Annotated in this window: 231 protein-coding genes and 1 tRNA gene (1 of these 232 cut by a window edge); 55 read left to right on the top strand and 177 right to left on the bottom strand. The window is 57.5% G+C overall.

The features are described 5' to 3' along the window. Together B9A13_RS01750 and B9A13_RS01745 are read right to left on the bottom strand one after the other, a co-directional pair. Positions 1–795, bottom strand: partial view of a branched-chain amino acid ABC transporter permease gene (locus B9A13_RS01750; RefSeq protein ID WP_084233305.1) — the 5' portion only. The gene continues 81 nt to the left of window position 1, outside the view; 795 of the gene's 876 nt are visible here — the first part of the coding sequence; it begins with the start codon at positions 793–795; its stop codon lies off the left edge, out of view. Beyond that, positions 792–1,826, bottom strand: a complete 1,035-nt coding sequence (locus B9A13_RS01745; protein WP_084233304.1) for a 3-oxoacyl-ACP synthase — start codon at positions 1,824–1,826, stop codon at positions 792–794. Before B9A13_RS01745 ends, B9A13_RS01750 begins: the two co-directional genes overlap by 4 nt. A 494-nt stretch (positions 1,827–2,320) precedes the next feature. Here B9A13_RS01745 and B9A13_RS01735 point away from each other — a divergent pair, with 494 nt between their 5' ends. Continuing rightward, positions 2,321–2,740, top strand: a complete 420-nt coding sequence (locus B9A13_RS01735; protein WP_084233302.1) for a MaoC family dehydratase — start codon at positions 2,321–2,323, stop codon at positions 2,738–2,740. A gap of 323 nt (positions 2,741–3,063) precedes the next feature. Here the strand turns inward: B9A13_RS01735 and ispF are convergent, their stop codons facing one another. The 22 genes from ispF to B9A13_RS01625 all read right to left on the bottom strand — a co-directional run bounded on the left by ispF (position 3,064) and on the right by B9A13_RS01625 (position 25,592). Beyond that, on the bottom strand, positions 3,064–3,555 hold the full coding sequence (gene ispF, locus B9A13_RS01730; RefSeq protein WP_143806840.1) for a 2-C-methyl-D-erythritol 2,4-cyclodiphosphate synthase: 492 nt from the start codon (positions 3,553–3,555) through the stop codon (positions 3,064–3,066). Next, positions 3,552–4,292: a 2-C-methyl-D-erythritol 4-phosphate cytidylyltransferase gene (gene ispD, locus B9A13_RS01725; RefSeq protein ID WP_084233301.1), complete on the bottom strand. Its 741-nt coding sequence runs from the start codon at positions 4,290–4,292 to the stop codon at positions 3,552–3,554. Before ispD ends, ispF begins: the two co-directional genes overlap by 4 nt. A gap of 385 nt (positions 4,293–4,677) precedes the next feature. Beyond that, entirely contained in the window at positions 4,678–5,154 is a 477-nt protein-coding gene (locus tag B9A13_RS01720; protein ID WP_084233300.1) for a CarD family transcriptional regulator, read from the bottom strand. Between the two features lie 344 nt (positions 5,155–5,498). Then, the gene (locus B9A13_RS01715; protein WP_084233299.1) at positions 5,499–7,508 is read right to left on the bottom strand and encodes a bifunctional 4-hydroxy-3-methylbut-2-enyl diphosphate reductase/30S ribosomal protein S1; all 2,010 of its coding nucleotides are present in this window, start codon (positions 7,506–7,508) and stop codon (positions 5,499–5,501) included. A gap of 2 nt (positions 7,509–7,510) precedes the next feature. Further along, positions 7,511–8,101, bottom strand: coding sequence for a lysophospholipid acyltransferase family protein (locus tag B9A13_RS01710; RefSeq protein ID WP_084233298.1), 591 nt, complete (start codon positions 8,099–8,101; stop codon positions 7,511–7,513). Then, positions 8,098–8,781: a (d)CMP kinase gene (gene cmk, locus B9A13_RS01705; RefSeq protein WP_084233297.1), complete on the bottom strand. Its 684-nt coding sequence runs from the start codon at positions 8,779–8,781 to the stop codon at positions 8,098–8,100. The genes B9A13_RS01710 and cmk overlap by 4 nt, the downstream gene beginning before the upstream one ends. Positions 8,782–8,849: 68 nt before the next feature. Continuing rightward, on the bottom strand, positions 8,850–10,079 hold the full coding sequence (locus B9A13_RS01700) for a BaiN/RdsA family NAD(P)/FAD-dependent oxidoreductase (protein WP_084233296.1): 1,230 nt from the start codon (positions 10,077–10,079) through the stop codon (positions 8,850–8,852). Next, positions 10,069–10,935, bottom strand: a complete 867-nt coding sequence (locus tag B9A13_RS01695; RefSeq protein ID WP_084233295.1) for a MurR/RpiR family transcriptional regulator — start codon at positions 10,933–10,935, stop codon at positions 10,069–10,071. Before B9A13_RS01695 ends, B9A13_RS01700 begins: the two co-directional genes overlap by 11 nt. A 307-nt stretch (positions 10,936–11,242) precedes the next feature. Continuing rightward, positions 11,243–11,953 carry a pseudouridine synthase gene (locus B9A13_RS01690; protein ID WP_084233294.1) on the bottom strand — a complete coding sequence of 237 codons (711 nt, stop codon included), beginning with the start codon at positions 11,951–11,953 and terminating at the stop codon, positions 11,243–11,245. A 33-nt stretch (positions 11,954–11,986) separates the two neighbouring features. Further along, entirely contained in the window at positions 11,987–13,132 is a 1,146-nt protein-coding gene (locus tag B9A13_RS01685; protein ID WP_084233293.1) for a D-alanyl-D-alanine carboxypeptidase family protein, read from the bottom strand. A 158-nt stretch (positions 13,133–13,290) separates the two neighbouring features. Continuing rightward, positions 13,291–13,683 carry a GerW family sporulation protein gene (gene ytfJ, locus B9A13_RS01680; RefSeq protein ID WP_084233292.1) on the bottom strand — a complete coding sequence of 131 codons (393 nt, stop codon included), beginning with the start codon at positions 13,681–13,683 and terminating at the stop codon, positions 13,291–13,293. Between the two features lie 54 nt (positions 13,684–13,737). Continuing rightward, positions 13,738–14,367 (bottom strand): DUF2953 domain-containing protein, encoded by a 630-nt coding sequence (locus B9A13_RS01675; RefSeq protein WP_084233291.1) that lies wholly within the window; start codon positions 14,365–14,367, stop codon positions 13,738–13,740. 2 nt (positions 14,368–14,369) lie between these two features. After that, positions 14,370–14,954, bottom strand: a complete 585-nt coding sequence (gene scpB / locus B9A13_RS01670; RefSeq protein ID WP_084233542.1) for an SMC-Scp complex subunit ScpB — start codon at positions 14,952–14,954, stop codon at positions 14,370–14,372. Between the two features lie 79 nt (positions 14,955–15,033). Beyond that, complete coding sequence (locus B9A13_RS01665) at positions 15,034–15,816, bottom strand: segregation and condensation protein A (RefSeq protein WP_084233290.1); 783 nt, start codon at positions 15,814–15,816, stop codon at positions 15,034–15,036. Between the two features lie 49 nt (positions 15,817–15,865). After that, entirely contained in the window at positions 15,866–16,540 is a 675-nt protein-coding gene (locus tag B9A13_RS01660; protein WP_084233289.1) for a site-2 protease family protein, read from the bottom strand. A gap of 650 nt (positions 16,541–17,190) precedes the next feature. Beyond that, positions 17,191–17,949 carry a fumarylacetoacetate hydrolase family protein gene (locus B9A13_RS01655; RefSeq protein WP_084233288.1) on the bottom strand — a complete coding sequence of 253 codons (759 nt, stop codon included), beginning with the start codon at positions 17,947–17,949 and terminating at the stop codon, positions 17,191–17,193. 55 nt (positions 17,950–18,004) lie between these two features. Further along, positions 18,005–18,595 carry a ribosome biogenesis GTP-binding protein YihA/YsxC gene (gene yihA / locus B9A13_RS01650; RefSeq protein ID WP_242942747.1) on the bottom strand — a complete coding sequence of 197 codons (591 nt, stop codon included), beginning with the start codon at positions 18,593–18,595 and terminating at the stop codon, positions 18,005–18,007. Positions 18,596–18,632: 37 nt separating this feature from the next. Beyond that, the gene (gene lon / locus B9A13_RS01645) at positions 18,633–21,056 is read right to left on the bottom strand and encodes an endopeptidase La (protein ID WP_143806839.1); all 2,424 of its coding nucleotides are present in this window, start codon (positions 21,054–21,056) and stop codon (positions 18,633–18,635) included. Positions 21,057–21,221: 165 nt separating this feature from the next. Continuing rightward, positions 21,222–22,535: an ATP-dependent Clp protease ATP-binding subunit ClpX gene (gene clpX, locus B9A13_RS01640; RefSeq protein ID WP_084233541.1), complete on the bottom strand. Its 1,314-nt coding sequence runs from the start codon at positions 22,533–22,535 to the stop codon at positions 21,222–21,224. Positions 22,536–22,638: 103 nt separating this feature from the next. Then, positions 22,639–23,220 (bottom strand): ATP-dependent Clp endopeptidase proteolytic subunit ClpP, encoded by a 582-nt coding sequence (clpP, locus tag B9A13_RS01635; RefSeq protein ID WP_084233286.1) that lies wholly within the window; start codon positions 23,218–23,220, stop codon positions 22,639–22,641. A gap of 136 nt (positions 23,221–23,356) precedes the next feature. Continuing rightward, on the bottom strand, positions 23,357–24,754 hold the full coding sequence (tig, locus tag B9A13_RS01630) for a trigger factor (RefSeq protein ID WP_084233285.1): 1,398 nt from the start codon (positions 24,752–24,754) through the stop codon (positions 23,357–23,359). A gap of 145 nt (positions 24,755–24,899) precedes the next feature. Continuing rightward, positions 24,900–25,592, bottom strand: coding sequence for a metallophosphoesterase (locus B9A13_RS01625; protein WP_084233284.1), 693 nt, complete (start codon positions 25,590–25,592; stop codon positions 24,900–24,902). Between the two features lie 191 nt (positions 25,593–25,783). On the opposite strand from B9A13_RS01625, the gene B9A13_RS01620 reads away from it, so the two are divergent. Continuing rightward, positions 25,784–26,074 (top strand): DUF1540 domain-containing protein, encoded by a 291-nt coding sequence (locus tag B9A13_RS01620; RefSeq protein WP_242942746.1) that lies wholly within the window; start codon positions 25,784–25,786, stop codon positions 26,072–26,074. Positions 26,075–26,136: 62 nt separating this feature from the next. Continuing rightward, positions 26,137–26,409 (top strand): DUF1540 domain-containing protein, encoded by a 273-nt coding sequence (locus B9A13_RS01615; RefSeq protein WP_084233283.1) that lies wholly within the window; start codon positions 26,137–26,139, stop codon positions 26,407–26,409. 110 nt (positions 26,410–26,519) lie between these two features. On the opposite strand, the gene thrC is transcribed toward B9A13_RS01615, so the two are convergent. From thrC to rplS, 7 genes are all read right to left on the bottom strand, one after another. Then, positions 26,520–28,010, bottom strand: a complete 1,491-nt coding sequence (gene thrC / locus B9A13_RS01610) for a threonine synthase (RefSeq protein ID WP_084233282.1) — start codon at positions 28,008–28,010, stop codon at positions 26,520–26,522. After that, complete coding sequence (locus B9A13_RS01605; RefSeq protein ID WP_084233539.1) at positions 27,998–28,942, bottom strand: dipeptidase; 945 nt, start codon at positions 28,940–28,942, stop codon at positions 27,998–28,000. Before B9A13_RS01605 ends, thrC begins: the two co-directional genes overlap by 13 nt. 35 nt (positions 28,943–28,977) lie before the next feature. Beyond that, a complete protein-coding gene (locus B9A13_RS01600) occupies positions 28,978–29,331 on the bottom strand; it encodes a YraN family protein (RefSeq protein ID WP_084233281.1) in 354 nt (117 codons plus the stop codon). Beyond that, positions 29,324–29,944: a ribonuclease HII gene (locus tag B9A13_RS01595; protein WP_084233280.1), complete on the bottom strand. Its 621-nt coding sequence runs from the start codon at positions 29,942–29,944 to the stop codon at positions 29,324–29,326. Before B9A13_RS01595 ends, B9A13_RS01600 begins: the two co-directional genes overlap by 8 nt. Further along, positions 29,913–30,815, bottom strand: coding sequence for a ribosome biogenesis GTPase YlqF (gene ylqF, locus B9A13_RS01590; RefSeq protein ID WP_084233279.1), 903 nt, complete (start codon positions 30,813–30,815; stop codon positions 29,913–29,915). The genes B9A13_RS01595 and ylqF overlap by 32 nt, the downstream gene beginning before the upstream one ends. Next, complete coding sequence (gene lepB / locus B9A13_RS01585; RefSeq protein WP_084233278.1) at positions 30,812–31,393, bottom strand: signal peptidase I; 582 nt, start codon at positions 31,391–31,393, stop codon at positions 30,812–30,814. Before lepB ends, ylqF begins: the two co-directional genes overlap by 4 nt. Positions 31,394–31,718: 325 nt before the next feature. Continuing rightward, a complete protein-coding gene (gene rplS / locus B9A13_RS01580; protein WP_084233277.1) occupies positions 31,719–32,060 on the bottom strand; it encodes a 50S ribosomal protein L19 in 342 nt (113 codons plus the stop codon). A gap of 354 nt (positions 32,061–32,414) precedes the next feature. Between rplS and B9A13_RS01575 the strand changes: the two genes are divergently transcribed. Then, positions 32,415–33,857, top strand: a complete 1,443-nt coding sequence (locus B9A13_RS01575; RefSeq protein ID WP_084233276.1) for a DUF6056 family protein — start codon at positions 32,415–32,417, stop codon at positions 33,855–33,857. Positions 33,858–34,007: 150 nt separating this feature from the next. Here the strand turns inward: B9A13_RS01575 and B9A13_RS01570 are convergent, their stop codons facing one another. The 4 genes from B9A13_RS01570 to B9A13_RS01555 form a co-directional block, all read right to left on the bottom strand. Then, complete coding sequence (locus B9A13_RS01570) at positions 34,008–34,673, bottom strand: TIGR03936 family radical SAM-associated protein (protein ID WP_084233275.1); 666 nt, start codon at positions 34,671–34,673, stop codon at positions 34,008–34,010. Continuing rightward, on the bottom strand, positions 34,666–36,498 hold the full coding sequence (locus B9A13_RS01565; RefSeq protein WP_143806838.1) for a TIGR03960 family B12-binding radical SAM protein: 1,833 nt from the start codon (positions 36,496–36,498) through the stop codon (positions 34,666–34,668). The genes B9A13_RS01570 and B9A13_RS01565 overlap by 8 nt, the downstream gene beginning before the upstream one ends. Positions 36,499–36,537: 39 nt before the next feature. Beyond that, positions 36,538–37,149, bottom strand: coding sequence for a site-2 protease family protein (locus B9A13_RS01560; RefSeq protein ID WP_084233273.1), 612 nt, complete (start codon positions 37,147–37,149; stop codon positions 36,538–36,540). A gap of 103 nt (positions 37,150–37,252) precedes the next feature. Beyond that, a complete protein-coding gene (locus B9A13_RS01555) occupies positions 37,253–38,266 on the bottom strand; it encodes a M23 family metallopeptidase (protein WP_084233272.1) in 1,014 nt (337 codons plus the stop codon). A 333-nt stretch (positions 38,267–38,599) separates the two neighbouring features. Here B9A13_RS01555 and B9A13_RS01550 point away from each other — a divergent pair, with 333 nt between their 5' ends. Together B9A13_RS01550 and B9A13_RS01545 are read left to right on the top strand one after the other, a co-directional pair. Next, positions 38,600–38,893, top strand: coding sequence for a DUF5658 family protein (locus tag B9A13_RS01550; protein ID WP_084233271.1), 294 nt, complete (start codon positions 38,600–38,602; stop codon positions 38,891–38,893). Between the two features lie 282 nt (positions 38,894–39,175). Continuing rightward, a complete protein-coding gene (locus tag B9A13_RS01545) occupies positions 39,176–39,973 on the top strand; it encodes a KilA-N domain-containing protein (RefSeq protein ID WP_084233270.1) in 798 nt (265 codons plus the stop codon). 48 nt (positions 39,974–40,021) lie between these two features. Here B9A13_RS01545 and B9A13_RS01540 read toward each other — a convergent pair whose 3' ends face one another. The 48 genes from B9A13_RS01540 to B9A13_RS14045 form a co-directional block, all read right to left on the bottom strand. Further along, on the bottom strand, positions 40,022–40,483 hold the full coding sequence (locus B9A13_RS01540; RefSeq protein WP_084233269.1) for a YcbK family protein: 462 nt from the start codon (positions 40,481–40,483) through the stop codon (positions 40,022–40,024). Between the two features lie 2 nt (positions 40,484–40,485). Next, positions 40,486–40,824 (bottom strand): phage holin, LLH family, encoded by a 339-nt coding sequence (locus B9A13_RS01535; protein WP_084233268.1) that lies wholly within the window; start codon positions 40,822–40,824, stop codon positions 40,486–40,488. Next, a complete protein-coding gene (locus B9A13_RS01530; RefSeq protein ID WP_084233267.1) occupies positions 40,817–41,323 on the bottom strand; it encodes a phage holin family protein in 507 nt (168 codons plus the stop codon). The genes B9A13_RS01535 and B9A13_RS01530 overlap by 8 nt, the downstream gene beginning before the upstream one ends. 45 nt (positions 41,324–41,368) lie before the next feature. Then, positions 41,369–41,698: a DUF5658 family protein gene (locus tag B9A13_RS01525; protein WP_084233266.1), complete on the bottom strand. Its 330-nt coding sequence runs from the start codon at positions 41,696–41,698 to the stop codon at positions 41,369–41,371. After that, the gene (locus B9A13_RS01520; RefSeq protein ID WP_084233265.1) at positions 41,650–44,133 is read right to left on the bottom strand and encodes a LamG-like jellyroll fold domain-containing protein; all 2,484 of its coding nucleotides are present in this window, start codon (positions 44,131–44,133) and stop codon (positions 41,650–41,652) included. Before B9A13_RS01520 ends, B9A13_RS01525 begins: the two co-directional genes overlap by 49 nt. Further along, positions 44,133–45,824, bottom strand: a complete 1,692-nt coding sequence (locus tag B9A13_RS01515; RefSeq protein ID WP_084233264.1) for a phage tail tape measure protein — start codon at positions 45,822–45,824, stop codon at positions 44,133–44,135. Before B9A13_RS01515 ends, B9A13_RS01520 begins: the two co-directional genes overlap by 1 nt. Then, positions 45,824–46,261 carry an HK97-gp10 family putative phage morphogenesis protein gene (locus tag B9A13_RS01510; protein ID WP_084233263.1) on the bottom strand — a complete coding sequence of 146 codons (438 nt, stop codon included), beginning with the start codon at positions 46,259–46,261 and terminating at the stop codon, positions 45,824–45,826. The genes B9A13_RS01515 and B9A13_RS01510 overlap by 1 nt, the downstream gene beginning before the upstream one ends. Further along, positions 46,261–46,572: a hypothetical protein gene (locus B9A13_RS01505; RefSeq protein WP_084233262.1), complete on the bottom strand. Its 312-nt coding sequence runs from the start codon at positions 46,570–46,572 to the stop codon at positions 46,261–46,263. The genes B9A13_RS01510 and B9A13_RS01505 overlap by 1 nt, the downstream gene beginning before the upstream one ends. Beyond that, positions 46,554–46,892: a hypothetical protein gene (locus B9A13_RS01500; RefSeq protein WP_143806836.1), complete on the bottom strand. Its 339-nt coding sequence runs from the start codon at positions 46,890–46,892 to the stop codon at positions 46,554–46,556. Before B9A13_RS01500 ends, B9A13_RS01505 begins: the two co-directional genes overlap by 19 nt. A gap of 57 nt (positions 46,893–46,949) precedes the next feature. Next, entirely contained in the window at positions 46,950–47,645 is a 696-nt protein-coding gene (locus B9A13_RS01495; protein ID WP_084233260.1) for a cadherin-like beta sandwich domain-containing protein, read from the bottom strand. 7 nt (positions 47,646–47,652) lie between these two features. Further along, the gene (gp17, locus tag B9A13_RS01490; protein ID WP_084233259.1) at positions 47,653–48,066 is read right to left on the bottom strand and encodes a tail completion protein gp17; all 414 of its coding nucleotides are present in this window, start codon (positions 48,064–48,066) and stop codon (positions 47,653–47,655) included. Between the two features lie 206 nt (positions 48,067–48,272). Next, positions 48,273–48,593 (bottom strand): phage head closure protein, encoded by a 321-nt coding sequence (locus B9A13_RS01480; RefSeq protein ID WP_159447988.1) that lies wholly within the window; start codon positions 48,591–48,593, stop codon positions 48,273–48,275. Beyond that, positions 48,590–49,531 (bottom strand): head-tail connector protein, encoded by a 942-nt coding sequence (locus B9A13_RS01475; protein WP_159447987.1) that lies wholly within the window; start codon positions 49,529–49,531, stop codon positions 48,590–48,592. The genes B9A13_RS01480 and B9A13_RS01475 overlap by 4 nt, the downstream gene beginning before the upstream one ends. Before the next feature lie 18 nt (positions 49,532–49,549). Then, entirely contained in the window at positions 49,550–49,870 is a 321-nt protein-coding gene (locus B9A13_RS01470; protein ID WP_084233255.1) for a hypothetical protein, read from the bottom strand. A gap of 12 nt (positions 49,871–49,882) precedes the next feature. After that, positions 49,883–50,383, bottom strand: a complete 501-nt coding sequence (locus B9A13_RS01465; RefSeq protein ID WP_084233254.1) for a hypothetical protein — start codon at positions 50,381–50,383, stop codon at positions 49,883–49,885. Between the two features lie 78 nt (positions 50,384–50,461). Then, positions 50,462–50,935, bottom strand: coding sequence for a hypothetical protein (locus B9A13_RS01460; protein WP_084233253.1), 474 nt, complete (start codon positions 50,933–50,935; stop codon positions 50,462–50,464). A 33-nt stretch (positions 50,936–50,968) separates the two neighbouring features. Next, positions 50,969–52,261, bottom strand: a complete 1,293-nt coding sequence (locus tag B9A13_RS01455; RefSeq protein WP_084233252.1) for a phage major capsid protein — start codon at positions 52,259–52,261, stop codon at positions 50,969–50,971. Positions 52,262–52,302: 41 nt separating this feature from the next. Next, on the bottom strand, positions 52,303–53,040 hold the full coding sequence (locus tag B9A13_RS01450; RefSeq protein ID WP_084233251.1) for a head maturation protease, ClpP-related: 738 nt from the start codon (positions 53,038–53,040) through the stop codon (positions 52,303–52,305). A gap of 7 nt (positions 53,041–53,047) precedes the next feature. Beyond that, positions 53,048–54,310, bottom strand: coding sequence for a phage portal protein (locus B9A13_RS01445; RefSeq protein WP_084233538.1), 1,263 nt, complete (start codon positions 54,308–54,310; stop codon positions 53,048–53,050). A 17-nt stretch (positions 54,311–54,327) separates the two neighbouring features. Beyond that, complete coding sequence (locus tag B9A13_RS01440) at positions 54,328–55,881, bottom strand: terminase large subunit (RefSeq protein ID WP_084233250.1); 1,554 nt, start codon at positions 55,879–55,881, stop codon at positions 54,328–54,330. Continuing rightward, the gene (locus B9A13_RS01435; RefSeq protein ID WP_084233249.1) at positions 55,878–56,390 is read right to left on the bottom strand and encodes a P27 family phage terminase small subunit; all 513 of its coding nucleotides are present in this window, start codon (positions 56,388–56,390) and stop codon (positions 55,878–55,880) included. The genes B9A13_RS01440 and B9A13_RS01435 overlap by 4 nt, the downstream gene beginning before the upstream one ends. A gap of 92 nt (positions 56,391–56,482) precedes the next feature. Next, complete coding sequence (locus tag B9A13_RS14615) at positions 56,483–56,647, bottom strand: HNH endonuclease (RefSeq protein WP_341456011.1); 165 nt, start codon at positions 56,645–56,647, stop codon at positions 56,483–56,485. Positions 56,648–57,082: 435 nt separating this feature from the next. Beyond that, complete coding sequence (locus B9A13_RS01425; protein WP_084233248.1) at positions 57,083–57,496, bottom strand: DUF1492 domain-containing protein; 414 nt, start codon at positions 57,494–57,496, stop codon at positions 57,083–57,085. Between the two features lie 4 nt (positions 57,497–57,500). Beyond that, the gene (locus B9A13_RS01420) at positions 57,501–57,980 is read right to left on the bottom strand and encodes a hypothetical protein (RefSeq protein ID WP_084233247.1); all 480 of its coding nucleotides are present in this window, start codon (positions 57,978–57,980) and stop codon (positions 57,501–57,503) included. Next, entirely contained in the window at positions 57,977–58,351 is a 375-nt protein-coding gene (locus B9A13_RS01415) for a hypothetical protein (protein WP_084233246.1), read from the bottom strand. The genes B9A13_RS01420 and B9A13_RS01415 overlap by 4 nt, the downstream gene beginning before the upstream one ends. Then, a complete protein-coding gene (locus B9A13_RS14525; RefSeq protein WP_278308986.1) occupies positions 58,344–58,466 on the bottom strand; it encodes a hypothetical protein in 123 nt (40 codons plus the stop codon). Before B9A13_RS14525 ends, B9A13_RS01415 begins: the two co-directional genes overlap by 8 nt. A 369-nt stretch (positions 58,467–58,835) precedes the next feature. Beyond that, positions 58,836–59,177: a DUF1064 domain-containing protein gene (locus B9A13_RS01405; protein WP_084233244.1), complete on the bottom strand. Its 342-nt coding sequence runs from the start codon at positions 59,175–59,177 to the stop codon at positions 58,836–58,838. Then, positions 59,167–59,919: an ASCH domain-containing protein gene (locus tag B9A13_RS01400; RefSeq protein WP_200809661.1), complete on the bottom strand. Its 753-nt coding sequence runs from the start codon at positions 59,917–59,919 to the stop codon at positions 59,167–59,169. Before B9A13_RS01400 ends, B9A13_RS01405 begins: the two co-directional genes overlap by 11 nt. After that, complete coding sequence (locus tag B9A13_RS14230) at positions 59,916–60,974, bottom strand: hypothetical protein (protein ID WP_200809660.1); 1,059 nt, start codon at positions 60,972–60,974, stop codon at positions 59,916–59,918. Before B9A13_RS14230 ends, B9A13_RS01400 begins: the two co-directional genes overlap by 4 nt. Next, positions 60,964–61,344, bottom strand: coding sequence for a hypothetical protein (locus tag B9A13_RS01390; protein WP_084233242.1), 381 nt, complete (start codon positions 61,342–61,344; stop codon positions 60,964–60,966). The genes B9A13_RS14230 and B9A13_RS01390 overlap by 11 nt, the downstream gene beginning before the upstream one ends. Further along, positions 61,304–61,636 (bottom strand): hypothetical protein, encoded by a 333-nt coding sequence (locus B9A13_RS13820; protein WP_143806832.1) that lies wholly within the window; start codon positions 61,634–61,636, stop codon positions 61,304–61,306. Before B9A13_RS13820 ends, B9A13_RS01390 begins: the two co-directional genes overlap by 41 nt. A 481-nt stretch (positions 61,637–62,117) precedes the next feature. Then, entirely contained in the window at positions 62,118–62,399 is a 282-nt protein-coding gene (locus B9A13_RS01380) for a hypothetical protein (RefSeq protein ID WP_084233240.1), read from the bottom strand. A gap of 583 nt (positions 62,400–62,982) precedes the next feature. After that, entirely contained in the window at positions 62,983–63,420 is a 438-nt protein-coding gene (locus B9A13_RS14225; RefSeq protein ID WP_200809659.1) for a DUF2829 domain-containing protein, read from the bottom strand. A 13-nt stretch (positions 63,421–63,433) separates the two neighbouring features. Further along, positions 63,434–63,865, bottom strand: a complete 432-nt coding sequence (locus B9A13_RS01365; protein WP_084233238.1) for a single-stranded DNA-binding protein — start codon at positions 63,863–63,865, stop codon at positions 63,434–63,436. Beyond that, positions 63,855–64,727, bottom strand: a complete 873-nt coding sequence (locus tag B9A13_RS01360) for a recombinase RecT (RefSeq protein ID WP_084233237.1) — start codon at positions 64,725–64,727, stop codon at positions 63,855–63,857. Before B9A13_RS01360 ends, B9A13_RS01365 begins: the two co-directional genes overlap by 11 nt. Before the next feature lie 2 nt (positions 64,728–64,729). Further along, positions 64,730–65,596, bottom strand: a complete 867-nt coding sequence (locus B9A13_RS01355; protein ID WP_084233236.1) for a DUF1351 domain-containing protein — start codon at positions 65,594–65,596, stop codon at positions 64,730–64,732. A 2-nt stretch (positions 65,597–65,598) separates the two neighbouring features. Further along, positions 65,599–65,856, bottom strand: a complete 258-nt coding sequence (locus B9A13_RS01350; RefSeq protein ID WP_084233235.1) for a hypothetical protein — start codon at positions 65,854–65,856, stop codon at positions 65,599–65,601. A gap of 13 nt (positions 65,857–65,869) precedes the next feature. Beyond that, positions 65,870–66,508, bottom strand: a complete 639-nt coding sequence (locus tag B9A13_RS01345; protein ID WP_084233234.1) for a YqaJ viral recombinase family protein — start codon at positions 66,506–66,508, stop codon at positions 65,870–65,872. Positions 66,509–66,552: 44 nt separating this feature from the next. Beyond that, complete coding sequence (locus B9A13_RS01340; protein WP_143806831.1) at positions 66,553–66,867, bottom strand: AbrB/MazE/SpoVT family DNA-binding domain-containing protein; 315 nt, start codon at positions 66,865–66,867, stop codon at positions 66,553–66,555. 648 nt (positions 66,868–67,515) lie between these two features. Continuing rightward, complete coding sequence (locus B9A13_RS01335) at positions 67,516–67,956, bottom strand: helix-turn-helix domain-containing protein (RefSeq protein WP_084233233.1); 441 nt, start codon at positions 67,954–67,956, stop codon at positions 67,516–67,518. Between the two features lie 32 nt (positions 67,957–67,988). Beyond that, positions 67,989–68,705 (bottom strand): hypothetical protein, encoded by a 717-nt coding sequence (locus B9A13_RS01330; protein WP_084233232.1) that lies wholly within the window; start codon positions 68,703–68,705, stop codon positions 67,989–67,991. 33 nt (positions 68,706–68,738) lie between these two features. Further along, entirely contained in the window at positions 68,739–69,107 is a 369-nt protein-coding gene (locus tag B9A13_RS01325; RefSeq protein WP_084233231.1) for a hypothetical protein, read from the bottom strand. Next, the gene (locus B9A13_RS01320; protein WP_084233230.1) at positions 69,104–69,427 is read right to left on the bottom strand and encodes a hypothetical protein; all 324 of its coding nucleotides are present in this window, start codon (positions 69,425–69,427) and stop codon (positions 69,104–69,106) included. Before B9A13_RS01320 ends, B9A13_RS01325 begins: the two co-directional genes overlap by 4 nt. Further along, positions 69,418–70,497: a phosphoadenosine phosphosulfate reductase domain-containing protein gene (locus tag B9A13_RS01315; protein WP_084233229.1), complete on the bottom strand. Its 1,080-nt coding sequence runs from the start codon at positions 70,495–70,497 to the stop codon at positions 69,418–69,420. Before B9A13_RS01315 ends, B9A13_RS01320 begins: the two co-directional genes overlap by 10 nt. Then, a complete protein-coding gene (locus B9A13_RS01310; protein WP_084233228.1) occupies positions 70,494–71,030 on the bottom strand; it encodes a 3D domain-containing protein in 537 nt (178 codons plus the stop codon). Before B9A13_RS01310 ends, B9A13_RS01315 begins: the two co-directional genes overlap by 4 nt. After that, positions 71,027–71,278 carry a hypothetical protein gene (locus B9A13_RS01305; protein ID WP_084233227.1) on the bottom strand — a complete coding sequence of 84 codons (252 nt, stop codon included), beginning with the start codon at positions 71,276–71,278 and terminating at the stop codon, positions 71,027–71,029. Before B9A13_RS01305 ends, B9A13_RS01310 begins: the two co-directional genes overlap by 4 nt. A gap of 313 nt (positions 71,279–71,591) precedes the next feature. Next, a complete protein-coding gene (locus tag B9A13_RS01300; RefSeq protein ID WP_084233226.1) occupies positions 71,592–71,804 on the bottom strand; it encodes a hypothetical protein in 213 nt (70 codons plus the stop codon). Between the two features lie 11 nt (positions 71,805–71,815). Next, entirely contained in the window at positions 71,816–71,968 is a 153-nt protein-coding gene (locus B9A13_RS14045; RefSeq protein WP_159447986.1) for a hypothetical protein, read from the bottom strand. Between the two features lie 48 nt (positions 71,969–72,016). Here B9A13_RS14045 and B9A13_RS01295 point away from each other — a divergent pair, with 48 nt between their 5' ends. Further along, complete coding sequence (locus tag B9A13_RS01295) at positions 72,017–72,418, top strand: hypothetical protein (protein WP_084233225.1); 402 nt, start codon at positions 72,017–72,019, stop codon at positions 72,416–72,418. 11 nt (positions 72,419–72,429) lie between these two features. Here B9A13_RS01295 and B9A13_RS14040 read toward each other — a convergent pair whose 3' ends face one another. Genes B9A13_RS14040 through B9A13_RS01285 form a run of 3 tightly spaced genes read right to left on the bottom strand, consistent with a single transcriptional unit; the run spans position 72,430 to position 73,508 of the window. Next, a complete protein-coding gene (locus B9A13_RS14040) occupies positions 72,430–72,597 on the bottom strand; it encodes a hypothetical protein (protein WP_159447985.1) in 168 nt (55 codons plus the stop codon). After that, positions 72,594–72,812, bottom strand: coding sequence for a hypothetical protein (locus tag B9A13_RS01290; protein WP_084233224.1), 219 nt, complete (start codon positions 72,810–72,812; stop codon positions 72,594–72,596). Before B9A13_RS01290 ends, B9A13_RS14040 begins: the two co-directional genes overlap by 4 nt. A gap of 15 nt (positions 72,813–72,827) precedes the next feature. Next, a complete protein-coding gene (locus B9A13_RS01285; RefSeq protein ID WP_084233223.1) occupies positions 72,828–73,508 on the bottom strand; it encodes a Rha family transcriptional regulator in 681 nt (226 codons plus the stop codon). 283 nt (positions 73,509–73,791) lie between these two features. Between B9A13_RS01285 and B9A13_RS01280 the strand changes: the two genes are divergently transcribed. Next, on the top strand, positions 73,792–74,091 hold the full coding sequence (locus tag B9A13_RS01280) for a hypothetical protein (RefSeq protein WP_084233222.1): 300 nt from the start codon (positions 73,792–73,794) through the stop codon (positions 74,089–74,091). Here B9A13_RS01280 and B9A13_RS14035 read toward each other — a convergent pair. Beyond that, entirely contained in the window at positions 74,080–74,235 is a 156-nt protein-coding gene (locus B9A13_RS14035; RefSeq protein ID WP_159447984.1) for a hypothetical protein, read from the bottom strand. The genes B9A13_RS01280 and B9A13_RS14035 overlap by 12 nt on opposite strands. A 49-nt stretch (positions 74,236–74,284) precedes the next feature. Further along, positions 74,285–74,521 (bottom strand): helix-turn-helix domain-containing protein, encoded by a 237-nt coding sequence (locus tag B9A13_RS01275; RefSeq protein ID WP_084233221.1) that lies wholly within the window; start codon positions 74,519–74,521, stop codon positions 74,285–74,287. A gap of 161 nt (positions 74,522–74,682) precedes the next feature. Between B9A13_RS01275 and B9A13_RS01270 the strand changes: the two genes are divergently transcribed. The 6 genes from B9A13_RS01270 to B9A13_RS01245 all read left to right on the top strand — a co-directional run bounded on the left by B9A13_RS01270 (position 74,683) and on the right by B9A13_RS01245 (position 80,794). Continuing rightward, complete coding sequence (locus B9A13_RS01270; RefSeq protein WP_084233220.1) at positions 74,683–75,321, top strand: LexA family protein; 639 nt, start codon at positions 74,683–74,685, stop codon at positions 75,319–75,321. A gap of 47 nt (positions 75,322–75,368) precedes the next feature. Beyond that, the gene (locus B9A13_RS01265) at positions 75,369–76,085 is read left to right on the top strand and encodes a hypothetical protein (RefSeq protein ID WP_084233219.1); all 717 of its coding nucleotides are present in this window, start codon (positions 75,369–75,371) and stop codon (positions 76,083–76,085) included. A 55-nt stretch (positions 76,086–76,140) separates the two neighbouring features. Next, on the top strand, positions 76,141–77,175 hold the full coding sequence (locus tag B9A13_RS01260) for a tyrosine-type recombinase/integrase (protein WP_084233218.1): 1,035 nt from the start codon (positions 76,141–76,143) through the stop codon (positions 77,173–77,175). 102 nt (positions 77,176–77,277) lie between these two features. Continuing rightward, positions 77,278–77,354: transfer RNA gene (locus tag B9A13_RS01255), tRNA-Pro, on the top strand. Between the two features lie 334 nt (positions 77,355–77,688). Further along, positions 77,689–78,033 carry a four-helix bundle copper-binding protein gene (locus B9A13_RS01250; protein ID WP_084233217.1) on the top strand — a complete coding sequence of 115 codons (345 nt, stop codon included), beginning with the start codon at positions 77,689–77,691 and terminating at the stop codon, positions 78,031–78,033. Between the two features lie 505 nt (positions 78,034–78,538). Then, entirely contained in the window at positions 78,539–80,794 is a 2,256-nt protein-coding gene (locus B9A13_RS01245; protein ID WP_159447982.1) for a diguanylate cyclase, read from the top strand. A gap of 89 nt (positions 80,795–80,883) precedes the next feature. Here B9A13_RS01245 and B9A13_RS01240 read toward each other — a convergent pair whose 3' ends face one another. Beyond that, positions 80,884–81,318: a metal-dependent transcriptional regulator gene (locus B9A13_RS01240; RefSeq protein WP_084233215.1), complete on the bottom strand. Its 435-nt coding sequence runs from the start codon at positions 81,316–81,318 to the stop codon at positions 80,884–80,886. Positions 81,319–81,435: 117 nt separating this feature from the next. Here B9A13_RS01240 and B9A13_RS01235 point away from each other — a divergent pair, with 117 nt between their 5' ends. The 3 genes from B9A13_RS01235 to B9A13_RS01225 all read left to right on the top strand — a co-directional run bounded on the left by B9A13_RS01235 (position 81,436) and on the right by B9A13_RS01225 (position 85,130). Further along, entirely contained in the window at positions 81,436–81,672 is a 237-nt protein-coding gene (locus B9A13_RS01235) for a FeoA family protein (RefSeq protein ID WP_084233214.1), read from the top strand. 13 nt (positions 81,673–81,685) lie between these two features. After that, entirely contained in the window at positions 81,686–83,830 is a 2,145-nt protein-coding gene (gene feoB, locus B9A13_RS01230; protein WP_084233213.1) for a ferrous iron transport protein B, read from the top strand. Between the two features lie 163 nt (positions 83,831–83,993). Beyond that, positions 83,994–85,130, top strand: coding sequence for a GGDEF domain-containing protein (locus tag B9A13_RS01225; protein WP_159447981.1), 1,137 nt, complete (start codon positions 83,994–83,996; stop codon positions 85,128–85,130). A 71-nt stretch (positions 85,131–85,201) separates the two neighbouring features. On the opposite strand, the gene B9A13_RS01220 is transcribed toward B9A13_RS01225, so the two are convergent. The 9 genes from B9A13_RS01220 to B9A13_RS01180 all read right to left on the bottom strand — a co-directional run bounded on the left by B9A13_RS01220 (position 85,202) and on the right by B9A13_RS01180 (position 95,636). Then, positions 85,202–86,050 (bottom strand): 3-hydroxybutyryl-CoA dehydrogenase, encoded by an 849-nt coding sequence (locus tag B9A13_RS01220; protein WP_084233211.1) that lies wholly within the window; start codon positions 86,048–86,050, stop codon positions 85,202–85,204. Positions 86,051–86,101: 51 nt separating this feature from the next. Continuing rightward, positions 86,102–86,884 (bottom strand): enoyl-CoA hydratase-related protein, encoded by a 783-nt coding sequence (locus B9A13_RS01215; RefSeq protein ID WP_423241256.1) that lies wholly within the window; start codon positions 86,882–86,884, stop codon positions 86,102–86,104. Positions 86,885–87,075: 191 nt separating this feature from the next. Further along, positions 87,076–88,443: a hypothetical protein gene (locus B9A13_RS01210; protein WP_084233209.1), complete on the bottom strand. Its 1,368-nt coding sequence runs from the start codon at positions 88,441–88,443 to the stop codon at positions 87,076–87,078. A gap of 26 nt (positions 88,444–88,469) precedes the next feature. Beyond that, the gene (locus B9A13_RS01205) at positions 88,470–90,038 is read right to left on the bottom strand and encodes an acyl CoA:acetate/3-ketoacid CoA transferase (RefSeq protein WP_341456007.1); all 1,569 of its coding nucleotides are present in this window, start codon (positions 90,036–90,038) and stop codon (positions 88,470–88,472) included. Positions 90,039–90,059: 21 nt separating this feature from the next. Continuing rightward, entirely contained in the window at positions 90,060–90,818 is a 759-nt protein-coding gene (locus B9A13_RS01200) for an SDR family NAD(P)-dependent oxidoreductase (RefSeq protein ID WP_084233208.1), read from the bottom strand. A 17-nt stretch (positions 90,819–90,835) separates the two neighbouring features. Next, on the bottom strand, positions 90,836–91,900 hold the full coding sequence (locus tag B9A13_RS01195) for a zinc-binding dehydrogenase (protein WP_423241255.1): 1,065 nt from the start codon (positions 91,898–91,900) through the stop codon (positions 90,836–90,838). A 99-nt stretch (positions 91,901–91,999) separates the two neighbouring features. Continuing rightward, entirely contained in the window at positions 92,000–92,296 is a 297-nt protein-coding gene (locus tag B9A13_RS01190; RefSeq protein WP_084233207.1) for a hypothetical protein, read from the bottom strand. 12 nt (positions 92,297–92,308) lie between these two features. Next, positions 92,309–93,751: a 4-hydroxyphenylacetate 3-hydroxylase family protein gene (locus tag B9A13_RS01185; RefSeq protein ID WP_084233206.1), complete on the bottom strand. Its 1,443-nt coding sequence runs from the start codon at positions 93,749–93,751 to the stop codon at positions 92,309–92,311. Positions 93,752–93,947: 196 nt separating this feature from the next. Next, the gene (locus B9A13_RS01180; RefSeq protein WP_084233205.1) at positions 93,948–95,636 is read right to left on the bottom strand and encodes a sigma-54 interaction domain-containing protein; all 1,689 of its coding nucleotides are present in this window, start codon (positions 95,634–95,636) and stop codon (positions 93,948–93,950) included. A gap of 394 nt (positions 95,637–96,030) precedes the next feature. Between B9A13_RS01180 and B9A13_RS01175 the strand changes: the two genes are divergently transcribed. From B9A13_RS01175 to ppk1, 11 genes are all read left to right on the top strand, one after another. Beyond that, complete coding sequence (locus B9A13_RS01175) at positions 96,031–96,945, top strand: acyl-CoA dehydratase activase-related protein (RefSeq protein WP_084233204.1); 915 nt, start codon at positions 96,031–96,033, stop codon at positions 96,943–96,945. Continuing rightward, positions 96,935–98,077 (top strand): hypothetical protein, encoded by a 1,143-nt coding sequence (locus tag B9A13_RS01170; RefSeq protein WP_200809658.1) that lies wholly within the window; start codon positions 96,935–96,937, stop codon positions 98,075–98,077. Before B9A13_RS01175 ends, B9A13_RS01170 begins: the two co-directional genes overlap by 11 nt. Next, on the top strand, positions 98,001–99,008 hold the full coding sequence (locus B9A13_RS01165; protein WP_084233203.1) for an acyl-CoA dehydratase activase: 1,008 nt from the start codon (positions 98,001–98,003) through the stop codon (positions 99,006–99,008). Before B9A13_RS01170 ends, B9A13_RS01165 begins: the two co-directional genes overlap by 77 nt. A 279-nt stretch (positions 99,009–99,287) precedes the next feature. Then, entirely contained in the window at positions 99,288–100,925 is a 1,638-nt protein-coding gene (locus B9A13_RS01160) for an alkaline phosphatase (RefSeq protein WP_084233533.1), read from the top strand. A gap of 33 nt (positions 100,926–100,958) precedes the next feature. Beyond that, positions 100,959–101,837, top strand: coding sequence for a substrate-binding domain-containing protein (locus B9A13_RS01155; protein WP_084233202.1), 879 nt, complete (start codon positions 100,959–100,961; stop codon positions 101,835–101,837). Between the two features lie 21 nt (positions 101,838–101,858). Next, a complete protein-coding gene (locus B9A13_RS01150) occupies positions 101,859–103,025 on the top strand; it encodes a phosphate ABC transporter substrate-binding protein PstS family protein (RefSeq protein WP_084233201.1) in 1,167 nt (388 codons plus the stop codon). A gap of 192 nt (positions 103,026–103,217) precedes the next feature. After that, a complete protein-coding gene (gene pstC / locus B9A13_RS01145; protein WP_159447980.1) occupies positions 103,218–104,192 on the top strand; it encodes a phosphate ABC transporter permease subunit PstC in 975 nt (324 codons plus the stop codon). Continuing rightward, entirely contained in the window at positions 104,182–105,132 is a 951-nt protein-coding gene (locus tag B9A13_RS01140) for a PstA family ABC transporter permease (protein WP_084233199.1), read from the top strand. Before pstC ends, B9A13_RS01140 begins: the two co-directional genes overlap by 11 nt. Continuing rightward, complete coding sequence (locus B9A13_RS01135) at positions 105,122–105,874, top strand: phosphate ABC transporter ATP-binding protein (protein WP_084233198.1); 753 nt, start codon at positions 105,122–105,124, stop codon at positions 105,872–105,874. The genes B9A13_RS01140 and B9A13_RS01135 overlap by 11 nt, the downstream gene beginning before the upstream one ends. Before the next feature lie 20 nt (positions 105,875–105,894). Beyond that, a complete protein-coding gene (locus tag B9A13_RS01130) occupies positions 105,895–106,809 on the top strand; it encodes a Ppx/GppA phosphatase family protein (RefSeq protein WP_159447979.1) in 915 nt (304 codons plus the stop codon). A 2-nt stretch (positions 106,810–106,811) separates the two neighbouring features. Further along, on the top strand, positions 106,812–108,971 hold the full coding sequence (gene ppk1, locus B9A13_RS01125; protein ID WP_242942745.1) for a polyphosphate kinase 1: 2,160 nt from the start codon (positions 106,812–106,814) through the stop codon (positions 108,969–108,971). Here ppk1 and B9A13_RS01120 read toward each other — a convergent pair. The 4 genes from B9A13_RS01120 to B9A13_RS01105 form a co-directional block, all read right to left on the bottom strand. Then, positions 108,927–110,243 carry a UDP-glucose dehydrogenase family protein gene (locus B9A13_RS01120; RefSeq protein ID WP_084233195.1) on the bottom strand — a complete coding sequence of 439 codons (1,317 nt, stop codon included), beginning with the start codon at positions 110,241–110,243 and terminating at the stop codon, positions 108,927–108,929. The two genes, ppk1 and B9A13_RS01120, sit on opposite strands and share 45 nt — an antisense overlap. Continuing rightward, a complete protein-coding gene (locus B9A13_RS01115; RefSeq protein WP_084233194.1) occupies positions 110,240–111,397 on the bottom strand; it encodes a glycosyltransferase family 4 protein in 1,158 nt (385 codons plus the stop codon). Before B9A13_RS01115 ends, B9A13_RS01120 begins: the two co-directional genes overlap by 4 nt. A gap of 46 nt (positions 111,398–111,443) precedes the next feature. Next, entirely contained in the window at positions 111,444–112,058 is a 615-nt protein-coding gene (locus tag B9A13_RS01110) for a zinc dependent phospholipase C family protein (protein ID WP_159447978.1), read from the bottom strand. A gap of 92 nt (positions 112,059–112,150) precedes the next feature. Next, positions 112,151–113,536 carry a PhoH family protein gene (locus B9A13_RS01105; protein WP_084233192.1) on the bottom strand — a complete coding sequence of 462 codons (1,386 nt, stop codon included), beginning with the start codon at positions 113,534–113,536 and terminating at the stop codon, positions 112,151–112,153. 420 nt (positions 113,537–113,956) lie between these two features. Here B9A13_RS01105 and B9A13_RS01100 point away from each other — a divergent pair, with 420 nt between their 5' ends. The 4 genes from B9A13_RS01100 (at position 113,957) to B9A13_RS01085 (ending at position 118,688) form a co-directional block, all read left to right on the top strand. Continuing rightward, on the top strand, positions 113,957–114,439 hold the full coding sequence (locus tag B9A13_RS01100) for an RNA polymerase sigma factor (protein ID WP_084233191.1): 483 nt from the start codon (positions 113,957–113,959) through the stop codon (positions 114,437–114,439). Continuing rightward, positions 114,432–115,325 (top strand): hypothetical protein, encoded by an 894-nt coding sequence (locus B9A13_RS01095; RefSeq protein ID WP_084233190.1) that lies wholly within the window; start codon positions 114,432–114,434, stop codon positions 115,323–115,325. Before B9A13_RS01100 ends, B9A13_RS01095 begins: the two co-directional genes overlap by 8 nt. Positions 115,326–115,920: 595 nt before the next feature. Continuing rightward, positions 115,921–116,307 (top strand): BlaI/MecI/CopY family transcriptional regulator, encoded by a 387-nt coding sequence (locus B9A13_RS01090; protein ID WP_084233189.1) that lies wholly within the window; start codon positions 115,921–115,923, stop codon positions 116,305–116,307. Beyond that, complete coding sequence (locus tag B9A13_RS01085; protein WP_159447977.1) at positions 116,304–118,688, top strand: M56 family metallopeptidase; 2,385 nt, start codon at positions 116,304–116,306, stop codon at positions 118,686–118,688. Before B9A13_RS01090 ends, B9A13_RS01085 begins: the two co-directional genes overlap by 4 nt. Before the next feature lie 270 nt (positions 118,689–118,958). Here the strand turns inward: B9A13_RS01085 and B9A13_RS01080 are convergent, their stop codons facing one another. From B9A13_RS01080 to B9A13_RS01060, 5 genes are all read right to left on the bottom strand, one after another. Beyond that, the gene (locus B9A13_RS01080; protein WP_084233187.1) at positions 118,959–119,414 is read right to left on the bottom strand and encodes a (4Fe-4S)-binding protein; all 456 of its coding nucleotides are present in this window, start codon (positions 119,412–119,414) and stop codon (positions 118,959–118,961) included. A 239-nt stretch (positions 119,415–119,653) separates the two neighbouring features. After that, positions 119,654–122,332 (bottom strand): M56 family metallopeptidase, encoded by a 2,679-nt coding sequence (locus tag B9A13_RS01075; protein ID WP_084233186.1) that lies wholly within the window; start codon positions 122,330–122,332, stop codon positions 119,654–119,656. Then, on the bottom strand, positions 122,329–122,715 hold the full coding sequence (locus B9A13_RS01070; RefSeq protein WP_084233185.1) for a BlaI/MecI/CopY family transcriptional regulator: 387 nt from the start codon (positions 122,713–122,715) through the stop codon (positions 122,329–122,331). The genes B9A13_RS01075 and B9A13_RS01070 overlap by 4 nt, the downstream gene beginning before the upstream one ends. A gap of 194 nt (positions 122,716–122,909) precedes the next feature. After that, entirely contained in the window at positions 122,910–124,721 is a 1,812-nt protein-coding gene (locus B9A13_RS01065) for a serine hydrolase domain-containing protein (protein WP_084233184.1), read from the bottom strand. A gap of 31 nt (positions 124,722–124,752) precedes the next feature. Beyond that, positions 124,753–125,838, bottom strand: a complete 1,086-nt coding sequence (locus B9A13_RS01060) for a DUF3048 domain-containing protein (RefSeq protein ID WP_084233183.1) — start codon at positions 125,836–125,838, stop codon at positions 124,753–124,755. 256 nt (positions 125,839–126,094) lie between these two features. Between B9A13_RS01060 and B9A13_RS01055 the strand changes: the two genes are divergently transcribed. Continuing rightward, positions 126,095–126,643 (top strand): DUF4364 family protein, encoded by a 549-nt coding sequence (locus B9A13_RS01055; RefSeq protein ID WP_084233182.1) that lies wholly within the window; start codon positions 126,095–126,097, stop codon positions 126,641–126,643. Between the two features lie 501 nt (positions 126,644–127,144). Here the strand turns inward: B9A13_RS01055 and B9A13_RS01045 are convergent. The 7 genes from B9A13_RS01045 to hprK form a co-directional block, all read right to left on the bottom strand. Beyond that, the gene (locus B9A13_RS01045) at positions 127,145–130,636 is read right to left on the bottom strand and encodes a DNA polymerase III subunit alpha (protein WP_084233180.1); all 3,492 of its coding nucleotides are present in this window, start codon (positions 130,634–130,636) and stop codon (positions 127,145–127,147) included. A gap of 49 nt (positions 130,637–130,685) precedes the next feature. Then, entirely contained in the window at positions 130,686–131,582 is an 897-nt protein-coding gene (gene whiA, locus B9A13_RS01040) for a DNA-binding protein WhiA (RefSeq protein WP_084233179.1), read from the bottom strand. Positions 131,583–131,673: 91 nt separating this feature from the next. Next, positions 131,674–132,744 (bottom strand): gluconeogenesis factor YvcK family protein, encoded by a 1,071-nt coding sequence (locus B9A13_RS01035; protein ID WP_084233178.1) that lies wholly within the window; start codon positions 132,742–132,744, stop codon positions 131,674–131,676. Positions 132,745–132,760: 16 nt separating this feature from the next. Beyond that, the gene (gene rapZ / locus B9A13_RS01030) at positions 132,761–133,627 is read right to left on the bottom strand and encodes an RNase adapter RapZ (RefSeq protein ID WP_084233177.1); all 867 of its coding nucleotides are present in this window, start codon (positions 133,625–133,627) and stop codon (positions 132,761–132,763) included. Between the two features lie 4 nt (positions 133,628–133,631). Continuing rightward, entirely contained in the window at positions 133,632–134,582 is a 951-nt protein-coding gene (gene murB / locus B9A13_RS01025; protein WP_084233176.1) for a UDP-N-acetylmuramate dehydrogenase, read from the bottom strand. A 53-nt stretch (positions 134,583–134,635) separates the two neighbouring features. Then, on the bottom strand, positions 134,636–135,637 hold the full coding sequence (locus B9A13_RS01020; RefSeq protein ID WP_084233175.1) for an ROK family protein: 1,002 nt from the start codon (positions 135,635–135,637) through the stop codon (positions 134,636–134,638). 62 nt (positions 135,638–135,699) lie between these two features. Then, a complete protein-coding gene (hprK, locus tag B9A13_RS01015) occupies positions 135,700–136,656 on the bottom strand; it encodes an HPr(Ser) kinase/phosphatase (RefSeq protein ID WP_084233174.1) in 957 nt (318 codons plus the stop codon). 261 nt (positions 136,657–136,917) lie between these two features. On the opposite strand from hprK, the gene rpmB reads away from it, so the two are divergent. Further along, positions 136,918–137,106: a 50S ribosomal protein L28 gene (gene rpmB, locus B9A13_RS01010; protein ID WP_084233173.1), complete on the top strand. Its 189-nt coding sequence runs from the start codon at positions 136,918–136,920 to the stop codon at positions 137,104–137,106. A 102-nt stretch (positions 137,107–137,208) separates the two neighbouring features. On the opposite strand, the gene B9A13_RS13815 is transcribed toward rpmB, so the two are convergent. Beyond that, the gene (locus tag B9A13_RS13815) at positions 137,209–137,736 is read right to left on the bottom strand and encodes a hypothetical protein (protein ID WP_143806829.1); all 528 of its coding nucleotides are present in this window, start codon (positions 137,734–137,736) and stop codon (positions 137,209–137,211) included. Positions 137,737–137,768: 32 nt separating this feature from the next. Between B9A13_RS13815 and B9A13_RS01000 the strand changes: the two genes are divergently transcribed. Further along, positions 137,769–138,263: a superoxide dismutase family protein gene (locus B9A13_RS01000; RefSeq protein WP_242942744.1), complete on the top strand. Its 495-nt coding sequence runs from the start codon at positions 137,769–137,771 to the stop codon at positions 138,261–138,263. A gap of 195 nt (positions 138,264–138,458) precedes the next feature. Here B9A13_RS01000 and B9A13_RS00995 read toward each other — a convergent pair whose 3' ends face one another. The 6 genes from B9A13_RS00995 to B9A13_RS00965 all read right to left on the bottom strand — a co-directional run bounded on the left by B9A13_RS00995 (position 138,459) and on the right by B9A13_RS00965 (position 144,592). Then, a complete protein-coding gene (locus B9A13_RS00995) occupies positions 138,459–139,460 on the bottom strand; it encodes an NAD(P)H-dependent glycerol-3-phosphate dehydrogenase (protein WP_084233171.1) in 1,002 nt (333 codons plus the stop codon). A gap of 60 nt (positions 139,461–139,520) precedes the next feature. Next, positions 139,521–140,150: a glycerol-3-phosphate acyltransferase gene (locus B9A13_RS00990; RefSeq protein ID WP_084233170.1), complete on the bottom strand. Its 630-nt coding sequence runs from the start codon at positions 140,148–140,150 to the stop codon at positions 139,521–139,523. A 22-nt stretch (positions 140,151–140,172) separates the two neighbouring features. Beyond that, the gene (der, locus tag B9A13_RS00985) at positions 140,173–141,498 is read right to left on the bottom strand and encodes a ribosome biogenesis GTPase Der (RefSeq protein WP_084233169.1); all 1,326 of its coding nucleotides are present in this window, start codon (positions 141,496–141,498) and stop codon (positions 140,173–140,175) included. Positions 141,499–141,528: 30 nt separating this feature from the next. Continuing rightward, positions 141,529–142,821: a DUF512 domain-containing protein gene (locus B9A13_RS00980; protein ID WP_242942757.1), complete on the bottom strand. Its 1,293-nt coding sequence runs from the start codon at positions 142,819–142,821 to the stop codon at positions 141,529–141,531. Between the two features lie 983 nt (positions 142,822–143,804). Beyond that, complete coding sequence (gene rpmF, locus B9A13_RS00970; RefSeq protein ID WP_084233166.1) at positions 143,805–144,008, bottom strand: 50S ribosomal protein L32; 204 nt, start codon at positions 144,006–144,008, stop codon at positions 143,805–143,807. A gap of 86 nt (positions 144,009–144,094) precedes the next feature. Further along, complete coding sequence (locus B9A13_RS00965) at positions 144,095–144,592, bottom strand: YceD family protein (protein WP_084233165.1); 498 nt, start codon at positions 144,590–144,592, stop codon at positions 144,095–144,097. A 228-nt stretch (positions 144,593–144,820) separates the two neighbouring features. On the opposite strand from B9A13_RS00965, the gene B9A13_RS00960 reads away from it, so the two are divergent. From B9A13_RS00960 to B9A13_RS00940, 5 genes are all read left to right on the top strand, one after another. Beyond that, on the top strand, positions 144,821–145,792 hold the full coding sequence (locus B9A13_RS00960; RefSeq protein WP_084233164.1) for an RluA family pseudouridine synthase: 972 nt from the start codon (positions 144,821–144,823) through the stop codon (positions 145,790–145,792). A gap of 305 nt (positions 145,793–146,097) precedes the next feature. Continuing rightward, positions 146,098–147,135, top strand: coding sequence for a spermidine/putrescine ABC transporter ATP-binding protein (gene potA / locus B9A13_RS00955; RefSeq protein ID WP_084233163.1), 1,038 nt, complete (start codon positions 146,098–146,100; stop codon positions 147,133–147,135). 11 nt (positions 147,136–147,146) lie between these two features. After that, on the top strand, positions 147,147–147,959 hold the full coding sequence (locus B9A13_RS00950) for an ABC transporter permease (RefSeq protein WP_084233162.1): 813 nt from the start codon (positions 147,147–147,149) through the stop codon (positions 147,957–147,959). 44 nt (positions 147,960–148,003) lie between these two features. Next, positions 148,004–148,828: an ABC transporter permease gene (locus B9A13_RS00945; protein WP_143806857.1), complete on the top strand. Its 825-nt coding sequence runs from the start codon at positions 148,004–148,006 to the stop codon at positions 148,826–148,828. Between the two features lie 114 nt (positions 148,829–148,942). Further along, entirely contained in the window at positions 148,943–150,004 is a 1,062-nt protein-coding gene (locus tag B9A13_RS00940; RefSeq protein WP_242942743.1) for an ABC transporter substrate-binding protein, read from the top strand. 158 nt (positions 150,005–150,162) lie between these two features. On the opposite strand, the gene B9A13_RS00935 is transcribed toward B9A13_RS00940, so the two are convergent. Together B9A13_RS00935 and B9A13_RS00930 are read right to left on the bottom strand one after the other, a co-directional pair. After that, positions 150,163–151,044, bottom strand: coding sequence for a DegV family protein (locus B9A13_RS00935; RefSeq protein ID WP_084233161.1), 882 nt, complete (start codon positions 151,042–151,044; stop codon positions 150,163–150,165). Between the two features lie 215 nt (positions 151,045–151,259). Further along, positions 151,260–153,023, bottom strand: a complete 1,764-nt coding sequence (locus B9A13_RS00930) for a GGDEF domain-containing protein (protein WP_242942742.1) — start codon at positions 153,021–153,023, stop codon at positions 151,260–151,262. A gap of 202 nt (positions 153,024–153,225) precedes the next feature. Between B9A13_RS00930 and B9A13_RS00925 the strand changes: the two genes are divergently transcribed. Continuing rightward, positions 153,226–153,639 carry a thioesterase family protein gene (locus tag B9A13_RS00925; RefSeq protein WP_084233160.1) on the top strand — a complete coding sequence of 138 codons (414 nt, stop codon included), beginning with the start codon at positions 153,226–153,228 and terminating at the stop codon, positions 153,637–153,639. 445 nt (positions 153,640–154,084) lie between these two features. On the opposite strand, the gene hisE is transcribed toward B9A13_RS00925, so the two are convergent. From hisE to B9A13_RS00825, 20 genes are all read right to left on the bottom strand, one after another. Next, entirely contained in the window at positions 154,085–154,411 is a 327-nt protein-coding gene (hisE, locus tag B9A13_RS00920) for a phosphoribosyl-ATP diphosphatase (RefSeq protein WP_084233159.1), read from the bottom strand. Between the two features lie 73 nt (positions 154,412–154,484). Continuing rightward, on the bottom strand, positions 154,485–154,823 hold the full coding sequence (hisI, locus tag B9A13_RS00915; protein ID WP_084233158.1) for a phosphoribosyl-AMP cyclohydrolase: 339 nt from the start codon (positions 154,821–154,823) through the stop codon (positions 154,485–154,487). Positions 154,824–154,827: 4 nt separating this feature from the next. Continuing rightward, on the bottom strand, positions 154,828–155,583 hold the full coding sequence (gene hisF / locus B9A13_RS00910; RefSeq protein WP_084233157.1) for an imidazole glycerol phosphate synthase subunit HisF: 756 nt from the start codon (positions 155,581–155,583) through the stop codon (positions 154,828–154,830). Continuing rightward, on the bottom strand, positions 155,577–156,299 hold the full coding sequence (hisA, locus tag B9A13_RS00905) for a 1-(5-phosphoribosyl)-5-[(5-phosphoribosylamino)methylideneamino]imidazole-4-carboxamide isomerase (protein ID WP_084233156.1): 723 nt from the start codon (positions 156,297–156,299) through the stop codon (positions 155,577–155,579). The genes hisF and hisA overlap by 7 nt, the downstream gene beginning before the upstream one ends. Beyond that, positions 156,296–156,907, bottom strand: coding sequence for an imidazole glycerol phosphate synthase subunit HisH (hisH, locus tag B9A13_RS00900; protein WP_084233155.1), 612 nt, complete (start codon positions 156,905–156,907; stop codon positions 156,296–156,298). Before hisH ends, hisA begins: the two co-directional genes overlap by 4 nt. Continuing rightward, positions 156,908–157,486, bottom strand: a complete 579-nt coding sequence (hisB, locus tag B9A13_RS00895) for an imidazoleglycerol-phosphate dehydratase HisB (protein ID WP_084233154.1) — start codon at positions 157,484–157,486, stop codon at positions 156,908–156,910. It lies immediately after the preceding gene. Between the two features lies 1 nt (position 157,487). Then, entirely contained in the window at positions 157,488–158,771 is a 1,284-nt protein-coding gene (hisD, locus tag B9A13_RS00890) for a histidinol dehydrogenase (protein WP_084233153.1), read from the bottom strand. Beyond that, entirely contained in the window at positions 158,768–159,406 is a 639-nt protein-coding gene (gene hisG, locus B9A13_RS00885; RefSeq protein ID WP_084233152.1) for an ATP phosphoribosyltransferase, read from the bottom strand. Before hisG ends, hisD begins: the two co-directional genes overlap by 4 nt. Next, a complete protein-coding gene (gene hisZ, locus B9A13_RS00880) occupies positions 159,403–160,584 on the bottom strand; it encodes an ATP phosphoribosyltransferase regulatory subunit (protein ID WP_084233151.1) in 1,182 nt (393 codons plus the stop codon). Before hisZ ends, hisG begins: the two co-directional genes overlap by 4 nt. A gap of 960 nt (positions 160,585–161,544) precedes the next feature. Next, positions 161,545–165,795, bottom strand: coding sequence for a PolC-type DNA polymerase III (locus B9A13_RS00875; RefSeq protein WP_242942741.1), 4,251 nt, complete (start codon positions 165,793–165,795; stop codon positions 161,545–161,547). Continuing rightward, positions 165,788–166,852 (bottom strand): flavodoxin-dependent (E)-4-hydroxy-3-methylbut-2-enyl-diphosphate synthase, encoded by a 1,065-nt coding sequence (gene ispG, locus B9A13_RS00870; protein ID WP_278308994.1) that lies wholly within the window; start codon positions 166,850–166,852, stop codon positions 165,788–165,790. The genes B9A13_RS00875 and ispG overlap by 8 nt, the downstream gene beginning before the upstream one ends. Positions 166,853–166,884: 32 nt before the next feature. Next, positions 166,885–167,955: a M50 family metallopeptidase gene (locus B9A13_RS00865; protein ID WP_084233149.1), complete on the bottom strand. Its 1,071-nt coding sequence runs from the start codon at positions 167,953–167,955 to the stop codon at positions 166,885–166,887. 63 nt (positions 167,956–168,018) lie between these two features. Next, positions 168,019–169,164 (bottom strand): 1-deoxy-D-xylulose-5-phosphate reductoisomerase, encoded by a 1,146-nt coding sequence (locus tag B9A13_RS00860; protein WP_084233527.1) that lies wholly within the window; start codon positions 169,162–169,164, stop codon positions 168,019–168,021. Between the two features lie 117 nt (positions 169,165–169,281). Next, the gene (locus tag B9A13_RS00855; RefSeq protein ID WP_242942740.1) at positions 169,282–170,094 is read right to left on the bottom strand and encodes a phosphatidate cytidylyltransferase; all 813 of its coding nucleotides are present in this window, start codon (positions 170,092–170,094) and stop codon (positions 169,282–169,284) included. Continuing rightward, positions 170,095–170,844: a polyprenyl diphosphate synthase gene (gene uppS / locus B9A13_RS00850; protein ID WP_084233148.1), complete on the bottom strand. Its 750-nt coding sequence runs from the start codon at positions 170,842–170,844 to the stop codon at positions 170,095–170,097. Between the two features lie 88 nt (positions 170,845–170,932). After that, entirely contained in the window at positions 170,933–171,490 is a 558-nt protein-coding gene (gene frr / locus B9A13_RS00845) for a ribosome recycling factor (protein ID WP_200809657.1), read from the bottom strand. Between the two features lies 1 nt (position 171,491). Beyond that, complete coding sequence (gene pyrH / locus B9A13_RS00840; RefSeq protein ID WP_084233147.1) at positions 171,492–172,211, bottom strand: UMP kinase; 720 nt, start codon at positions 172,209–172,211, stop codon at positions 171,492–171,494. Positions 172,212–172,510: 299 nt separating this feature from the next. After that, on the bottom strand, positions 172,511–173,425 hold the full coding sequence (gene tsf, locus B9A13_RS00835) for a translation elongation factor Ts (protein ID WP_084233146.1): 915 nt from the start codon (positions 173,423–173,425) through the stop codon (positions 172,511–172,513). An 89-nt stretch (positions 173,426–173,514) separates the two neighbouring features. Then, positions 173,515–174,273, bottom strand: coding sequence for a 30S ribosomal protein S2 (gene rpsB / locus B9A13_RS00830; protein ID WP_084233145.1), 759 nt, complete (start codon positions 174,271–174,273; stop codon positions 173,515–173,517). 290 nt (positions 174,274–174,563) lie between these two features. Beyond that, entirely contained in the window at positions 174,564–174,857 is a 294-nt protein-coding gene (locus B9A13_RS00825; RefSeq protein WP_084233524.1) for a YlmC/YmxH family sporulation protein, read from the bottom strand. Positions 174,858–175,129: 272 nt separating this feature from the next. Between B9A13_RS00825 and sigG the strand changes: the two genes are divergently transcribed. After that, positions 175,130–175,900, top strand: a complete 771-nt coding sequence (sigG, locus tag B9A13_RS00820) for an RNA polymerase sporulation sigma factor SigG (RefSeq protein WP_084233144.1) — start codon at positions 175,130–175,132, stop codon at positions 175,898–175,900. Between the two features lie 98 nt (positions 175,901–175,998). On the opposite strand, the gene B9A13_RS00815 is transcribed toward sigG, so the two are convergent. The 8 genes from B9A13_RS00815 to B9A13_RS00780 all read right to left on the bottom strand — a co-directional run bounded on the left by B9A13_RS00815 (position 175,999) and on the right by B9A13_RS00780 (position 185,475). Continuing rightward, entirely contained in the window at positions 175,999–178,479 is a 2,481-nt protein-coding gene (locus B9A13_RS00815; protein ID WP_084233143.1) for an FtsK/SpoIIIE family DNA translocase, read from the bottom strand. Positions 178,480–178,555: 76 nt separating this feature from the next. Continuing rightward, a complete protein-coding gene (locus tag B9A13_RS00810) occupies positions 178,556–179,389 on the bottom strand; it encodes an undecaprenyl-diphosphate phosphatase (RefSeq protein WP_242942739.1) in 834 nt (277 codons plus the stop codon). A gap of 108 nt (positions 179,390–179,497) precedes the next feature. Continuing rightward, complete coding sequence (locus B9A13_RS00805; RefSeq protein WP_143806855.1) at positions 179,498–180,259, bottom strand: ATP-dependent Clp protease proteolytic subunit; 762 nt, start codon at positions 180,257–180,259, stop codon at positions 179,498–179,500. A 646-nt stretch (positions 180,260–180,905) separates the two neighbouring features. After that, positions 180,906–181,823: a TIGR00266 family protein gene (locus B9A13_RS00800; protein WP_084233522.1), complete on the bottom strand. Its 918-nt coding sequence runs from the start codon at positions 181,821–181,823 to the stop codon at positions 180,906–180,908. Positions 181,824–182,003: 180 nt separating this feature from the next. After that, complete coding sequence (gene sigE / locus B9A13_RS00795) at positions 182,004–182,726, bottom strand: RNA polymerase sporulation sigma factor SigE (RefSeq protein WP_084233141.1); 723 nt, start codon at positions 182,724–182,726, stop codon at positions 182,004–182,006. Positions 182,727–182,842: 116 nt separating this feature from the next. Further along, positions 182,843–183,715, bottom strand: coding sequence for a sigma-E processing peptidase SpoIIGA (locus B9A13_RS00790; protein ID WP_084233140.1), 873 nt, complete (start codon positions 183,713–183,715; stop codon positions 182,843–182,845). A 435-nt stretch (positions 183,716–184,150) separates the two neighbouring features. Then, positions 184,151–185,209 (bottom strand): histidinol-phosphate transaminase, encoded by a 1,059-nt coding sequence (gene hisC / locus B9A13_RS00785; RefSeq protein ID WP_084233139.1) that lies wholly within the window; start codon positions 185,207–185,209, stop codon positions 184,151–184,153. A gap of 59 nt (positions 185,210–185,268) precedes the next feature. Beyond that, positions 185,269–185,475, bottom strand: coding sequence for a DUF951 domain-containing protein (locus B9A13_RS00780; protein ID WP_084233138.1), 207 nt, complete (start codon positions 185,473–185,475; stop codon positions 185,269–185,271). 307 nt (positions 185,476–185,782) lie between these two features. Here B9A13_RS00780 and B9A13_RS00770 point away from each other — a divergent pair, with 307 nt between their 5' ends. Then, complete coding sequence (locus tag B9A13_RS00770; protein ID WP_084233136.1) at positions 185,783–186,745, top strand: S1 RNA-binding domain-containing protein; 963 nt, start codon at positions 185,783–185,785, stop codon at positions 186,743–186,745. A 44-nt stretch (positions 186,746–186,789) separates the two neighbouring features. Here B9A13_RS00770 and B9A13_RS00765 read toward each other — a convergent pair whose 3' ends face one another. Beyond that, complete coding sequence (locus tag B9A13_RS00765) at positions 186,790–188,058, bottom strand: replication-associated recombination protein A (protein WP_084233135.1); 1,269 nt, start codon at positions 188,056–188,058, stop codon at positions 186,790–186,792. 283 nt (positions 188,059–188,341) lie between these two features. Between B9A13_RS00765 and B9A13_RS00760 the strand changes: the two genes are divergently transcribed. Next, entirely contained in the window at positions 188,342–188,914 is a 573-nt protein-coding gene (locus B9A13_RS00760; protein WP_084233134.1) for a nitroreductase family protein, read from the top strand. Between the two features lie 397 nt (positions 188,915–189,311). Here the strand turns inward: B9A13_RS00760 and B9A13_RS00755 are convergent, their stop codons facing one another. Next, entirely contained in the window at positions 189,312–191,144 is a 1,833-nt protein-coding gene (locus B9A13_RS00755) for an S-layer homology domain-containing protein (protein ID WP_159447976.1), read from the bottom strand. 260 nt (positions 191,145–191,404) lie between these two features. Between B9A13_RS00755 and B9A13_RS00750 the strand changes: the two genes are divergently transcribed. Further along, positions 191,405–191,719, top strand: a complete 315-nt coding sequence (locus B9A13_RS00750; RefSeq protein ID WP_084233132.1) for a demethoxyubiquinone hydroxylase family protein — start codon at positions 191,405–191,407, stop codon at positions 191,717–191,719. A gap of 123 nt (positions 191,720–191,842) precedes the next feature. Here B9A13_RS00750 and B9A13_RS00745 read toward each other — a convergent pair whose 3' ends face one another. Beyond that, positions 191,843–193,087 carry a serine hydroxymethyltransferase gene (locus B9A13_RS00745; RefSeq protein WP_084233131.1) on the bottom strand — a complete coding sequence of 415 codons (1,245 nt, stop codon included), beginning with the start codon at positions 193,085–193,087 and terminating at the stop codon, positions 191,843–191,845. Positions 193,088–193,294: 207 nt separating this feature from the next. Here B9A13_RS00745 and nth point away from each other — a divergent pair, with 207 nt between their 5' ends. After that, positions 193,295–193,960, top strand: a complete 666-nt coding sequence (gene nth, locus B9A13_RS00740) for an endonuclease III (RefSeq protein ID WP_084233130.1) — start codon at positions 193,295–193,297, stop codon at positions 193,958–193,960. A 134-nt stretch (positions 193,961–194,094) separates the two neighbouring features. Here nth and B9A13_RS00735 read toward each other — a convergent pair whose 3' ends face one another. Next, positions 194,095–194,907, bottom strand: coding sequence for a type III pantothenate kinase (locus tag B9A13_RS00735; protein WP_084233129.1), 813 nt, complete (start codon positions 194,905–194,907; stop codon positions 194,095–194,097). A gap of 585 nt (positions 194,908–195,492) precedes the next feature. On the opposite strand from B9A13_RS00735, the gene B9A13_RS00725 reads away from it, so the two are divergent. The 4 genes from B9A13_RS00725 (at position 195,493) to B9A13_RS00710 (ending at position 197,746) form a co-directional block, all read left to right on the top strand. Then, positions 195,493–195,780 carry a hypothetical protein gene (locus B9A13_RS00725; RefSeq protein WP_084233127.1) on the top strand — a complete coding sequence of 96 codons (288 nt, stop codon included), beginning with the start codon at positions 195,493–195,495 and terminating at the stop codon, positions 195,778–195,780. Between the two features lie 65 nt (positions 195,781–195,845). Next, complete coding sequence (locus tag B9A13_RS00720) at positions 195,846–196,340, top strand: hypothetical protein (RefSeq protein WP_084233126.1); 495 nt, start codon at positions 195,846–195,848, stop codon at positions 196,338–196,340. Further along, complete coding sequence (locus B9A13_RS14030) at positions 196,333–196,677, top strand: hypothetical protein (protein ID WP_084233125.1); 345 nt, start codon at positions 196,333–196,335, stop codon at positions 196,675–196,677. Before B9A13_RS00720 ends, B9A13_RS14030 begins: the two co-directional genes overlap by 8 nt. Positions 196,678–196,867: 190 nt before the next feature. Next, a complete protein-coding gene (locus B9A13_RS00710; protein WP_084233124.1) occupies positions 196,868–197,746 on the top strand; it encodes an alpha/beta fold hydrolase in 879 nt (292 codons plus the stop codon). An 88-nt stretch (positions 197,747–197,834) separates the two neighbouring features. Here B9A13_RS00710 and B9A13_RS00705 read toward each other — a convergent pair whose 3' ends face one another. From B9A13_RS00705 to B9A13_RS00695, 3 genes are all read right to left on the bottom strand, one after another. Continuing rightward, a complete protein-coding gene (locus tag B9A13_RS00705) occupies positions 197,835–198,878 on the bottom strand; it encodes a DUF7973 family transport facilitator (RefSeq protein ID WP_084233123.1) in 1,044 nt (347 codons plus the stop codon). A 114-nt stretch (positions 198,879–198,992) separates the two neighbouring features. After that, positions 198,993–200,003 carry a 3-keto-5-aminohexanoate cleavage protein gene (locus tag B9A13_RS00700; protein WP_084233122.1) on the bottom strand — a complete coding sequence of 337 codons (1,011 nt, stop codon included), beginning with the start codon at positions 200,001–200,003 and terminating at the stop codon, positions 198,993–198,995. 37 nt (positions 200,004–200,040) lie between these two features. Beyond that, a complete protein-coding gene (locus B9A13_RS00695) occupies positions 200,041–200,862 on the bottom strand; it encodes an SDR family NAD(P)-dependent oxidoreductase (protein WP_084233121.1) in 822 nt (273 codons plus the stop codon). A gap of 366 nt (positions 200,863–201,228) precedes the next feature. Between B9A13_RS00695 and B9A13_RS00690 the strand changes: the two genes are divergently transcribed. After that, complete coding sequence (locus B9A13_RS00690) at positions 201,229–201,804, top strand: helix-turn-helix domain-containing protein (RefSeq protein ID WP_084233120.1); 576 nt, start codon at positions 201,229–201,231, stop codon at positions 201,802–201,804. Positions 201,805–201,901: 97 nt separating this feature from the next. Here the strand turns inward: B9A13_RS00690 and B9A13_RS00685 are convergent, their stop codons facing one another. The 5 genes from B9A13_RS00685 to B9A13_RS00665 form a co-directional block, all read right to left on the bottom strand. Further along, positions 201,902–202,669, bottom strand: a complete 768-nt coding sequence (locus B9A13_RS00685) for a hypothetical protein (RefSeq protein ID WP_084233119.1) — start codon at positions 202,667–202,669, stop codon at positions 201,902–201,904. A 70-nt stretch (positions 202,670–202,739) separates the two neighbouring features. Continuing rightward, complete coding sequence (gene wecB, locus B9A13_RS00680; protein ID WP_084233118.1) at positions 202,740–203,891, bottom strand: non-hydrolyzing UDP-N-acetylglucosamine 2-epimerase; 1,152 nt, start codon at positions 203,889–203,891, stop codon at positions 202,740–202,742. Beyond that, positions 203,884–205,053 (bottom strand): glycosyltransferase family 4 protein, encoded by a 1,170-nt coding sequence (locus B9A13_RS00675; protein ID WP_084233117.1) that lies wholly within the window; start codon positions 205,051–205,053, stop codon positions 203,884–203,886. Before B9A13_RS00675 ends, wecB begins: the two co-directional genes overlap by 8 nt. Positions 205,054–205,087: 34 nt before the next feature. Next, positions 205,088–206,080 carry a tryptophan--tRNA ligase gene (gene trpS / locus B9A13_RS00670; protein ID WP_084233116.1) on the bottom strand — a complete coding sequence of 331 codons (993 nt, stop codon included), beginning with the start codon at positions 206,078–206,080 and terminating at the stop codon, positions 205,088–205,090. Positions 206,081–206,097: 17 nt separating this feature from the next. Continuing rightward, positions 206,098–207,288, bottom strand: coding sequence for an aminotransferase-like domain-containing protein (locus B9A13_RS00665; protein ID WP_084233115.1), 1,191 nt, complete (start codon positions 207,286–207,288; stop codon positions 206,098–206,100). A gap of 699 nt (positions 207,289–207,987) precedes the next feature. Here B9A13_RS00665 and gltX point away from each other — a divergent pair. Continuing rightward, positions 207,988–209,481, top strand: coding sequence for a glutamate--tRNA ligase (gene gltX, locus B9A13_RS00660; RefSeq protein WP_084233114.1), 1,494 nt, complete (start codon positions 207,988–207,990; stop codon positions 209,479–209,481). A 98-nt stretch (positions 209,482–209,579) separates the two neighbouring features. Here gltX and B9A13_RS00655 read toward each other — a convergent pair whose 3' ends face one another. From B9A13_RS00655 to B9A13_RS00645, 3 genes are all read right to left on the bottom strand, one after another. Next, positions 209,580–210,968, bottom strand: a complete 1,389-nt coding sequence (locus B9A13_RS00655) for a S41 family peptidase (protein WP_084233113.1) — start codon at positions 210,966–210,968, stop codon at positions 209,580–209,582. 146 nt (positions 210,969–211,114) lie between these two features. Next, positions 211,115–211,930 carry a nitroreductase family protein gene (locus B9A13_RS00650; RefSeq protein WP_084233112.1) on the bottom strand — a complete coding sequence of 272 codons (816 nt, stop codon included), beginning with the start codon at positions 211,928–211,930 and terminating at the stop codon, positions 211,115–211,117. Positions 211,931–211,953: 23 nt separating this feature from the next. Further along, the gene (locus tag B9A13_RS00645) at positions 211,954–212,241 is read right to left on the bottom strand and encodes a putative quinol monooxygenase (RefSeq protein ID WP_084233111.1); all 288 of its coding nucleotides are present in this window, start codon (positions 212,239–212,241) and stop codon (positions 211,954–211,956) included. A 405-nt stretch (positions 212,242–212,646) separates the two neighbouring features. Here B9A13_RS00645 and B9A13_RS00640 point away from each other — a divergent pair, with 405 nt between their 5' ends. Continuing rightward, complete coding sequence (locus B9A13_RS00640) at positions 212,647–213,081, top strand: Hsp20/alpha crystallin family protein (RefSeq protein WP_084233110.1); 435 nt, start codon at positions 212,647–212,649, stop codon at positions 213,079–213,081. 275 nt (positions 213,082–213,356) lie between these two features. Next, positions 213,357–214,730, top strand: a complete 1,374-nt coding sequence (ypeB, locus tag B9A13_RS00635; RefSeq protein ID WP_084233109.1) for a germination protein YpeB — start codon at positions 213,357–213,359, stop codon at positions 214,728–214,730. A gap of 294 nt (positions 214,731–215,024) precedes the next feature. On the opposite strand, the gene B9A13_RS00630 is transcribed toward ypeB, so the two are convergent. The 6 genes from B9A13_RS00630 to abc-f all read right to left on the bottom strand — a co-directional run bounded on the left by B9A13_RS00630 (position 215,025) and on the right by abc-f (position 221,806). Continuing rightward, the gene (locus tag B9A13_RS00630; RefSeq protein ID WP_084233108.1) at positions 215,025–216,440 is read right to left on the bottom strand and encodes an aminopeptidase; all 1,416 of its coding nucleotides are present in this window, start codon (positions 216,438–216,440) and stop codon (positions 215,025–215,027) included. Positions 216,441–216,461: 21 nt separating this feature from the next. Continuing rightward, positions 216,462–217,058, bottom strand: a complete 597-nt coding sequence (coaE, locus tag B9A13_RS00625; RefSeq protein ID WP_084233107.1) for a dephospho-CoA kinase — start codon at positions 217,056–217,058, stop codon at positions 216,462–216,464. A 145-nt stretch (positions 217,059–217,203) separates the two neighbouring features. After that, positions 217,204–218,238: an L-threonylcarbamoyladenylate synthase gene (locus B9A13_RS00620; RefSeq protein ID WP_084233106.1), complete on the bottom strand. Its 1,035-nt coding sequence runs from the start codon at positions 218,236–218,238 to the stop codon at positions 217,204–217,206. Between the two features lie 20 nt (positions 218,239–218,258). Then, on the bottom strand, positions 218,259–219,332 hold the full coding sequence (gene prfA, locus B9A13_RS00615) for a peptide chain release factor 1 (protein WP_084233105.1): 1,074 nt from the start codon (positions 219,330–219,332) through the stop codon (positions 218,259–218,261). A 96-nt stretch (positions 219,333–219,428) separates the two neighbouring features. Further along, positions 219,429–219,920 (bottom strand): flavodoxin family protein, encoded by a 492-nt coding sequence (locus tag B9A13_RS00610; RefSeq protein WP_084233104.1) that lies wholly within the window; start codon positions 219,918–219,920, stop codon positions 219,429–219,431. Beyond that, positions 219,917–221,806 (bottom strand): ribosomal protection-like ABC-F family protein, encoded by a 1,890-nt coding sequence (gene abc-f, locus B9A13_RS00605; RefSeq protein WP_084233103.1) that lies wholly within the window; start codon positions 221,804–221,806, stop codon positions 219,917–219,919. Before abc-f ends, B9A13_RS00610 begins: the two co-directional genes overlap by 4 nt. A 202-nt stretch (positions 221,807–222,008) precedes the next feature. Here abc-f and mtnA point away from each other — a divergent pair, with 202 nt between their 5' ends. Beyond that, a complete protein-coding gene (gene mtnA / locus B9A13_RS00600; RefSeq protein ID WP_084233102.1) occupies positions 222,009–223,034 on the top strand; it encodes an S-methyl-5-thioribose-1-phosphate isomerase in 1,026 nt (341 codons plus the stop codon). Here mtnA and B9A13_RS00595 read toward each other — a convergent pair. The 5 genes from B9A13_RS00595 to tsaE all read right to left on the bottom strand — a co-directional run bounded on the left by B9A13_RS00595 (position 223,015) and on the right by tsaE (position 227,522). Beyond that, positions 223,015–224,376: a UDP-N-acetylmuramoyl-tripeptide--D-alanyl-D-alanine ligase gene (locus tag B9A13_RS00595; protein ID WP_278308993.1), complete on the bottom strand. Its 1,362-nt coding sequence runs from the start codon at positions 224,374–224,376 to the stop codon at positions 223,015–223,017. The two genes, mtnA and B9A13_RS00595, sit on opposite strands and share 20 nt — an antisense overlap. A gap of 59 nt (positions 224,377–224,435) precedes the next feature. Next, entirely contained in the window at positions 224,436–225,488 is a 1,053-nt protein-coding gene (locus tag B9A13_RS00590) for a D-alanine--D-alanine ligase family protein (protein ID WP_084233100.1), read from the bottom strand. Positions 225,489–225,758: 270 nt separating this feature from the next. Beyond that, complete coding sequence (upp, locus tag B9A13_RS00585) at positions 225,759–226,388, bottom strand: uracil phosphoribosyltransferase (RefSeq protein ID WP_084233099.1); 630 nt, start codon at positions 226,386–226,388, stop codon at positions 225,759–225,761. 11 nt (positions 226,389–226,399) lie between these two features. Next, positions 226,400–227,095 (bottom strand): tRNA (adenosine(37)-N6)-threonylcarbamoyltransferase complex dimerization subunit type 1 TsaB, encoded by a 696-nt coding sequence (gene tsaB / locus B9A13_RS00580; protein ID WP_084233098.1) that lies wholly within the window; start codon positions 227,093–227,095, stop codon positions 226,400–226,402. Beyond that, positions 227,076–227,522 carry a tRNA (adenosine(37)-N6)-threonylcarbamoyltransferase complex ATPase subunit type 1 TsaE gene (tsaE, locus tag B9A13_RS00575; RefSeq protein ID WP_084233097.1) on the bottom strand — a complete coding sequence of 149 codons (447 nt, stop codon included), beginning with the start codon at positions 227,520–227,522 and terminating at the stop codon, positions 227,076–227,078. The genes tsaB and tsaE overlap by 20 nt, the downstream gene beginning before the upstream one ends. Positions 227,523–227,786: the final 264 nt, after the last annotated feature.

Genomic DNA, 227,786 nt, shown 5'->3' with positions numbered 1-227,786 from the left:
CTGTTCGCCCCAAACGGAGGAAACATAGTAAATTAAAAGGTTTTTCAGAACGCCGATGATGTACGCGCCCAGCACCGGGCCGTAGAAGGTCTGGAACCCGCCCAGGACGCAGGCGATGAAAGCGTTGACCTGAACGCTGTCCATAAGGTTCAGGGTTACCGAGGTGGTGGGGGCGATCATGACGCCGGCCAAACACCCCAGGATCGCTGCCAGGGCCCAGGCAAAGAGGGTCACCGAGCGGGTGGGGACGCCCATGAGGCGGGCGGTATACTCGTTGGAAGCGGTGGTCCGGATGGCAAGCCCCAGTTTGGTTTTTTGCAGCAGGTAGAAAAGAAAGCCCATAATGGCAAGGCCGATGATGATGTTGAGCATACCGTTGTAGGAAATGGCCGCGCCGAAGAAGCTCACGGAGCCTGTGGGGATGAACTTCGGAAGACTCAAAGGATCGACGCCGAAGAGCATCGGGGTGATCCCCAGGAAGATCATAATGAGTCCCAGGGTTATGATCTCTTTCCCGCTTGCGGTGACTTTTTTCGCGTTCCGGATGATGACGAAGTCCACCACCGCGCCGGAAAGGGTGGCGCTCACCAGGCCGCAGATCACCGCGAGCCAGAGCGGAGCCCCCACAGTGGTGAAGAAGAAGGTCACCACATAGGTGTTGAACATGCCCATGGTCCCCTGCGCGAAGTGAATGAGGTTATTCGTGCGGTAGATGATGATGATTCCCAGGGCAGCTAGGGCAAAGATTCCGCCGGTTTCCAGACTTCTGAGGAACAGCTGCAGAAACGTGCTCACTCATTTTCCCCCCATCTTATAACGTTTGCGGCCCAGACATATCCGATTCCCGCCGCGATCATGGCGATAATCGTGCCGTCCTTTACCTTGCCGGCATCCAGCGCCAGCTTCAAGGACAAAATCTGGTCCACCTGACCCACATGGCCGTATTTTTCCAGATAAATCGACTGCTCGGGCGTGAGGTTCAAGCGGTGCAGCATGTCCTCATGGCCGGAGCGTTTCATGTGCAGCACCGCCAGGTAGCCCAGATCGGATTTGTCAACGCCGGATTTGCGGAAGGCCTCGTCGATGCAGTGCATCCAGTTGTCCATGGACACAAGGTTCAGACGGTCCTTCATCTTTTTGGCATCCATAAGGCGAAGCATATTGGCCTTATCCAGGTTTTCCGCCGTTATGGGTTTGGCGGTTCCCCCGATTTCCACGCCCGCGGTCCTGGCGATGGACCCGTCGCTCATGATATGGGTGCCCAGGAGCACGTTTTTATTATACCCCTTCTGCAGCAGGATTGCTCCCCCGCCGGTGCTGAGGTTATACATCATAGACATATCATTGTCGGTAAAGTCCACAAGGTCGCTGTTGCGGTATCCGCCGCAGACCATAATCTGCTTGCACTCATCGTCGGAAAGCAGGATGTCCTTAGCAATCTTCATAGCAGAAACGGTGGTGCAGCAGCGGTTCTGCACGTCGATGCCCCATGCGTTCACCGCGCCGATCCTGTCTTGTATGTAGCAGGCGGAGGTGGTGAGAGGATATTCCTTCCATTCCTCGCCGAAGCAGACAATCGCGTCGATGTCGCGGGGATCGGTGCCGGTGTTTTTCAGGCAGTCCAGAGCGGCCAGGGCACCCATTTCCTGTGTGCCGTCGCAGGCATCCGGGCCGGCGAGCCGCTTTTCCACAATTCCGAGTTTCTTTACAAACGCTTCCTCGGACCAGACACCTTTCGTGGCGGCGGACATTTCCTTCGCGGTTATGATTTTTTCCGGAAGATAGGTGCCCAAACCGACAATACCGACCTTTGTTTCTTTTTTCATGACTAGGATCCTCCTGTTTTTCAAATCGGAGGGGTTCGTCCGGGCAATTGCAAGGGAAAAGACAACTGCGGGATCGTTCCTCCGTCAGAAGCACCGCCGGGACAATCCGGATTCCGGCGGGACGCCGGAACGGATTCTCCCCGCCGCTTCCCCGCTGAATCCAGCGGCGGATACACTTGAAAGCGCCGCGGAACCCCGGGTCATTTCACGGGAGCCGGAAACTGCCGGCGGCGCATATTCTGTTCCGTACGAGATGAGAATGCGGACAGGATGAAAACATGAAAGATGATTCATAATTCGCTTTTAGCGTAAATCAACCCCAACCCAAAGTCAATAGGGATGAATATTTTTGTGCATATTTTTTATAACACAATAGATAAAAAAGCACTTGACAGGAAGGCAACCGTTGGGTATATTATGGATGAAAGATGAATCACAATTCACATAGTATCGTCTGGAGCACCTCAAATTATTGGAAAGAAGGCAGATTCATCATGAAAGGATATACCATTCAGGAGCTTAAGGTCGGCGACAGCGCCACCTTCGCAAAGACCGTAACCGAGTCCGATGTCGTTACCTTCGCCGGGGTCTCGGGAGACCTCAATCCCGTACATATCAACGCCGAATACGCAAAGGAAAGCATGTTCGGACAGCGCATCGCCCACGGCATGCTCAGCGCTTCCTTTATTTCCACCGTCCTGGGCACGCAGCTTCCCGGCCCGGGTTCCATTTACCTCGGACAAGAGCTGAAGTTCACAAAGCCCGTGTTTCTAGGCGATACCGTGACGGTTACCTGCACCGTGGTGGAGAAAAACGAGGAGAAAAACCGCCTGAAAGTTGAGACCATCGCCCGCAATCAGAAGGGCGACGCCGTCATCACCGGGTTTGCAACCATTATGCCTCCCAAAGCATAAGATTTTTCGAATAACGGCAGATGCTCCCGGCCGGAAGGCCAGGGAGCGTTTGCTGTTCCCAAATTCAGGGAAGATCGTTCGATTTTAGCCGGAATTGGATACAAAAAAAGGAAAGCGCCGCCGAAATATAACGGCGGCGCTTTCCTTTTTGGGGGGCGGCGTAGTAAAAACGGGCCATACTCGAAAATTAAAATTGCTTCGTCAAATTGCACAAGAAAAAAGAAGCGTCAAGTTTGGTCAAATAATATCTGGTAAAAATTCGTGAAAATCACCAAAATGGAAATATCAGATCCCAAAGGCGAATAAAAGGCGAAGAATGTGCTCTATCGCAGGTCGGTCTTTTCCAGAAGGACTGCCGCCTGGGCGGCGATGCCCCTTCCCTCCCCCGTAAAGCCGAGGCGCTCCTCGGTGGTGGCCTTGACGTTCACCTGCTCCGGGGAAATGCCGAGAGCATCCGCCAGGTTTTGCCGCATGGCGCCAATATGGGCGGAGAGCTTAGGAGCCTGGGCTACCACGGTGGAATCCACGTTTACAACGGAAAAACCGCTTTCCGAGAGAAGACGGGCGGTTTCCCCGAGAAGCACCAGACTGGAAATTCCGCGGTAGGAGGGGTCGGTATCCGGGAAATGGCCGCCGATATCCCCCAAAGCAGCGGCTCCCAGCAGGGCGTCCATCACCGCGTGTATCAGAACGTCCGCGTCGGAATGGCCCAGCAGGCCCAGTTCAAAGGGGATTTCCACGCCTCCGAGAACCAGACGGAGACCCGGTTCCAGACGGTGCACGTCGTATCCCTGTCCGATGCGCAGATTTGTCATTTCTTTTCCTCCCTCCAGGCTAAAATGGCCTCCGCCAGAGCAAGGTCCAGCGGAGTGGTGATCTTCATGTTTTCCTCGGAGCCCTCGGTGAGCATGACGGACATGCCAAGACGCTCCACAGCGGAGCAGTCGTCCGTAAGGTCCGCCCCCGCAGTTACGGCGGATTGTAGCGCCGCCTTTAATAGTCCCGCCTCGAAAACCTGGGGCGTCTGGACGGCAAAAAGAAAGCTGCGGTCCGGCGTTGCGGTGACACGGCGGTCCACGGCGGTTTTTACGGTGTCCTTTACCGGCACCGCCGGCGCCGCGGCGCCGCACTCGGCGGCTTTCCGGACCGCAGCTCCGATGATCTCCGGGGTCACCAGGGGGCGCGCGCCGTCATGCACCGCGATAAGTCCGGCCTTTGGAGAGACCTCCAGGACACCGCACAGGACGGATTTGGAGCGGATATCGCTCCCGGCCACGATCCGGACGGGTTTGGAGATCCCGTATTCCTTGCAGAGGCTCCCCACCTCCACGATATCCTCTCCCCGGGTCACCACAACGATCTCATTGATTTCGGGAGATTGATCCAGGGCGAGCAAAGAGCGGATCAGCACAGGGATCCCGTCCAAAAACATAAGAAGCTTATTTTCTCCGCCCATCCGAAGGGAGGAGCCGGCCGCGGCCACCACGGCGGAGCAGAAGGGAGCGGAGGGTTTGGGTTCCCCTCCGAAAAGCTTAGAGAAAAAACCTGCCATGTCGTTCCTCCTCCGGATTTTCAACATACTTTTTTGGTACTGCCATCCGTCACGGTATCATAACCGCTTTGCGGCTTGGATACCGCAAACGCGGAGCGTTACGCGGGATACGGCATCGCCGCCGGTTGCCCCGCAGGGGCGAGGCGGCCGCGCTACCCGGCATGGTATAATAGCTGCTTTGCGGCTTGGATACCGCAAACGCGGAGCGTTACGCGGGATACGGCATCGCCGCCGGTTGCCCCGCAGGGGCGAGGCGGACGTGCCATCCATCATGGTATAATAGCCGCTTTGCGGCTATTATACCACAAAATCAAGGCCGCCGCACCGGTTATGATGCGACGGCTTTCCCGTTTATTCACATATTCTGTCAGGATAAGGCGCACATTCAGACCAAAGAAATGTCGATGCGGCGCTCGATCTCTTCATAGCTGCAGTTCTGGGCCAGGACGATTTCCGAAATGAGGATCTGTTTTGCAGAATGAAGCATTTTCCTCTCCCCGGTGGAAAGACCCTTCTGACTGTCCCGGAGCATGAGCCCCTTGACCACCTTGGCCACCTCCAGCAGGTTCCCGCTTTTCAGACGGAGCATGTTTTCCCGATACCTGCGGTTCCAGTTCTGGGTCATGTCCACTTCGATCCCGGGGATAGCGGCGATGATCTCCTCCGACTCCTCCCGGTTCATCACCGGGCGAACCCCGATCTCCACGCTGCTGGCGGTGGGAATCATCACCAGCATGCCGCCGACAGGGATCTTCAGGACATAATAGTCCCTGCTGACGCCGTTGATTTTCCGCTGGACGATGCTGTCGACGACACCGGCGCCATGCATCGGATGGACAATTTTATCGCCAATGCTGAACATAATAACTGCCTCCCAAAATACAAACGAACCCAACCAACAGCCCCGGAACCCCCAGACAGCAATAAAAATATGATACCACAAACGCGAAGCGTTTTGTGGTATACGGCATCGCCGCCGGCTGCCCAAACGGGCGAGGCGGACGCGCCATCAACCCGGTATCATAGCTGTTATATAGTTATTATACCCTAAGCCAAGAGGGAATTGCAATAAAAATCCAAAATACCGGTAATTTGGGCACGAACTTAGGTATAAAACGGCAAAATCGGGAAATGAAGAAACCGGACACAGAAAAAAGCCCCGGCCTCGAAAAGCCGGGGCTTATACGTATCAGGGCGAGCGCCTTGTTATTCGGCGGGTTCCGCGGGAGTTTCACCGGAAGAAGCCACAATGGGATCAGGCTGTCCCAGATTTTCCCGCAGCTCCTCTTCCTCGGCAGCTGCTGCCGCTTCCAGAAGCGCGCGGATGCTCAGGGAGACCTTGTGCTTATCCGGGTCGACGTCGATAATCTTGACATTCACCGTCTGTCCCTCGGAAAGGACGTCCCCGGGCTTATCGATCCGACGGTTTGCGATCTGGCTGATATGGATAAGTCCGTCCACGCCGGGAAGAATCTCTGCAAAGGCGCCGAAGGGCATGAGCTTAACAACCTTTACAGGAAGCACGCTTCCCACAGAATAGGTCTTGGTAAAGACCGCCCAGGGGTTCTCCTCGCGGTTTTTAACGCCCAAAGAGATCTTCTTCTTCTCCTTGTCCACGGCGATGACATACACATCCAGCACCTGGCCGACGGAGACAGCCTCGGAGGGCTGCTTGATGCGGGACCATGTGAGCTCGGAGATATGGACCATACCGTCCACGCCGCCGATGTCCACAAAGGCGCCGTAGGAGGTAAGCGACTTGACCTTGCCGGTGTAGTGCTTGTCCACTTCGATGTCGGACCAGATTTTCTCCGCCATGGCCTGGCGCTCTTCAAACTGGACGGCACGGATGGAGCCCACCACCCTGCGGCGGGAACGGTTGACTTCCGTGATGCGGAGCTTTACGCGGGTTCCCACAAGAGAGGTCATGGGGACGTCCTTTGGAAGCCCCGTCTGGGAGGCGGGAATAAAAACGCGCACGCCCTTCACGGAAACCACGACGCCGCCCTTGTTCTCTTCCTTGACGATGCCCTCCATGGTCCGCCGGTCTTCCCTGGCGGCTTCCACGTCTTCCCAGCTCTTCACGGTGTCCAGGCGCTTTTTGGAAAGGGTCACCACACCCTCCACGTCGTTTACCCGCATGACGTAAGTTTCCACCGTGTCGCCAACTTTAATCAGGTCGTCCACCTTGACGTCCGGATCGTCGCTGAGCTCGGACACGGGTATATACCCGGCCTGCTTGGCGCCAAGATCCACGTGAATTTCCGTCGGGGTGATCCCCGTAACGATCCCGGTTACCTTCTCTCCTGTATTTAAAGTTTTGAACGATTTCTCCAAAAGCTCGGCAAACGACTCCTCATTGACATTGATCTCGTCGCTCATCTTGTCACAGACCTCCTTTATTATCCATGCGGGTGTGGAAGCACCCGCAGTGATCCCAACCACAGACGCTCCGGCCAGAGCGGACAGAGGCAGCATGGATGCGTCCTCTATCAAAAAAACGCGGCCGCAGCGCGCCCGGCAGATCTCCGCGAGACGGCGGGTATTGGAGCTCTTCCCGTCCCCGATGATCACCATGGCGTCACACTCGGAAGCCAAAGCCGCTGCTTCCGACTGCCTCCGATATGTAGTACTGCATATTGTATCAAATATTTGTAAGTTTGTACACTCTTTTTTTATGAAATCCACGCAGGAATTCCACTGCTCGGCGGTGCAGGTGGTTTGACAGACAACGGTGAGAGGCGTGTCCCGGTTTTCCTCCGCTTCCGCCAGCCAACGGGCGATTTCCTCGGGGTTTTCCACGATGAGAGGGTTATCGCACCAGCCGGCAACGGCCACGATTTCGGGATGCAGAGGGTTTCCCACGATCAGGGGCCGGCGGCCGGCAGCCTCGGCCTCGGCAACGAGACGGTGGATCCTGGAGACGTTGGGACAGGTGGAGTCGATGTAGGAAAGACCGCGCTTTTCCAGATATTCGTAAACCCGCCGGGCCTCTCCGTGGGAACGGATGACCACGGTTTTTCCGTCCGGCAGTTCCTCCGGAGAAAAAGCCAGGCCTACTCCCCTGCCCTTCAGGTCTTCCACCACGTGAGCGTTGTGGATCACGGGACCCAGCATGACGCAGTCTTTCCCGGCCGCGGCGGACTCCCGGGCCAGATTGACCGCCCGGCTCACGCCGAAACAGAAGCCGGCGGATTTTGCAAGAAGCAGTTTCATGTTTATTCTGCCTCCGGAAGGGCGTAAACCCGGTTCATGATTTCCCCGGCGATGACCCTGTAGTCGTCGGCGGTGGCCTTTCTGCCGGCCACCTGGGGGTAAAACGGTTTGCCGATGATTACCCGCACCCGGCCGAAAGCTTTCTTCTTGGGCGCGATGTAGACCGGAAGAATGGGAACCCCGGCGCGCACGGCCAGCATGGCGGCGCCGGTTTTGGCGTTGGCCGCATTTTCCTCATCCATACGATGGCCCTCCGGGAAGATCAGAACCTTGTCTCCATTTTTCAGAAACCGCAGGGCCGTCTTGATGGCCGCTACATCGGACCTGCCACGGCGGACCGAAAAGATTCCCGCCTTTTTCAGCAGCCAACCCAGAATCGGAAGGCGCATCAGTTCCTCTTTTGCCATCACCCGGAGGGGAAAAACGGAGTGAAAGGCGAAAACCACCAGCAGAGGGTCGGAAAGCCCGGAGTGATTCCCGCAAACGAGAGCGGCGCCCTGAGGGATGTTTTCGCGCCCCATGGCATCCGCCCGGTAAACCAGGTTGAAAAAAGGCCACACCAAAGCGTACAAGATTCGATAAATCCGATTCATAGGCCGAGTTTCCCCCTGATGATCCGAAGCAGCCGGGCAAGGCTTTCCTCCAGGGGAAGCCCCGTAGTATCCAGAAAGACCGCGTCTTCCGCCGCTTTCAGGGGAGCGACCTGCCTGCTGCTGTCGTTTTTGTCCCGGAGCTCAATCTGGGCCAGGACTTCTCCATAGCTGGAACCGTCCCCCCGGGCCTTCAGCTCCTCGAATCTGCGGGCGGCCCGCTCCTCCGGGGAGGCGGAAAGAAACACCTTGACATCGGCGCGGGGAAGAACTACCGTCCCGATGTCCCGGCCGTCCATGACCACGTCGTTTTTTTGGGCGATATCCCGCTGCATGTCCAGCAGAAAGGCGCGCACGCCCGGGATAGCGGAAACGCCGGAGGCATAGGAAGATACCTCGGGCCGGCGGAGTTCCCCGGTGACGTCCTCGCCGTTGACGTACATGCGCTGGAGCCCGTCCTTACCGTGACACAGTTCCAGATGGATTCCGGGCAGAAGGGCGGCGACGGCATCCCCGTCTCCGGGAGAGAGACCGGCGCGAAGGGCGATAAGCCCCACCGAGCGGTAAATCGCGCCGGTATCCACGTATAAAAAGCCCAGGGCTTGGGCAGCCAGCCGGGCCAGGGTGCTTTTCCCGGCGCCGGACGGCCCGTCTATGGCTATGCTCCTGTAGTTGCGATCCATGCGGTTCCTCCAATGAAAGAGTCGTTTTCTCCAGCCCGCCGGAGAGGGAAAAAGCGCGGCACGTGAAATCAGCGGGCCGAAGAGCCCGCCAGGTGCCCGGTGGCCCAGGCGATCTGCAGGTTAAAGCCGCCTGTATATCCGTCCACGTCCAGAATTTCCCCGGCGAAAAACAGACCGGGGACAAGCTTCGACTCCATGGTCGAGGGACTGACCTCTTTTATGGAAATCCCGCCGGAGGTAACCACCGCCTCCTCCACGGGCCGGGGCCCGGAGACGGGGATCTCAAAGTGCTTTAAGAGATGGGCAAGGCCGGATCTCTGTTCCCGGGTGACGGAGTGCACCTTGGTGTCCGGAGGGATGCCGGAGCGGCGGACCGCCACGGGGATCATGGCCCGGGGCAGGAGCTTGTCCAGAGAGTTTGCGAAATCCCGGTTGGAGAACTCCTTAAAATCCCGCAAAATGCGCTCGTCCAGCGCTTCGGGAGCCAGGGCGGGCTTGAGATCGATGGATACTGTGTACTCCGTCTTATCAAAAGAGCGCATGTGGGCGCTGGCGCTTAAAATCACAGGGCCGGAAAGACCGAAATGAGTGAAGAGAAGCTCGCCGAAATCCCGGTAAACCGTTTTGCCGGATTTATCCGCGACCCGGACGGCCACGTTTTTCAGAGAGAGCCCCTTCATCTCCACGCAGTCGGGATCGGGGCTTTCCAGGGGAACCAGAGAGGGACCCAGGGGGGTCACCGTGTGACCCAGCTCCGCGGCCATGCGGTATCCGTCCCCGTCGGAGCCGGTCAGGGGATAGGAGAGGCCCCCGGTGGCGAGGATGACGGAGGAGGCGGGATGAAGGCTTCCGGAAGTGTCCTCCACGGCGCTCACGGCGCCGTCCCGCAGGCGGATATGGGCGGCCCGGGCCTGAACCGTTTCCACGTTCAGCGTTTTCAGGCTCCGGATCAGGGCGCCGGAAACATCCTTCGCCCGGTCGGATTCCGGAAAGACGCGCTCTCCCCTCTCGGTTTTCAGGGGAACGCCCAAAGCTTCAAAGTATTCCTTGGTACGGGAGGGGGAAAAACGGGAAAGGGCCCCGTACAGAAAACGACCGTTCCGCGGAATCTGACTCAAAGCCGCTTCCACGGTACAGTCGTTTGTGAGGTTGCATCTGCCTTTGCCCGTGATGTTCAGCTTTTTACCCAGAAATCCGTTCCGCTCCAGGAGCAGCACCGGAAGCCCGCGCTGGGCGGCGGCACAGGCGGCAAGCATACCGGCGGCGCCGCCGCCCACCACAACGACCTTATTCTTCATCCAGTTTTTCGTATACCTCGTATTCCGTCCAGATCCGCTCCAGAGTCTCGAAAGTCTTGGCAAGGTCGGCGTTTTTCTTCCGGCCCACCGCCACGATGAGGGCGTTGACCAGGCTGAGGGGAGCCACGATGGAATCCACGAAGGAGACCATGTCACTTTTGGCAATTAGGCTCGCGTGGGCCATTTGGGCCAGAGGAGAGGCCTTGGAATCGGTAATCGCCACCAAGGAGGCGCCCTGATCCCGCGCAAACTGCATGGCCTTCACCGTGCGCCTGGAATACCGGGGAAAGCTCGCCCCGATCACCACGTCCCCTTTTCCCACCCGGAGGATCTGTTCAAACATTTCGCTCACGGCCGTGGTATGTACCAGCGTGACATTTTCAAAAATCAGATTGAAATAAAAAGCCAGAAAGCTTGTGATGGCCGTGGCGGAACGGACGCCGATGATATAAACCCGCCGGGCGTTAATAATAAGGTCCACGGCGCGGTTGAATTCCTCGCGGCTGAGTTCCTCCAGGGTGGAGCGGATCTTCTCCACATCGGACAGGAGAATGGTGTTTACCACGTCCTGATTTCCGATCCGGTCGTTGGAAACCTCGATGCGCTGAATGGAGGTGAGCTTGTTGCGGATCATCTCCTGAAGGGCCTTCTGCATGCTGGGGTATCCGTCGTATCCCAGCTCCGCTGCAAAGCGGACCACGGTGGATTCGCTCACGTTCACCGTTTTACCCAGTTTGCTGGCGGTCATGAAGGCCGCCTTGTCATAACTTTTGATGATATAATTGGCAATCAGCTTCTGACCTTTGGAAAAGCCGCTCATCCGGGAAGAAATCACGGATAAAATGTCCTTTGGCATAACGATCCCCCTGTTGTCGTAAGGTTTTTATACGAAATGATAATCGGCAGGAATCCGCCCACAGGCCGTCCCTATTTCCACCGGGCATTTTCGCCTGCGCCGTTTTGCTCCGGCATGCGCGCCAGACCGGGGCGGCCGCCTGCCGCAGTCCGCGGGAGAAATAACATTTCACATAGTACAATGATACTACAAACGGGGAGAAAAGCAATATCAATTTGCAGGATTATTTGACAGTCTTGCATTTCGAGGGGGGAATACCGCGGTGAAAAATGAAGGAAACCATTCAAAACACGAGCATTCCCGGTGGTTACAGGCTTTTTAAATACGTTATCTCCTCCGGAGTTAAAAAGCGCCAGTGCCCGCATTCCAAGTCCCCCAGCAGAAGATTTCCCTCCCGGACGCGCCGGAGGCGAAGAACCTGCAGTTTTGCTGCTTCACACATGCGGCGGACCTGACGGTTTTTTCCCTCCCGGATTGTAATGGATATCAGAGACGTGCCGGCGTCATTTCCCGGAAGGGCCCGCACAAGGGCCGGAGACAGAAGTTCGCCGTCCAAAGACATGGGCCCGCGAAGAACAGGCAGAGCCGAGGGCACGTCCCCCCGGACCCGGACGAGGTATTCCTTGGCCACATGGCCGGAGGGATGCATCAGGTGATGAGCCGCTGCGCCGTCGTTGGTGAGGATCAGCAGGCCCTCTGAATTGAGGTCCAGCCTTCCAACGGGGTATACCCTCGCCGGGCAGTCTCCCACCAGGTCCCGGACCGTGGGTCTTCCCTTCTCGTCGGACAGGGTGGTCACATAGCCGCGGGGTTTGTTCAGCAGTATGTAAACCGATTCCCCGGGAAGGGAAATCGGTTTGCCGTCCAACAATATCCGGTCTGTCTCCGGGTCCGCCTTCATGCCAAGCTCCGCGGGAGATCCGTTTACCGTTACCCGGCCGGAGAGGATCATCTCCTCGGCGGCCCGGCGGGAGGCGATGCCGCAGCGGGACAGGATTTTCTGCAGTCGTTCCACCATAGGGGCTCCTTTGCATCAATAAAAAGAAAAAGTTCAACCGGCGGTTTGGCCGCTATAGCCGCTCAGCACGCCGCCGGAGGAAATCTGGAAAAAGTTTCTCAGCAGGTCCAGGGGGTCCAGGACGAAGCGTTCTTTTTCCACCGTTTCCGAATACAGCAGGTAGGTGCTGCCGATGACCTTTCCGCCGACGGTATAGGTAAGCTTTCCCGCGAGGGCACCCTCCCGGACGCAGGCGCGGACCGCGGAGGGCAGGCTATATTCGGCGGCAACGGTCTCCCCTGCCGTCAGGGGATAGCTCACCGCGGTTTCCGCCCGAATCCCCACCGAGTCTGTCACACCGCCCGTCACGGCGATGCGGCGAAGCTCCTCGCTTGTTCCGTTGAGAGCGGTTGTGGGATAGGTTTCAAAGCCGTAGTCGAAAAGCGCGGCATGGTCGTTCCAGTCGTTGGGATCGTCCAGGGTGACCGTGATCAGTCGCTGGCCGTCTTTCACGGCGCAGCAGACCAGAATGCGGCCGGCCGCCTTGGTATAGCCCGTTTTCAGGCCGATGACGCCCTGGTAACGGGAGAGCATTTTATTGTGATTGGTCATGGTGCGCCCGCCGATGGTGATGCTCCGGGTGGAGGCGATGCGCAGAAAGACGCCGTTGTTCATGGCGGCCACCGCCAGCTTCGCCAAGTCCTCGGCGGTGGAGTAATGCCCGTCCGAATCCAGCCCGCTGGGGTTTGCGAAGCGGGTATTGGTCATACCCAGTTCGGCCGCCCTCTCGTTCATCTTCTTAACAAAATTGGAGACACTCCCGCCGCAGAAATCGGCGACGGCCAGGGCCGCGTCGTTCCCCGACTGAAGGAGAAGCCCGTACAGCAGCGCCTCCAGCGTGAGCTGCTCCCCCTCCCTGAGGTACATGGAGGAACCCTCGGCCAGAGTATATTCCCGCTTCACCGTAACAACGGCGTCCAGATCCCCCATCTCGATGGCCAGCAGAGCGGTCATGATCTTGGTGGTGCTGGCGATGAGCATTTTTTTGTCGCTGTCCTTGCTGTACAGGACCCTTCCGCTGCCGGCGTCCACCAAAATGGCGCTGGCCGCGGACAGGGACAGCGCCGAGGCGCGGGGGACGGGACCCACCGCAGCAAATATGGCGAAGAGCAGGATAAAAATCAGGATTTTACACTTCATGGATCGTATCACCCGGTACCAGTTTACGCGCGGATGACACTATTATACGTGTAAAAACCTCCATTATCCGTCGAGAAAAGGAGCCAAAAAGAGGGATTTTTCTCCGCCGGGAGGCGCGTTGAGAACCGCGGCGCCGAGGCGGGAACAGCCTGCGTTTCTCAGTCTTCGAACTTGTCTTTTTCCGTGAATTCCTTGATCTTGTCAATGATCTCGGGGACCAGCTCCACGACGCGGTCCACCGTGGTATTGGCGGGGGGCGCCACGTTTAAAAGCTTCACCGAACCGTCCTTCACCACCAGAAAGGCGATGGGGGAAATGTTGACGCCCGCGCCGCTGCCGCCGCCGAAGCCGTTGTCCGCGCCGGGCTTGGAATCCTTTACGGCATAGTCTCCTCCGCCGGCACCGAAGCCGAAGGTTACGCGGGACACGGGGATAAGCGTGGTCCCGTCCAGGGTGTTGATTGGATTGCCGACAATGGTATTCACGTCTATCATTTCACGGATTTTTTGCATGGTTTTTTCCATCAGATCGCCGATAGGATGCTGTTCCATAGTATTCCACCTTCACTTTCCAAGTATGTTGTTGTATTTCTGTTCGGACGCGTATCAGGACGAGGCGGGAGAAGCGGACGGAGTGCTTTCCGTCCCCGCGCGGCTTTTCCGCGCCCTGCGGAGTTTCAGATATCCCATGAGGAAGTGGAAACCTACGGCGAGGCCCTGCCAGACAGCCAGGGAAAACACGGCATGGGTATAGACCGAGGGTTTTCCGGGAGTGAAGTCCAAATGGGCCACGATGCGCCGCTTTCGCAGATCAAAGGCGTTTTCCAGGGCGGGCAGCGACGCCCCCAGAAGGGCAGAAAGGCCGCCGTAGAGGATTCCGGCCTCCGCAGGATCCGCGCCCCGGACGGTAATCTCCAGGATCAGAAGATCGATCCGGAGTTTTTTCCGGAAGCGGCCCGCCGTATCCAGGGCCAGAGGAAGAAACTCCTTGGTCTTTTCCAGCGTGTCTTTCAGTCCGGCCTCGGGCTTTTCTTCTTTCCGGACGGCTTTCTTTTCCTTCTTTTTTGCCGGGGGCTTTTTCCTGCCGGGGGCGAGCGTGAAGCGCAGGGGGCCCGCCCGCAGGCGGAGGGTCAGGGTTTCGCCGTATTCCAGGTCGACCCCCACGCGCAGGAGCAGCAGGAGGAGCAGGCCCAGAAGGACGGCGCCCAGTATGATCCATATGGGAGAAACGGTCATGCTCACTCCTCCGAAGCGCTCCCTCCGGTATCGCCGTTCTCCCCGGATGCATCCAGGAGGGTGATCTGGCCGTCCTCCGAAACCGGAAGAGGGGGCAGATCCTCCAGAGAGGACAGACCGAAGGCGCGCAGGAAATTCTTGTTGGTGCGGTACAGGATGGGACGGCCGGGGACCTGGAGCCTGCCGCATTCCTCGATGAGATCCCGCTCCAGGAGAAGACCCACGGTATAGCTGCTGTCCACGCCGCGGATCTGGTCCACATAGGCCCTGGTGACGGGCTGATAATAGGCCACAATGGTGAGAACCTCCAGGGCCGAGCGGGAAAGGCTCGCCGGCTTTCGGCTTTCAAAGGCCCTGCGGATGGCATCCGCCTGCTCCGGGGCGGAACAGAGCTGGTAGGCGTTGTCCAGGCGGATAAGTCGGATCCCCCGGCGCTCAAACCGGTAGTAGTCGGCCAGGCGGTCCACCACGGTTTCCAGCGTCTTTTTGTCCAGTTCCAGAGCCTGGCAAAGGCGTTCGGTACTCACGGGGTCGCCCGACGCAAATAGGATACCCTCAATGGCGGATTCTATTTCTTTGATTTCCATATTATTTTCCAATCCCCCCGAAGCTGCGGCGCTTTCTCCCGCGCGGCGGAGAACCTTCGGGATTCCGTTATGGCCTCCCTTAAAAATTCCAGGCGGGCTTGTCCTCCGCCGCAGCCGTCCGCTCCACCGTACAGTCGGCGCCTGCACCGGCCAGGCGCACCGCCTTGGTACGGCAGAGCTCCAGCACCGCTATAAAGGTGGCGACGATCTCCGAGCGGCTCCGGCTGCTCCGGAACAGAGATAAAAAACGCGTTTTGCCCGATGATAGGAGCCTTTTCACAATCTCGGCCGCCTTATCCGACACGGGGTAGGTTTCCCGTCCAACGATCCCCTCGAAGGAGCTGACGGGAGGAGGAAGGCGGCCCTTGGACCTCCGGAGGACCTCCGCGAGAGACGCGGTGAGTTCTTCTTTTCCGTGGGAGTACCGGATGGGTTTGCCAAGGGGCTCTGGTTTTCTCACCAGGATGCTCCTTCCCCGCTCTTCCAGCCGCGACATGGTAAGGCACGCCGCCCGGACGGCCTCGTACCGCTCGGCGCTGCGCCGCTCCTCCAGGGAACGCTTCAGCTCGTCCATCTCGGACAGGGCCTCCTCGTCCTGCTCCGACAGGAGCATGCGGGTCTTTATGTACAGAAGATGGGAGGCCATGGCGACAAAGTCGCTGGCGATCTCCATGTCCAGCTCCTTGCGCTCTTCCAGGTACTCCAGGTACTGGTCCAGGATGAGGGAGACGCGAAGATCCTGAATCTCGATTTTATTTTTTCCCAGGAGATATAAGATCAGATCCAGCGGCCCCTCGAAATCCTCCATGGATTCCCTGCGGGCGCGGACCACCTTTTCCAGCTTGAAAACGGGAGTGTCCATTCTGTCGCTCCTTTGGTGTCACCCGGCGGTATCACGGCCGGACGGGGATTCATCTGTAAAAGAGGCCGGGAATAAAGCTCGCGGCGTCCCACAGCCGGTCGAAAACAAAGCCGTGAAGCGCGAAGAGGGGCGTGTCAAACCAGCCCAGATACAGGCCGATCATGAGAAAAATCATGGTAAAGCGCTCGTAGCGCAGTATGGTGTAGTACGCCCGGTCCGGAAAGATGGCGTAGAGAACCTTGGAGCCGTCCAGCGGGGGGATCGGAATGAGGTTGAAAACTCCCAGGCCCACGTTCAGAGAAGCGAGCATGATGAGAAACTCGAAGACGGCACGCACGCCGCTCTGATCCGTATAAGGCAGGAGAACGGCTACAAAAAAGAGAGAGACGAAGGCAAGAAACAGGTTGGATATGGGGCCCGCCAAGGCGGTGGCCGCCATGCCCCGCTTGGGGTGCTTGAAGTACCGCATATCCACCGGGACGGGCTTTGCCCAGCCGAAACCCACCAGAAGCATCATGATGGTGCCGAAGAAATCCAGATGGCGAAGGGGGTTTATGGAGATACGTCCCTGGCGCTTGGCCGTGGGATCGCCCAGCCAGTAGGCAACCAGCCCGTGGCTGAGCTCGTGGAAGCTCAGGCAGATGAGGACCGCCGCCGCTCTCGCAATAAGCTCCGAAAGCGCGGACAGGTCAAAGCCGTTCAAAAAAGAGGATATAGCGTTCAACGAAAGACCCGATTCTCCGGCGAGGAATGGTTAAAACCCGCCGCCCTTCGCCGGTCCGGGGCGGGCGTATGGAAGCTTTATTATTTATTCAGTATATCAAGAAACGGGGGCGATTACAAGACGAAAGCGGGGATGCTCCGCTGGGGGATTTTTCATTTTGCATGCTTGTTTTTACGGGAGCTTGGACAGGAGCGGCGCGCTCCCCGCTGGGGGTAACTTTTTGTGTCTGATTTTTTACGAAAGGTTTGGACGGAGCTCGGCGCTCCGCTGGGGTGCCTTTTCCGTTTTGGGAAAAGGCACGAAAAGCAAACCAAGGGGCTCCGGCCCCTTTGGATTCCCATGGAGGGTGCTCTTGTGGGCGCTTTCAATCAGTGACTGACTTTCGGCAGTTGCGAACGCACGGACAGCTCTGCGGCAAGAGGTCTGTTTTTCAGCCCGCGATCGGAGCTCTCCGGGTTTTGAGTTGTGGGGCTCAATAGGACTGAAAAACCAAGTCTGTGGGGCGTTTGAGAGGAATAGTTATATGCGCTTAGAATTATTATGTTAACTTAGAGAGCGCTTCTGAAAATACTTTTGATATACTGCTGGGGATTCAGTAAAAAGAAAGCAAGTCCTCCCTTTTGAAAGGGAGGACAGATTTATAGCTCAACTCAGGCGATGGTGTTTCGCAGGACGCCGATGCCCCCGATTTCCACCTCGACGACGTCGCCGGAGACCATGGGGCCGATGCCCGCGGGGGTGCCGGTGGTGACCAGGTCGCCGGGGACCAGGGTCATGGAGGCGGTGATGAACTCCAGCATTTCCGGGATGCCCGTCATAAAGAGAGCGGTGCTGGAAGCCTGACGGACGACGCCGTTTAATCGGGTCTGGATCTGCAGGGCGGAGGGGTCCACCTCGTCGGTGAGCAGAGGTCCCACGGGGGCGAAGCCGTCCATGGACTTGGCGCGCGTCCACTGCACGTCCAACTGCTGCACGTCCCGGGCGGTGATATCGTTTAAGCAGGTGTAGCCCAGTATGTACGCAAAGGCATCCTTGGCCTTTACGTTTTTCGCCGTTTTTCTGATAACGAAGGCCAGTTCACCCTCGTAATCCAGGCGCTTTACAAAAGGCGGGCAGGATATCGTATCCCCGGGATTTGCCAGGGCGTTGGGTCCCTTGAGAAATAAGATGGGATGCGTGGGGGGCGCCTCGTCCCCGTGAAGCTCCAGCACGTGGTCGTGATAGTTTTTTCCCACGCAGACCAGCTTCGTGGGTTCGCAGGGGGCCAGAAGAACGGCTTCCCGCAAGGGAACGGTGTCGCCGTCGGGGGCGACGGTATCGTAAGGCGGACAGAGGAGAGTTCTGATCCGATCCCCTTCCAGCAGGCCCCACACGGGGCGATTGTTTTTCAGAATGCGCACATATTTCATTTTTACATCTCCCTACCGCTGCGTTTATTTCCCCGCTCTCCCCTGTCGGGAAGATTTATGGTTTTGAAAGGCAGATATTAATCCGGGACAGGAGAACTTCCCTGGACGTTCCCGTCCGGGCGGAAAAGGGCAGCAGCGAGGCTTCCTCCAGCTCCAGTGTTTCAGCGATGAGAGAGAGCGCCGGAGCAAGTTCTGAGGCGCTGAGTTTATCGGTTTTATTGGCCGCTACGACAAAGGGGCGGCCCGTTTCCTGAAACCAGCTCGCCATGAGACGGTCGTCCTCGGTGGGCTTATGCCGCGCGTCCACCACGAGAATGCCCAGCGCTACCCGGGATGGGTCGGCGAAATACGCTCCCACCAGCGCCCTCCAGCGATCTTTTTCCTGCCGGGAGACTTTGGCGTAGCCGTACCCGGGAAGGTCCACGAAATAAAAGCGCCCATCGATTTTAAAATAGTTCACGTGGGCGGTTTTTCCCGGGCTGGAGCCCACCCGGGCCAGATTTCTCCGGCCCAGGAGGCAGTTGATGACGGAGGACTTGCCCACGTTGGAGCGGCCGGCGAAGACCACCTGGGGCAGACCATCCGAGGGAAAGTCCCCGGGCCGCGCCGCGGAGAGGATAAACTGCGCGTTCTGAAAGTTCATCATTTCCTCCATGACCGTTTCATTTGCAGAGGATGGGACGTCACTGCTTCAGGGGGACGCCCACGTCGGGATCCGCGCCGGGGCACCGGAAGGAGGGTTCCTCCGGGTCGCCCTGGATCAGCTTAAAGGAGTAGAGAGCCTCGGCCAGAACCGCGTCGATATGCTCCACCAGAACGAAGTGCAGGGAATTTCTCACGGTCTGGTCGATCTCCTCCAGGTCTTTTTCGTTTTCCGCCGGGAGGATCACGGTCTTCACCCCCGAACGGAGGGCGGCCATGGTCTTTTCCTTGAGACCGCCGATGGGAAGCACCCGGCCGCGCAGGGTGATCTCCCCCGTCATGGCGATGTCCCGGCGCACCGGCGTATCGGTGAGGGCGGAGACCATGGCGGTGGCGATGGTGATGCCGGCGGAGGGGCCGTCCTTGGGGACCGCGCCCTCCGGGAAGTGCACGTGGATGTCCCGGTTCTTGTAAAACTCGGGATCGACGCCCAGGGCCTGGGCGCGGCTGCGGATATAGGACATTGCGGCCTTGGCGGACTCCTTCATCACGTCTCCCAGATTGCCTGTGAGCTCGATCTTGCCGGTGCCCTCCACAATGTTGACCTCCACCTCCAGGATCTCGCCGCCCACGCTGGTCCAGGCGAGGCCGGTGACCACGCCCACTTCCCGCTTGCTGCTGCGGCGCTCCGGGTGGAATTTCCGCACGCCCAGGTATTGCTCCAGGTTTTCCGCCGTGACGGAAAGTCTGGAAGCCTCTCCGGAAACCACGGCCATGGCCGCCTTCCGGCAGACCGCAGCCAACTCCCGTTCCAGGAGCCGGACGCCGGACTCCCGGGTGTATCCGGAGATGATTTCCCGCACCGCGTCGTCGGACACACGCAGGACGTTCCGTTTCAGCCCGTGCTTCTTCATCTGTTTGGGCAGCAGGTGGCGCTTTGCGATCTGAAGCTTTTCCTCGTCGGTATAGCTGGTGAGCTCAATGACCTCCATGCGGTCCAGAAGGGGCCGCGGAATGGTCTCGGTGGTGTTGGCGGTGGTGATGAACATGACGCTGGACAGATCGAAGGGGATCTCCAGAAAATGATCCCGGAAAGCGCTGTTCTGCTCGGCGTCCAGCACCTCCAGAAGGGCCGAGGAGGGGTCTCCCCTGCCGTCGGAGCCCAGCTTGTCGATCTCGTCTAAAAGCATCAGGGGATTCATGGTGCCGCCCTGGCGGACGGCGGTCATGATGCGGCCGGGCATGGCGCCCACGTAAGTCTTCCGGTGGCCGCGGATGTCCGCCTCGTCCCGGACGCCGCCCAGAGACAGCCTCGCCAGCTTCCGGTTCAGAGCTTTGGCCACGGAAACGGCCACGGAGGTCTTGCCCACGCCGGGTGGGCCCACCAGGCAGAGGATCTGGCCCTTCAGGTCGGGGGCCAGCTGACGCACCGCGAGGAACTCCAGGATGCGCTCCTTGACCTTTTCCAGGCCGTAGTGGTCGCTGTCCAGGATTTTCCGGGCGGCGGCCACGTCCACGCGTTCTTTGGAGTATTTGTTCCAGGGAAGCTCCAAAACGGCGTCCAGATAGTTCTGGACCACCGCGAGCTCGGAGGAACCGAAGGGTTGGCGGGACATGCGGGCGACTTCCTTGAGGAGTTTTTCCTCGGTTTCTCTGGACAGGCGCAGCTTTAAGATCCGGCTGCGGTACTCCTCGGGCCGGGAGCCGGTATCGTCCCCCGGGGTGCTCCCGCCCTCCTCCAGCTCGCCTTGAAGGACCTTGATCTGTTCCTTGAGGATATAGTCCCGCTGGTTTTTGCCGATATGCTCCCGGATTTTGTTCTGCAGGTCGTGCTCCAGGGTGAGGATTTCGATCTCCCGCTGGAGGATATCGTTAATGAGCTTCAGGCGGGAGATGGGGTGCAGCTCCTCCAGGATCGCCTGTTTATCCCTGTGCTTGACGGCGATGTTCTGGGCGATATAATCGGCGACATAGCCCGGGTCCTGGCCGGACACCACGTTGAGCATTACGTCGGGGGTCATCTTGGGGGCGAGCTCCGCGTATTCCTGGAACAGAGCATAGCAGCGGCGGAGCATGGCCTCGGCCCGCACCGTCATTTTCGGGGTTTCCTCCGAGGAGAGTTCCTCCACCCGGGCCAGAAAATAGGGCGAGGTCTGCTCGAGGCCCAGGAGTTTTCCCCGCTGTTTGCCCTCCACCATGACTCGCACGGCGTCTCCGGGCAGGCGCAGGATCTGGCGGACATTGGAAATGGTGCCGATCCGAAACAGATCGGATTCCTCCGGAGTCTCGGTGGCAATCTCCCGCTGGGCGACCAGAAAGATCTTTTGGCCGGAGGACATGGCCTCGTCCAGCGCCCGGATGGAAATATCCCGGCCCACGTCGAAGTGGAGGAGCATGTTGGGGAAAATGGTCAGCCCGCGAAGGGCGAGCATGGGCATAGTTTCAATGGGAAGGGGTTTATTCATGGTAACACTCCTTTCTCACCATGAGAGTGGAAGGTCCGGAAAGATTCCGGCGGCGGACAGAGAGACGAAAAGCCGCATGACAAGACATGCCTCAGCGTCGACGGCATGCCGCGTCATGCGGCCGAATGCTCGAAGAGGGGTAACGAATTTGCCCTGAAACTGCCGTCAGGACACGTTGCTCCGTTTTTTAGGCGCCTTGCTCCGGGTTTTGAGCCTGGAAACGGGCAGGCTTTTTTTGTCGGGATTGCGGACAACCCGGGGGGAACCCTCGCCACGGACGCAGGCGGCGTCCACCGCCACGGTTTCAATGGTGGGGTCGGAGGGGATGTCGTACATGACGCGGGTCATGACGTTTTCCAGGACGGCCCGCAGGCCCCGGGCCCCGATTCCCCGGGCGATGGCCAGGTCGGCGGCCGCTTCCAGGGCTTCCCGGTCGAAGTCCAGGGTCACGCCGTCATACTCCAGGAGCTTTTTATACTGTTTTACCAGAGCGTTTTTGGGCTCTGTGAGGATGTTCACCAGCTGCGGCCGGTCCAGGGATTCCAGGGTCACGATAACGGGAAGCCGGCCCACCAGCTCGGGGATGATGCCGTATTTGAGCAGATCGTGGGGCTGGACGTTTTTCAGCACCTTCCCCAGGTCCTTCTGCTTCCGGCTTTCAATTTCCGCGCCGAAGCCGATGGCGCTCTTATCCAGGCGTTTTTCAATGATCTTGTCGATCCCGTCGAAAGCGCCGCCGCAGATAAAGAGGATATTGGTGGTGTTGATCTGGATAAACTCCTGATGGGGATGCTTGCGCCCGCCCTGGGGCGGAACGTTTGCCACCGTGCCCTCCAGGATCTTCAGAAGGGCCTGCTGGACGCCTTCCCCGCTCACGTCCCGGGTGATGGACACGTTTTCGCTCTTCCGCGCGATTTTATCCATTTCGTCGATGTAAATGATGCCGTGCTCGGCGGCCTCCACGTCGTAGTCGGCGGTCTGGAGAAGGCGCAGGAGGATGTTCTCCACGTCCTCGCCCACGTAGCCGGCTTCGGTTAAAGTGGTGGCGTCGGCAATGGCGAAGGGCACCTTCAGGATCTTGGCGAGGGTCTGGGCAAGCAAGGTCTTGCCGCTGCCCGTGGGGCCGAGCATGAGGATGTTGCTTTTCTGGAGCTCCACGTCTCCCCCGCCGCCCAGGTAGACCCGCTTGTAGTGGTTGTAAACCGCCACGGCAAGGCTGATTTTCGCCTCGTCCTGCCCCACCACATAGTCGTCCAGAATCTCCTTGATGTCTTTCGGGGACGGCAGGCCGGACAGCTCATCCTCCACAAAGGTCTCTTCCTCGTCCTCCTGGAGTCCGTCGTTCAAAATGCTCACGCAAAGCTGCACGCACTCGTTGCAGATATATGCGCCCGGACCCGCGATGATGCGGGAAACCTGCTCCTGGTGCTTGCCGCAGAAGGAGCAACGGACGGTTTTTTTGTCTTCGTTCTTGGTCATGGAACCCTTTCTTTCTGCCGGGGCCGCCCGGCGGGGGCCGGATGCATTCCGTTCCATCCGGAAACAGCGCCTATACGCCCGGAGAAGACGCCTCCGGGAGCCGTCAGCGCTTGTAGATAATCTTGTCTATGATGCCGTAATTCTGGGCTTCCTCGGCGGTCATAAAGAAGTCCCGCTCGCTGTCCCGGGTGACCTCCTCCACGGGTTTGCCCGTGTTCTGGGCCAGGATGGCGTTGAGGCGCTTTTTCATCCTTATGATATGCTCGGCGTGGATTTCTATGTCCGTCGCCTGCCCCTTGGCGCCGCCCGAAGGCTGATGGATCAGGATCTCCGCGTTGGGCAGGGCGATGCGCTTGCCCTTGGCGCCGCTGGAGAGCAGGAACGCCCCCATGCTGGCCGCCATGCCGATGCAGATGGTGGACACGTCGGGCTTGATGTACTGCATCGTGTCGTAAATAGCCATGCCCGAGGTGACGGAGCCGCCGGGGCTGTTGATATAAAACTGGATGTCCTTGTCGGGGTCCTGGGCTTCCAGATACAGAAGCTGGGCCACCACAAGGCTTGCCGTGGTGTCATTGACCTCTTCGGATAAAAAGACGATCCTGTCGTTCAAAAGACGGGAAAAAATATCGTAGGACCGCTCTCCCCGGTTTGTCTGCTCTACTACATAAGGAACTAAACTCATAGTACTCTCCCTTCCGCCGCTTTGCGCCGGCACTGTGCAACATATGTGGGGAACGCCCGCCTCGCAAAGGATCAGGCGGGGTTCCGGCGCGCCGCTATCCGCCGCAATGGGGCGGAATTTGCCCTGTAAGGAGAGATTATTCCCCTTTTTCCTCGGAATCAGCCGCTTTCTTTTTCACGGCGCGCTTCTTTTTCGGTTTTTCTTCTTCTGAAGTCTCCTCTGCGGAGGCTTCCGCTTTTTCCGCCGGCTGCTCCGCAGGCTCGGCCAGGACGTTTGCCGCGTCCACGACGAGCTTTGCCGCCTTGGTGATCTTCATTTCCTTGAGGATCTCCTCCCGGTCCACCGCGTTTTTGACCTTTTCCGGCTCCATGGAATACCGCTCGGCGATCTCCTTGTACTCGGTCTCGATCTCCTCGTCGGAGAACTCCAGTCCTTCCCCGTCCGCCACGGCGGCAAGGGCAAGCTCCAGCTTCACCCGGTGAAGGGCGGGCTCCTTGGCGGACTCTTTCAGCTGATCCGGCGTGGTGCCGGTCATCTTGAGGTATTCCTCAAAGGGGATGCCCTGGGAGGTGATGCGCAGAGCATAGTCCTCCAGCATTTTCTCCACCTGGGAATCCACCATGGCTTCGGGAATCTCGGCCTCCATGCCCTCAATCACCTGATCCAGGAGGGCGTTTTCAAAGGCCTGGGCGGAGCGGTCCGCCTTTTCCTTCACAAGTCTATCATAGATACTCTTTTTCAGTTCGTCAAGAGTGTCAAATTCCGAGACGTCCTTGGCAAACTCGTCGTCTGCCGCGGGGAGCTCGGTCTCCTTGACCTCGTGAATTTTTACCTTGAAAACCACGGGCTTACCGGCAAGATCGGCGTGGTAATCCTCGGGGAAGGTGACGTTTATATCCGCCTCCGCTCCCGGGGCAAGTCCCACCAGCTGCTCCTCGAAGCCGGGAACAAAACTGCCGGAGCCCAGAGTGAGGCTGTATTTCTCCGCTTTGCCGCCCTCGAAGGGCACTCCGTTATCAAAGCCTTCGAAGTCCAGGACCACGGTGTCCCCGTCCTTGGCGGGACGGTCCACCGATACCAGACGGGAGTTCCGGCTGCGCAGGGCCTGGATCTCCGCGTCCACATCCGCGTCGGTCACCTCGGCGGCCGGACGCACGGCGGAAAGACCCTTCCACTGGCCCAGCTTAACCTCGGGATATATCGCCACCATAGCCTTGAACTCAAAGCCGTCCTTGGATATATTCACCAGCTCCACCTGGGGATAGGAAACGGTTTTCAGGCCTTCCTGCTCCACGGCGGCGGCATAGGCCTCAGGATAGGCGAAGCCCACCGCGTCTTCGTAAAACACGGATTCGCCGTACATGGACTCAATGATCTTCCGGGGAGCCTTTCCCCTGCGGAAACCGGGAACGGAAATCTGATTCCGGTTTTTCCGGTAGGACTGCTCCAGACCCTTTTCCAGTTCTTCCCGGCCGACTTCGATCACGAGCTCCACCATGCTCTTTTCTTTCTTTTCCACATTTTTTAAATTCATCGGGCTTCTTCCTCCTAAAACTGCTGAGCAAATACCGCAGGCCGCGGCTCAAAATTCCGCTTTCAGCCGCGCGGCGGCATAAAACCGCGTACAGCTTATCCATTTTACCAGAAACATTACCAAAATACCATAAGTATTTTAAATTTCATTCCAATATTTTTAGCGGCCTGAAGTCAAGATAATCCGCGGATACCAGATGGAATTCGATTCCGCCGTAGAGGCCGTCCACCGCGGACCGGTGACTGCGGGGTCCGTGAAGATGGCCGTAATAGCAGCGCTTCACCCGGTATTTTTGCAGAAGCTCCAGAATTTCGGCGCATTCGTACCGCTCCGCCAGAGGCGGATAGTGCAGAAAGCAGAAGATTTCCCGCTCGCCGGCCGCCTTCAGGGAAGCCTCCAGGCGGATGAGCTCCCGGAGAAAGACCTTTCTGGCGTGAGCGTCTCCGGAGTCCTCCTCGTAAAACCAGCCCCGGGTACCGCACAGGGCCGTGTCCCCGTAAAAATAACAATTGTTGTGAAGAATCTCCAGGGTGTCGATGCCGTTATCCCGGAAAAAACGGTTCATTTTCGCGGCGGTGGTCCACCAGTAGTCGTGATTGCCTTTCAGAAGAATTTTCCGGCCGGGAAGCCGGTGAATCCACAAAAAATCCTCCCGGGCCTCCTCCAGCGACATGGCCCAGGACAAATCGCCGCACAAAACGGTCACGTCATCTTCCTTCAAAGCGGAAAAGCCGGCGGCCAGACGCTTGTCGTGTTCCTTCCAGGCGTCGCCGAAGACATCCATGGGTTTATCGGAAGACATGGCCAGATGCAAATCTCCAATGGTGTACAGGGACATTCCTTGTCCTCCCGTTGCATTCCGTAAAATATTTTGGTTTTTTCGGCTCATACTATTCACAGCGGAATCGATCCGCCCGCGGCGAAAAAGAAAAGAAGACCGCACAAGCCGCGGGAAGTCTGCAAAACCCGTCTGCGCCGGCGGGGGCGGGTTTTGTCAATCCTGCCTCACCGCCGGAGAAAGGAGCGCATATGGAAGTTTTAAGACCCAAAAGGCCTTTCTGGGAAGTCCCGTCGTCGAGCGCCTCATACTATCCCATGCAGGCCTATAACGCCATCGGCATGGAAGTAGGCGCCGCCTTCCCGTACGCGGGAACCGACCAGTCGTCCCGCCAGGAACCGTCCGGACGGATTGCGTGCAATGTGGAAAGCTGCGTGTACCATGCCGAGGGCGACCATTGCTCGGCACCGGAAATCCAAGTGGGCCCGGAAAACGCCGTGGACAACGAAGCCACCCTCTGCGCCACGTACCGCCACAAGTAAACCATTTTTATCCGGCGGGGACGGCCGACACGGAGGACGTACCGCCGGGGAAAGGAGCGGACATGGAAGAAAGATTCCCCAAAGACCGCCTGTGGAACGGCGACATGAATTCGTACTATTTCCCCGTGGACACCATCGCGGCCATGAACGCGGGAGCGAATCCCTATGAGCAGTACACCTCCGCACGCAGCCGGATCGATCAGGTATCCTGCAATGTGGAAAGCTGCATGTATCACTCGGAGGACGATCTGTGCATGGCCCACGGGATCACCGTGGGGCCGGAAAACGCAAGAACAGAGGGAGAAACCCTCTGTGCAACCTACCGCCACAAATAACACGGAAAAAACGGGCCGGAACGTCATCCGGCCCACCGGAAACCGGGACCGATCCGACACCGGTCTCCGCCCCCGCCCTTCAGGAAGAGAGGGCGGGGGCGGAACCGTTTTTATCTCTCGAGCATTTTCAGCACTTCCCGGGTCATGCCGTCTTTTTCAGTCACGCCGGTGAAACGGACGGGCTTGGAGCCCAGAGCCGCAAGGTTTTTCGGAGGGGCGATCCCGGCGGCGGCGGAGAGTTCTCCGATGAGGTCCGTTCCGGAGGAAACCGGGGAGACCCCGATGGCGGGAAGCACGCTGTCGCAGAATTTAAAGGGGCTGGCGGTGGAAACCACGAGGCCGGGAGCGGTATCCCCCGTTTCTTTCCTGTACTGTTTAAAAACATGGAAGGCTACCGCCGTATGGGGATCGATGAGATAGCCGTGCTCCTTCCAGACCGCGGCGATGGTTTCCCGGGTCAACGCGTCGTCGCAGGAGCCGGCCCAGAACAGACGGGAGATTTTCTTTTTCACCGTTTCGTCGACCTCATACCGCCCGGTTTCGGCCAGAGAGGACATGTACTCCCGGACCTCCTCCGCGCCTCCCTCGGAAAGGCCGTAGAGAAGCCTCTCCAGGTTGCTGGACACCAGGATGTCCATGGAGGGGGACAGAGTGTTGTAAAACGGACGGTTCCTGTCGTACACTCCCGTATTGATGAAATCGGTGAGCACGTCGTTCCGGTTGGAGGCGCAGACGAGCCTGCCGATGGGGACTCCCATGGATTTCGCGTAATAGGCCGAGAGAATGTTCCCGAAATTGCCCGTGGGCACGCAGACGTTGAATTTTTCCCCGGGAACAAGGGTTCCCTGATTGAGCAGATCGCAGTAAGCCGAGACGTAGTATACGATCTGGGGAAGCACCCGGCCCCAGTTGATGGAGTTGGCGGAGGAGAGAAACCAGCCCCGCTTGGAAAGGGTTTTGCGGAGGGAAACGTCGGAAAAAATTGCTTTAACGCCGGTCTGGGCGTCGTCAAAATTGCCCCGGACGGAGCAGACCCCCACGTTTTTCCCTTCCTGAGTCACCATCTGCAGTTCCTGGACCCGGGAGACGCCGTCCTTGGGATAAAAGACCAGAATGGCGGTGCCGTCCACATCCCGGAAGCCCTCCAGGGCGGCCTTGCCCGTGTCTCCGGAGGTGGCCACCAGAATGAGGACCGAGCGCTCCTCCCCGGTCTTTACCAGAGAGGCGCTGAGAAGATGGGGCAGCATCTGCAGGGCCATGTCCTTGAAGGCGCTGGTAGGCCCGTGCCAGAGTTCCAGGCAGGAGACCCCGTCGGTCACCCGGCGCAGGGGAGCTATGGCGGGAGAATCGAATTTATCGGTTCCGTAAGCCTTTTCCGCGAAGGAGCTGAGCTCGCCCGCGGCAAAGTCGTCCAGAAAGGCGTTCATTACGAAAACCGCGCGCTGCTGATAGGCCATGTCCCGCATGGATTCAAAGGCATGGGCCGTAAAATTGGGCAGCACCTCGGGGGTGTAAAGCCCTCCGTCTTCCGCCAGGCCCCTGACAATGGCGTCCTGGGCAGAAACGCGCAGAACGCCGTCTCTCGTACTTATATACCGCATACTTCCTCCACTATCCTCATGAGATTATTGAAAAAGATATCATTCACCAAAGACTGGCTGTAATTTCTTCGAAGAAGGGCTTCGTAGAGAAGATTCAGATCCTGGATGCCGCGCATCCCGGCGGGCAGCTCCTCGCAGCCGTCCAGGTCGCAGCCCAGGGCGACGTTTTTCTCCCCGCCCTGAGAAAGAAAATGCTCGATGTGGGAAACCGCGTCGTCCACGGTGGGACGGGGGCCCAGAAAGCCTGCGTAGAGATTGATGCCGGCCACTCCCCCGGCGTTTACGATCGCGCGGAACTGCGCGTTGGTGAGATTGCGCGGATGGGGGGCCAGGGGCCGCGCGTTGGAATGGCTGGCCATGAAAGGGCGTTTCGCCATGGCGGCCACGTCCCAGAAGCCGGGTTCGGACAGATGGGACACGTCCACGATCATCCCCAGATCTTCCATGGTTTGCACAAAAGTTCGGCCTTCGGGGCCGAGCCCCCGGGTGTCCTCCTCGGCGATGGAGCCGGAGAGGAGATTGCAGTGATTCCAGGTGAGGTTCACGGCCCGGACGCCCTTATGATACGCATCTTTCAGCTTTTCAATATCACAGTCCAGAATTTCCGCGCCCTCCACCGACAGGAGAGCGGCGGCTCTGCCTTCTGCGGCGGCCTTTCCGATTTCCCCCGCCGAACGGCACAGGACCAAGCAGCGGGAGTTTTTCTCAAGCTCCGTCCGGAACCATTCGTATTCCCGGAGAAATTCCTGATACAGCCCGCCGGGAGGAACGCTCTCCCGGAGAATCCAGAAGGCGAAGAACTGAGCCCAGGGGGAAAAGGCGCCGCCCCGGATCAGGTCCACGTGACCGGTGTTTCGAAGGAGGTCCTCCCCTTCCTCAACGCAGCCGTGTATGGTGTCGCAGTGAGCGTCAAACAGCGGAATCGGTTTCAAAACGCGGATACCCCCTTTGACCTTTTGCCCGAGAATCAAAAGGCGTCTTCAATATACCTTATGGTGCAGGGAGTTCCGGGACCTTCCCCGTAAAGCTCCGCCACGTCGAAGCGCGGCTGTAGGGAGCAGTCGTTTACACTGAGATAAAGCTCGGCGCAGGTGCGGATCCTCGCCTGTTTTCTGCGGTCCACCGCCTCGGCGGCGGAGGCGAAAGCGGCGCTTTTCCGGAGCTTGACCTCCACAAAGGCGATGAATTTACCGTCGGACGCGATGAGATCGACCTCCCCGAACCGGGTGCGGTAATTGGCGCCGAGGATCTCCCAGCCCCGATCCCGGAGCCAGGCGGCCGTCTGGGCCTCTCCCCATCGTCCGGCAAGCTTCTTATTCATTTGGGTATGTATCGTGGAGAAAGGTTTTCCGGTGGGCCGGGCAGGGGCCGTATTTCCGCAAAAGCTCGTAGTGCAGCTTGGTTGGATAACCCTTGTGCTTGTCGAAGCGGTATTCCGGATAGACGGCGGCCAGCTCCACCATGTACAGGTCCCGGCTCACCTTGGCCAGAATGGAAGCCGCGGCAATTTGAGGGCTCTTCCCGTCCCCTCCCACGACGCAGACGGCGGGGGAAGCCCCGATCCCCTGGGTCCGGTTTCCGTCCACCAGGGCCAGGTCGGCCGAGGGGGAAAGAGCGCGGATGGCCCGGTCCATGGCCAGCATGCGGGCGTTTAGTATATTGTACCGGTCGATCTCCGCCTCTCCGGCGGTGGCGACGCCCCAGGCGAGGGCTTTTTCCTTTATCATGTGAAACAGGGCTTCCCGATGTTTCGCAGTAAGCTTTTTGGAATCGTTCAGTCCCGGTATGGTAAGCCCGAAGGGCAGAATCACGGCCGCCGCGAAGACCGGGCCGGCCAAAGGCCCGGCGCCCGCCTCGTCCACTCCGCAGATGCTGCGGTAGCCCTGGGCGCTGTATTCGCTTTCAATCGTCCAAAGAAGGTTCCCCTCCGCCATCCATGGCCACTTCCTTTCCGTTTTCTGGGGGCCGCTCCAGAGAAATCCGACCCAGCACCCCGCCCCGGAACTCGTCCAGGAGGACCTTGGCCATCCGCTCCAGATCCGGCTCTCCGCCGGAGACCAGAAATCCTCTCCGGCGGGCGGCTTGATCCAACAGAAGATGACCGGGGCTGCCGGGAACAAGACCCTCTCCGTATCGGGCGGCAAGAAGCCGCGGATAAAGGGTATCCAGCCGTTCCATCAGGCGGAAGGCCAGCGTTTCCAGGTCCAGGATCTCGTCTTTCACCGCGCCGGTGAAGGCCAGATTCAGCCCTACCGCCTCGCTGTCCAGCCGGGGCCACAGGATGCCGGGCGTGTCCAGCAGCTCCAGGCCGCTGGCCACCACGACCCACTGCCTGCCCCGGGTGACTCCTGGGCGGTCCTCCGCCTTTGCCGGTTTCCGGCCGGAGATGCGGTTGATGAAGGAGGACTTTCCGACGTTGGGGATACCGGCCACCATGATCCGGAGGGGCCGGCCCGCCTGGCCGCGCTGCTCATACCGCCGGAGCTTGTCCCGGAGAAGATCCCGCACGGCGGGAGCGAAGCGGTTTACCCCCGCGCCGCTCTTGCTGTCGGTCTCCAGGACGGGATGGCCGTTTTTTTTGAACCACGCGGCCCAAAGAGCGGTAACGGCGGGATCCGCCAGGTCCGCCCGGTTTAAAACCACGAGCCGGGGCTTGTTTTCCGTGAGGGAGCGGATATCCGGGTTGCCGCTTGCATACGGGATGCGCGCATCCAGAATTTCACAGACGGCGTCCACCTGGGGAAGGGTTTCCTGAAGCATCCGCCGGGCGGCGGTCATGTGGCCGGGATACCATTGAATGTTCATTTTTCGACTCCGATCCGGTTCAGGGGAAAGAGGGTAAACACCACATGGCCGAGGATGTACCGGGTATCCACCATGCCGACGGCGGCCACGCGGCTGTCCGAGCTCTCGTTGCGGTTGTCCCCCATGACGAAGACGCAGCCCTTGGGCACGGTGACGGGAAAGGAAACGTCGTACATGGTATAGGTGCGCTCGGCGATATAGGGCTCATCCAGCACCACGCCGTCCACCGAGACTTCACCGGTTATGAAGTTGATGTCCACCGTCTGGTTTTCCGTGGCGATCACCCGCTTGACGATGGGCTGCTCGATAAAGGATTCCTTGCGCAGCACGATGATGTCCCCGTCCCGCGGCGTGTAAATCAGGCTGGAGAGCACCAGGATCTTGTCCTTGTCGTGAAGGGTGGGCAGCATGGAAAACCCGTCCACGCTGATAATACGGAATAAAAATGTGAATATAAGCACAATGCAGACGATGGCAGTCACCAGCGCCTGCAGCCACTCGTAAAGTTCGCACTCCAGCTCCGAAGGCTTTACGCCGTCTTCCGCCGGATCTATGCCGTGCATGTCGTCATTATCCATCCAACAGTCTCCCAGCCGGGTATCGCCCGATTTGTCCGTTTCCGTTCCGCCCGTCCGGCGGTTATACCCTATTATACACAAAACGGGAAATAAAAAAAGGGGGTATCTCCCTTTTTTTCGGCCCGGCGAATAGCGCCGTTTTTCGACAGAAACCTAGAAAAGACTGCGTTTTAAACGCAGAAGCGCAAACGCCGGAGGCTTTATTCCATGCCGGTCCGGACGGAGCCGGCGACAAAACGCAGAAGCCTTTCGCCACCGGCAGACAAAACAGGAAATATCCGGCTAAAATAAAAGAAGGGGGGTGTTCCCCCCTTCTTTTGGGCTCTTAAACCAGTTCCTTGACTTTTGCCTGCTTGCCGACGCGCTCTCTCAGGTAGTAGAGCTTTGCCCGTCTGGCCTTACCGGAGCGGACCGTCTCGATTTTCTCGATGATCGGGGAATGAAGCGGGAAAATCTTTTCCACACCCACGCCGTAGGAAATGCGGCGGACGGTGATGGTTTCCTCAATCCCGCCGTGCTTTCTGGCGATGACCGTTCCCTCGAAAACCTGAATCCTCTCCCGAGTGCCTTCCTTGACCTTGATGTGCACCCTGACGGTGTCGCCGATGTTGGCCTGGGGAGGGTTTTCCTTGCGCTGCTGATCGGCCAGCGCTTTCATCAGATCCATTTTTATCCTCCTAATGAAGGGTGTTCGTGCCGCAAAGGAAGGCCCTGGGGTTAAAAAACCCGGGCAGCGACAGAGGACCGCCCTGATAGACTTAAGTATAATACCACGCGGGAGGGCAAAATGCAACAACGAAATGCGGAAATGTAAGAAAATATGGAACCATACCGGGATTTTTCCGTCCTTTTCCTACAGAGAAACGGATTCGGCCCTTTGCGGAGTTTGACATACCCCATGAAAAAAGCGGCATAATATACGATATGGCAACGATACATTAAAGCATGGGCCCGGCTTGACAGGCCGGGCGGATTTCCCGGAACGCGTACAGGACGTTACCGGGGTTAAGGAGCAACCGCGTTGGAAAGACAAGACCTCTCCCGCAGGAAATATCCCGTTTGGGCGCTGGCCGCCTTTTTGATTTTATCCGCCGTCCCTATTCTGATGCTGGGAGTTTACGCCAGAGCATCTTTGGACGACTACAGCTACGGACTGCGCACCTATCAGGCCCTGACCCTGGGGACCAGCCTGCCCGCCGCCGTTTGGCGTACTGTGAGCGGATACTATATGAACTGGCAGGGCAGCTTTTCCGGCATGACCCTGATGACCCTGACGCCCTCCATTTTCGGAGAACGGGCCTACTGGATCACTCCCGTGGTCATGCTCTCCTCCCTTTCAATCGGCACCTTGAAGCTGACAGACACCGTGGTGCGCCGGTTTTTAGGAGGAAACCGGTATGACGCCCTGGGGGTTTCCCTGCCGGTGCTCTTTCTCTGTATCCAGTGCGTACCGAGCCCGCAGTCCGCCTTTTTCTGGTGGAACGGCGCGGTATATTATACATTCTTTTACGGTATGATGCTCCTCCTTCTGGACCGATTTTGCGTCCTGGCGGCTGCGGAGACGAACGGCGAGCGGAGAAAAGCTTTTTTTACCGCCCTTCCCTTCGCGGTGCTGGTGGGCGGAAGCAACTACGCCACGGCCCTTCTCTCGCTGCTGCTGAGCGGATTTTTTCTCCTGTGGTTTTTTCTGCGGCGCAGGGCTGCGTTTTTCCGCGGGCTGGGAATATCGGCGCTTCTGGCCGCGGCATTTCTCGTCAGCGTTCTGGCACCGGGAAACGGCGTGCGGCAGGGGTATGAGGAGGTCATGGCTCCCCTGGAGGCCGCATCGGAATCGATAAGTCAGGCGTTTTCCGATCTTTCGGGGTTCTATCATCCTCTCATCGGTTTAACGCTGGTTCTCTTGATCCCTTGGATCTGGCCCCTTACGAAGAAGACCTCCTTCCGCTTTCCCTGGCCGGCGGCCTTTACGGCGCTGAGCTTTCTCCTCTTCGCCGCCCAGAACGCCCCCGCGTTTTACGCCATGTCCGACGCGGGTCCCGACCGGCTGCGGAACATCGTGTTTTATTCCTATGTGCTGCTGCTTCCGGCAAACGAGTGGTACTGGCTGGGGTGGCTCCGGAGGATTCTTTCAAAGCGGGAGGCGGGAAAAACCGCCCGGGGAGCGTATATCGCCGCCGCCTGTCTGCTGGCGGCCGTGCTCGTTTCCGGAAACGGCTTTGAGAACCTCACAGGCGTCCGGAGCGCCGAAGCGCTCGCGGATGGCAGCGCCGAGACGTACGCACGGGAGAGGGACGCCCGGATGGCGGTTCTTCTGGACGACGGAAAGATAAAAATCACCCTCCAGCCCATCCGGACCCGCCCTTCCCTTCTCTACGTGGGAGACGTGACCCGGGATCCGACGGACTGGCGGAACCAGGCGGTGGCCTGGTATTTCGGCAAGGAGCGGGTGACCCTGGCGTCATAGTTTTTGCAGCGGTCTATGTACGTACGCCGGCGGCGAAAGAGACGGGGTACCTTTGCAGCAAGCTGACCCGGGGCCGGGAAAATCCGCAGGATTTTCCCGGCCCCGGGTATCTTTCGCGGTCCTATTTGCAATGGAATACTTGCCGAACCGTCACCGGAAGAGACTCAGGGCTTCGTCCAGGGGTTCCAGGCGGAGATAAGAGGCAAAATCCGGGACAAAGTCCGGGACGTTTTCCGACAGAGCGGAGACGAGCAGTTCGGGATTGACGGTGGGGTTCTGGGCGAGGTGTATCGCGGTGACCGTGAGAACGGTTTTATCGGCGGAAACCTCCAGGTCCCGGACAAGGGGGATGAGATCGATCTGAATTTCCCCTTTGCGTTTGGAGGTCTTGGTCACCGGAAGGGTCTCCCGGGAAAAAAGCTCCCGCAGGGCGCGTCCCGCCTCTTCCGCTCCGCCCCGGTCGTAAAACAGCTCCAGGCGGGAGCGGAGATACGCGAGTTCTTTGAAGGGCCTTTGAGAAACATAGGCCTCCAGAACCCGGAGCCCCTCGGGCAGAACGGGGTTCATGCGGGAGGGCACGTCCTCCAGTAAAGATTCGTCCAGAAGCTCGAAGTCCATCAGCTCACAGCGGGAGGCATGCCCCACGGGAAGAGGAAGGGCAACGGAGACGAAGGCGTGGGGGTTGAAGCCCTCGGTGTGCCGGATGGGGAGCTCCGCCCGGAGAAAGGCACGCTGCATGGTGCGCATCAGGTCCAGGTGGGAGATATATTTTGCCGTTCCCTCTTTGCAAAAGAGGAGGCGGTGTTTGCTATTCATCGCATTTCCCCTCCGTATACAGCCTGTCCGCGCCGCAGCCGGTGCACTGCCGGCGGCAGTCGGGAGTGATCTCCGAGCGATAGGCCTGCTCCCGCTCCCGCCAGAGATACTCCGTCCGCACGCCGGAGGAGATGGAGGACCAGGGCAGAAGCTCGTCTTTAAAACGGACCCGGTTTGCGTAAAAGGCGGGGTCCAGGCCGCAGGCGGCAAAAGCGTCTTTCCAGCGCTCCGGGGAGAAATGCTCCTCCCAGGCGTCGAACTTGGCACCCCGGCGCCAGGCGGTCTCGATCACCTTCCCCACCCTTCTGTCGCCCCGGGCCAGGACGGCCTCCAGAAGGCTGGTATCCGGGTCGTGCCAGCTGTAGGAGATGGATTTGGAGCGCATGGCGGAGCGGAGAAGGGCAATCTTGCGCTCAAACTCTTCCCGGGTGTCCTGGGCCTCCCACTGGAACGGCGTATGGGGTTTGGGAACGAAAAGGGCGGTGCTCACCGTGATCCTCACGCCGCGATTCCGGACGGGAGAGGCGTCGTAAAAGGTTTTCAGCACTTTGAAGGCCAGGTCCGCGATGCCCAGGACGTCCTCGTCGGTCTCCGTGGGCAGGCCCAGCATGAAATAGAGCTTCACCTGGCTCCAGCCCCCGGAAAAGGCGGTGCGGCAGGTGCGCAGCAGATCTTCCTCGGTGACGTTTTTGTTGATGGCGTCCCGGAGACGCTGGGTGCCGGCCTCGGGGGCGAAGGTGAGGCCGCTTTTCCGCACCCGCTGGACCCGGCGCATGAGTTCCATGGAAAAGTTATCCGCCCGGAGGGACGGCAAAGAAAGGCTGGCGTTTCTGGGTTCGCACCAGGAAAGCAGCCCGTCGCACAGATCGCCCAGGGGCCGGTAATCACTGGTGCTGAGAGAAGCCAGAGAGATCTCCTGATAGCCGGAGGCGGAAAGAGCCCCGATCCCCTGCTTTATAAGAAGCTCCGGCGAGCGGGAACGGACCGGGCGGTAGACATAGCCCGCCTGGCAGAAGCGGCAGCCCCGGACGCAGCCCCGGAAGAGCTCCAGCATGACCCGGTCGTGAACGATCTCGGTGGAGGGGACAATGGTCTTTTCGGGATAGAGGGCACGGTCCATGTCATGGACAATGCGCTTGTTCACCTGCGCCGGAGCACCGTTGAGGGGGCGGATTTCGGAAAGAGTTCCGTCCTCGTGATAGACATGCTCATACAGGGAGGGAATATAAAAGCCCTCTTCCTGGGACAAAGAGAGGAGAAAAGCCTCCTTGGAGAGCCCGTCCCGTTTTGCCGCGCGGTACCGCTCCACCAGATAGGGCAGAACATCCTCCCCCTCTCCCGGCAGGAATACGTCCACAAAGTCGGCCAAGGGTTCGGGATTAAAGACACAGGTGCCTCCCGCCACCACCAGGGGTCGGAGGTCCTTGCGATCCTCCGAGCGCACGGGGAGGCCGGCAAGGTCCAGCATGTTCAGAACATTGGAATAGGCCATCTCATACCCAAGGGAAAAGCCGATGATGTCGAAGTCCGCGATGCCGTCTCCGCTTTCCAGGGCATACAGGGGGATGCCCGCCTTCCGCATCTCCTCCTCCATATCCGTCCAGGGGGCGAAGACGCGCTGGCACCACACCCCGTCCATGGCGTTTAGAACTCCGTAGAGGATGCGAAGGCCCAGATTGGACATGCCGATTTCATAGGTGTCAGGAAAACAGAGGGCCACGCGGCAGCTTACTCCCTCGTTTTTCACAGTGCTTCCGTATTCCCCGCCGGTGTAGCGGGCGGGCTTCTGGACCCTCGATAAAATTCTCTCCAGCTCAGGTTTCAATCGGGCACCTCCGCAGCGCTTTCTGTCTAGAGGCATATTTTATCTCGGATACGCCCGTTTTACAACCTTTTTTTCCCGCCGGTCCGAAGCCAGAAGCCAGAGGCCCACCGCCAGGAGGGTAAAATTGCCGCGGGAGATCACCAAAAGGAAAACCCCGAAGAGACATACTATCCCAATGACGGTAACGGTGCTCACACGGCAGACGAGTTCGGCAGTGCGCAGGGAAAACAGGAGCGCCAGAAGAGAAAAGAGCGCCCTCCCGCCGTCCAGGGACCTGGCGGGGAGAAGATTGAAAACGGAAAGGATAAAGCTGATCCCGGAAAAGAGATATGCCGCCTCTCCCCCGCCCCGGGCGCCCCATAAGGCGCCGGCATACGCCCCCAGAAAACCGGCCCCGGGGCCCGCCAGAGCCGCGGCAAGCTCTCCCCAATACGACAGCCGGCGGCCGTCCAGGACCATCTCGGCTCCCAGAGCGGTGAGACGCAGGCAGCGGACCTTCCCTCCCACACATCGCAGAGCCAGCAGGTGCCCCGCCTCATGGAGAGCCGCCGCCACGAGAAAACAGGCCAGCAGATGCTGCCGGTCAAAGCAGAACAGGAGGCTTAGAAGCAGCAAAAAGCCTCCTGTTATCTGAATTCTGCCAAGAGTCATTTTTCTTCCTCCCCGCATACCCGTGCCTCTGTGCACACCGGCTCATTGGCAGGAAAAATGCCCGGAAACGGCCATTCCGGGCGCGCAGATGCTTATGTAAGGGCTAAACGGTGGTGAGGTACCAGGCGGGATTGAGATAGATACCGTTTAAGTGGACCTCAAAATGCAGGTGCGGGCCGGTGGAAATTCCGGTGTTCCCCACTTCCGCCACTTTGGAGCCCATGGCCACCGACTGCCCCGCGGAGACGCAGATTTTACTGCAGTGGGCGTAAAGGGTGGTGACGCCGCCGGCATGCTCGATTTCCAGATATTTACCCAGGCTGGAGCTGTCCCCCACGGCGATCACCTTTCCGTCCGCGAAGGCGCCGACGGCGGCGCCGGTGTCGGCCGCGAGGTCAATCCCATAGTGGAACTTTTCCCCGCCGTCCACGGGATGTTCCCGGTATCCGAAGGGGGAGGAAATCTCTCCTTTCAGCGGCGATGTGAAGGTGATGCCCAGAAGCTCATGCTTAAGGCTCACCCCGTCGGGAAGAGCGGGGCCGGAATAGGCGGGTTCCACTTCAATGACCGCCGAAAGATGGGTGATCTCCGCAGTTTCCGATTCGGAGGAGGCTTGGATCGGCTCCGCCTCCGGCTGCTGCGCAGCTTCCGGCGAGGAGGCGGCAGAGGCGTCAAACACGCGGTTGACGCGCCGATTCAGGATCGCTGAGCCGTCTCCGGCGGAAGTGGAGAGATAATCCTGCTCGGAGAGGAATCCTTCGGTGACTCCCGAGACGGCCACGGTCCGACCCGGATGAACCACGGCGACATAGACCCGGCTGAGCACGTCCGTCACTCCGCCTCCCTCCCCGATGGCTCTGCCGATGGAGGAAAAGGCGGCTTTATAATCCACGTCCTGGGTAATAACGCCCATAATGTCCCCCCGGACGCGGTCGATGCCCGCCGGATAGACGATTTTAGCGGCCACCATGACGAGAAAGATGCCCGCGCATATGATGAGCTGTATCATCCGCCGTTTTTCTTTTTTCCCCAGCGCAGCCGTTTTGCCGCTCCGTTTGGTTTTCATCCGGGCGGCGCTTCTCGGCCTTGCGGTTCTTGCACGATAGCCTGTCTGCATCGTCGTCTCCCCTTTTCCCGCCGCCAGCGGCGGAAGCTTTTACGGGTGCGCGCCGGTAACTGCCGGAAAGGCAAATTTCCCGAATGCCGCGGCACTACATCTATATTCGGGGAGACGGGCTTTTATTCCCGGAGGCGTGGGAAATGGGACTTGACAATGCCCTCTTTCCTCCCTATAATGAATAGGCATCGCAAGTTCGGGGTGTGGCGAAGTTTGGTATCGCGCTTGGTTCGGGACCAAGAGGTAAAGCTATAAATATCAGTGCATCCGGCATCCAAAAGTAGTAGTAAAGTAGTAGCAGGTTTTGAGTATTTGCGCCAGAAGGGTGCGGATATGAAAAAACTGCTTTTTATTATTTTTATACTTACCGTATTTGATGCCGTATGTACGGCGGCGGGAATGCTTTGCGGGGCCGTTCAGGAGGCAAACCCTGTTATGGTACAATTCATGGCGTGGCATCCTGGCGCGGCATCGGCGCTTGTCTGCGCTGCTGTGGGTGGCATTCTATTGGGGCTATACCGTGTACGCAGCCGGATCAAGTGGCTGTTCAGCGCCATGACCGCCGTTTTGATCGCCAAGATCGGGATAGCGGTTATACACGTTATGTGGATCTCTCAAGTTATATAAAAAAGCCGCCCCTCCCCGGATGGAGAGAGGCGGCTTCAACGTCCTTTCTGGGACGCTTCGCTGAGCAGAGAGGTGCGGAAGGTCCTCTAGGGCATCGTGGGAGAGTACCATTATGTTTGATACAACTTACAAATTAAACAGTGAATCGCCGTGGTGGGTGGGACCCACCACGGAACCCAAAAGGCATCTAAGCTAGTTTTTTGTGAAAACCCTTACTTGCTATACCAATGTCTTATTTTGTGGTATTATATTGTAAAAATTTACTTTTTTGGGGGGACTGCTATGACAGAGCAACTGATGATACCTGGTTTTATAAATCGGGAAGCGGAAAATGTTCTCATTTTTCAGAGGGTAACAGATGGTTACATTAACGCAACAGCAATGTGCAAGGCCGCCGGAAAGCAAATGAAAGAATATAACCGGTTAAGCACCACAGGCCCATTTCTTCAAGAGTTGTCTGCGGCAACGGGAATCCCCACCGAAAGATTAACCGTCTCAATATCCGGAGGCGTTCCTCAACAGCAGGGAACTTGGGTGCATCCGCAGGTAGCCGTACATCTAGCGCAATGGCTTTCTCCTAAGTTTTCTGTTCTTGTCACACAATGGGTAACCGAATGGATGTCTGGAGGTGGCAAAAATCAGAACTTGCCATATCATCTTAGAAGATATATGGCAAATATGAATAGTGTTCCGTTCGGCTACTTTTCAATGCTTAATGAAGTCACCTTGCATTTAATTGGCCCTTTAGAGCAAATGGGGTATACTGTTTCGTCGGGTCAAATACCAGACATATCACTAGGAAAAACCTTTTCGAAACACTTGCGTGACAAAGGGTACCATGTAGATGAGTTCCCAAAATATCCGCACCGTTACGAGGATGGACGCATAGTCCAAGCGAGGGCTTATCCAAACGAGCTAATCGGAGATTTGAGAAGCTTTTTTGTTGAGGAATGGTTACGTACAAAATCTCGAAGTTATTTTGCGGAAAGAGATCCGGGAGCTTTACCGTACTTAAACAGGCTGCTTGCCCTCCCGAATTACCGTGAAGCGATGGGATACATAGAAACATCTAAGGAGTAATAGAGAGCGAAAAGCGCCGGAGCCTAAACGGGGACCCGGCGCTTTGTTTTACAGTGTGTTATTGAACAGCCCCGCCGGGATATTGGCCAGCATCGGGACGTAGATATACGACGCGCCGGACTTCACCTGATACCACAGCTTGGGGACGGTTCGGGTATCCACGTGGATGCCCCAGGTATAGATTCCGACGCCTTTAATCCCGAGGTTGATCCCACGGAGGCACATATCCCTCGGCGTCTTACCCGTAACCACTATATCGGCCGCCATGCCCTTGATGTGATAGGACGCCGACGCGCCGCCGACGCTCTTGTTGTATGACACTGTCCGGTATCCGCTGGTGATCTTAACGGGAAGTCCATAATAGACGCGGATCTTTTCCAGGATATCAATCAGCTTTGTGTCAATCAGTACGATGTCGGAACCGTCCCGGCAGGCAAATTCCTTGACCCTGAAGTGCTCTGACAGCTTTTTATTGCCGTCTTTGGCAAGGCTGTATGTTTTAACCGCCATCGTTACCCCTCCGTTTTGATTTCATCAACCTGAGCGGCTATGACCGTTCCGGCGTCGTTCAGCGTCTTGACAGCGGCTTCGATCATGGCGTTAACGGCATCGTCGGCCACGATGCCCAGACCCGCCAGCAGCTTAATGACCCATGCTTTGCGGGCTTCTCCCATTTTGGATCCTGTGATGGTCTGTTCCGCGGCGGCTACGGCTGTCTGAACCCAGTTTTTGACGTAGGCGTTGGCTTTTTCCTCCAGAACCTGCTTGATATAAGGGATCAGATTTTTCGTGACGATGCCCAGGATTATCACCAACATGGCGTCGATGGTGTATCGGATAATTTCATTCATGATTATTTTCCTCCTTGTCGTTTTCATCCGAGCCGATATACTCGGACATTTTATTTCGGATGACCTTTTTGAAGATACCGAGTCCCTTAACCCCCGCGTCGTTAAGGTTCTCCAGAATGGACAGCGCGTCCCGCAGAAACATCAGCGTGAAAATGATTTGCGTGAGCCAGGTTGCAACCTCAGTGATCGGCGTCAGGCGGTACGCCAGGCCGCAGATAATGAGCATGACCCCAAACACTAGCAGCTTGTCCAGCGTTCCCTTGGCGAAAGCCGAACTGGTGATCTTGTGGGTTCCCACCGCTTTTTTCAGCCCGCCGGATTGCTTTGACAGGGCATATAGTTTTGTCAGCAGGTCGATAATCATGATCCCCAGCACGGCGCCCGCAGCGTACAGATAGGTCGTCTCCGGGAAACACAACTTGAACAGCAGCGACCCCAGCACGGAAAGCCACACCAGGTAATCGTTTTCAAACAGCTTTTTAATGTATTCTCCGGCCATGGTTGACCGCCTCCAATGCCCATAAAAAATATCGCCCCCTGGCGGTCACAGCGCGAGAATCCAGTATAAATGCAGCCCCACGACGCCCAGCTTGACGGCCAGGACGCTGAGCAGCGCGGCCCCGGCCCAGGGTGCCCGCCGCCTCAGTCGCCAGATCAACGCAAGCAGGGCGGCGGTACCGGCGCACACGGCGGCCGCGGTAATCCCAGGGGCGGCGTACATGGGGGCGGCCATCAGCGGGTTGCCCTCGGCAATCACGCCCAGGCGTATGCCCGCGGCGGTGCAGACGGCATCCATAACGGTGATGGTGAGGATAAAAATAAAAATTAAGTGCTGTATTCTGTTGTTGGCGGCGTAAATGTTGTATCTGTCCATGCTGCTGTCCCTTTCATGATTCTTAATTCGTCGATGTATCCGTCAAATGCTCTGTCTATTGTGCTGCCAGTATATCTGGCTCCTACTGTAAGTGGCGCAGAATACTGTGGAAAATTTTTTCCGGTTACATCTAGCGTTTGTTGTATTTGTCCATTCGTGTATACAATTAATTCGTTTCCGTATCTTTCTATCGCAATGTGGTACCAGTTATTTGCTAGCATCTGTATCGTTGTTATAACCTGCACTGTAACTCCGCTGATTACCCAATAAAAATACAAAGAGGACGAAAAATTTCCGATAAACCAGCGATTGTTTGTGTCGAAATACTGCGACACAAACACGTGCCATGTATTGTCGTTATATATATCTGACGTTGGGCGCACCCAAAAATCTATTGAAAAATCACCCGAACTAAATTCATAATCTTCGTTAGAGGGAGTGTAAATATAAGAACTACTTGAATTGCTTAAAAATGAAGCGGTTCCAAACTTTTTTTGTGCTGTGCTTAATTTTGCCGTTCCAACCGCTGTCCATGCTTTAGTTGAAACATCGGTGAATGTGGTGGAATCATTTTCTCCGTTAAAATGTATTAAAGATCCGGGATAAGACAACCCAACATATTCTTCCGTCGTCCCGCTCTGGGTGATGCCAACGCTGTAATAATCCGTCCCGTCCACGGTATGCACCGCGAACAGCTTATAATAATAGGCCGTTTCCGCGGACAGACCGGTGTCGTTGTAGCTGGTTCCGGTGTTGTTGTAGATCAGCGTCGCGTTGGTTTCGCACCAGGCGCGGTCATGAGCCTCCAGGCTGGAGGAATATTGGTAGAGCTTTACTTCCGTAAATGTGGACGCCGTCGGATTGGTCCATGCCAGGTCGATCTCGGAACTTCCGTTCACTGTGGCGGTGAAGCCTGTCGGGTTGGCCAGATACGGGACTGCTTGCGGGTAGACCTGCACCACCAAGCGGGCGTGTCCGATGGATATGTTGCCGCCGTTGGCGTCGGTGAGCAGCTTGACCGCGACGGTGTAGTCTCCCGACGCCATGGCGTCCTTGTAATCGACATAGGAAAGCACATAGGTCTGCTCAGACGCGCAGTACAGCGTCGGCTGGTAGGTCTGGGTTACGGCGTCGATGTAAGTCAGCGCCGTCAGGTTGGCCGCTCCGCCGGATATGGTGATCTCGCAGGAAAAGGAGATCACGATGCGGGACCGGCTTGTCAGCGTCAGGTCCAGCGTGGCGGCGGTAACCTCCGACGTGGTGACGGACACGGACGCGGCGTTGGTGGCCGTAGCGGCGAACGGGGCCACGTCGGCGGAGCCGCTTACGGTCGTCCCGCTCGATGATTTTTTCACCAGCTTTGAAAAATAGTCGATGTAATTTTCGCTGCGCTGCGTGGAAAAGTCGCTGCTTTTGCGGCGGGTGGCTGTGACGGTGGACTGCAGGTTGACGCCGTCTGTATCCCGGATGGAAACTTCCTCGATCAGATAGTATTCGTCTGATGAAATTCCAAAAGTCGGAAGGTTGACTTTAAGCTTCGTTCCGGAAACCCAGTCGTTGGTGAAGCTGGTGAAGGTCAGCGTGGCCGGGGCGACGCCGTATTTTTTGAGCGCGTTTTCAGCGGCGTTTGTGGCGGTGGTTTCGTTGGTGATATTGCTGTCATCGATGACATTCCCATAGATTCCGCTGCTGTAATCCGATCCTTCTGAGGTCTGACGCGCGGAAATTTCCGTGGAATCCTCCACCACGATCTGGATGTTGTTTCCGTCCTCCCCGGCTCCGCCTTTGACAAACTGTTTGTTGCGGTAATTGTCCAGGCTGGATTCCAGGCTTTCCAGCTCGTAATCGGTAAACGCTCCGCCCTCCGCTATATCGTGGGCCGCGTCGGTGACGGTGTCCTCCTCCACGAAATGCAGGTCCCGGTTATCGTCAATATACCATTTGTACCCGGAGGCGTCCGCCAGTTCGTCCAGGATGTCTTTCACGGTTTTGCACACAGCGGCATACTCCGCCAGCGTCGCTCCGTCGTTGATGGTCCCCGTGCCGATCTGGTCGTTCGCGCCGGCGTAATTGAGGACTTCATTCACCATGTAGGTCACGATATCCCCGGCGGTTTTGTTGGTGAACACGGCGGTCGTGGTGCGCCGTGCGGGGATGTCTCCGTACCCGTTGGAGGTGATGTCCAGGCGCAGCTTCACGGACGATCCGGTCCCAGGCTCCAATTTGGAGATGGACGCGGTTTTGATGACGCCGCCGAAGATCACGTCCGATCCGTCTTTGACCTGCAGATCCTGGCCGATCACGTCGCAGTACGCGGCCGTGGTAAGCAAAGAGAGCGAACAACTCGATCGGTTGTCCGCTCCCTTGGATATGCTCAACGAGCCCACTTTGTAGAGGTCCGTTTTGTCCGTACCTTTTATGTAGATGGAATACATCAGGCAATCACTCCCGCGAGTTTCAGTTTTTTCACCAGCTGTGAGGCGATGCGGTCGACGTCGTAATCGCTGGAGATGGTGTTTCCGGTGATGTTGATAACGACACCTTTGCCATTTGCAGAATATCCGGCGTTGCTTTTATCGGCTGGAATAATTGTTTCCCCGCGGTCAATTTTTGCGATTCCCGTCATGGGGACGTAATCGGTTCCCAGCGCGTATTCCGCCATATGGCCGCCGCCGGAGCCGTAGATTTTCCCGCTGGATTTGGTACTTTGCGTTTTCGGCGTTTCGACGTTGGCTTCCGTGCCGATCAGCGGAATGTTTACGCCCGGGATCAGGTTCACAATCTTGATGATCCCGTTTACTGCGTCCTTGAATACGCCCAGGACGTTTTTCCAGAGCCCTGCGAAAAAGTCCTGGATGCTTTCCCAGTTCTGGAAGATCAGCAGCGGGATCCCGATGAACGGCGCGACGATGGCCAAAATTGTGGGGCCCCATTTGGAGAAAAAGTCCTGCACCCAGCTCCACAAATTTGAGAGCGTCGAGGTCAGACCGTCCCATGCAGCTTTAAAGATTCCCGTGACGGTATCCCACAGGTTTTTGAAGAACGGGCCAATTTTATCCCAGTTTTTGTAGATCAGATACGCGGCCGCAGCGATCGCTATAATGGCAAGCAGTGCAATGCCAGCAGGTCCCATAAATGCTGCCAGAGCCGCCTTGACGCCCCCAACTCCGCCTCCTGCTTTTGCAAAGGCTCCGACGGCAGTCGAAAGGCTTCCGTTTAATTTTCCCACTGTTGATGTAACGCTTCCGAGTATGGAAAGTGCAGGTCCCAACGCCGCTACAAATCCGGCTATTTTTAAAGCAGCCATCATTTGTTCGTCACTAAGTCCGGAGAGCCAATCCGCAAATTTTTCAATTGCTGGTACGATCTTTTCCTCGATCATCGGCGCCAGCTTTTCCAGCACCGGCACAAAAGCGGCTCCGATTTTCGCCCCTGCGGATTCCACAATCGCTTTCAGTTTTTCGATTATGTCGTTGAAAGATCCCAGAGAGGACACTGTCTGATCGTCCAATACGGCCCCGACTTTTTCCGCTTCCTCTCCGTATGCTTCCAGGGCCCCGCTTCCTGCGTTGATCAGCGGCATGATATCCTGATAGCTTTTTCCAAACAGTTCCTGGGCGGCGATCTCCCGCTGTGTTTCGTCCGTCATACCTCCCAGCGCGTCCACGGCGTCGTAAAACATCTGCTCCGAATCTTTCAGGCTGCCGTTGGAATTCTTGATGGATACTTTCAGCCCGTCGGCGATTTCTATGTAATCGTCACCGGCCGACACCGCCGCGCCCATTGCCTTTGTGGTTTTTGCCATTCCCTTGGCCATGTCCTCCACGGATACGTCTACAAATCGGGAAGCATATTGCAGCTTCTGTAGGCTGCTGGTGCTGATCCCCAGCTGATTGGACATGGCGATAAGCTCGTCTGCGGTTTCCGATGCTTTGACCGCCAGCCCTGTAAGCCCCGCCACGGCTCCGACAATCGGCACGGTAAGGCCCTTGGTGAGCGCGGTGCCCGCGGCCGTCATTTCCTTCCCGGCGCTCTTCAGGTCTTTAGACATTTGCTTAAGTCCCTTTTGGGCGTCGGTAAGATCCGCGCCGATTTTAATCATAAGGGACCGGATTACGCTGCTCATTACTTGACGCCTCCCATGCTTTCCAGCGCCCGATTCATGGCTTTCACCATCAGATCCGCGACTTCCTCTTTGCTTTCATCCGCCGCGGGGCGCAAAAATGGACGCTCCTTTACAGCGCCCACGGTATGCCCATGTATTACAAGATTGTGCCCTAGCTCCAGCGGCCCCATCGCCGCGGCTCCTTTGCCGGCGGAAACTTTGCTGAATATCTTATAAGGCGTTTTAGAGCTTTTTTTCGCTTTGGTGAGCTTCAGCTTAACCTTTGTTATGCCTGTCAGTACCGGTACTTTGTCTTTGGCTTTTTGGAGGACAATGGCCCCGGCCGCGTTCGCGCCGTCTTTCAGGTACGACATGGCGTCCTCCGGCAGCTGGGCGCAGGCTTGGATCAATTCATCCAGCCCGTCGATTTCGATATCCGAGCCTTTAAAATGCGCCATTATACTTCCACCACCGTTCCGCCCAGCGCCGCAGTCCAGAGCTTAAGGATGCCGATCTGCTGTTCCGTTGTTTGCTTTTTCGCTTGCTTCGGCTTTGCGGTTTTACGCATAGAATCCAAGTATTCTTCGTATGGCGTGAATTTTTGCATATGCGGCATTTGTATCAGCCAGGCTTCCCAGATTCTTCGTTCCTCTTGCTGTTCCCTTGCCTTTGCAATCAGTTCCACTCCATCCAAAAATGGAAGGCGCAGGACATATTCGATATTCCCGTACCGGTGCAGCAGCAGGTCGGTTACAGCGATTTCGTCCACTGCCCGACACGCGCGAAAAAATCCGCGATTCCATCCAGCTCCTTGAATTCCTTGATATATTGGATAGTTTCCGAAATGGGAAGTACGCCGAATTCCTCTCCGGTTATTCCCACCAGATCTCCCAGGAAATCGTTGATCTCCGCCTGCGCCAGATGAAGATTTTCCACAACTTTCAGGATGACTGCCAGAGCAAGTTTTTCATCGGCGTTATCCGGTGTTTTTCCTTCTGCGGTTTCCATTTCAACGTCTGCCGCTTTAATGCTGAGTTTTTTGAAAATCCGGCTCATCCGGAAGATGTCGTTCGTCTGCAGCTGTCTCATGTTTTCCTCCATATACGCATAGGGGAGGGTTTCCCCTCCCCTTTTATGCCGCCTTTATCAGGCCGTCTTTGCCACCCGGACCGTATAGGTCTTGGGTGCTTTGCTGGTTTCCGTCACCACGATGGTGATGGTGGTCATGTCTCCGGAGCTTCCCAGGCTGATGGCGGCGGAGGCTTCTCCCGTGGCTACGGTGTTTCCGTTTACCGTGATGGTGCCAGCGCTTGCCGTCGGCGTGACGGTCACGCTGGAGCCCGTGGAAGTTGCCGTGTAGTCGTAGGTAGCCGCCGCGAAAGAAGGATACAGCGTCGCCGTTGTGAGCGTCAGGTCGGAAAGATTGTTGGATGCCGCCACAGACATGGTCGGTTTACCCGTAGGCTTGATGCTGAGGGTAAACCGAATCTTGTCATTGATAGGCGGCTGTGTGGAAAAACCGGTCGGCAACGCTGTGATGGTCCACGCGGTTCCGGTGACCGTCGGGAATGTGATGGTTGCAGTTCTTCCGGTTCGCGCGTAAAGGTCGGTCAGAAACGCGATCTGCCCGTCTGTATCCCCGGCATAGAAGTTGCCTTCGATGGTGATTTCATCCGTGTCCAGCAGCCCGAGGATATATTCTTTGAAATTATTGGCGCTTTGGTGGGTCGTCGCTTCCACGGTGTCCGCTTTTACATTGACTCCGCCGATGGTGTCAACCTCTCCGATGGTATGCGAATTCCAGGCGAATACCCCTCCGGCGCCGAAGGTCGCATTGCTCATATGTTTTTCAGCTCCTTACATAGTTGATTGAAAATTCCAGGACGCAGACGCTCACCGTTACCCCGTCGCCCGGATGCTCGGTGTCGTATAGCTCCGTGTCCAGGCGGATATACTGCACTTCCAGCCCGCCCATCGTCCCCGAATAATCGCAAAGCGCATCCTTGAGCTGCGCCGAAATGGCTTTCACCTGGGGCCGCGTGGGAGCGTAAGCGGTAAATTGATAGGCCGGTTGTTCCAGCGCGTTTTGCCCCGCGTGGGTGTGGATTTTTTCATCCGCCCCGCTTTGGGAATAAACCACGGCGGTATGCCTTGCCAGGTCTACGCCCTGTGGGGTTTCGTCCGGATAGATCCGGTTTCCGACGAGCGCCGTCAGGCCCGTCCGCGCCAGAAGATAGGCGGTGAAAGCGGCTTCAATGTCCACTCAGCGCACCTCCCGACATGCGTTACGCATAATCTTAACACAAAAATACGGATAAGCCAGCCAACTGTACCACGGAAAAACGAACCGTTCCCTCATCGCCTTAAAAATAAGAATCGGCCACCCCCACCACTTGACTTTAACCGTGAATGTTATTGAACGTTTACCCGTTCCAGATGGAATGATCTTTAAGTATTTTGGTATCTTCATCAAACCACCTCCTTTGCGGAGATCAGGATTTCTTCCCGCCGGCCGGTGGGGTCCTCTGCGGACAGGATCGCAAAATACCGGCCTCCCCAACGGACGCGCATCTGCGTGTTTATATTTCTAGTGTGCCGGATGCGGAACACGACGGAGGTTTCCGCGTTGAGCTTCTGTGCCGCGTAAAATTCCCGGCCGCCGGACGTGATGGCTTCCGCCCAGATGACCGATTCGTCCGCCCAGGTTTCCGTTTCGGCGTTGTATTCGTCATGGGCGACGGTACGCCGCTGCAGCGCGATGATCCGGTTGAGCTTGCCTGCTTCGATCACCCGAACCACCTCACCCTGTGCAGCGACAGCAACGCGTGAACCGCCAGCTCCATCCTTCCGCCCACATCCCCCACGGCGGACTTATGGTCGTACCAGTGGCAGATCAGCAGCAGCATGGCCTGCTTGATGGTTTTCGGCATGGGATTCGTCGCGCTGTACCCGGCGGTATAACGGACCCGGATTGGATTTACCGTCCAGGCTGTAAAGCTGGGCCACGTTACACCGTAAGGCAGTACGATCCGACCCACGGTGCTGTCGACGTCCACGATATATTCCGTGTCTGCTGTCATTGTGGTTTCCGTTCCGCTAGAATCCTTGTACTTGACGCTGGTCACGCTCTGCAGCGGAGGCATCGGCAATTCGATATGATTCCTGCACGGGAACCGGTCAAGATATGCCTCCAGCGTTTGGGGCGCCAGCGCCCGGCCGGTGAACGCCTCGCAGTATTCTCTTGCCGCCGTGACCAGGTCGGAAATCAGCGAATCTTCCGCGTCCTCTCCCGTCACGGTAATTACGTCCGCCGAAAACTCGCATGCCGCTCCGGCGACGGTGGCCGCTACCCGGATGTATTGCTTTCCTCCGGTGTATTCGATTTCCTGGACGGAATTGTCATTAGCCTCCGTTACGGTGGTAAACGCGCCTCCCGTGAAATCGGTCCAGGTGACGAAGTCATCCGACTCCTGGATTTTCGCCGCCACGGAGCCGCCCGTTTCGCAGGCTCCGGCGTTCAGGTTCACCGCGGAAAAGTATCCCAGAACGTCCACCGCCGCCCCCACGGTCCCGTAGGAGGCGGCGATGGTATGCGATCCCGGCGCGATGGATTGGCTGGTCGCGATTCCGTCGGAAAAGCTTTCTGAGTTGGCCCGCAGGTGCAGCTTGGCTTCGGCCAGCGTCACCGGTTCCGTCGTCACCGCGGTTATGATTTTATAGTCCAGCAACCGGCCCACCGCCTTTCTTTACCTCGTGCTGTGCTTGACTTCAATGCCGTATGTCTTATCCCCGGAATTAGCCCACGCCACCGTAAGCTTGTCTCCGCTCTCCAACAGGACGGGTCTGTCCGGGATATAGACAAGATCCGATATCGACGTCATATCCTGAGTGAGGATCACGACGTCATAGGCTGCCCCTGCTGCGGCGTCGACGGTGGCGGTCAGGTTCCCCGCTGCTCCGGCCGCGTTTAGGTGCACATTGATCTGCTCCAGCTGCCATGCTCTGCCTGGATTTACCTCCAGGCTGACGGCGCCGGTCGCAGCGGTTGCTCTGGTGACTCCGATCATTTATATCACCCCTTACGCGGCGACTTCAAGAACGCCAACCACTCCGGCGGTCGTTACGGTCGATCCGAGCCATGCGGTTGCGGATACACACCGCAGTACCACGGTGGTGTTTGCCGCGACCGCCGATTCCGCGGCTGCCCCGGTACCCCCGTTGATCCCGATTGTAGCAGGATCGGAACTCCTGATTTCATATCCGGTTGCACCGTTGAGCAGCGTGATAACCAGACCCGGGACGGGCGCAGGCAGCTTTATGATGTGATTAGCATCCGTCGCCGTTACGGTTACGTGCGTGGTGCCCGCCGATATCGTGCCTGTTCCGGTGCCGTCGGCGGTTGCGGTTCTTGCCTCGGATTTCAGCGCGTATCCGGTCACGTTCCCTGTCACGTTTCCTGTCACGTTGCCGACAAGGTTTCCCTCCGCGCCGGATGCCGTTAGTTTAAAAATCGTAGTTCCGGTGGATCTCACAAAGAATTCCAGCAGTCCGGAAACCCATTTGGATCCAAGTAAAGTCATAATAAAACCTCCATCGCTTTCGCGTTACGCCCTGGTTGGGCAAAGTCAGGGCGGCCGAAACCGGCCGCCCTGCGTTAATTAGGCAATCGCCGTGGGCGACTGATCCTCTGCATATCTGGGTCCGCTGAGAATGGCGACCGCGCTTGCGTAAGTGGCTCCGCCTGGATCGGACCATTTCAGCTCGATGCAGGGGTATCCGTCGGAGAGCTGAGAAGCGTCGATTTCGATGACATATGTCGTGTTGTCGTTTGCGGATACGTCGATTCCGGTAGCTGCTTCTGCTTTCGTTCTTGCGCCGAGCGTGTCGCCTGCGGCGGTTGTCTCTGCGTAGTAATAAAAGTCAATAGCCGTGTCGGTTGTGGGCGTAAAGTTGTCGCACTCCTCGATTGTGATATTTCCGGCGTCCGCGTTGGTGGATCCGCACTGTACGATGATCGTGGCATGCGCGTAATTTTTCATTGAGAAAATATCGGCAGTCTTTCCGGTGTCCACATCCTGCGGAGGCAGGATATTGACAACGTGAAACTGCTCGGCAATATTGGTTCCCTTCATGTATTTTACCTCCTGTTATTATTCAGATTCGGATTATGCCCGCTCGGCCAGGGTGACAAAGCTGGACAGGGTGGAAGCTCCCTTGTACGGCGTGATCGCGCTGTGGAGCGCCGGCTGACCGTCCAAACGCCAGGTCATGCGGAAGGTCATTTCGTCGTACAGGAACTGAACATGCATAGAGGACGCCATCTGCGGACCGCCCTTAGTGGCAAGCAGATACTGGCGCATGTCGGCCAGGATGATATCTCCAACGTCGCCCAAAGCCGATGCCTGTTCGATGGGAATGACGGGCCGCCCCTTGATGGTTCCCTTGGTCATATACTCCATGGCCATGGGCGACAGCGTCCCACCGGTTCCGATTGCAAGCGCCATTGCCTCCAACTGCGGCTCCACTTCCTGGTTCACAAGCCATGCTGCGTTTGCCCTGGATCCGGCAAATAGGCGGTTCCACATTTTGCTGATATTTTCATGCACGACAGTATCCGCTGCCTGCCCGGTTTCTTTCGCCTGAGAAACCAAGCAACCGGCGTTGAGAATGCCGAGAGGCTGCCCGGCGCCCGTGCCGCGGATAATGGCGTCAAGCGCTTTAAAGGACAGCTCCTCGGAAAATGCCTGAGAAAGGACCGCTTCCATTGCGGAGGCGTCCGCCAGCAGCTCGTCGGTGCTGTAATACAAAGCAAACAGCTTGTTGAGGGACAACTCGATTTTGCGGAATTTCGGCTTGCTGGAAGTTACGGTCGCAGCTTCGTTCGCCCAGTACCCCTGCACGCCGCCCCAGCGGGATCCGTTCGCTCGGTTGGTTTCGTCGATCCCATTGAGTTTAACACCATTGGAGTTTGCGCTGATGGGAATCTCGCGGCACATGCTGAGAATCTGAGACTGGTCAAAAATAACCTTCTGGATCTCGGAGACAAAATCCTGCTGAACAAGAAATCCGCCTTCGGAAGGAACGCCTTCGTTAGCTCCGCTGGCGTTTTGGATTTCCATCAACCGCTTGTCGATAACCGCGCCTTTCGGAGAAGATTTTACGACTGCCAGCAGCTGTTCTCCGAAACTGTTGAACGGTCCCTTGTGGTTTTTCGGCTGCGCATAAATGGGATCGTTCACGGGCTTGGTATCCGGGATCAGTTCTCCGGCCTCGTCGAATTCCTTGCTTTCGTCGAGGATTTCCTGGGCTTTGATCTTGGCTTTTACGGCCTTGATCTCTTCGGTCTTGGCGGTGATCTCCGCCGCGGTAGCATCCGGTTTAGTCTGCAGGGCCTGCGCGTCCGTCTGCAGCGCGGTGAGGTTTGCGATCAGGGCTTTCATAGCCTTGGATTTGTTCATGGTTGTTTTCCTCCTTTTTGATTTTGGGTATGAAAAATGCCCTAGAGCTCCATCTCCAGGGCCAGCAATGCGCGGGCTTTTGAGTTATCTGGTTTCTGCGGATCCGGCGGTTTTTGCATGGCGACCATCCGCTTGACCGCCTCTGATGTGCTGTTGAGGATCGCGTGCCGGTTAAAGGCCATTTCCACCGGTTTTGCCTCGCTATCCGCATACAGCATCCCGGTGGCAAAGCCTTCTTTGATCGCCGTCTTGGCGCTCATGTAGGTTTCGCCATTCATCATTTCGGACAGCTTCGCCCGGGACCGTCCCGTTTTTAGCTGATACGCATTGATGATCGCGTCCTTTACCTCGTCCAGGACATCGGCCGTCTTTCTGAGATCGCTTGCGTACCCGTATGCCTCCGTCAGCGGGTTGTGGATCATCATCATGGCGGTGGGAGACATCAGGATATCTTTTCCGGCCATCGCGATGATCGTTGCCGCGGACATGGCTTTCCCATCGATCTTCACGGTGACATCCGCTTTGTGTTCCTGCAGCGCGTTGTAGATGCCGGTTGCCGCGAATACGCTTCCGCCATAGCTGTCAATCCACACGGTGATCGGCTTCCCGTCATACTGGGAAAGATCCGCCTTGAAAGCGTTCGGGGATACCGCCTGAATCCCAAACCACTCATACAGCCACGCGTCCTCGTTGTCGATGATGTCTCCTTCGATGCGCAGCTCCGCGTGTTCCGGCTCGGTTTCCGACGCCGCTATATTCTGAAATTTCCAAAAAGGCATCTTGTTTTTACCTCCTTTCTGAAATCATTCGTTGTATATCGTCAATCAGCCTCGCATTGTTCTGCGCGGCCGACTGATCGCTTCCGGCCTCCACCATGTTGGAGGGCTGCAGATATATGTCTCCGCTGGGTCCGATCCCCGGTTTATTTTCCAGCCGGAGAATATCGTTGACCGACATCCATCCCCATTGCCTTGCTTGTGCGTATGCCTGGGCTCGGCTCAAAGCGTCACCGCGGAGGAGCCCGTCCAGCTTGTACTCGAAATAATATCCCTTATTCCGATCTTCCCGGGACAGAAGCTGCATGTTGATATTGTCTTCAAACCGCTTATAAATCGGGAGCATGGTATACATGACAAACTCCAGGGATTGATGCTCGATGTTGTTATTGGTACTCCGGTCGAGCTTGTTCACCAGATGCTGCGGCACCCGAAAAATCCGGCAGATATCCTCGATCTGAAAATACTTGCTTTCCAGCAGCTGGGCATCCACCGGGCTAATGGTCACCTGCTGCCATTTCATATTTTCTTCCAAAATCATCGGGGTCCCGGTATTTTGTAAACCAATATAATTTTCGGTGAGATCCTTTTTGAGTCGCTTATATGCTTCGTCTCCGAGTGCTCCTGGATGTTCAAAAACGCCGCTCGGCATGGCCGCGTTGTTATAAAACTTGACTCCGTATTTTTCATATGACAGCCCCAGGCGGATGGTTTCCGCGGCGTATGTAAGCGGAGACATTCCGATCACGCCGTCAAAGCTGAGATTTGGCACATGCAGCACCTGGCTCCGGTTAAGAGTTTTGCTGTCCGGTCCCGCTCCGATTTTATATTCCAGCTTTTTTGTGTCCCGATTTCGTCCGATATTGGTAACGCGATGCGAATATGGATAAAGCCCGACAAGCTCTCCGGCACGGTTATACAGGCGTTCGCAGACGATATTCCCGGAAGAGCAAAAATTCGTCATCATGGTTTCGTTGAAATTGAACGGCGCCATTTCCTCGTTCGGCCGGTTGTGCAGAACGTCGTATGCGGCAAGATCCGTGCTGGGGTCGCGCCCGTCTTTCGTCTTTTGATACAGGATGATGGGGACGCTGGCGAAGGTTTCCGACAGCACCCGGATGCAGGCGTTTACCGCCGAATATTTCATGGCGGTTTCCGCATCCACTGTCCATCCGTCGAGGTCGTCGCCCCGAATAAAAGCAGCCCGGTAATCCTCCAGGCTGCCCGTCATAAGTATTTTTGCCGCTGCTTTCACGCGGCCTCCGAATCCCATTTTCAAACGATCACTCCCTATGCCAAGCTCCGCATCCCGCGAAGCTCATAAATCGATCTCTTTTGCTCCAGCCGTACCGCGCCGGACATTGCGTTAATCAGCGCCACGATTGGGTCGATTCGGTCTGTGCTCTTGTTTTTCATGGCCTTCATATTTTCGTTTCCGTCCGTGGCAATAACGACGTTTCCGAAGCACCAGCGCCCCAGCGGATTCTCCATATGGGAAATCTGTTCAGACATAAACAGCCGCTCGAGCTCGTTCATACCTGGCGTATGACCTTTCCAGTCCTGAGAGATGTCAATAAACTTGGCCGCGATATCGGGCCCTAATAATTGCTTGAGAATTTCCAGGTGCCACGGGTCAGAGCAGTAATGCACGACGTTATACAGCGACTCGTATTCCCGGATTTTAGCCGCTACAAAGCTGTAATCTATCACATCTCCAGGCGTTGCCTTAATGAACCCTCTTTTTTCCCAGGCGCCGTAATTGACTTTGTCTCGGGTCATTTTTTCCCGCATCCGGTTTTCCGGGATCCATGCGTCCAGCGCAAATCGCCAGTCGTCGAATCCTTCCTGCGGCGGAAAAAGCGGGGCCGCTCCGGCAAGGTCCACCGTGCGGGCCAGATCGATCCCGACATAGCAACGCTTTTTCAGTAGCTCGGACGGCTGCCAGTCTCGCGTTGTTTTATCCCACTGGGTGATCGGTAGCCACCCGATCCGTTTGAGCTGCACCCACTGATTTAGGCGAAGCCAGCGGAACAGCTTTTCAGAAGCAGGGCTATTTCTGGATGCGAGCGCTTCTTGCCGAACTGTCTCTATATCGATAGCCACTCCAAGAGATGGATTTGCGTCGAACCACGTTTTTTCGTCATAGATATCCGCGTCGTCCGGGGCCCCGTAGATTTTTACATACCAAGTCGGATCGACGAATTCTCCGTCCCGAACCTTGCGGGCGTACTCATGGATCTCCCATCCGATAGACTTTTTATCCGGATCGTCTCCTGCGGTGGTAATGGTAAGATACAGCGGCTCTTTTCGGGCGGAACCGGTGCCGAAAGTCATAATGTCCCACAGATCCCGCTTTTGGAATGCGTGAAGCTCGTCGAAGATAACAACAGACGGCGCTTTGCCGTGCTTGGAATACGCTTCGGCAGACAGAACCTTGACAAATGTCCCGGTGGCGTCATTGTGGATTTCCCGCTTGCTGTCCACGACCCGAAGTACCGCGGACAACTCCGGGCTCTGCTCAATCATAGACTTCATGTAGTTGTAAGTCTGAGACGCCTGGTCCCGCTCTGCGGCGCAGCAATAGATTTCTCCGCCCGGCGGGTCGCATGTCACATGGTACAGGCCGAGCCCGGCCACCGTCGGCGTCTTTCCGTTTTTCTTCGGGACTTCCAGGTACAGATACCGGTATCTGCGCCGGCCGTCGTCGTTTACCTCGCCGTATACGTTCCAGATGACTTCCTGCTGCCACGGCTGCAAAATAAAAGGCTTGCCGGTAAAGTCTCCGACAAGCTTGAGAAGCTGTATAAATTCAATCGGTTCCGAGGCCCGCGCCTTGTCTATCATTTTGCCTCAGCCCGCTTTTGCAGAAACGCGGCCATTCCCGATGCAGTTTCTTCCTTCGGCGGCGTTTTTGGAATTGCGCGGATCCGCCCCGATGGGTTCAGGAAAAGCCTGTCCTCGTATTTCAAAAGCAGCTCTTTATTTTTGTTCATGGCAGCCATTGTCTTGTTGATAAGATCATAAATCCGCAGGCGGTCCTCAAACTCTAAATCTTTTGTCAAATCCCCATTTAACCTGCTTAGTGTGTTTTGCAGTCTGTAGGTGTTCGCCACTTCTAAGCAATACCGGTTGATGATCTGCTGATCGAGGGCGTCTACATAGGCAATTTTTGCATACAAGCGTTCCAGCCGTTTAAATTCCGCGTGAGCGATTTTGCTTTTTTTGACCTGGGCGCTTTCTTCAAAAGATTCTCCTGTATATAGCGACTGTTCTACAGCTTTTCGGTATTCCTTTTCTTCGTTTGTCCTGTGCCCTTTGGTCATATCGATCAAGTTCGACGGTCTTCCGCCCATGCAAATCACCTCCGGCGGTTGGTTACTTCATTTCGGGAGAAAATCCTGCGTAGTAGGAGGCGCCCGGTCTAGGGACAAAAAACTGTAAGGATTTATACCCCCCTACCCCATCGTCCATTTTCTTTCGCGGTCTTAATGTCATGGCACCTCTTACACAGCGCCTGCCAGTTACTCGAATCCCAGAACAACGCTTTGTCTCCCTTGTGCGGCTTGATATGATCCACTACTGTTGCGGGCACGAGCTTCCCTGATTGCATGCACGATTCGCATAATGGATGCTTCGCTAAAAATCCATCCCGTGCTTTTTGCCATCGTGCATTGTAACCACGCTCCGCTGCCGATCCTCTCATCCGGTCTCTGTCATTTCTGTCGCATCTATCCTGATCCGCATGCTCTGCGCAATATTTGTTTGTCGTCAATTCAAAGCATCCTGAATGAGCGCAGAAATGTAATGATCTGCTCGGCATGATCTCACCTTCACTGGAAGTATCAGGCTTTTCATAAAAGCATTTTGGCATCGGGCAAAACAACACGCCGGTTTCCTTGTAATGGCACCATACGCAATCCTCGCATTTCACCCCACTGCCTCCTTTGCCATATGAAAAGAGGCAGCCCCGCTTTCCTTCTGCGAGACTGCCTCACGTTGTTTTGTTATTATAACAATATCACCCGGAAATAGTGGCTTTCAATGGTCATTTCAAAATTATTTTTTCAACCTCGATTAACGCTTTCCCATGAAGCCTATGAACCCATCGATAGTCACGTTCAATTTTAACCGCGATCTCTTCCCAGCGCATCCCGTTTATGTACCGGAGCCGGAGCACCCTACGCTGCCGCTTATTCGGAATCGAGTTTATCGTTGAAAGCACGATCCGCTTCATTTCGATGAGATATTTCATCTCATCGTCTATCTCGCTTTTCATATCCGCGATCCTGGCGACGGCAGAGGAAAGCTTGTCCTGGTTATGCGATGCGCTTACCCGGTCCGAGGATATGGTCTGATTCATTTTCGTAGCCATCGCCAGCAGCCGCCTGATCTCATCGAGCTTATCGCTGATGGCATCGTATGCTTCTCTGTACTGCATAAGGTACTCTTTTGCGGTCATAGAATCACTCCTTCTCCATGGCATCCTGCGGGCCGCGATGCTCAAAATAACATTCGCCCACCTTGCACATTCGTGTTTTGCCTTTGGCACAATACTTGCATTTATCTATTTCTCCCCAAGGTTGGTAACAAGCATCTGTCAAATCATCAACCGCCGCATTTTCCCTGCGCTGTGATTCGGCCAATTCCGCCCGCAGCTTCCCGACTTCCTCCAGCAGCTTGGCGCACTGGCTATGCTCGAAATCGCTCAGACGGTCTATCAGGGCGATTGTGTCCATAGCCAGCCGTTGAGAACATGGTCTGCAACCCGACGAACGCAAACGATTGGGCACATATCCATGCTCATCCCGATGCCTGTATAAATAACAATCCACGCAAGGATAACGGCCGCATTCCATTGAGAACCAGCAATATTCCAGTGCGGCTATAATTTGCTCCGGAGTCGGGTCGATGATGCGGGCCGTGTTGGATTGTTCGTTAGTCATGTCCGGTCCTCCTTCGGCGGGTAGTCGTATGGAATCCATGTTTTCATGTATTTCTTTAGATTAAGTGGCTCCCCATTTCTACCGTCATTGTAAAGCCACCCCTTATAAATAATTATTGGAAGAATCCACCATAATTTATCTCCGGAAACAATATATACCGGTTTTCCGATTCGCTCCTGCAATTGCTTCAGCGTCAGAGGCTGCGGGTTCTCCCGTTCGGCTTTTTCGCGGATGGCGGTAATAGCATGATCTAATGCCACGGTCAAATCATAGTCAACAATCAAATCAATAAACCCGGCTTCGTCAACCTCCGCTGTGATATGCTTTTCTTGGTGACTTAATATTTCTATCGCCTGTTCTGTCTCATTCACGATCGTCACCCCTCCACAATCCCATAATGTCCTCCGCCAGCTTAACCAGGCCCCACGCCGACCCGATGCCCAGCAGGAGGATTAAAACCTGCAGCAAACGGTCAGGCGTTGTCATATCGAAAACCCTCCCTTTTCATCTGACGGTCCATGTTGAAACTTCTTCTTTCGGAATAAACCGCTCCCGGATATATGCCTTCCCGGATCGCTTATAACGTTGCTGAACGTAAATTTTATCCGGGTAGGATCTGAGTATCCCCGCGAATACCACGCAACAAAACTTTTTAAGCTCGTGGTTTTGGTTTCGAATTTCAAGTATCATCGTTCTATCCCTCCCATTTCAGTTTCTGTCCGCACCATCTGCAATGCTCATACTTCTCCGTCAGCAGTCCGCCGCAGGTCGGGCAGGTGTGATACGGCGTCCCCCATCTTGGCAGCGGCACCATTGCCATATAGATCAGTTTGTACGCCTTGGCATAGTCCCTGATTATCTGACTATTTTCAGCTCCAGCCACGGGTATGCCTCCTCCCATAACTTCCGCTTGAGTATGAAGTCCTTCGTCTCCTTGCCCTTCGCGTCCTCTACCCAGATCGTACCGTCTGCGCCGCAGACGATGAAGTCCGGCCTGTACCGGATACCTCCCGGCAAAACGAAACTCGGCTGGATCCCGAATCCCTTGATCTTTCCTGCCCGCTTAAGACGTTTCAAATCGACATATCGGTTTGCCTCTAGCTGCGAGTCGAACGTATGGCCGTCAATAACCGTTTTGCGGCTGTGGTATTTCGTTTCCGGCTTTTGAGTAAGGCGGCGATATTCCTCAAGATTCATCTTGCGCCTCCGACTTCTCACACCGTTCAAATGTGTAGACCCATACCCACGGGTTTGTGTCCCATCCATAACCGCGCTTTGCGTTGAGGCTATCCCATATCCCTATAAACGCGCTTCGGGCTGATGGATAACATTGATCCGGGCTATTTACCTCAGCCATATGCCATCCCGGATGCTGTGCCGGCGCGGCCGGATAAAATGTCTTTCCTCCGTCAAGGCTTGCCTTCCATTTCGGCTGATAAATTCCGTAGTCCGTAAATACCGCGCCTTCCGCCTTCGCGTCCGTTTCCGTGATCTCCTGCACCCGTTCTGCCCGCACGGCAGTCACGCGCAGGAATATCCGCGCCGCGCCGCGGGGCATGAAAATAGATGGATGCCAATTTGCCTTTCCGTACTTAGGGTCATCAGGTACTTCTCCATCAGCGCGATAGTAAAAATACATGTAATGTCCCTTTGCGGTTTCTGCAGGTATCCCGCTAAATGACCGTGGCCCCTGTTGATGATTTTGAGTTACTTCCTCCGGAAAAAAAGATTGCCACGTTTCCCGCACCCAGAGGATGTCTCCGGGCTTGTATGGCGATTTATGATTCCACCTGGAAAGCCATTGTTCTGCAGTTTCATTTTCATATGCCCGCATGGGATAGTTAAGCGTAAGCGGCTTACATATCCTCCGCGTCATGGTTTTTCTGCCGTCAAGTATCACCTGAACCATCGGCGTTGAAAAAAGAATCGGTTTCATCATTCATCCTCCCCGGCATCTTTAGCATGGCTCTCTTTGCTGAGGCTAAACCACCTAACAGAACGAAGCGGGATGTGCCGATTCTGCCCATCCGATAAGCGCATCCATAGCAAATCGCTTCCGAAACGAACTTCTTGCGCCATAAACGTCTCCAGATATCCATCATGCCAACGAACATTTACAGTATTCATTTCATACCCTCCCCCGGAATCCTGTGTGCCGCGCCATTTCCAGCTTTTGCAGCCAACATAATTTTCTTTGCGCCATTTCTGCTGTGAGAGCGTGCAATTACCATTCTTCCAGTAAGCACATGAACCACATATTTTCTGGCGTTCCAAATCTGCCATTGCCGCCTTTTCTCTGCAGCGCGACTCGGCAAGCTGGGATTGCAACTGGATTACACTATCCCTCAATCCCTTTTCCGTATCTCGCCACTCCTTCCGCATCTGGAATATCTCATCCGCGGTCAAATCCGTTTTCTTGTAGGCGGCAAGCTGGGCAGTGAGTTCCATAACAACTTCATCTTCCGGTTCAATATACTCTGGAAATTCATGCGCCAAATACCGAATGGGCTTTCCGAGCTTTTCCGCATATGCAATTTCTGAGCGTGTACTTTCGCCTATGTATCCGCCAACATCCAGTACCCACACCCAATCACACAAATCAATTTTTCGCTTATGTAAGTCATCTAGCTTTGCCTTGACTTCCGGTGCTGGGAATTTACGCTCGTGGTGTCCCCATAATCCAACAGCGAGGACAATATTTCCTTCTTGCGTCAGTCTGGCGTTTTCTCGTATCCATGTTTGCTTAAACTTGGTACTACCGCACATACATACAATCGGAGCGGTAAAACGAGTATTAATCTGGGTGGTGAGCGATTCGATAAGATTGGCGGCTTGAGTAAACCATTCGCTTTGTTGCCCGATGCTCTCATCGCTATCAGGATCTGTGCAAAATCCGTGAAATTCGCACTTTGTGCAATTCACCATATTCGTATCGCAGTATGTACGCACTTTTGCAATCCACTTAAGCGCTTTTACAATCTCGTCAGCGTTCATCTTTACCCTCCAGTCTTAATTTTTCTTCCGCCTCGTCCACCATCACGCACCAGTCCCGATACGATATACCATCCCGCTTTGCCTCCACCGCCGTGGGCACTCCCAGCTCCCGGTAATATGCCACAATCCCCGCATATACCGCCATCATGCGCTCCCTGCCGCTTGACGGAGCCTTTGGCAACGCCGCAGCCTCCAGGCCGCACAGAGCCGCAATCTCCCCGGCGTTGGGCGCAAATTTATTTCCAGACCGGACGTGAGCCGCCAGGGCGCGAAGGATGTCGGCGTCGGACGCCTGCCGCAGTACGGCGGCCCAGGCTTCCGCCTCAAAGTCATCCCCCAGATTTACCTTCGCCTCCGGGTAGTAGATCAAGATGAGCTTTCCCAGTTTGCGGATTCCCGCCGGTGTCGCCATTTCTCTCCGCCTCCATATCCCGCTTGATTTTTTCGTCCAGGATACGCTTTCGCTGCTGCAGGTCAGTTCCCCGCGCCCCACCTCCCCACGCCTCCCGGATTGCCTTGCGGACCGTGAGATTCCAGTCCTTCCATCCGTTTTTATTGCCCGTCCGCTGGGCGCTCTCGTCCACGTAGTCGATATACCGCCGGACGGTATCCGCCCCGTGGTCCGCCACCAAACGGGCGTACTCCGCCTCCGTGAGCCTCACCCAGCCGTATTCCCCGTGCTTATGCCGTTCCGGCTTCTTCAGGGTGGAAGGAGGTGAAGGCGCGGCCTCGGGCGCGCCGCTCTCTCTCGTACTCTCCGTATCTATCGTCCTGGTAGGGTTAGGTACGGTAGGGTACGGTAGGGTACGGTTAGGTACGGTGACATCGTAATTCACGCGTGACAGGGTATTGTTACAAGCGTTACTGTCACGCGTGACATCTGCGTTACCGTCACGCTGTAACCGGATTTTTTCGCGCCGATGCTGTTGCCGTATTCGGCTTTGCTCGCGTTGGATGTAGCGTTGCTCGTTAAGCCGTCCGGCATATTGATCCCAGTCGTGAATCCGGTATGTGATGCCGTCCTCGTCCGCGTCAAGATACCCACTTTCAAGGAGTGCAGAAACCAAGGCATATCCTTTTTTGGACGAAAACTCCAAGGCAGCGGCTATGTCACTTTCACTGGCCCCCGGCAACCGTCCTTTGTCATCTGCGTTGTCCAGCGCCCAGCACCACAGATCTGCCATAAGGCCGATTGCCTCCCGTCTGCTGATTTTCAGCAAAGAGGCCAATTTGAGCGTCTTCCGGTGCCTTGGCATTGTTTGGTGAAACTCCAGCCACGCCATATGTAATACCCCGCTTCCCTACCGTTTTCCCGTCGTTCTTAACCGTGTAACCGGCCGCCTGGTATCGCCGCAGCTCTTCCGGCGTCAGCTCGTGGCCGATGCCGTGGAGCTTGCGGACGCCGTCTTTGAAAACCTCATACATGGCTATTTCAGCTTCCCGCTGATTGATCCGCGTATGCCGTCCCCGTCGTGGTGGTCGTTACGGTTGTATGCGGGACACAGTTACAGGTAAAAATAGGCGGCGGCGGTGTCACTGACATCCATAAATCCGGCGCATAGATAGGCGCTCCGCAATGGGGACAATGACCTACGATATACATAGTTTTACCTCCTTATGTAGTGGGGCCCGCCAACCGCAGCAGACACGCGGGCCCCGGCGTTGTTTTACGCGCCCAGGTCCTGAATCACGCGATCAAGGATCCGGACAGTTTCTTCAAGCATTCCGAATATAAATCTCGCTCTTTCGATCTGTCCGTTTGGCGGGCACGCAACATTCTTGTCACACTCGCAAGGCTTTTCTCCGCTTGTGAAAATATCAAGCCTTGTTGCCCTGGCGTTAATGTCATGAATCACAGAAGCAGTCCTGTCTGTGATTTCGAATAAAGTGTCCTTTTTGCTCTCGCAACACGCATTTGGCATGTTTATACCTCCAATATCATCAGCGTCCCCCGGCTGCTGCGGTTAAGGCAAGCCGTGTATGGGGACTATGGGCCTTCGGTTAAGAATTATTCCGCGATGAACCAGTCGTCGGCCAGAATGTCGGACTGGGAAGCCAGCCACATCTGATGAGTCCCGTCCGCGCACCGCATCTGCAGATACGGGCGGCAGATAAACGTAGAGCCCAGCTCATAGCCGAATGCCTTTGCGGTCTGCTCGTTGCACGGGATCCCGTTCGGGTATCCTTTCTGGTACACGACGAACATTCCTTTCCCGTTCCATCCGGCGCGGGAGATCCGCTTGCCCATTTTTGCCGCCTCTATGGCCAGTCCGAAGTTGATCCCGTCTATAGGCTTGTACGCCTTTTCAAAGACGCTTTTCGGGGACCAGCTTTCATACCCGTCCTCATACCGGACGCGGTATCCCGGCTCCGCTTCCTGCTCCTGGTTTCCTCCTCTGACCATGGGTTCAGCCTCGATGATCTTTGTCCCGATGTACGTTTTCATACTTTTACTCCTTTCAGAACGGCAGTTCGCCGTCGTCGTCCAGCTCGGTAAACCCCGCCTCCGGAGGATACGCGGACTCCTGGGGCACGGAATTGCTCCCGGCCGGTGCAGCTCCAGAATCCTTTTTTGGTCCTGCAAAGTACACGTTGTCGGCCACTACCTCGGCGCTCCTGCGGTTGTTGCCTTCTTTGTCCTTCCAGTCCCGGATCTGCAACCGGCCAACGACGGCGGCCATCTGGCCCTTGGAGAAATACTTGGAAACGAATTCCCCCGTATTTCTCCAGGAAACAATGTCGATGAAGTCCGTCTCTTTCTCCCCGCCGTCCTTACCGGAATAGTCCCGGTCCACGGCCAGGGCGAAAGATGCAACCGGCGTACCGGACTGGGTGCGCCGCAAATCCGGGTCCCGGGTCAGACGACCCATGAGAATTACCCTATTGAGCATTCGTCATCCCGCCCTCGCCGAAAAAGCTGCTCTCCACATTCTCCGACGCCGGGGCCTCTGGAGCGTCCGCAGCTGCGGGGGGCGCTTCGATCACGTCCTGGTTGTCCACATACTGGACGGAACCGTCGTCCGCGACCACGCCCATGTCCTTCTCCATGGCGGACTGCATTTCGATGCTCATAATGCCCCACTTGGAAATCAGCTGCCGGAGCATGGTCTTATATGCCATGCCGTCAAAATCCTTGCTCCAGAAGGTCCAGGATGTTCCTCTTTTTTTGTCCTCGGCGTACCCCTTGGAATACTGGGACGCATGGGCCTCCATTTTTTTACGACTCCAGTAAAGAACCTTTCGGAATCCGTTGTGATACTCAAACATGGCGTAGTAGCCGGTGGAGAGTTTGCTCTCGCGCACTTCCTCGTCCTCGTAAAGAACGACCTCGATTTCCTCATTCAGAGGATCGAATTTAATCAGTTCCCCTTCCTTGATGGAAAGGACGTTAATCTTCTTGTAATACCCGGACCGGATGGCAAGCTGGATATAACCCTTGTAACCCAGCTGAAATTGTGCCACCGTAATGCCGCGCTTGTTGTCCTTGTAGGGGACCATATAGTAGTGTCCCAACTGGGGGGAAGGGGATAACTTCAGGGCCTCGCCCAGCAGGGCGCAGGAAAGAATGGAAGCGTGATCGCAGTCGGCAAGAGCCGGATTGACGCTGACGGCGGAAACCACCGCCGTAATAAATCGTGCCCCGTCCTTGCCTCCTACGATCTGATTGATTTTATTTTTCACGGCATCGGATGTGAGATAAGCGGAAAATGTGGGCTTGCCCTGCCGTTTTGCCAACGAATTTTGAACTGCCATTGTTATGCCCTCCCGTACTTAATGTTGTTTTTGATGAAAAATTCCCGGAGCATTTTAAACTGCGCCGCCGTCGCTGTAACGGTGAAAGTAATGGTTTGAAGGGGTTCGGGTACAGGTGCGCATTCGTCGGCGCCCGCAAAGGAAACTTTGTCGCCGGGCTGGAGTTTGCTGAAATCCGGGGGCGGGACACGTCCGGCCTCCGCTTCCGCCGCAGCCTCTTCCTGTATCCGCCGGTAAGCCTCCAGCTTTTCCTTCTGTTCCGCCAGCCGCGCCCGCTCCCGCAGAGCCGCGGAAAGGTCCAGAGTGTCCAGATATTTGATCTTTACCGCGTCGGAGAACTCGCTTTCCACGGTTTTCAGCACTTCCAGATCCCGGGCGGCGCGGTCGAGTACGGTCCGGATGTCGTCCTTGATTTTCTTGTCCGGAGTCGTGGTGTTCAGCCATTTTTCGTTCCAGATCTTCTCCAGGGGAATGATGGAACGCACGTCGTCCAGGTCGCCGGTCCGGTAAAATTCTTCGATCTCCGCCCGGCGCTCTTCCCGCTTCCGTTCTTCAAAGGCTTTAACCTGCCCGTCGATGGCAAGGATCGGCTCGTCGATCATGGCGGTGATCTCCCGGATCTTCTTTTCAAAATCCTCGTAAGGTGCAAGGCATTGCTTTTTAATCTCTTTCCGCCTGGCTTCTATAGCCTCACGGAATTTGTTGAGGGAGGCGCGGTCCACTTTGGCGTCCCGGATGTTGTCCTCGCTGTATACGAGGCCCTGGTACTTTTCCAGGGCTACGCGGAGCTCCTGCTTGATTTCCTCATGGTTGAAATCAATGGATTTGACAAACTGGTCGTCTGTCGGCCTGAAAATAACAAGCTGCATCGTTATACCTCCATAGGAGCCGGATCGACCGGCCCGCTTTCTATTGTCCGCATGTACGGCATGACCCGCTCGTCGATCTCCCCTTCCCGGATGCCGGTCCGGGTAACTTTCGCCAGTCCTTCGCCGCTGCGTGTCGTGACCGGGACGATATCCCCCACATGGAGGTCCAGCCCATCGGCCACAAAATAACTGTATTCGCGCCCCTCGTAAGAGCCTGAATCATATTTGCTCTGGAATTTAACGCCTACAACCGCTTTCACAGCGTTTCTCCTTTCATATCGGCGGCAGGATCAACCCCGGCCGCCTTCCGGTCTGGACTTGCTGCGTCCAGAATTTGATTTCTTCGCCCTCCAGCCATTCCATGTCCTCCCGCACGGCTTCCCGTTCCATGAAGTAATGCCGGGTATTGATCCGCCTTTCCCCGCCGTACTCTGTTATCAGGTGCGCTTTGAGGACGCAGAAGTCCGAACCGGTGACATTGAAATAGTGGAGGCATTGGCAGTAATAATTGTCCGGAATCTTGTCGTCCCACTTTTCCCGGTGCATACTGCTCAGTATGTTGGTGGTCTTGACCTCCAGGAAGCCGCGGGCTCCCGTCTCCCGGTGCGTCAGCCGCCCGTCCAGAGAGGCAAACAGGAAGGGATACTTTGGATGCCGGATCATCTGATATTCCCGGTGGGATACCGCATACTCCGGATAATCCAGCTTGAAAAGCTCCCGCAGGTGCTTTTCCGCCGCTTTCCCGTACTGCACATACGGCTTTCCAGAAATGTCCTCCGGTTCCCGCAGGCCGGTTTTCTCTTCCCAGAGCTGGACATTCGTCTTATACGGGTTCATCCCGACAATGGCCGCGGCATCCGATCCGCCGATGCCGGTTTTCCTGGCCACCAGCCAGTTTTCGTATCTTCCCATGGGGCTTGACGTCCCCCTTCCCTTGTGTTATGGTGATTAAAGAGTTATTTCCCTATTGCCGCTTCGGACGTTGCCGCGTCCGGGCGGTTTTCTTTTTTCAGCGTGTGGATGGCGACTTGGAGAGCCTTCCGAAACAGCTTGTCATTCTTTGGGTCATCCAATCGGATCTCCTCCGCAACCCGCTCCAGCTGCTCCACCGCCGGAAGATTCCGGTTGTACTGCCGCAGGCAGATCAAATCCCCGTCGATGAAAAATTCAATTGGATCTCCGAAATCGATCCCCCAGGTATGAAGAATTTCCCGCGGAATCACGATCCGCCCGAGGGGGTCGATCTTTCGCACAATGCCTGTTGCTTTCATGACTTTTACCCTGTCCTTTCTTTTTTCGCCCAGCGCTGCCGGGCCGTGTGTTCCGCCTCTACTGGTGTTACTAGCGCATCCCTTACGGGCCAACCGTCCTGTAAACGGCGTCTTATGTTTTCAGCCGATACGCCAAACATCTCGGACCATTCCGATATAGGCTTTGTTGCGCCGCTGTAAGTTACCAGATGGTTGGTCCGCATATTCCGACTTTGCTCCTTTCGTGTGGCCCATCTGCAGTTGCGAGGTTCATAATTGCCATCATTGTTGATTCGGTCAATGGTAAGGCCATTTCTGTATCCGCTTCGCTTTGCCCATTGGAAAAACGATTGAAAATCGGCCCTCCACTCAAGGCATATGGAAATTCCTCGCCCGCCATAATTGTGATACTCTGCAGCTTTTTGGTTCTCGCAGCGTCGAATCATACCGGACCAAATCTTATAAAGCGGAGTGAGGCTCTGCCCGTGCGTGGTGATCTTATCGATTTTCAGGCAACCGCAACTTTTTGTTCTCCCGGTTACAAGATTATTGCGGGAGACTATAACTCTTTTCCCGCACTCGCATTCGCAGAGCCAATATGATCCCACGTGCGGTGCGGAATGGTGGCGTTCGATTACCAAAAGTCTTGCGAAAACAAGGCCCGATAAATCACGCGGATACTTCATAGTTCTTTTCCTTCTGTTCTTTTTTGGCCTTTCTCAGATACGATGCCTTGAGGCGGTCGATCTGAACATAAAGCCAGTGCTGTTTATTGACATATCCAAGGGCGCTTAAAACTTCTGGTTGCAACCAGCGTGCTTTTTCGTCTGTTAGCCTTACGGTTAATTTGCGCCGTAGTTTATGTCCGTCCAGCTTGTGGCTCCTGCGGGCTTGCAGGCCGTAGTCCACATCCTCCGGGTCAAACAGCTTATCCGGTTCCGTTCCGTACAGGTCGCACATTGCCCGGAACTCCGCGGGCGTCGGGCGGACCACCCCGGTCTCCATCCTGGACAGCAGGGCCTTGTCTATCCGCGGCTCGATCTTTTTAAGCTCGGCCACAACGGAGGTATTGACAAACCCCGCCTCCAGCCTCGCCTCTTTCAGCTTCATGGTGCCCCCCTTCTCCCAGGGGTGGCGACGGCTTAAACCGTCACCACCACAGAACCGGCCTCGATGAGATCCTTGAGCTCATCCTCAAAGTAGGATTTGATGGAGCGCTTTGCAGCCAGCTGCCACATGCCGCCGTCCGCCTCGAAAAGGCCCACCTGTCCGCCTTCCTGCAGCCGCAGGAGAAATTCGCTCTCCGGCTGCTCCACTTCCAGGAACGTGCGGAACGGGCGGAGTTTCACTAGGGGTCTAATCTGAGTTTTCATGGCAAGAGAGATTCCCTTGCGAGCCTGAACCGTCTGTGTCAGACCGTTGTCCTCTGTCTTGACGCTGTTTTCATCCGTGATGGTTGACAGCAGCTCCAGCACATATTCCAGGTCCTGTGTGGCAACAAACTGGCTGCGGAGTGAGATCATGGCGGTTTCGTAATCTTTCCAGCCGGTACGCATGGCGGGAGTATCCGAGACCGCCTTGTACAGATAGTCACGGGCGAAATCGCCCCGGTAGGTAGTGAAGACGCAGACGGAATTATAGTCCGTCACCCGGACAAAGATGGGGACTTGATTGACTTTTAAGATTTCCGCCTTAATCAGTCGAACAATGCTTTCCAGTGTGGTCACGTCGATGGATTTCGGCGCATCCACATGGGGCGGAATCCGTACCAGGGTCTTGTCGGAATAAACTTGTCCGTCGATGCTGTATGTCTGGGTTTCCGCCAGGGATACGATTTTTTCAATGGCTTCCTTAAGCATGGGTTTTTCCTCCTTTGTTTTTTGGTTGCGGGTTTACTTTACCAGCCGCAGCAGTGGGGGCGCTTCCTGCACGTCGCCGCTGAAACTGGTCTGGCCGGGAACCTGGGGAACCAGCTCGGATACCACCATGTCCCCGCCGACGCCGCCGCTGATGTACAGAGAGGTTGCAACGGGGTTGGTGGGCTCCAGCTTGGATTTAACCACCGTGTTTACACGGATGGTCTGCCGGTCGGCGTCGGGAATCAGGTCCAGGGTGATGGTCAGGGTGCGCTTCTTGTCGGCACGGGTGTTTGGGTCCAGGATGTTGTCAATGATCTTCGTCATTTCGTAGTCCGCCCGTTCCAGAAAACCACCCCGTGCCATTTCCAGGATGCCCTTCCGGTCTATCTTTGCTTCGCTCATGGGGTTTTTCCTCCTTTCTTACAGTTTGGTATAAGTCCATTCCGATTCCGCCAGTGAAGAACCGAGGATCGGGATACTTTCAATTCCTCCGCCATGGCGTAGTCGGATAGTCCTTGCTCGTATAGGATCATGGCTCTCGATTTGTCCAACAGATTCGGGACCGTTTTTGCCTTTGGCTTTTCGGGATTTTTGATGGCTCCGACAATCCGGTCAATTTCCGACACGTCGCAGACGTTGAGGTCTGCCAGGATTTTTCGCTGCAGCTTGGGATATTTCGCCTGCCGGATGCTTGTCCGGATTTCGTCGTCTGTCATGAGCATGGTGTAGCCTCCGAATCGAATGCACTAACTTGCTGATCTTCTACATTTACTAGCTTTTTATGCTTTTCGCGGCCCTTCATTTCAGATGCAAACCTTCGGTATGCTCTTGTGTAGGAATAGCTATTGGCAAAAATCGCATTGGCGGCTCGGTATAGCTTCGGCTCATATTTTTCGGCCGCTTCCAGTTCCCGTTCAAAATATTTGCCGAACGGGCAGCAGGCGCATCCGGTACGATCAAGGCCATATTTCGTATAGCATTCAGAATGCACGATGCAGCGATGCTCTTCGTAAATCCGCTTATCTCTATTGGTCAAATAAAATAGCGGCCTGAATCTATCGGAAGTCCCGTTTTTACCTGGGTCAAAGCAGGTTTTATATGCTTCTGCTCTGGCTCCACCTTCCGCTTTTCGGACACCTATCAAACAGATGTCCGGTTGCAGTTCTTCCTCAACTGCGGATCCGGCTTTCTTCTTTGCTCCTTCACAACATTTCGTAGATATCAAAAAATCCGGCGGATTCAGAATCATAAATTCTTTCAGGAAAGGGTGACGTTTAATATTAAAATGACTCTCTTTTCCGAATTCATTGCACCACCATCGAAGCGCCGCTTTACACTTTGGATATCTGGCATACAGCACGTCGAAAGGCTCGTCTGTCCATGCGAATCCATGTTTTTGCAGCCGATAAATAAATTCACTTATTTGTTTTGATAAAAACGGCTGACCGTATCGTTTGCAGCTTACCGGAATCGGGACTAATGCGGGCCGTTCCAGAATATCAACCCCGTATTTTTCGCGAAGTTCCTCAACGTGCCGCTTTGTAGCGTCATACTCCAGACCAGTGTTGAAAAACACGTATGTAACTTCTTGTGGCCTTACTTTTGGATGCATCATTTTCAGAAGGGTCTCAATCAGATCTATCATGATGTCGCTGTCGGAACCTCCGCTGATACTGGCCATTACATGTTCCCGGTTCCGTAGATTATCCTCTGTCTTGATCGCCATTGAAATAAGTTCTTGATTATATGTGAATTGTTCAGCAAGCGCCGTAATTGGAAGAAGCGAAATCATCCCTTGACCTCCCCGACGATCCATACATCCAGCTTCTGCACCCCGAATTCCAGAGCCGTGTCGTAATCCTCAAAATACAAGTCCAGGTCCGTCCCGTCGATCCCGCTTCCAAGGTCCTCCACGATGCGGTCCCCTATCCCGTCAATGTAAATCACCGTCCCGGGTGGCAGCACGTCCCAATCCGAGGCGACGGTGGTCCCTTCCGTGGCCGTGGTACCGGAGGCGGTGATGCCATAGGCCGGATCGTCCGGATATTTCCCGCAGCAGGCATAGTCCGCCGAATATGCGGTAACGGTATAAGTCCCCGCGTAGGTGAGATCCCTGATGATGGCCTCATCGATCTTCTCCGCCTCGCCCGGTGCCTCCGCAATCGCCACGGCTTTGATCTCCGTCGGGGAGGCCGTAACCACCGGCGCGGGATCGTCCGGTCCTACGGCGGCGTAGGAGATGGTGGAGGCGCCCAGGGCCAGAGCCAGGACGAGTATGTATAGGGCGGCATCGCGGCGTATGGCGGTCATTCCGTTGCCGCTCATCGTCTGTTCCTGCGCTTGCTGGCTTTCGCCATTTTCGCCCTGTTGGATTTCGCCTTGTGCTTCCGCTCCGATTTGGCCCAATTAGCAAGCGGCGTATCCGCCTTAAGATCAATGACTGTGCTTTCCTCTCCGCCGAGAGCTTTCCTCGCTTCGTCCTGAAGCTCCGAAGGAACCGGAGTAAATACCCCCACAAACTCCTTCATTTGATCGGCAGTAAACATTCTTAGCTCCCCGGTGTCAATGTTCATATGTATTCCTCCTTGCTCCCGTTCTCTGGCGTTGAAGCAAAGCTCGTAAAAAGCTAATACCCGCCCCGATTCCAAGCTTCCCGAATATCAACCGTCTCGATACTACCGATTCCGGAGTATGAAGGTGCTGGTATTGCCCGCGAAACCGGTTATAATGCCGGCTGGCTTTCCGTTGCATCTTGGAAAAACATCTGCTATTTTTCATGTCCTCTCCTTCCCTACTGCACGGCGATCCACACGACCACCGACATCCAAACGAGTATCACCGCCCAGGTGAACGCCAAACTCCGGGCCATATTGTCGATCAGCCACTTCATCCGCCGATCACCTCCAGCCTCTCCCGGCAATGCCAGTGGAACCCCCGGATGCAGGTCGTCCCGATGGGGTACCGGACCCGAACCAAATCCTCGCCGAGGTCCTCGATCCGGGCCTGCCCGACGGTGCCCAGCGGCGGGTAAAATTCAGCCGGCAGAAGCGCGTCGGAGCGGTCGATGAACCGGACCGGGACTGTGTTGAAAACTCCCATCGTTGTCCCTCCTATCCCAGCTGCTCTGCGACGTCGTCGCGGTAATCGTCGGCTTCTACCTCCCGCCTGATTGCCGCCAGCATTTCAAGCGCCTGTTCTTCCGTGTAGCCGCATTCCTTCAGGGCCGCTACAGCCCGTTCACGCGGCGCGGGTTCGTTTGTCATGGAAGACTCCTTTCCTGCTTGCCCTCCTTCGCCCGAGGATGTAAAATAATGGCGAATGGAGGGATGATTTTCATGCTAAGGGATATTACCATAAACATTTTGACTTGGGTTATTTGCTCAATCATCGGCTTGCAGATAAAACGGGGGTATAAAAATTTCAAAAATCGAACCGTCGCAGAACCACCTGAGAAAGGCGAATTTAAAAAAGTGTCGCTGAAAAAGCAGTTTTATTATTCTTACATTTGCTTTCCCGTCGCACTGATAACCGGATGGTTGCTTCCAAGCGATAATTTCAAATTTACGATGATAAAAGTATTCTTGTTTGAAATTTCATTTTTCGCCTTCATAATCGCTTGGGGCGCATTTGAAGCCGCTATATCAAGGCTTCCTGAATATTCTGGGGATAATAAACCATCCGGTAATCAGCCCAAGGACACAGCTAATAAATAGGCCCAGAACGTTCACCTCCAATCCACTCTGTACATGCTCCGGTGCCGCTTCTTCGTCCTGGGCCGCCGGTACATCGGATTCGCCGAATAATACCGGTTTCCACATTGGGCCGGGGTGGTTCCGCAGGCTTCGCACTGGTCCGCGCCGATCCGGTCGGCGAGGGTGCGATAGGGCTTCATACGGCCTCCTTTCGGGGCGACGGCGCTCCGTTGCGATGATAATTCACGAACGCGCGCCTCGGGATGCGGAAATCGGCGTTACCCATCACATAGCCCCATGGAACACCGTTGCGGATGGATTGGCGGACAGGCTGGGGGTTCTTCCCGAGATATTCCGCCACCGTCGGAACGTCCAAAAACTCGCAGTCCATTTTCTCGATATCGTCAAGGGTCATAGCTGCCTCCTTTCCTCACGCCGATATCGCCGGAGTCGTAATTCTGGCGTGATATGCCGTCATGATCCGCCTGCGCTCTTCGTAGTCCTGCACGGTGACAACCAACCCTGCATCGAACCGCTGAAGCCGGACAACAGAAGCAATCTCCGCATCGGTAAGGTAGGGACGGACACTGTCCGCCGTCTCCGGAATGCCGCGCTCCTTTCGGATCTTCTTGGCCGGCGCGCCCAGGGCGATGCGGTTGATCAGATCGAATTCGTTTGAAAAATGGTAGTTGTGGTATTCGCCGTCCGCGTGGGCAAATTTGATCGCGTCGGTCAGCTCCCGGGATTCCGCTTTGGCAGTTTCCAGCTTACGGATAAAGTCGGCCATGCGGTTGAATTCGTGTATGTAGGCTTCTTTGAGTTGCGCGGCCTTCCTGCCCCGGTAGCCCATAACGAGGAAAATGAAACCATCGAAGGTCATGTTGTATATAGGCTGCCATTTCCCGCGCTCGTCCTTCCGCTTTGACGGCTCAAAATTGAGCCGCGAAAATTCGGAAGAGCAATCCAACTCTTTGATATCGCGCATTACGTTTTTGTGGTCCTTCCCGAACTGCTCCGCCACTTTCAAGCTGTCGGTCATCGGCCGGTCCGATTTTTCGAAAACAAGGCTCTTGCTTTTCTCCGGGCGGAGTGCTATGCTGTTAGTAGTCAATTTGATATCCCCTTTCTGAAACCTCTCGTTGCTGCGGGAGGTTTTTTGTTGTCCCGGCGCCGAACCCGCCAACCGCAGCAGACGCGCGGGCCCGGCGCCGGTATTTTGTGCTTCTCAGGCCGCCGCCCTTGCCAGCGCGGCCCCGCTTTTGTTCGCTCCGCTTTTTTACACGTCCGCTGCGGTTTTATAGCGACGCGCGGCCACGCGGTGCTAACGGGTTAAGATTGCAAAGTCTTGCTTAATTTCCTGTCCGTGGTAGAATTTTGATGAAAGGATGATTGCTGTGGACAAGAAATCTTGGAAATTGCTTAAAAAGTTTTACAAGACTGATTTTCTGACGTTTGAAAACAGCACCGACGAATTCCGTTATCTTTGCGAAAATGGTTTCTTAGCGCGGATTTACAGCGGTAAATTTGATTCTTACAACGCCCCGATTCCGACCGATAATTACAGAATCAATATCAATGGCAAGGCTGCTTTTGAGATGGAAAGGGACAGGCGATTTAATAATGTGCTGACAATCGTTCTCGCGGTCGGTGGAGTCATTACGGCCATCTCAACGGCGGTCGCTTTATTTAAGTAAGCGAAGCACCACGTTGACGGCTATCGAAACGGCAATGATCGGACAGCAGATGCGGATAATCAGATTAAAAAACTCATTGCTCACGTTTCCAAACGCCGTTTTCTCCATCCAATGCGGATCCTTGGGATCAACAAAGATTTTCACGCGGGAGTCCTCCTTTCTGCGCGCTCCTGTCGTCGCCTGTGCTAACCGGTTAAGCCTGTAGTTGCCCGTTTGGTGACTTATACCGTAAAAAAATATGTGCGATATCACCCACCGGCTGCCCGAGCTTAATCGCAAGCTGGTTAAGTTCTTCGATGTCCGGCTCTTTTTTACCATTAGTGATTTTATTTAATTTCTGTCTTGGCCAGCCTAAATCACAAGCAAGCGCGGACTCCGAATCATATCTACTAAAAATTAAGCTCCTGAGTTCCTTTACTTTTCCAGTCATTTTTACCCCTCCTCGCTGTTGCCCGTTTGGTGACTATAATCATAGTAGCAGGTGCCTTTTTGATTGTCAATAGTTTGGTGACGTAAAATAAAATTTTATTTCATGTGTCTTGATTTTGGTGACATTATGTGATTTAATGTCAATATAGCGAAAAGAAGGGAATGAAAGCTATGGGCTTATCATTTGGGGACAAGCTTAAAAAGATTCGGATGGAGCGGCATTTGTCCCAGGAGGAGCTCGCTGCAATTTTGGGAACCTCTAAACAGGTTATAAGCCGATATGAAAATAATCAGAGAACGCCTAAGGTTACGATCGCAAATGAATATGCTGCAAAGTTGAATCTTCCGCTCGAATATTTAATTGATAATCAGGATCAGCGCTTTCCAAGCAATGCCATCCCCTACGTCCGCGGCCGTCGGCTTCCGATTCTTGGCTCCATCCCCGCCGGCGTCCCGATTCTAGCTGTGGAAAATATTGAAGGCTATGACTACGCCGATGTGCCGGAAGGCGAGAATTACTTCTTTCTCCGCGTCAAAGGCGACAGCATGATAAATGCCCATATTTTCGACGGCGATCTGGTTCTGGTCAAGGCTCAGGACTGCGCTGAGAGCGGAAATATCGTGGTATGCGTTGTTAACGGTGACGAAGCCACGCTCAAGCGGTTCACAAAACAGGGGAATATGGTAATCCTTCAGCCCGAAAACTCGGCGCACCAACCGATCCTTGTTTCCTGCAAGGATTTTGATAACGGTTTTGCGCATATAGTCGGTATAGCAAAGGAGGTCAAACATAAGCTGTAATCAGCCGGATATCCGGTTACTATTTTAACAGTAGGAGGAAAGGACAGATGAAAAAGTCGGCATTACTTATTTCTTCACTTTTGATTGTCGGATTGCTGGGCGGCTGCGGAGGAAGCAGCTCGCCTTCCGGGGGAGGGTCGTCCGCCACGAAGACGCCTGTTCCTACCGAAACGCCGAAAACCATATCTGTGGATATGGAGCTGGGAAGCGGAAACTATACTTCCGGTATCGATTTTCCCGAAGGAAAATATGACATCGAGGCGATTTCAGGCGGCGGGAACGTATCTTCTTCTAACGTTTTTAGCGGCGGCATCAACGCCATCATGGGCACCGAAGAAAAAAATAAGGAAGTCGGCACCGAAATGTACGAGCAACTATATGAAAATATCGATCTCCCGGAGGGCGATGTGTTATCCGTCAGCGGAGGCGTGGTTGTCCGTATTTCCTGCGATAAGGCCAGCGGAGACGCGCTGAAAACAAGAAATCAGGAAATTACGGAAACGGTTGATCTCGGAAATGGGAATTTTGTTTCCGGCGATGATTTCCCGGCCGGGATATATGACATTGTTGCCGTAAAAGGCGGCGGGAACGTTTCCACGGACAATATGTACAGCGGCGGAATTAATGCCATTATGGGCACTGCGGCGGCAGACGCGGAAATGGGCGGCGGTTTTTATGAGCTGCAGTATAAAAATATCGACCTGTCCGAAGGCGTTACCCTGACGATAGACGGGGTAAAGATACAGTTGGTCCCCAGCAAATAAAAAATAAGAAAGCCCCGCTCCATACCGGGGCGGGGCTTTATGCAAGAAGGTATCTATGGAAACAAAAACTAAACGCCGCAGGACGCGCGGGAACGGCCAGGGTACCGTTTTTAAGCTGCCCAATGGGAAATGGCGCGCGGAGGTTACTCTCGGCTGGGACGAACACAGGCGCATTGTAAAGACCAAGAGTGGATTTAAAACAAAGAAAGAGGCGCTGACCTGCTTACCGGAGCTGCGGATGGAACCGGCGGGAATAAATACGAGCATACGGTTTAAGGCCCTGTACGAGCTTTGGAGCAAGCCGCATTTTGCAAAAGTGGGAAAGGATACGGAGAACGGTTATCGGGCGGCATACAAAAACTGCGAAGCGCTGCACTATCGAATTTTTACGCAGATGAAAACAAAAGACCTGCAGGATGTCGTTGACAGCTGCCCGCTCGGTTGGCGATCCAAGAAGGACATTAAAACACTGCTGGGATGTTTGTACCGTTATGCCATTGAAAACGATTACTGCGCTAAGAATTACGCATCTTTCGTAAAGCTTCCCGCCAAAGGCGCCTCCACAAAAGACGCGTTTACCCTGGACGAAATCAATAAACTGTGGAAGGATTATAACGCCGGGAACGAGTTTACCGGATACCTACTTATCATGATCTACACCGGAATGCGGTACGGCGAAATTTCTACGATTAAAAAAGAGAACGTCCATTTGCCGGAGCGGTACATGGTTGGAGGAATCAAAACCGAGGCCGGAATAAACCGCGAGATACCGATCTGCGAAAAGATTTATCCCGTTGTTGCGAAGGCATATCTGGCCGGAAAGAAAAAAATACTTGAAATGCATGAAAAGGTATTCTATAATAGCTTTCGTGTCACATGCTCCCGCGCCAGTGTCCGGAGCCTGAATCCGCATTGCTGCCGGCACACGGCGGCGACGGCCCTGGCCGAAGCCGGAGTACAGCCCGCGGTAATCGCGGCGATCCTCGGGCACGAGGATTATTCCACAACGCTGAATTATACGCACATTTCCCTTGCGGAGAAATTGAAGGCTGTCAACGGACTATATATACCGAGTAGTAGCGCCGAGTAGTAGCGGGAATAGTAGCCGAACAAAGAGTATATAAAAACGTTCCAAAGGCTATAAATCAGCAAAGTGCTGCAAATACTCAAAAAATTACTTAATAATATCTATCGGGGTGTGGCGAAGTTTGGTATCGCGCTTGGTTCGGGACCAAGAGGCCTCGGGTTCAAATCCCGACACTCCGACCAAAAGGAAACGGCAGGCTTAAGCCTGCCGTTTCCTTTTGGTCGGGCTCCGCCGCCCGAGGGGCTGCTCCGGCTTGACTGGACCGCGACGGCGGAAGTGAATTCCGCCTGCGGAAATTCTCCGCTGCGCTGCGAATTTTACGCCGCACTCGCGGCGGGGAGACATATGGTTTGGCCGGCAATAGGATATAGATTCAAATTCCGATACTCCGATCATTTGTAAAATCCTGCCGTAAAGTTAAATTTACGACAGGATTTTACCATATTTATAATAAAATGAATAAATTACTTTAATCAATAAATAATAAATATTATTACAAGATTGGAGAAATAAGATATGGGTATTGTAAATCCGGCAACCGATAAATATCAAAAATGCACAGACGCATGCACCAGATGTGCACAGGCATGTATGGAGTGCATGGTAATGTGTTTATCCGAAACTGATGTGAGTGCAAGAAAAAACTGTATTTCTTTGCTGAATGAATGCGCTTGCATTTGTAAAGAAGCAGCTTCATTTATGTCGATGGATGCTAAACACGCAATGGAATTATGCAAGCTTTGCGGGAAAATATGCATGGAATGTGCACAAGAATGCGGTATGTTCAATGATCAGCATTGCAAAAAGTGTGCAGAAGAATGTAATGTATGTGCAAACGAATGCGGTATGATGTCTAAATAAGTCCTATAATTTCACTCCGATCAAAAGGAAACGGCAGGCTTAGGCCTGCCGTTTCCTTTTGATCGGGCTCCGCCGCCCGGATGGCGGCTCCGGCTTGACTGGACCGCGACGGCGGAAGTGAATTCCGCCTGCGGAAATTCTCCGCTGCGCTGCGAATTTTACGCCGCACTCGCGGCGGGGAGACGCATGGTTTGCGGAAATATGGAACAGCCGCGCAGTACGAGCGGCGGTTCTGGTTGGGCTCCGCCGTCCGAGGGGCGGCTCCGGCTTAACTGGGCCGATTTAAAAATTAAAAACTCATGAATCCGCATGAACGCTGCGATAAATGAATGCCGGGGATCATTTTATTGCCGATTTCCCGCTCTCTGTCCGGCAGGCCGCAAGATATCATGTTATAAATATAACGTATTGTGATGAACCCATTCTTCATGATACAATGAAAAAAAACCGTGCCTCCGGCTGACCTTTTATTTTCTATATGAAAGATTTTGAGGGGGAAGGGACTATGAAACCACTGGATTTGACGAAAGAACAGCTGCTCAAATACATAATGCCTCCAAGCAAACAGGAAAGCGGCACAAAAGCTCCGGAAAAAGCGGAAGCGGCTGACGTAACGCTGCTGTATGAAAATCTCGGTTTGCTGTCAGGCGCCTCATCAATCGGCCTGATTATCACGGATACCGACGGGACTATTCTCAGCTTCAATAAAACGGTTCAGGATATGCTGGATATCCACATCGAAGAATACCGGAATACGAATGTTTCCGCTTTGTATGCCGATTCGAAGGATCGCCAGAGGATGCTGAACCTATTTGCCGAGTCAAATCGGGTGCGGGATTTTGAGGTCTGCATCAAACATAAAAACGGGACACTGCGGACCGTATTGGCCAATATCGACAATATCGAGCTGAATCACGAACATGTGCTCATGACCTCTCTATACGATATCACACAGTACAAACAGAGGAAAAAGCCCGATACCAGCTACCGGACTCTTTTCAGCAACGTACCGGTGGGAATCACCGTTACCGACTTCCAGGGGGACCTGATCGTCAGCAATAACGCCATCGAAGAACTCCTGGGTTACAGCGCGAACGACTTGAAATATATGAGCGTACGGGACTTTTACCTGATTCCCTCCGACCGGCAGCAGCTGCTGGACCTTACGAAACGGATCGGCAGCGTGCGGGACTTCGAGACCCTGTTCAGGCATAAAAACGGCGGCGCGGTATCCGTGCTGATCAACACCGATCTGATTGAATTCAACGGCCAAAAAAATATGCTGCTGACGTCCATCCGCGATATATCCAATCTGAAACGGGTGGAAGACGCGCTGACAAAAGAACGGGATTTTTCCAACACCATACTGAACATCGCGGCAACCTTGATTGTCGTCCTCGATTTCAAGGGGACGATCACCCGCTTCAACCGGGCCTGCGAACAGATTTCCGGGTATTCCTTCGACGAGGTTAAGGGAACCTACTTGTGGGATACCACTTTCTTTGACCCGGTAATCTCGCGGGAAGAGCTCGACAGGCTGTTCAGCGGCAATTATGCCGGTTCCTACGATACCGTCCTGGTTTCAAAATACGGAAACAGATACCAGATTTCATGGACCTTTGCGGCAATGCTGAACGCCGAAGGACATGTAGATTATATCATCGCCACCGGAATAGACATCACCAAACGGCAGGAAGCGGAGGAACAGCTGCAGATAGCCAACGAGAAACTGGCCTCCTGGGTGAAGGAGCTCCAGGAAAGGACCGAGGCTCTGGATCAGCTAAACGAGATGGGCGAGCAGCTTCAAAGCTGCCAGACGGTAAACGAAGCCTGCGCCATCAGCGCACAGTACATCAAGCGGATCTGTCCGGCCAGCCACGGTGCTTTGTACCTGATCAAAGAGTCCAGGAACTACGCCGAAGCGATGGAAATCTGGGGGGAGCCCGCCTATGTGGAGAAGGTATTCGAGCCTTTAAGCTGCTGGGCCATCCGGCGCGGGCGGCAGCATCTTGTGGACGCAGATCATCCGGGCCTGCTCTGCGGGCATATCACCGGACCCGAATCCGGGCAATATCTTTGCGTTCCGCTGCTGGTAAACGGCGGGGCAATCGGGATTCTTCATCTGAACCATGTGGATGCTCCGGACCAGGAGGCGCAGGAAACGGGACGGTCGTATACGGAGCATACGACCCAGATCGTCACAACCGTCGCGGAGCACATCGCCCTGGCGCTTTCCAACCTGAAACTGAAGGAAACACTGCGCCAGCAGTCGATCCGCGACGCGCTCACCGGCCTTTTCAACCGCCGGTACATGGAGGAAACGCTGGAGCGGGAGCTGAAGCGGGCGGAGCGGGAGGACAAGCCGGTGGGAATTATCATGTTCGACATCGACCACTTCAAGCAGTTTAACGATCTTGCCGGGCACGACGCAGGAGACGCGCTGCTGCGGGAGCTGGGGGCGTTCCTCAACAGAACCACCCGGGGAGGAGACGTCGTGTGCCGTTACGGCGGAGAAGAATTTCTGGTGGTCCTGCCCGGCGCGGACATGGAAAACAGCAGGCAATGGGCGGAAAAGCTGCGCCTGGGAGTAAAAGAACTTCTGGTGTATCACCTGGGAAAGCCGCTGGGGAAATGCACGATCTCTTTGGGAGTCTCCTCCTATCCGGAAAACGGGCCGACTGCCGAGGCTCTGCTGAAGGCCGCCGACAGAGCTCTTTACCGCGCAAAAAACGACGGAAGGGATCGGGTAGTGACGGCATAAAGACCGGCTTTCCATTCTTTACAGGATAAAAAACCCGGGCCGCGCCATTCGGCGCGGCCCGGATTTTTTGGTTTTGATAAAACGGACAATCAGAACCGTTTTTCCTTCTCCAGGCGGAGGGTGAGGGAGTCCAGGTTTTCAATGGTGGCGGGATTAAAAAAGTGTTCTATTTTTTCCACCTGCTCCAGTTCGTCCTCCGTGTGATTGATGAGACATAAGAAACGCTGCAGGACCCGGTGGCGGTAAAGCAGGTACTCCCCTTCCCTTCTGCCCTTCTCCGTTAAGTAAATATACCCGTATTTTTCCGAAATCACGGATCCGGCGGCTTTCAGCTGCCGGATCATTTTAGTCGCCGAGGACGGCCGGACGTGAAGCTTCCCGGCAAGTTCGCCGATGCGCACGACTTCCCTGTGTTCCAGCAGCCGGCAGATCATCTCCAGATAGTCTTCCATCGCCGGGGTAAGCCCGGAAGGCGCATGGACCTGATATCCTTTCAGAGTGTAGAAGTTTCCGCTTATGTCCATTGCCGTCACCTCAGATTCCTTTTACGGGGATACGGAACAAACGGGCAGATTTTGGAATACTATGGCATTAGGTAAAAAAGTTGCCTTATCCTAAATCTATTCGCGGAGGCTACATATATGAGCAGAACGACATCATTGGCCGGTCTGAGGCCCGGGGAAAAGGGAGTCGTTAAGCAGCTGCTGACCAGCGGAGCCATGAGGCGGCGCCTTCTAGACATCGGGCTGATCGAAGACACTCCGGTGGAATGCCTGGGACGCAGTCCGGGGGGAGATCCCTCCGCTTTTCTGATCCGGGGCGCCGTCATAGCGATCCGCTCGGAGGACAGCGCCGACATTCTGCTGGAAACCTGCTGACGGGGCTGCGGTCATGGGGCTTACAAACAGTGCGGTGGGGATCAGGGCCATGGATTCGGGCCTGGTTATCCGGAAACGGTCGCCGGAGGACGCGGTGGTGGCGCTGGCAGGAAACCCGAACGTGGGGAAAAGCACGGTCTTCAACAGCCTGACCGGTATGAACCAGCACACCGGGAACTGGCCTGGGAAAACGGTCACCAACGCCCAGGGGTACTGCCGAAGCAAAAAGCACTCCTATGTCATGGTGGATATTCCCGGCACCTACTCGCTCATGGCACACTCGGCCGAGGAAGAGGTTGCCAGGAATTTTATTTGTTTTCAGGACCCGGACGCCGTTGTAGTCGTGTGCGACGCCACCTGCCTGGAGCGGAATTTGAATCTGGTTTTGCAGACGCTTGAGATATCGCGCAACGTCATTGTCTGCGTCAACCTCATGGACGAGGCAAAGCGAAAGGGCGTCCGCGTCGATCTGGAGAGGCTGTCCGGAAAGCTGGGCGTACCCGTGGCGGGTACGGTGGCGCGGCGGAAGAAGAGCCTTTCCGGTCTTCTGCAGGCCGTGGACGCCGTGGTTGACGGGAAGGAAAACAGGGTTCCGCTGCGGGTGCGCTATCCCCGGGCAATCGAGGACGCGGTTTCCAGAATCGAGCCCGCGGTGCGATCGAAAAGCGGCGGAAGGCTGGACAGCCGGTGGCTGAGCCTGAAACTGCTGGACCAGGACCCGGCGCTGACCCGGGAGATAGGCGTCTATTTGGGCGAGGATTTTATTATGGATCCCCAACTGTGCAATCTGCTGGGAGAGGTCCGGGAAACCCTTGCCGGCCAGGGGATTACCCCCGACAGGATGAAGGATATGGTGGTTTCCGGCCTGGTGCGCGCATCGGAAGAGCTCTGCCGGGACACGGTCACATACGAAAAGAGTACCTACAACGACGCGGACCGGGCCGCAGACAGGATCCTTACCAGCAGATGGGCCGGATACCCCATCATGCTGGCACTTCTGGCCCTGATTTTCTGGCTGACTCTCACAGGGGCAAATTATCCGTCCCAGGTGATTTCCAACGCGCTGTTCTGGTTCCAGGACCGCCTTACGGAGTATTTTCACTTTTTCGGCGCTCCGGAATGGCTGCACGGTATGCTGGTGCTGGGCGTCTACCGGGTCCTGGCCTGGGTCGTTTCCGTCATGCTTCCGCCCATGGCCATCTTTTTTCCTCTCTTTACCCTGCTGGAGGACGCCGGCTATCTTCCCAGGGTGGCCTACAATCTGGATAAACCCTTCAAGGGATGCCGCGCCTGCGGAAAGCAGGCGCTGACGATGTGCATGGGCTTCGGCTGCAACGCTGCCGGCATTATCGGGTGCCGGATCATCGATTCCCCGCGGGAGCGCCTTCTGGCGATTCTCACCAACAATTTCGTGCCCTGCAACGGGCGGTTCCCCGCTTTGATTGCGATACTTACCATGTTTTTCGCGGGCGCCGCAGGGGGAGCGTTTTCCTCGGTTTTGTCGGCTCTGCTGCTGACGGCCGTGATCGTCCTGGGGGTCGGCATGACCTTCGCCGTTACAAAGCTGCTGTCCGGAACTATCCTGAAGGGCACCCCCACTTCCTTCACCTTGGAACTGCCGCCGTACAGAAGGCCGCAGATCGGAAAGGTCATCGTACGTTCCGTCTTTGACCGCACCCTGTTTGTGCTGGGGCGGGCCGCGGTCGTCGCGGCTCCGGCGGGCATGGTCATCTGGCTCATGGCCAATGTAACGGTGGGCGGAGTGAGCCTTTTGAATCATTGCGCTTTGTTTCTGGATCCCTTTGCAAGGTTTCTCGGCCTGGACGGAGTCATCCTCATCGCTTTTATTTTGGGGTTTCCGGCCAACGAAATCGTAATTCCCATCATCATCATGGCATACATGGCCCAGGGGAGCATCCTGGAGCTGCAAAGCCTCGCTGAGCTGAAGGAGCTCTTCGTTTCCAACGGCTGGACGTGGGTAACCGCCGTGAGCGTCATGCTGTTTTCCCTGATGCACTGGCCCTGCTCCACAACGCTCATCACGATCCACAAAGAAACCGGCAGCTGGAAATGGACGGTTTTGGCGTTTCTTATTCCCACGGCGGCGGGCATGGCGGCGTGCTTTTTGGTCGCGTCGGCAGCCAGACTGTTCTCGTAGGGCAGCCGGCCGCCGGCAGGATGACGCAGTCCCAAGTGAATGTCAACGATATGCGGCAGACGGATGGGCCAAAATTTAAAATTGTTCAAATGCAGTCTGGACTTAAGCATAATGTAGTGTTAGTATTTTTTATATATTTTTCATGATACTGCCAGAGGGAAATATGAACGAAACGGTTAACAACTCGATTATCACCGAAATTCAGGACGAATACAGAAAAATAGACGACAGATGGCTGATGCTGCATTATCACACATGCATCGGCCTGGTTGCATTCGGATTTTTCATGGAATGCATCCTGAGCGCGACATTGTTTGCCATGGGATATATTGAAATATCGCTGGCCAGGTATGTCGTCAAATACATGATAGCTCCGCTATTGGCAAATCTGGTTCTGCTTGCGGCCGGGATCCTGGCGATGCACTCGCCCCTCCTGCAGCGGAAACATAAAATGTATTATATTTCCCTGCTGTTTGTGGGAGTGTGTTTTGTCTTTTATTCGGTCCACAGCATTTATGCCTCGCTTTATCTGATATTTACCGCACCCATCCTGCTGACGGTGGTATACAGCGACTATTTGCTGACAACCGTCACGGCGGCTGTCAGCATTGCGGCTAAAGTCATATCCGAGCTGTTCGTGGTATGGGATCCCGATAAGTCCTATCCTTTCAGCAATGATGTGGGGGCGTCCGACTTCTTTATTTCCATCTGCGTTTTAGGCGCTTTTTTTGCGATATGCATGATCGTGATACGGTTCGAGAAAGAAAAAAACGCTGCGAGCATACAGAAAGAAATCGAACGCCATAAAATGCAGCTGAAGCTGGTGATGGACGAGCTGACGCAGGTCCACAACAGAACGGCTCTGCGGAAAGCATTTGAGGAAATGGAAAAGGACAAGGATGAAAACGTCTATATCTTTGTTATGATTGACTTGGATAACTTCAAGAGGCTAAACGACACATTGGGACACGACATAGGCGACCAGTGCCTTCGGGAATTCGGCAGAATCTTAAAGAGAAACACGGCCGGCAACAGCATGTCCTTTCGCTTCGGCGGAGACGAATTCTGCATTTTATTTAAGAATATGCCCATGGAAAAGGTGATTGAAACCTGCAAAAAAATACAGAACGACGTGAAGGCCAGCGCCGCGAAAAAGACGGATATTCCGCTGACCGCAAGCGTCGGAGTGGCCCGTTACGCACGGGGGATGCCCGCGAAACAGCTGCTGAGGAGAACCGATTCGGCGCTGTACCGCTCCAAAACAATGAAGGACACCTTATGGGTCAGCGAAGACACATGATTTTCGTTTCTCAATATAAAACCGGCCTCCGGCTTTTGCCGGAGGCCGGTTTATCCAATCCGCGGTTTTGATTACTTTCTATAATCGTAGAAGCCGACACCCGTCTTGCGGCCCAGCTTGCCGGCGCGCACGTATTTGCGCAGCAGCATGGACGGGCGATATTTGTCGTCGCCGGTTTCTGCGTGGAGCGTTTCCATTACGGAAAGGCATACGTCCAGGCCGATGAGATCTGCCAGAGTCAAAGGGCCCATGGGGTGATTGGCGCCCAGGCACATGGCGGTGTCGATATCCTCGGCGGAGGCAACGCCCAGCTCCAGGAGCCCAACCGCCTCGTTGATCATGGGACACAGAATCTTGTTGACAACAAAACCGGGGCCTTCGTTAACCTCCACCGGGCGCTTGCCGATTTGGCTGGCAAGTGCCTTCACCGTTTCCGTGGTTTCGTCGGAGGTATTGGCACCCCGGATGACCTCCACCAGCTTCATGACAACGGCTGGATTAAAAAAGTGCATGCCGATGACCCTGTCCTGGCGGGAGGTGACGGCGGCAATGGCGGTAATGGAGATCGAGGAAGTATTGGAGGCGAGAATGGTCTCCGGCTTGCAGATTCCATCCAAAGAGGCGAATACCTTTCGCTTGATCTCCATATTTTCCACCACCGCCTCAATCACCAGATCCGCATGGGCAGCGGCGGCAACGTCGGTGGTGAAGCGCATTCTGCCCAGCAGGGCGGCTTTGTTTTCTTCCGACATGGTACCCTTGGTCACCAATTTTTCGAGGCTCTTTACGAGCTTCGCCCGGGTTCCGTCCAGAATCTTGTCCGAAACGTCCTGGACGGCGACCTCAAAGCCCGCTTTGGCGAACACCTGAGCGATGTCCAGGCCCATGGTACCCGCGCCGATCACAAAAATCTTTTCCATTCAGCAGTCCTCCCCGAAAGCTTTTTTAGGCTGCGCGCCGGGGCGCAGCGGTTACCGATTTTTAAAATTCTTCTCCGCCCTTTTTTCCACGAAGGCGCTCATGCCTTCCTTCTGGTCCTCGGTGGAGAAACACAGGCCGAAGGCTTCGCTTTCGAAGGCGGCGGCGGTGACGATATCCGCCTGCATCCCCTGGCGGATACAGCGCTTGCTCTGACGCACCGCGATCTGAGCCTGGGCGCAGATGGTTTCCGCCAGGCGGAAGGTCTCGTCCATCAGGGCCTCGGGAGCGACCACGCGGTTTACAAGCCCTATGCGCTCAGCCTCCTCCGCTCCGACGACGCGTCCCGTGGCGATGAGCTCCATGGCCCGCCCGACGCCCACGATGCGGGGAAGCCGTTGGGTGCCTCCGAAACCGGGCGTTATACCCAGGCCGACCTCCGGCTGTCCGAACTTCGCCTTTTCGGACGCGATACGGATATCACAGGACATGGCAAGCTCGCAGCCGCCGCCCAGGGCGAAACCTCCCACGGCCGCAATCACGATCTTGGGCAGAGTCTCCAGACGCCGGAACACCCGGTTTCCCAGAGCACTCCAGTCCCTGGCCACGGGGACGGGGAGATCCTTCATTTCGGCGATGTCCGCGCCTGCCACAAAGGCTCTTCCGGCGCCGGTGAGAATCACCACAGAAACGTCGTCCATTTCCTCCAGGCGGGCAATGGCGGCGTCCAGCTCCAGGATTACCTCTTTGCACAGGGCGTTGAGTGCCTCCGGACGATTGACGGTGAGAAGGACGATATGGTTTTTCTGTTCAAACGTAATATATGACATCCGAATCACCTCCATGAATAAACAAAAATGAAATAAAATACCATCGAATGGACGACTTAGGGCGGGCACGCTTCTTCCATACCCGCCCGTAAGCCGAACAAAAAGGAGGGGCGATGAGTGGGCTGCAGAAAGCGGTCTGTACCGGGCGTCAAATAGATCGGACGTGGCATGCGCAGTATAAAGTACGATACTACGGCTTATTTTACCTCGGCTTCCGCTAAGGCTGCTTCGGTTTTCTGCTGCTTCGGGAAACCGATCAGCACATGGAGGATGAGACCGACCAGAAGACCGGTGGCGGCGCTGACAAATCCGGTGGCTACTCCCATGATGCAGGCGCAGCCGCGCTCCTCACGGGTTTTCAGCATTTCCATGGCGAGGTAGCCACTGGCAAAGCCCTGGACAAACAGGGTTAAAGAAACCAGGACCGGCGCCACGGGAGTAAAGATAGACATAAGGGGGGTGATGAAGATGCCGACAATCATGGCAAATTTTAATGTGCCCATACCGCTGAAGATGGAGTCCATGCCCGCGCGGCCTCTCTTATAGCGCTCGGCGACGGCAATGGTACCAGCGCCCCAGAGAGGACCCGCCAGAGTGACGTGGGGGCAGAAGATCCCTTCAATGAGGTTCCGGATTCCGGACAGGATGTTGGAACGGCTGGGGTTGAAGTCGATGATCTCGTCGTCCCTGACTTTGTCCGCATCCCGGATGAGGGCTTCACTGGTGATGAAGTCGCCGAAGGCTATGATGTAGATGCTGATCACCAGAGGAATACAGTTGAGAAAGAGAGAGATGCTTGGCCATCCGATTCCGAAGACGGAGGTCTGGGAAAGAATCCCGGCGAAGTCGAAATTGTGGAAGATCCCCCACTGAATCGTAGGCATGGGAATCTCTCCGATAACAACACCCACAATGAGCGCGGCAATCATCCCGGGAACGATTCCCGCTTTTCCCAAAAGATCCAGGAGCTTGTTTTTGGTACGGAATTTATTGTAGTGGACGGAGTAAAGAACGATGAGGGAAATGACGGCGCCGACCCAGAAGGAAATCTCCATGCCCACGACCCGGCCGTTGGCCTTGATGACGCTGTTGACCGCGGAGAAGCCTGCGCCCAACAAAATTCCGGCCTGCATGGACTTGGGGACGATCCCGATGATCTTTTTGGCCAGGCCCGTGATCCCGAAGAAGAAGAAGAAAAGCGCCGTCATAATCTGGACCGCGGCCAGAGCCTGAATCCGTTCGGGACCCACGGCATAGGCGGACAGATAGGAGAGGGTCAGCGGGATCGCCGGGGTAATCCACCCTGGGCAGACGGGATCTCCCATGGTAACGTGGATAAAATAGAGCAGCTCGTTGATTACCGTAAGGAGAAACGCCAGCTCGAAACTGATGCCGAGGTTTTCCATGTGATACACATAGGCCGCGGCGGAAATGGCGGTGCAGAACAATCCCTGGATCACTTCCGGCCATTCCAGGCGATAATGGATGAAAGGGAATCTGACCTTAAAGATGCCGAGCGGGATGTAGGGCTGTTCCGCCCCGTAGGCGCGTTTCATCAATGCCATAACGGTCCCTTTCTTTCTTATTCAGTTTATATCAGTGTGATTCCCATTTTTTCTTCACGGAATATCCGCTCGTCCATACGCTTTAACTCTTTTGCGATTATCGGCTGAAAGTCCATTTGGTCCAGCACGTCCTTTTGCAGGTCGATCCCGGGGGCGATTTCGGTGAGTGCGAAGCCTTCCGGCTTCATTTCAAACACCGCACGCTCCGTGATGTAGACCACCGGCTGGGCAACCTCTTTGGCGTATTCCCCGCTGAAGGTGATCTGTTCCACGGCGGGGATGAACTTATGTACCTTCCCTTCCTTTCTTATAGTGAGTTTTCCGTTTCCGATTTCCAGCTGAACACCGCCGGCGGTAAAGTTGCCGCAGAACACCACCTTTTTCGAGTTTTGCGTGATATTGATAAAGCCACCGCAGCCCGGGGACCGGGTGCCGAATCTGGACACGTTGATGTTGCCCTTGGCATCGCACTGTCCGATGCCAAGAAAGGCCACGTCGATACCGCCGCCGTCGTAAAAATCAAACTGATAGCCCTGGTCCAGGATGGCCTCGGGATTGGTGGCGGCGCCGAAGCTCCCGCCCCCCGCCGGGACGCCGCCCACAGGGCCGGACTCCACGGTGAGGTTCATGTGATGGGCGATCCCCTCTTCGGTTGCCACGATGGCCACTCCTTCCGGCATTCCCACGCCGAGATTGACCACCGCGCGGGGGACCAGCTCCATCGCCGCCCGGCGGGCAATCACCTTACGCTCATCCAGCTTCAGAGGAGGGATGGAGCTGACGGGGACCCGGATATGGCCGGTGAAGGCGGGATCGTAGTCCACGGCATAGGTCTGCCGGTGGTTTTCCGGGCGGGCCACCACCACGTAATCCACATAGATCCCCGGGATTTTCACCAGCTTGGGGTCCAGCGTGCCCGCGCCCACAATGCGTTCCACCTGGACGATGACGATCCCGCCGCTGTTCCGGGTGGCCTGGGCCACCGACACGGTGCTGAGGGTGGCGACTTCTTTTTCGAAGGAGATATTTCCCCGCTCGTCGGCATAACTTCCCCGGAGGATACAGGCGTCCGGCCGGACAGGCTTATACCAGAGGTATTCTTTGCCGCCCAGGTGGATGAGCTCCACCGGGTCATAACCGGAGTCCCTGGCTTTCTGATTGACCTTTGCCCCCTCCAGACGGGGGTCCACGAAGGTTTTCAGCCCCACGTGGGTGATGGTGCCCGGCTTGTGGGCGGCGATGTCCCGCATCATGTGGGAGATGACGCCCTGGGGCAGATTGAAGCCCTCGATCTTATTTTCCGACAGCATATCCCGGAGCTTGGGCATGGTGTTGAAATGGGCCCCGATCACCCGCTTGAGAAGGCCCTCTTCGGCCAGACGGCAGAGCCCTTTTTCATTGGAAAAGTCTCCCTGGGAGGCGATATGAAACAGGGTCAGATCCCGGGGCAGCCCCTCTTCCAGAAAACGCTCCCGGATTCCGAGAAAGATCTCGTCGGCAACCTGAATGCCCAGAAAGCCCTCGGTTGCCACGGTCATGCCGGTCTTAAGAAGATTGGCCGCTTCCCTGGCGGAAACGATTTTCACAAATGACACCCCCTTTCGGTATTTAGCCGCTTATTCCGCCGTCCAGCCCCCATCGATCACGATCTGCTGCCCCGTCATGTAGCTGGAGGCACCGGAAGCCAGAAACACGGCGGCTCCCGCAATCTCCTCCACCTGGCCGAAGCGGCGCATGACGGTCTTTCTCAGGAGCCCCGCCGAGGCCTTTTCGTCCGTGAGAAAATCGCGGTTGATCTCGGTGATCACATAGCCGGGGCAGATGGCATTGACCTGGATGTTGTGCTTTGCCCATTCAAGGGCCAGAGCCTTGGTCATCTGGAGAACGCCCCCCTTGGAAACGCAGTACGGAAGGACCTGCTTGTCGGCCACCAGGCCGAGAATGGAGGAAATATTGATGATCTTGCCGCTCTTCTGCGCGATCATCTGCCGTCCCACCGCCTGGGCCGTGAAAAAGACAGCCCTCAGGTCCAGGTTCACCACCCGGTCCCAGTCGGCCTCGGTGAGATCCTCGGCTTTTTTGGTGATGGCGGAGCCGGCGTTGTTTACCAGCACGTCGATGCGCCCAAACCGGGCAACGGCTTTAGCAACCAACTGGTCGATTTGTTCCTGCTTCGTGATGTCCGCGGCCACCGCAAGAGTCTCGGCCCCATACTTTTTGCTTATCCCGGCGGCGACGGCGTCGCAGTCGTTCTGATGACGGCTGACGATCACCACCGACGCGCCGTTTTCCGCCAGGGCCTCGGCGATGGCGCGGCCGATCCCCTTGGTGGAGCCGGTTATCAGGGCAATTTTTCCTTTTACGTCGAAAGACATTCCGCTTCCCTCTTTCTTTATTGAATGTAAACGATGGGCTTGATGAGATCCCCGGGCTTCTTCACCATCATCTGGAAGGCGGGTTCCACTTCCGCAAGCCCCCTAAAGGTATGGGTGATCAGCCGGCTGGGGTCCACCCTGCCGTTTTGAATCATAGCGAGCATCTTTTCCATCCGGCGGCGGCCGCCGGGACACAGTCCGCCCCGAAGAGTCTTGTGAGAAAGTCCCGAGCCCCAGGCCAGAAGTGGGATGGGAAGGCTGGGGACGCCGGTATAGAAGTTGATGTTGGCGACGATTCCCCCGGGGCGGACCATGGTAACAGCGGCGGCAAAGGTGTCTGCGTTTCCGCCGGCAATGATGACTTTGTCGACACCTTTTCGGTCCGTCATGGCTTTGATCTGCTTTGCGATGTCGCCCTCCTTGTAGCTGATTACATCCGTGGCGCCGTACTCCCTGGCGATATTAATACAGTTCTGGCGAGTTCCCACCACCATGACGCGGCCCGCTCCCCGCAGTACGGCGCCCGCCACCGCCATGAGGCCCACGGGGCCGATGCCGATCACCGCCACGCTCTCGCCGAAGCCGATTTCCGCAAGCTCCGCGCCGTGGAATCCGGTGGTCATCATGTCGCAGGCCATTACCGCTTTTTCATAGGGCATTCCATCCGGCAGGTGCGCAGCGTTCATGTCCGCATCCGGTACGAGAAAGAACTCGGCGAAGACGCCGTCAAGAGAAAAGGCGTATCTGAAGGAATCGTTGGGGTTTTTGATATGCTGGTGATAGGTGTCCTGAATGCTGGGCTGACGCCAGTCCGGCGTGACGGCGGGAACCACGATCTTGTCACCGGGTTTAAAATCCTTTACCTCGGCTCCCACCTCGACGACCTCCGCCAGCGCCTCGTGACCGAGGACGCGGTTATTCAGGAACGCCGGAGAGCCTATTTCGAAAGCGTTGTGAACATCCGAGGAACAGGGAGCAATGACAATCGGCTTTACAAGGGCGTCATAGGGCCCGATTGCCGGGACCGCTTTTTCCATCCATCCGGCTTCTTTGCCGGGTACGGTGCAGCCAAATGCTTTCAATTTATATTCCTCCTGTCTTTTCGATTTGTTTCTCCGGATCGGCGGCGGGGCATCGCCGGGGTCAGGCTATCTCCCTTCCCGGGGATGCGCCCGCCGCGGTTAGTATCGGTTTTCGGCGTTCTTCAGCCGCTTTGCCAGCTCCTCCAGAAGATTTTCCGGTTCTACGGGCCAGCCGTCGACGGCGACGGGCGAGACGGTTATAACAGGACCGTCAAAGACCGGACGGCCGGCGCAGGCAACGGGACAGGCGTTTAAGATCAGCAGAAGGTCCCATTTTTCCGAAGCGGAGGCATATGCAAACTCGATCTCCGGAAGGGCCAGGCGAAGAGCCCCATACAGTACGGTCATATCCATGTGCATCGCGCAGTGGCCGCAGAATTTTACGCCCACTTTCATGCCGACGGTACCTTAAGGCTTTACGCCGGCGATTTTTTTAGCCGCCGCCTTCTTGGCTTCGAGGTTGGAGAGCTTGGAGTACATGATGCGCTGCGCCTGGGGGGAGCCCGCGCCGTGCATGCTCTCCACCAGGGCCACGCCTCCGGTCATGACCTCCAGGAGCCGTACCATACGCATCCGGTCCTCGGTGGGAACGGAGGCAACGCCTTTGAAGAATTTTTCCACATACTTTCCCACCTCGGGACTTCTCAGATCCGCCTCGGAGGGCAGGGTTGCAAGCAGGCCTCCGCCGATGTCCTGGGCGATGCGGTCGATATCGTAGATAAGCTGGGTGACATTGTGTTTGCCCACGTTTGCCAGCAGCGGATCCACATAGTAAGCGCCGGAGGCGGTTTTGGTGCCCATGGCGGAGCAGGCCACGGAGCAGGCGTACAGGGTTTCCGTGAGATGGATCATGTAGTTTAATTTATCCTTGATGTGAGCCGCCTTGCTGTAGCCGCTCATATCGGCGATGGTGGCAGCCGCACCGATGACGATATCGGATACGCCGCCCTTGCAGCCGCCGTAATTCTGGCGGTGATAGCAGGCAAAACGTTCCACCAGCATGCCGGAGTACTGGAATTCCCCGCACATGAAGACCTTATCCCAGGGTACGAACACGTCTTCCAGCACGGTGAGGCACTCGCCGCCCACCACGCCGTAGCAGGCGTTGCCCTGGTCGATCTCTCCCTCTTCCTTCCTGCCGTCGTTGGTCTGACGGCCGAAGATGTGGATGATACCCGGGGCGTCCACGGGCACGGCACAGCAGACGCAGTAGTCCTTGTCCTCCTCTCCGTAGCCGGAGGTGGGCATGAGAATCATCCAGTGGGAGTTCACCATGCCGGTCATGTGGGCCTTGGCACCGGACACGTAGATGCCCTTGTCGTCCTTTTGAGTCACATGAACGAAGAGGTCTGGATCGGCCTGCTGAGAGGGGCGAAGGCTGCGGTCGCCTTTGGGGTCGGTCATGGCGCCGGCCACCATCCAGTCGTTTTCCTGCCACTGTTTGAGAAAATCCACCAGGCGCTCGTGATAGTTGGTGCCGAATTTCTGGTCCATCTCAAAGGTGGTGGTATACACGGCGTTGACCGCATCCAGGCCCACGCAGCGCTGATAGCAGGTACCGGTGTTCAGCGAGACGGCCCGCAGCATCCGGACTTTGGTGAGAAGATCCTCCACGCTCTGATGGATGTGGGTGAAACGGTTGATCTTTTTTCCGGTGAGGTGGGAAGTGGCCGTCAGAAGATCCTCGTATTTGGGATCAAAAGCCATTTCATAAGTCATAGCGGCCGAGTTGACGTGCCCTCTGATGTAGGGGTTGTCAATGAGAGTGTTGCCGTCCAGCAGCTCGCCCTTGAAATAGACCTTTATATTGCGGCCCCGCAAGCTGTCTTTGTACTCTTGTCCTGTCTTCATTTATTTGCCTCCTATTCCGAATTGCAGAAGCACGTAACGGATGCATCTTACTTCTGTACCTTACTAGAGAGCAATTCAGATGCCAAATTGTACCATGAAAAGAGGCAGGCGGCAGATCTCTTCTGCCGCCTGCCTCTTTTCACAATCTGACGGATCGCAAGGCAATGGGTTTTGGTCAATATACTGGTGAATATAATCACCAGAAAGCTTCTTTTTGATGATGCTTGTCACCATATTCCGCCTCATCTTCCTTTGGGGAGAGGGTGAGGCCGTATTTCGCCGCCTTCTTTACAACGGTGGAGTGATCGATTTCCAGCTTCTCCGCCGTTTTTCGGGCGGTGCGGTAGGTCTGGATTGCATGGGAGAAAAAGTTGCGCTCAAATTTATCTCTCGCCTCCTGATAGGTCAAATCGCCCAAATCCCCCACGTCAATACCCTCCAGATTCCTGCCGGACAGCATTTCCGTCGGGAGATACTCTGGGCCGATCTCATTCTGATCGCAGATCAGAACCAGGCGCTCCATGAGATTTTCCAGTTCCCGAACGTTTCCGTTCCAATCGTGGTTGATCAGGAGGGGGTACAGCCGGGGAGAGATGACCTTGGAAGACTGACTCAATTCATTGAACTTCCACAGAAAATGCAGCGCAAGGGGCAGAATATCCTCTCTGCGTTCCCGCAGCGGGGGGATATACAGCTTGAGAACGGCCAGCCGGTAAAAGAGATCCGCCCGGAAGAGCTTTTGGTCTACCATTTCGGCAAGATTGCGGTTGGTGGCCGCGATGATGCGCACGTCCACGCGGATGAGCCTGTGACCGCCCACCCGGTAAAATTCCTTCTGCTCCACCAGCCGGAGGAGCTTGACCTGAAGCGGAAGGGACAATTCGCCTATCTCGTCGAGCAGGATGGTTCCATGATTGGCCAGTTCAAACAGGCCCGCGTTGCCGCCCTTTTTCGCCCCGGTAAAAGCGCCCGCCTCATACCCGAACAGCTCCGATTCCAGAAGAGCGTCCGGTATGGCGCCGCAATTGATTTTGAAGAAGGGCTCGCGGCTGCGCTTGCTGTTGCGGTGGATAAAATCCACCACCATCTCCTTCCCCACGCCGGACTCCCCCGTCACGAGGACGGTGGTGTCCACCTTGGAGAAACGCAGCGCGGTCTCCAGAAGGGTTTCCATCTGCTTGCTCTTATAGACGATCCCGTTGGGGTTGAGCTTTTCCTGAGTGAGCTTTTCCACCACTTTGGAATATTGCTCCAGTTTTTCCCGGGAGGCCTGGACCTTTTTACGCAGCTTATAGATTTCCGTCATATCCCTGACATTGGTAACGACGGAAATAATTTTTCCCTCTTCGCTTAGAATCGGACTTCCCGTCACGATGCTCTGGCGCCCGGTTTTGAAGCTCTGGCTGAAGGAAAAGCTCTTTCCCGTGTGCAGAACATGCAGGGTGGCCGAATCGGAGATGATGCCGTTATCCACCAGCTCCTGGGCCGTGTGTCCGAGGACGTCCTGCCAGGGGATTCCGGTGATTTTTGCGTAATTGCTGTTTACTCTGGTATACAGTCCGTCGGCGTCAGCCACCACAATCCCATCGTGGGAGGATTCGAAGATCGCGTCGCACTCCCGATTTTTATTCCGAAGCTCGGCAATGACATCCTCGTGAAGGCGCGAGTCGCAGCTGTATCCGACATACCCCCGGAAGCCAGTAATGTCCGCACGGCACAGGACTATCGTGTCCGATACCATAAGAATACCATCCTGCGCGTTCACCGCGTCTTTCAGCGCCAGCTTATCGCCGACGCTCACGCCGTACGCAGAATTATCCGCACCGGAATACAGAACCGTTCCATTTTCGTCGCAAAGAAGCGGTCTGCAATACAAACCGTCCATCCTTGTCCTCCTTTCAAGCCCGGTGTGGTCCCTGCCGCTCCATCTGATCTGCCGCTTTTTTACCCTTGTACTACCCAATATATATCATATCAGATTCTATGATACCATATATTTTTCGGCTTGGCCTTTATTTCCGGTCGATTCTTTGATGTTTTCCGCATTGTTTGCAAAACGTTCAGGGCAGGCAGGATAAGGCGCCTAAAAAGGCCATATCAGACCGTCCGCGTACTTCCCCGCTGTAAAACGGATACCCTGATTTTACCGGGAACTCCGCTTTCGCGGCCGTTTATATTCGCGAAAAGCAGCGCATACTAGTACGGATTGAGCACGGCGGCCGTATCCCGCTGCGGCGGAGAGCCGCCGGCCGCTGATTTTCAGGAGACAGGGCGGTACAATGACGATCGGATTGCCAAGAGCGCTTTTATATTACCGGTATCAGCATCTGTGGAACACTTTTTTTACGGAACTGGGCTGCCGGACAATCACCAGCCCGGAAACCTCCCAGGAGATTCTTTCCCAGGGGATCGCCCGCTCGGGCGGCGAGTGCTGTCTCCCGGAAAAGCTGTTTTTGGGCCATGTTCACAGCCTCATCGGCCGGTGCGACTTCATCCTTGTTCCGCGGTTCAAAACCGCGGGGAAAAACACGGAATTCTGCGTCCGCTTCTGGGGGATCCCGGATATCGTCCGCAACAGCTTTCCCGAAGCGCCCCTCATCGGCTACAGCCTGCAGGAACAGATACGGGGAAACGAGCGGCAGGGCTTTGTCCGGATGGGGCAGTTTCTGGGGTACTCCTCCGCGCAGTCCCTGCGGGCTTATCGCATGGCCGCGGAGGAGCAGAGACGGCAGGACGAGCTGGCGGTGCTGCGGCAGCAGGAGCTTTTTTCAACCGAGGGCCTCAAAATTCTGATCGCGTCGCAGCCGTACCTCATTCACGACGCTTACGTGGGCCGGCCGCTGGTTCGGATGCTGCGGGAGCAGGGCGGAACCCCGGTTTTTGCAGACCGCTGCGAGCGCTCCTCCTGCCGGGCGTTCGCCGGATCCATTTCCTCCGATCTTTACTGGGTGCTCAACCAGGAGGTCATCGGAGCCATCCCCCTCATGAAAGAAAAGGTGGACGGGGCGCTGCTGATCACCGCCTTCCCCTGCGGCACCGATTCCATAGTGAACGAGCTGGTGCTGCGCCGGGTCCGGGACCTTCCCATTACCCAGATCGTGCTGGACGAACAGCAGGGGGAGGCGGGGCTCCGGACACGGGTGGAATGCTTCATGGATATTCTCAGCGAAAGGAAGCGGGCCCATGCCGGGTAAGATTTCCATCAGCTTTCCCCATATGGGGGATTACAGCGCCGTATTCACCCAGGTACTGCGGCACATGTTTCCCCAGGCGCGGGTCTTCCCCGCCCCGCCCATGACCCAGCGTACGGTGGAACTGGGCGGTCGGCACAGCCCCGATTTTGTCTGCTCACCGTTCAAGTTCAATCTGGGCAATTACATCGAGGCCCTGGAGGAGGGCGCCAACGTCCTGTTTCAGACGGGCCTCGGCTGCCGCTACGGGTATTACGGAGAGCTGCAGGAGCAGATCCTCCGGGATCTGGGCTATCAGTTCCGCTTCGTCTGCCTGTCCCGGGACAGGGCCAACCCCCAGTATGTGTATCAGACCTTCCGGGAGCTGGGCTGCCCGCTTTCCACACCGAAAATGATCGAGGCGGGGCTTCTGGCCCTGGCCAGCATCCGGGTGATGGACCGATACGACTATTTCATGCGGGAAAACGCGGGGTTTGAAACCGTTCCGGGCTCCTTCGAGGGAGTGCGGCGGCAGCTGCTGCGGGAGATCGAGGCGGCGGACGGATTCGGGGATCTTCTGGAGGCCGGGACGAGGAGCCGGCGGGCGGCTGCGGGAATCCGGCTCGACAGGCCGGAAAACCCGCTGCGGGTCGGCATCGTGGGAGACCTTTACACCCTGATGGAGCCTTTCAGCAATTTCTATGTGGAACGGCAGCTGGCCAAGGACGGCATCGCCGTCAGCCGGAAGATGAGCGTATGGTTTCTGATGTTCGGGCAGAACCACAGGCGGGCGGTGAAAAAGAGCGGACGCTACCTTCATCACACGGTGGGGGCCAACGGCGTGGACAGCGTAGCCCAAAGCCTTTCCTACGCCAGACAGGGATACGACGGCATCATCCACATGAAATCCTTCGGCTGCATCCCGGAATTAAACGCGACGCCGGCTCTTCTGAACCTTTCCCGGCACTGGGGGATTCCCATCCTGGACCTGAGCTTCGATTCCCACACCAGCGAAACGGGCGTGCAGACCCGGCTGGAGGCATTTTCGGACATGATACGCATGAAAAAGGAGGAAGAAGATGCAGCGAAACGTGAGCCTGGGCGTGGACGTGGGTTCGGTGTCCACCAAGGGCGTCGTGCTGGACAGCAACGGTGAGATCATTGCCGCGGAGTACCTTTGGACGGAGGGAGACCCGGTGACCGCGACGAAAAAAACCGTCCTGTCTTTGCAGAAGCAGCTCCCGGCATCGGCGAGTATCCGTTCTGTGGGAACCACCGGCTCGGCCCGGAAACTCATCGGCGCCATGCTGGAGGCCGACTCGGTGAAAAACGAGATCACGGCTCACGCCAAGGGGACCCTCTCCCGTCATCCGGACGTGCGCACCATTCTGGAGATCGGAGGCCAGGACTCCAAAATCATCCTCATCGACAACGGCGTGGTCATCGACTACGCTATGAACACCCTGTGCGCCGCGGGGACGGGGGCTTTCCTCTCCTCCCAGGCAAAGCGGCTGGGTATCCCGGTGGAGGAGCTGGGGGACATGGCGCTGCAGGCCGGGCACCCCGCCAGAATCGCCGCGCGGTGCACCGTGTTTGCCGAGTCGGACATGGTGCACAAGGCCCAGGCGGGGTACGCCAAGGAGGATCTCGTGGCGGGACTGTGCGATGCCATTGTTGCCAACTACCTCAACAACGTGGGCAAAGGCAAGCGCATCGAATCCCCCGTGGTGTTCCAGGGGGGCGTCAGCAAAAACCGGGGCGTCGTACGGGCTTTCCAGGCGGAACTGGGGAGCGAGATCCACGTGGACGCGGACTCCCATCTCATGGGGGCGGTGGGCGCAGCGCTTCTGTCCAGAGGAGCCGTAAGGGCGAAGCCCTTTGAGTGTGCTATCGTGGACCTCTGCTTTCAGACCAGGGCGCACACCTGTCCCGGCTGCGCAAATCACTGCGAGATCATCTCCTTCTACCGGGACGGCGTTCTCCTGGATTCCTGGGGAAACCGATGCGAGAAGGGCCGGGCCGCGGAGGAGCGAAAAGAAGACTACCTCACGGCAAGCCGTAACACCGGGCGGGCATGGAAAATTTGAATATACGGGATGATTCCGATACATGACCGGACAGGGGCACTCCCCTGCCCGGTCTTTTCAGTGCAGAGCCGGCGCGGGGGATAAGGACGGTTTTTCCGGGGGCGCGGCGCAGGCGGAACGGACCACGCCGGAATGCCGTAGGCGGAAAACAGGAAAAATACGGCGAAATATTACGTAAAACTTACCAAAATCCCGCGGGAAGCATACAAGGGACAGGTAGAGTAAAAACGGTATAAAAAATTTCCAGTTCGGTAAAAAGCAAAGGAGAGGGGAATGTTCATGACAAAAAAAGCAAGCCGCTTCGCCGCGCTGGCCCTGACGGTCGCTATGCTGGGCACGCTGACGCTGCAGTCCGCCGCCGTGGGGGTCTCCAAAGCAAAAGAGGAAAACAGCAAAATTAAAAACGTGATCGTGCTGATTCCCGACGGAATGAGCGTGGACGACGTAACCCTGGCCCGCTGGTACAAGTCCTACGACGCGGTCTCCGGGACGGTTGACACCTCGGTGAGCCTGGCGCTGGACAAAATGGCTTCGGGCCTGGTGCGAACCTACTGGGAAAAGGCAGGCGTAACGGGAGCCATTACGGATTCCGCCCCCGCCGCCACCGCGATGGCCACCGGCGTCAAATCCAACGACAAGTACATCGGCGTGACCTATGACCAGAAGCCTCTGGCAACAGTGCTGGAAGCGGCCAAAAGCACCGGCAGGGCCACGGGCCTGGTGGCGACCTCCAACATCCAGCACGCCACGCCCGCGGGCTATTCCAGCCACTATCCCGACCGGAGCAAATACGAAATCCTGGCCGAACAGCAGGTATACAACGACATCGACGTGGTCTACGGCGCGGGTTCCAAATACCTGGCCGGCCGCGCGGACAATGAAAACATGATTAACACCCTCAAGCTCAACGGCTACGAATACGTCACCACCCGGGATCAGATGGAAGCGGTTACCTCGGGCAAGGTCTGGGGCATGTTCGCCGCCTCCGACATGGCCTATGAGATGGACCGGGACGAAACAGCCGCCGCACAGCCTTCGCTGGCTGAGATGACCGATTCCGCCATCCGGCTCCTCTCCCAGGATGAGGACGGCTTTTTCCTCATGGTGGAAGGCTCCAAAATCGACTGGGCGGCCCACGCCAACGATCCCATCGGCGTCATTTCCGACGTGCTGGCCTTTGACGACGCGGTATCCGTGGCCCTGGACTATGCCAAGGCGCACCAGGATACCATTGTGATCGCCATGACCGACCACGGCAACGGCGGCCTCACCATCGGAAACGCCGATACCAGCTCCACCTATTCCAGCGACAACCTCATCAAGTTCATCGCACCCCTGAAAAAGGCCACGCTCACGGGCGAGGGCGTTGAAAAAATGCTCAACGCCGACCGTTCCAACGCAGAAGAGGTCATGAGCACCTATTACGGCATTTCCGATTTGTCGGACGACGAGATCGCCGCCATCAAGGCAGCTCCCGCCGGCAGCATGAACTATGTGGTCGGTCCCATGATTTCCAAACGGGCTTATCTTGGCTGGACCACGACGGGTCACACCGGAGAGGACGTGGTGCTCTTCACCTATCTGCCCGGAGACGAGCGGATTACGGGCACCATCGACAACACCGATGTGGCGGATATCTGCGCGGGCGTCTGGGGCGTCGACCTGGAAGCTCTCACGGACGAACTCTATATCAATGCTTCCGCGGCATTCGAGGCCAAGGGCGCCACGGTAACGGCGGACAATTCCAACGAGAGCAACCCCAAGCTGGTGGTGACCAAGGGCAGCACCACGCTGATCATCCCCGAGAGCAAGAACTATGTCTATGTGAACGGCTCACAGTTCCTGTTCGACAGCGTAACCGTCAACGTCAAGGGCGTGTTCTACGTGTCCCGGGAGGTTGTGTCTCTGATCGCCTGATCCCCGACTGCTGAGTATAAGAAGAGTGAAGAAATGAAACTACAGATTCCCATAGCACTGACGATTTTAACCGCGGTCCTGCTGAGCGGCTGCGGAGGGCAAATCGGGTCCGCTTCCGGCGCTCCGTCCGCGCAGACGCCGGCACCGACGGCGACAGCCGCGACCGCGGCGGAGGAAGCTCTCAGCTTGAACGGATCGGTAGCCGCCCTGCCGGTAATGATCGCTCTGACGGAAGGGTTTTCCCAGAAAACGGGCGGCGCGGCCGACGCGGTGGCCTCCGGCAAGGAAGCGGCGATGACGGCTGTGACCTCGGGAGAGGCGAATTTCGCCGTCTACGACGGCACCGCGGACGAAGCCCCGGACGGGACCGCGGCGAAAGTCATCGCATATCAGGCGGTGGCCGTGGTGATTAACACCTCCGCGGGAGTCCGGGACCTGAAACCGTCCGAACTGAGCGCAATCTTTTCCGGACAGAGCACCGATTGGTCCGATTTCGGCGGAAAGGGACCCATTACCCTCATCGTTCCGGAGAAAAGTAACGCTTTCCGTATTTTCTTTGAAGAGAATTTCGGCCTGCGGGAGAGCGGGAACGGCATCGCAAAGTCGCTGATCCCGGACAGCGCGGCGGTTTCTGACGATCCCCTGGAGGATACGAAAGCCACGGAAGGCGCCGTGTGCATCTGTTCCGCGGACAAGGTCCTGGGTACGGGGGAAGCGATCCGCATCGGAGGGATCGAACTCAACCGGTCAACCCTGGAGGACGGCACCTATCCGGCATGCCGGTCCGTCGTGTTCCTGCAGCGGGACACTCTCACGGCCGGTGAGCAGGCCTTCTGCGATTACCTGTCCTCGGCAGACGCCCGAACCCGGATTCAGGACGCGGGATTTCTGCCGAAGGACGCGAATCCATAAAATAAAAAGGGAGTAATAAAAATGAAGCTCATCAAACGCATCCTTCCCATGTTCCTCGCGGTAATGCTGTTTACGGCCATGATCCCGGCAGCTTCCGCCGCCACCACGATCTCCATCAAGATCGATGGGCAGACCGTATCCTCCGACACGGCGCCCTATGTGGAAAACGGCACCACCCTGGTTCCCGTGCGCGTTATCACCGAGTACCTGGGCGCCGACGTGAGCTGGGTCCAGGCCAAGCAGCAGGCCGTGGTCAAAACGGCGGGCTACACCGTGGTCTTTACCCTGGGTTCCAAGAACTACACCGTCAACGGGGTGACCAAGACCCTTCTCCTGGCTCCCAGAGCGGTGAACCAGCGGACCATGATCCCCCTGCGGGCGCTTTCGGAAGCCATCGGCGCGGACGTAGACTATGACGCCGCCACCAAAACCGCCGTCGTCAACTACTTCACCACCATGACCGGCTCCATCAAGATCAGCGGCTCCACCACCCTTCAGCCCATTGCCCAGGCGGCGGCGGACAAGCTTCTCTCCATGAACACCGGCCTTTCCATCGCGGTCTCCGGCGGCGGCTCCAGCGCGGGCATCAAGGACACCATCAACGGCGCGAACAATGTCGGCATGTCCTCCCGGGTGCTCACCGCCGACGAGTCGGCTTCCCTCACCCAGTTCACCGTTGCCAACGACGGCATCGCCCTGATCGTAAATCCCAACAACACCGTCAAGAACCTGACAAAAGAGCAGGCTGAAAAGATCTTCCTGGGCGAAATCACCAACTGGAAGGATGTCGGCGGCAACGACGCTCCCATCCTGGTCCAGACCCGCGAAACCGGTTCCGGCACGCTGGCCACCCTTTCCGAGCTCCTTCTGGAAAAAGCGGCCGTCGTTTCCACCGCGACTCCCTACGCCTCCTCCGCCCTCATCAAGCAGGCCGTGGCTTCCGACGTGAACGCCATCGGCTTCGACTCCATCGGCTATGTGGATTCCTCCGTCAAGGTGGTCTCCATCGGCAATATCACTCCCACCACGGAAACCGTGAAGAGCGGCGCTTATCTCCTCAGCCGGAGCCTGTACGTATTCACCAAGGGAACCCCCGAAGGCGTCAACGCCAAGTTCATCGACTTCCTCAAGAGCGAATCCTGCCAGAAGGATATCGTGGTCAAGGAAGGCTACATCGCCATCCGGTAACAGCGCAGCCAAACGGGAGATCTGATTTTTCAACGCGGCATCCGTTCCGTGCTATCGGGGCGGACACCGCAAAGAGCGCGCAAGCAGCCGGTCGCCTCCGGAGCTCCTCCGGCGGCGGGCCGGCTTGCGCGGTAAACAGAGAAAACGCCGGAAGACGGATTTCGGAAGCTTCCGGCGCAAAGGAAGATGACTATGGGAAAGACCGGGAATCTCAAAGATCTCAACGCCCCGGAGAAACTGATACATATTCTGTCTTTGGTAAGCGTACTTGCCATTATTTTTATTTTCGTATTTGTGGGAATCAAGGCCTGGCCGGTAATCCGGGCCAGCGGCGCGGGGCTGGTCGCCACGGCCGGATTTGACAAGCAGGTGTCGGAGGCCTTCTTCGCTCCGGCGGAGGCGCCTGTCTATACCTTCGGACTTCTGGGGCTCATCGCGGGAACGCTCTTTACCACGGGGCTTTCTCTGCTGGCGGCGGCCGTTTTGGGGATTGGAGCCGCCATCGCAATCGCGGAGCTGGCCCCGAAGCCGGTGGCTTCTGCCCTGGGCGCGGTGGTCCGTCTGCTGGCATCCATCCCCTCGGTGGTCTTCGGCCTGGTGGGCATCATCGTTGTGGTGCCCGCGGTGGAGCAGGCTTTTGTTACGACGGAGCTTCAGATCGAATATCTCAAGTATTTTCAGATCACGGGCAGGAGCCTTCTTGCCTCGGTGCTGGTTCTGACCTTTATGATCGTTCCCATGGTGATCTCCCTGTCCATCGACGCGCTGCGGGCGGTGCCGGGGAGTCTCCGGGAGACGGGATACGCCTTCGGGATGTCCCGTTTCCGGGTGATCTGGAAGATCGTGCTGCCCTCGGCCCGGTCCGGGATCCTCGCCGGCATGATCCTGGCCTTCGGCCGCGGGATCGGGGAAGCCATCGCGGTGTCCATGGTCTGCGGCGGCATCGGCAATATCCCGGATCTTTCCATGGGCTTCGTCTCGCTTTTGACGCCGGTCCTCACCCTCTCGGCGGCCATCATCAACAAGTCGGAAGCCATGGGGGCCTATGCCGTGGAATCGGCGCTCTTCGCCTGCGGCGCGCTCCTCCTGCTCATCGGAGCGGCTCTGAGCATCGGGGCGAGGCTCATTGAAAACAGACTGAAAAGGAGCATGGGAGATGCCGACTAAACACAAAACCCACCGGGCGGACACGGCGGCGGGAACCCTTTACGCATGGCTGTCCACCCTTCTGGTGGCGGCGGTCTGCCTGCTGATCCTGGCGGTGGTCCTCTATTACGGCTTCGGCGAGCTGTCGCCGGATTTTCTGATAAAGGAGCCGAACCCGTCGGCCATCCACACCGAGGCGGGCGGCATCCTGACGCCTTTGGTGGGAACCGTGCTCCTCACCGCCATCGGGACCGCAATCGCCTACCCCTTTTCCCTGGCGACGGCAGTCTATCTCACCTATTACGCCCGGCGCGGCGCGATGAAAGCGGTGATCGACACAGCCATCGACATCCTCTCGGGGGTGCCTTCGGTGGTCATCGCCCTGTTTGCCCTGGCAATCTTCACGCAGCCATGGCTTTCCTTTTTCAGCTCCCAGGTGGAAACTGCCGTGGGAGTATCCCGGGCTTACGGAAAGTCCTTTCTGGTTTCGGGGATCGCCATGGCGGTGATGATATTGCCCTTTGTCATCAAATCCATGGAGGAAGCGATGAAAACAGTCCCCGCCAGCTACCTGGAGGGATCCCTTGCCCTGGGCGCCTCCCGGTGGCGCACGGTGTCGCGCATCGCGCTGCTGGCGTCGAAACCGGGGATCCAGACGGGGGTGATCCTGGGCATGGGGCGAATCATCGGGGACACGGCCATCGTCTGGCTCACCCTGGGAGGGACGCTGCGGATGACGGGGCTTCAGCCCTGGTACTCCCCCGTCAACTGGATGTCCACCCTGCGCAATACCGGTTCCACCCTCACGACCTACATCTTTTTCACCTCCCCCGCGGGGGAGGGAAACAACTTTCACGTGGCCTTCGGCGCGGCGTGCGTGCTCATCGCCATCATCGTGATCCTCAATCTGCTGACGGCGGTGGTGGGCGGCATCGGAAGGGGGCGGCGGGATGTTCATTGAAATTTCCCATGTGAGTGCGTGGTACGGGAAAAGCCGGGCGCTCGCCGACGTGTCCCTGGAGGTGCCGGAACACTGCATTTACGCCTTTATCGGCCCCTCGGGCTGCGGCAAGACCACCCTTCTCCGGTCCGTCAACCGGCTCAACGACTTCGTGCCGGGTTTCCGGCTGGAGGGCGACGTAAATCTGGACGGGGCCGACATCTACAAGGCCCGCTCGCCGCGGTTCGCCGAGGAGCTGCGTCGCGGCATCGGAATGGTCTTCCAGCACACCAATCCCCTGCCCATGACCGTGATGCAGAATATGCTGCTGCCGGTGCGGGAGCACCTGAAGGAAAGCAAGGAGGTCCTGAGGGCCATGGCGGAGGACAAGCTGAAGCTGGTGGGGCTGTTCGACGAGCTTTCCGGCCGGTTCGACCAGTCCGCCCTGCGCCTTTCCGGCGGGCAGCAGCAGAGGCTGTGCATCGCCCGGGCGCTGATGCTGGAGCCCAAGCTTCTGCTCATGGACGAGCCCTGCTCCGCACTGGATCCCATATCCACCTTCCGGATCGAGGAGCTGCTGACAAACCTGAAGGAGAGGTACACCATCGTCATGGTGACCCACAACATGGAGCAGGCCCGCAGGATTTCCGACTATACCTCGTTTTTTTACCAGGGAAGGCTGGCGGAGAGCGGAAAGACCCTGGACCTGTTCTCCTTCCCGCGGGAGGAGCTGACCCAAAATTACCTCACGGGCCGCATATGACGCCCGGAGAGACAGTGGAGATGAACGGATTGATTTACGGCATCATTGACCTGGGCTCCAACACCATACGCCTTTCCATCTACCGGCGGGAGGGAGAGGAAACCCGGCTGCTGCTGCACAAAAAGACGACGGCGGGTCTTTCCGGCTACGTGGAAAACGGAGAGCTGTCCGAAGCCGGGATCCGGAAAGCCTGTTATGTGCTCTCCTATTTCCGGCAGCTGCTGAACAATTTTCAGATCAGTTCCTATTACGTGTTTGCCACGGCTTCTCTGCGCAACGTGGGAAACACCGAGGAGGCGGTGCGGCGGATCCGGGAATACACCGGTTTTTCCGTGGACGTGCTCACCGGCGAGGAGGAGTCCCGGCTGGGCTTTATCGGCGTCATCGGAGCGGTACATATGGAAAACGGGCTTTTCGTGGACATCGGGGGCGGCAGCACGGAGCTGGCCGAGTTTGAAGGCGGCGAGATCCTGCGGGCGGAGAGCATGCCCGTGGGCGCCCTCAACCTCTTTTTAAAAAACGTGCCCGGCATCCTTCCGCAGAAGGAAGCCATGAAAAAGATCCGCGCCGCGGCGGAGGAAGAAATCCAAAAGCTCAACGGGTTTTCCAAGGTCCGCAGGGAGGAAATCTGCGCCTCGGGCGGCACGGCACGGGCAACCCGAAAGCTTTATAACAGCTATTTTGAACTGCCCTATGAAAATACCCTGCTGGAGACCCGGCTGCTGGGAGAGCTGCTGGGCGCTTACCGGAAAAACGGCAAGGCTTTTTCCAGGCGCATGCTTCAGCTGGTCCCCGACCGGGTGCATACGCTGATACCCGGCATGGTGATTTTACGGACCGTGGCGAAGGGCTGCGGGGGAAAACGCATTACCGTGAGCAGCTGCGGCGTCCGGGAAGGCTATCTTTACAGCAGGGTGATACAAAGGGGGATATGACCGTGGAAGAGGAAAAAAACGCCGGCACTTCTCATGATATCAGCTATACCCAGAACCGGGAGATCTCCTGGCTGCGGTTTAACCGAAGGGTGCTGGAGGAGGCGGACGAGGAAATGCTTCCCCTGCTGGAAAGGCTTAAATTCGCGGCGATCTTCGCGAGAAACCTGGACGAGTTTTTCATGATCCGGGTGGGAAGCATCCAGGATCTGGCGCTGATGGACGAAAACCACACGGACAACAAATCCGGCTGGACCGCTCAGGAGCAGCTGAAACGGATTTACCGCGCCGTGACGCCCCTCTACGGGCAGAAGGACCGCATCTTTTTTCAGCTCCAGCAGAAGCTTTCGACCGCGGGGATTTCCAGAGAGATCTTTACGCAGCTGAGCGGCCAGGAGAAAAAAACGGTGCAGGAATACTTCGAGAGTTTTGTGCTGCCCGTCCTGTCCCCCCAGGTGGTGGACGAAAGGCACCCCTTCCCTCACCTTTCCAACAAGACTCTGTACGTGGCGCTGCTTCTGAAAACCAAGAACGGCGGGCAGTTCGGCATCGTGCCCGTCCCCCGGGCGGTGCCGCGGCTCTTTTTTCTGGAGGGAGAGGGAATCCGCTACCTTCTGCTGGAGGATATTATTTCCGCCTTCGCGGATACGATGTTCGGCGGGTTCGGCGTCGCGGAAAAGACGGTGGTGTCGGTCACCCGGAACGCGGACATCAATCCGGACGACGAGGCCTTCGACGTGGAGGACGATTTCCGCCTCAGGATGAAGAAGGTGCTGAAAAAGCGGGCGAGGCTCGCTCCCGTGCGCCTGGAGACCCAGGGGGAGCCGGTTCAGGCGCTGGAAGAGTATCTTTGTGGGAAGCTGGGCCTTGCCAAAAAGCAGGTCTATCACAGCGCGTCCCCTCTGGACCTGTCCTATGTCTTCCAGCTGGAGGAGAAGCTTCCCCAGGCGGACAAGAGGGAACTGCTGCACCGCCCGTATACGCCGCGCTATTCGCCGATGCTCCGGGAAAGCGAGAGCGTTCTGCCCCAGGTGTTGCGCAGGGACGTACTGCTGTACTACCCTTATGAGAGCATGGATCCCTTTCTCCGCCTCGTCCGGGAAGCCGCCCTGGATCCGTCCGTCCTGTCCATCCGGATCACCCTCTACCGCATCGACCGGAAATCAAAGCTGGCGGAATACCTGGTGGCGGCAGCGGAGGCGCAGAAGGACGTGACGGTGCTCATGGAGCTGAGAGCCCGGTTCGACGAGCAGAACAACATCGAGTGGGCCGAGCGCCTGGAGGAAGCCGGGTGCAAGGTGATCTTCGGCATCGACGGCTTCAAGGTGCACTCCAAGCTCTGCCTCATCACCCTGCGGGACAAAGGCCGGATCCGCTGCGTAACCCAGGCGGGGACCGGAAATTACAACGAAAAGACGGCGGGACTTTACTCCGACCTGTCCCTCATCACCGCAAACGAGGAGATCGGAAAGGACGCCGCCGCCTTCTTCAAAAACCTATCCGTCTCCCGTATGGACGGGCGGTATTCAAAGCTGGTCGCAGCCCCCTCCATGCTCAAGGAGACGGTCCTCACCCTCATCGACCATGAAATCGAAAAAAAAGAAAACGGCCTTCCGGCCGGGATCTCGTTCAAGCTCAATTCCATCACGGACAGGGACGTCATCGACCGGCTGTCTATGGCCTCCCGGGCCGGGGTCCCCGTCGCGCTCATCGTCCGGGGAATCTGCTGCATCCTGCCGGGGGTTCCCGGAAAGACGGAAAACGTGACGGTGCGGAGCATCGTGGGCCGGTTCCTGGAGCACGCCAGAGTCTACTGCTTCGGCGGCGGCGATGACAGGCGGATCTACATTTCCTCGGCGGATCTCATGACGCGCAACACCGAGCGCAGGGTGGAAATCGCCTGCCCCATTCTGGACGAGGAACTGAAAAGGCGAATCCTGCATATTCTGGACGTTCAGCTGAGGGACACCGTCAAGGGAAGGCGTATGCTCCCGGACGGTACCTACCAGCGCATTCCCTCCGGCGAGGACGGGCCGCTGGACAGTCAGGAGTACTTCATGCACGAGACGGCGAACATACCGGCGCCGGCTGCAAAGGAACCGGAGGGAGGGTTTCTCGCCTCACTGCTGCGCCACATCGCCAAGCACGGGACGGCGGCCGATTGAATCGTATACGATTCCCGCTTCCCGCGCGGCTCCGGGGTCGAAGCAGTTGCGCCCGTCCAGCACCACGGGCCTTTTCATGAGCCGGGGGAACATGACAAGGGGAAAGGCGCGTACCTCCTCCCACTCCGTGAGGATAAAGCAGATGTCGGTGTCCTTCAGAGCCTCCCCGATGGAGGAGCAGTAGCGGACGGAGCCGGTGAAAAGCCGGCGGAAGCCTTCCATGGCCGCGGGATCCCAGACCCGGACATGGACGCCGTTGTCCAAAAGGACGGCGACGTGCTGCAGCGATGGCGCGTCCCTCAGGTCGTCGGTGCCCGGCTTGAAGGAAAGGCCCAGCACCGCGGCGTTCAGGCCCTCCAGGCAGGGGTAGTACCGGCGGGCCTTTTTGATGAGACGGATCTTTTGGTTCTCGTTCACCTCGATGGCGGCCTTGACGGTTTTCAGTTCGAAATCGTGGTACCTCGCCAGCCAGTGGAGAGCCTTAGTGTCCTTGGGAAAACAGGAGCCGCCGTAGCCCACGCCGGAGCGGAGGAACCTGTTGCCGATCCGCTCATCCATACCCATGCCAAGGGCCACCGTCTCCACGTCGGCGCCCACCGCCTCGCAGAGGTTGGCGATCTCGTTGATATAGGAAATCTTCAGGGCCAGAAAGTTGTTGGAGGCGTATTTGATCATCTCCGCCGTCTTCCGGTCGCTCACTAAAATGGGGACGTCAAATTCCCGGTAGACCCTGCGGAGGACCGCCTCGGCCGTTTCGCTCTCCACGCCCAGGACCAGGCGCTGACCGGAGAGCATATCCCGCACGGCGGTTCCCTGGGAGAGAAACTCCGGGTTGGAGGCCACCTCCAGGCGAATCCCCCGTCTTATGCGGGAGGACAGGAGCTTCTCCAGCTTCTCGTTGGTCCCCATGGGGACGGTGGACTTCACCACCACGACGCAGTCCCTGTCGGCATGCTCCGCGATCTCTTCCGCCGATTCATAGATAGCGGCGAGGTTTGCATACCCGTCGGCCCGCTCAGGCGTCCCCACGCAGATGAATATGACCTCTGCTCCGGGGATGGCCTCCCCGGGGTCGGCGGTATAGATCAGGCTATTCTTGTTTTCCTCCATCAGCTCCCGGACTCCCGCTTCAAAAATCGGCGGGACACCGCGGCGCAGGAGGGAAATTTTTGTTTCGTCCCGGTCCAGGCAGCGGACCTCGTGCCCGGTGTGGGCGAGACAGACGGCGGTGACCAGGCCCACGTAACCGGTTCCGACGACGGCGATCTTCATACGGCGACCCTCCCCTGCTCCGGGGCGCATCCGTCCAGAACGGCGCGATACTGCAGCATCAGGCTGTCGAAGACTCCCGTCCAGCTGCGGCTGCGGGCGGTTTCCAGCCCGCCCTCTCCCAGTCGTCGGCGCAGGAGCGGATTGGAGGCAAGCTCCAGCATGCCCCGGGCGAGGCTTGAAGCGCTTTCATATCCGGCAACATAGGCGTTTTCCATGTGGAAGGCAAAATCGGTGACGCCCCCCGAATCGGCGCAGACGGAGGGCAAGCCGCTTGCCATGGCCTCCAGCAGGACGTTCCCCAGGGTCTCCGTCCCGGAGGGAAAAACGAAGGCGTCCGCGCTGGCGTAGATTTCCGCCAGTTCCGCGCCCTGTTTGAAACCGGTAAAGACCGTGTTGGGAAGATCCATGGCGGTCATTTCCCTCAGGTACGGCCCGTCTCCCGTAAAGACAAAGCGCGCCCGCTCCCCCATCCGGGCGTGGACCTCTCGGAGGGCCCGGGCCAGGACGTCCAGCCCCTTCTCCCTGGCGATCCGGCCCACATAGAGAAAAATGAACTTGTCCCGGCCGCCCAGGGAATCCCGAACCCCGCCGGAGCGCAGCCGAGGGCTGAATCTTAAAAGGTCGACGCCCCGGGACCAGACGTCCAGACTGCCCATGCCCCTCCCCCGGAGCTCCCCGAGGGTGCTTTTGGAAGGACAGAGGTTTACCGCGGCAAAGCTGTGGAACCATTTCATGTACGTCCAATACGGGAGATCCAGGAGGCGGGCGTAATAAAAGGCAAAATACCGGTCGAAGTTGGTGTGGTAGGACATGACCACGGGAATGCCCAAAGAGCGGGCGGCCTGGAGCCCGCTCATGCCCACCCCCAGCTCGCTGGTGATATGGATGAGGTCCGGGCGAAAGTCCCTCACGGCGGAGCGGACCGCCCTTCCCGAGGGAAAGGCAAGGCGGCTGCTGGGACTGACAAAGGGAGGAACGCCGGGAAAGCGGAGAACGTTTTCTTCCTTAACGGGAGTGAGGTTTCCGCCGTAATCGGGAGCGAAAAAGAGGTGCTGCGTATTCCGTGCGGCCAGGTAGGCGGACAGATACTCCAGGGTATTGGTCACGCCGTTGATCTCCGGCCGGAAGGTATCCGTAAAATAGGCGATTCTCATGGGCTTCGTCCATCCTTTCCTCAGGATTGCGGAACTTGGGGTTTTCTCAAAACGCCGCGGCGGTTTTGCAGGCGGGGTATTCCGCGGATTCGGGGACGCGCAGGCGGCAGGAACAGCGCACCAGGGCGGCAGCCGCCTCCGCGCAGGCCTGATTGGCGCAGACCAGATCCTGCCCCGGCGAGGGCACGGCGTCCAGATAAAAGCGGTGATAGGCCTCCAGCTTCCGGATCAGCGCCTCCAGGTTTCCCGCAACCTCACCGCTTTGCAGGTAAGGGATGCGCCCCAGAACTTCCGCCCGTTTCCTGCCGTATTTATACAAACTGTATTCATACAGCACGTGGGCAAGCAGTCCCTTTTTCATCCGCCCGCTGTGGGCATGGCAGAAAAAATCCGCATAGTAGTGGCAGACGACTCCCAGACGCTTGGAATATTCGCTGCCAATCTCTGCGGAAGAAAGAGGCTGGGAAGCCAGAGCTTCCATTTCCCCGGTGACGTAGCCGATGCTCTGGGCCAGGTAATGGGGCCGGGAGAGAAAGGAGGGCCGGAAGTCGGGAATGATGTTTCCCAGAAGAAAGCTCATCCTGCTCAGACGGATTTCGTGGTGCTCCGCGAGGTAAGTACACACAAGGGAGCCCACGGCGATATGGGACAAGGTATTCAAGCCTATCACACCCTTCCGATGAAACCATACCACCGGTCTTAAAAAATCCCATCAAACCGGGGTAAAAATACGGTGAAATCTCTTCTGCGGGATCAGCAGGTGGCCATCCGGACCGCGCTGTCGAAGGCCAGGGGGCTGCGCTCGCACTCGTCGTCGTTCATGGTGAGCTGACAGCAGTAGGGGCTTCCCTTCATGCGCTCGGAGGCAAAGCACAGGCCGTTGGTGCGGCTGTCCAGGTAGGGATGGTCGATCTGGTCCGGGTCCCCCAGGAGGATGAGCTTGGTCCCCTTGCCCGCCCGGGTGACGATCCCCTTCACCTGCTTGGGCGTCAGATTCTGGGCCTCGTCAATGATGACCCAGTTTTTCTGAATGGAGCGGCCCCGGATGTAGGCGATGGCTTCGGTGGTTATGATATTGCGGTTGAAGAGTTCGCTGACCTTGTCGGAAAGCTCGCTCTCGTTTTTGTATCTCTCGCTGTCGTCGCTGTCCACCAGGATTTCCAGGTTGTCCACCACGGAGCGCATGAAGGGAGCCAGTTTTTCCGACTCGCTTCCCGGCAGGTATCCGATGTCCTCGTCAAACTTGACATTGGGCCGGCAGACGAGAATCCTGCGGTATTCCCGGCTTTTGTGGGCCAGCACCCGGTGCAGTCCCACGGCCAAAGAATAGAAGGTCTTGGCGGTGCCCGCGGCGCCCTTGACGATGACCAGGGGGACCTCCGAGGAGCTCATCATCAGGGCCTCCTGCATGAAGCGCTGGCCCACGTTCCGGGGACGCACCCCAAAGGGGGTCTCGTCGGCGTACTTTAGAACCGTCAGATGCTTGCCGTCGAACCTGCCCAGAGCGGACTGCTTGGCGCTGTCCGTACTGCGCAGGTGGACAAACTCGTTGGTGATCAAAGAAAAGGGACGGCGCTCGCCGGTATCCGGGTCTATGGAGGACAGGGAGCGGAGAGGGAGAGTCCCCTTTTTATAGAACTCATCCAGTTTTTTGGCGGTGGCGTAAAGCTCCGTCCGGCCCCGGTACTGGGAATCCGGCCGGGCCACCTGCTCGTTTAAAAAATCCTGGACGGGGATGCCGATGATGTCCCCCTTGATGCGCAGGAAGGTGTCCTTGGTGACGAGAATGGCGGGCTCGCCCCGGTCGGCAAGGCCCTTGCAGATCTTCAGGATGCGGTTGTCCGCCTTGGAGCCCTCCCAGCTTTCCGGGAGCTCCACGCCCCGGAAGTTGAGCTCGATGCGCAGAAGCCCTCCGCCCGGGAGCTCCACACCTGCGGTGAGAGGTCCCCTGCTGCGGAGAGCTTCCAGAATCCGGGCGGCTTCGCGGGCGTTGGCGCCCGTCTCGGACGGGTCTTTCTTGAAACGGTCCAGTTCCTCCAGGACCACCTCGGGAAGGATCACGTCGTTGTCGCCAAAAGCATACAGGGCATGAGGCGTCTGAAGCAGCACGTTGGTGTCCAGAACGTAGGTTTTTTTCACAGGGGAGCCCCCTTATCTTGTATCTTGACACCATGGTACCACCTGCATGTATAGCCGGTTTGACGGCTGTGTAAAAACTGCGGGTGCCGGGCGGCAAGTTTTTCCGGCCCGGAGGGAAGGAGAATCCAACCGCCGCCGACGGGAGAAACCTTCCTGTGGCCGCCGGGGTCCTTTCGTGGTATCCTGAATCTGGAGACCGGTGGGAGACCACCTCCCCTTATGCAAAAATGTTTCAAATACTATTCCAATAAAAATAATAAACAAGACAATACGGTTGTCCCCCGCCTCCGGCGGGGGACAACCGTACTATTTCATTTTTTGTATCGATATTTTTATTGAAGTCTAGTATAATTTTGTGACAAACCGGAGCCGTAAAGTGTATTACAGGTGAAAGCTTTCAAAAGGCCGTGAGGTGACCAGGTGGAACAGACACAATTTCTTGCGATGGCGGACCGGTATAAGGACACGGTGTACCGCGTCGCACTCAGCTATTACGGAAATCCATACGACGCGGACGACACGGTGCAGGACGTGCTGATGAAGCTCTACGGAAGCAAAGGGGAGTTTGAGAGTCAGGAGCACGTGCGAAACTGGCTCATCCGGGTGACCGTCAACGCCTGCAGGAACACCCTGCGGGCGCCCTGGAGGAGCAGGAGGATGGAGCTCGGTGAGCTGGCGGACTCCGTAATCTTCGAAGCACCCGAGGAAAGCGAGGTGTTCCTGGCGGTGATGAGCCTGCCGGAGAAATACCGGACGGTACTCAACCTCTTCTATTACGAGGAGTATTCGGTGCGGGAAATCGGTGAGCTTCTGGGAATCCGGGTGTCGGCCGTAACCACGAGGCTCTCCCGGGCGCGGGAAATGCTGAAGCAAAAGCTCAAGGAGGTTTGGCAGGATGAATAACAAGGAGCGGTACAAAGCCGCTTTTTCCAGAGTACATAGCGGCGTGCAGCCGGGTGAACGGAAACCCGAGCATCGCAGAAGCAAAATGACGAGGCGCGCGGCAGTCCTGGCGGCGGCGATCTGCCTCGCGGGGGCCTTCTCCGTCACGGCTTTTGCCGCGAACCTGTTCGGACTGAAGGACCTGGTGCTGGGAGCCGACGACGGGGTCAAGGATCCCTCCTACACCGTGGAAATGATCTCCCTGCAGGGATACTCCGGCAGCGACGAATACAAGGCGGCGGCGGAATGGGCGGCGTTCCTGGAAAACTACGATAAGGACGGGACGCTCCTGGCCAAGGTGGGAAACGGACCCACCGGGCTGGATGAAAAATACAATCTGTATTATGTATACACCCAGGAGATGGCCGACAAGCTGGAGGAAATCACGGGGAAATACGGACTTTCCCTGCACCGGACCCTCACCATCGCGGAGAGTGCAGAGGAGCTTTTCGAACTGGCGGGAACCGGGGACTTTCTGGGAGAGGGACACACAAGATGGGGAGGATATGTCTATGAGGACGGGACCTTCCACATCGACGGCAGGGTGCTGCTTCCCAGCGGTGTGAATATCGACTATCAGCTCATGGACTGCGTTAAGGGCAGCTTTACCGATACCCTTTTGAACATCGGCGACGCCGGGAGCTACACCGAATGGCCCTATGAAACCTCCTCCGGCGTGCAGGTGACCCTGGCGCTGGGACCCGCAAAGGCCCTGGTGATCGCGGACCTGCCCGGTTCCTTCGCCACGGTGAACGTTCTGGCCGGTGCGGAGGAGTACTCGGGAGGCCTGACCGCCGCCGACCTGGAGGCTATCGCGGACACCTTTGACTTCTCCATGCTGAAGTAATACTATTATCCAAGTAAAAAGATGAAACAAGATAGTATGGTCATCCCCCCGCCGGAGGCGGGGGATGACCATACTATCTTGTTAGTTGTTTCGACATTTTTATTGAAGCCTGGTATAAGCGCCGGTAAGAAAAAAAGAGCCGGACGACAGATTACAGAAAGTATAAGTACGGCGCCTCCGCCCTTCGGCGGGGACGCCGAAGACTGTCGAAAAAGTACCGAAGGCACTTTTTCGAGTGGGATGCGGCTTGTCGCGCGCACGAATCGTCCGCCAAGGGCGAACCATTCGTACACTTACAAGCCGAGAAGTGTTTTCCCCGACGCACAGGTCGCCGGGAAACCGATACGATTTTATTCGCGACGTGCGCGTCGCGAACTCTGCGAGGCTTTTTCGACAAGCTGTGGCGCCACAGTTGTCGAAAGGCCGGTTTCCGCGGAAATGCCTCACCTCTTCTTCCGATGACAAATGCCTGCGCTTTTTCGCCATACGTACTTTGGAGGGATATCCTGAAAAATTCCCGGCAGGCACTTGACAAAGCATTATACGACCGTATAATTAATATTATACAATCGTATAAAACGGGGGGCGCGGAAGAATGGACAAAGAAATCAGGCGGCTGGGGGACGCGGAGCTGGAGATCATGCAGGCGATATGGGCCGCCGGCGGACCGGTGAACTCCGCCTATATCCAGGGAGCGCTGAAGGGCCGGCGCGACTGGGCGCTTTCCACCCTGTTAACGGCTCTGAACCGATTGCGCGACAAAGGATTTCTGTCCTGCGGAAAGCAGGGGTGGAGCAATTTGTATACGCCTCTGATCGGTGAGGCGGACTACCGGCAGAGCGAGGGGCGCACCCTTCTGGAAAAGCTGTACGGGAATTCCGTGACGGGGCTCGTGGCTTCTTTGGTGGACGGCAATTCCGTAGGCGAGGAGGACCTTAAGGAACTGCGGCGGATGCTGGATCAATGGGAGGAGAGGAAATGACGGGCACGCTGTTTTTTAATCTCCTGCGTATCTCCCTCGCGCTGAGCGCGCCGGCGGCGGCGCTGCTGCTTCTCTCCCCCGCCTGGAACCGGACCTATGCCGCGCTCTGGAAAACACGCCTGTGGTGCCTGCTGGCGGCGCTGCTTCTCCTGGGGCCCTGGATCCGGCTGCCGGAGGGAACGGCCGGGATCGAAATCCCGCTGCCGGCGAGGCAGATGCTCTATACACAAAGCGAAAGCGGCAGAACACAGATGCAGCTTCTCTCCGGCGGGACCGGCGCGGCGGAGGAGCAGAATCCCCCTGCGCAGACGGAGGGCAACAGCGGACAGCAGGCCGCCGCAGCAGTCCCCGCAAGGCAGCGCTCCATAGATATTTTGACCCTGGCGGAGATCATCTGGGGAGTGGGCGCGGCAATCTTTCTTCTCCGGCTGTGCATCGGCGAATACCTATTTACAAGGCGGGTGGGCCGCTGGGCAAGACCGGCAAAAAACGAGAGGCTTCTGGCGGTTTACCGGGAGCTGTGCCGGCAGAGAGGAAAAGGCCGGTGTCCCGAGCTTCTGATCCTTCCGGATATCGGCAGTCCCCTGATGACGGGGCTGATCCGCCACAAGCTGCTGCTGCCCTCGGAGGAGTACACCGAGTCGGAGGCGGCCTGTATCCTGGCGCACGAGCTGACCCATTGGAAGAGCGGAGATCTCTGGCGGAAGACGCTTTTTTGTCTGGCAAACGCAGTCCACTGGTTCAATCCCGCGGTCTGGCTGCTGCGCCGGGAGGCCGGATACGATCTGGAGCGGGCCTGCGACGAGCATGTGCTCAAAAACGCGGACGCTGCCGGACGGAGAGCCTACGGTGAGGCGCTGCTGTCCGCCGCCCGGAAGGGCCGCCGGCCGGCGCTCTCCACCTACTTTTCCGGCGGAGCGAAGGTCCTGCAGGAGAGGCTTTCCAACATCCTGTCCAAAGGTAAGCGCCGGGGCGCTGCTCCGGCTGTCCTCCTTGCACTGCTGACCGTTTGCGCAGTCTTTTTAGCGGCATGTACCCCAAAGGAGGGGACCCAACCCACAGCCGCGGTTTCAGAGGGGTATACCCTGGCGGCTACGCTGTCTCTTGAGGACGCGGAAGCCTACATACCGGAAACAGGCGATTTCCCCGGAGAGACGGACGAGAGCGACATTAACGAGGTGATCGTGTCCCGTAAACTGGAGGACGGCACCGAGGTGCTGTTCTACTGGTCTCAAAGCGGCGCGAAATACTGCGCCTACCGCGCCTCCGGCAGCAGCACGCTGACGCGGTTCACCCAGGAAGACAACGAATACTCGGAAGGCTATGCCATCGAGACCTATACGGGGCTCTTCGGACACGACGGATTTATCATCGAGTGCCCCCGGGGCGCGGCGTATCAGGCATACGACTATTACTATTTCGACGAGGACGGGCAGCTGAGACTTCTGGCGCAGTGTGCCAATTACGTCATCGATGAGGACATAAACGGCGACGGAGAGCGGGAGCTCCTATGGTTTTATCACGGGGGCCGGGAGTGTTACTGCTATTTTGAAAAGGATGGCGTTTTATATCAGGCGTACGTCAGCGCGATGGTGGATCAAACCATGACGGCCTGGAAAGATATCTATGCCCTGCCGGACCGCTTTGCGGACGGGACGCTGCCCATTGAGTACAACGAGAACTCCGACGACAGCGGAGCGCTTCCCCGGGACGGCCTGCTGCGCTTTACGTCCGACACGGTGGAGGTATACGCCCGGGAAGACGGAAAGGAAGCGGAAGACGCGGATTGGGCGAGCGCGGAGCTGACCGTAATAGACGGGGTCCCCTACATCCGGCACAGTGTCGAGGAGAGCTGGACGCAGCTGGGACCGGCTATCGCGGCGCCCAGGGAATGGAGCGCCCAGCCGGATCTCGCCGGGCGCGGAGAGGCCACCACGCTCATCGGCGATCCGGAGATCACCATCAGGCTGGTTTCCGCCAAGGACGGCTGGCTGACTGCTACTTATGGCCGGGGAGTTGCGGCGGCGGACACCTACATCTACCGCACCCATGACGGCGGAAAAACCTGGACGGAGACGGGGCAGCTGACAGAGGCCCACTGGTGGCCCTGCGCGATGGCCTTTACGGACAACAAGCGGGCAGTGATCGCGGTGGGCATTTTCTGCGACGCGCCGATCTTCTGCACTCGGGACGGCGGGGAGACCTGGTCCCTTGCGAAGCTCCCGTTTTCGGAGGGAATCTGGGAGGCCCAGTCCATCGGCTCCGACGGGGAAAAGCTCACCATGACGGTCACGGACAAGAGCGGTTCCGGCGGGACGCAGATCCTTACCTCCGGCGACGGGGGCGCGACCTGGGAGCTGACGGATCCGGCGGAGGGATGAGATTCTTCAGTCTGTCGACAACCCCCTTTTGGGTTTATCGACAGAGGAGCTGCGCTGCGTTCTCCGCCTCAATGTCCGCATATAGCGGCCATTTCGACGGTCACTCCGCGAGAAGTGTTTTCCTCCGACGCACATGTCGTCGGGGAAAACGAATATAATTCTATTCACGCCTCCGGGCGCGAACCCTGCGAGGCTTTGTCTGCAATCTGAAAAAACGTTCCCCGCCGATAGTTCGGCGGGGAACGTTTTTTCTGTTATAAGGCGGGGCCGCTATTCGCACCTGTCCGGACTTTTGCGGTGAGTGCCGTCGCAGAAGGGAAAGTTCTTGGAGCGGCCGCAGGAGCAAAGGGCGAGGACGGAACCGCGTTTGAGGACGTTTCCGGTGTAATCGGTGACTTCCGCGGGGCCCTCCACGTACATGGGGCCGTTTTTCACCGTTCGGATCCGAACGGCGGCGGGGTGGCTGTCCTCATATCCCAAAGAGCCCACTCCCCCGGCCAGGGAGGGATCCACACGGGAGCCCTCGGGCAGAGAATACCGCAGGGCGCCGGAGGGGCACCGGTCGATGGCACGAATGATCTCCTCCGGCTCGGCGGCGTTCACGTCCACCCAGGGACGGCTATCCAGCCGAAAGACATTCGGCAGCAGACGCAGGCAGGTTCCGGGGTGGGCACAGAGCTCGGGATACCAGTAGACGATGATGTTCTCGTTCCGATAGGTTTTCACGATGCCACTTCCCTTTTGTGAGCTCCGCCGACGGGCGGGACGGCCGCCCGGGAGCAAAGCGTTTTTTCTTCCAATTATAGCACGGCACCGGAAAAGCGGCTACAACGTTTTTGAAGGTATGGAGGGAAAAATTCCCCTTCCCCACCGCGGGAAGGAGAATTTTTCATGAGACGCGGGAAAATCTCAAGTATTTTCCCGCGTCTGTATCGGATTTCAGAGGTTCGGCAGGATGCCGGGGATCAATAGGGCCGTCCGTCCAGGCCGCTTACAATCTCGATGCCGGTGACGAAGCCGTCTTTCACCACGTATACGATGGCTAAGATGCTCTCTTCCGTCTCATGATAGACATACACCGCGTCGTGGGCGCCGAAATACTCGTCCCCGTCGTTTATTAGGCCGGTGGCCGTTTCCAGGGGCATATTCTTAAACCGCTGCTCCAGGACCCCGAGGCTGTCCCCCACGGCCACCTCCAGGACGGAGCTGCCCTTGGCTGTGCTGCGGATATGGAATACGTAGAAAACGCCGTCGGCAGGGTGGAGATAGGAGATTTCCAGGCCGCCGCCGTTTACCCTGACTACGGTGACCTTGCCGAAGCTCTCGGCGGTATGGTTCTCGAAGGTACCTTCGGGCAGGCTATACCCGAAGGGGTATTCCAGGGGGTATTTGTCCAGGTACAGGGCTGCGCCGTATTCGGGGACGGAGAGGCAATAGGGGCTTTCGGTATAACTGAGAGTATAGACGATGGCCTGCCGCAGGAGCGCCTCCTCCTCGTCGGAAAAACGTTCGCTGAGGCATTGGCTCTCCAGAGCGCTGTCCGCGCGCCACTGCATCGCCAGGAGGGTGTCCAGGCCCTCGGAGTAGGCCCCGTCGGAGGTGAGGTACGCCTTTGCGATGTAATAATCCCGATCTTCCTGCAGATACCCCAGGGCCGCGTCCCGGAGAGAGACCCAGAGAGGATCCCAGAAATCGGCGCCGTAGTCCCGTTCCAGCTGCGGCCAGGTCTCCCGGGTGAAGTTTTCAAAACAGGGCAGCAGGTCGTAGGCACTCACGGAGCCGCCCTCCATGAGGGTGGGAAGATAGTCGTCTATATTACCCGAGGAAGCCTCGAAGGAACCGGTTTCGTCGGGCCCCACCTCTATGCTGTCGACGTTGACCGCATGGCCGAAGACTTCTCCTATAAAGGAGAGGGCCACCTGTTCCGGATCCAGAAGACCGGTTTCATGTCCCGCGTCGCACCGGGCCTGGAGATTTACATAGTATTCTTCCGAGGAGGCGCCGTCGGCGTCCGGGAAATAGGGATAGGTATAACCGTTGGCGTCCATCCAGCGCTCCACGCACCAGATACCGGTATCGTCCTGACGAACAGGGCGGGAGAGGACGAGGGTCCAGACGATATCCCGCCTGCCCTCGGAGGCGTAATACGGATAGTATTTGATGAAGACGTGCTCTCCCTCGTAGGTGTAGGCCTTGTCAAAGAATTCGGAGTCGGAATAGACCGTGAGGGAGTTTCTCGAAACCATGTCGCTTTTCACAAAATCGCCCAAGGCGGACAGAAGCTGCGAAAAAGTCTCGGAGTCGTCCGGAGACTGCACGTCGGTGGCGATAAAGAAACCGTAATAGTAGCTGTCGTCTTTGGCGAAAAAGCTCTGGCCGCTACCGTCGGAGCTGAGGAACTGCTCGTACTGGGCCTGCGTATAACGGACAATGGTGAAGAGCCAGCCCATGCCCTCGTATTTCTCGTAGACGGACTTATCATAGACATGGAGAAGCTCGGTGCCGCCGGAATTATCCGCCGGGTCCACCAACACCTGGTCCGCGTATTCCTCCGGAATGGCGATGGTGATGCCGGAGCGTTCATACAGGGTGACGGGGACGGTACTTTCGGGGACGGTACTTTCCTTTGCTCCGGTGAAGGTGCAGCCCGCCGCCAGGGCGGCGATGAGAAGGACCGTCGCAAGGGTCCCCGTGAGCATCCGGGGCTTTTTGGCGATGAGGGTGATCCTCTCCCGGATCCCGCGTTTTCCCGAGGTCATGGTGGTGGCGCAGTAAAGGAGCTGCCCCGGGGAGCCGCGCCGGGCGGTAAGGCCGATGAGGGTCCGGCCGTATTCCATGCGCCGATCCTCCCCCAGAAGCCGGATGGCGCCCTCGTCGCAGGCAAGCTCCGCATCCCGCCGGGAAAGAGCCGCGGCCAGCCAGACAAGGGGGTTATACCAGTGCAGGGCCAGGCACGCGCATCGGCCGAGAGCCCAGATGTGATCCAGGTGCCTGAAATGGGTGATCTCGTGGGCAAGGACGGCTTTTCGCGTCTCCCCTTCTTCCGATGTTTCCGGCGTTAAGTAGACCGCCGGGCGGAAAAGGCCGAAAAGGCAGGGCGAGGGAAGGCCCTCCGCCTCGTACACGGGAAGGGGAAAATCCCTTATGTCCAGACGCCTGCGGGATTTTCTGAGTTTTCGGTAAAAGAGCAGATTGGACGCGACAAGACAGATCCCCACGGCGGCGATGCCGCAGTACCAGACGACTTTAGCCGCGGCCGCCGGAGAGACGGAGGCGCGCTCCCGGGCGTAGGACTCCATCCGGGCCTCGTCCGGCTCCGGGACCTCCCCGGGAGAGATCCCGTGATCCGCGGCATACGCCTTTTTATATTCCTCGGCGCTGGAGAAGGCCTGCACCGGGCGGACAGGAATCACGGGACTGGACACGGCGTCCCCCGCGTTTTCCACGGTTTCCCCGGGGAGCAGGTTCAGAGAGTTGAGAACGCTCATGGAGCTGGGCAGGAGGGAAAACGGCAGCAGCAGGCGAAAAAGCACGAGAGCCCACAGGGCGTACTGGAGGCGTAGGCTGATTTTTCCCCTGAGAATCCTGCGCAGCGCCGTCAGGATCAGAATCAGCGCGGAGGCAGAAAGAATGGTCTCCGTCATTTTTGCCCCTCCTCCGCCTTTCTCAGGATCTCATACAGCTCGTCGATCTCTTCCTGTGTCAGTTCCCGGTTCTCCGCCATGGAGCTCATCATGAGGCTGACGCTGCCCTGATATACCTTATCCAGGAACTCTTTCGTCTCTTTGGCGGTGGCCTCTTCCCGCTTGAGATTCGGGGAATAGAGCCTGGTCCCGCCTTCCGACGTACTTTTCAAAAGGCCCTTGGACGCCATCCGCCGGAGCATGGTAAGGGTGGTACTCTTGCTCCAGCCCACGCGGCGTTTCAGATCGCTCACCACCTGCATGGACGAGCGGGGGGAGTCCTCCCAGAGGCACTCCATGAGGCTCCATTCGCTCCCCGTCAGGCTTCGGATATCCTGCTCCATTTTTCATTCGCCTCCAATTGGGTTTACACTGTAAACCAAGCATACACCCGAAGGTCTACATTGTCAACCTGCTAATGGAAAATATTTTCACTTTACTGTCTTCCGCTTAATTCAAGGACGGTTTTCCAAGGGAAAGGTTCCCCCGTATAAAGGCGAAACCGCCGGGAGCGCAGTGCTTCCGGCGGAATTCCGATTTACGGCGTTTGTTGGGAAGGAGACTTTTCCGAAGAGTAATACCCGCGGGCTTCGGCCTCGGTGTAGCTTCTGGCGCGAGAGAGAAGGTTTTCCTGGCGGAGCTTCCGGTCCATAAGCTTTTTCTGGGTTTCGTCGTCTCCGCTCACCAGAAGGGCAAAAAGGCGGAGAGTGCGGAAAAAGCCCGGACTTTCCCCAAAATGGATGACAATCCCGGTTTCCTCAAAGGCAATACGGAGCAGCCGGGTGTTGGGGGTCTCCACAAAGGAGATGATAACACGAAGCTCATCCCGGTTCCCTGGGTCCTCTCCCCAGCTGGCGCTGGCGCCCACGAGATACTGCTCGCCCCCCACCGTCACGGGAGAATACCTGGGCCGGCCGTCCATACCCGCCAGGATCAGATTCACGTCCTTCCCTTCGGAAAAGAGAAGGGAGCATTCCCCGGGGGAAAAGCTTACCTTGAAACGGGAGAAGCCCCGGGAATAGTTGGCATGCACCATCTGCTGAATCAGAGGCAGGACGGCGCCGTTATTCTTTTCCATATGGAATTCCACGCCGTCGGCCTTTCCGGCAAGGGGCGGAACGGAAGAAGACGCCGTTTTCCTGGGTTTTAAGGAGGACAGGCTGTCGGAAACCCGGGGACGGGGGCGGAATACCGTGAGGTGATCCAGAAGATCGCGCAGCGAGGCGAGAGCTTCGGGGCTTTCCGGCAGGGGCGAGCCGCTGTAGACCCCATCGTCGTAAAAAAACCGCTCCACGACGTCGGAGGGCGAATCCGTGAGAAAGGCGCACTCCGAGCCTCCGGTTACGGCAACCACCAACTCCTGATCGGGCACCACGATGAGAATCTGGCCAAAGGCACCGTTAAACTGGTAGGCCCCCTTCCGGGAACACATCCAGATCTGATATCCGTAGCCGTCCTTCCCGTCGCCGGAGGGAGCGAAAATATGAGGCCGGGTGGCCTCCCGGACCCATTCCTCCGGAATCAGCCGGACCTGATTGCCGTCTTTGCCCCATAGTCCGTTCTGCAGGTACAGCTGGCCCAGCTTCGCCATGTCCATGGCGGTGAGGCAGAGGCCCCAGCCCCCTTTTTCGATGCCCCGGGGACTGGTTTCCCATTCGACCTCCCCGATCTCCAGGGGATCGAGCAGACGCGGGCGCAGGTATTCCAGAAGGCCCTGGCCCGTCCGTTCCCGGATCGCTGCGGAGAGCATATAGGAGTTCATGCTGTTGTACTGGAATTTCGTCCCCGGCTCAAAGGCGAGATCCGATTCCAGAAAGGTGCGGATCCAGTCCCGGTCCAGCATGGAGCCCACCTCGTTGAAGCCGACGCCGGAGCTCATGGTGAGCAGATGCCGGATCCGCAGGGGCTCCCGAAAGAGGGAGCTGACGGAAAGACCGCGGCCCGGAAAGATGTCAGAAAGCCTGTCGTCCAGGCCGAAGCGCCCTTCTGATATGGCGATGCCCACCGCGGTGGAGGTGACGCTCTTGGAAAGGGAGTACATCATCTGGGGAACATCGGCCCTGTAAGGCTTCCAGTATCCTTCGGCGATGATCACACCCCGGCGGAGGATCACCGCGCTGTGGGGATAGAGGCGCTCCGTTGTCTCCAGCGTGCGGAAAAAGGCCTCGATCAGCCGGGAGGAGATTCCCTGGGATTCGGGGCTTCCCTTGGGAAAGGGGTATTTTGGAACCACGGAGCCGTATAATTTTTTCTTCTGCGGGGTGTACTCGTAGGCGCAGATCCTGTCGTGCTCCCCGTTTAAAAACAGGTTCGTCAGGTTCATGGCCTTCATTTTCCAGATCAGATCCATAGGCTATCTCCCGGGCGGTGACGCCGCCCTGTTATTCTATGGTTACCTTGGCGTTTCCGGGAACGATGTTTACATAGCTGGTTCCCTTCCCCAGGACCAGTTCGCCGCCGTTTTTCAGGGTATATACGAAGGGGTCGTTGTCGGAAGCTTTGGACCATTTGATTTCCACCGATTTTCCGCCGCAGGCGAAGTATCCGGTGCCGCTGCCCACCAGATCCACCGTGAGGCGGCCGGCGGTGTCGCCGGGGATGAGTGCTATGTCGGCCCGCAGGACGAATACGTTTTTCACGGCCACCTGCTCGTCACTGTTTCCGTCCACATAGGGCGCACCATACTCGCTTGCGAGATACAGACCGGAGGCGGAATCGTATGTGAAGACGCCGGTCTTGTAGCTGGAGAAGACAATCGTGAGTTTATCCGCCGCAGTTCCGTTTTCCGGGACGGCATCCTTGGAAAACTTCATGCGGTATTCATAGTCGTCCTCGTGGCGCAGGCGGATATCGTATGTAGGAAGAAGGCGGGCGATGCGCTCTCCGGAGGTGAAGACGCTGTGCTCATATCCCGCGGTCTTGATACGCTCCTGATCCCGCCAGAAAAGATCGGCGGCCTTGTTGCCCCGGACGGCGTCCAGAGCGTCGATGCCCTCGGTTTTTATATCGCTGTAAGCCTGTTCGCTGCCGCCGGCATGGATCAGAATGGCGTCGTGCCCGGTGACCACGTCCAGATAGTAGGGCCGGGTACTGCGGACGCTGCCGATATCCCCCACGACGGAGGGATCCTGGAAAAGGGCCAGCATCCGGGTGATGCCGCCTTCCGCGGGGATTTCATAGATGATGTCGGCCTGGGACTGCCCGTGCTGGGGCAGGGCCGCCTTAAGGTTGTTGAGCATCACGGCCACGGGCCGGTCGGCCACCTTGGAGTCCTCAATGGGCATGCCGGTGAGGGGGTTAATCCCGGTATATCCGTTGGGATTGTCCGGATCCACCGTGGGAGAGGGTTCGGTAACCTCGGGGGAAGGGGTCGGACTGGGCGAAGGCGAGGGAGAGGGCGACGCCCCGGAGGAGCAGCCCGCCAATATCAGGCAAAATACCATTCCAATCAGAATAAGACGCTTCATCAGGTGTCCTCCCCTATCCGCAATCATTCAAAGCCACGCCGCATTCCGCCATTCCTGCGGTAAAAACCAAGTTGGACTTTATACAAATCATACCGGTTCAGGACAGTCCTGTCAATGGAGACGGGAAAACGGATTTTTCGGCAAAATACGACCGGGGATATTCCGCCTTTCATTTCTGTGATATACTATCCTCAGCAGGCGCATATCGACGGGCCGGAACGAACGGGACGGCACGGCGGCGGAAAGGAGCCTACCCATGGCGAGATATGGATTTATCCATGACAAGCTGGAGATAAAGTTTTTGATTTTGTATATCATGGCCCGGGTGACGGAGCCCATCAGCTTCGGCACGCTCACCGAGCTTACCCTCTGCGACGAGGGCATCGACTACTTCGAATTTGCCGAGGCGGTCCACGAGCTGGTGGGAACAGGGCATCTGGAGCAGGACAAGGAGGAGCTCTTCCGCATTACGGAGAAGGGACTGAAAAACGGGGACATCTGCCAGAGCAGCATCCCCTACTCCGTCCGGGTCAAAGCGGACAAGCAGGTGGCCGTCCTCAACGGGCGGCTGCGGCGCAATGCCATGATCCGCACCGGGAGCGAACCCCGCCCCGGCGGGACCTTTACCGTCCGGCTTTCTTTGGACGACGATCTGGAGAACATCCTCACCATCGACATGCTGGCGGCGTCCGCCGAGTACGCCGGCAAGCTGGAGGAAAATTTCAAAAAGCACGCCGAGGAGATTTACAACGCCGTCCTGGGGGTGCTGCTGTCGGATTACTCCAAGGACGAGGAGGAAGAATAGGGTTTTTTGATTGCCAGATGTATAATTATACCAAATGGAATTATATTCCTGCTGTATTTGCTTCGACTCCCTCTCATTTTCCAATGGAGGGGGTTTATTTTTTTGTTTTTTGGGGGACGGGGGTTATGCGCTTTGCTGGGGGTAACTTTTTATTTCTACAAAAAGTTATCAAAAACAGACCAAGGGGCCGCGGCCTCCTTGGATTCCCGGGGAGGGATATTCCTGTGGGCGCTTTCAATGACAGATTGACTATCGGCAGTTTCAAACGCACAGACGACCCGGTGGCAAGAGGACATTTTTTCAGCCCGCGATCGGGACTCTCCGGATTTGAGAATGTGGGGCTTAATGAGTCTGCGAAAATCTGCTCTGTGCGGCGATTAAGAGGAAAGCGCGTATTATTATCCAATGTTGATATGTAAACCATATTCGAGGCCAACAACGTAAGAATTCACTATAAGAAATAGGGGTCGGGATTGCTTGCGGCAATCCCGACCCCGTTTTTTATTTTACAACCACATTTTCCTCCCCCAGCCATTCCCGGAGTTCTTTCAAGAGGGCGGGGTGTACGACGCAGGAGGCGCCCAGGCGCTTCGCGCAGTCTGTAAAGGTGATGACCATGCGGGAATTGCCGGGGAACATGGTGAGGACGAGGCGCAGGCGGGCAAGCTCGGGGCCGTCCTCACTGGGAAGTTTTATGTAAACAGAGGAGGGCTTCTTCCCTTCCGGCCCGGCGTCCGGTACGCAGGTGGAATCCGGGGAATCGGCACCGCCGGGAGCGGTGTCGGAAAGCGGACGGACGGAATCGCACATGAGCTGGGGGTCTTTGTCGTCCCGGGCGGAGAGCCTGCCCTGAACCAGGACGGGATTGTTTTCCCGGATCTGGCCGCCGCACTCGTCCAGCACCCGGGCGAAGCAGAGCATTTCCATGGAGCCGGAGTCGTCCTCGATGGTGACGTAGGCCATGAGGGTGTTATTCCTGGTGGTTTTGGTCTTCACCGAGCCGATGACGCCGGCCAGGGTGATCCGCTGCTCGTCCCGGTAGACAGACGGCCCCCCCTCCTGGGCAAAGTCGGAGAGGATACGTCCCATTGGGACGGCGCCGGCCTTCCGGAGGGAATTGCGGTACTCGTCCATGGGGTGGCCCGAAAGGTAAAGTCCGGTGGTCTCCTTCTCCATGGCCATGAGCTCGGCCTTGGAAAATTCCCGGACGTCGGGGTAATGGATCTCCGGACAGGAAGCCTCCTCTCCCCCGCCTCCGAAGAGGCCCAACTGGCCCTCCACATTGCGGCGGCGGTCGCAGGAGATGGCCTCCACCACGAGATCGTAGACCTGGAGGAGCTGAGAACGGGCCTTTCCGAAGAAATCGAAGGCGCCGCAGCGAATCAGGCTTTCCATGGCGCGGCGGTTGAGATCGTACCGGAACATCCGGGAGCAGAAATCCGGGAAAGAGATGAAATCGCCGTGCTCCTCCCGTTCGGCCATGACGGAGCGGATAAAGCCCCGGCCGATGTTCTTCACCGCCACGAGGCCGAAACGGATGTCGTCCCCCTCCACGGTAAAGTCGTCGGAGGAACGGTTGATATCCGGGGGAAGAAGCCGGATGCCGTATTCCCGGCACTCGGAAATATATTCGGCCACCTTGGCGCTGCTGTCCAGAACCGAGGTCAATAGAGCCGCCATATATTCCCGGGTGTAATGACGCTTGAGGTAAGCCGTCTGGTAGGCGATGACCGCGTAGCAGACCGCGTGAGCCTTGTTGAAGGCATAGTTTGCAAAGTCGAAGATCTCCTCGTAGACGGCCTCGGCGGTCTCCCTGTCCACGCCGTTATTCACGGCGCCCGAGATATTCCGGGCGGGGTCGCCGTTAATAAAGGCCTCGCGTTCCTTAATGATCTCGGCCTGCTTTTTCTTGGAGATGGCCCGCCGCATCATGTCGGCCTGACCGGCGGAATAGCCCGCCATCTTTTTGAAGATCTCGATCACCTGCTCCTGATAGACGATGCAGCCGTAGGTGACGTTGAGGATCCCCTCCAGCATGGGGTGCTTGTAGCGGATGCGCTCCGGGTTCTGCTTGCAGGCGATGAACCGGGGGATGGACTCCATGGGGCCGGGACGGTACAGGGCGATGATGGCGGTGATGTCCTCGATGCTCTGAGGACGCAGGCCGGTACACACCCCGGTCATCCCCGAGCTTTCCATCTGGAAGACTCCGGAGGTTTTGCCGGAGGAGATCATGGCGAAGGTCTCGGGGTCGTCGTCGGGAACGGTATTTAAATCAAAATCCGGGTGCCGCCTGCGGATGAGACGGACCGCGTCGTCGATCACGGTGAGGTTTCTAAGACCCAGAAAGTCCATCTTGAGAAGCCCCAGCTCCTCCAGGGTGGTCATGGGGTACTGGGTGACCACGGATTCGTCGTTTTTGGCCAGGGGGACGTATTCGTACACCGGAAGGCGCGTTATAACGACGCCCGCCGCGTGGGTGGAGGCGTGGCGCGGCATGCCCTCCAGGGACTTTGCGGTGTCGATGAGGTTTTTGATGCGCTCGTCGGACTCGTACATATCCTTTAAGGGGCGGGAGAGCTTCAGGGCGTCCTCCAGGGTGATGTGAAGGGTGGAGGGCACCTGCTTGGCCACCGCGTCCACCTCGGCGTAAGTGAAATTCAGGGCCCTCCCCACGTCCCGGATGGCGCCCCGGGCGGCCATGGTGCCGAAGGTGACGATCTGGGCCACGTGGTCGGCGCCGTATTTATCAATGACGTACTCGATGACCTCTGGGCGGCGCTGGTAGCAGAAGTCGATGTCGATATCGGGCATGCTGATGCGCTCGGGGTTCAGGAAACGCTCGAAATACAGGCCGTATTTCATGGGGTCCACGTCGGTGATCCCCAGGCAGTAGGAGACCATGCTGCCTGCGGCGGAGCCTCTGCCGGGGCCCACGGGGATCCCCTTCCCCTTGGCGTAGGAGATGAAATCCCCAACGATGAGGAAATAGTCCACGAAGCCCATGCGCCGGATCATCTGCATCTCGAAATCCAGCCGGTCCAGGTAATCTTTGCCGCCGCCGGGGTAGCGCAGGGCGAAGCCCTCTTTGCACAGGCGCTCGAAGTATTCCCAGCCGCCGAGACCCTGGGGGTGCTTGAATTCCGGCAGGTGGTGCACCCCGAACTGGAAGACCAGATTGCAGCGGTCGGCAATCTCAGCGGTGTTTTTCAGAGCCTCTGGGCATTCCGGGAAAAGGGCGGCCATTTCCTCTTCGGATTTGATATAAAATTCGTCGGTGGCGAACTTCATGCGGTCGGGATTGTCCACCGTTTTATTGGTCTGGACGCACAGGAGCACGTCCTGCATCCGGGCGTCCTCTTTGGCCAGGTAATGGGCGTCGTTGGTGGCCACCAAAGGCAGACCGGTTTCCCGGGAGAGACGCAGAAGACCGCGGTTCACCTCCCGCTGCTCGGGAATGCCGTGATCCTGAAGCTCGAGATAATAATTGTCTTTCCCGAAGATCTCCGCCATCTCCAGAGCATAGCGCTTCGCGCCCTGGAAATCCCCCGCGAGCAATAGGCGGGGTAGCTCCCCGGCAAGGCAGGCGGACAGGGCGATGAGCCCCTCCGAGTGGGCGCGCAGAAGCTCCATGTCCACCCGGGGCTTGACGTAAAACCCCTCGGTGAAGCCAAGGCTCACGATATAGGAGAGGTTCCGGTATCCGGTCTCATCCTTGCACAGGAGGACCAGGTGCCGGGCCTCCCCGTCCAGCTCGTGGACCCTGTCGAAGCGGCTGCGGGGAGCCACGTAGACCTCGCAGCCCACGACGGGCTTGATGCCGGCGGACTTGGCGGCTTTATAAAAATCCACCGCGCCGTACATGACGCCGTGATCGGTGACGGCGAGAGCCGTCTGACCCAGCGCCTTGGCGCGGTCCACAAGCCCCCGGATCCGGCAGGCGCCGTCCAGGAGGCTGTACTCGCTGTGAACATGGAGATGTACAAAGGACATGGCGGCTTCCTTTCCAGCGGTTTTCCGCCCCGGTTCCGTTTCCGGGCGTTTAACGGGAGAGCTCGTCCAGTTTTCTCAGACGGTGACAGAGGCAGGACTTGGTAACGGGGGGCTCAAAGAGGACGGCAAGCTCGCTGAGAGTGGCCTCGGGGTGCTCGGTGCGGAGCCGGGCGGTCTCCCGGAGCTTTTCGGGCAGCGCGTCCAGCATGCCCTTTTCCCGGAGCCTGCGGATGGCGTCCAGATGCTCCTGGGCGGCGTCCACGGCTTTTCCTAGGTTGGCGGTGTCGCAGTTTACCCGGCGGTTCACCCCGCTGCGCAGATGCTTTTCCACCTTGGCGGACATGATCTTCATGGCGGAGACCGGCGCGCCGATGGTAGTTAGAAAATCCTCGATGGATTCGCTCTGCTTGAAATAGGTGATGTAATTGGCGTTGCGGGGGGCGGCCTTGGGGGAAAACGACATGTCCAGAAGCAGGGCGAAAAGCTCCCGGCTCACTTTGAAATGGGGGGTGGCCAGTTCCAGGTGGTAGCGCTTTTCCGGGTCGGTGACCGAACCGCCGGCCAGAAAGGCGCCCCGGAGGAAAGCCTGCCGGCAGCAGTCCTCCTCCAGAAGACCGAAATTGATGTCATGGGAAATATGCCTTCCGGGGGTGTAGCCGAAGGCGTCGAAAATTTCCCGGAGCTTTTTGGGGTCGGTGATTTCCAGGTGAAGCTTGCCGGAGACGTCGGGCGAGTCCGGCAGGAGATCGAACCGGAGGCGGAAGGCCTTGTAAAAGAGCTTCGGGAGCCTCGCGGCCACGGGGCGGCTCCCCGTGACGATCCGGATCCGGACGGGGGAAAAGGTGTTGCAGTACAAAAGCACGCCGTAAGCTTCCGCCCGGGCGCAGCAGGTCTTATTCATGGGAATGCGGCAGAGTTCCGCTTTGGTTTCGGACGAAAAGGACATGATGCGCCTCCTTGCAGGGGCCTTATTGCCGGCGTCTCTCCCTCCGGACGGGGAAGGAAGACAGGGCTGGCCCGAAGTGGGTTTTTCCCGGTTATTGCTCCAGGATATACTGGACCATCAGATCGTCGTATTTTTCATAGGCCAGGCGCATGCTCCGCCGGGCATGGAGCAAAAGGAGCTCTTTGGCGAGGCTCTGAGAGCTGTGGCGGGCGTAATCCGAGGACTGGGAAACCATGGGCCGCAGGACGGGCTCCACACCCAGACGCCTCAGTTCCTCCGTATCCACCCGGATGGGTTCGGCGCCTTCCGCCTCGTAGCGCTCCCGGAGCTTTGCCGGGACGGGGGCGGAATTGGCGAGGCACAGATCGAAGAGGCCTTCCCGGGAATGGGCGAAGACGGCCTTCACATGATCGGAGGCGGTATAGCCCTCGGTCTCCCCTTCCTGGGTCATGATGTTCAGGATCAGGACCTTGAGGGCATGGGAAGCGGTCACCGCGTCCGCGATCCCTTCCACCAGGAGGTTCGGGATGATGCTGGTGTAGAGACTCCCCGGCCCGAAGAGGATCATGTCCGCGGAAAGGATGGCCTCCACGGCGGCGGGAAGAGCGGGCGGCCCCTCGGGCACCAGGCGCACCCGCAGGATACGGCAGTCCTGGGCCTTTTTAAAACGGAAGATCTTGGATTCACCCAAAACCTTGGTGTGATTTTCAAACTCCGCCTCGATATTCACGTTGGCCGTGGTGACGGGAAGGACGCGCCCGGTCACGGCCAGCACCTCTCCCATCCGGCTGACGGCCGTGTCAAAGGAGGGGGAAATGCCGTTGAGGGCGGCGAGGAACAGGTTCCCGAAGCTCTGGCCGGCCAGAACCCCCTCGGTAAAGCGGTAATTGAGCAGCTTTTCCATGGTGGGCTCGGTATTGGAAAGGGCGAGAATGCAGTTTCGTATGTCCCCGGGAGGCAGCATGCCCAGTTCCTGGCGCAGGACGCCGGATCCGCCGCCGTCGTCCGCCACGGTGACGACGGCCGTTATGTTCTCCGTATACCGCTTCAATCCGCGGAGCATGGTGGCAAGACCGTTCCCGCCGCCGACGGCGACGATGCGGGGACCCGCCCGGCGCGCAGCGCCGAACCGGCCGGGGTCTATTTCCTTCTCATCCAGCATGAGAGCCTCCTTGCGACTATTTCAGGGACCGGGTCATGTCCCGGTGGTTTTCCGATGCCTCGTACCCCTTGCGCTTGATAAATTCCGTCAGCGCCCGGGTGATTGCCACGGAGCGGTGCCGCCCCCCTGTGCACCCGACGCCGATGACCAGGGCGGTCTTCCCCTCCTCCACATACAGGGGGAGGAGGAAGCTCAGCATGGACTTGAGATGCTTCATGAAATCGTGGGTCTGGCGGTAGCTGAAGATGAAATCCTCCACCTCTTTCTCGAGGCCGGAAAGGGGCCGCAGGGCCTCGATATAATAGGGGTTGGGGAGAAAACGTACGTCGAAGACCAGGTCGGCCTCCATGGGAACCCCGTATCGGAAGCCGAAGGAAAGGACACTGACGCTCATGGGCACCTGGGACGCGCCCCGGCCGAAAAGCTTGATCACCTCTCCCCGTAGCTTCGCCAGAGAGAGAACTGAGGTGTCTATGATATACTCGGCACGGCTGCGCACGGGCTCAAGGACGACGCGCTCGGTGCGCACCGCTTCCTCCAGAGGAGTTCCCTCGTCGGCAAGGGGGTGCTTTCTCCGGCTTTCCTTGTAGCGGCGGATGATAACGTCCACAGACGCCTCCACGAAGAGGATCTTATAGTCGCAGCCCATTTCCGTCAGGTCGTCCAGTGCCTTGAAAAGCCCCTCGAAGGTGCGTCCGCCCCGGACGTCGGTAACCAGGGCCACCCGATCGTATTTCCCTTTTCCTGCGAGGCAGAGCTCGGCAAATTTCGGGATAAAGACCACGGGCATGTTGTCCACGCAGTAATAACCCAGATCCTCCAGAATGGAGACGGTCTTGCTTTTTCCCGCTCCGGACAGGCCCGAAATGATGAGAAATTCCATGTTTCTACCTCCCCGCCGCCGGCGGGTGATCCAAATCTGTCCCGTCCAGGATTTTGATTTCCGGTTCCAGGGTTACGCCGGAACGGCGGAATACCGTTTCCCGGACCAGGTCCATCAGCCGGAGAACGTCCTCACAGGTGGCTCCGCCCCGGTTTATGATGAATCCGGCGTGCTTCTCGGAGACCTGGGCGCCGCCCACGGCGGTTCCCTTGAGGCCCGCCTCCTGTATCAGGGCGGCGGCAAAATGGCCGGGAGGACGCTTGAAGGCGCTGCCCGCGCTGGGGTATTCCAGGGGCTGGCTCTGGCGTCTGCGGGCGGAGAGCTCCTCCATTTTCCCGCGGATACCTTCCGTATCTCCCGGGGCAAGGCGCAGGACGGCCCCGAGGACCACGCCGCCTCCCCCGGAAAAGACGCTGTGCCGGTATGAAAAGTCCAGCTCCCCTTCCCGAAGGGTCATGAGCTCTCCGGTTTCGGAAAGGGCGCGGACCTCATACACCGCGTCCTTCATTTCCCCGCCGTAGGCCCCCGCGTTCATCACCACGGCGCCTCCCAGGGTGCCTGGGATGCCGTGGGCAAATTCCAGACCTGCAAGACCACAGTCCCGGGCAAAGGAGGCAAGGCGGGAGAGCAGGACCCCCGCGCCCGCCGAGATCTCCGCTTCCCCGGTGCACCGGATGTCCCCCACCCCGTCGAAGGTGCGGATCACAAAGGCGTCCAGCCCCCTGTCGGGAACCAGAAGATTGGTGCCGTTGCCCACCGGGAGAGGATCAATATCCATTTCACGGGCGCAGCGAAAGGCCTCTGACAGCTCTTCCCCCGAACGGGGCAGGGCCACCAGCCTCGCCGGGCCGCCGATGCGGAAGGAGGTCATCCTGGACATAAGAACGTTTTCCTCCAGGGGAATGCCAGGCGCGCGGGTCTTCAGTTTTTCGGCCAGGGCCGCCACCCAGTCCATATGAATCCTCCAAACAATAGCTTTCATTGGTTTTTATGCCGCCGGGGCGGCTCTTATACCCCGAATTTGTTTCCGTTCCGGCCGGGAAAGGCTCCGGAGCCGCGATAGGCCACGCGGCCTAAAAACGCAGCGCCGATCATGCCGGCCTTATCCCCAAGCTCCGCCCTGACGATCTCGGTCTGGGGGACTTCCTTGCTGTACCGCTCCCGTTCCACAATCCGGCGGATGGGAAAGAGAAACGACTCGTCCGCCTCGTTGCTGACGCCTCCGCCCAGGCAGAGGATCTCGGGCTGAAAAATATTCACCAGGTTGACAACGCCGGCCCCCAAAAACCGGATGTATTCCTCCGTCACCCGCCGGGCCGCTTCGTCCCCTTCCCTGGCGGCGAGGAAGGCCGTCCTGCCCCCCGCTCCCTCCAGGGTGCCGCCGGATAGACGCCACATGAGGCTTTCCGGACTGCGCTCCATCTCCTCCCGGGTCAGGGCCTTGAGGCCGGTGGCCGAGGCGTAGGTTTCCCAGCAGCCTCTGCGCCCGCAGGTGCAGAGCCTGCCGCCGGTTTCGATCACCATATGGCCCACTTCCGTGCCGGCGCCGTTAAAGCCGGTGAAAATCCTGCCGTCTATGAGAACGCCGGCTCCGATCCCGGTGCCTATGGTGAGGACCAAGGCGCTTTCCCGCCCGCGGGCGGCGCCGCAGAAGACCTCGCCCAGAAGGGCGCAGTTGGCGTCGTTGTCCAGAAGGACGGGAATGTTCCAGCCGCTCTGAAAGAGCTTACGGACGGGGGTGTTTAAAAAGGGCAGGTTGCAGGTATAGATGATGACGCCCGAAGCCCTGTCCACCGTACCGGGAATCCCCATGCCCACCCATTCGACCTGCTCGCGGGAGGCGCCGCCCGCCTCCAGGACCTCCAGGGCGACCGCCAGGATATCCGAAACAATGGCTTCGGGCCCGAGAGAAGGGTTGACCTTCCGTTTGGAGGAGGCAAGCAGCCGCCCCTCCTGATCCACGAGGCCGGCGGCCAGATTGGTGCCGCCCACGTCAATGCCGATATACAAAACAGTCTCACTCCTCCGGCCGCAGGACGGGGTCCCGGCCCCGGTTCCCCGCCGGAGGGCCGCTATTTCCCTTCCTTTTCGGCGCTCAAAGTCTGATCAAAGTGCCGGTTGATCTGCTGGGTGAATTCCTGGGCGGCGTTGAAGCCCAGTTTCTTGTGGCGGTTGTTCATGGCGGCCACCTCGATGATCACCGCCAGGTTTCGCCCGGGCTTGACCGGGACGGTGAGGGAGGGAACCTTGATATCCAGGATGGTGGTATAGAGGTTTTCAAGGCCCAGCCGGTCGTAGATGGCCCCGTCCCTCCACTGCTCCAAATTAATCACGAGATCGATCTGCTGGGAGGGCTTGATGGCACTCATTCCGAAGAGGCGCCGCACGTCGATGACCCCGATGCCCCTGAGCTCGATGTAGTGCCGGATCAGCTCCGGCGCGGTGCCCACCAGAGAGCGGGAAGTCACTTTCTTGATTTCCACGGCGTCGTCGGCGATGAGCCGGTGACCGCGCTTTACCAGTTCGATGGCGGTTTCGCTCTTGCCGACGCCGCTCTCCCCCAGGATGAGGATGCCCTCGCCGTAAACCTCCACCAGAACCCCGTGCCGGGTGATACGGGGGGCCAGGTAGCCCCGGAGACTTGCAATGACGGTGCTCATGAACTCGGAGGTGGTATCCTTGGTGCGCAGCACGGTCTTGTCGTACTTTTCGGCCATTGCCAGACACTCGGGAAAGGGTTCCATCCCCCGGGAGATGACAAGGGCCGGGATGTCCCAGGACAAAAGACGCTCGAAGCTCTCGGAGCGCTGGGCCGGGGACATGCCCTCCAGATAGGTGGTCTCCACCTTCCCGATCACCTGAAGCCGCTTGGGATCGAAGTAATCGAAGAAGCCGGCCAGCTGAAGACCGGGGCGGTTCACATCCGCGGTGGTGAGGACCTGCTTTTCCATTTTTTCGCCCGCTCGGATGATCTCGAGATTGAACTCGTCGATCACCTGACGGAGCCTGACGCTGTACGGACTGTCCATAGGGAGCACCCCGCCTCTCTTTTGTATGGGAAGACAAGATCGTGAGGAGGTTGTCTTCGCTATCCAATTTATTATATACAGGAATCCGCTTTTTCGCAACACCCCAGCGTATTCCGAATTGTCGCCGCCAGCGCATCCGGCAAGCACTGGAACACGAATGGAGAAAGAAAATTCTTCTTGCTTTTTGCAGTTTGTTCTGATATGATACTTAGTGCTGTCGGAAGACAGCGGAAAATCGTCTCACGCGGGGAGGTGCAGCAAATGGCCAGATGCGAGTATTGCGACAAGGGCGTTTCTTTCGGGATCAAGGTCTCCCATTCCCACCGGCGTTCCAACCGGACCTGGATGCCCAATGTGAAACGGGTCAAGGCTATCGTGAACGGAAGTCCCAAGCATGTGTACGTTTGTACCCGGTGCCTCCGCTCCGGTAAGGTGCAGCGCGCGGTATAACGGAATATTCAAAGTATGGCCCTCCGGCTTTTGCCGGAGGGTTTTTATTTTTCGACACCTCCGTCTTTTTCTTTCTTTGCCGAACGCAGCCTTATGGCGGCATCACCCGGAGAAGAGGGGCGGCATATAATGCAGTACCGGCCAAGGATGCCGGGGAATGTGAGGAAAATAGAAATGGACGACAGACAAGAAATCAAAAAAGACGTTACCTGCGGAACCGTTAATCAGTATTATAATATCATCTGTGAAAACAAGCGCGAGGAGAAAAAAGAACCGGAGAAGAAGCCCGAGAAGCCCTGCTGCTTCCCCTGCTGCTGCTGCTGCTGCTGCTTCCCCTGCTGCGCATCCCAGCCGATGAAAGAGCCGGAGAAGAAGCCCGAGAAACCCTGCTGTTTCCCCTGTTGCGGTGGCAATGGATGGGCTGACGGCGGCAAAGATACGAACTGGGCATAATTCAGCATAAGCTAAGATATTTTCTATTACAATAAACTGAATACGAAGCCGCCTTGTCTTCAGATAAGGCGGCTTCGTATTTTTTACTGCAACGGACGAATGATATCGGGTTTTCGTCGGGTAATTGCGATAATTATTCCTGAATCGGGTGGCAAATATCATTTTTCCGCATACCATGGGGTGAAACTCAAAGGGAAAGGAAGGATCGTTTGGCAGAGCAGATTTTTTACCTTCCGCGGGTCGTTATGGAGGGCGGAGCCACGGCATACGCAAAGGTCCGGGGCGGGAGCGCCTATCCCCGCGTGCAGGGCGAGGTATTTTTCTATCCCTTCCAGGAAGGGAGTCTGGTACTGACCAGCATTGAGGGGCTGCCGCCCGGGCGGTTTCTTGGGTTCCACGTCCACGAGACGGGAAAGTGCGAGACCGCAAAAGGAGATGCCGGCGATTTTGCCAGCGCCGGGGGGCACTTCAATCCCAAAAACGAACTGCACCCCAACCACGCCGGAGACCTCCCGGTCCTCCTGTCAAACGACGGCTTCGCCTACAGCCTGGTATACACCGAGCGCTTCACTCCCGCTCAGGTGCTGGGACGGAGCGTGGTGATCCACGCCATGCCGGACAATTACAGGAGCCAGCCCTCTGGGGATTCGGGAGACAGGATTGCCTGCGGGGTCGTAGAAAAGACCACGCCCGCGCGGAAATGAGCATGGACCGGGAGACGGTTCTCCGACTCCCGGTCCTCCTCTGAAATATTATGTAAACCGAATGGACTTCTCGCGGCACAAGCGCGCCTTTGGTTCCCCGGCGTGCGGGGATGCCGCGAGGGATCCCCGGCAAAAAACTGCAGCGCCCGAAGGACATGCAGCAGTTCCTTCGGGCGCCTGACGTTTCAATTCGGTTCAGGTCCAGCTGTCCTCGATCTCGTGCTTGCGGGAGCGGGTCATGAGCTCCTGGAGAACGGTTTCAGGGCGGCTTCCTTGATACAGAACGCGGTAGGCGCCCAAAGAGATGGGCATTTCCACATTGTAGCGTTCGGAGAGAGATTTGGCCACTTCGGCGGCAAAATAGCCTTCCACCACTGCGCCGATGCGGCGCACCGCCTCGGCGGGCTCCACGCCCTGGCCGATAAGAATGCCGGCGCGGCGGTTCCGGGAGTGCATGGAGGTGCAGGTGACGATGAGATCCCCCACGCCGGCAAGGCCCGCGAAGGTTTCCCTGCGCCCGCCCATAGCCGCGCCCAGGCGGGCAATCTCGGCGAGGCCCCGGGTCATGAGCATGGCCTTGGTATTGTCCCCGCAGTTCATCCCGTCGCAGACGCCGCTGCACAGGGCAATGACGTTCTTGAGAGCGGCGCCCAGCTCCACCCCGACGATATCAGGGCTGGCGTAAACCCGGAAGCGGGGGCACATGAAGACGTCCTGGACAAATTCGGCCGCCTTCCTGTCTACCGAGGCGGCCACGCAGCCGGTGGGAACTCCCCGTCCCACTTCCTCGGCGTGGGAGGGGCCGGAAAGAGCCACCATGGGGTGCCCTTCCCCGGTTTCCTGCGCGATCACCTGGGACAGGCGGAGCATGCTGCCCTTCTCAATTCCCTTGGAGACGGAAACCAGGACGGCATCGGGCGCCAGGTGCGGCGCCGCCTTTTTTGCCGTTTGACGCACCGCGAAGGAAGGAGCGGCAAAGACCACGACCGCGGAATCGGAAATTTCGGTTATATCGGAGGTAATCTCCAGATCTTTGGACAGGGGTACGCCGGACAGAAGCGGATTTTCCCCGGAGGAGCGAAGACGCTCCTCCTCCTCAGGGAAAGCGGACCATAGGCGCACCTTGTGGCCGTTTTCCAGAAGCAGAAGGGACAGGGCCGTGCCCCACCCACCGCTGCCGAGAACGGATATATTCATTCAGCATCACCTTTTTCCGCCGTATTTCGGCCCGGGGCCGGAAATAAATACAGTCCGTATTCAGGGGGATTTCTTTCTGCGGAAGGAAAAGCGGCTCTCGGTGCCGTTTTTAATGCGGGTAAGATTGCCCCGGTGCATAAAAATGAGCATGGCGCTGCACAAAACGGTCATGAAGGTATAAAAGGGGCTGTGCCAGAAAAACCAGGCGGCAAAGGGAAAGAACACGGCCGCCATGATGGAGCCGAGGGATATGTACCGGGTCAGAACGACCATGACGAGAAAGGCGATAATCACCACGGCGAAGATCCTCAGATCGATGAGGGCAACCAGAGTGCCGCCGGAGAGGACGCCCTTGCCCCCCTTAAAGCCGAAGAAAACCGGGAAGGTGTGCCCCAGCATGACGAAAAAGCAGGCCAGAAATTCCCCGCCCACGGCGAAGCCCAGAGAACCCATGAGCCAGCGGCCGAAGAAATAGGCCAGGACCGCCTTGAGGATATCCCCCAGAAGGACCAGGGCAGTGAGGCCGCCGCCGAAGCTGCGGTAAAAATTCGTAAGGCCGGCATTGCCGCTGCCGTGACTGCGGATGTCGTTTTTCAGGATGTATTTGGAGACGATGATGGAGCCGTTGAAGCAGCCCAGCAGATAGGACACCACGGCCACAATCAGAGCGTACAGATACAGTGTCTGCATACCTCTTCCCCTTTTCTGAAGGTTATTCCGCCTCTCCCCTGCGCCGCACCTTCATGCGGATGGGGGTCCCTTCCAGACCGAAGACGCCGCGGATCTGGTTTTCCAGATACCGCTGATAGGAAAAATGGAACAGCTCCGGATCGTTGACGAAAACCACGAAATTTGGGGGCTTCACGCCCGTCTGGGTCATATAGTAGATTTTCAGACGCTTCCCCTTGTCGCTGGGGGGCTGGACCCGGGCGGTGGCGTCGGCCAGGACGTCGTTGAGCATGCCGGTGGTGATGCGCATGGAGCTCTGGTCGTTGACATAGTTGATGAGTTCGAAAAGCCTGTCTACCCTGCGGCCGGTTTTTGCCGAAATGAAAAGGACGGGGGCGTAGGTCATAAAGGGCAGATCCCGCCGGATATCCTCCCGGGCGCGGTCCATGGTGTGATCGTCCTTTTCCACCGTGTCCCACTTGTTGACGACGATGACGGCGGCCTTGCCGGAATCGTGGACAATCCCCGCGATCTTGGTGTCCTGCTCGGTGACGCCCTCCCCGGCGTCGATCATCACAAGGCAGACGTCCGCCCGGTCGATGGCCATGGTGGCCCGGAGGACGCTGTAGCGCTCTATGCTGTCATCCACCCGGGATTTTTTCCGCATTCCGGCGGTATCGATGAAGAGGTATTTTCCCGTTTTGTTTTCAAAAAAGGAGTCCACCGCGTCCCGGGTGGTTCCGGGCGTGTCGCTGACGATGACCCGCTCTTCCCCAAGGATGCGGTTTACCAGAGAGGACTTGCCCACGTTGGGTTTTCCCACCAGGGCAACCTTGATCACATCCTCTTCCGAGTCCTCTTCCTTTTCCGGAGGGAAGCGGGAGACGCAGGCGTCCAGGATATCCCCGGTGCCGTGCCCGTGAAGGGCGGAGACCGGATAGGGGTCCCCCAGGCCCAGGTTGTAAAATTCGTAGATCTCCGGGTCGGTAGGGCCGGTGGAGTCCATCTTGTTTACCGCCAGGATCACCGGCTTTTTGGAACGGAGGAGGATATTTGCCACTTCTCTGTCGGAAGCGGTGAGCCCCGTGCGGATATCGGTGAGAAAGAGAATGACGTCGGCACTCTCGATGGCGATTTCCGCCTGGCGGCGCATGAAGGACAAAAGCTCGTCGCCGGACTCCGGTTCGATGCCCCCGGTGTCCACCAGGGTAAAGCGCCTCCCGTTCCAGTCGGTTTCGGCGTAAAGCCTGTCCCGCGTGACCCCGGGGGTATCCTCCACGATGGAGAGCCTTCGGCCCACCAGTTTATTGAAGAGCATGGACTTGCCCACATTGGGCCGGCCCACGATGGCGACTATGGGATTTGGCATTGGGGATCACCTCCCGGGATTTTATCCGGTTTAAATTTCAAATAAAGCCTTTGCCAGAGCCCCCCCGTCCGTCTGCACGGAAAGGACCGGAACGCCCAGGGCGCTGGACGCTTCCTCCGGGGTCACATCGTCTAAAAAGACGTCTCCCCCGTGGCGCAGCATGACCGCAGGAATGAGAAGACGCCCGCCCAGGTCCCGCCCGGATAGCTGGGAGATGAGATCCCCGCCGGTGACAAGTCCGGCCACGTCAATGGTCTCGCCGAAAAAGCGGTTCACCACGGGCAGGATCCGGCAATCAACAGTATGACAGCTTCCGGCGGCCAGGTCAACCAGTCTTTTCAAAAAGGGGGCGGCGGCAACGCCGGTGGCGACGGAGCAGGGACGGCACACGGCGGAAGGAGGAATTTCCTCCAGAGCCGCCAGAAACTCCGCTTCCAGCAGGCGGAGCATGCCCACGCCGTTTTCCAGCTGGGGATAGTCCTCATAGTATTCCTCCGGCGGGAGGGACAAATTCGCCTTGAGGTAAAGCTCGTCCGCGCAGAAAAAGACGCGGGAACCGAAACGGGAAAGGCAGGCTTCCCCGAATAAATCCACCTGACGGACCGCCTCGGCCGCCTCTTCCCTTCCGAAAGGCCGGAGAGGATACAGACCCTCCCTGTGCTTCGTAAGGCCCACGGGGACGACGGAGACGCTGGCGACTTCGGGATAGAGGGCGGCAAGCTCCTCCATGGTGCGGGAGAGTTCTTCCCTGTCGTTGAGACCAGGGCAGAGGACGATCTGGCAGTTCATGACGATTCCGGCCGCGGCAAGAGCGCGCATGCGTTCCATGCCCTCCGCGCCTCTGGGGTTTCCCAGCATACTGGCCCGGAGCTCGGGATTCGCAGCGTGGACGGAAACGTTGATGGGGCTGATGCGCAGGTCGATAATCCGCTTCAGCTCCCGGGAGGAGAGATTCGTGAGGGTGATGTAATTTCCCATGAGAAAGGACAGACGGGCGTCGTCGTCCTTAAAATACAGGGTTTCCCGCATGCCGGGAGGAAGCTGGTCCACAAAGCAGAAGACGCATTTGTTGGCGCAGGAGCGGGCTTTGTCCATAAGATAGGTTTCAAACTCAAGCCCCGGGTCTGCCCCCTCGCTCTTGCGGAGCCGGACGCGGCGCACGCGGCCCTCCCCGTCCTCCAGCTCCAGCTCGAGGCGGGGATCGTAGGCGTAGAACCGATAATCCAGCACGTCGGCAATCCGGTGCCCGTTGACGGAAAGAAGGCGCTCCCCCGGACGGACGCCGGAGCAGTGGGCCGGACTGCCGTGTGCAACTTTTTTGATGATCGCGCCGATGGGAGGTCTCCCCTTTCACCGGTTGAGGCCCTTGAGCCCGTTTTCTTTTACAAGGATATATGATGGGAGGGAAAAAAGCAAGAATCTGAATTTGCAAATGGCTTGATAGAGGTATGATATGTTTTTCGAGGGTTTGGACGAGAGCTGCGCGCTCCCCGCTGGGGGTAACTTTTCCTGCATAGGAAAAGTTACCAAAAGGATGCCAAAAGGCTTCGGCCTCTTGGATCTCCATGGGGAGGGTGCTCCTGTTGGTGCGCTTAATGACAGATTGACTATCGGCAGTTTCGAACGCACGGACAGCTCTGTGGCAGGAGGTCTGTTTTTCTGCCCGCGACCGGAGCTCCACGGGTTTGAGTCTGTGGGACTCATTGGGTCTGCGAAAACGTAGCTTGTGCGACGTTTGAGAAGATTCTCATTCTGGCGCACCTTTTTCGGCCGCTTTTCCCGGCGAGTGGAAAAAGGAACCCCCGCCGGAGGCGCGTAATACCTGTTCTTATAAAGCTTCTCTAAAGAAGATTTATTATGAATGGTTTGGACGGGAGCTGCGCGCTCCCCGCTGGGGGTAACTTTTTGTTTCTGCAAAAAGTCACCAAAAACAGACCAAGAGGCTTCGGCCTCTTGGAACTCATGGGAGAGTGCTTCTGTGGGTGCTCTTAATAACGGATTGACTATCGGCAGTTTCGAGCGCACGGAAAGCTCAGTATCCATAAGCCTATTTTCAGCCCGCGATGGGGACTCTATAAGGTTTGGCCTGTGGGGCTCATTGGGTCTGCGAAAACCGAGTCTGTGCGACGTTTCACAGGATGGGCCTTTTTCAAGGCTTCCCGGTTTATAAGAGATTATAAAAAAAGTTTTAAAGCTTGGTTAATATATTATGTTAACCTGTTGACGGAGATGAGCAGGGGAAAATAAAAAAGCTCCGCAGAAAAGCAAAGAGGAGGACTTCTCCTCCTCCGTTTCCTGCTTGCTTTTTACTTTGCGCTGTTTGCCTTGGATTCCGCAACGACCAGGATCTCACGGCCGTTATAGGTTCCGCAGGCCTTGCACGCCCTGTGGGGCATACGGTAGGCTCCGCATTTGGGGCAGGTTACGACACCCGGAGTCTCGAGCTTCCAGTGGGAACTGCGCCTTTTATCGCGCCGGGTTTTGGATGTTTTTCTCTTGGGGACCGCCATTCGGTGACACCTCCTTGGTTATAACCGCCCCAGAGGGCAATTGTTATCATATTCAGGAAATCCGGCCAATCCGCCGGAAAAGAAAATTACTGCTTGTTCAGAAGCTGGTTGAGGACCGCCAGACGGGGATCGGGTTCGGGCCTGCAGCTGCAGGGCCCCTCGTTGAGATCCTTGCCGCATTTGGGGCACAGACCCTGACAGTCTTCGGAGCAGAGGTTTTTCGTCTCCATCTCCAGAATGATCGCAGAGGTCACAAGGTCGCTCACATCCACCGTATCAGATTTCAGAAGGACAATGTCGCCTTCTTTCTCTCCGGAAAGCTCGCTTGCCAGGATCAGATTGAGCTTCGTATGCTGAGGACGGGAGAATTCCTTGAGACACCGGTCGCACACGCAGTGGAGATTGGTGTCCGCCTCGGCGGTCAAAACAAGAACGCCGGCGGAGTTTCTCACTTCGCCGGAGACCTGTACCGGTTCAGCGACAGGACAGTATCCGGAAAATTCAAGGTCGGATAAATCCAGCTTATACCGAAACGGGATCCTGCCGCCGGGATTTGTGAGAATTTCGCTTAAATTCAGACGCATGATCCACCTCGCACAATGGTACAGAGGGTATTATAGTGGAAAAAGGATTGATTGTCAAATACTTTCTGCCATGCTGCAATAGCCGCTTTTCAGAATAGCAACCCGGTGCGGAAAAGTCAATAGCCGGCGGGAAATTTCCTTTCCTTTGAATTTTAATGCGCGCAGGGGTATTCTATGGTATGATGTATCCGCAATTGTTCCCAGGATGACGGACACGGAGGCGAAGGCATGAGAGAGTTCACGGCGGGAAAAAACGACGCGGAGCGCAGGCTGGACCGGTTCTGCCTGCAGGCGGCCCCCCGGCTGCCCTCGGGACTCGCGCAGAAATACATCCGCCTGGGACGGATCAAGGTAAACGGAAGACCCGCCCGGGGAGACACCCGTCTTGCGGAAGGAGACCGGGTGCAGATGTATTTAAACGACGAGCTGTTTGAGACACCAGGAGCCGAGGAGGCCTGGCGCCGGGTAAAGGAACCGCGCCTGTCCGTCCTGTATGAGGACGATAATATCCTGCTGGCGGATAAAAAACCGGGCGTTTCGGTCCACGCCGACGAGGAGGAAACGGTAAACACCCTCATTTCCCATATCCAGGCCTATCTTTATCACAAAGGCGAATGGGACCCCGCCAAAGAAAACTCCTTCTCCCCCGCCCTGTGCAACCGCATCGACCGGAACACCGGGGGAATCGTCATCGCCGCCAAGAACGCCCCGGCCCTGCGCATCCTCAACGAGAAGATCCGGGACAGGGAGATCCTGAAGTTTTACCTTTGCATCATCCACGGCAGCATGGAGCCGCAGGAGGGGACTCTGGAAGGGTTTCTCCTCAAGGACGAGGGGAAAAAGCAGGTTACCGTGCGAAGGGCCCCGTTCCCCGGGGCGCGGAAGGCGATCACCCGGTACCGGACACTGAAAACGGAGGGCGGGCTTTCCCTTCTGGAGTGCGAACTGGTTACCGGGCGGACCCACCAGATCCGGGCCCAGTTCGCCGCCGAGGGGCATCCCCTGCTGGGAGACGGGAAATACGGCATTCAGGCCAAGGACAGGCCCTACGGGCGGAAATACCAGGCCCTGTATTCCTACAAGCTCGCCTTCGCCTTCCGATCCGACGCGGGGATTTTAAACTACCTGAAGGGCGCGTTTTTCCGGGTACAAGATGTGGATTTTGTAAAGGAATATTTTACAACGGGGACTGGCAAATAATTGTTGACTTTCCCGGTATTTTAATGTATATTTCATTCTTGATTACTGCTGATTCCGACAAGAACGGCGGTGCCACAAGCAGGAAAAAAACGGATTATCGTGCTTAACCGGGGTTTTTCTGAAATTATCAAAAAATTATGCGGAATTTCACGGATATTTGGAGATAACGCGTGATTCGTTGAGAAAATACCTTCACCCAGCCCGCCGGGTGGCCCGGACGAGGAAAACGGGCGAAATCGCCGGCAGGACTGCGGGGGCGGAGGAAGCGCTCCCTTTCAATTTTATCGGGAAACGGGGGAGGATACATGTCCAAGGAACTCATCCGCCTGGAAAACTGCGTCATGGAGTTCGACGGCGAGATTGTTCTCAATTCCATCAATCTCAGCATCAAGGATAAGGAATTTTTAACGCTGCTGGGTCCCTCCGGCTGCGGAAAGACCACCACGCTCCGGATTATCGGCGGATTTGAGAGGCCGACCCGGGGCGACGTTTGGTTTGACGACGTAAGAATCAACGACGTACCGCCCCATAAGCGCCGGGTCAACACGGTGTTTCAGCGGTACGCTCTTTTTACGCACATGAACGTGTTTGAAAACGTGGCCTTCGGGCTGCGGATTTCCAGGACCCCTGAGGCGGAGATCCGCCGCCGGGTGGCCCAGATGCTGGAGCTCGTGAACCTGCCGGGGTATGAAAAGCGGCAGGTCAATTCCCTTTCCGGCGGGCAGCAGCAGCGGGTGGCCATCGCCAGGGCCATCGTGAACAACCCCCACGTACTGCTTCTGGACGAACCCCTGGGAGCCCTGGATCTGAAGCTGCGCAAGGAGATGCAGACCGAGCTCAAGCGGATCCAGCAGCAGGTGGGGATCACCTTCGTATACGTCACCCACGACCAGGAAGAGGCGCTTACCATGAGCGACACCGTGGTGGTGATGAACCAGGGGAACATCCTCCAGGTAGGCACCCCCGTGGATATCTACAACGAGCCGCAGAACGCCTTCGTTGCAAGCTTCATCGGAGAGAGCAACATCATCGGGGGAATTATGAACAAGGACAGGCTGGTGACCTTTTCCCACCAGCAGTTTGACTGCGTGGACTCCGGCTTCGCCCCCGACGAGCCGGTGGACGTGGTGATCCGGCCGGAGGACCTGCAGGTGGTCGCCCCCGAGGAGGGGCAGATCCGGGGGATCATACGGTCGGTGGTCTTCAAGGGCGTCCACTACGAGATGATGGTGGAAAACTCCTCTTTTACCTGGATGGTCCATTCCACCTACCAGCGGCAGGTGGGCCAGGCGGTGGGGCTGCGCCTCACGCCGGACGACATCCACATCATGCACAAATCATAGGGGGTGTGAGGATGAAAGCGCGGTATATTTCCGTCCCCTATGTGATCTGGATGGCGCTTTTCGTAATCGCCCCTCTGATCCTGGTGGTGATCTTCGCATTTACCTCCGAGGCGGGAGGGTTCACCCTGGAGCACTTCGCAAGGATGAGCCGGTATGTGGGCATCTTTGCAAACTCTCTGTTTCTGGCCCTTGTGGCCACCGCCATCTGCTTCGCCGCGGGATACCCGGTGGCCTATATCCTGGCCCGGAAGGAATCGGTCTTCCGGAGGGTGGGCATGCTCCTTATCATGCTGCCCATGTGGATGAATTTTCTGCTGCGCACCTATGCGTGGATGTCCCTTCTGGAGGACAACGGACTCATCAACCGGTTCCTCACCTTTCTGGGCCTTCCCGGCATCAGCGTCATCAACACCGACGGCGCCGTGGTGATCGGTATGGTGTATAACTTCCTGCCCTTCATGATTTTACCGATTTTCTCCGTCATTGAAAAAATCGATCGGAGGACCATCGAGGCGGCCCAGGACCTGGGGGCCAATTCTCTGGTGGTGTTCCGGCGGATCATCTTCCCTCTCAGCCTTCCGGGGGTGCTGTCGGGGATCACCATGGTTTTCGTTCCCTCGGTGAGCACCTTCGTCATCTCCCGGCTTTTGGGCGGAGGAAAGACGCTGCTTCTGGGCGATCTCATTGAGATGCAGTTTTTCGGCAACGCCTACAACCCCTACCTGGGCTCGGCCATCTCTTTAGTGATGATGGTCATCGTGATGGTCTCCATCGCCATCATGAACCGGTTCGGCGAGGGTGAGGAAGGAGCGATGCTGCTGTGATCAGAAAGCAGGCGGAGAGCATTGCCTCGTCCATCGCCCGCCGGGTGAGCGGAGCTTTCGGCAACGTTTACACGGGACTCATCTTCTTTTTCCTCTACGCGCCCATCGCGGTGCTCATCATTTTTTCCTTCAACGCCTCCAAAAGCCGCACCATCTGGGCGGGCTTCACGCTGGACTGGTATATTAAACTTTTTCAGGACTCGGGAATCATGGACGCCTTCGGCACCACCATTCTCGTTTCCGTCCTGGCCGCCGCCATCTCCACCGTGGCGGGAACCGTCGCGGCGGTGGGCCTGCAGAACCTTCGCAGGCGGCCAAGGAGCATCCTAATGGCGGTGAACAACATCCCCATCACCAATGCGGATATCATAACCGGCGTATCTTTGATGCTGCTTTTCGTCTCGGCGGGAAAGCTCATGGGCTTTACCCTGGGGTTCGGGACCCTTCTCATGGCCCATATTACTTTCGATCTGCCCTATGTGATCCTCTCGGTGACACCCAAGCTGCGGCAGCTGGACAAGCACACCTTCGAGGCGGCACAGGACCTGGGGGCGACCCCCTTCCAGGCGTTCCGTAAGGTGATCCTGCCGGAGATCCGCCCCGGGGTGGTCAACGGCCTCATCATCGCCTTCACCATGTCCATCGACGATTTTGTGATCAGCTATTTTACCGCAGGTTCCCGGGTGGAAACTTTGGCCATGGCCATCTATTCCATGACGAGAAAACGCATCAACCCCGAAATCAACGCCCTGTCCACCATCCTCTTCGTCTCGGTTCTCACCCTTCTTATCATCGTGAACGTCCGGCAGGCAAGGCAGGAGCGGCTGGCGGAGGCGGCGATGCTCAAACCGCCGGAAGAAGAGGTTTAAAAGTTTAATAACAGGATTAAAATTCCCAGTGGACCCAGTCCCGGGCCCTCCGGCACTTCGAAGGATCGCGGCCACGCCGCTTACCATCTTAACAGGAAAGGGGATCATACTAAATTGAAAAAAAGAAACGCCGCTTCCATGGCACTGGTTCTGGCGCTGACGCTGGTTCTGGGTGTTCTGGGGACGGGCTGCGGAGCCACCACGCAGGAAAAGCGGGAGGTAAACGTTTACAACTGGGGCGAATACATCGACACGGACGTCCTTACGCAGTTTGAAAAGGAGACGGGCATCAAGGTCAACTACAAGACCTATCCCACCAACGAAGCCCTTTACTCCTCTTTAAAAAGCGGCGGAGTCAGCTACGACGTAATCATTCCTTCGGACTATATGATCTCCAGGATGATCCAGGAGGACATGCTGGATAAGATCGATTTCAAAAACGTGCCCAACGCCGACAAGGTGGACGAGGTCTACCGGAATCCGGAATACGATCCAACCGGAGAATACAGCGTACCCTACATGTGGGGGACCGTGGGCATCATTTACGACACAAAGGTTGTAACCGAGCCTGTCACCAGCTGGAGCATCCTCTTTAACGAAAAATACAGCGGCAAGATCCTGATGTTCGACAACTCCAGGGACGCCATCGGCATTGCCCTCAAATACCTGGGCTATTCCTACAACACCACCGACAAAGACCAGATCAAGGAAGCGGTGGACCTTCTTGTCCAGCAAAAGCCTCTGGTCCAGGCCTACGTGATGGACCAGATCTTTGAAAAGCTCACCGGCGGCGAGGCGGCCATCGGGCCCTACTACGCAGGAGACGCCGTCACCATGATGGAGGAGAACCCCGACCTCGCCTTCTGCCTGCCCTCCGAGGGTTCCAACATCTTCGTGGACGCCATGTGCATCCCCAAGGGAGCCGCAAACAAGGAGGAGGCCGAGGAATTCATCAACTTCATGTGCCGGGGAGACATCTCGGCGGCCAACTGCCAGGTGACCGGCTATTCCACCCCCATCGGCGAGGCGTACGACCTGCTGCCGGAGGATATGAGAGACAACACCGTCATGTACCCCGACAAGGAGACCCTCGCCAAGTGCGAGACCTATACCAACCTGCCCCAGGACATCCTGGACTTCTACGACGAGGAATGGGTCCGGCTGATGACGGACTAACGGCCCGATATTCGCCCGATATAAAAGCGCGCCCCAGAATCGGGGCGCGCTTTTGTTTTATCTGCTTAACAGCAGTTTCAGAGAATCTGAAAACAGGAAGCTGTTTAGCCCCTGCTTCTGAAGGCGAGAGCGCGGAATTCCGGCAGTTTAAAAATTCCCTACATCTGCGGATGCTCTACAAAACCGATTCCGATCGCGCCCGGACCTGAGTGAGCACCTACGATAATCCCCAGATCGCCGTCATATATGTGACCGGCGAAATTCGTTCTTTCTCTGAGATAGCGGATGATATAGCCAGCGTCTTCCTGACATCTTGCGTTTTGAATAATGATGATCAGCTTATTCACGTCAATCATTCTTGAAACCGCCGTATCGATCATGGCTTTCAGCGAATGCTTCCGTCCCCTTACCGCTTTGATGGGACGGACCACACCGTTTACGAATTCGCATATGGGCCGAATGTCGATCAGTCTTCCAAGAAAAGCAGCCGCTCCTCCGATCCGGCCCCCGGACTTCATATATTTCAAGCTGTTAACGACAAAAAGCGTGCTTGCATTTGTAATCATCTTATAGATTGTCTCAACAATATCCCCGAATTCCCCGCCGCTGTCGATCATTTTGGCGATCCCGATTTCCAGCGCAGCCTGTCCGCAGGCACAGGTATTGGAATTGATCACTTCCATTTGGATATCCTGATTCGTTTCTTTAAATATTTCTTTCGCGGAGACGGCCGTCTGGAAGCTTGAGGAGAGTTTGGAGGAAATCGTTGTTACGATAAATTTCTTAATGCCCTTTGCGTACTGCTCCTCAAACACGGTCAGCCAGTCATAAATATTGGGACAGGATGTCGTCGGGACCTCGTCGGGGTATTCTTCCATATGCCTGTAAAACTCGTCTATTTTATAATCAACATTTTCCCGGTAGAAATCGGGATTATTGAATTTAAAATAAAACGGAACCTCTCTGATCCTGTATTGTTCGATAAAGCTTCGCGGCAGATTCCCTGATGAATCAACAATCTGGCATATCGTATCGCTCATATATCCGCCTCCGTTTAAATAAACCGTTTCTACACACGGTTAGCGTTTTTTCTTTCTATTCAACAATACGCTTAAATGCAGCAAAGATAAAGATATTTCCTGAAAACGCAGGAAAATTTCTGTAACCGGAAAAAACCCGCACGCGCCGGAACCGGATGTTCCGTGAGCGAGCGGGTTTTTACGCAGGCGATTTTCCTCGGTTCCTTTGCCTTGCCCTATACGAGCATGCAGTTGCTGCCGGGCTTCTGCTTGCAGATCTTTTTCAGTTCGGACATCTTCTGGGACAATTCGTATGCCGTGTTGTACCGATTTCCCGGAACCACCACAACAGAGATGGACAAGAGGGGGAAATCCTCCTCGATGCCGTGACGGTTTTTAGTTGTTATGTAACCTTTAGTCAGGTCGTTTTTATTATAATACTGAAAGACGGACCGGTCGAACTGCTCTATGATACTCCGGCATATCTCCTCGACATGGTTTCCGTTTACCACCGCGATGAAATCGTCCCCGCCGATATGGCCGATAAAGTCTCTCTCCTCGGAGATGTTCGTGCGCAGGATCTGGGTGAAGCACCGGATGAACTTGTCGCCGTTTTCAAACCCGTAGACGTCGTTGTACGCTTTGAAATTGTCGATGTCGAAATATATGATATGACACCGGGCGGAGGAACCGACGCACTCCTCCAGTTTTTTTTCAATCATAACGTTACCGGGAAGCTCGGAGAGCGGATTTAAATGCTTTGCGTTGTTGACCTCGATCTGAATGGTTTTTTCCAGAAGATCTTTCACCGTTACGATGCCGTGGTACTTCCCTTCCCGGGTCACCGCGATAAAATCATACAGGTGCTCGTACTCCCGGCCCATGGCCTTTTTAGAGACGGTTTCGATGCTTTCATGGCAATCCACCTGTAAAAATTCCTTGCTCATGATTTTCTCGGCCGGTTTGCGGGAATACAGCGAGTAACCGTATTTGCCGGACAGGCGCCGGTACAATTCGGCGCGGGTGATCACGCCGATGATGGTTTCCTCCTCCGTAACGCATACCCCGGAGAGAGAAGGATCCTTCTCCATGCTTTCAAACACCTGGGAAATCAGGATTTTCGGATGGATCGTCCTCTGGGGAGTGGAAATATTGCTGACATACAGATCCGAGGGCTTTCTGTCAAGAAGATGGTTTTTCTTCCGATTGGCCTCTTTGATTGAATAAAGTACTTCGGCACCCAGGGGGAGAATAATGGGGTCCGGCCTCTGCAGATAATAGCCCTGGCCGTAGTGCACGCCGATATCGATAAGTTTCAGAAGCTCACTTTTTGTCTCGATCCCTTCCGCTATGAGAACGGTGTTCGTGAGGGTGGCAAATTCCGCGAAACTCCGGATGAGCGCCTGGCGGAGCACGTCTTTGTCGATGTCACGGATGAGGTTCATATCGAGCTTTATGTAGTGGGGATGGATATCGGTGATAAGATTGAGGCCGGAATATCCGGCGCCCGCGTCGTCGATGGCGATTTTATAAAACTGCTTTTTATAATTGTCGATGGTGCAGATGAAATCCGACGTATTTTTGATAAGGCCCTTTTCCGTGATTTCAAAGACGATGTTTTCGGGGTCCATGTTATATTGCTTCAGAAACTGCTTGGTGAATCCCTGCTGAAATTTCACGTCGTGGATCACCTGGGGATTCACGTTCAAAAACAATTTCAGCGGGGTGTTCAGGCGAAATGCCGTCTCGATCGCCGTTACGCGGCACAGTAGTTCCAGTTCCCAAAGCTTTCCGTATTTTTCCGCGCAGTCGAAGAGCGTCTTAGGACTTTGCAGCGCGCTGTCCGAGGGCCCCCGGCTGAGCGCTTCGTAACCAAATACCGAACCGTCCCGGAGCGAGACGACGGGCTGAAAAACGGTTTTGATCCGTTTGTTTTCCAGCACGTCCATAAACTGCTCTTCCAGCCTGCCGTCATCCGGCATCTTTTCGGTATCGCTCATCTGTCATCCTCTTTTCTTCCGGATGATTTATCTATTTTATTTGTCGTACACAAGCGTAAAATGCTACACAGCATTGAGTAAAATTCCTGTAAAATCAATTCTGCCGCAAGCTTTCCGCCGCTATCTTTTACTTGCGTTTTCCTGATGTTCAGTATACAGTAGTAGACAAAGCATCTGAAAAATACCCAGAAGGAGAGAAGACATGGAAATCAAAGTCGGGACCCGCGGCAAAATGGAAATGACCGTGACGAAAGAGGTGACCGCCAGCGCGGTTGGCTCCGGCGCGGTAGAAGTCTTCGGCACCCCCTTTATGATCGGGATGATGGAGGGAGCAGCCCTCACTTCCCTGCAGCCTTTTCTGGACGAGACCCAGGGCACCGTGGGCACCAATATCAACGTCTCTCATACGGCCCCCACTCCCATCGGGATGAAGGTGTGGGCGGAGTCCGAGGTGACAAACGTCACGGCCGGCGGGAAGATCATCGATTTCAAAGTGACGGCCTACGACGAGATGGGCGTCATCGGCACCGGCACCCACCAGCGGGCCATCATCCGCAACGACGCCTTTTTGAAAAAGGCCGCGGACAAGCTGGCTCAATGGAAAGCCGCGAAATAAAAGGGGTTTGCCCCAATGCGGGAATAATTGTTATGTAAACAAGATTACCGGGAAGCTTCTCAGCTTCCCGGTAATCTTGTTTGTGCAACGCGGAAAACCACCTGCTGAGCCGGCGGAAGAAAAAGGCTTTTGCCGCCTGAATACTCCTCCCTCCGGCGATCAGCCTCCCCTGTTAAAGAGAAGTGTCAGGCGAAGCCTGACGGAGGGATTCGGGATAAAACAGGAAAGATCAAGTAAGGAGGTTATCTTGCCAATCAGAATCCCACCACCGCTGAAGCGGCCCCCCTCCCTTTGACAAGGGCGGTACCCTTACAAGGCAAGAGCAAACCGCCGGCTAAGCCGGCGGTTTTTATTCTTTCAGATTCACATCATAATGCCCTGTCCCCCAGCCTGTGATATTCATAAAAGAACGGCACTTCCGGCAGGCTCAATCCAATCGGGAAAATCAGCTCTCCCGGTCGGTCTCCCGGCGGGGCTTGAGGTTTCCGATCTTTTGGCTTCTCCGGTCCAGCTCGGCGAGGACCTCGTCCACGGACACGCCCCGCTGGGCCAGCATCACCAGAAGATGATAGAGAAGATCGGACGTCTCGGAGACCAGCTCCGAGGGATCCCCGTTTTTGGCGGCGATGATGGTTTCGGCGCTCTCCTCCCCCACTTTTTTTAGGATCTTGTCGAGGCCGGCGGAAAAAAGATAGGAGGTATAAGAGCCTTCGGCGGGAGTCTCCTGCCGGAGCCGGATGACCCGGTACAGGTCCTGAAGGGTGTCGTTCATGGCGGTTCCTTTCCGCCCGCGAGACGCGGGCCGGAGATTTTCAGGTGATTGCATGCCGGGATGACGGAAGGGTTCAACCGCCGAATTCGGCGGCGATCCTGAAAAAGCAGCTTTGGTTCCCGGTGTGGCAGGTGGGGCCGTCGGGACGGCAGAGGAGAAGCAGAGTGTCCTCGTCGCAGTCCACCAGGATTTTTTCCACATGAAGAAAATTGCCGGAAGTCTCCCCTTTGTTCCAGAGGGCCCTGCGGCTGCGGCTCCAGAACCAGGCGGTACCCGTTTCCAGGGTCTTTTCCACCGCTTCCCTGTCGGAAAAGCCCAGCATGAGGACCTCGCGGGTCCTGGAATCCTGGACGATCACCGGGATCAGGGGTCCTTTCTGAAAGAGTGAGTCGATTTTAAACTCGTATTTCATATTCTTACCTCACCGGGATGTTTTGTGTTTTCAAATAGTCCTTCACCTGAGGGACGGTAAGCTCTCCGAAGTGGAAAAGCGAGGCGGCAAGAGCCGCGTCGGCCCCGGTTTTCTCAAAAACCTCGGCGAAATGCGGAAGGCTCCCGCAGCCTCCGGAGGCGATGACAGGGATGCGCAGCGTTTCGGTGACGGCCCGGAGCATGGGAAGGTCGAAGCCCGCCTTCGTACCGTCGGTGTCCATGGAGGTGAGGAGGATCTCCCCCGCGCCCAGGCGCTCGGCTTCGGCGACCCACTCCAGAAGATCCAGGCCCGTTGGCACCCTTCCCCCGCTCACCACGATTTCCCAGCCGCCGTCCCCCCTGGCCCTGGCGTCCGCCGCCAGGACGACGCATTGGCTGCCGAAGCGCTCGGCCGCCCGGGAAATGAGCGCTTTATCGGCGACAGCGGCGGAATTGACGGAGATTTTATCGGCTCCGGCCCGCAGCAGCTCCTGGAAATCTTCCACGGTGCGGATGCCGCCCCCCACGGTTAGGGGAACGAAAACCTGCTCCGCCGTCCGGCGCACCACGTCAGCCACGGTCCGCCGCGCCTCATGGGTTGCGGTGATATCCAGAAAGACGATCTCGTCGGCTCCCTGGTCGCTGTAATACTTCGCCAGTTCCACGGGGTCCCCGGCGTCCCGGATATTCACGAAGTTCACGCCCTTGACCACCCGGCCGCCGTGAACGTCCAGGCAGGGGATGATTCGCTTGGCTAGCACTGTTCCCCCGCCTCCCTTACGGCTTCTTTCAGGTCGATGGTACCGGCATACAAGGCCTTTCCGATGATGGCCCCGTCCATGCCCAGGTCCCGCAGACGGCGCACGTCCTCCAAGGTGGTGACGCCGCCGCTGGCGATAAGATTACAGTAGGTGGAGCGGCGCAGGGCGGCCAGGCGCTCGTAGGAGGGCCCGGAGAGCATCCCGTCGGTGTCTATGTCGGTGAATATGATGGTCTTCACGCCGAAGGACTCCATGATCCGGGCGAAGCGGTGATAATCCAGCCCCGCGTCTTCCGTCCAGCCGGCTGTGCGGACCATGCCGTCCTTGGCGTCGATGCCCACGGCGATACGGTCTTTGTAACGCACGACGGCGGCCCGGAGAAATTCGGGATCGTTTACCGCGGCGGAGCCCAGGACCATGCGATATACTCCCATGGCGTCCGCCCTTTCCAGGGCTTCCATGGAGCGAAGGCCGCCTCCCAGTTCCACCTGGAGGCCGCTTTTTTCGGCCACGGCCCGGACCAGGGCGCCGTTTTTCCCCACGCCGTCCTTCGCCCCGTCCAGGTCCACCATATGGACCATTTTCGCTCCGGCGGCGGCGAAACCCAGAGCGGCCTCCACGGCGTCATCCGCCACCCGGTGCACGGTGCCGAAATCCCCCTTGTTCAGGCGGACGCAGGCCCCGTCTTTCAAATCTATGGCAGGAAGGATTTTCATCGGTTCATCTCCCCGAAATTCTTCAAAATGGCGAGCCCCGCCTCGCCGCTCTTTTCCGGATGGAACTGGCAGCCGAAGACGTTTCCACGGGCGACGGCGGCCACCACCCGGGTCCCGTAATCGGTGACGGCGGTGACATCCTCTTTTTTCGCGGGAAAGGCGCAGTAGCTGTGAACAAAATATACGTAGGTTCCCTGAGGGATACCTTGGAAGAGAGGCGAAGGAGTCTCAAAGGAAAGGCTGTTCCAGCCGATCTGGGGCAGCTTGAGAGAGGTTTCGATCTTCCGGACCGGACCCTCCACGAGGCCGAGGCCCCGGCAGGGGCGCACCTCGTCGCTCTCCTCCAGAAGAAGCTGCATCCCCAGGCAGATGCCCAGAAGGGGCTTTTTTTGAGCTTCGGCGGCGATCACGCCGTCGAGCCCGGCTCTTCGCAGGGAGTCCGCCGCGTCCGGAAAGGCGCCCACGCCGGGAAGGATGATCCGGGAGGCGAGAGCCAGGCGCTTCGGGTCCCCGGTGATCTCGCTTTCATAGCCCAGGTAGCGCAGGGCGTTGGTGACGCTCAGGAGGTTTCCCACGCCATAATCCACCACGGCGGTAAAATCGGACATTTACAGGACTCCCTTCGTGGAAGTAATGCCGCCGCCCTCCACCCGGAGGGCTTCCTTCAGGCAGAGGCCCAAAGACTTGAAGAGGGCCTCGGTGACGTGGTGGGCGTTCCCGCCGTAAAGGGCCGTCTGGTGCAGCGTCAGCTCCGCGCCAAAGGCAAGCGCCCGCATGAATTCGACGGTAAGGCAGGACTCGTATTCCCCGATGCGCTCCTGGGGCATGGGGGCGTCAAAGACCAGAAAAGGCCGGCCGGAAAAATCCAGGACCGTACGGCAGAGAGCCTCGTCCATGGGAACGTAGGAGGATGCGAAGCGGCGGATGCCCGCCTTGTCCCCCAAGGCTTCCTTCAGGCAGCGGCCCAGGACGATCCCCGCATCCTCCACGGTGTGATGCCCGTCCACATTAAGATCGCCCCGGACGGTGAGCTCCATGCCGAAGCCCGCGTAAAAGGCCAGGGCAGTGAGCATGTGGTCGAAAAAGCCGATGCCGGTGCTCACGGAAATCTCTCCCCCGTCCAGGCAGAGACCCAGGGAAATTTCCGTTTCCTTGGTAGCGCGGGTAAGCTTCGAGGTTCGTTTCATATCACTTCTCCCCTTCCGAACGGATCCGAATGGAATTGGCGTGGGCGGTGAGGCCCTCGGAATCTGCAAAAGTCATAATATCCTCCGCCGAAGAGAACAGCGCGTCTTTTCCGTATTCCACGACGCTGATGCTTTTGCGGAAGCTATCCGCGGACAGAGGCGAGAAAAAGCGGGCGGTGCCGGAGGTGGGCAGCACGTGCGAGGGCCCGGCCAGGTAATCCCCCAGGGGTTCCGGGGACCAGCTTCCCAGAAAGACGGCGCCGGCGTTTTTCACCAGAGGCAGGAGGCGGCGGGGTTCCTCCGTCAGGATTTCTAGGTGTTCTGGGGCGATCTCATTTGCCAGGGACATCCCCGCTTCCAGCGAGGGACAGACAATGGCAGCGCCGAAATCCCGGAGGGACTGGCGGATGATCTCCGCTTTCTCCAGATATGAAGTCTGCCGGGAAAGCTCCTTTGAGACCGCTTCGGCCAGCTCCGCGGAGTCGGTAACCAGAAGCGAGGCGGCCATGGGATCGTGCTCGGCCTGGCTTAAAAGGTCCGCCGCCACCCAGGCGGGGTTTGCCGAGGAATCCGCCAGGACCAGGACCTCCGAAGGGCCGGCCACCATGTCGATGTCCACCGTGCCGAAGACCATGCGCTTGGCGGCGGCCACATAGGCGTTGCCGGGGCCCACCAGCTTGTCCACGCGGGGAATGAAGCCCGCCCCGAACGACAGGGCGGCGACGGCCTGGACGCCCCCGACGGCGATGACGCGGTCTATCCCGCAGAGCTTCGCCGCGGCGAGGACGGCGGTATTGAGGTTCTTCGTGGGGGGAGTCGCCATGACGATCTCTTCCACTCCCGCGGCGCGGGCGGGGATCGCGTTCATGATCACCGAGGAGGGATAGGCGGCCCTACCGCCGGGAACGTAGATCCCCACACGGGTGAGGCCCCGCACGATGCGCCCCACGGTGCCGCCGTCGCGGTTTTGCCAGACGGCGGAGGAGACGGCAAGGCGGCTGTTATATTCTTTTACGTTTTCAATGGACCGGCGCATGGCCCTCACCAGCTCGGGGGAACAGGCCTTCAGGGCCTCCTCCAGGCGCTCCGGGGGAATTTCAAAGGGCTCGGCGCCGTCCAGCCGGAGGGAGTGCTCCCGCACCGCGTCAAAGCCCCGCAGGCGGACGTCTTCCAGGATTTCCGCCGCGGCGCGGTTTATTTCCACGGCGGTCTGGGCTGCCCGGAGGCGAAGCGAGAGGATAAGTTCTTTTTCCGCCGCGCCGTCGGCTTTTACAATCCGAATCATTTTGTTTCCTCCAGAGCTCTCTCGCACTTTCCTACAAAGTCCAGGATTTCCGGCTTATACAGCTTCATGGACGCGGTGTTGACAATGAGGCGGGCGCTGATCTGATGAATATCCTCGATGGGGACGAGGCCGTTTTCCCGGAGGGTGGCTCCCGTTTCCACCAGGTCCACGATGGCGTCGGCCAGGCCCAGAAGGGGCGCCAGTTCCACGGAGCCTTCGATTTTAATGACGGAGACGTCCATTCCCTTGTCGGCGAAGAACGCTCTGGCCACGGCGGGATACTTGGTGGCGATGCGTCGGGTCTTATATGTCCCGTAGAAGTCCTCCCCGTCACGGACGGCCAGGGCGAAACGGCAGCGGCCGAAGCCCAGGTCCAGTACCTCGTAGAAGGACCGGCCCATTTCCAGAATGGTGTCCTTCCCCACGATACCGAGGTCGCAGACGCCGTGCTCCACGTAGGTGACCACGTCGGGAGCCTTGGCAAGAACGATATCCAGGGGGTAATTAGAAACGGAATGCACCAGACGGCGGCCCGGGTTTTTTACCTGGGTGCAGTCCAGCCCCATCCGCTCAAAGAGAGCGACGGACTCCTCCTGTAAGCGCCCCTTGGTGAGGGCGATGCGCAGACGATTCACAGCTTTACCTCCCGAACGGTTCCGTTATCGAGGAAAACGACGCATTTGGCGCCCTTTTCCCCGGCCAGGGCTACGCTTTCCTCCGGATTTTCGTAAGGCGAGAGCTGGCAGGCGCCGGGCGGCATGGAATCCGCCAGGCGGAGGGCTCCCCGGAGGCACTCCGGAGCGTAATGCACCACCGTATCCGGAACGGGCGGCTCGGGAGGGGCCAGACAGCCGGCCACGGCGTCCACATCCACGGCGAAGCCGGTAGCGGGGGCGGGGCGGCCGAAGGAAGCCATCAGATTATCGTAACGGCCGCCGGAGAGAACGACGCTCCCCGCGCCGGCGGCGTATCCCCGGAAAACGACTCCGGTATAGTATTCCAGCTGATGCACCAGGCCCAGGTCAAACTGCACCCGGTTTTCCATTCCGGCGGCGGAGAGTTCTTTATAAAGCCATGCAAGAAGATCCAGGGCTTCCCTCGCCTCGCCGCCGTCAAAGAGGCTGCGCGCCTCATCCAGCACTTCCGCTCCGCCGAAGAGCATGGAGAGCTTCCGGAGAGCGGCTGCGGCGGGAAGTTTTCCGTAAGAATCCAGCAGTTCCTCCAGGGAGGCAAAATTCTTGCCTTCCACGGCCCCGCGGAGACGCTCGTAGGCTTCCTCATCCAGATCCAGCTGGGCGGCCAGGGCGCGGAAAAATCCGGCGTGCCCCAGCTCGATGCGGAAATCGGAAACACCGCACGCTTCCAGGGCCTGAACCGCGGTGGCCACCATTTCCAGGTCCGCCCTGCGGCCCGGCGCCCCGATGAGCTCCACGCCGCACTGGGCGATCTCGCTGTTTCGCCCCCGGTTGGCGGAGCCGGAGCGGAAGACCGTCTGGCTGTAATAGAGCCTCAGAGGAAGGTTTGCCGACTGGAGGCGGGAGGCGCAGATCCTGGCGATGGGGGCGGTGTTGTCCGGGCGCATCACCAGGATTTTACCGCTTTGGTCCACCAGCTTGCGCATGGCTTCCTGCGGCAGCGGGTTTCCCGACTGCAGAAACAAATCGTAATACTCCACTTCGGGAGTGATGATCTCGGAATATCCCCTGCGGCGAAACAGCGAACCCAGGGCCGCCTGTACTCCGCGTCGGGCCAGGCAGTCCGAATATAAAAGGTCTTTAGTTCCCTCGGGGGTGCTGACGGAAAACGGTTTCATAGGCTTCTCCCTGTCACTTTAATACGCTACCACGCTACCATGATAATATATTTTTAAGATTTTGTCAACCCCTGGAAGGATTATGGAATGCACAAAGATATCTTTCCCGGAGGGGGGAAAACTGTGCAGGTGGGGCAGTTTGCACTGTGTTTCCCCTTTTAACGGTGCTCTTTTCACCGGGAGGCGAATGTTCCGCGGCCGGTGTGTTTTTCCGCTCTTTTCAGACTTTCTATGAAGAAGGTTTATTACTAAGGATTTGGACGGGGGCTGCGCGCTCCCCGCTGGGGGTAACTTTTTGTTTCTGCAAAAAGTCACCAAAAACAGACCAAGAGGCTGCGGCCTCTTGGATCTCTATTGGAAAGCGCTTGAGTGGGCGCTCTTCATAGGCAATTGACTTTTGGCAGTTGCGAACGCACAGACGGCTCTATGGCAGGAGGTCTGTTTTTCAGCCCGCGATCGGGACTCTCCGTATCCTGGCTTGTGGGGTTCAAGAAGCCTGAGAAAACGAACCTTGTGCGACGTTTCAAAAGATTCCCTTTTTCGCAAGTTACCCGGTTTTGAAATATTTCAGGATTCTAATGGTTTACCTGCCGACTATAGAGTTATGTCAACACAGTCGGGTGGCAAGCACTCTATTTTTGAACCCGCGATCGGGGCGATCTAGGTTTTAGATTGCGGGGCTTAATGGGTCTGCGGGAACGTACCTTTTGCGGCTTTTGAAAAGATCGGATTTCAACCCACTTATTATTATGTTAACTTGATGAAGAACTCAATTGTTCTATTTAACGACGCACAGAAAAAAAGAAAAAATGTCCCGAAATCCATTCTATGCCGGGAGCTGAAATTGTGTGAAAAATCCCCGAGGTTTCGATATAGCTTCAGCCCAAGACTCGGAGTAGAGCCTGGGCTGAAGGAGAACGATTACGCTGAGTATTAGAAAAAATTGAATACAAAGGGTAATCAGTCGAAGAGGGTCAGCTGGCTGGTCTGGGGAAGGTCCGAGAGGACGCCCAAGGAGCGAAGCTGCTCGATGTGTGTCTTGGAGACCTTGGGGCAGGCGGCGGAAAACTCCTCCACGGAGATGAAGGTGCGCCCCCGGCGCTCTGCTGCGATGGACCGGGCGGCGGTTTCCCCCAGCCCGGAGATGGAGACAAAGGGGGGCAGAAGACCGTCCCCCTCGATGAGGAAGCGGACAGGGTCGGACTTGTACAGGTCGATGGGCTCGAAGTGGAAGCCCCGGAGATAAAACTCGTAGCAGACCTCCAGGGTGACCAGCATATCCTCCTCCACGGCGGTGGGCTCCTTGCTGGCTTCGATCTCCTTCATTTTAGCTAAAACCTGCTGGAGCCCCCCGGTCATCACCGAGGCATCGAAGGCCTTGGCCCGGATGGAAAAATACGCGGCGTAAAACGCCAGGGGCTTATGCACCTTGAACCAGGCGATGCGGAAGGACATCATGACATAGGCCACGGCGTGAGCCTTGGGGAACAGGTATTTGATCTTGTTGCAGGATTCGATATACCAAGCGGGGACGCCGTGGGCTCGCATCTGCTCCTCCCACTCGGGCGTGAGGCCCTTTCCCTTCCGGACGGCCTCCATGATCTTAAAGGACAGCTTTTCCGGCATGCCGACGGAAATCAGATAGAGCATGATATCGTCCCGGGCGCCGATGACCTGGGTAACGGAGGCGGTGCCGGAGGTGATGAGATCCCGGGCGTTTCCCAGCCAGACGTCGGTGCCGTGGGAAAAGCCGGCGATGCGGACCAGTGTGTCGAACTTGTCCGGCAGAGTGTCCAGCAGCATCTCCCGGACGAACTTGGTGCCGAACTCGGGAAGGGCACAGGCGCCCGTTGGGCCCAGGACGGCGTCGTTTTCAAATCCCAGGGCTTTGGAGGAAGTGTACAGACTTACGGTCTCGGGGTCGTCCAGGGGGATTTTCCGGGCGTTGACCCCGGTGAGGTCCTCCAGCATGCGGATCATGGTGGGATCATCGTGCCCCAGCATGTCCAGTTTCAACAGATTGGACTCCATGGAATGATACTCGAAATGGGTAATGACGATATCGGTATCCATATCGTCGGCGGGGTGCTGCACGGGGCAGAAATCGTAAATTTCCCTGTCCCCCGGGATGACCACAAGGCCGCCGGGGTGCTGCCCGGTGGTGCGCTTGACTCCCACGCAGCCCAGGGTCAGACGGTTTTCCTCGGCCCTCGTGACGGTCTGCCCCCGCTCCTCCAGGTACTTTTTCACAAAGCCGAAGGCGGTCTTTTCCTTCAGGGTGCCGATGGTGCCGGCGCGGAAGACGTGCTCCTCGCCGAAGAGGACGAAGGTATGCCGGTGGGCCTTGGCCTGGTATTCCCCGGAGAAGTTCAGGTCGATATCCGGGATCTTGTCGCCGCCGAAGCCCAAAAAGGTGGCAAAGGGGATGGAAAAGCCGTCCTTTTCGTAACGGGCGCCGCAGACGGGGCAAAGCTTGTCCGGCATGTCGGCCCCGCAGCCGTAGAGGGGGTCCACGTCAAACTCCGAGGTGTGGCATTTGGGGCAGCGGTAATGGGGCGGCAGGGGGTTTACCTCGGTGATCCCCGCCATGTAGGCGGCCAGAGACGAGCCCACCGAACCCCGGGAGCCCACCAGATAACCGTCCTCCAGAGACTTGCTCACCAGCTTCTGGGCGGACATATAGATGACGTCGTATCCCCGGCCGATGATGTCCTGCATCTCCTCGCCCAGCCGGTCGGCGACCTGGGGCGGAAGCTCTTCCCCATAGAGGGCTCTGGCCCTTCCCCAGACGAGGCTTTCCAGCTCTTCCCGGGATCCGTCCAGCTTGGGGGCGAAGAGCCCCACGGGAAGAGGACGAACGTCCTCGCAGAGGTCGGCGACGAGGTTGGTGTTGGTCACCACCACCTCGAAGGCCTTTTCCTCTCCCAGATAGGAAAACTCCTCCAGCATTTCTTCCGTGGTTTTGAAATAGAGGGGCAGGGGCCTGTCGGCGTCGGGAAACTGCTTGGCGGCCAAGAGGATCCGGCGGTAGGTCTCGTGTTCCGGCTCCAGAAAATGGACGTCCCCGGTAGCGCAGACGGGGATTTTCAGCTCCTGTCCCAAGGCGACCATGGCGCGGTTAAAGTCCATGAGGTCTTCCCTGCTCCTCGCCCTGCCGTTATAGAGCATGAATTCGTTATTGCACAGGGGCTGGATCTCCAGAAAATCGTAAAACCCCGCAAGGCGCCGAAGTTCCTCCCAATCCTTCCCCGCCGCTACGGCGGAAAAGACCTCTCCTGCCTCGCAGGCGGAGCCCAGGATGAGCCCTTCCCTGCACTGGAGCAGAAGGCTCTTGGGGACGATGGGCACCTTCTTGAAATGTTCCAGATGGGCCAGAGAGATGAGCTTGTACAGATTTCGCAGCCCCGTCTGGTTTTTTACGAGAATCGTAAGGTGCCGGGTGGAACGGGCGGATCTGCCCCCGGTTTTCAGGCCCGCCATGATGCGGTTTATCTCTCCGAGGCGAGACGCGCCCCTTTCCCGGAGCATCCGGAAAAAGGGAATCAGCATGAGGGCCACCATGTTAGCGTCGTCCTCGGCCCGGTGATGCTGAAAGGAGGGCAGCTCCAGAAAAGAGGCAACCACGTCCAGCTTGTGCCTCGGCAGTTCCGGCAGAAGGTTCTGAGCCAGGACCAGCGTGTCGATGTAAACGGGCTGAAACTCGATCCCCGCGCGGCGGCAGCCCCGGGAGATGAAGCCCACGTCGAATTCGGCGTTGTGTGCGGCCAGGGGCCGGCCGGCGGCGAAATCCAGGAAGGCGCGGAGGGCCTCCTCCTGGGAGGGGGCGCCCTTGAGCATGGCGTCGGTGATGCCGGTGAGCTCCACGATCTGGGGCGTCAGGCGTCGGCCGGGATTCACAAAGGTGCGGAAACGGTCCGTAACGGTCCCGTTTTTCAAAACGACGGCGCCGATCTCGGTGATGAGCTCTGTGCGGGAGTCCAGCCCCGTGGTTTCGATGTCGAAGGCGACGATCTCATCGTCAAAGGAAGCGTCCGAGTTTCCCCGCAGGGCGAGCTTGTCGTCCACGTCGTTGACGAAGTAGGCCTCCAAGCCGTAGAGAATTTTGATTTTGTTGGCCTTTCCGGCCTTCATGGCGTCGGGATAGGCCTGGGCCACTCCGTGGTCCGTTATGGCGATTGCCCGGTGGCCCCAGCGGGCGGCCGCAGCCACCAGATCTCCCGTGTCGGTGACCGCGTCCATGCTGGACATACGGGTATGAGCGTGAAGCTCCACGCGCTTCTCCCCGGCGTTGTCCGCGCGGAGAACGGGCTGGGAAAGGGCCACGCCCACGGGCTCCAACACCAGGTCGTTGTCATAGCGGTTGAAGCCCACGTGGCCCCGGACGGTGAGGGTATCCCCCTGCCTGATTCCCTCCAGCAGGGGTTTTGCCTCCTCTCCGGGTAAAAACCGGGAGACGCGGATGGAGCCGGTGTAATCGGTGAGGTCGAAGCAGACCACCCAGGCTCCGCGCTTTTTGATCTCCCTGTGGGCGACGGAAAAGACGCATCCCCGGACGGTGACGGTCCCCGACTCCAGGGTCAGGCTTCCCACGGGGACGGGCGGGCTTTTATCCACGCGGCCGTAAAGGGCCGTTTTTCTCTCGGGGGCTTTCTTTTTGCCCTTGGCAGCCGCGGGGGCGGGGACGTTCTTCATGGCCTCGCTGCGGATGCTCTCGGTATACTGAAGAAGTTCTTCCTCCCGGGCGTCGTCTTCAAAGAAAACCCGGCAGCGGTTTCCAAAGGCGGAAAAGACCAGCTCTTCCAGGAACGGGGCGTAAGGCGCCAGAAGCTCCGCGCCGCCGGTTTTCAGGCGGAGGGTGAGTCTTCCCTCCTCCCGCTGCCATACGGCCCCGGGAAGAAGCCCCGCCGCGGGGGGAAACTCCTCTTTCAGGCGGGACTCCAGAAGGGCGAAGGCCTCCTCCCCGAAGGATTTCTCCGGGTTTATAACCCGGATATGTACCGATTCGGCCAGATAGGCGGCGGCCAGCTCCTCCTCCGCGCGGCGGAGAAGCTCCGGCGGAAGCGGCTCCGGCGCTTCCAGCTCCAGCTCCACGGCACGTGTTTCCCGCATGATGGACATGGAGGTCACAACGGCGCGCCCAAAGGCGCCCTCAATATCTGTTCCGGGCCTGTACCCGGATAAAAGCTCAAAAAACGGGACCGGCTTATTCATCCTGCTTTGACTCCTCCAGCTTTCGGATTTCCAGCATCAGCTCGTCCACCAGGCGGTCCTGGGGCACCTTCCGGAGGATCTCCCCCCGGCGGAAGATGAGGCCCACCCCGTCTCCCCCGGCGATCCCCACGTCGGCCGCGGAGGCCTCCCCAGGCCCGTTCACCGCGCAGCCCATCACCGCCACGGTGATATTCCCTTTGTAGTCCGCGAGGCGGCGCTCCACCTCCCCGGCAAGGCCGATGAGGTCGATACGGGTGCGCCCGCAGGTGGGGCAGGAGATGATCTCGGCCCCCTCCCGGAGACGTCCGGCCGCTTTCAGGATGGCCCTGGCGGCGTATACCTCCCGGACGGGATCGGCGGTGAGGGAGACCCGTATGGTGTCCCCGATGCCCAGCAGCAAAAGACTTCCGATGCCCACGGCGGACTTGACGGTACCCATGTACTCGGTGCCCGCCTCGGTGACCCCCAGGTGGAGGGGATAATCCGTTTTCTCCGCCATGAGGCGGCAGGCCTCCACGGTGAGAGGGACGGAGGAGGCCTTCAGGGAGACGCAGATATCGTCGAAGCCATACCGGTTGAGCAGCCCGATATGGCCCATGGCGCTTTCCACCATGGCCTCGGCGGTGAGGCCCCCATATTTTGTCAGAAGGCTCTTTTCCAGCGAGCCGCCGTTGATGCCGATGCGGATGGGGATGCCGCGGCTTTTGCAGGCCTCGGCCACCTGGCGGACCCGGTCTTCCCCGCCGATGTTCCCGGGATTGATGCGGATCTTGTCGATCCCCCGCTCCGCCGCCATAAGGGCCAGCCGGTAGTCGAAGTGGATGTCCGCCACCAGGGGAACGGACACCTGGCGCTTGATTTCCCCGATTACCTCGGCGGAGGCGGCGTCGGGCACCGCGAGGCGCACGATGTGGCAGCCCGCGGCAGCAAGGCGCCGGATCTGTTCCACCGTGGCGGAGACGTCCGACGTGCGGGTGTTGGTCATGGACTGTATGGAAACGGGGGCGCCGCCTCCGATGGGAACGCCCCCTACGATGATCCTCTTTGTCATATGCACCTCCGCGTGATTTGGGCCGGCGGCCAATGGGCTCAGGACGCCAGCTTTGTGATATCGCTGTAGGTCACAAAAACGATGAGCAGAATCAGAAGGGCAAAGCCCGCCATGTTGACATAGGCCTCTATTTTGGGATTGGGCTTTCTTCTCGTAAACACCGTGATGACGGAAGCGACGGCGGCATACAGGATCCGGCCGCCGTCCAGGGCCGGGAAGGGCAGCATGTTTACCACGGCCAGGTTCACGGCGATGAGGGACATGAGATAGGCGATGGAATAAAAGGCGTCCAGAGCGGAGGCGGACTGCTCTCCCACGTCGGAAATGGCGGTGACGATGCCAACGGGGCCGGAGAGACTGTTCACCGAAGCCGCGCCGGTGATTACATCGGTGAGGCCCATACGCACCATGCGCACGAAATCCACGGAGTTGAACCAGGCCTGCTTCAGGCGGCCCAGGGGAGTTGCCTCCTCATAGCCGAAGACAAGACCGAATTTCATCGCTGTTTCCCCATCCACCACGTATTCCCGGCGGGCCAGGGGGAAATCGTTCAGGACGACGGTTTTCCCGCCGCGGTCGATCACCAGGTCGTAGTTCTTCCCTTCCCCCCGGGAGAGGAGGAGGGCCACGTCGCTGTAAATATAGATATTTTCTCCGTTAATCTTCACCAGCCTGTCGCCGGGCATAAGGCCGTTTTCCCCCTGAAGCTCCTGGGGGAAGCCAGTCATTAAGCTGTCGATCACCGGGACGTTGTAAGCCTGCGCCTGGGTAAAGAGCAGAAGTACGATGAGAAACCCCAGGAAAAAATTCATAAAGGAACCGGCGACAAAGATGATGAATTTTTTCCAGAAGGGCTGCTCGGTGAGGGACCTGGGGTTGTCGGACTCCTCGGCCTCCCCCTCCATGGCGCAGTAACCCCCGATGGGAAGGGCGCGCAGGGAGTACAGGGTCTCCCCCCGCTGGCGCTTGAACAGGGCGGGGCCCATGCCGATGGAAAACTCGTTGACCTGCACGCCCAGGAGCTTGGCGCTGATAAAGTGCCCCCATTCGTGAACGGCAATGAGGATGCTGAAGATCAGAATCGCGATGATAATATAAAAAGCGGACAAATAATCACCTCAAGATACAGATGGGCCGGAGGGGGCGCGGGGCGCCTTCCTTCCGGGGACAGGTTACTGACTTTTACGGACGCAGAGGCGGGCTTCCCGGTCCGCCTCCAGGATTTCCTCCAGAGAGGGAGCGGAGACGTGTCCCACGCTGCGAAGGGCGGTTTCCACCAGCTCCTCAATGCGGAGGAAGGGGATTCTGCCGGCCAGGAAAAGCTCCACGGCTTCCTCGTTGGCTCCGCTGAGGACCGCGCCGGCGGTCCCGCCCCGCTTGGCGGCCTCCATGGCCAGGGCGAGGCAGCGGAAGGTTTCAGCATCGGGTTTACCGAAGCTGAGGGACGGGCAGGCACTGAAATCCAAAGGATTTGCGGGGGAAGGCAGCCGATGAGGCCAGGTGAGGGCATACTGGATGGGAAGGCGCATGTCGGGAGCGCCCAGCTGGGCAAGGACCGCTCCGTCCACGAACTCCACCATGGAGTGAATGACGCTCTCCCGGTGGACTAGGATGGTTATCTTCTCCGGCGGCAGAGAAAACAGGTGCATGGCCTCGATGAACTCCAGGCCCTTGTTCATAAGGGTGGCGGAGTCCACCGTGATTTTGGGTCCCATGTGCCAATTGGGGTGGCGCAGGGCGTCGGCCGGGGTCACACGGGATAAAGCGTCCCTGGAATAACCGAAAAAAGGGCCTCCCGACGCGGTGAGAAGGATGCGTTTTACCTCTCCCCTGTCGCGGCAGCTCTCCAGGCACTGAAAGATGGCCGAGTGCTCCGAGTCCACGGGGAGAAGAGAAGCGGAAGCCTCACGGACCGCGCGCATCACCAGTTCTCCCGCGCCCACCAGGGTTTCTTTGTTGGCAAGGGCGATGCGTCTTCCCTCTTTCACGGCGGCCAGGGTGGGCCGGAGCCCCGCAAAGCCCACCACAGCGGTGAGCACCGTGTCCGCCCCGGGTACGCAGGCGGCTTCTATAACGCCTTCCGGGCCGGATACCACCCGGATGCCCGTATCCGCCAGGCGGATTTTCAGGTCGCCTGCCGCGGCTTCGTCGGAAACGGCGACGAGAGCGGGATGAAAGCGGCGCGCCTGCTCCTCCAGAAGGCCGATATTCCGATGGGCGGACAAAGACAGGACAGGGAGGCGAAGATACTCCGCGATCTCCAGGGCCTGGCGGCCGATGGAGCCGGTGGAGCCCAGCAGGGCAAGGGCTTTGGTCATGGCAAACTCCATACGCCCCGGCGCATCCCGCGCATATGCCGGGGAGACCGCGGTTTCAGCGCGCGGCGCGCTTTAATCTTTTGAATTCAGAGGGTATCGCAGAATCGTAAAACGAAATCAGCTGCCTATGGCGGGCAGGACGCGGTAGAGGATCTCCAGAAGGGGCGCCGCGAACAGCACGCTGTCGAACCGGTCCAGGACGCCGCCATGCCCGGGGAAGAGCTTTCCGAAATCCTTGAGCCCGAATTCCCGTTTGATGAAGGAAAAAGCCAGATCCCCCAGCTGGGAAACCGCGCTTCCCAGAATGGCGTAGAGAATCAGCACGCCATATCTCACAGTATATGAGAAGACCTGGGTCAGGATGAGCCCAAAAATGACGGTGCAGACTACCGAACCGATAAAGCAGCCGATGGAGCCTTCCACGGTCTTGTGGGGGCTGATGCCGGGAGCGAGTTTCCGGCGGCCGAAGCGCATGCCCACAAAGTATCCCCCGGCATCGCTGGCAAAGGGAAAGAGAAAGATCATGACGGCGTAGATCCGCCCCAGGGGCAGCAGTCCCACACGGACGAAAGAGGAAAAGAAAAACGGGATGACCACACAGGCAAAAAAGACGCCGGCGATCTGGGAAAAGGTTGCGTGCCGGCCGAACATGGCCTCCAGAAAAAGCACGAACACAAAGAGGAAGAGCGCCGCCGCGGCGGGTTCCGGACGGGAACCGAAAAACGCCCACACCGGCACGAGAGCCGCGAAGACGACGGCATAAACCACAAGACGCGGGTGCTTTAAAAGCCCTGTGGACCAGATCAGCTCATATACCCCGATGGCGGAAAGAACGGCAAAGCTGATACTGAGGGCGACGGGGGGCAATAAAAGCACAACCGCAAGAATAATAGGTATAAAAATCGCAGCCACGATCACTCTTGTAACCAATCAAATCCCTCCGAATCTCCGGGAACGCCCTTGAAAGTCGGCGATCGCGCGGTTCAGCTCTTCCTTTCCAAAGTCGGGCCAGAGCGTATCGGTGAAGTAATACTCCGCATAGGCGGACTGCCAAAGAAGGAAGTTGGAAACGCGGATCTCGCCGCTGGGCCGGATGATAAGATCCGGATCCGGAAGGCCGGCGGTGGTGAGATACGAGGAAAAAAGCTCCGGTGTGAGGGACGAGGGGGAGCGCTTCCCTTCCAGACATTCGGACGCGAAGACGGAAGCCGCCTTCAAAATTTCATCTCTGCCGCCGTAATTGAGGCAGATGTTGGCCTGAAAATCGTGCAGTGTTTCGGAAATCCGGTTGGTTCTGGTCACCAGGTCCCGGAACTCGGGAGCAAGCGGAGTCAGGTCTCCCAGGATGCGAAGACGCATGTTCTCCCGCTCCATCTTTTCTATAGCCTCGGCCAGGTACTTCTCGAGAAGCCTCATGATGGCGGCCACTTCCTCGGGCGGACGGGACCAGTTCTCGGTGGAAAAGGCATAAACGGTGAGATACGGAAGGCCGATATCCCTGCAGTAGGTGGCAATGGTGCGAAAGGCCTCGGCTCCGGCGGCGTGTCCCGCGGTCCGGGGCAGACCCCGTCGCTGAGCCCAGCGTCCGTTTCCGTCCATGATGATAGCGATATGGCGGGGCAGGCGGTTAAAATCCCCCGTCCCCGCCGTACTTTTCTTTTTGCTATGAAACAGCGTCATATTCTATACCAACTTTTGTTCTGTGCCCGCGGAGCGGATGGAGGCGAAAAAACGTGCGAAGGGGCGCATAAGCCCGTTTCGCGGCGCCTCAAAGCTCCATGAGCTCGTTTTCCTTTTTGGCAAGGAGCGCATCGATATCCTTGCAGCTCTTGTCGGTCAGGTCCTGCATGTCCTTTTCCGCGGATTTTAGGTCGTCCTCGGTGATTTCGGACTTCTTCTTCTGCTCTTTAAAAGCCTCCACGGCGTCCCGCCGGATGTTACGGATGGCCACCTTACCGTTTTCCGCGTATTTGCGAACCTGGCGGATCAGGTCCTTGCGGCGCTCTTCCGTAAGCTGCGGGAAAGCCAGGCGGATCACCTTGCCGTCGTTCTGGGGATTGATGCCTAAATCGGAGGTGAGGATCGCCTTTTCGATGGCTTTCGTCAGGCTCCCATCCCAGGGCTGAATCATCAGGGTGCGGGGATCGGGCGAGGAAACAGTGGCCACCTGGGAGATGGGAGTGGGCGCGCCGTAATAGTCCACCATGATGCGGGCCAGAACGGATGCGTTGGCCCGGCCTGCCCGGACACCGGCAAACTCATTGCCCACAACCTCGATGGTTTTCTGCATTTTGTCGGAATATTCCTTATAGGCTTCTTTCATCATTTCAGTCTCCCTTCACTATTGTACCAATTTTTTCCCCGCTTATAACACGGAGGATGTTCTCAGGATCCTTGAGGGCAAAGAGGATCACGGGAATTTTGTTGTCCATGGACAGCGATGTGGCGGTGGAATCCATCACCTCAAGGTGCCGGGCCAGAACGTCGTCATAGGTGATAATGTCGAATTTCTTCGCGTTGGGATTTACATGGGGATCGGAGTCGTAAACCCCGTCTATATTCTTGGCAAGAAGGATCACATCCGCGTCGATTTCCGCGGCGCGCAGGACGGCTGCGGTGTCGGTGGAAAAGAAGGGGTTGCCGGTCCCGCAGCCGAAGATGACCACTCTTCCCTTTTCCAGATGATGTATGGCTTTCAAGCGGACATAAGGTTCTGCGATGGCGCGCATTTCGATGGCGGTCTGAACCCGGACGTCCACGCCCTTCTGTTCCAGGACGTCCGCCAGGGCAAGGCAGTTGATAACCGTTGCCAGCATCCCCATGTGGTCGGCACGGGAGCGGTCCATCTTGCCGCCTCCGTCCTTGACGCCGCGCCAGAAGTTGCCTCCCCCGACGACGATGCCCACCTGGACGCCCTCCTCGATACAGCGGCGCACGACGTCGCATACTTGTCCCATCACTTCAAAATCAAGGCCCCTGCGGCCGTCTCCGGCCAGGGCTTCTCCGCTGATTTTCAGCAGAACTCGCTTATACTGCGGCTTTGCCATATTCCAGCTCCTCACGAGTTTATTGCGTTACCTTCCCTATTCTAATATAAGTTGCTCCATTTGGAAAGAGGGTAATGCGCGGAATTGGCAATGTTTTTCTTTTATTGGCGATTTTCGATGAACCTGAACGCAGTCTGCGCCCTCCGGCGCAGGATGTTCAGGAAAGTGATACAAGAGAATTGTACAGGAAGGAAAAACCCGCGCCGGAGGCGTGGTTACTTTGTTCTTTCTGCTGTCAGCAATGAAGAGATAAAAAAGGAACCGGGAATTCCCGGCTCCTTTTTTATCTGCGGTTTATCTTATTTCACCATGCCGGCGACTTCTTCGGCGAAGTTACAGGACTTCTTTTCAATGCCCTCGCCCTTTTCATAGCGGGTGAAAGCCTTGACGGCGATGGAGCCGCCCAGTTCCTTGGCGACCTGCTGCACGTGCTTTTCCACCGTGATCTTGTTTTCCTTGACGAAGGCCTGGTTCATGAGGCAGACTTCTTCAAAAAACTTATTGATACGGCCGGCCACGATCTTCTCGGCCACCTGGGCGGGCTTGCCCTCCTGCATGACCTGCTCCATGAGGATGTGCTTTTCGCTCTCCACCGTGTCGGCGGGAACGGCGGTGCTGTCCAGATACAGGGGGCGCATGGCGGCGATCTGCATGCAGATATCCTTGCCGAGCTCATGGACGGCGGGATTATCCTTCAGGCTGCCGGAGACTTCCATATTCACGATGACGCCGATGCGGCCGCCCATGTGAACGTAAGCCACGTTATAGCCCGTGGCATACCTGGCGAAGCGGCGGATCTTGATGTTTTCGCCGATGACCAGGACCTTTTCCTGCTGCATCTCGGTGATGGTCTTGTCGCTTCCGGGATACGGGAGCGCCATGAGGGCGTCCAGATCCGCGGGGTCCTTTTCGGCTACCACGGCGGCAATATCGGAGACAAACTGGCGGAAGCTTTCGTTTTTAGCAACGAAGTCGGTTTCGCTGTTGACCTCCACGACGGCGCCCACGCCGTTTTTATCCACAATGGCTTCCACAACGCCCTCGGCGGCGATCCGGCCGGCCTTTTTCTGGGCCGCGGCCAATCCTTTTTCACGGAGGAACTCCACCGCTTTTTCCATATCGCCGTCGGAAGCGGCAAGGGCCTTTTTGCAGTCCATCATGCCGACGCCCGTCATTTCGCGCAGGGTCTGAACATCTTTTGCGGTAAATGCCATAACTGATACCCTCCTATTTTATTTACCGGTTTCATTTGTCCACAGACAGCGCGCCCGCCGCTCCGGCGGGCGCAGTCTGCTCTTTCGGATTATTCCGCCTTTTCCGCAGCCGCGGGGACGGCCTCCGGCGCCTTGGCTTCCGCCTGGGCGGCCTCTTCGGCGTCCTCACCCTGACGTCCTTCCATCACGGCGTTGGCCATGACGGAGGAGATGAGCTTGATGGCGCGGATGGCGTCGTCATTGCCGGGGATAATATAGTCGATCTCGTCCGGATCGCAGTTTGTGTCAACAATGGCCACAATGGGCACGCCCAGTTTGCGGGCTTCGGCGATGGCGTTGCGCTCCTTGCGGGGGTCCACGATGAACAGGGCGCCCGGGAGCTTCTTCATGTTCTTCACGCCGCCCAGATATTTCTCCAGCTTTGCGATCTCGCCCAGATGCTTGATGACCTCTTTTTTGGGCAGCATGTCGAAGGTGCCGTCTTCCTGCATCTTGCGCAGCTGATTGAGGCGGTCGATTCTGCCCCGCATGGTCTTGAAGTTGGTGAGCATTCCGCCCAGCCAGCGGGCGTTCACAAAGTACATGCCCACGCGCTCGGCCTCTTCGCGGATGGCGTCCTGCGCCTGCTTCTTGGTGCCGACGAAAAGGATGCTCTGGCCGTTTGCGGAGAGCTGACGGACAAAGTTGTACGCCTCTTCCAGCTTGCGGACGGTCTTCTGGAGATCAATGATGTAGATCCCGTTGCGCTCGGTGTAAATGTAGGTTGCCATCTTGGGGTTCCATCTCCTGGTCTGGTGTCCGAAATGGACGCCGGCTTCCAGAAGCTGTTTCATGGATACTACTGCCATAAACTTTTTTCCTCCTTCGGTTTTACCCTCCACCCCATGCGCCTTTCAACCCTTGCGGGCACCGGAAAGGCCGCTGCGGAAGGCATGCTTCCGCAAAGGGATGTGTGTAATGCTCTGATATTCTAGCATAGGATATGCCGATTTGCAAGACTTTTTTCATTGCCGCGAAGGGGGATTGTACCATTGCGCTGTGCAAGACCGGCGGATTCGGAGGGCATCGTCAAAAAGAGGCGGCCTTTCGGACCGGTTTCCGAAGGGCCGCAAAGTATGCTTCTTTCACCTTATGTACCTCACCAGCCCCAGAATCCCCTGCGCCGATCCCTGGGAGGTCTCGGAGGATGCTTTTCAAAGCTGATCTCCACCAGTATGATGTCGTCTCCGAAACGGCGGATATTGTCCCAGGGAATGACGAAGTCCTCTCCTCTCCCGAACAGGCCGAACCACCGGCAGGGACCCGGCACCACAATGGCCACGACGTGGCCGCAGCTTATGTCAATATCCACGTCGCAGACGAAGCCCAGACGGCAGCCGTCGCTGATGTTGATCACTTCCTTGCAGCGCAGATCGACAATTCTGCAAATCATGATTTTCACCGCCCCAATCCAAATCCGGGAGGCTCCGTTTGCCTTCCGTATACCAGTATATTTTCCTGCTGCTTGTCTGATGAATCGATCTGAAACATGAAAAGACGACGGGTTCGGACAGGTTTCCCCCGTCTCTTCCAGTTGCCGGCACAGGATGAACAAGGGAAATAATACCAAATAACAATAGGTGGAAAATAATACAGTAACTAGTATGATACTCCCCTTCTCCGGCAATACTGTGGATGAGGTTTTACCGGAGGAGGGTATCATGGATGCAGGGCAAAGTTGAAATCTGCGGCGTCAACACATCCAAGCTCAAGGTTTTCAAGAACGAGGAAATGGTGGAACTGCTCCGGAGGACAAAGGAAGGCGACAAGGAAGCCCGGGAAAAGCTCATCGCGGGAAATCTCCGGCTGGTGCTGTCCGTGATTCAGAAATTCACAAACCGGGGAGAAAACGTGGACGATCTCTTTCAGGTGGGGTGCATCGGGCTCATCAAGGCCATCGACAATTTCGACATTACGCAGCCGGTGCGGTTTTCCACCTACGGAGTACCCATGATCATAGGGGAGATCCGGCGCTATCTCCGGGACAACAGCTCCATCCGGGTCAGCCGCTCCATGCGGGACACGGCGTACAAGGTCCTGCAGGCCAAGGAGAGGCTGCTTTCCGAAAAACAAAAGGAGCCCACGGTGGAAGAAATCGCGAAGGAACTGGGGATCGAACGGGAGGAAGTGGTTTTTGCCATGGACGCCATCATGGACCCGGTTTCCCTTTACGAGCCGGTCTATTCCGACGGGGGCGACACCATCTGCGTCATGGACCAGGTGAGCGACAGCAAGAATACGGACGAGAGCTGGCTGGAGCAGATCGCCCTCAAAGAGGCCATCAAGGGGCTGGGAGAGCGGGAAAAGCATATCCTGGCCCTGCGGTTTTACGAGGGAAAGACCCAGATGGAGGTTTCCGCGGAGGTGGGGATTTCTCAGGCCCAGGTCTCCAGGCTGGAGAAAAACGCCATCAACCAGATCAAAAAGTGTCTGTAACGCAGCGGGAAGCACCACAAAATATGATTTAACAGAAATCGGAAAACGCGCCGGCATTGTGTTTATACAATGCCGGCGCGCTGAGTTTGAAATGGGTTTTATTCGTCGAAGGGGGGACGGTCGCCGTCCGCGCGGGGGGAGAGTTCCATCTGCTCCTTCCCCATCTGGAGTTCCTGCCACTGTTCCCGGTTGATGAGAAGCTGACGGGGCTTCGAGCCCTCGAAGGGGCCCACAATCCCCCGCTGCTCCATCTGGTCCACCAGCCTCGCGGCGCGGGAGTATCCCAGCTTGAGCCTTCGCTGGAGCATGGAAACGGAAGCCTGCCCGGTTTCCAGCACCACCTCCACGGCGGCGGGATAGAGTTCGTCTCCGGGATCGGAACCATCCTGAGCGGACGGTTCCGCGGGGGTTCCCCCTCCTCCCTTTTCGTTCTGCGCCACATTCTGCTCGATCTGGCGCATGATGTCTTCGGAGTAGTCGGCCTGGCCGGCGCGCTTGACGAAGTCCACCACGGACTCGATGTCCTCGCTGGAAATCATGCAGCCCTGGACCCGCATGGGTTTCCCGAAGCCCAGGGGGAAATACAGCATGTCGCCCCGGCCCACCAGCTTTTCCGCCCCCATGGTGTCCAGGATGATCCTGGATTCCAGAGAGGATGCCACGGCGAAGGCGATGCGGGAAGGAATGTTTGCCTTCATGATGCCGGTGATGACGTCCGCGGAGGGGCGCTGGGTGGCGATGACCAGATGCATCCCTGCGGCCCGGGCCATCTGAGCGATGCGGCAGACGGATTCCTCCACCTCTTTTGCGGCCACCAGCATAAGGTCGGCCAGCTCGTCGATGACCACCACGATCTGAGGAAGCTTCTGGCCACCCTCCTTGGCGACGGCGGCGTTATACGCCATGATATCCCGGACGTTACGCTCGGAAAAGAGCTTATAGCGCTTCATCATTTCCACCACGGCCCACTGAAGGGCGCCGGCGGCCTTCTTCGGGTCGGTGACCACGGGGATGAGCAGGTGGGGGATGCCATTGTAGATCCCCAGCTCGATCATCTTCGGGTCGATCATGATGAGGCGGACCTCGTCGGGAGTGGATTTGTACAGAAGGCTCACGATGAGGGAGTTCATGCAGACGGATTTGCCGGAGCCGGTGGTGCCGGCGATGAGCAGATGCGGCAGTTTCGCAATGTCCCCCACGATGCAGTTGCCGCCGATGTCCTTACCCAGGGCGAAGGCCACCTTGGAGGGGGAATTCTTGAATTCCTGGGAGGAGAGCACCTCCCGGACGTAGACAGTGCTCACCAGCTTGTTGGGGACCTCGATGCCCACGACGGAAATTTTATCCGGGATGGGGGCGATACGGACCCCCGTGGCGCCAAGAGACAGGGCGATGTCGTCCTGAAGGTTCGTAACCTTGTTGAGCTTCACGCCCTTGTCCAGCTCGTACTCATACCGGGTGACGGAAGGACCCCGGGTGATATTCGTGATTTTGGCCTCGATGCCGAAGCTTTCCAGGGCTTCGGACAGGCGGACGGCGGAGGAGCGCATCTCCTCGGTGCCATCAGCGCGGCTGCCGGGAGGCGGAGCGGTGAGAAGGGTGAGAGGCGGATAACGGTAGGCCTCCTTTTCCGCCGAAAGGCGGTTTTCGATGCTCTGGGCCACCTCGGCCGCGGCGGCGGCCACATCCTCCTTTTTCATCTGTTCCTTCTTGGCGGCCGCGGGGTCCTGGGCGGCCTGGGGGGAAACGGCAGGGTATTTTTTCACCGTGTAATTTCGAACCGGTTCCACTTCGGACTGGTTTTTCAGAAGTTCGTCCGGGGTCTGAACGCCGGGACTGCGGTTAAACAGACCGGACTTCTTTTCCGGGCGGAGGGCCGCTGTCATGGCGGCGTGTGGCCCTTCGTCCACGGGAATATCGATGGAATAACCGCGGGCAGAGGTCTTGCCCGAGGGAAGGTCAAAAGAGAAGGAGCCGTCCTCATCCGCTTTATACGGGGTTCTGGGACGCCGGACGATGGAGTCGTATATGCCGGAGAGCGTGAGGTTGAAGGCGCAGATGAGCATAAAGGCGGCCAGGACGAAAAACACAATCAGAGAGCCCAGCCGGCTGAAAACAACTTCAAACAGGACGGCAAGGGCGCCTGAAAAGAGACCTCCGCTCTTCAGGGCAACGCCGGACAGCCACAGCTCCCGCCAGAGGGAAGCGGAAACGGAGAAATCCCCCGAGGCGAGAATCAGATGGAGCAGGATGCCCAGGACCGGAGAAAAGAGCAAAATACAGGACACGCGGAGCCGGACGGGACGGCCACGATGGAACGCCAGAACATAGGCGGCGAAGAGCAGCGCGGGGGCCGACGCAAAAAAGCCCCATCCGAAAAGCCCCGAGAGCAGCTCCCGGAAAAAGCGGATGAAGATCGCGTCGATCCCGAAATATCCTAAAAATGAAAAAATGGCAAGAAGCAGGCAGACGGCCGCGCCGGCTTCCCTGCGGTAAGGTTTGGGAGCCTGCGCGGGCGCGGTTTTACGGCCGGAGGCGGATCCCCGTTTCCCGGCCGGCTTCTTTTTTGTTGCTGGCATGTACGGATTCAGTCCTTTCGCTTGGGCTTACTCCGGCCGGGAAATACGCTCCGAGAGGGCCGGAAAAGGCGGTATGTCAGAAAATCAGGCTGAAGGCGAGAGTAATGGCGCCCACGGCCCAGCAATAATACGCGAAGCCTCCGAATTTCCCCCGATCCGCCAGATGTTCCACCAGCCGGATCGCAAAATAACCGGAGACGGCAGCCACCAGAACGCCCACAAGGTACACGGGGATATACGAGGTGTCTATCCCGGCATCCACCGCATCTTTGAGGCTGATGATGTTTGCGCCCAGAACCGCGGGCAGAGAAAGCAGAAAGGAAAAGCGGACGGCAAAGCGGCGGTCCAGTCCGCAGAAGCGGCCCATGGCGATGGTGGAGCCGGAACGGGAAAGACCGGGTATGACGGCCACGGCCTGGGCCAGGCCGACAAGCACGGCGTCAACCACCAGAGTGCTGCGTTCGGTTTTTCTTCCCTTTCCGGTCCGATCGGCAAGATACAGAAGAATTCCGGTAAAAATCAGCGCGACGCCGATAAAGGCGGTATTGTAATAGAGTTCCTCCAGCCTAGCTTTAAAGGGAAGGATAACGATAAGAGGCAGGGTGCCGACAATGATGAGAAAGACCAGGCGGCGGGCGGGAGGAATACGCCGGGATGGCCTTCGGCTTCCCAGTTCCCCGATGGCACGGAAGAACTCGTATATCATGTCAATGATTTCCTGCCAATAGACGGCAAAGATGGAAATAAGGGTGCCGAAATGAAGCAGCACATCGAAAAACAGGTGCCCCTCCATCCCCGTATTGACGTGGAAAAGATTCTGAATGATGGACAGATGTCCGGAACTGGAAATAGGCAAGAATTCCGCAATGCCCTGCACCAGCCCCAAAAGCGCGGACATCAGATAGGACAAGACGTCACCTCCCGATTCGATTCGGCATGGTTCCATGATACCATATCGAAGGGAGGTTTTCCATATCTATTCCGGGGATTTTCCCGTAAAAACTTTCTTAAGATTTCCTTATCGCCGTTTTTCTTCCGATTTCTCCCCTGTTTCACCGACGTTTTTTCCGGATTTTCTCCGTTTTTCCCTATGGGGAGCTTCACGGTTTTCGGCGGCGGTCCCGGCTTCCGGGAGAAGAGAATCCCGGGGATGCTCCTTCCGGCTGCTTTCAATCATGCCGTAGAGACACTCCAGGGCGTCGGACAGGCTCCCCACATGGTCGATGAGGCCGAGTTCCACCGCCTGCTCCCCGTAAATGACGCTGCCCACGTCGGCGGCAAGCTCTCCTGTCTTGAGCATCAGGCGGGTGAATTCTTCCTTGCTGATGCGGGAATTGCGGGTTACGAACTGGACAATCCGTTCCTGGATGCGCTCGAAATAATTGAAGGTCTGGGGCACTCCGATAACCATGCCATTTAAGCGTACCGGATGGATGGTCATAGCTGCAGAGGGGGCGATAAAGGACTGTTTGGCGGAAACCGCCAGGGGCACCCCGATGGAGTGCCCTCCGCCAAGGACCAGCGAAACTGTGGGCTTTTTCATGCCTGCGATGAGCTCGGCGATGCCGAGACCCGCCTCGATGTCGCCGCCCACGGTATTGAGGAGAATCAGGACCCCGTCAATCTCATCACTTTCCTCAATGGCGGCAAGCTGGGGCATCACGTGCTCGTACTTGGTGGTCTTATTGCTGGGAGGCAGAACCTGGTGGCCCTCGATCTGCCCCACGATGGTGAGACAGTGCACGACGCCCCGGCGGTTTTTTGAAGTGATGGAGGACATGTCCACGATCTGCTGCTGCTGCGGGTTTCGGTTTTCATTGTTTTTTTCTTCGCCCTTTTCTTCGCTCACGGAACCACTCTCCCCTGCCACGGCGGGAACCGGGTTCTGCCGCGGCAGAGTTTTCGGCGCCCGACACGGAAATATTGTACAGCCTATTGTCTGCAAAACGGGACGAAACATGCGGGGAGAGAAGATTGGTTTTTCTATGAGTATGAAAAATGGATGTAAAATTTTACGTGAGATTTGGACGGGAGCTGCGCTCTCCTCTGGGGGTAACATTTTGTTTCTGCAAAAAGTCGCCAAAAACAGACCAAGAGGCTCCGGCCTCTTGGATTTTCGGGGAGGGTGCTCCGGTGGGCGCTCTTAATAAGCGATTGACTATCGGCAGTTTTGAACGCACGGACAGCACTATGGAAAGAGGTCTGTTTTTGAGCCCGCGATCGGGACTCTCCGGGTTTTGGCCTGCGGGGCTTAATGAGTCTGCGAAATAGTACTTCAAGCGGCGATTGAGAGGAATTTTCTCAAGAACATGGAGTGCTGCGGGTTTTGGCTGTGGGATTCAAGAGATCTGAAAAACGTGAAGCCTGCGGAATTTTTTCAGGTACGGCAAAAAAGCGGGGCGGCAAAGCCGCCCCGCTTTTTGAAATCAATTCGACTTGAACAGTCCGCCAAGGGCGCCGCCGAGGCCGCCGGTGACCTCTCCGATGGGATTGTTGATGCCCCGGTTTTCTCCCGTGTGGTCGTACCTGGCCTGATGGATCCGGTCGGCCAGGCGGCTGAAGGGAAGAGACTGGAGCCAGACGTGCCCCGGCCCCTTGAGGGTAGCCAAAAACAGCCCTTCTCCGCCGAACAGGCCGCTTTTCAGATCGCTGGCAAAGGTGACATCGTACTCCACGCCCGCGTCGATGGCAACGAGGCAGCCCGTGTCCAGCCGGAGGATTTCTCCGGGACGAAGCTCCTTTTTAATGATGGTACCCCCCGCGTGGAGAAACGCAAGCCCGTCACCCGTGAGGCGCTCCATGATGAAGCCCTCCCCTCCGAACAGGCCCGCGCCGATCCTGCGCTGAAGCTGGATCCCGATGGAGATTCCCTTGGCCGCACAGAGGAAAGCGTCCTTCTGGCAGATCAGGGTGCCGCCGAATTCCTTCAGTTCCACGGGGATGATTTTTCCCGGGTAAGGGGCCGCGAAAGCGGCATGGGCCTTAACGGACCCGGTGTTCCGGAAGACGGTCATAAAGAGGCTTTCACCGGCCAGGGCGCGCTTTCCGGCGCCCACCAGCTTGCCCATGAGGCCCTTGCCGTCGTCGGTACCGCTGCCGTCTCCCAATATGGTTTCCATACGGATGTCCTGCTCAATGTAGGTCATAGCGCCCGCCTCGGCCACCACGCTCTCGCCGGGGTCCAGCTCGATTTCCACAAGCTGCATGTCGTCCCCGTAAATCTTGTAGTCGATTTTGTCGGCCGGTCCCGGGGCTGCTCCCGCGGTTCCCTCCTGTTTTGCTCCGCACTTGCCGCAGAAGCGGGAACCGTCCGGTATGGAAGCGCCGCAGTTTTTACAATACATCGCAATTTCTCCTCCATCCTGTGCGGATTTCGCCTCAAATCGAAATCCGCATCGTTCAACAGGCTCGGTTCATTTCCGCTTCCATTTTATTTCTATTTTCCCTTATTTTCAACGGTATTCTGTAAAAATGATGACTTTCTATACAGAATCGTTCGCGTTCGAAGCGAAACGGCCCGAAAATCAGCTCAAGCGCACAATTTCCCGCCGCAGCCGGGAGATGATCCGTTTTTCCAGCCGGGAGATATAGGACTGAGAGATCCCCATCTGGTCGGCCACCTCCTTCTGGGTCTTTTCCTGGTAACCGTTGAGCCCAAAACGGAGGATGATGATCTGCCGTTCCCGGTCGGAGAGTTTGTCCATTGCGTCGAATAAAAGCTTTTTTTCCACGTCCTCCTCGATGGGGCGCATCACCATGTCCACGTCGGTGCCCAGAATATCCGACAGGAGCAGCTCGTTGCCGTCCCAATCGGTGTTGAGTGGCTCGTCGAAGGATATTTCGCTTTTCTGGGCGGTGTTTTTCCGCAGATGCATGAGGATCTCGTTCTCGATACAGCGGGAGGCATAGGTGGCCAGCTTGATGTTCCTGTCCGGCTTGTATGTATTGATGGCTTTGATCAAACCGATGGTGCCGATGGAGATGAGATCCTCGATGTTGATGCCGGTGTTTTCAAACCTGCGCGCAATGTAGACCACCAGGCGGAGATTCCGCTCGATGAGAACCTGACGCACCCCGCCCTCGCCGTTTGCAAGACGCCCGATGAGCTCGGACTCCTCAATGCGCGTCAGGGGAGGCGGCAGAGTTTCGCTTCCCCCGATGTACATGATCTTCGCGGGAAGAAGGATTCCCAGTTTCGCGAGAATACGCTGGAGCAGCACATACAGTCTGATTTTCAGGCCTTTCATTCCATTCTCTCTCCTATTCTGTTTTCGGCGCCGTCGGACGCCGCCGGGATCCGGGAATTTTCTGTTCTCTGTCAGATGTGCAGAATCGGTTTTACGGATTACAGGCTAAACGAGTCTCACTGCCGGCAGGGTTCTCCGGCAAGAGCGGACCAGGCGCCGCCGTCGGAGAGCCTGGTGGGCGAGAGGGCGACGAGGCCTCCTTTGCGCGTTTCCCTGCCCAGGGTGATCTCGTCCGCCCGAAAGACAAGGAGGAGACCGCACTCCACACCCACCGCCTGATAGGGAATCAGACGGAATCTGCCGGCTTCCCCAAGCTGGGCAAGGGCCTCCATGACATCCACGGGACGGCGGAGACCGTCTTCCGTCAGCACGGCTGCGACGCGGGGCGGCAGAATGGGCCGGAGGGGAGCAAGCTCCGAGATGATCACGGGCGCGTTGCTCACCGGGTCCGCAAGGGTATTCCCCGTGTCCACCAGGGCGGTGAGATGCGCGGACTTTTCCCCGATCCGCACGGACAGCGGCGCGAGGTCCCGGCTTTTTCCGCCGTGCCGCGCGGCCCTCCTGAACACAAGGTTTATCAGCAGGTAAGAGGCCGCCACGGCGGGGAGCAGAACCCGCAGCTCCACGGGAAGGTAGAAGACTCCCCTTTCGGTCCCGCCGCTTCCCAGGATGAGCCCCACGGCGAGCACCGCCCCCGCGAAGGCAAAGGAGACGCCGAAAAAAACCAGCGACAGCCGGAGAAGACTCCGGGTAAAGGGGAATGCGATGAGAACCATAAGGGCGGCCGCGGCGACTTTCACCGCCGGATGGGTCAGGAACCCCAGCCCGGGTAGGAAAACCGCAACGGCATATGCCCCGCCCGCCGCCGCCGCCAGGACCAGCCTCACCCGGGAAATGGCCTCTCCCGTCACCTTCGCCGAGGCCAGAAGAAGAAGATAGTTTACGATGAAGTTTAAAACAAACAGGGTGTCTATGTAAATGACCGTCATTGGCGATGGTTCCCTTCCGCCGCAAAACGCGCTTTTGTAAAACTCCTGCACGCCGGGCACTGAAGAACCGGCGGAGCAACAGCAAAATGTGAGTTTATTATACGGCCCGGAAAATAAAAAAAAGGTCGCAAAGATGGAGAAAACTCCCGTATCCAAGGCGACATTTTACCCTTGTATCCGTTTGCCGTATGCAGATTCCCGTGATTTATACTATTATCCAATATCCTATAAAAAGATGAAACAAGACAGTATGGCTGTCCCCCCGCCTCCGGCGGGGGGACAGCCATACTGTCATTTGTTGTATCGACATTTTAATGAAGTCTGGTATTAAAAAGTTATCCCTGGAGGGAGAGTCCAATCCAGAAGATAGGAATAGGCATCGGAACAATTTTATATGTTCCGATGCCTGTATTGCTTCTGCGTACGGAATGACGATTATTTCAGAAGCTCCTCCAGGGCCTTTATGAGAAGCTCCATCTGCTCCTCGGTGCCCATGGAAATGCGGAGAAAGTTTTCGATTCTGGGCTTCTGGAAACGGCGGACGAGAATGCCCCGCTCCCTTAGGCCTTTTTGGAGATACTCGCCGGAGACCGTCTTATGGCTTGCGAAGAGAAAGTTCGCGGCGGAAGGAAGGACGAGAAAGCCCATGGAACGAAGCGCTTCGGCGGTTTTGTCCCGGGTGGCGGCGATTCTGCCGGCCAGGAGCCTGAAATACTCCGTGTCCTCCACGGCGGCCTCCGCGGCGGCCAGGGCCACCCGGTCCATGGTGTAGGAATTGAAGGAATTTTTCACGCAGTCCAGGGCGGCTATTAGCTCCTTGTCCCCAAGCGCATACCCCGCGCGGAGCCCCGCAAGCGAGCGGAACTTGGAGAGCGTGTGAGTAACCAAAAGGTTGGGATACCGGGGGATCAGCCCCACGGCGGACTCTCCGCCGAAATCGATATAGGCCTCGTCCACAATCACGACGGAATCGGGATTGGCCTTCAGGACGGTTTCCACCTGGGATATGGCCAGGGGGATGCCGGTGGGCGCGTTGGGGTTGGGAAAGATCACGCCGCCGTTTTCCCGGCAGAATTCGGAAACGGGAATGCGGAATTCGGCGTCCAGGGGGACGGGGGTGAAGGGAACGGCGAAAAGATCGGCGTAGACCGGGTAAAAGCTGTAGGTGATGTCCGGAAACAGGACGGGGCGGCCGGGGCCGAAGAAGGCCAGAAAGCAGAAGGCCAGCAGCTCGTCCGAGCCGTTGCCGGGGAAGACGTTTTCGGGCAGAAGCTTATACTGCCGGGCAACGGCTTCCCGAAAGGAAACGCAGTCGGGGTCCGGATAGAGCCGGAGGCGGCCGTCCGCCGTGTTTTTCACCGCCTCCAGCACTTTGGCGGAGGGCGGATAGGGGTTTTCATTGGTGTTGAGCTTGACCAGGATCCGGTCCCGGGGCTGCTCTCCGGGGACGTAGGCCTTGAGATCCCGGATGCGGGGGCTCCAATACTTGTTCATTCCTTTTCTTCCTTCCTTTGCCGGGGGTTTGGGGGACGGCGGAATAGTTCCCTTCCGCTTCAGGCTTCCCCGCCGGGACCCCAGGCGGGACCCTGGATATGCTTTTTGATATTTTTCTCCGCTTTTGATCTGGGAAGCATCACCTCATGGCCGCAGCCTGTGCATCTGAGGCGAAAATCCATGCCCACCCGGAGCACTTTCCAGGAAAAGCTGCCGCAGGGATGGGGTTTTTTCATGACCAGCTCGTCTCCCACGCGTACGTCCATACAGGCGCCTCCTTCCGAAAATATCCGGGAAAAAGTATAGAAAGTATTATAAGACAAAGTGCGCCCGGTATCAAGAAAACTGCCGAAAATTCATGGCGCACGTCCACCCAAAAAGTGATCAAATCACCGGGAAGGGGCGCATATAGTAACCATGTAACGGAAAAACGCAGGATACCGGCAGATACCGCGGGGGCCGGAGGGCCGCGGGCGGAAGCAGCGGGAATACGGCTCCGCCGGAGAATGAACCGCGCGGCGGAGCGTGAAATACAGACAGCGCCGGGCGCGGCGGCGGAACGGGGATGAAAGCATGGTCCAGCAAAACCGCTATTTTCCCGAGGGAACGCTCCTGCAAAGCGCATCCAACAACCAAAGCTGCGCCAGTATCGGAGCTCTGGAGCAGGCGCTGGAAGAGAGAAGGATCCTGGAGGGCCGGGTAACCCTCTGCGACACGGCCCACAACCTGCAGGTGGAGCTGGGGGGCTTCACGGGGATCATACCGCGAAGCGAGGTGGCAGTCGGCATCGACAGCGGCGCCACCCGGGAGATCGCCATCATATCCCGGGTGGGAAAACCGGTTTCCTTCATGGTGCAGTCCATCGGCGCGGACCGATACGGAAAGCCCAGGATCCTCCTGTCCCGGCGGGCGGCCCAGGAAGCGGCCATCTCTTATCTCATGAAAAATCTCCTGCCCGGGACGGTGATTCCCGCGACGGTGACGCATCTGGAGCCCTTCGGCGCCTTCGTGGACATAGGATGCGGCATCGTATCCATGATCGGGATCGAAAATATTTCGGTGTCCCGGATCCCCCATCCCTGCAAACGGTTTTCGGTGGGACAGAAAATTTTCGCGGCCGTCCTGGAGGTGGACCGGTGCATGAAACGGATCCACCTGACCCACAAGGAGCTTTTAGGGACCTGGGAGGAAAACGCGGCGATGTTTTCCGTGGGAGAGACGGTGCCCGGCGTCGTGCGGGGAATCAAGGAGTACGGGGCGTTTATCGAGCTTGCTCCGAACCTATCGGGGCTTGCAGAGCTGCGCCAGTGCCTGTGCGAAGGCGGATGCGTCTCGGTTTACATCAAGGCGATTCTGCCGGAGCGGATGAAGATCAAGCTGCTGGTAATCGACGCGCTGCCGGAGCTGTGCGAAGACCGCACCCTCTCCTATTTCATCACCGAGGGGAGGCTCCGGGAGTGGAACTACTCCCCCGCCTCCTGCCTGCGAAGCCCGGTACGCACGGTATTCGGGGACGGAGAGCTCCAGACCTCATAAAGCATTCCAACGGCCTCCGTTTTCTTCGGAAAGCGGAGGCTATTTTATTCTTTGCCCTTGAGCTCCTCCCAATACCGGCGGGCGGCCGACTCGGCCTTATTGTCGCCGTATTCGTAATACCTGGCGTTCTTCAGGCTGTCGGGAAGATACTGCTGAGAGGTATAATGACCGGGATAAGAATGGGGATATTGATAGGTTCTGCCCCGGCCCAGTTTTTCCGCGCCGGGGTAGTGGCTGTCCATGAGATGAGGGGGCACTTCTCCGCCCCGGCCCGCCCGGATATCGGCCAGGGCGGCGTCGACGGCCGTTATCGCGGAATTGGATTTCGGAGCGGTGGCAAGGAGAAGAACCGCCTCGGACAGCGGAATCCGGGCCTCGGGAAGACCCAGCTGAAGAGCCGAGTCCACGCAGGCCTTAACGACGGAGATGGCCTGGGGATGAGCAAGGCCGATGTCCTCGGAGGCAACCACCAGCAGCCGCCGGCATACGGAAGGAAGGTCTCCCGCCTCCAGGAGCCGCGCCAGATAATGGACCGCGGCGTCGGGATCGGAACCGCGGATGGATTTCTGAAAGGCGGAGATCACGTCGTAATGGGAATCCCCGTCCCGGTCGTACCGCATGGAGGAGCGCTGGGACACGGCGGAGACGTCCTCCGGGCGGACATGCCGCTTCCCGTCTTTCATTGCGGCGGAGGCGGCAAGAAGCTCGGCCGCGTTTACCGCCTTGCGCACGTCTCCCCCGCAGGAGCGGGCCACGGCATCCACGATCCCCTCGTCCCAGACCAGAGGAAGCTCCTCCTTCCCGGAAATGACGGTGAAAGCGCGGCGCACCGCCCGGGAGATTTCTTCCGGCGGCACCGGTTTGAACTCAAAGACGGTGGAGCGGGACAAAAGTGCCCCATATACGTAGAAATACGGATTTTCCGTGGTGGAGGCGATGAGAGTGATCTTTCCGTTTTCGATAAACTCCAGCAGCGACTGCTGCTGCTTTTTATTGAAGTACTGGATCTCGTCCAGGTATAAAAGGACGCCTTCCGGGGCGAGCAGAGTGTCTACGTCGCCGATGATGTTCCGGATGTCGGCGATAGAGGCGGTGGTGGCGTTGAGCCGGTGCAGGGCGCGGCGCGTCCTGCCCGCTATGATGCCCGCCACAGTGGTTTTGCCGGTGCCGGAGGGACCGAAAAAGACCATATTGGGGATCCTGCCGCTGTCAATAATGCGGCGAAGGACGCCGTCTTCCCCCAGAAGATGACGCTGACCCACCACTTCGTCCAGAGACACGGGCCGGATCTCGTCGGCCAGGGGCCTGTACATAACCATCCCTCCCTACAGAGGGAAGTATATCATATCGGAGCGACCCAGTCTATCCTAAGCACGGGCCGAAAAGCAGCACGATTACGGTAAAAATGAGTCTGCGGAAAGCATTGAAGACAGGAGAATCCTATGATACAATAGCCGCAAACGGCTGTTATACCGGGCTGGACGGCGCGGTTTGCTCCCGCCCTGCGGGCGTAACCGCAAACGATGCCATATACCACAAAACGCTTCGCGTTTGTGGTATGAATATACACGAATATAAACCGAAAGGAGAAACGCCATGGACTGTATCGAGGCCCTTCTGGGCCGCAGAAGCTGCCGTTCCTTCCTGCCCGACCCGGTGGAGGAGGAAAAGCTTAAAACCGTTCTGGAGTGCGCCATCTACGCCCCGTCCCCGGCAAACAAGCAACCCTGGGAGTTTGTTGTAGCCAGAAATCCGGAGTACAACCGAAAGCTGCGCGAGAACGCGGAGGCCGCCAAGGTCTACCTGGCCGGGCGCAGCGGGTGGAAATGGGTCCCCTCCTTCCGGCTGGATTTCGTATCGGAGGCCCCGGTCCTCATCGCTGTGGCGGGAGATCCCTCCCAGAGCGGCTTGGAACAGTTTGCAAAGGAACCTTCCAAGGGGTATCCCCAGGCCTGCGCGGCAGCCATAGAAAATCTCTGCGTGGCGGCGCACAGCATGGGACTTGCGACCCTTTGGTTTTCCATGTTCGACAAGGACGGCGCTCGGGAGATCTTCGGTATTTCCCCGGAGAAGGATCCGGTGGCGATTGTCTGTCTGGGGTATCCCAGGCAGATCGGAGCCGCGCCCCGAAGATGGGGACTGGAAAACAAGGTCCGATATCTGGATTAAAAAACCGCGGCAGACTGAGAAGTATTTTCGGGCACGTCCACGCCGCGCCCGAAAATGATACGATTTTATTTCGCCGCTCCGGCGGCGAAACTCTGCGAGGCTGATCCAACAAGCGGAACGCGGCGGGGGTATCCCCCGCCGCGGTTGATATTGTCGAAAAAAGCGTTCCGCCTTTTTCGACAAAAGGGTTTGCAGGCTGCCGCGCGCCTCGCCGTCCGCCGCTGGCAGACGGTTCGACGCTTGCAGACTGAGAAGTATTTTCGGGCACGTACACGCCGCGCCCGAAAATGATACGATTTAATTTCACCGCTCCGGCGGCGAAACTCTGCGAGGCTAACCCAACAAGCTGACCGCGGCGGGGGATATCCCCCGCCGCGGTTTTTTATGGTATACCGTATCAGCCTTCCACCACGATGAGGACCGCACTGAAGGCCGTGGAGCCGCCGTAGGACCCGTAGGCTACGATCTCCGAGTCCGCGGCTACGGAGGTGAGAAGAATCGATTCCCCCGTCGCGGCGGAAACGATCGTTCTGATGTATGTCACGTCTATGTAAATAAGCTTATTGGAGGCGGTCAGAATCGTTACGGTTCTGCCCTTGGTGTCCACCGACAGAACGGTGCCGGTTACCTTTGAGCTGGAGACGGCGGCGCTTTCCAAATGCACCTCGGTAATCGTACTGCCGTATATCACGACGGTTACCGTGTCTCCGGCCTGGACATCGGAGAGCAGAATCGAGGTACTTCCCTTATACACAACCACATATTCATCCAGACTGTAGGTTACGGAGGTCCCGTCGGAAGTCTTGATGGTCCACTGGGTCCCGCCGGTGGTGGAATTGATGGAGGTGAGCTCCCCGGTGACGGTATTCTCCGATACCTTCGCCGTGATGGAAACCACTTCGTATCCACTCATGGACACGGTGATCTCATCCCCCGCGCTGAGCCTGTCGAGAGTGATTTCAGAACTGCCCCGGTAGATGTCCGGCAGATCGGAGATATCCAGATAGAAGCAGTACACGTCGTAGTTATCGTCCATCATCTTGAGGGTGACCGTGGTGCCGTAAGATATGCTGGATATGTTTCCCGTGATTTCCGTGGCCAGGGGTTCGGAGAAAAGCTCACTCACAACGCCGTTTTCAAGCCGCAGCGTTATAAAATAACCGCTGGTGACGGAGGAAAGCGACGTATCCTTCCCGTTCTGCCGGATATCCGCGTCGTCGGAAACGGTGTAATTCGTATAGGAACCGCTTTTCGGGTCCCATACGTAAATGGAGCTTGAATTGGCCGTGGTGGTATAGGACACGCTGGATACGACCCCCTGCACGCAGGCGGAGGAGGCGCCTTCGACGGCGACCTTTGTAACGGTGCCTTTATCCTCCGTTACGGTGGCATAGCAACCGACCCGGGAGGAACCGAGAGTTCCGGAGGCGCCGTCCACCGTGACCGACGCCGAGGAGGGAACGGCAAATTCGCGGAGGGAGCCGTCCGTGGAGCGGAGTACGAAACCGCTTGTCTGGACGGAATAAATGATGCCGTAAGTGCGGGCCAATCCGTCATACCCTTCGATGGACAGGCTTTTTCCCAGCGTGCCGAGATAATCCAAAGAACGGGATATCATGGCGGCGGCCACCGCGCGGGTTACGCTGGAATGGGGTGAAAAGCGGTTGGCATTATCCCCGGTAACGATGCCGGCGGAGGAGAGGACAGCCACAGATCCCCTGCAGTCGGAAGATATATCCGAAACGTCACCGAAGCTGAGAACCGAGCCGGACAAAGACTCGGCCTGGGAAGAAAGCTGCATGGTCCGTACCAGATAGACGGCCAGAAGCTCCTTTTCGATTTTAGCCGAGAGATCGAGGTTTTTCAGCTCGCTTTCCGTGAGGATTCCGGAAGCAAGACAGATGGAGAGCTCGTCATACAGCCAGGAGAAGGAGGACGGCACATTGGCGTTCAGAAAGGTTTCGTAATCGGAATAGATCAGGTCGGCAGTTTCGGCGTCGGGGGAATAAAACCGGGAGAGCAGGGCCAGGGTTTCCCCCACCGTAATGTCGTTGTCCGGCCGCATCGTCCCGTCGCTGTAGCCGGTGAAGTAGCCTTTTTCCGCCAGATCCTCCATATACGCCTTCGCCCAATGCCCGGTCAGGTCGGAATAGCCGGCCGCCAGGGCGGAAAGGGACATGGAAAGAATCAGCGAGAGAGCAAGGACGACAGACAGCGTCTTTTTGAACATGAAAAAAATCCCACCTTTCATCATTCGGGAGGAAATGCTGCCGACGTATTTCCGGCGGAAGGAACCGAAGGCAATTCCCCTTTGGCAATCATTGCTAATCTTTCCCCTATTATACTATAATCCGAGACTCTTTTCCTAAATTATTTATGAATTCAATCCCATAAATCCGACATGCCGAAATCCGATGCGCCGGAAAAACGTATAAGAACCGATTTCCGGCAAAAAATAAGGGGGAAATTCTATACCGGGAGAGGTGCAAGATGGCTCTATTGGGAAATCCCTTTGTCGCAAACGTCAGCAAGCAGATGTCCCCCGACGAACTCATTCAGGCGATCCGGGTGGACATCGCAGGTGAGCTGGAGGCCATCATCGGATACGAGGCCCACGCGATGTCCACCGGCGACGAGAGGGTAAAAAAAGTACTCTACCACATCGCGGACGAGGAACGCCAGCACGTGGGAGAGCTTCAGCAGCTTCTGTATATCCTGTGCCCCAAGGAAATGGACTACACGGAAAAGGGAAAACAGGCGATCATCCTGCAGCAGCAGCAGAATTTTCAGACGCCCCTGCAGTAAGCCGGGAAACGGAAAATGCAAATATTTTTATAATATTGAATGGTGTTCCCCCCGCCGCCGGCGGGGGGAACACCATTCTACTGTCAGTATTTTTACTCGTGCTGCGAATCCTGCAGCAGCCCGTTATTCGTAGATGGGGAAACGGGCGCAGAGGTCAGAAACCTCTTTGAGAACGCTGTGTCTGGAGCCCTCGAAATCCACGGCCACCCGGTGGATGCAGGAAGCGATGACGGCCATTTCCTTCGTGCCGAAGCCTCTGGTGGTGACGGCGGGGGTCCCGATACGGATGCCGCTGGTGACGAAGGGAGACGCCGGGTCGTTGGGAATGGTATTTTTATTGACGGTGATGCGCACCTCGTCCAGACGCTTTTCCATATCCTTGCCGGATATTCCGAATTTCCGCAGATCCACCAGCATGAGATGGTTGTCCGTGCCGCCGGAGACCAGATCGAAGCCGAGACCCATGAGATCGTCGGCCAGGGCCTTGGCGTTTTCCACGATGCGCTTCTGATATTCCTTGAATTCCGGCTTGAGAGCCTCGCCGAAGGAGACGGCCTTGGAGGCGATGACATGCATCAGAGGCCCTCCCTGGGTGCCGGGGAAGATGGCCTTGTCGATCTTCGGTCCCAGCTCGGCCTTGCAGAGAATCATGCCGCCCCGGGGACCGCGGAGGGTCTTGTGGGTGGTGGTGGTGACCACGTCGGCATAGGGAACGGGGCTGGGATGCAGGCCTGCAGCCACAAGGCCGGCGATATGGGCCATGTCCACGAAGAGGTACGCGCCGACTTCCTTGGCGATCTCGGAGAACTTGTCGAACTCGATGATCCGGGGATAGGCGGAGGCACCGGCGATGATCATCTTCGGCTTATGCTCCAGGGCCAGGTCGCGAAGTTTGTCATAATCGATCCTGTGGGTGACGTCATCCACGCCGTAGGGGATGATTTTATAGTCCAGACCGGAAAAGTTCACGGGGCTTCCGTGGGTCAGGTGCCCGCCGTGGGCCAGGTTCATGCCCAGAACCACGTCCCCGTGGCTGCAGAGGGCCTGATAGACCGCGTGATTGGCCTGGGCGCCGCTGTGAGGCTGGACATTTACATATTCGGCGCCGAAGAGAAGCTTGGCCCGGTCTCTGGCGATGTTCTCGGCGATGTCCACGCATTCGCAGCCGCCGTAATACCGCTTTCCGGGGTAGCCTTCGGCATATTTGTTGGTCAAAACGGTGCCCATGGCGGCAAGAACGGCTTCGCTGACGATATTTTCGGAAGCGATGAGTTCGATATTGTGCTGCTGCCGTTCAAACTCCTTGTATACGGCGCCGCCGACCTCGGGGTCGCAGGCGGATAGGAAGGACATGATCTCTTTTACCATGAATTCAATCCCCTTCTGACACAAATTTATATTTATGCATAAAACGGTTGTTCCATAAGGGTATTATACCGGAATCCGGTATCCAATACAACAGACAAAGACGCAAATTCCCTTCGCGAAAACGGGAGCACTATGGTACAATAGACACAAAACGGAGGAAAGTGCGCGGACTCTTCCCTTTCCTCATAGATACGGGAGGAAAAAGGCTTGAAATCAAAAGAGGACGTAACATTTTTCATTGAGGAGCTGAAAGCCGCCTATCCGGAGGCGATCTGCTCTCTTGATTACAAGAAGGACTATGAGCTGCTGTTTGCCACGCGCCTTGCCGCCCAGTGCACCGACGAGAGGGTGAATAAGGTGACACCGGTTCTCTACGGCAGATACCCCACGCTCCGGGCCATCGCGGAAGCGGACGGGGGGGATCTGGAGGAGATCATCCGCTCCTGCGGGTTTTACCGGATCAAGGCCCGGGATATCCTGAAGACGGCGGGCATCCTGCTGGCGGAATACGGCGGGCGGGTTCCCGGCACCATGGAGGAGCTGTTAAAGCTTCCCGGCGTGGGAAGGAAGACGGCGAACCTCATTCTGGGGGATGTCTTCGGAAAACCGGGCATCGTGGCGGACACCCACTGCATCCGGATCTCCGGACGCCTGGGACTCACCGACGGGACGAAGGACCCTTACAAGGTGGAACTGCAGCTGGATCAGCAGATTCCGGCGGCAGAGCAGAGCGACTTCTGCCACAGGCTGGTTCTCCACGGCAGGGCCGTCTGCCTTGCCCGGGGGCCCCGGTGCCAGAGCTGCACGCTGGCTTTGCGGTGCGATTTTATAAACCGAGGAGAGGAAAAGTGGACTCACCATAGGTTTTACTAATAAAAAAGATATCCTCATCCCCCACTCTCTTCCCACGGGAGGAGGCGAAAGGGCGCATATCAGTATTATGTTAACCTTTTAAAGAGAAGACAGGCCGGATGCACATCCGGCCTGTCTTTTATCACGAAAGATCGTCAGTTTTTAGAAGATTTGGACTGTTTGGGCCTGGGCTTGATGCGGTGCTCCCGCTTATACTTTTCGTATACCAGGCGAAGGCCGTCTGGAGTGAGCTGGGGATCGAAGACATCGATCTCGTCCGTGTTTTCGGCGATCAGGCGGCCGAGTCCCCCGGTTGCCACAACGCGGATATTCTCCGCGTTCATTTCCGACTTCATTTCACGCACAATGTATTCCACGCTTCCGATATATCCGCAGACGGCGCCGGCCTGCATCTGTTCCACAGTGTTTTTTCCAAGAACGTGACCGGGCTTGACCAGCTCCACCCGGGGAAGCATGGCCGCCCTCGTAAACAGGGCGTCAAGAGAAATCCGGATACCGGACAGAATGACACCGCCCAGATATTCCGCGTTCTCGGATACGGCGTCTATGGTGGTGGCCGTCCCGAAATCCAGTACGATGAGGGGCGAGCCGTATTTTTCAATGGCGGCGACACAGTCCACCGCGCGGTCGACGCCAAGGCGTCCGTCCACGTCGTAGCGAAGGCCGGGGTCCACGTCCTCATCCACTATGATGGGGGTGCGGTTGATGTATTTTATGATGGAGCTGGTGAGGGAGTACATCACCTGGGGCACGACCGAGGCGATGATCACGTCCTCCACCTCGGCGATGGAAAGCTCAAACCTTCGAAAATAGTCGCAGATCCAAAGGCCGATCTCATCCGAAGTGCGGTTTGCATTGGTGGACATGCGGAAGCTTCCGATGGATTGTTCCCCGTCGTATACCGTAAAGACCATATTCGTGTTCCCTACGTCGACTGTCAGCAGCATTGTCGTTCCTCCTAATGAATGAATCGAACGGTTGGCACGGAAAGAAACCGCTATCCCCAGAAAGCTTTACGCATGCAAGGATTCCGCTCCCGGAAGCCGCAGAAAGGGCGCGGGGATAACAATGTGGTATTATAGCAGATTCATTTTCTTTTTTCCATAAAAAACATAAAAAAACTGTACATTCTTTTTACATTTTTGATTACAATGCCTGCCTTTCACAAAAAGACGGCGTAAACGGACGGGGGAACAGCGGAAGCCACCCGTGGAGGGATCCGCAAAAAGGCAAATCGCGCCGGGAATACGCTTTTTTGCCCGGGTGTGAGGCAAAAAACCGGAGAAAGAGGAAAAAATCCGGCGGACAAGACGGAGAATCCACACCACCGGGAAATGCCTGCATATACTGTTAGTGCGAGGAGAGCCCTGCGCCGCGCGGGGCATACGCTGCCCAATCCCGCCGCCGACCCTTTACGCATAGCTATCAGAGTGCTGAAAAGCAGCCGCGGCTGAAGCGGGAACGGCCCATTCATTATGCCCGGATACCCGGCATAAAATAAAAATGCGCGGCATACGCGGGAGGTATGGCAAGTGGCATTCGACACCGGCATTCTGCAGGGAATTTTTAAAAACCCGGAAATCCTGAAGCTTCTTCAAAACGGGAGCCTGATGAATCAGCTGGGCAATTCCCCGGAGGGAAAACGGCTTTTGGAGATTATGAACGGCGGGGACGGCACCCCGGGAAACACCATGGAGGCGGCGTCCAAAGGAGATCTGGCGGCCATGATGCGGGTTGTTTCCGCGCTGATGAGCAATCCGGAAGCAATGGAACTGGTCAATAAGCTGGGACGGGAACTGAACCAGAACAGCGCCGGATAGTCCGGCACAAGGCACCGGGACTATGGGGCGAAATGACGCCTTCTCCCGGAAAGGGGGGAAACAGGATGGGCGAACTCGAGGATAAAATCAGCAAGCTGCTCTCGTCCCCGGAGGGGATGGAACAGATTCTCGCCGTGGCAAAAATGCTGTCCGCCCAGGGAGTGCTTCCGTCCGGGGATTCGGCAGGTCAGACGGGAGCCCCGCCCGCCCAGGGAAACCCGGAGGGAACCGTCCAGGCTTACTCCCCGTTGGAAGGCGCCGCCCCGGCGGCGGGCGGCGGGGACCTTTCGGGACTGCTGTCCTCCCTGACGGGCGGTTCGGGAAAGGGAATTTTAAAGAGTCTGATGGATATCGATCCACAGATTCTCGGAACGGTCCTTTCCCTCTTCGGTGACGCAGCCGCTCCGGACAGCAACAGCACGGCGCTGCTCATGGCTCTGAGGCCTTATCTCAAGGAGGAGCGGCAGCCAAAAGTGGAAAAAGCGCTTGCCTACGCAAGACTGCTGCGGATGGGGATCAAATATCTTCCCGGGCTGATTGGAGGGAAAGGGGATGTATAACCGTTACGTAGCGGCGGAACCGTATACATACGCCCCGTTTCGGGACACCTTTCAGGGACAGGGAGCCCCGTTTTCTCCCCCTCCCCCGCCTCCCCCGCCTCCTCCGCCTCCTCCGCATGATTCGCAGCCTCCTCCCGCCGGTTTCGGTGCGGGAGGAAGGACAACGGGGGGCGCAGAGGACAAAAAGCCCAATATCCTTTCGGGGATCTTTGACTTCATAAAGGAAAAGAACATCGATACCGGGGATATTATCCTCATTGCCCTGATGATCCTGCTGTTCATCGAGGGAGGAAACATAGAAGTACTGATCGCCCTGGGGTTATTGCTGATTTTATAGGCCATTCTCCAACCGATGCGGAACATGCATACGCAGTCCCCTTTCCCCTTATTCCCCGGGGCGAGGGGATTGCTTTTTGCATGTTTGGGTGTATATTGTAATTGTTAAATATAGTATATAAAAGAAATGGATAGTATTAAAGGAAAAAACAGCATTCCGGTCCAACGGAAAACGATGAAGGAGGGAGATTATGCAGAGCATTTACCGCACCTGCCCCACCAGAGACGGCTCCGAAATTCAGTACATCGATATGGGGGAAGGAACACCGGTCCTTTTTATCCACGGATTCGGAAGCAATGCCGAATCTCAGCTTCCCTACTTTGAGTTTTTAAAAAGCAGATACAGATGTCTGACCTGGAACCAGCGCGGGTTCGGAGGGACCAGCGCGGAGAGAACCGTAGGCCTTGACCAGTCGGCCAGGGACATGAAGGATCTGATGGAATACCTGGGGCTGAATGACGTTGTTCCCATCGGATATTCCCTTGGCGGCGTGGTCCTGTTTTCCTACATACGGCTGTTCGGCACCGAGTGCCTGGGCAAAATAATCCTGGGAGATACGACCCCCAAATTTATAAACGACGAAGAATGGAAGATGGGCCTGTACCAGGGGTGGTATACGAAGGAAGCCTTTCTGAGAGACATCCAAGTCATGAAGACGGATTACGACGCCTGGATGCTCTATTTCGCCGTGCAGACCCTTCTCCCCCATACGCCTTCCGAGCGCAGGGATTTCAATTACAAGCCGGAATTGCTGGATGTCCTGAAAAAAGCGATCGGAGACACACCGGCGCTTTATGATATGCTGCGGGTGCCGGAGGAGCAGAAGAAGAGCAATGTCCGCTACTGGGAGCAGATGGACTACGATTTCAGAGAGATTCTGCCCGGCATCGACGTTCCAGCAGCGCTGATGTTCGCCTCTCCCGGTTCGGTATTCGACCCTCGGCTTGCGGAATATCTGGCCGGGAAGATCCCCGACACTAAAACTTTCCTCTATGAAAACAGCACCCATATGTTCCGCGTGACCAAAGCAAAGCAGTTTTTGGGAGATATCGTATCCTTTGTGGGATGATGCAGCGAGGCATTGATGAAAAATTCCGGACGAGGCTTATAGCCTCGTCCGGAATTTTTATGCCTGTTTGGTGGAAAGGCGGGAAGCGTCAAACGGGAACCGATGGGTTGAGAGTTTCGCTTTTTCCTCTTATCGCTATACTCTGAGAAACGGCAAAGACGAGGGCCGCCACAAGAATTGCGACAGGGAGAGCATTGCTAAGGTTTCCGACGAGATTGAGAGTTCCGGTCAGGGGGACAAGCGTGAAGAGAATAAAGGATGTGGCCGCGATGGCGGTGGCCGGCGGGTCCACATGGGTATCGCCAAATAGGAGAAAAGCTCTTGCCATGACGTCCGCCAGGAAGACGGCCAGCATGCCGCCGGCCAGTCCCCACCAGACGTTGCCGCCGCTCATCATCATGCCGTAGGCGGCGCAGAGGCTGATATGATGGGTCACATAGACCGGAGCGCCGAACTGGAGAAAGAAGAGAGAAACCACGGATATCGCATACGGAATATAATACGCCACAGGAGCGGTGGAAGGATACTGCAGCATAACATGCGTAACCCAGGTGGCTCCGCCGCCGACCATAATTCCGATAACGACCTTTTCGGCAGCCGTGTTTCCATACGGAAGCCAAGTGGCGGAAGAATTGACGCTGAAACGGCCACCCGCTTTTCTGATTTCCTGCGGAGCTTTATTGAATATTTCACCCAGGCCGCCTTTGCCGAAAATGAGCTTTGAAATGATTGCCGTTGCGAAAACAGTAAACGCAGTGGTATCCAGCCTGCCTGCCCATACCGTTCCCAGCCAGACGCTCATGGCGTAGCCGAGAAGGCCTACAAGTCCCCCCACGACCAGGACGTCCGGCTTTTTCAGACTGACAAGCGGAGTAAAGATATCCCTCCCGGAAGGAATATAACCTCTTCGCCGGGCATAAGCCGCCGCAGCGACGGCTCCGGCAAAACCTACCTGCGGGCCATAAAACGCGCCGAAGGAAAGAGTGCCGAGAATACTGAACTGTACTCCCGCGGCTCCGGCAACAACCCCGAACAGAGTCAGGAAACCGGAAAACACATATGCAGCCACGCCGCCGAAAGCCGCGCCGAAGCCACCGCCGCAAAACGCGGCGAACAATACCAGAAGATCCATGACCACACCCCCATTTATTCCATAAAATAAAGTAGTTTAAAAGAATGCGCGGTCAGCTGAGACAACCGGCCGCGCATTAAAAAAGGAGCGATAACTTTTTATACGTATACAGGATTATTTTTTCCTGACGGGCAGGCCGATCATCCGGCGGTACTCGTCGGGCGTCATGACCTCGCGGCCCAGCATACCGGCCATGGTCTTAAAGAGCTTGAAGTGTTCCGCGTTGTTTACGATCTTGTCATCCTTATGGGGCCACTTCCAGACGGTATCCTCCATACCGACGCGGATGTGCAGGCCCATGAGCATGGCAAAGGTGGCAAGATAGCTGGAGGCGCGGCCGGCGGCGCAGACCATGACGCTGGCCGTATCGTCGATGTCCATGATGTTGTTGTAGGTGCGCATCAGGCCCTCCACCATCTGCCGGGGGTTCTGCATGGGGCTGCAGCCGGGGACGGCGGCCAGGATGATCCAGTGATAGGGCTTCTGGAGAAGGCCGGGCTTAATCAGGAAACGGTCGGCGTTGTCCACGTCGGCGTCGGTGTAAATCGCGATCTGGGGCTTGACGCCGCAGTCCTGGCAGATCTTGGTTTTCTCGATCATGGAGTAGGGCGGCTTTGCAAAAAGCGTGTCGCCGTAGAGAACCGCCACCGTGTTAATGGGGGTCACCTCCAGGAGGCCTTCCTTGAGAAAGCTCTCCATATGAGGCCATTCCGCAGAATCCAGGGCGCACATGCAGCCGTCAAACACCGTGTCGGGGAAATCCCTTTTCAGGGGATCGATCACCTTATGGAATTTCTCGGGATCGAGAACGTTATAGCCGTTTTCGTCCCGGACGTGGATATGTACGATGGGAGATCCCGCTTCGCAGGCTTCCCTCGCGGACTTGGAGATTTCCTCTAGGGTCATGGGATGGTTGGGGTTGCCGCGACTACTGAACATGGCGCCGGTGATGGTGGTGGAGATGGCGATCTTTGGCGGGATCTTCCAGGCGGGCTGGATATCCACGCCGTTGCTGAAGCGGCTGTGGGACGGGTCGATGATTTCCGGAAGCCCGAAGGGCATCCAGATAGTCCGTATGGAATCGTTGAATTCTTTTATATATTCCCAATTGATTTTATCCGACATGACATATTCCTCCTATGAATCAATCAAAATTTACGGGTTACCGCTGCGCTTCCAGAATTTCTTCCGTGCTAAGGTAGGTAAGGTCCAGCCCTCCGTCGATAAGGGCGGTGGTGCCGGTGACAAAGTTGGATTCCTCGCTGGCGAGAAATACGGCGTAATTGGCCACGTCTTCGGGATGCACCCAGCGGCCCATGGGGTTCTTTCCGCTGATGAGCTTATTGAACTTCGGGGTGAGGTACAGGGCGCGGCCCATGGGGGTCATGCCCCAGGACGGGCAGATTGCGTTGCAGTTGATCTGGTATTCGCCGTATTCGCAGGCCATGTTCTTGATCATGCTGATGACGGCGGCCTTGGAAATGTTATAGGGCGCCTGCAGAGGGTTCGGGAAGATGCCGCCGCTGGAAGCCATCTGAATGACTTTGCCCTTCTTCTTGGGCACAAAGCGCTTGAGAGCCTCCTGAGAGCAATACCAGCTCCCGTAGATATTCACATTGACGCATTTTTTGAAAAAGCTGTCGTTCTGTTCGTGAATCAGGCCCTCACCCGCATAAATACCGGCATTGTTCACGACAATATCCAAGATACCCAGCTGTTTGTCCACTTCCTTGAAGGCGGCGATGACCTGTTCCTGGCTGGAGATGTCGCAGGTTACATAGATAGCCTTCCCGCCTTCCTTCAGGATCTGCTCATGGGTGGGCAGCTTATAGTCGTCGTCATCCTCCAGACCCAGGCCTACCTTTGTTGTAAGATCCAGACACGCCACCTTGGCTCCCTCGCGGGCGAAACGGATTGCCATCCTGCGGCCGTATCCGGAACTGGCGCCCGTAATGACCGCTATTTTCCCTTCGAGTCTACCCATTACTATTACCCCACTTTTCTGAATTCAGCATAATTTTGCTGTAATTAAATTTTAGTATTATAAAAATAGTGTGTCAAGCCCCAAAATAGAATTCTATGAATTGTCCAATAAAACACTCGTAATATGTAGTAATTGCATAAAAATAATAGCGATATAACAAAATACGGATGAAAACATGAAAATATAAAAAGTAAAATAGTGATTCTTATCAGTTTAAGATTTCAGTTATACAAAAATCTAATTATCATAAATTATACAAAAAACAGACTTGCAAAATAGGTAATTTGCTGGTATGCTGGTAGAAGTATTTTAATTGGAATAAAAATTGATTAAAGCAAAATATAAACAAAGGACGTATTGTTCGGCATGGAAATGGAAAATGTTATTATCGGGAAAAAACTAAAAACCTTACGGACGGACGCAGGGCTTACCCTGCAGGAGGCGGCGGAAGCCATCGGCGGCTCCATCGCACACCTGTCGCTGGTGGAAAACGGACGGAGCGGTATATCGCTTTCAAAGCTTCAGCGGCTGCTGACCCGTTACGGAAAGACTATGGCCGACCTTGTGGAAGACAGCGATCTGTCTGACAGCAGAGTAGTAACGCTTTCTACGGCAAAACACCTGGGCTTTTTCGGAGAAGGCGTGGAGGCGCTGCTTCTCGCAAAAGACGTGCAGAACAAGGCTATGGAGCCCTCCTATTTCCGCGTGGAGCCGGGAGCGACGGTGGGGCCGATGCAGCATGTGGCGGGCGAGGAATGTCTTTTCGTATTGGACGGCAGGATGAAGATCACTCTGGAGGACCCGAAAAGCGGCGAGACCAGCGAATACAATCTCGAGTCGGGCGCGACGATCTATTATGACAGCACTCTGATCCACACCGTGACCAACACGGGAAATAAGCCCCTCACTTTCTACGGATGCTGCACGCCGGCGGCGTTTTGAATTCAGCCGTCCGGAAAAGAAAACCGGATTCGCAGATAAAAAAACAGAAAAAGAAACCCGCCTGCAGATTGCAGGCGGGCTTCTTTTTCCTAATGCATTACCCCGCGGAGGACTGCCCGAGAAGGGTGCCGTCCGGGAGGCTGAAAACCGAATCGGCGGATGAGATGCCGCTGATTTTCTGGGAGGTCATCCGGTATACAAGGGCACCGTTTTTTTCCGTCTCGGCGGAGACCAGAAGGCCGGAGGCGACGTCCACCCAGTAACGCCGGACATATCCCGAGGAATCGTCGCTGGTTCCGGCGAAAACGCAGCTGAAACCGTCCCTTTCCACAAAGCCCGCGCTTATGACGGAGGCGGGATCCAGGTTCAGGACGTCCTCGTAGGTGGGGATGCGCTGTTCGGCGTCGGAGGTAAAGGAACCGACGGGGCCGGAGTAAAAATCCGAACCCGACCCGTACCAGACATAGACGGTGTCCGACGACATGATCACATGGCGGGTATCCTGGCCGCTGCGGTAGATGTCCTGGCGGACAAGACCGTTGTCCTCCCAGATATTCACCGTGACGGAAGAGGAGCCGCCGTCCCAGAAGGTCTCCACGGTAAGGGTCCGCTGATAGCTCTCGGAACGGTCCTCCGCCAGGGTGGCCACCACCGCCTGGACATTGGAAACGGTGACTTCCACAGGTGTGTAATCCCCGCCCGTTTCCTGCCCGGTGCCTCCGCCAGAAGGTTCCGCGCTGCCGGCGGGACTGGGCAGCACCACAGCGGGCGTAGTGGAAAAGAGGGAAAGGCCGAAGACGGAGAAGATGAGAATCACCAGGACCGACACCAGCACGGAAAGGGTGACGGTTTTCTTTTTTTGCATAAAACGTCCTCCCCTTTCCCGAAAAATATCAGACTGGAATGGAAAAACGGACGCCGCGGAAACGGCGCCCTTACAGGGGTTTGAACTCTTCCGGCGGGGTTTCCCGGCGGCCGAAGCTCCACAGGACCGCATCCGCGATCCTCCGGCAGGCATGCCCGTCCCCGTAGGGATTCACGGATTTTGCCATAGAGGCGTACGCCGCGGGATCGGTAAGCAGCTCCCGGGCGAGGCGGACGATCTCCTCCCTTTTGACGCCGGCAAGCTTCACCGTCCCGGCCGCGACGGCCTCGGGGCGCTCGGTTTCCCGGCGAAGCACCAGGACGGGCTTTCCCAGGGCGGGGGCCTCCTCCTGAAGACCGCCGGAATCGGTGAGCACCATATAGCAGCGGGCCATGAGGTTGTGCATGTCCTCGGCGGAGACGGGGGAAATGAGCCGGACACGGGGGACGCCGGAGAGAATCCTTCTGGCGGTCTCCCCCACCACGGGGCTCAGATGCACCGGATAAACCAGTTCCACGTCCTTGAATTCCACAGCGATGTCCCGAAGAGCCAGCATGATGTTTTCCATAGGTTCTCCGTAATTTTCCCGGCGGTGGGCGGTGACCGCTATGACGCGCTTTGTTTCGAAGGGCAGATCCGAAAGCTCGGGGCTCACGAAGCGGTATTCCTTCCGGACGGTGGTTTTCAGCGCGTCGATAACGGTGTTCCCGGTGACGAAAACGCCGGTTTTAACCCCCTCCCTGCGGAGGTTTTCCGCGTTTGAAGCGGTGGGGCAGAAATGAAGGTCGGCAATGGCTCCGGTGAGGCGGCGGTTCATCTCCTCCGGAAAGGGAGAATATTTGTCGTAGGTGCGCAGGCCCGCCTCCACATGCCCCACCCGGATTTTCCGGTAAAAGGCGGCGAGGGAGCCGGAAAAGGTGGTGGAGGTGTCCCCGTGGACCAGCACCAGGTCGGGAGAAGCCTCGCTAAGCACTTCCTCCATGCCGGAAAGGCAGCGGGTTGTGATTTCGGTAAGGCTCTGGCGGGGGCGCATGATGTCCAGGTCGTAATCCGGGCGGATCCGGAAGATATCCAGCACCGAGTCCAGCATCTCCCTGTGCTGGGCGGTGACGCAGCAAAGGCTTTTCACACCCGGTCTCGCCTGAAGCTCCAGGACCAGGGGCGCCATTTTCACGGCTTCGGGCCGGGTCCCGAAGATGGTCATTATCTTGAGATCATTCATTGCCGTCATCCTTTGAATCGGTTGGTTCGGGGGAAACGGGGGGAGACTGGTTCTCCGCTCCCGGAGCGGAGGGGCTGTCTTTGTCGCCGGGGGTTTGCCCGTGACCGTTATGGTTCAGATGGGAATTCCCGTTTAAGTAAACGCGGATGGCGATTCCTCCGGCAACGCACAGGGTCAGAAGAAAGAGCATGGCCTTGATCTCCCCGCTGCTGGTGAGCACCACTGCGGAAAGACCCAGGACCGCGCTGATGATGTACAGAATGGCCACCGCCTGTTTCTGGCTGAAACCCATGTCGATGAGTCTGTGGTGCACATGGCTCCGGTCGGGGGACATGGGGTTTTTCCCGCTGGCGACGCGGCGGATGAAGGCGAAGGAAGTGTCGAAGATAGGAAGACCCAGGATCAAGAAGGGCACCGCAAAGGACAAAATAGCGTAAAACTTGAAAAGTCCCTGGATGGACACCACCGCCAGCACGAAGCCCAGAAAGGTGGCGCCGGTGTCCCCCATGAAGATCTTGGCCGGGTTTTTGTTATAGGGCAGAAAGCCCAGGCAGGCCCCGGCAAGGGCCGCCATGAGCACGGCGATATCCCCTTCCGACACAAGAAACGCGACGACGAGCATAGTGACGGAGCTGATGGCGGAGACGCCCACCGCCAGCCCGTCCAGCCCGTCGATGAGATTAACGGAATTGGTGATGGCCACGATCCAGATCACGGTGAGAGGAACGGCCAGAACGCCCAGGTGCAGATAGGGCTGGGCAGAGAAGATATTCGGATTGGAGATGGTGTCCACCAGATTGCCGTGATAGACCGCCACCAGGGCGGCGGCGATCTGCACCACGAATTTGAGACCCGCCCGCAGGGGCATGATATCGTCGATGACGCCCAGGGCCACGATGATGACGGAGCCTAAGAGCATGCCTCTCACGGGCAGGGTGATATGTCCGAAAATCAGGATGCTCACAATGAAGCCGAAGAAGATGGCCAGTCCCCCCAGACGGGGAATGGGGACTTTGTGCATCCTGCGGGAATCCTTGGGAACGTCGATGGCGCCTATCTTCTGGGCGAATCGCTTGACGGCAGGCGTGATTCCGAAGGAGACCGCCAGAGCCACCAGAAGGGTGCCGATCAGATACAACAGAATCGGAAGGTTCCCTGTCATTTGGAAATCTCCTTTACGGTATGCCGAATTACTTTCATTTTTTTAAAAAGCCTACCTTATCCTTGACCAGACTGAGAGTGGGTTCCGCCATTGCCGCGGCACGCTGCGCGCCGATGCGGCAAAGCTCCTCCAGATGGTCCCTGTTTTTCAGAAGATCTTCGGTTTTTTCCCGGATGGGACGGAAAAGCTCCACCACGGCCTCGCCCACGGCGGGCTTGAAGCGGCCGTACCCCTGACCTTCAAATTTCGCCTCTACGGCCTCGGGGGTTTTCCCCGTGGCGGCGGCGTAAATGGCGATGAGGTTGGAAACGCCGGGCTTATCCGGAGAGCGGCGCACTTCGGAGCCGCTGTCGGTGACGGCGCGCTTGAACTTCTTCAGGATATCCTCGGGCCTGTCCAGCAGGAGCACGTATGAATTGGGGTTTTCCGAGGATTTGCTCATTTTTTTCTCCGGCTCCGTGAGGCTCATGATCCTGGCGCCCACCTGAGGAATATAGGGCTCTGGCATGGTAAAGACATCGCCGTACAGGGCGTTCATCCGCCCGGCCACGTCCCGGGTCAGCTCCACGTGCTGCTTCTGGTCTTCCCCCACGGGGACGAGGTCGGCCTGGTACAGGAGGATGTCGGCCGCCATGAGGGCCGGATAGGTGAAAAGACCCGCGTTCACGTTGTCCGCGTGGGAGGCGGACTTGTCCTTGAACTGGGTCATGCGGGAAAGCTCCCCGAACATGGTGTGGCAGCTTAAAATCCAGGCCAGCTCGGCATGGGCCGGAACATGGCTCTGGACGAAAACGACGCTCTTCTGCGGGTCCAGTCCGCAGGCGATGAGCTGGGCGAAGAGCTCCAGGGTCTGGCGCCGGAGCGTTTCCGGGTCCTGACGCACGGTGATGGAATGCATGTCCACCACGCAGTAGACGCACCGGTACTCCTCCTGCAGACGGACCCAGTTGCGAAGCGCGCCCAGGTAATTGCCCAGGGTGATATAGCCGCTGGGCTGGATTCCGCTGAAAATGATTTTTTGATTCATCGGTCACACGTCCTGTATTATTTCAGATAATCCCGCAGGCAGTCCCCCAGGATACCGACGCCCTTTTTAATCTGTTCGTGGGAGGGCACCGTGAAGTTCAGGCGGAAACAGCGGTTTTTGGGATCGGATTGCGTGTCGAAGGTAGCTCCCGGCACCGCGGCAACGCCGCGTTCCACGGCAAAGGAACAGAATTCCTTCCCGGAGTAGCCCTCGGGAAGCGTACACCAGAGAAAAATGCCGCCCTGGGGCCTCGTAAAGGCGACGCCGGAAGGAAAGTTTTCCTCCATGCACCGGAGCATGAGGTCCCGCTTTTCCCTGTAGTGCCCGCAGCAGTTTTTGATATGCGCGTCGAAGTCGTTTTCCTCTAGGTACCGGTCCACCAATATCTGAAAGAACTGATTGGTGTGCACGTCCTCCCCCTGCTTGGCGACGATCATCTTTGCCATGAGATCTTTTTGGGCGACGGCAAAGCCGATGCGGATACCGGGGGCGATGACCTTGGACATGGAACCGGAATAGATCACGTGGCCGGTCTCGTCGAAACTCTTGATGGCGGGCAGGGGCTCGCCGGAGTAGCGAAGCTCGGTATAGGGCGCGTCCTCCAGGACCATGACGCCGTACTTTACCGCCAGCTCATAGACCTTCCGGCGGCGAGGAAGACTCATGGTGACCCCCATGGGATTCTGAAAGTCCGGAATGGTATAGATGAGCTTGGCCTTTTTCTCCCGCTTCAGGGCTTCCTCCAGGGCGTCCGTGTCCATCCCGTCGCCGTCCATGGGAATGCCCACGAGGCGGGCGCCGAAGGAACGGAAGGTGTTGAGTCCGCCGATGAAGCTGGGGTTCTCGGAAAGAACCGCGTCCCCCTCGTTTACAAGGCACTTGGCGGACAGGTCGATGCACTGCTGGCCGCCGGAGACCACAATGAGGTCGTCAAAGGGCCGGCCGATGCCGAATTTTTCCGAGAGCCTTTCGGTAAGCCTCCGGCGCAGGGGGGCATACCCCTCCGTGATGCCGTACTGCAGGGCGGGGACGGCTTCCCGGTCGAAAATCTCAAGGGCCGCGGCTTTCAGCTCCGGAACGGGAAATTCGGCCGCGGAAGGGCTGCCCGCCGCAAAGGAAATGATGTCCGGGTTCTGCACCACTTTGAACATTTCCCGGATGGCGGAGGGGTTCAGGCCAGACATGCGGTCCGATAGTTTGATATCCATTCTTGCACATCCTTTTTGGGATGGGTTCCGCGCCGCCGACAAGGACGCGGAGAACGCCGGGACCCCTATCTTTTAACTTCATGCGCAGGATATCACCGCGATAAACGCAGGAAAGACGGCGCATGAAGATTTTGCCATACTTTCGCACAGCAAAATCTGGAGACCGGCATTTGTGCCTATTGTAACACAAAGCAAAGTTGGTTGGCAATCATTCTTCCAAATGAGGAAAAAGGATTTTTACACAAAATCCTTACGGTTTTTTACAGAAGTCTAGACGGGAGCTGCGCGCTCCCCGCTGGGGGTAACTTTTTGTTTCTGCAAAAAGTCACCAAAAACAGACCAAGAGGCCCCGGCCTCTTGGAGCTCCGAGGAGGGGTGCTCCGGTGTGTGCTCTTAATGAGAAATTGACTTTTAGTAGTTTCGAACGCACGGACAGCCCGGTAACAAGAGGTCTGTTTTACAGCCCGCGATCGGGACTCTCCGTATCATGGGTTGTGGGGTTCAAGGGGTCTGCGAAAACGCACTGCTTGCGGCGTTGAAGAAGGTCGAGAAATAATATTATGTTAACCTAATTGAAAACGGTATAAATTAAAAACGAAAGATGTTCGTTCGGAGGCAAAATCCTCCTGCGCCTTGACAAGGGCGGAAGGTTAAAGATATGATAGGCATGCCAAAGAAAAATTATCCGGAGGCGCGGGAATGAATCAGAATCAGGACTATTTCAACCAAATGGAAGAGCGCATCCCCAGGGGGGGCGTTCGCACCCGCTTTGCACCCAGTCCCACGGGATACATGCACGTGGGCAATCTGCGCACGGCGCTGTACGCCTATCTTATCGCAAGAAACGCGGAGGGGACCTTCCTTCTGCGCATCGAGGACACCGACCAGGCGCGGTATATCGAGGGAGCCACCGACGTCATTTACCGAACCCTACGGGAGTGCGGCCTGCGACACGACGAGGGGCCGGATCTGGGAGGACCCTGCGGCCCTTATATCCAGACGGAGCGCCGGGAGATTTACAAAGCATACGCCGAGCGTCTGATCCGGCTGGGCGGCGCCTACCGGTGCTTCTGCGACGAGGCGAGGCTCCGGGAGCTGCACGAGGAGGGCACGCCCGGCGGAAAATACGACGGAAGGTGCGCCAATCTGTCCCCGGAGGAATCGGACGAAAAGGCCGGGGCCGGGGTTCCCTTCGTTGTACGGCAGAAAATTCCCAGAGAAGGCACCACCACGGTAAACGATATGGTATACGGCCAAATCACGGTGGAAAACGACACCCTGGACGACAATGTGCTCCTCAAGTCCGACGGGCTGCCGACATATAACTTCGCAAACGTGGTGGACGACCACCTCATGGGCATCACCCATGTGGTGCGGGGCTCGGAATACCTCTCCTCGGCGCCCAAGTACGACCTTCTCTACAAAGCCTTCGGCTGGGAGATCCCACAGTATATCCACTGCCCGCCCGTGATGCGGGACGCGCAGCACAAGCTTTCCAAGCGCCACGGAGACCCCACCTACGACGACCTCATCCGGGAGGGATACCTCCCCGAGGCGGTTCTCAACTACGTGGCACTTCTGGGCTGGAGCCCCGGAGGCGAGCGGGAGGTCTACAGCCTCGAAGAGCTGGCGGAGATCTTTTCCATCGCGGGAATCAACAAGGCACCCGCTATCTTCGACAAGGCGAAGCTGGACCACTTTAACGCCGAATATCTGCGCGCTCTGCCTCCGGAGCGGTTTCTCACTCTTGCGGAGCCCTACATCCGGCAGAGCGTGAAAAATCCGGCCATCGACCCTGCGCTCATCGCTCCCCTGGTGCAGCCCCGGTGCGAGAGGCTGACGGATATCCCGCAGCAGGTGGATTTCTTCGATATCCTCCCGGAGTATGATTCAGAGTATTATGTAAACAAGAAGAGCAAGACCGACCGGGCGATTTCCCTGGACATGCTGTGCCATGCGGAAAAGACGCTGGAGGAACTTCCCGACTGGGAACGGGAGACCATCCACGACGCCCTCATGAACCTGGCGGCCGCCCTGGGGGTCAAGAACGGCACCCTCCTCTGGCCGGTGCGCATCGCGGTTTCCGGAAAACAGACCACGCCGGGAGGCGGCGTGGAGATCTGCCACATCCTGGGCCGGGAGGAGAGCCTCAGGCGCATCCGGACAGGGATCCGGATGCTGGAGGGAGAGTAAAGCGGATTTCAGGCAAGGCTTACCCCTTCCCTGCCGAAAACTGACGTGACGCCCGGAGCTTTTTGGCTCCGGGCGTTTTTTTATAGTAAAAGCAAGGATCATTGGGTGCCGGAGGGAGAAAGGCCGTACCGGGCGCACAAGCGGAGGACGGCGTCCAGAGCGTCATCCGGGTTGACCCAGAGGTCCGGAAAAAACCCCGTTCCATCGTGGTTTTCCAGAGTTTCACTGAAGTTCAGTTTGGTTCCGAAGCCGACGGAAACGCCAGAATGGGGCAGGCAGAAGCTATAACAGACATTGCCGCAAATGCCGGTTCCCGAGGTGTTGCTTCCCACCACCACCACGTTTTCAACCGTCCGGAGCAGCAGGAGAAAATCTTCCCCGGCGGAGCCGACGCTGCCGTTCACCAGGACGAAGACGGTGCCTTCGTGTGGCGCGACGGCGCCGCCGACGGTGCCGGAGGTCCAGGTCCCCCAGCCGGAGTCCATGGACCGGATATAGTCCGGGGAATATTCAAGCTCTACGGTTTCTCCGTGAAGAAAGGCGGAAAGCGCGGCAGATCGCTTCTGGGCGTAAAGAAGCTTCCTTCGAATTTCCCTGCCGGCAAAGTTTTGAACCCAGGCCTGCGCGTAACCGCTGTTGCCGCCGCCGTTTCCCCGGAGATCCACAATGATCACCGGCTCCCCGGAAAACGCGGCGCCGGAGGCGGCCATGCGGTTCAGATCAGGCAGGTTTTCCTCAGAATATATAAGCGAACGGGAAATGATTAAGGGAATGCCGTCCAGGCGCAGGTCGTCGGAATAAATCGGGGAAATTGCGCCGGTCGGCCTCATCTCCGTCCAGTCCAAAGAAATTTCCTTCCCGTTTAGAAGAACGCTTTTGGGAAGATCTTCCCCGTCCCGTCTCAGGGCAGTATAGGCCCAGCACAGGGAACCGTCCGGGCCGACGGTGGGCTTTGCAAGGGTCCAGTCCGTGTTGTCGTCCGGGGACAGTACGATTCCTGGGACGAAGTAGGTATGCATATTGCGGCCGTTCAGGACGGAGGCGCCGTTTATTTTGAAGTGTCCGTCGGCGATCCGGGGACTCAGGGCGTTCCAGAGAAGAACGCCGAGAGCGTTTCCGTCCAGGGAACCGTCCCGGCCCAGATTTTCCGTCAGCTTGTCCCGGATGGGTAGAAAAACCTCGTCGCCGCCTAAGAAGTCGTAGGCACCGTAAGTGGTTTTCAGAAGGCGGAAGAGGAGATCAACGTCGGAGCACGCCTCCTGCGGGGAAAGAGAAGAGCTCAGGTTATGAGGGATGGTGAGAGCTTCCAGTTCCGACTGGGACAGAAGGCCATTTTCCTCCGGGTCCTCGGGAAGATAAGACAGAAATCGCTCCTGTTCCTCCTGGGTCCAGGGAGCGGCCAGCGTCTCCTCCCGTTCCCGGTTCACATCCCGGAGGAAGGTATTCCAGCCGACTGTTTTCTCTCCCGAGGAAGCGCTCAGGGACAAAATCAGAAGCGCGGCCAGGAGAGAAGCCGCGATTTTTTCTTTAAGGATGATGTTTTCCTCCCTTCAGAGCTGAGCAGGGAGCAGTGGAAACCGGAGCGCGGCAGGGCCCGGAGCCGCATAGCTCCGGACCCGGTTATTTTGACAGTTTAGCCGCAGACCCAGGAAAAACGGTAAATCCAATTTTCAGGGGTGGGAATGTCCGGCGCTTCAAGCACGCGGAAACCTCCCGCGAGGCGGTTTTCCTTTGCGGAAAGCCCAAAATGACAGGCGGCGATGCCCATGTCGATCCGCTGCACGTCGTAAGGAAATTTGTCGCTGAAGCCGGGGGTGCTGTATTCGTAGAAATGAAAGATTCCGACGCCGGTTTTCAGGACGCGCCAGGGCTGCAGATTGCAGGAGGAGGGGGCAAGGCGGGCAAGCTCCAGAGGCAGGGCGTACTCCCCCGCCGCGGCTCTGGTGAGGGGCGTTATGAAATCCCCGCCGAAATAGAGCTCCTCCCAGCTTTTTCTGCCCACGGAAGCGGCTTTTTCTCCGGCGTATCCGTAAGGACAGACGGCGGGAAAAATCTCATCCTCCCCCACGTCCATATCCTTCCGGAAATCCGCAGTGTCAAAGGTGGCAAGCCAGCAGGTACCGATACCCAGGGACGTAAGATACAAAACGAGGGTTTCAAACTCATACCCCAGCTCCTCCAGGCAGGTTTTCCCGCTTCGTACCGAGGCGGCAAGGAAACGGGAGGCGCCGGATACCATGCCGTAAGTGCCGAGCGTCCGGCCGGACGCCAAGGCGGGCATTTCCAGCATGTGGAAGCGGACCTCTTCCGGAAAGGGACCGGAAAGGGTCCGGATATACCGGGAGATATCATCCGTCAATTCCCGCGGGACAGGACGAATGGAATATTTCCGGACCGAACGGCGGCGCCGGATCGTTTCCTCCAGGGGGAACGAAAAGATACCGGGCATAAAAGGCGCATCCTTTCGGAATTTTAGTCCGCTCTGTTATAGATGGTCATCTCGCTGCGCTCCACCAGCTCTGAAAATTTCGCGGAAGCTTCCTGATAATGGGCGGAGGCGGCGTGCTTTTTCAGAGACTCCTTGCTCTCCCACTCCTCGATAAAGGCAAACTGACCGGGGTTTCTGGAATCCACATAGAGCCGGTAGCTGATGCATTCGGGCTCCGAGGAATTGGTGACGGCCTCCAGCTTTTTCGCCACGGCCTTATACTCCTCGGCCTTGCCTTCCTTGACAAAAATCTTGGCAACCACGGTTATCATACGATTAAATCCTCCCGATCTTTTTGATGGTCCAATCCATGAGGCGGCTTGTTCCGCTCGGAAATTGGAGTAATTTCAATGTAACATCGGAGGAAAACCTTGTCAATCCCAAACTCCCGCAAGTCCGGCAGCGATCCGGGTTATTTCGGGATTACGCCTGGAATCCCCATATAAGAAAGGGAGAAAAACGTTCAAAACACATGATCGGTCAAGAAAGAGCAAGATGGCTTCGCCTAATGGTCAGAGATGGTGAAATTAAAACGCACAGGAGCGGAAAGGAGGTTTGACTATTACTGACCATAGTGTTACTCTTAATACGGAAGCGGAAAACAGCAAGAGATTCCGCCTAAACATAAAAAATATGCATACTACAAATACCGATATAAAATCTGAGGAGGATTAGAAATGAGAAACAACAATTCGCTGATACCCTGGGGTGGCAAGGATTCTCTCTGGCCCTCCGACCTGCTGGGCAATTTCTTCGGCGACAGCTTTTTCCCCAGCGTGAGTTCGGGAATGAAGGCCGATATCCGCGAGGCAGAAAAGAGCTACATCATCGACGTGGAGGTCCCCGGACTGAACCGGGATAACCTGGAGATTGATCTCAGCGACAACTGCCTGACCGTAACGGCACATGTCGACGAAAGCAGCGAGGAAAAGGGCAAAAACGGCCAGTTCTTAAGGCGCGAACGCAAAACGGGCGTATTCCGCAGAAGCTTCGTCCTGGAGAATGTCAAAACGGAGGAAATCACCGCGCAGCTTACTAACGGCGTGCTGTCCGTTACCTGCCCGAAAGCAGAGCTCCCCGCGGATAACAAAAAGAAGATCGACATCCAGTAAACATTTTGATATATCCCTCTCATGCACAGGCGGCGCCCCAATCGGGGCGCCGCCGTTTTCGTGGATCGCTTCCCCGCGCTTCCGGCAGGGCTTCTACGACCGGGAGATTTCTTCCGGTATCATTCCCGCCGAAACAAATTCTGCTTTCTTATCCAGACATTCGGATACAATACGGAAAATCGGCAAAAATACGGACACCGGGCGGTCTGCTGAGACAGTATCCAAGAGCCTGAAATTACGACGCAGACGCCGGGATTCAAAGGAGGCAGAGCGGAATGAAAGGGAGAAGAATGGGCCGGCGAGCCGCCGTCCGGGTGATCGCTTACATCGCGGCGGCCTTTGCCGTCACAGCGGGCATCGCATGGAGCAACTATGCCCAGGCGCAGTATTATAAGCTTCAGCTGAACAACACCTATCAGAGAGCCTTCGCGGAGCTGACCACGAACATGAGCGAGCTGGACACGGCGCTGCAGAAGGGGCTGTATGCCACGACGCCCGCCATGGCCGCCTCTTTGTGCACGGAGATCTACGGAAAGGCGACGGCGGCGCAGATGGCGGTGTCCCAGCTCTCTTACTCCCACGTTACGCTGGAAAACACAGCCTCCTTCTTATCCACCGTTGGGGACTACGCCTATGTGCTGTCCAAAAACGCGGCTTCGGGAGCGGTATTCGGGGAAACGGAAGAGAATGCCCTGAGGACTCTGGCGGACAGTTCCGCCGTACTGGCGCAAAACCTCCAGGACCTGCAGCAGGACATCAACAGCGGGGTGATCACCCTGGAAGAGCTGAACCGGGCGCAGAGCCAGCTTTCCTCCGCGGAGGCGGAGGCGACCTCCAGCACGCTGGACAACAGTTTCCGGCTGATGGAAAGCGAGTTTCCCGAAATGCCGACCCTTATTTACGACGGGCCGTTTTCCGAGCATATTGAAACCATGGAACCGCTGTTTCTCCAGGACAAGGACGAGGTGACGGACGCGGAAGCCATGAAAGCGGCGGCGGAGTTTCTGGGGATACCGGAGGATAAATTCCGGCTGGACGGCGAGAGCGAAGGAAAGCTCCCCACCTACCTCTTTTCCGTTGACGAGCAAGGAAGCGAAATCTCCCTGGAGGTGACCAAGCGGGGCGGCGTCGTTTTAAACCTATGCAACTCCCGAGCGGTTCCTTCCACGGATATCCGGACGGAGGACGCGGTGGCCATCGCCAAGGACTTTCTGACTTCCAACGGCATGGACAGCATGAAGGAGAGCTATTACACCCTGCAGGGAAACATCATCACCATCAATTTCGCCTACGTTCAGGACGGCGTGATCTGTTATCCGGACCTTGTTAAGGTGGCTCTGGCCATGGACGACGGAGGAATCATCGGATATGACGCGAAGGGGTATATCATGAGCCATACGGCCCGGAGCATACCCGCGGCGTCCGTTTCCGAGGAGGAGGCAAAAAAGCTGGTGGCTTCCGATCTTACCGTTCTGGCTCATCAGATGACCGTCATCCCCACGGAAGGAAAATATGAGATCTTCTGCCACGAATTCAAATGCGAAACGGCGGACGGGCGGCACTATATCATCTATGTCAACGCCGTCACCGGGCAACAGGCGAAAATCCTTATCCTCATCGAGAGCGAAAACGGAACGCTGACGATGTAATAGGCAAGCATGATAATCATTGCTTGACATTATTACGGGAGTCTGGACGGGAGGGGAGCGTTCCCCGCTGGGGGTAACTTTTTTGTTTCTGCAAAAAGTCACCGAAAACAGACCAAGAGGCTCCGGTCTGCGAAAAGCTGCTCTGTGCGACGATTCAGAAGATTGACTGTAATCTGGGGGATTCGGGTTTTGGGTTGCGGGGTCCAATAAGTCTGCAAGGACTGAGTGTGCACGACGTTAAGAGGAAAAGGAAAATGGGCCGCCCGGTTAAGGGCGGCCCGCTGTTTTAATTCATTATTCCCCGGCTTTATAAAAGACGAGAAGGCTTTTATAGGTCATATAGCAATCCAGCTTGGAGACCACCTCGTAGGGGGAGTGCATGGAGAGGACCGCGACGCCGGCGTCCAGGGTATCGATGTTGCGGTTTGCCATATATTTGGCGACAGTGCCTCCGCCGCCGGCGTCCACCGCGCCCATTTCGGCCATCTGCCAGGAGACGTTGTTTTTATCAAACAGGCCGCGGAAATAGGCGATGAGCTCCGCCGAAGCGTCGGAAGAGCCGGATTTGCCCCGGGAGCCGGTGTACTTGCAGAGACCCACACCGTAGTTGATCCTGGCTGCGTTGCGCTTTTCGTAAACCTCGGGGAAGCTGGGGTCGAAAGCTACCGTCACATCGGCGGAGAGGCAGCGGGACTTTTCAAAGCAGGCGTCCAGGGTCACGCCCTGGGTCCGGCAGAGGTCCCCGATGAAGGTGTCGAAAGCGGCAGACTGCATGCCGCTGACCCCATCGGAGCCGGTCTCCTCCTTGTCCGCAAGGACGCAGACGGCGGTAAACTCCGGTGCTTCCGCACCGAGAAGGGCGGCGAAGGCCGCATAAGCGCAAACCCTGTCGTCATGCCCGTAGGCTCCGATGAGGCTCCGGTCGAAGCCCAGGTCCCGGGCGTTCATGGCGGGGACCATACAGAGATCCGCAGAGAGGAAATCCGCCTCGGTAATGCCGTATTTTTCATGAATCAAGGACATGGCCATGAGTTTGACCCGCTCGGTGTCCTTTTCTGTACCCGGGAAGGGACGGCTGCCCAGGAGAATATTCAGGCTTTCCCCGGGAATGGCCTCCCCCAGGGGTTTCTTGGACTGCTCGGAGGCCAGGTGAGGCAGCAGATCGGTAATGACAAAGAGGGGGTCGTCCGGGCCGGCGCCCACGGAGACGTTTACCACGGATCCGTCCTTCAGGGCGACGGCGCCGCGGAGCTCCAGGGGGACCGCTACCCACTGATATTTCCGCACGCCTCCGTAGTAATGGGTCTTGAAATAGGCCATTTCGGCCTCCTCATAGAGAGGATGCTGCTTCAGATCCAGACGGGGGGCGTCGATATGGGCAGCGCCGATATGAACGCCGTCGGAGAGGGGCCGGGTGCCCACGACGGCCAGGATAAGGGCCTTGTCCCGGTTGTTGAAATAGAGTTTGTCTCCGGCTTTGACAGCCATGCCGCGGACGTAGGGACGAAAACCTTTCTCTTCCGCCAGGCGGATGGAGACGGCCACCGCTTCCCGCTCAGTTTTGCTTTCGTCGAGAAAGCGCTTATAGCCGCTGCAATACAGGTTGCATTGGTTCAGATCCTCGGGGGACACCAGGTCGAAGCTGTTTTTCTGCTGATAAAAGAGTTCGTTTTTTACTTTTTCAAATGCTGATTCCACTTTGTTGTCCATATAAAAACTCCTTTGATTGATTTACCGATTCATGAGCATTTCGGAAAATACCTTTCTGCAATGAGAGGCAAATATTTCCGGGGGCTCGTCTTTATTTTCCAGAATCAGATTGCAGCGCTCCCGGTAAAAGGAATCCGGTTTCTGAGCGTTTACGCGAAGGCGCGCGTATTCCTCGCCGATCCCTTCCCTGGCCATGATACGGCGGATGCGGACCTCGGGCGCGGCAATGACGCCCACCACGACATCGCAGAGTTCCGAAAGGCCGCTTTCAAACAGGGCTATGGCGTCCACCGCGAAGAGGCGCCGGCCGTTTCGGCGCTGGATATCCATAGCTTTTCCCAATTCGTCCTTCACATACCGATGGCTGATATTCTCCAGTTCCAAAAGGCTGGCCTCGTCGCGGAACACAATCTCCCCCAGCTTTTTTCTGTCGATCTGGCCGTCGGTGAGCACATCGCCGTACTGTTCCACGATCTCGAGCTTCAGCATTTCGCTCTCCCGCAGCAGATCGTGATAAAGCTCGTCGCAATCCACCACATATCCGCCCAACTCTTCCATTACCCGAAGGGCGGTGGTTTTCCCCGCTCCGGTGCCGCCGGTGATACCGATGATAAACATGTCGTCCTCCGAAAAAGCAGGATGCCGCGGTTTCGGCAGAGAAAGTCAAAAGCGCGGCTGCAGACAGGTAATTCATCTCTTGCCATAAAAGAGAAGAAGACAAAGGGAAACAACGCAATTATAAAACAGAAACTGCGCAGTCCGTTTATACTTCCACGAGCCGGAAACCGGCTGCGCGGTTCAGGCGGTTCTGCACGGCCAGCTCCAGGCCCTCCCCCTCGGGATACCGGGCGTAAGCCGTTTCGATTCGGAGCTTGTCCAGCGTGCGCAGAAGCCCGAAAAGGTTCCGGGCGAGAGCGTCCGGCTCGGTTTTTTTCCCATAGGGCAGAACGGAGAAGCCGGGATACATAGATGCCTCCTCCTCATAGCAGAGGACGGCGGCGCCGGCGGCGGGCCGGGAATTGATATAGGCGGCGGCTTTGGAAGCCTCCCCGCGGACCATGACGACGGAAGCGGAGGGGGCGTAGTGCTTGTACTTCATGCCGGGAGCACGGGCGACCTCCCCATCTTTCAGGGGGCCCAGGACCGCCCTGTCGATCACCAGGCCGCCCAGGACCTGGCGGAGCTGCTCGGGGACGATGCCGCCGGGCCGCAGCAGGCGGGGCGGCGATACGGTCAAATCCACGATGGTTGATTCCACGCCCACGGCGCAGGGCCCGCCGTCCACCACGGCGTCTATTTTCCCATCCAGGTCGTCCAGGACATGGGAAGCGGCGGTGGGGCTGGGACGGCCCGAGAGGTTGGCGGAAGGGGCCGCCACGGGAACTCCGGCGGCGCGGAGGATGGCGGAGGTTACCGGATGGCGGGGGCAGCGCATGCCCACGGTGGGAAGGCCCGCAGTGACGATGTCCGGAATCAGGGCCTTGCGTTTGAGCACCATGGTGAGGGGCCCGGGCCAAAAGAGTTCCGCAAGACGGTAAGCGCTGTCGGGTATCTCCAGGCAGTAAGCCTCCAGGCTGGAGACATCCGGAATGTGGACAATCAGGGGATTGTCCTGGGGGCGGCCCTTGGCGACAAAGATCCGGCTCACGGCGCGGGGGTCCAGGGCGTTGGCGCCGAGACCGTAAACGGTCTCGGTAGGAATGGCCACAAGCTTCCCCTCCCGGAGAAGCTTTGCTGCCGCCTCCACCTTGTCCCGTTCTCTTTCCGGATCGCTGATTTTAAAAATCTGGGTATTCATGGCTGCCTCCCGAATCGGATTTAGGATTCTTCTCCCGCCCTGAGGCGCTCGGCCTGATCGGCGGTGACCAGAGTGTCCACCAGTTCGTCCAGATCGCCGTTCATAATCGCGTCGATTTTATACAATGTCAGCCCGATGCGGTGATCCGTCACCCGACCCTGGGGGAAGTTATAGGTACGGATGCGTTCGCTGCGGTCGCCGGTGCCCACCTGGCTGCGGCGCTCGGCGGCGATGGCGGAGGTCTGCTCCTGCCGCTTTGCATCCAGAAGCTTGGAGCGGAGGATCTTCATGGCCCGTTCCCGGTTTTTATACTGGCTGCGCTCATCCTGGCACTCCACCACGATCCCGGTGGGAATATGGGTCAGGCGGATGGCGCTTTCGGTCTTGTTTACGTGCTGGCCTCCCGCGCCGCTGGAGCGGAAGGTGTCGGTCTGGATATCCGCGGGATTGAGCTCCAGCTCCACATCCTCGGCCTCGGGGAGAACCGCCACGGTAACCGTGGAGGTGTGCACCCTGCCGGAGGACTCGGTGTCGGGCACACGCTGGACCCGGTGGACCCCGCTTTCAAACTTCAGGCGGGAAAAGGCGCCCTCGCCCACGATCATGAAGCTGATTTCCTTGATGCCGCCCAGCTCGGTTTCATTTATATTCGTGATTTCAACCTTCCATCGGCAGCGCTCGGCATACATGGAATACATCCGGAAAAGGGACGCGGCAAAGAGCGCCGCCTCTTCCCCGCCGGCGCCGCCGCGGATCTCCACGATCACGTTTTTCTGGTCGTTGGGGTCGGCAGGCAGCAGCAGGACCTTCATCTCCTGCTCCAGGCGCTCCATATCGGAACGGGCGCGGTCATATTCCTCCTGGACCATTTCCCGGAAGTCGGCTTCCAGGTGATCATCCAGAAGGGCGCGGGCCTCGGAGGCTTCCCGCTCCGCCATGCGGTAAGCCCGATAGGCCTCCACCAGGGGGGTCAGCTCCTTCTGCTCACGGCTGAGGCGGGTCACCTGTTCCCTGTCGGCATAGACGTTGGGATCGGACAGACGCCGCTCGATTTCCATATAGCGCTCTTCAACGAGGCGCAGCTTTTCCAGCATATATTTGCTCCTTTTCCTCCGGCGGGAACGAGCCCACCGGACAGCAGGCATATGTTACCACAGAAGGGGGTCTTTTGTAAAGTGCCGGCAGGGCAATCATTTTCCGGAGGAGCCGGCGGCGCCGGAAATCTCCCGGACAAAAGCGTCCAGCATCCCGCCGTAGAGGTGGTCCCCCGGCTGGAGGGAGACGGCGGCGATCCGACGGTTCCCGGAAAGAGAATCCATCGCGTCGAAAAGAGTTTCGTAAGCGTTGGTGCCCGCCCGGGTCAGAAGCCAGGCGGCGGCGGGCAGGGCATGCCCGTAAGTGGAAAGAAAGGTGCGGACAACGGGAGAAAGGCGGGCGGCCCATACGGGAGAGCAGACCACAACGAGGCCGTAATCGGCCAGCGGCGCGGGAAGTTCCACGGGCAGAAGGCCGGTGCTGCGCTCGCTCACCGAGTCGAAACCCGCGAGAATGAAGCCGAGAATCCCTTTGCGGTCCCGCCCGTCGTCGATCCGGACCAGATCTCCCCCGATCCGGGAGGCAATCTCCTTTGCAGCGGTTTCGGTTTTGCCGGTACGGGTATAATAGACCAGAAGCGTCTTCAAATTGATTCCTTCCCTTCCGCCAGCGTTTCCCATGTGAGGTAGAGTTCCTCGAGGCGCCCCTCCAGCTCGTCGGATTCCCTCCGCAGCTCGGCGCTTTTCATATAATCGTACGAAGTGCCCTGATTTGCCAGAGCTTCCAGTTCCCCTTCGATCTTTCTTCCGCGCTCCTCCAAAAAGGCGATCTCCTCCTCGCAGAGAGAAAGAGGATCGGGCCCGGAGGATTTCCCGGGTTTCCGGCGGGGCTCTTTCCGGGATTCTTCCTTCCCTTCACGGGGGGATTTTTCCTCTTTGGCGCACAGCGCCCTGTAGGTTTCGTAATCCCCGTCGAAATCGGTGAGGCCGCCGTCCCGGAGTTCCCAGATGCGGGTGGCGAAGCGGCTGACAAAATACCGGTCGTGGGAGACAAAGAGCAGGGTTCCCTCGTACTCCTCCAGAGCGCTTTCGATCCACTCCCGGGACTGGATGTCCAGGTGGTTCGTTGGCTCGTCCAGGATGAGGAAATTGATGCTCCCGTCCATGAGCATACACAGGCGAAGGCGGCTCTGCTCCCCGCCGGAGAGGACGGAAACGGGTTTATATACGTCCTCCCCCTGAAAGCGGAAGGCGGCCAGGCGGTTTCTCGCCGCCTGGGGCGTGCAGTCCAGCTCGTAAAGGAGCGTATCCATCAGCGAGCGTTCCGGATGCTCGAAGCGCACCACCTGGGGCAGAAATGCCGCCCGGACGGCGGGACCCAGGCGGAGGCGGCCGGTGTCCGGCGGCTCCTCCCCCAGAAGAATCCGCAGGAGGGTAGTCTTCCCCGTTCCGTTGTCCCCGATGAGGGCGATCCGGTCCCCGCCCTCCACCAGAAGCTCCAGGCTGCGGAAGAGAGTGCGCTCGCCGAAGCTCTTGGAAACGGAATCCAGCATCAGGACCTCGTCCCCGTGAAACTCCATAGAGCGAAACCGCGCCTTCATCTCCCGCTCCTTCACGGGGCGCTCGGTCTTTTTCATGCGCTCGATGCGCTTTTCCATGGCGAAGGCGCGGCGGTGGAGCTTGGCGTTTCGCTGGGCCCAGCCGTGCATTCGCTCGGCGGCAAAGGAAAGCTGGGCGATTTTGGCCTCTTCGATTTCGTATCTCCGAAGGCGCTCCTGATACCGCGCCTCCTTTTCCTCGGCGTAAAAGCTGTAGTTTCCCGAATAAAGCTCAGCTTTTCCGTTTTCCAGCTCGACGATACGGGTGACCACGCTGTCGAGAAAATACCGGTCGTGGGATATGACCAGGACGGTGCCGCGGAAGGAGGAGAGATAATCCTCCAGCCACTCGACAGACCGGATATCCAGATGATTCGTGGGCTCGTCCAGCAGGAGAATGTCCGTATCCTCCAGGATGAGACGGGCTAAGTTCACCCGGGTCTTCTCCCCGCCGGAGAGGGTATCGAACAACCTGTCCCGCATGGAGGAGAGCTCCAGGCCGTTTGAGACCTTGTTGAGCGCGGTTTCCGCGCCGTATCCGCCCAAAGCCTCGAACCGGGCGGACAGTTCCCCGTATTTTTTCAGATTCGCCTCCGAGGGATCCTCCGCCATAGCGTTTGCCAGGGCGTCCATCTCCGACTGAAGGGCGAACACTTCGGAAAAGGCGGAACGCAGGACGTCCTCCACGACGAAGCCTTCCGGGTATACGGGGATCTGGGAGATGAGGCCCAGGCGGCGGCCGGGGGACAGAAAAACCTCCCCCTCGTCGTACCCCATAAGGCCGGCGAGGATGCGGAAGACGGTGGTCTTCCCGGCGCCGTTGCGGCCCAGCAGACCCACACGTTCCCCCGCGAAGACCTGAAAGGTCAGGCCGTCCAGAATATTCTTCCCTATTTCAAAGGACTTCACAAGTCCCGAGACCAGTATGTCCGTCATTGGATGTTCTCCGTGTTGCATTATTTCCGGCATGTAGTATAATGGCTGCAGGACAAGCGCTGTGCCGGAAGGATGGCCCTGCCTGGTTAACGCACTGCGGGCGGCGGTGCCGCCCATGCCGCATTCCGCGGAACGCATCGTTATTTTATTATTGTATCAAAGGCCCGGCATTACCGGACATGTATCATTTCAGGAGGCGACTATGGAAGCAATCCGATTCAAGAACGATATCCTGTATCTGCTGGACCAGACAAAGCTCCCGGCCGAGGAGGTCTGGATCGAATACACCGATTACCGGGCGGCGGCAGAGGCCATCGTCACCATGGTGGTGCGGGGCGCTCCCGCCATCGGGATCACCGCGGCATACGCGTACTTTCTGGCCGCCAAGGAATACTCCGGGCAGCCGGCGATACAGTTTTCCGCCTCCATGGCAAGGGCGCGGCAGAAGATCGCCTCCACGCGGCCCACGGCCCTGAACCTGTTCTGGGCGCTGGGCCGGATGGATTCCGTACTGGAACGCTTCGGGCGGAGCCCCTCGGCCCTTCCGTCCCTCCGGGCGGCGGCCCAGGAGATCCACCGGGAGGACGTGGAGATGAATCGGGCCATCGGCCGGTTCGGCGCCGCGGTGGTGCCCCAGGGGGCCGGAATCCTCACACACTGCAATGCGGGGGCCCTGGCAACCGGCGGATACGGCACCGCCCTGGGAGTCATCCGGGCTGCCCATTCCCAGGGAAAGGTCTCCATGGTCTATGCCGACGAAACGCGCCCCCTTCTTCAGGGCGCGCGGCTGACGGCCTACGAGCTGGTACGGGACGGAATCCCCACCACGCTGATCACCGACAGTATGTCGGGAAGCCTGATGCGCATGGGAAAGATCCAGATGGTGGTGCTGGGGGCCGACCGCGTGGCCGCAAACGGGGATTTTGCAAACAAGATCGGGACCTATTCCGTAGCGGTGCTGGCGAAGCACCATGGGATCCCCTTCTACACCGCCATGCCGGGGTCCACCATCGACCTGTCCCTTCCCTCGGGGGAGGAGATCGTCATCGAGCAGAGAAACGGAAGAGAAATCAGTCACATCCGGGATATCCAGCTGGCGCCGGAGGGAGCGATCCTCTATAACCCCGCCTTCGACGTGACGCCCCACAGCCTGGTGACGGGGATCATCACGGATAAGGGCGTCGTCTACCCGCCCTTCGAGGAGAACCTCAGGGCACTGTTCGGCTGAAGCGGCTTACGATAAAATCCGCAAATTCCTCAAAATGCATGGCATGGGAGGCCTTGAGAAGCACCGCGCTGTCCCCCGGGAGGGTGGCGAGGTCTTCCAGGGCCTCTTTCTTTGTTTCATACCAGGCGGTGCGCGGGACGCCGGAGTCGTCCGCCCCGTCCCGGATGCGCCGGGAAAGGGGCCCCACCGCGATGAGCCTGCCGATGCCAAAATGACCAAGGGCAAGGCCGGTTTCGTAGTGAGCCTTCGGCCCCAGCTCTCCCAGCTCGCCCATATCCCCAAGAACGGCGATTTTTTCCCCCCGGGGGGCGGAAGCCAGAATTTCAACGGCAGCGAGCATGGACTGGGGATTTGCGTTGTAGCAGTCCACCAGCAGCGTCCGGTCCCCGGACAGTTCCATCAGGTTCATGCGCAGGCTTCCGGAGCGGAAGGCCTCGATCCCCGCGCGGATTTCCAGAGGGGTAAGGCCCAGAAGGCCGGCGGCGGCGACGGCCATGGCGGCGGGATAGATCATATGGCGGCCGGGGGCGGGAATTTCCAGTGGTCCCCGAATCCAGGGCGACTCCACGCGGCAGCGGACGCAGTCCGCCCCGGAGGAGATATCCAGCATCCGGACATCGGCATCCTCCGCCGTGCCGCACCACAGGGCGGGAACGGGGAGCTTTCCCCGGAGAGAGCGCAAGAGGGGATCGTCGGCGTTGAGCACGGCGGCGCCGCGGGGGTCGATATTCTCGAAAACCTCGCACTTGGCCCTGAGGGTGTTTTCCCGGCTGCCCAGATATTCGATGTGAGCATCCCCGATGTTGGTGATCACGGCATACCCGGGCCGCACCATGGCGGAAAGGGCGCGGATCTCCCCGGGATGGTTCATCCCCATCTCCACCACCGCGGCCCCGTGGAAACTCTCCAAGCCGAACAGCGTAAGGGGCACGCCCACGTCGTTGTTGAAGTTCCCTTCGGTCCTGTGGACCCGAAAACGGGAGGAGAGGACGGAGAAGAGCATATCCTTGGTGGTGGTCTTCCCCACGCTGCCGGTGACGGCGAAGACGGGCAGGTCAAATCTGCTCCTGTGCCACGCGGCGAGACGGCCCATGGCGGCGCGGGTATCGGGAACCAGAATGTAGAATTTTCCCGGGATAAGGCTCTCCGGCGTCCGTGAGGCGAGGGCTCCGGCGGCTCCCGAACGCAGAGCCGCGTCCAGGAAATCGTGGCCGTCGAACCGGTCTCCGGGAAGGGGAATGAACAGGGAGCCGGGGGGCACCTTCCGGCTGTCCAGACAGACGCCGGAGACGGACCCCTCCGGGTCCCCCGCGAGGAGTTTTCCTCCCGACGCGGAGAGGATTTCGGTTACTTTCGCTTCCAGGGAGGCTCCCTCCTTTTTTGTCAGAGTTCCCGGACCGTTTATTTTCCCCGGATTTTCGCGGAAGCCTTGATAATCCTGCGGCAGAGCTCCTCGTAGGAGTAACCAGCGACGCGGGCCATCTGGGGTATGAGGCTCGTGGGGGTCATGCCGGGGAGGGTGTTGACCTCCAGAAAATAGGGGTCTCCCCCTTCGTCCAGGATAAAATCGCTGCGGGAATAGACGTTCAGCTGGATCGCACGGTGCACCGCCAGGGCGGCGGACATGAGGCGCGCGCGGATCTGGTCCGGGATGTCCGCGGGGCAGATCTCCGTGGTCAGGCCCGGCTGATATTTGTTTTTATAGTCGTAGAAGCCCTCCTTGGGGATGATTTCAATGGGCTGCAGGGCGGTTTCCTCCAGGACGCCCACGGAAAACTCCCGGCCCCGGATGTACTGCTCCACGATAATGCGCCCGCCGAATTTCAAAAAGTCCCGAAGGGCCGCTTCCAGCTCTTCCGGCGTCTTGGGAAGGGCGACGCCGATGCTGGAGCCGCCGCCCACGACCTTTACTACGCAGGGGAGCGCCGTTCTTTCCACGATGGCGGGAATATCTTGCTCCTCATAGTCCAGAGTATACCAACGGGGCGTCAGCACCCCCTTGTACTGCACGATGCGCTTGGTGAGATCCTTGTCCATGGCGATGGCGCTGCCCAGATAACCGGAGCCGGTGTACGGGATGCCGATGAGATCGAAGGCGGCCTGAAGCCTGCCGTCCTCGCCGCAGCCCCCGTGAAGGGCCAGAAAGACGATGTCCGCCATGGAGCAGACCCGGATCACATCCTTGCCGAAGATGCCCAGCTCCCCGCTTTTGCGGGAGGCCTTCACGGCCTCCAGGTCGGGCTCGGTTTCGGAGACCGCATAATCCATGCACAGGCCGTCCTCCGCATCAAAAATACGGGAAGGATCCCCGGACCAGTTTTCAAGACCCAAAAACAGGTCTACCAGCACCGCCTTGTGCCCGGCGCCGCGAAGGGTTTTGCAGACCAGGCTGCCGGTGGAAAGGGAGACGTTCCGCTCAGGGCTCAGCCCCCCCGCCAATACGACAATATTCATGAGAACCCAGCTTTCCAAGAAGATATAACCGGAAACGGCGGAGAAATCCGGCGAACCGGCCTATTCTGTTTTTAAAACGAGACAGAAACAGTATAGCACGGAGATTTGGCAATCTCAACAGAAAAAGCGCGGCGCGCGCGACGTCTCCGTCTTTGAGAAAGACACCGCGTCCCGTTTAAACTTTTCTGCAGGATCCTGCCGTGACCGGGAAAATGAAGAGGGCTGCCCCAATACCGGCGGTATCGGAGACAGCCCTTGTTATCAGCGAATCTATTTGGTGCCAAAGATACGGTCTCCCGCGTCGCCGAGGCCGGGGACGATGTATCCGTGCTCGTTTAAGTGATCGTCCACCGCGGCGCAGAAGATATCCACGTCGGGATGATCGGTCTGAATGCGGCGGATCCCCTCGGGGGCGGCGATGATGTTCATGAGCTTGATGCTTTTGCACTCATAGTTCTTGAGAAACTGGATCGCGGCGGAAGCCGACCCGCCGGTGGCCAGCATGGGGTCCAGGATAATGATGTCACGCTCGGAAATGTCAGCGGGCATCTTGCAGTAATACTCCACCGGCTCCAGGGTGTCGGGGTCGCGGTAGAGCCCGATATGGCCGACCTTGGCCGAGGGGATGAGGGTGATGATGCCGTCCACCATACCGAGACCGGCCCGGAGAATGGGGACCAGGGCGAGTTTTTTGCCCGCCAAAACCTTTACCCTGGCCTTGGCCACGGGGGTTTCGATTTCCACATCCATGAGGGGCAGGTCGCGGGTGGCCTCATAGCACATGAGGGTCGCGATTTCGGCCACGATTTCGCGGAAATCCTTGACTCCCGTATTCTTGTCCCGCAGAATGGACAGCTTGTGCTGCAGCAGCGGATGATTGAGAACGTGCAGATTCTCCATAGTATATCCCCTTACTTTTTCAGTTTCTCCAAGCGCTCCCGCTCGGCCTGGGAGAGACGAAGATAGACAGGGCGAAGCTCCTTCGCGTCCACCAGCTCTCCCGCGGCGGCCTTTGGAAAGGCAGCCATGGCGACACCCCAGGCGCCGGGCATCCGCAGATGCGGCGGGGCCAGGGAAACGCCAAATTCCGATATTTGATTATAACACAGCTGAGCGCCGTCTCCAACCAAAATCTTCGGATTTTCTTCCTTTTTCAGTTCCTGAGCCAGTTCTTCAATCCCGACGGCCCTGTCGGGGCAGAGACGGGTCAAAACCCCGCCCCGGGCGCAAAAAAGAGCGTTGTAGACCTGCTGCCTTCTCGCGTCCATCACCGAAACCACGGTTCCATCCATGTGGGACACGGGCATGGCCATGGCCTCCAGAGAGGAGACGGGGCAGCAGGGCTTTCCGGCAGCCCAGGCAAGGCCCTTTGCGGCGGCCACGCCGATGCGCACCCCGGTGAAGGAGCCCGGGCCGGCGGCCACCGCCACCACGTCCACGCGCTCCAGAGGGACGGCGGCGTTTTTCAGCATGTCCTCCAGCATGGGCATCAGCGTGCGGCTGTGAGTCCCGCCGCTGTTCAGAAAATACTGGGAGAGCAGCCTGCCGTCCTCCGCGAGTGCCGCGGAGGCGCAGACGGAGGAGGATTCAAGGGCTAAAATCAGCAAAACGAGGCTCCTTCCCTTCCATGACGATTTCGCGCCAGTTTTCATTTTCCGGAGAAGGGGTAAAATACAACCGCAGGGGTACGGAATCAAAGAGCCCGGGCGCGTTTTCGCTCCATTCCACGGCGCAGACGCCCCCTCTTTCCAGGTAATCGTCCCAGCCCAGGTCGAAGAGCTCCCCGGCGCCGTCTATCCGGTACAGGTCGAAGTGAAAAAGGGGCAAACGACCCTCGTATTCGTTTACCAGGGTAAAGGTGGGGCTGGTGACCCTGCCCGAATATCCCAGGCCCCTGGCAAGACCGCGGACGAAGGCGGTTTTCCCCGCGCCGAGCCCGCCGTACATGGCGACGACGTCGCCGGGTTTCAGCAGGCCGCCCAGCCGCTCCCCGAGAGTTTCGGTTTCCTTTTCGCTGCGGGAGAGAAGCTTCATCCGGTATTTTCCCCTTTCCGCCGGCCGGCGCGGAGCCGAAAACCTCCGGCGCACGCCGTAAATACAAAGACAGTATACCACCTTGAAGGGAAAGTTTCAAAACAATCCAATAAATTTCCGGGGACGGCGGGCGCCGGCAAAGGCAAACCAAAGCCCCCTTTACTATTGCGGGGAGCGATGATACAATGATGGGGATCCGCGGGGGCACGAAAGCCCCGGGAATCAGCGGTATGCGCCGCCTGCGGAAAAACGCCGGGAACCCGG

This window comes from Papillibacter cinnamivorans DSM 12816, assembly GCF_900176335.1.
Lineage (GTDB): Bacteria > Bacillota > Clostridia > Oscillospirales > Oscillospiraceae > Papillibacter > Papillibacter cinnamivorans.
This window is presented reverse-complemented; position numbering and strand designations above follow the sequence as displayed.

Bases quoted from the DNA above. Each gene is read 5' to 3' on its own strand.
- B9A13_RS01075 (WP_084233186.1), bottom strand. From the start codon at position 122,332: ATGACGGAGACCATTCTTTCTGCCTCCGCGCTGATTCTGATCCTGACG.
- B9A13_RS01540 (WP_084233269.1), bottom strand. From the start codon at position 40,483: ATGGCGGTTAAAACATACAGCCTTGCCAAAGACGGCAATAAAAAGCTG.
- B9A13_RS01300 (WP_084233226.1), bottom strand. From the start codon at position 71,804: ATGGGAGTTTTCAACACAGTCCCGGTCCGGTTCATCGACCGCTCCGAC.
- der (WP_084233169.1), bottom strand. From the start codon at position 141,498: ATGCCAAATCCCATAGTCGCCATCGTGGGCCGGCCCAATGTGGGCAAG.
- feoB (WP_084233213.1), top strand. From the start codon at position 81,686: ATGGGGCTTACAAACAGTGCGGTGGGGATCAGGGCCATGGATTCGGGC.
- B9A13_RS01120 (WP_084233195.1), bottom strand. From the start codon at position 110,243: ATGAAGATCGCCGTCGTCGGAACCGGTTACGTGGGCCTGGTCACCGCC.
- B9A13_RS01400 (WP_200809661.1), bottom strand. From the start codon at position 59,919: ATGATGAAACCGATTCTTTTTTCAACGCCGATGGTTCAGGTGATACTT.
- hprK (WP_084233174.1), bottom strand. From the start codon at position 136,656: ATGGACAGTCCGTACAGCGTCAGGCTCCGTCAGGTGATCGACGAGTTC.
- B9A13_RS01070 (WP_084233185.1), bottom strand. From the start codon at position 122,715: ATGGAGCAGGATATCCGAAGCCTGACGGGGAGCGAATGGAGCCTCATG.
- B9A13_RS01035 (WP_084233178.1), bottom strand. From the start codon at position 132,744: ATGCTGGATGAGAAGGAAATAGACCCCGGCCGGTTCGGCGCTGCGCGC.
- B9A13_RS00700 (WP_084233122.1), bottom strand. From the start codon at position 200,003: ATGTCGGATAAAATCAATTGGGAATATATAAAAGAATTCAACGATTCC.
- B9A13_RS01690 (WP_084233294.1), bottom strand. From the start codon at position 11,953: ATGGTGGAACGACTGCAGAAAATCCTGTCCCGCTGCGGCATCGCCTCC.
- B9A13_RS01460 (WP_084233253.1), bottom strand. From the start codon at position 50,935: ATGAAGGGAACCAATATTGCCGAGCAGTTTCACGTTGTCAATATCCTG.
- B9A13_RS14045 (WP_159447986.1), bottom strand. From the start codon at position 71,968: ATGACAAACGAACCCGCGCCGCGTGAACGGGCTGTAGCGGCCCTGAAG.
- B9A13_RS01200 (WP_084233208.1), bottom strand. From the start codon at position 90,818: ATGTCTTTCGACGTAAAAGGAAAAATTGCCCTGATAACCGGCTCCACC.
- B9A13_RS01380 (WP_084233240.1), bottom strand. From the start codon at position 62,399: ATGTATGAGGTTTTCAAAGACGGCGTCCGCAAGCTCCACGGCATCGGC.
- hisZ (WP_084233151.1), bottom strand. From the start codon at position 160,584: ATGAAACCGTTTTCCGTCAGCACCCCCGAGGGAACTAAAGACCTTTTA.
- hisC (WP_084233139.1), bottom strand. From the start codon at position 185,209: ATGAACAAGTATTGGAGCCCCCGCATCCGGGATCTCAAGGCCTACGTC.
- B9A13_RS01290 (WP_084233224.1), bottom strand. From the start codon at position 72,812: ATGACCCTTGACGATATCGAGAAAATGGACTGCGAGTTTTTGGACGTT.
- B9A13_RS01165 (WP_084233203.1), top strand. From the start codon at position 98,001: ATGCAGCGAAACGTGAGCCTGGGCGTGGACGTGGGTTCGGTGTCCACC.
- B9A13_RS00620 (WP_084233106.1), bottom strand. From the start codon at position 218,238: ATGAATACCCAGATTTTTAAAATCAGCGATCCGGAAAGAGAACGGGAC.
- B9A13_RS14230 (WP_200809660.1), bottom strand. From the start codon at position 60,974: ATGAACGCTGACGAGATTGTAAAAGCGCTTAAGTGGATTGCAAAAGTG.
- B9A13_RS01315 (WP_084233229.1), bottom strand. From the start codon at position 70,497: ATGATTTCGCTTCTTCCAATTACGGCGCTTGCTGAACAATTCACATAT.
- B9A13_RS01095 (WP_084233190.1), top strand. From the start codon at position 114,432: ATGAATAACAAGGAGCGGTACAAAGCCGCTTTTTCCAGAGTACATAGC.
- B9A13_RS01620 (WP_242942746.1), top strand. From the start codon at position 25,784: ATGGAAGTTTTAAGACCCAAAAGGCCTTTCTGGGAAGTCCCGTCGTCG.
- B9A13_RS01140 (WP_084233199.1), top strand. From the start codon at position 104,182: ATGCCGACTAAACACAAAACCCACCGGGCGGACACGGCGGCGGGAACC.
- B9A13_RS01330 (WP_084233232.1), bottom strand. From the start codon at position 68,705: ATGCTTAAGGAAGCCATTGAAAAAATCGTATCCCTGGCGGAAACCCAG.
- B9A13_RS00925 (WP_084233160.1), top strand. From the start codon at position 153,226: ATGGAAATCAAAGTCGGGACCCGCGGCAAAATGGAAATGACCGTGACG.
- B9A13_RS01150 (WP_084233201.1), top strand. From the start codon at position 101,859: ATGAAGCTCATCAAACGCATCCTTCCCATGTTCCTCGCGGTAATGCTG.
- B9A13_RS00675 (WP_084233117.1), bottom strand. From the start codon at position 205,053: ATGACAGGGAACCTTCCGATTCTGTTGTATCTGATCGGCACCCTTCTG.
- B9A13_RS01170 (WP_200809658.1), top strand. From the start codon at position 96,935: ATGCCGGGTAAGATTTCCATCAGCTTTCCCCATATGGGGGATTACAGC.
- B9A13_RS01175 (WP_084233204.1), top strand. From the start codon at position 96,031: ATGACGATCGGATTGCCAAGAGCGCTTTTATATTACCGGTATCAGCAT.
- B9A13_RS00935 (WP_084233161.1), bottom strand. From the start codon at position 151,044: ATGAGCGATACGATATGCCAGATTGTTGATTCATCAGGGAATCTGCCG.
- B9A13_RS01735 (WP_084233302.1), top strand. From the start codon at position 2,321: ATGAAAGGATATACCATTCAGGAGCTTAAGGTCGGCGACAGCGCCACC.
- upp (WP_084233099.1), bottom strand. From the start codon at position 226,388: ATGGAGAATCTGCACGTTCTCAATCATCCGCTGCTGCAGCACAAGCTG.
- B9A13_RS00630 (WP_084233108.1), bottom strand. From the start codon at position 216,440: ATGGACAACAAAGTGGAATCAGCATTTGAAAAAGTAAAAAACGAACTC.
- rpmB (WP_084233173.1), top strand. From the start codon at position 136,918: ATGGCCAGATGCGAGTATTGCGACAAGGGCGTTTCTTTCGGGATCAAG.
- B9A13_RS01560 (WP_084233273.1), bottom strand. From the start codon at position 37,149: ATGACTCTTGGCAGAATTCAGATAACAGGAGGCTTTTTGCTGCTTCTA.
- B9A13_RS01130 (WP_159447979.1), top strand. From the start codon at position 105,895: ATGAACGGATTGATTTACGGCATCATTGACCTGGGCTCCAACACCATA.
- B9A13_RS01530 (WP_084233267.1), bottom strand. From the start codon at position 41,323: ATGGCCGGAGAATACATTAAAAAGCTGTTTGAAAACGATTACCTGGTG.
- uppS (WP_084233148.1), bottom strand. From the start codon at position 170,844: ATGACGCTGTTTCATAGCAAAAAGAAAAGTACGGCGGGGACGGGGGAT.
- B9A13_RS01295 (WP_084233225.1), top strand. From the start codon at position 72,017: ATGGCGAATGGAGGGATGATTTTCATGCTAAGGGATATTACCATAAAC.
- B9A13_RS01525 (WP_084233266.1), bottom strand. From the start codon at position 41,698: ATGGACAGATACAACATTTACGCCGCCAACAACAGAATACAGCACTTA.
- B9A13_RS01325 (WP_084233231.1), bottom strand. From the start codon at position 69,107: ATGAGCGAAGCAAAGATAGACCGGAAGGGCATCCTGGAAATGGCACGG.
- B9A13_RS01335 (WP_084233233.1), bottom strand. From the start codon at position 67,956: ATGAAGCTGAAAGAGGCGAGGCTGGAGGCGGGGTTTGTCAATACCTCC.
- rpsB (WP_084233145.1), bottom strand. From the start codon at position 174,273: ATGGCAGTAGTATCCATGAAACAGCTTCTGGAAGCCGGCGTCCATTTC.
- B9A13_RS01265 (WP_084233219.1), top strand. From the start codon at position 75,369: ATGAAAAAGTCGGCATTACTTATTTCTTCACTTTTGATTGTCGGATTG.
- B9A13_RS01055 (WP_084233182.1), top strand. From the start codon at position 126,095: ATGGCGAGATATGGATTTATCCATGACAAGCTGGAGATAAAGTTTTTG.
- B9A13_RS01435 (WP_084233249.1), bottom strand. From the start codon at position 56,390: ATGGGCGGAAGACCGTCGAACTTGATCGATATGACCAAAGGGCACAGG.
- B9A13_RS01700 (WP_084233296.1), bottom strand. From the start codon at position 10,079: ATGAAGAATAAGGTCGTTGTGGTGGGCGGCGGCGCCGCCGGTATGCTT.
- B9A13_RS13815 (WP_143806829.1), bottom strand. From the start codon at position 137,736: ATGGTATGCGGAAAAATGATATTTGCCACCCGATTCAGGAATAATTAT.
- B9A13_RS01440 (WP_084233250.1), bottom strand. From the start codon at position 55,881: ATGATAGACAAGGCGCGGGCCTCGGAACCGATTGAATTTATACAGCTT.
- whiA (WP_084233179.1), bottom strand. From the start codon at position 131,582: ATGTCCTTTTCGTCCGAAACCAAAGCGGAACTCTGCCGCATTCCCATG.
- B9A13_RS01090 (WP_084233189.1), top strand. From the start codon at position 115,921: ATGGACAAAGAAATCAGGCGGCTGGGGGACGCGGAGCTGGAGATCATG.
- B9A13_RS00770 (WP_084233136.1), top strand. From the start codon at position 185,783: ATGGTCCAGCAAAACCGCTATTTTCCCGAGGGAACGCTCCTGCAAAGC.
- B9A13_RS01450 (WP_084233251.1), bottom strand. From the start codon at position 53,040: ATGCCTTTTTGGAAATTTCAGAATATAGCGGCGTCGGAAACCGAGCCG.
- B9A13_RS00800 (WP_084233522.1), bottom strand. From the start codon at position 181,823: ATGTATTGTAAAAACTGCGGCGCTTCCATACCGGACGGTTCCCGCTTC.
- pstC (WP_159447980.1), top strand. From the start codon at position 103,218: ATGGGAAAGACCGGGAATCTCAAAGATCTCAACGCCCCGGAGAAACTG.
- frr (WP_200809657.1), bottom strand. From the start codon at position 171,490: ATGATGAAAGAAGCCTATAAGGAATATTCCGACAAAATGCAGAAAACC.
- B9A13_RS00860 (WP_084233527.1), bottom strand. From the start codon at position 169,164: ATGACCAAAGCCCTTGCCCTGCTGGGCTCCACCGGCTCCATCGGCCGC.
- B9A13_RS01260 (WP_084233218.1), top strand. From the start codon at position 76,141: ATGGAAACAAAAACTAAACGCCGCAGGACGCGCGGGAACGGCCAGGGT.
- B9A13_RS14615 (WP_341456011.1), bottom strand. From the start codon at position 56,647: ATGCAATCAGGGAAGCTCGTGCCCGCAACAGTAGTGGATCATATCAAG.
- cmk (WP_084233297.1), bottom strand. From the start codon at position 8,781: ATGGATCGCAACTACAGGAGCATAGCCATAGACGGGCCGTCCGGCGCC.
- B9A13_RS00995 (WP_084233171.1), bottom strand. From the start codon at position 139,460: ATGAATATATCCGTTCTCGGCAGCGGTGGGTGGGGCACGGCCCTGTCC.
- B9A13_RS00950 (WP_084233162.1), top strand. From the start codon at position 147,147: ATGAAAGCGCGGTATATTTCCGTCCCCTATGTGATCTGGATGGCGCTT.
- B9A13_RS01155 (WP_084233202.1), top strand. From the start codon at position 100,959: ATGAAACTACAGATTCCCATAGCACTGACGATTTTAACCGCGGTCCTG.
- B9A13_RS01160 (WP_084233533.1), top strand. From the start codon at position 99,288: ATGACAAAAAAAGCAAGCCGCTTCGCCGCGCTGGCCCTGACGGTCGCT.
- B9A13_RS01115 (WP_084233194.1), bottom strand. From the start codon at position 111,397: ATGAGAATCGCCTATTTTACGGATACCTTCCGGCCGGAGATCAACGGC.
- B9A13_RS01225 (WP_159447981.1), top strand. From the start codon at position 83,994: ATGAACGAAACGGTTAACAACTCGATTATCACCGAAATTCAGGACGAA.
- B9A13_RS01555 (WP_084233272.1), bottom strand. From the start codon at position 38,266: ATGCAGACAGGCTATCGTGCAAGAACCGCAAGGCCGAGAAGCGCCGCC.
- B9A13_RS01550 (WP_084233271.1), top strand. From the start codon at position 38,600: ATGAAAAAACTGCTTTTTATTATTTTTATACTTACCGTATTTGATGCC.
- B9A13_RS00690 (WP_084233120.1), top strand. From the start codon at position 201,229: ATGGAAATGGAAAATGTTATTATCGGGAAAAAACTAAAAACCTTACGG.
- B9A13_RS00685 (WP_084233119.1), bottom strand. From the start codon at position 202,669: ATGCAAAAAAAGAAAACCGTCACCCTTTCCGTGCTGGTGTCGGTCCTG.
- B9A13_RS00825 (WP_084233524.1), bottom strand. From the start codon at position 174,857: ATGATTTGCAGAATTGTCGATCTGCGCTGCAAGGAAGTGATCAACATC.
- B9A13_RS00930 (WP_242942742.1), bottom strand. From the start codon at position 153,023: ATGAGCGATACCGAAAAGATGCCGGATGACGGCAGGCTGGAAGAGCAG.
- B9A13_RS00965 (WP_084233165.1), bottom strand. From the start codon at position 144,592: ATGCGTCTGAATTTAAGCGAAATTCTCACAAATCCCGGCGGCAGGATC.
- B9A13_RS00590 (WP_084233100.1), bottom strand. From the start codon at position 225,488: ATGAATATTGTCGTATTGGCGGGGGGGCTGAGCCCTGAGCGGAACGTC.
- B9A13_RS01600 (WP_084233281.1), bottom strand. From the start codon at position 29,331: ATGAATAAGAAGCTTGCCGGACGATGGGGAGAGGCCCAGACGGCCGCC.
- B9A13_RS01570 (WP_084233275.1), bottom strand. From the start codon at position 34,673: ATGAATAGCAAACACCGCCTCCTCTTTTGCAAAGAGGGAACGGCAAAA.
- B9A13_RS01465 (WP_084233254.1), bottom strand. From the start codon at position 50,383: ATGACTTTACTTGGATCCAAATGGGTTTCCGGACTGCTGGAATTCTTT.
- clpP (WP_084233286.1), bottom strand. From the start codon at position 23,220: ATGAGTTTAGTTCCTTATGTAGTAGAGCAGACAAACCGGGGAGAGCGG.
- B9A13_RS01210 (WP_084233209.1), bottom strand. From the start codon at position 88,443: ATGGCATTGATGAAACGCGCCTACGGGGCGGAACAGCCCTACATCCCG.
- B9A13_RS00745 (WP_084233131.1), bottom strand. From the start codon at position 193,087: ATGGTAAAAGAGATCATGTCCTTCCTATCCGCCTGCGACCCCGAGGTC.
- lon (WP_143806839.1), bottom strand. From the start codon at position 21,056: ATGAATAAACCCCTTCCCATTGAAACTATGCCCATGCTCGCCCTTCGC.
- B9A13_RS01185 (WP_084233206.1), bottom strand. From the start codon at position 93,751: ATGAAGACAGGACAAGAGTACAAAGACAGCTTGCGGGGCCGCAATATA.
- B9A13_RS01305 (WP_084233227.1), bottom strand. From the start codon at position 71,278: ATGAACATTGACACCGGGGAGCTAAGAATGTTTACTGCCGATCAAATG.
- B9A13_RS01675 (WP_084233291.1), bottom strand. From the start codon at position 14,367: ATGACCGTTTCTCCCATATGGATCATACTGGGCGCCGTCCTTCTGGGC.
- B9A13_RS00755 (WP_159447976.1), bottom strand. From the start codon at position 191,144: ATGTTCAAAAAGACGCTGTCTGTCGTCCTTGCTCTCTCGCTGATTCTT.
- B9A13_RS01515 (WP_084233264.1), bottom strand. From the start codon at position 45,824: ATGAGCAGCGTAATCCGGTCCCTTATGATTAAAATCGGCGCGGATCTT.
- B9A13_RS01240 (WP_084233215.1), bottom strand. From the start codon at position 81,318: ATGGACATAAGCGGAAACTTCTACACTCTGAAAGGATATCAGGTCCAT.
- B9A13_RS00765 (WP_084233135.1), bottom strand. From the start codon at position 188,058: ATGTACAGGCCCCTGGCCGACGAGATCCGGCCCGTGTCTCTGGACGAA.
- B9A13_RS00720 (WP_084233126.1), top strand. From the start codon at position 195,846: ATGGGCGAACTCGAGGATAAAATCAGCAAGCTGCTCTCGTCCCCGGAG.
- ylqF (WP_084233279.1), bottom strand. From the start codon at position 30,815: ATGAACATTCAATGGTATCCCGGCCACATGACCGCCGCCCGGCGGATG.
- B9A13_RS01085 (WP_159447977.1), top strand. From the start codon at position 116,304: ATGACGGGCACGCTGTTTTTTAATCTCCTGCGTATCTCCCTCGCGCTG.
- gltX (WP_084233114.1), top strand. From the start codon at position 207,988: ATGAATCAGAATCAGGACTATTTCAACCAAATGGAAGAGCGCATCCCC.
- B9A13_RS00875 (WP_242942741.1), bottom strand. From the start codon at position 165,795: ATGAATAAGCCGGTCCCGTTTTTTGAGCTTTTATCCGGGTACAGGCCC.
- B9A13_RS01500 (WP_143806836.1), bottom strand. From the start codon at position 46,892: ATGAGACAGCTGCAGACGAACGACATCTTCCGGATGAGCCGGATTTTC.
- B9A13_RS01320 (WP_084233230.1), bottom strand. From the start codon at position 69,427: ATGCTCATGACAGACGACGAAATCCGGACAAGCATCCGGCAGGCGAAA.
- B9A13_RS00705 (WP_084233123.1), bottom strand. From the start codon at position 198,878: ATGGATCTTCTGGTATTGTTCGCCGCGTTTTGCGGCGGTGGCTTCGGC.
- lepB (WP_084233278.1), bottom strand. From the start codon at position 31,393: ATGGATAATGACGACATGCACGGCATAGATCCGGCGGAAGACGGCGTA.
- B9A13_RS00695 (WP_084233121.1), bottom strand. From the start codon at position 200,862: ATGGGTAGACTCGAAGGGAAAATAGCGGTCATTACGGGCGCCAGTTCC.
- tig (WP_084233285.1), bottom strand. From the start codon at position 24,754: ATGAATTTAAAAAATGTGGAAAAGAAAGAAAAGAGCATGGTGGAGCTC.
- abc-f (WP_084233103.1), bottom strand. From the start codon at position 221,806: ATGACGGACATACTGGTCTCGGGACTTGTGAAGTCCTTTGAAATAGGG.
- tsf (WP_084233146.1), bottom strand. From the start codon at position 173,425: ATGGCATTTACCGCAAAAGATGTTCAGACCCTGCGCGAAATGACGGGC.
- B9A13_RS01245 (WP_159447982.1), top strand. From the start codon at position 78,539: ATGAAACCACTGGATTTGACGAAAGAACAGCTGCTCAAATACATAATG.
- B9A13_RS14030 (WP_084233125.1), top strand. From the start codon at position 196,333: ATGTATAACCGTTACGTAGCGGCGGAACCGTATACATACGCCCCGTTT.
- B9A13_RS01445 (WP_084233538.1), bottom strand. From the start codon at position 54,310: ATGGGATTCGGAGGCCGCGTGAAAGCAGCGGCAAAAATACTTATGACG.
- yihA (WP_242942747.1), bottom strand. From the start codon at position 18,595: ATGATGAACTTTCAGAACGCGCAGTTTATCCTCTCCGCGGCGCGGCCC.
- hisI (WP_084233158.1), bottom strand. From the start codon at position 154,823: ATGAAATACGAGTTTAAAATCGACTCACTCTTTCAGAAAGGACCCCTG.
- B9A13_RS01365 (WP_084233238.1), bottom strand. From the start codon at position 63,865: ATGCTCAATAGGGTAATTCTCATGGGTCGTCTGACCCGGGACCCGGAT.
- B9A13_RS01405 (WP_084233244.1), bottom strand. From the start codon at position 59,177: ATGAATCTTGAGGAATATCGCCGCCTTACTCAAAAGCCGGAAACGAAA.
- B9A13_RS00780 (WP_084233138.1), bottom strand. From the start codon at position 185,475: ATGGACGTACGCGTGGGAGACGAGCTGGTCATGAAAAAACCCCATCCC.
- B9A13_RS01345 (WP_084233234.1), bottom strand. From the start codon at position 66,508: ATGGGAAGATACGAAAACTGGCTGGTGGCCAGGAAAACCGGCATCGGC.
- B9A13_RS01310 (WP_084233228.1), bottom strand. From the start codon at position 71,030: ATGAGCGGCAACGGAATGACCGCCATACGCCGCGATGCCGCCCTATAC.
- ytfJ (WP_084233292.1), bottom strand. From the start codon at position 13,683: ATGGAACAGCATCCTATCGGCGATCTGATGGAAAAAACCATGCAAAAA.
- ispD (WP_084233301.1), bottom strand. From the start codon at position 4,292: ATGGCAGGTTTTTTCTCTAAGCTTTTCGGAGGGGAACCCAAACCCTCC.
- B9A13_RS01665 (WP_084233290.1), bottom strand. From the start codon at position 15,816: ATGGACACTCCCGTTTTCAAGCTGGAAAAGGTGGTCCGCGCCCGCAGG.
- B9A13_RS01045 (WP_084233180.1), bottom strand. From the start codon at position 130,636: ATGTCCTTTGTACATCTCCATGTTCACAGCGAGTACAGCCTCCTGGAC.
- B9A13_RS01425 (WP_084233248.1), bottom strand. From the start codon at position 57,496: ATGACCGCAAAAGAGTACCTTATGCAGTACAGAGAAGCATACGATGCC.
- B9A13_RS14225 (WP_200809659.1), bottom strand. From the start codon at position 63,420: ATGAAAACGTACATCGGGACAAAGATCATCGAGGCTGAACCCATGGTC.
- B9A13_RS01535 (WP_084233268.1), bottom strand. From the start codon at position 40,824: ATGAATGAAATTATCCGATACACCATCGACGCCATGTTGGTGATAATC.
- scpB (WP_084233542.1), bottom strand. From the start codon at position 14,954: ATGGAAATCAAAGAAATAGAATCCGCCATTGAGGGTATCCTATTTGCG.
- B9A13_RS01510 (WP_084233263.1), bottom strand. From the start codon at position 46,261: ATGGCGCATTTTAAAGGCTCGGATATCGAAATCGACGGGCTGGATGAA.
- sigE (WP_084233141.1), bottom strand. From the start codon at position 182,726: ATGAAAGGCCTGAAAATCAGACTGTATGTGCTGCTCCAGCGTATTCTC.
- trpS (WP_084233116.1), bottom strand. From the start codon at position 206,080: ATGAATCAAAAAATCATTTTCAGCGGAATCCAGCCCAGCGGCTATATC.
- B9A13_RS01595 (WP_084233280.1), bottom strand. From the start codon at position 29,944: ATGGCGGAGGGGAACCTTCTTTGGACGATTGAAAGCGAATACAGCGCC.
- B9A13_RS14040 (WP_159447985.1), bottom strand. From the start codon at position 72,597: ATGAAGCCCTATCGCACCCTCGCCGACCGGATCGGCGCGGACCAGTGC.
- B9A13_RS01420 (WP_084233247.1), bottom strand. From the start codon at position 57,980: ATGACTAACGAACAATCCAACACGGCCCGCATCATCGACCCGACTCCG.
- B9A13_RS01190 (WP_084233207.1), bottom strand. From the start codon at position 92,296: ATGAAAGTGGGCGTAAAATTCTGCGGCCACTGCGCGATGCACATGGAT.
- B9A13_RS01655 (WP_084233288.1), bottom strand. From the start codon at position 17,949: ATGAAATATGTGCGCATTCTGAAAAACAATCGCCCCGTGTGGGGCCTG.
- ypeB (WP_084233109.1), top strand. From the start codon at position 213,357: ATGAAAGGGAGAAGAATGGGCCGGCGAGCCGCCGTCCGGGTGATCGCT.
- B9A13_RS00815 (WP_084233143.1), bottom strand. From the start codon at position 178,479: ATGCCAGCAACAAAAAAGAAGCCGGCCGGGAAACGGGGATCCGCCTCC.
- hisA (WP_084233156.1), bottom strand. From the start codon at position 156,299: ATGAAAATCCTTCCTGCCATAGATTTGAAAGACGGGGCCTGCGTCCGC.
- B9A13_RS01135 (WP_084233198.1), top strand. From the start codon at position 105,122: ATGTTCATTGAAATTTCCCATGTGAGTGCGTGGTACGGGAAAAGCCGG.
- B9A13_RS01710 (WP_084233298.1), bottom strand. From the start codon at position 8,101: ATGAATCGGATTTATCGAATCTTGTACGCTTTGGTGTGGCCTTTTTTC.
- B9A13_RS01615 (WP_084233283.1), top strand. From the start codon at position 26,137: ATGGAAGAAAGATTCCCCAAAGACCGCCTGTGGAACGGCGACATGAAT.
- B9A13_RS00640 (WP_084233110.1), top strand. From the start codon at position 212,647: ATGAGAAACAACAATTCGCTGATACCCTGGGGTGGCAAGGATTCTCTC.
- B9A13_RS01355 (WP_084233236.1), bottom strand. From the start codon at position 65,596: ATGCAGCTTGTTATTTTCAGGCCGACAGACGACCAGTTTGTCAAATCC.
- B9A13_RS01495 (WP_084233260.1), bottom strand. From the start codon at position 47,645: ATGAGCAATGCGACCTTCGGCGCCGGAGGGGTATTCGCCTGGAATTCG.
- B9A13_RS01715 (WP_084233299.1), bottom strand. From the start codon at position 7,508: ATGAAACTGCTTCTTGCAAAATCCGCCGGCTTCTGTTTCGGCGTGAGC.
- wecB (WP_084233118.1), bottom strand. From the start codon at position 203,891: ATGAATGATCTCAAGATAATGACCATCTTCGGGACCCGGCCCGAAGCC.
- rapZ (WP_084233177.1), bottom strand. From the start codon at position 133,627: ATGGAATTTCTCATCATTTCGGGCCTGTCCGGAGCGGGAAAAAGCAAG.
- hisD (WP_084233153.1), bottom strand. From the start codon at position 158,771: ATGATTCGGATTGTAAAAGCCGACGGCGCGGCGGAAAAAGAACTTATC.
- hisB (WP_084233154.1), bottom strand. From the start codon at position 157,486: ATGAAACGAACCTCGAAGCTTACCCGCGCTACCAAGGAAACGGAAATT.
- thrC (WP_084233282.1), bottom strand. From the start codon at position 28,010: ATGCGGTATATAAGTACGAGAGACGGCGTTCTGCGCGTTTCTGCCCAG.
- murB (WP_084233176.1), bottom strand. From the start codon at position 134,582: ATGGACTGGGTGGCGGCCCTGGCCGAAAAACTGAAGACCCGCGCGCCT.
- tsaE (WP_084233097.1), bottom strand. From the start codon at position 227,522: ATGAAGCTTCTCTCCCGCAGCGAAAAGGAAACCGAAACTCTCGGGGAG.
- B9A13_RS14525 (WP_278308986.1), bottom strand. From the start codon at position 58,466: ATGACAACGCCTGACCGTTTGCTGCAGGTTTTAATCCTCCTGCTGGGC.
- hisH (WP_084233155.1), bottom strand. From the start codon at position 156,907: ATGTCCGATTTTACCGCCGTGGTGGATTATGGCGTGGGAAACCTCCTG.
- B9A13_RS01220 (WP_084233211.1), bottom strand. From the start codon at position 86,050: ATGGAAAAGATTTTTGTGATCGGCGCGGGTACCATGGGCCTGGACATC.
- B9A13_RS00645 (WP_084233111.1), bottom strand. From the start codon at position 212,241: ATGATAACCGTGGTTGCCAAGATTTTTGTCAAGGAAGGCAAGGCCGAG.
- B9A13_RS01745 (WP_084233304.1), bottom strand. From the start codon at position 1,826: ATGAAAAAAGAAACAAAGGTCGGTATTGTCGGTTTGGGCACCTATCTT.
- coaE (WP_084233107.1), bottom strand. From the start codon at position 217,058: ATGTTTATCATCGGTATCACCGGCGGCACCGGAGCGGGGAAAACCACC.
- B9A13_RS00805 (WP_143806855.1), bottom strand. From the start codon at position 180,259: ATGTCCTCCATCACTTCAAAAAACCGCCGGGGCGTCGTGCACTGTCTC.
- B9A13_RS01250 (WP_084233217.1), top strand. From the start codon at position 77,689: ATGGGTATTGTAAATCCGGCAACCGATAAATATCAAAAATGCACAGAC.
- potA (WP_084233163.1), top strand. From the start codon at position 146,098: ATGTCCAAGGAACTCATCCGCCTGGAAAACTGCGTCATGGAGTTCGAC.
- B9A13_RS01235 (WP_084233214.1), top strand. From the start codon at position 81,436: ATGAGCAGAACGACATCATTGGCCGGTCTGAGGCCCGGGGAAAAGGGA.
- rpmF (WP_084233166.1), bottom strand. From the start codon at position 144,008: ATGGCGGTCCCCAAGAGAAAAACATCCAAAACCCGGCGCGATAAAAGG.
- B9A13_RS01470 (WP_084233255.1), bottom strand. From the start codon at position 49,870: ATGATCGGAGTCACCAGAGCAACCGCTGCGACCGGCGCCGTCAGCCTG.
- ispF (WP_143806840.1), bottom strand. From the start codon at position 3,555: ATGACAAATCTGCGCATCGGACAGGGATACGACGTGCACCGTCTGGAA.
- B9A13_RS01695 (WP_084233295.1), bottom strand. From the start codon at position 10,935: ATGCCAAAGGACATTTTATCCGTGATTTCTTCCCGGATGAGCGGCTTT.
- B9A13_RS00750 (WP_084233132.1), top strand. From the start codon at position 191,405: ATGGCTCTATTGGGAAATCCCTTTGTCGCAAACGTCAGCAAGCAGATG.
- B9A13_RS01520 (WP_084233265.1), bottom strand. From the start codon at position 44,133: ATGTATTCCATCTACATAAAAGGTACGGACAAAACGGACCTCTACAAA.
- prfA (WP_084233105.1), bottom strand. From the start codon at position 219,332: ATGCTGGAAAAGCTGCGCCTCGTTGAAGAGCGCTATATGGAAATCGAG.
- rplS (WP_084233277.1), bottom strand. From the start codon at position 32,060: ATGGATCTGATGAAAGCGCTGGCCGATCAGCAGCGCAAGGAAAACCCT.
- B9A13_RS00735 (WP_084233129.1), bottom strand. From the start codon at position 194,907: ATGCTGCTGACAGTCGACGTAGGGAACACGAATATGGTCTTTACGGTA.
- B9A13_RS00790 (WP_084233140.1), bottom strand. From the start codon at position 183,715: ATGACGGTCATTTACATAGACACCCTGTTTGTTTTAAACTTCATCGTA.
- B9A13_RS00665 (WP_084233115.1), bottom strand. From the start codon at position 207,288: ATGGATATCAAACTATCGGACCGCATGTCTGGCCTGAACCCCTCCGCC.
- sigG (WP_084233144.1), top strand. From the start codon at position 175,130: ATGCAGGGCAAAGTTGAAATCTGCGGCGTCAACACATCCAAGCTCAAG.
- B9A13_RS01275 (WP_084233221.1), bottom strand. From the start codon at position 74,521: ATGACTGGAAAAGTAAAGGAACTCAGGAGCTTAATTTTTAGTAGATAT.
- B9A13_RS00650 (WP_084233112.1), bottom strand. From the start codon at position 211,930: ATGCCCGGTATCTTTTCGTTCCCCCTGGAGGAAACGATCCGGCGCCGC.
- B9A13_RS00990 (WP_084233170.1), bottom strand. From the start codon at position 140,150: ATGCAGACACTGTATCTGTACGCTCTGATTGTGGCCGTGGTGTCCTAT.
- pyrH (WP_084233147.1), bottom strand. From the start codon at position 172,211: ATGGCAAAGCCGCAGTATAAGCGAGTTCTGCTGAAAATCAGCGGAGAA.
- B9A13_RS00710 (WP_084233124.1), top strand. From the start codon at position 196,868: ATGCAGAGCATTTACCGCACCTGCCCCACCAGAGACGGCTCCGAAATT.
- B9A13_RS00760 (WP_084233134.1), top strand. From the start codon at position 188,342: ATGGACTGTATCGAGGCCCTTCTGGGCCGCAGAAGCTGCCGTTCCTTC.
- B9A13_RS01360 (WP_084233237.1), bottom strand. From the start codon at position 64,727: ATGGCAGTTCAAAATTCGTTGGCAAAACGGCAGGGCAAGCCCACATTT.
- B9A13_RS01625 (WP_084233284.1), bottom strand. From the start codon at position 25,592: ATGTCCCTGTACACCATTGGAGATTTGCATCTGGCCATGTCTTCCGAT.
- B9A13_RS01720 (WP_084233300.1), bottom strand. From the start codon at position 5,154: ATGTTCAGCATTGGCGATAAAATTGTCCATCCGATGCATGGCGCCGGT.
- B9A13_RS00960 (WP_084233164.1), top strand. From the start codon at position 144,821: ATGAGAGAGTTCACGGCGGGAAAAAACGACGCGGAGCGCAGGCTGGAC.
- B9A13_RS01340 (WP_143806831.1), bottom strand. From the start codon at position 66,867: ATGAAAGCAACAGGCATTGTGCGAAAGATCGACCCCCTCGGGCGGATC.
- B9A13_RS01180 (WP_084233205.1), bottom strand. From the start codon at position 95,636: ATGGACGGTTTGTATTGCAGACCGCTTCTTTGCGACGAAAATGGAACG.
- B9A13_RS01060 (WP_084233183.1), bottom strand. From the start codon at position 125,838: ATGAAGCGTCTTATTCTGATTGGAATGGTATTTTGCCTGATATTGGCG.
- mtnA (WP_084233102.1), top strand. From the start codon at position 222,009: ATGGAAGCAATCCGATTCAAGAACGATATCCTGTATCTGCTGGACCAG.
- hisE (WP_084233159.1), bottom strand. From the start codon at position 154,411: ATGAACGACACCCTTCAGGACCTGTACCGGGTCATCCGGCTCCGGCAG.
- B9A13_RS01455 (WP_084233252.1), bottom strand. From the start codon at position 52,261: ATGAACAAATCCAAGGCTATGAAAGCCCTGATCGCAAACCTCACCGCG.
- clpX (WP_084233541.1), bottom strand. From the start codon at position 22,535: ATGACCAAGAACGAAGACAAAAAAACCGTCCGTTGCTCCTTCTGCGGC.
- B9A13_RS01545 (WP_084233270.1), top strand. From the start codon at position 39,176: ATGACAGAGCAACTGATGATACCTGGTTTTATAAATCGGGAAGCGGAA.
- B9A13_RS01270 (WP_084233220.1), top strand. From the start codon at position 74,683: ATGAAAGCTATGGGCTTATCATTTGGGGACAAGCTTAAAAAGATTCGG.
- B9A13_RS01685 (WP_084233293.1), bottom strand. From the start codon at position 13,132: ATGAAGTGTAAAATCCTGATTTTTATCCTGCTCTTCGCCATATTTGCT.
- B9A13_RS01065 (WP_084233184.1), bottom strand. From the start codon at position 124,721: ATGGATCTGATCTGGAAAATGAAGGCCATGAACCTGACGAACCTGTTT.